The sequence below is a fragment of the Pseudomonas sp. AC252 genome, assembly GCF_979258105.1.
Genome location: NZ_OZ409837.1, coordinates 2,915,881 through 3,146,566, shown reverse-complemented (window position 1 = coordinate 3,146,566; position 230,686 = coordinate 2,915,881). Strand labels below are relative to the sequence as shown.

The following is a 230,686-nucleotide window of genomic DNA, read 5'->3' as shown; positions in this document are numbered from 1 at the left end:
AGGCCCTGGCCGAACAGACGAGTGAAGTGGTGCCGGCCTGCGGCACGTTTCCACCGGTTGACCTGAACAGCCCGGAAGAACCAACCGTTGGCAGCGAGCTGCACGCGCACATCGTCAGCCAGCGCGAATGCGATGTGGTCGAAACCCAGGTTCGCCCGCCAGAGCCACTGTTCCTGCCGATCGCCGAGTTCGAAATGGAGCTGCTGGACAAGCCGTTCCCACCGTTCCCGCCAGAAGAACTCCAGGCTCAGCAAGAGCAGCAGGATTTCGACAGCAGCTGGGTACGCCCGATCGTGATCAACAATGGCCAGCCACTGCCGGAGCCAGGTCCTGCTCCGCAGAAACGTCCGCTGTACCTGCCGATTGCCGAGTTCGACCTGGACTTGCTGCAGAAGCCTTACCCGCCGTTCCCGCCGGAAGAAATCGTCGAGCAACAGAAAGCGCTGGACTTCGATAATGGCTGGGCGCGCCCGATCGTTCTGCAGAACCTGCGCCTCGCCGCCTGATTCTCAGCGACACACGCTCCAGCGCCCGACATCGACATGAAAGTGATTGCGATGAGCGGCGTTGTAATCCGGGCTCAACACCACACTGAATGACTCGCAGGCGCCGTCACGCAGCTGGCGCAGAAACTCTGCGTCCTGATTCTGCCTGGGCCAATCCTTGAGCACGCTGATCGTGCGTCCGTCAGCCAGGCGGAAACCGGCGATGTCCAGCGCGTCGGCGCTGGCATGTCTGCTAAGGGCACCGCTCTCACGGTTGTAGACATTGCGACAGGCAAAGCTGCCCAAGTGATCGACCCGCGCGATCTTCTGGCGGTAAAGCGATTGCGCCGCCGGTTGCAGGGTGTGGTGTTCAAACATTGCGTAGGCCACCGCCAGCGGGCAACTGGCGATGAAACTGCTGCTCAGCGCCACTTCACCGCCCTGCACCCGCAGAGCACCGATCAGCGGACACTTGGCTCCGGGACTGTCGGCCTGGGGACTGACGCGCAGATCCGAGCTGCTCAATGCCTGTGCGCACAATTCAGGATCACTGCGCAGGCGCATGAGTTTGTAACCGGTCAGCCAGTTGGGCGCGGCTTTTATGTCCAATGGCGCCCACGGATTCCACTGTGGCGGCACCTCCAACCAGCCGCGCCAGACACTTACCGCTGCACCACCCATCGCGAGCAACAACCCCCAGAACAGCCAACGTCCCATCCTCAGTCCTTGAAGAATTGATTGGCCCTGGCATACGGCATCGACTGTGACGTGAAGCCAAAGGTGCCGGATTGCTGGATTTCTTCAGCCGCGCGGAAGAACTCGCCGAACGCCGCCAGCGCCAGTGCCGAGCCGGTGCTGATGCGGCGTACGCCCATTTCCTCAAGTTGCTGCACGGTCAGTTTCAAACCGCCAGACATCAACACATTGACCGGTTTTGGCGCCACCGCTTGCACCACTGCGAGCACTTCCTCGGCGCTGCGCAAACCCGGTGCATAGAGGACGTCGGCACCCGCTTCGGCAAATGCCTGCAAACGGCGAACGGTGTCGTCGAGGTCAGGGTTGCCGTGCAGGTAGTTTTCCGCTCGAGCGGTGAGGATGAAGGGAAACGGCAGCGTGCGCACCGCCGCGACAGCGGCTTCAATCCGCGCCACGGCGTGTTCGAAACAATAGATCGGCGCGTCCGGACGGCCCGTGGCATCTTCGATTGACCCACCCACTGCGCCCGCTTCGGCGGCGCGCAAGAGACTCTGCGCAGACTCGACCGGATCATCGGCAAAACCGTTTTCCAGATCCACCGCCACAGGCAGATCCGTCGCTGCCACAATCGCCCGGACATTGGCCAGGGTCTCGTCGAGACTTAGCGCACCATCAGCCTTGCCCTGGGAAAACGCGTAACCGGCACTGGTGGTGGCCAAGGCCTGATAGCCGAGACTGGCGAGCATCTTCGCCGAGCCGGCATCCCACGGATTGGGGATGACGAAGATTCCCTGGCGATCATGCAGGGCCTTGAAGGCTTGGGCTTTGAGGAGTTGCTGTTGACTGACTTCGACGTTCATCGACGAGCTCCCGGGCAGAAAAAACCGCCTCAGAGCAAGCCAAGCTGCTCGACGGCGGGTTCTCTGTATAGCTCAGGCAGCGTGGGCAAGCCAGGCAAACGTTGCACCAGCTGGGCGTGAAAACGTTGCGCGAGTTTCGCTGCCAACAGGTTGTCGGCGGTGTGCAGGAAGATGTAAGGCGTGCGCCCCTCTTCGATCCATTCAGCAATCTTCGCCACCCACGGCATGAGAAACGCATCGTTGGCCTCAAGCTCGGGATGGCCGATGAAGCGCACCTGCGGAAACTGGGTAAACGCCGCGGGACGCGTCGGTACACGCGGCTTTTTCGATTGTGCGTGGATCACCGAGGACTCGGTCGACAAGCAGCTGAACAGCGCGCGCGGGTCGAGACAGATGCGCTCGACACCGCGATCCAGCAACAGACGATTGAGCAGACGCTCGCTCTCGCCCTTGGCGAAGAACTGTTCATTGCGCACCTCGACCGCGAGCGGGCAATCCAGCGCATCGATAAACGCCGCGAGCTCCGGCAGACGCTGCGGCGTGAAGCTTTTCGACAGTTGCAGCCACAGCGGCGAAACACGTCCGCCTAACGGCTTGAGTAATTGCAGGAAGGTTTCGGCAGCGGTCAGTTGCTCGCGCAAGTCGCCACTGTGGCTGATGTCGCCGGGGAATTTGGCAGTGAAGCGAAAGTGCGCCGGCATGATCTCGGCCCAGCGCTGCACAGTGGCTGGCGATGGGCTGGCGTAGAAGGTGGTGTTGCCTTCGACGGCGTTGAACACCTGGCAGTAGAGAGCGAGAAAGTCAGAAGTTTTTGCGTCTACCGGATACAGATATTCGCGCCAGGCATTTTCACTCCAGGACGGGCATCCGAGGTAGTAAGGCAAATTCATCAGATATACAGATCGAGGCCCAGCACGTCCGCATCCCAATCAACAAAACCGGCGGTGCTCAGGTAGCTGGCCAGGGCCATGGCTACGCTTTTCTTCATCGCGCGGTGGTAGATCATGTCTTGTTGGCGGGCAGGCAGGTTGCTCAGGCGTTGCGCGGTGGCTTGGGCTGCACGGGCGGCCATCTGCTCTTCGCTCGGGAATTCCAGCTCGCCGTCGATGATGTCGACGGATTCATCCAGCGCCGCATTGCCTTTACGCGGCTTGCGCTTGATGGGGTAGGACTGAGTGGAAACGCCGTCTATACGCATAATGTCATGCTCGGTATCGATGATGGCAATTTAGCGGCACTTGACCGACTTAGCAAACCGCCGAGTGATAACTAGAACACAGAAAGCGCAAAAGGTTTTAAGGGAGGGGGAAGAAACTGACGATTGGCGATATTTGTATGTGACCAATGAACCTGTGGGAGCGGGCCCGCTCCCGACGAGTCCAGCACATTCAATATATGCATTGATTGACCAGAAGCCTTCGCGAGCAGGCTCGCTCCCACAGGAGAAAGTGTCTGTCAGCGGGCTTTGGGGGTGGCGACTTTATCGCGCAGATAGACGGGCTGTGCGTCGTCCGCCGGGATCGCCTCGCCGCGTTCCCAGGCGAAACGCGCGAGCGTCAGCAAGTCTTCGGCGTGGGGCAGCATGCCCGCATCGGAGCCGCTCAGATTGACGGCAATGCGTTCGGCGTAGCCCCAACCGGTACCGGCACCGAACCAGTCACCTGTGGCATCGGCCGGTAGCGCAGCCACCTCCGGCGGCAGCACCGCTTCGGCGCCGACCAGGCGCATCTCCCCCGCCGTCTCGCGGTAGCAGCCCCAATACACTTCATCCATCCGGGCATCGATGGCGGCCGCGACCTGGCTTACGCCATGCTCACGAAAGGCACGCTGCGCCAGCACGGCAAGGTTGGACACTGGCAACACCGGTCGATCCAGCGCAAAGGCCAAACCCTGCACGACACCAATGGCAATGCGCACACCGGTAAACGCGCCCGGACCACGGCCAAAGGCAATGGCATCGACCGCTTGCAGCGTGGTGCCGGCATCGGCGAGCAATTGCTGGATCATCGGCAGCAGCTTCTGCGCGTGCAAACGCGGGATCACCTCGTAATGGCTCGTGACCTTGCCGTCATGCAGCAAGGCAACGGAGCAAGCTTCAGTCGCGGTGTCCAGGGCCAGCAAGGTGCTCATCGATGTTTCCAAAACAGGGGTGGGGAAAAAGTGCGTCAGTATAAACAACTACGGCCCGCAAGCGGGCCGTGGATGATGCAGCCGATCAGACTTTTCAGCTCAGCGCGGCCAGCACCTTGGCGGTGATTGCATCGACCGAACCCACGCCCGGAATGTGGCTGTACTTCGGCTTGCCGCCGTTCTTGGCGGAAAGGTTCTGATAGAACTCCACCAGCGGCTTGGTCTGCGAATGGTAGACCGACAGGCGATGACGCACGGTTTCTTCAGTGTCGTCCTTGCGCTGCACCAGTTCTTCGCCGGTGATGTCGTCCTTGCCAGCCAGTTTCGGCGGGTTGTAGACGATGTGGTACACGCGGCCGCTGGCTTCGTGAACACGACGACCGGCGATGCGCTGGACGATTTCTTCGTCTTCAACAGCGATTTCCACCACTGCGTCCAGCTCGACACCGGCAGTGACCAGTGCTTCAGCCTGCGGAATCGTGCGCGGGAAGCCGTCGAACAGGAAACCGTTGGCGCAATCAGGTTGAGCGATGCGGTCCTTGACCAGCGCGATGATCAGGTCATCCGACACCAGGCCGCCGGCATCCATGATGCTCTTGGCTTGCACGCCCAGTGGAGTGCCAGCCTTGACCGCCGCACGCAGCATGTCGCCGGTGGAGATTTGCGGAATGCCGAATTTCTCGGTGATGAACTTTGCCTGAGTACCTTTACCGGCCCCGGGAGCTCCCAGCAGAATGACGCGCATCGATGTGCTCCTCAATTTTTTATATAAAAGCTTTACAAAACAAAGGATTCGCTCGTAACCGGCGGATCCTGAAAATACGGGTCGTGGCCGCACAAACGGCCAAAGGCTGATCAAGATACACAGCAGGCTGCGCCCACACAAGACGCCAAAAGTCGGAGAAACCGACGCCCGCCGTGACCTTGCGACGCGGTAACCCAAGTCGCAACCCCAACATTAACTGTCGCCTCGCGGCACTTTCCTACGCCAAGGGCGGCGACATCCGACTCTCATCGCGAATGCCGCCTGAACTGCTCAGCAACCTTAGCCGGTATTGCGCAATCCGGCGGCAATCCCCGCCACAGACACCAGCAGCGCCTGTTCTACCGGGCTGTCCTGCTCGACTTCCTGCTGCCGCGAACGCGCCAACAGTTCGGCCTGCAATAGATGCAGCGGGTCGAGGTAGGTGTTGCGCAGGCGGATGAATTCGAGGGTGTCCGGGCTGTGCGCCAGCAGCTGCGACTGCCCGGTCAGACCAAGCACCACGGAGCAGGCCTGCGACAATAGGTCGCGTAACTGCGCGCCCAACGGCAGCAGGTTCGCCTCGACCAAACGTTCATCGTAGGACTGCGCGATATCCGCGTCGGCCTTGGCCAGCACCATTTCCAGCATGTCGATGCGGGTGCGGAAGAACGGCCACTGTTCGCGCATCTGCCCAAGCAATTCGCCCTCGCCGCGCTCGAGCGCCTTGCTCAGTGCGGTCTCCCAGCCCAGCCATGCCGGCAGCATCAGCCGCGTCTGGGTCCAGCCGAAAATCCACGGAATCGCCCGCAGGCTTTCGATACCGCCGGCGCGGCGCTTGGCCGGGCGACTGCCCAGAGGCAGACGTCCCAATTCCTGCTCCGGGGTCGACTGACGGAAGTACTCAACGAATTGCGGATTTTCCCGCACGACCTGGCGGTAAGCGCTGACACCGTCCGCCGCCAATTCGTCCATCAGATGCCGCCATTCAGGCGTCGGCGGCGGTGGCGGCAACAAGGTCGCCTCGAGCACGGCGGCCAGATACAGATTGAGGTTTTGTTCGGCGATGTCCGGCAGGCCGAATTTGAAACGAATCATTTCGCCCTGCTCGGTGGTACGGAAACGCCCCGCCACCGAACCCGGCGGTTGCGACAGAATTGCCGCGTGCGCCGGACCGCCGCCACGGCCAACGGTACCGCCGCGACCGTGGAACAGCAGCAGTTCGACTTGCTGTTCGCGGCAGATTTCCACCAGGCGTTCCTGCGCGCGATATTGCGCCCACGCCGCAGCAGTGGTGCCGGCATCCTTGGCCGAATCGGAATAGCCGATCATCACTTCCTGCGGGCCGTGCAGGCGCGCGCGATAGCCCGGCAACAACAGCAGACGCTCCATCACCGGTCCGGCGTTGTCGAGGTCGGCGAGGGTTTCGAACAGCGGCACCACGCGCATTGGCCGCAGGACACCAGACTCTTTGAGCAGCAGTTGCACCGCGAGCACATCAGAGGCGGCGCCAGCCATGGAGATCACGTAAGAACCCAGCGATGCAGCGGGTGCGGCGGCGATTTCCTTGCAGGTATTGAGCACTTCAGCGGTGTCGGCCGACGGTTTGAAATGCGCGGGCAGCAGCGGACGGCGGTTGCTCAATTCTTCGGTGAGGAAATTGATGCGCCGTTCTTCGTCCCATTCCTCATAGCGGCCGAGGCCGAGGTAATCGGTGATTTCGGTCATTGCCGAGCTGTGCCGGGTCGAATCCTGACGCACATCGAGGCGCACCAGAAACAGGCCGAACGTCACCGCGCGGCGCAGGCAATCGAGCAACGGCCCGTCAGCGATAACGCCCATCCCGCACTCGTGCAGCGAGTTGAAACACAGCTGCAAAGGCTCAAGCAGATCGCGATTGTCGTGCAGCACATCGGCGGGTGCAGGGGTCGGGGCGGTCAATGCAGCGTGCGCCCAATTACGCGTCGCACGCAGACGTTCGCGCAATTGCTTGAGCACCGCGCGATAGGGTTCGGCACTGTCGCCGGCCTTGGCCTTCAGCGCGTCGCTGGCCTGCTGCATCGACAATTCGGCAGCAAGGTGATCGACATCGCGCAGATACAAATCAGCGGCCATCCAGCGCGCCAGCAGCAAGACTTCGCGAGTGACGGCGGCGGTGACATTGGGATTGCCGTCACGGTCGCCGCCCATCCATGAGGCGAAGCGGATCGGCGCGGCTTCCAGCGGCAAGCGCAGGCCCGTGGCGGCGAACAGCGCCTGATCGGCCTTGCGCATATGGTTGGGGATCGCCTGCCACAAAGAATGCTCGATCACCGCGAAGCCCCATTTGGCTTCATCGACCGGCGTCGGGCGGGTGCGGCGGATTTCTTCGGTGTGCCAGGCTTCGGCGATCAAGCGCTGCAACCTGGTCTGGATCTGCTCGCGCTCGGCGCTCGTCAGGTCGCGATGATCCTGCGCGGCGAGTTGCGCGGCGATCGCGTCGTACTTCTGGATCAACGTGCGTCGCGCCACTTCGGTCGGGTGCGCGGTCAGCACCAGTTCGATTTCCAGCCGCGCCAGTTGCCGGGCCAGAGATTCGGCGCAGTGCCCTTCACTGCGCAGGCGCGCGAGCAGTTCCGGCAATACCCGCGATTCGAACGGCGCCGGTTGCGACTCCTCGCGGCGATGGATCAACTGATACTGCTCGGCGATGTTGGCCAGGTTGAGAAACTGGTTGAAGGCCCGCGCGACCGGAAGCAATTCATCTTCGCTCAATTGATTGAGGCTGGCGCTCAGTTCAGCGTCCATCGAGCCGCGCCGGTCGGCCTTGGCGCCCTTGCGGATCTGCTCGATCTTGTCGAGGAACGCCTCGCCGTACTGGTCTCGAATGGTGTTGCCCAACAGCTCTCCGAGCAGGTGAACGTCTTCGCGCAAGCGTGCATCAATATCGGTCATCAGCAGTTCTCCAGCGGTAATCGGGGACAGCGCAGAAATGAATGCTTTGCCAGAGAGTGCCGCTCTGCGCCGCTTCTTACAAGCAGGCGACGAATCGACTTAAACCTTGCGCGCGAAAGCCAGTCTCAACAGTAAGCCGTACGACGGCCCGCTGCCGGCGCTGCCGGCCATTCACCCAGGCCTGCCATCCGCAGGCGCTAAATGAGGTCATCATGAAAATTCGTGAACTCGCCCAGCATTGGGAAGAAAACGCCAAAGGTCGCCTGACCGATACTGGCTACACGATTCATCTGGATGTGGAATCCGCCGCCAGGCTGGCGGCGATTGCCGAGATGTATCCCAAGCGCCATCCCGAAGAACTGCTCGGCGAACTGATCGGCGCTGCGCTTGAGGAGTTCGAAGCGAGCCTGCCGTATGTGAAGGGTTCGACGGTGGTGGCGACGGATGAAGAAGGTGATCCGCTGTACGAGGATGTCGGCCCGACGCCGCGTTTTCTGGCGTTGTCGCGACGGCATTTGCATGATTTGTCCTCGACTGAGAACAAACAGAAGCACTGATTCCTGACACCGAGAAAAAGTGGGAGCGGGCTTGCCCGCGATGGCGGCAGTTCAGTCAAAGATGTGCTGAGCATGATGGCCTCACCGCTGGCAAGCCAGCTCCCACAGGGTACTGATCATCCCTGATATCACCTTAAAACTCATCCGCGCGTACCGCTTCAAACCGCCAAAGTTCCCGTCCCAGAGCCTTGTCCAAACGGTCAATTTAATTTTTGGCGATAGGCCATCTTTTCTGAACTTTTCAAAAATGCCGCCGGTCGGAACAGGTAACCACGCCTGGAACGAGCGTTTCAATTCGCGTCAACAAGCGATGCTTTCGGCTCCTCTGCCAGGATGGATTCAGTTGTATTTTCAGGAGATGCCTAATGGAGTTGAAGACCATGAAAACCCAAACCTCGTTTTCCCACCTGCGCGGTCTGAAACTGGCCGCTCTGGCCATCGGCACCAGCTTCGTACTGGCCGGTTGCGCCGGTAACCCACCGACCGAGCAATACGCCGTGACCCAATCGGCCGTCAACAGCGCTGTCAGCGCTGGCGGTACCGAATTCGCTGCGGTGGAAATGAAGCAGGCTCAGGACAAACTGAAACAAGCTGAAATCGCCATGCACGACAAGAAGTACGACGAGGCCCGTCGCCTGTCCGAACAGGCTGAATGGGACGCTCGCGTCGCTGAACGCAAGGCTCAGGCCGCCAAGGCCGAACAGGCTGTGAAGGATTCCCAGAAAGGTGTTCAGGAACTGCGTCAGGAAAGCCAGCGCACCGTGCAGTAAGCGCGCATCCCGACCGCAAAGCTGAAACTCTTATCGATAGAAAGGACGACAAATTATGCGTAAGCAACTGATGATTCCCGCTCTTCTGGCCGCAAGCGTTGCACTGGCTGCCTGCTCTACCCCGCCTAACCCGAACCTGGAACAGGCGCGCACCAACTACGCCGGTCTGCAGGCCAACCCACAGGCGAGCAAAGTCGCGGCACTGGAAACCAAAGACGCCAGCGATTACCTGGACAAGGCCGATAAGGCTTATCTGGACAAAGAAGACGCAGCCAAAGTTGATCAACTGGCTTACCTGACCAACCAGCGCGTGGAAGTGGCCAAGCAGACCATCGCTCTGCGCACCGCTGAAAACAACCTGAAAAACGCCGCTGCCCAACGAGCTCAGGCTCGCTTGGACGCGCGTGACCAGCAGATCAAACAGCTGCAGGACAGCCTCAATGCCAAGCAGACCGATCGCGGCACGCTGGTGACTTTCGGTGACGTGCTGTTCGCCACCAACAAGGCTGATCTGAAATCCAGCGGTCTGGTGAACATCAACAAACTGGCGCAATTCCTTCAGGAAAACCCGGATCGCAAAGTGATCGTCGAGGGTTACACCGACAGCACTGGCACCGCCAGCTACAACCAGTCGCTGTCCGAGCGCCGCGCGACTTCCGTGCAGATGGCTCTGATCAAGATGGGCGTCGATCCTTCGCGCATCGTCGCTCAGGGTTATGGCAAGGAATATCCGGTAGCGGATAATGGCAGCGTGTCGGGCCGTGCGATGAACCGTCGTGTGGAAGTGACCATTTCCAACGACAACCAGCCGGTAGCACCGCGTTCTTCGGTGAGCTCGAACTAAGCTTCACCGGGTAACGCAAAAGCCCCGCCTGGGTGATCAGGCGGGGCTTTTTCATGGGCGACCAGAAATTCCTTGTGGGAGCGAGCCTGCTCGCGAAAGCGGAGTGTCATACACATCAATGTTGAAGGTGAAACCGTATTCGCGAGCAGGCTCGCTCCCACATTTGATGGAGTTACTGCTCAAGCTTCTGCGGGGTCTCTTCGCCCATACACCGCACCGCTTTCTTCTGCGCATTGACCAGCACCCCGGTCAGGCCTTTCTGTTCGGTATCGAACAGCACCAGCACGCCATCAATGCACTGCGCCACTTGCGGCGCGGGGGTCAGCGAGACTTTGTAGTCCTCGCCGGGCACGGTCTTGAGCATGGTGAATTCGTTGAGCAGCAGCGCATCCTCGGGTTTGGCGAAGTGCAGGTAGCCGTAGTACCACAGCGCCCCGACGGTGCCGAGGATGCTGCAGATACCGGTGATGATCAGCGGGATGGCATTACGTTCTTCAGTCATTGCGGGGTCTCATCAGCAGAATTCGGAGGCGGCGGATAGTTGGGGATTTCGCCGAGGCGGCGCAGGCCGTCGAAGTGTTCCGGATCGTCGAGATAGCGCAGCATGACCTGCCGCCACACCGGGTCGCCGAAGGTCTGCACATGACCACCACGGGTCAGCTGCAACACGCGCGGCGGCGGCGCTGCCTGATACAGGCGAATGCCGTTGGCCATCGGCACCAGCGGATCGTCGATGCTGTGGAAGATCAGCTTGGGCACGCCCGTCAGCTGCGCCATTGAATTGATCGCGCTGTCGCCGTCCGGCACCAGCCACGACAGCGGCACTTGCAATGGCCAGGTCAGCCACGAAGTGCTGAGGGCGAATTGGCCGACGCTGCGATAACTGGCCGGCACACCATCGAGCACCAGGGCCTTGAGTTGTTTTTGCCGCTCCGGGTGCTGCGCCAGCCAATGCACCGACATCGCGCCGCCCAGACTCTGCCCGAGCAGCACCAGCGGTTTGCCTTTGACCTCAGGCGCGTTGTCGAGCCAGGCGAACGCCGCGTCGATGTCCTGATAGATCGCCGGCAGGCTCGGCTTGCCTTCGGACAAACCGTAGCCGCGATAGTCCACCAGCAGCACCTGATAGCCGTTCTTCGGCAACCACCAACTGCCGCCCAGATGCATCGGCAGATTACCGCCGTTGCCGTGCAGATGCAGGACCGTGCCTTTGACCTCGACCCCAGGTTTGGCCGGCAGCCACCAGGCGTTGAGCTTCAAGCCATCCGCGGTGACCAGCGTGACGGTGCGGTATTCGAGCTTGGCTTTGTCCGGGGTGAAGATCTGGCCCGGTTCAGGGTAGAACAGCAGCGAACTGCAACCGCCGAGGGTCAAGAGCAGGCAAAGGATGCCGAGGATTCTCATCCGGTGAAACCTCGCAAAAACGTGAGACCAACGCAGATCAAATGTGGGAGCGGGCTTGCTCGCGAACGCGGTGTGTCAGTCGACACCTTTTTTGAATGTCAGACCGCTTTCGCGAGCAAGCCCGCTCCCACAGGGGATATACGGGTTGGGGTTAAAGGATATTGGAATAGTCCGCCTCAATCCGGTCCAGGCTCAAATGGTTGAGGAAGTTGGAGAAACACATCCACGCCGACAACGCATTCAAGTCACGGAACTGATCCGGCAGATACTTCGGCGGTACCACCAGCCCCTCATCCACCAGTTGGCGCAGGGTACGCATGTCTTCCAGGGTGGTCTTGCCGCAGAACAACAGCGGGATCTGCTCAAGCTTGCCCTTGCGCACGGCCAACTGAATGTAGTTGTAAACCATGATGAAGCCCTTGAGGTAGGACAAGTCTTTGGTGAATGGCAGACCGGTCGGCGTCGAACCGCGAAACACCCGACTGGCGTTGCCATAGCTTTCCGCCATTTCGAAGCCTTGCTCGCGGAAGAACTCGAACACCTGCAAAAAGTCCGCGCCCTCCTCGACCATGTGAATCGCGCGGGTGCGATTGGTCAGTTTGCGCAGGCGACTCGGGTAGGAGGCGAAGGTGATGATTTCCATCAGGATCGCCAGACCTTCCTGGGTCACGGTCGACGATGGCGGACCTTTCGACAGAAACGTGCAGATCGGCTGGTTCAAACCATTGAGCGTAGTGCCGACATGCACCAGCCCTTCGTGAACCTCCAGTGCGCGCACGTCACGGTTGTTGAACAGCGCATCGGTGCGGATCTTGATGTAGTCGGCGCCCGCCGCAGCGTCGGCGACGATGCCGTCGGACTCGAACACGCGAATGGTTTCTTCGGCTTCGCCAAACACCTTGTTCAAGCGGGTTTGCAGCAGGTGCACCGCGTCCTTGGCGGTAAGGATTTTCGGCTCATCCTTCAGATCGCCGCGCCCGTCGATGTTGTTCAGGTAGTCGGACATCATCAGGCCGAGGTCGGCGAGGGTCGGATCACCGGCGTGGAAGGCATCGGACGCCGCGCCGTACAGCTCCTGCGAGATCAGCCCGAAGTCCTCGGTGCCGCGCGCTTCGAGCATGCGCACCACCATGCGGTATTCCTTGCACATGCGCCGCATGATCTGCCCGACCGGGTTGAACTGGCCGAGCTGGCGGGTGATGTCGCGCTCGATGTTCTGGAATTCCAGTTTGACCTGGCTCGAATCGAACGACAGCGGGCGGTTGAGGTAGTAGTCGCGATCCACCGCCGGCATTTCCTTGCCTTTGGCCTTGAGGAAACCCTTGCGCACGTTGTCGTCCCACTTGACCGCATCAAGCACGCGGATCGGCGTCTGCGCCAGCACAATGCGATCGGACAACATGCGTATCGTCTGCTGGTAATCGTCCACCCGAAACTCCTGTAGAAAACGTGACGTGCTGAAACTCAGTCTTTTGATCGTTCCCACGCTCTGCGTGAGAACGTCGCCCGGGACGCTCCGCGTCCCTTTTGCTGCGTGACGCAGAGCGTCACAGGATGCATTCCCACGCGGAGCGAGGGAACGATCATCAACGGCTCGCTCCCACGGGGTGTAGCGTGAAACGCTAGACCGACGCCAATACAAGGTGCATATACCGCGTCAGGATCCCGAGCATGTCCTCTTCGGCCAATGGCTCGGCGTCATTGAGCAGGCCCTGATATTCCATCCGCCCGATAATCGCCGTCAACACCTTGGCATCCTGCTGCGGTTCACGCGAGCCCAGTACCTGGAACAACTGGCAGGTGCCCTGCAACAGAATCTGCTGGTGAGAGCGCACCAGAATGGCCAGACGCGGATTGAGCAGCGCTTCCTGGCGGAACGCCTGTTCGGCCATCAGATGCTCACGGCGGTTGATCAGTTGCCGATGCACGTAATCGGCCATCAATCGCGCAATGTCATCGGCCAGTTGCGAGCGCGACTCCGGGCTGCCGTCGGCACTGACCACCATTTCGCGCAACAGGCCTTCGTTATTGATCCACAACTTGGCCATGTACGCCGCGCTGCGTTCAACGTATTGGGCGAAGGTATCGGTGAGCAGGTCATCGATGTCCTTGAAGTAATACGTGGTTGCCGACAGCGGCACGCCGGCCTCCGCCGCGACCGCACGATGGCGCACGGCACGCACGCCGTCGCGCACGACAATGCGCATCGCGGCGTCGAGAATGTCCTGGCGACGCTGCTCACTGCCCTGTCGGCTGGCCTTGCGGCCCTGGTACTGAACACTTTCAGCGACCGCAGTGGCGATACCCGCTGCACCTTCTTGAGCTATTGCACCCATCACGACAGCACTTCCTCTACTAATTCCAAATTAACCAATTGATACATTTGTACCAGACAGGCAATAAAAAGCCGCCTGTTTTAGGCGGCTTTTTAACTGAAACGTTTACGCTTGCGGTCGCATGTGCGGGAACAGGATCACATCGCGGATCGACGGCGAGTTGGTCAGCAACATCACCAGACGATCAATGCCGATACCTTCACCGGCGGTTGGCGGCATGCCGTACTCCAGCGCACGAACGAAGTCGGCGTCGTAATGCATGGCTTCGTCGTCACCGGCGTCCTTGTCGGCCACCTGAGCCATGAAGCGCTCGGCCTGGTCTTCGGCGTCGTTCAACTCGGAGTAGGCGTTGGCGATTTCACGGCCACCGATGAACAGCTCGAAGCGGTCGGTGACGTTCGGGTTTTCGTCGTTGCGACGGGCCAGCGGCGACACTTCGAACGGGTACTGAGTGATGAAGTGCGGCTGCTCGAGCTTGTGCTCGACCAGCTCTTCGAAAATCATCACCTGCAATTTGCCCAGACCTTCGAAGCCCAGCACCTTGGCGCCGGCCTTCTTGGCGATGGCGCGAGCCTTGTCGATGTCGTTCAGATCATCGGCAGTCAACTCAGGGTTGTACTTGAGGATCGAGTCGAACACCGACAGACGCACAAACGGCTCGCCGAAGTGGAACACCTTGTCGCCGTACGGAACGTCGGTACTGCCCAACACCAGCTGCGCCAGCTCGCGGAACAGTTCTTCGGTCAGGTCCATGTTGTCTTCGTAATCGGCGTACGCCTGATAGAACTCCAACATGGTGAATTCTGGGTTGTGGCGAGTCGAAACGCCTTCGTTGCGGAAGTTGCGGTTGATCTCGAACACCTTTTCGAAACCGCCAACCACCAGACGCTTCAGATACAGCTCAGGGGCGATACGCAGGAACATCGGCAGGTCCAGCGCGTTGTGGTGGGTTTCGAACGGCTTGGCCGCAGCGCCGCCAGGAATGGTCTGCAACATCGGCGTTTCGACTTCGAGGAAGTCGCGCTTCATCAGGAAGCTGCGGATGTGCGCGATCACTTGCGAACGCACGCGGAAGGTCTGGCGCACGTCTTCGTTGACGATCAGGTCAACGTAGCGCTGGCGGTAGCGCTGTTCGGTGTCGGTCAGGCCGTGGTGCTTGTCCGGCAGCGGACGCAGCGACTTGGTCAGCAGGCGCACGTTGGTCATTTCAACGTACAGGTCGCCCTTGCCGGAACGCGCCAGGGTGCCTTCGGCGGCAATGATGTCGCCCATGTCCCAGGTTTTCACCGCGGCCAGGGTTTCTTCCGACAGCGTCTTGCGGTTGACGTAGACCTGAATGCGCCCGGTCATGTCCTGGATCACCATGAACGAGCCACGGTTGAGCATGATGCGACCGGCAACCTTGACCGGGATTGCAGCCTCTGCCAGCTCTTCCTTGGTCTTGTCCGCGTACTGTTTCTGCAAGGCATCGCAGTAGTTTTCGCGGCGGAAGTCGTTCGGGAAGGCATTGCCCTTGGCGCGCTCGGCAGCAAGCTTTTCCTTGCGCAGGGCGATCAGGGAGTTTTCTTCCTGTTGCAGGGCTTGCGGGTCGAGTTGTAGGTCGCTCATGTCTTTAAGTATTCCATCAGGTTCGTTGCCCCCAGCCTTCGGCTGGGGATCGCGGGCGAGCCCGCTCCCACAGAGGGTGTTACAGGCCGGATTTCAGGCTGGCTTCCAGATACTCGTCGATGTCGCCGTCGAGCACCTTGTCGCAATCGCTGCGTTCGATGTTGGTACGCAGATCCTTGATCCGCGACGCATCGAGCACGTAAGAGCGAATCTGGTGACCCCAGCCAATATCGGACTTGGTGTCTTCCAGCGCTTGCGAGGCGGCGTTGCGCTTCTGCATTTCCTGCTCGTACAACTTGGCCCGCAGCATTTTCATCGCGGTGTCCTTGTTGGCGTGCTGGGAACGCTCGTTCTGGCAGCTGACCACGGTGTTGGTCGGTACGTGGGTGATACGTACGGCCGAGTCGGTGGTGTTTACGTGCTGACCACCGGCACCGGAGGAACGATAGGTGTCGATCCGCAGGTCTGCCGGGTTGATTTCGATTTCCACCTTGTCATCGATCTCTGGCGAGACGAAAACGGCGGAGAACGAAGTGTGGCGACGGTTGCCGGAGTCGAACGGGCTCTTGCGCACCAAACGGTGCACGCCGATCTCGGTACGCAGCCAGCCAAAGGCGTATTCGCCCTTGATGTGCACGGTCGCGCCCTTGATCCCGGCGACTTCGCCGGCGGACAGTTCCATGATGGTCGCGTCGAAACCGCGTTTGTCGGCCCAGCGCAGGTACATGCGCAGCAGGATGTTGGCCCAGTCCTGCGCTTCGGTGCCGCCGGAACCGGCCTGGATGTCCAGGTAGGCGTTGTTCGGGTCCATTTCATGGCTGAACATGCGGCGGAATTCCAGCTTGGCCAGATTTTCCTCGAGACGGGCCAGCTCGGCGACGACATCGCCCACTGCGCCTTCGTCGTTTTCTTCGACGGCCATGTCCAGCAGGTCGCGGCAATCGGCCAGACCGCCGTTCAGTTCGTCGAGGGTATCGACGATCTGCGCCAGCGCGGCACGCTCGCGGCCCAGCTCCTGGGCGTATTCAGGTTTGTTCCAGACACTCGGATCTTCAAGCTCGCGATTGACTTCAGTCAGACGCTCATGCTTTTGATCGTAGTCAAAGATACCCCCGAATAGTTTCGGAGCGCTCGGACAGGTCCTTGATGGTGTTCAGGATCGGGTTGATTTCCATGACGGGCAGCACTCGTTGGCGAACTTTTGAAAGCCGGCGAGTATAACGTAAACAGCCTGTCGCGGCAGCCCGTCTGGCGGGTCTGGGGGTGATTCACTTGACACTGACCTGACGCGATCTCCTGTGGGAGCGAGCCTGCTCGCGAAGGCGACCTGCCAGCCGCCGGCAATGTCGAGTGCACAACCGCTTTCGCGAGCAGGCTCGCTCCCACAGGTGGATTGCATCGTCAGGAAAGTTATTCGATCCCGACCTGATTGCGCCCATTGTTCTTGGCCAGATACAACCCGCGATCCGCCGCCGAAATCAGCAGCCGGCAATCACTGCCCGCCTGGGGCACCATGGTCGCCAGACCAATGCTGATGGTCAGACTGGAGCCTTCGGTCGGCGTGTTATGGGGAATCTTCAACGCCGCCACAGTCTGGCGCAGCTTCTCGGCCAACAGCCGCGCGCCGCCCGGCGAGGTGTTCGGCAGCACCAGCACAAACTCCTCGCCGCCATAACGCGCCGGCAGATCCGACGGTCGCGCGCTGGCGTCACGGATGGCTGCAGCAACCTTGCGCAACGCTTCATCGCCTTCCACGTGGCCGAAACTGTCGTTGTACGACTTGAAGTAATCGACGTCGATCATCAGCAATGACAGCTGCGTCTGATCGCGCAGTGAACGGCGCCACTCCAGTTCCAGGTACTCGTCGAAGTGCCGGCGGTTGGACAGCCCGGTCAGGCCGTCGGAGTTCATCAGCCGTTGCAGCACCAGATTGGTGTCGAGCAGTTGCTGCTGGCTGACCCGCAACGCTCGGTACGCCGCATCGCGTTGCAACAACGTCATGTAGGAACGCGAGTGGTAGCGGATGCGTGCGACCAGTTCGATGGTGTCCGGCAGTTTCACCAGGTAATCGTTGGCGCCGGCGGAGAACGCTGCGCTTTTGATCAGCGGGTCTTCCTTGGTCGAGAGGACGATGATCGGGATGTCCTTGGTCGCCGGGTGATTGCGGTATTCGCGCACCAGGCTCAGACCATCGAGGCCGGGCATCACCAGATCCTGCAGGATCACCGTCGGCTTGATCCGCACCGCCTGGGCGATGGCCTGCTGCGGGTCGGAGCAGAAGTGGAAGTCGATGTTTTCCTGATTCGACAGCCCACGGCGCACCGCTTCGCCGATCATCGCCTGATCATCCACCAACAACACCATGGCGGCGTTCTCGTCGGTTTTAATGTCGTCGATCTGTAAATCATTCATGGGCGGTCACCTGAGTACTGCGGGAGCCTGGATTGCCGATCAAGCTGTTCATTTGGGGAAAATCTCCAGCAATCGTGGCGCTATCTTTTCCAGCGGGCGGATTTCCACCGCAGCATCGATCGCCGCGGCAGCCTTGGGCATGCCGTACACCGCACTGCTGTGCTGATCCTGCGCAATGGTCAAATAACCCTGCTGGCGCATGAGCTTAAGCCCTTGCGCGCCATCGCGCCCCATCCCGGTCAATAAAACCCCGACCGCGTCACCGTTCCAGTAACTGGCAACGCTCTCGAAAAACACGTCGATCGAAGGGCGGTAGATCTCGTTGACCGGTTCGGCGGTGTAGGCCAGCGTGCCGTTTTTCAACAGGCGAATATGGTGATTGGTCCCGGCCAGCAGCACCGCGCCACTTTGCGGCGGCTCGCCTTCACGGGCCAGACGCACATCGAGGCCACTGGCGCTGGCCAGCCATTCGGCCATGCCGGCGGCGAACACCTGATCGACATGCTGCACCAGCACGATCGCCGCGGAAAAATCCTTCGGCAGGCCTTTGAGCAACACTTCCAGTGCCGCCGGCCCACCAGCGGACGAACCGATCGCTACCAGCCCCTGACGCGACGGCGAGCTGCGCGGTGAACTCGGCGCCGGGCGCGAACGGGGTGCCTTGTCGCCGATCAGCCAGCCGATGTTGAGGATCTTGCGCAACAACGGCGCCGCCGCTTCCTGGGCATTGCCGGCGCCGATCGCCGGGGTGTCGACCACGTCCAGCGCGCCGTGGCCCATGGCCTCGAACACGCGGTGCACGTTTTGCTGACGATCCACGGTGACGATGACAATCGCGCACGGGGTCTCGGCCATGATCCGCCGCGTGGCTTCGACGCCGTCCATGATCGGCATGATCAGGTCCATCAGAATCAGGTCTGGCGTGCACTCGGCGCAGCGTTGCACCGCCTCGGCGCCGTTGCTGGCGACCCAGATCACCTGATGCGCCGGCTCGAAGGCCAGCGCTCGGCGCAGGGCCTCCACCGCCAGGGGCATGTCGTTGACGATTGCGATCCTCATGCCCGCGCTCCCCGATGAGCTCGACCACTGCATCGAGCAGGGCGTCGTCATGAAAACTGGCTTTGGCTAGATAATAGTCGGCGCCGGCGTCCAGTCCACGGCGGCGGTCTTCTTCACGATCCTTGTACGACACGACCATCACCGGCAGCGATTGCAGACGGTTGTCGCGGCGCAGCAGCGTGACCAGCTCGATGCCGTCCATGCGTGGCATGTCGATGTCGGTGATCAGCAGATCGAAGTTCTCCGAACGCAGCGCGTTCCAGCCATCCATGCCGTCCACCGCCACCGCGACGTCGTAGCCGCGATTGAGCAGCAGTTTGCGTTGCAGCTCGCGCACAGTCAGCGAATCGTCGACCACCAGCACCCGTTTGCGCGCCGCTTCGGCAGCTTGATTGCCGTGGCGAGCAATGCGCTCCAGGCGCCCGGTATTGAGCAGCTTGTCCACCGAACGCAGCATGTCTTCGACATCGACGATCAGCACCACCGAGCCATCATCGAGCAAGGCCCCGGCGGAAATGTCCTGAACCTTGCCCAGACGCTCGTCCAGCGGCAACACCACCAGCGTGCGTTCACCCACGAAGCGCTCGACCGCCACCCCGTAAATCGCCTCGCGCTCACGGATCACCACGACTTTCAGGGTAGCGCCATCGTTCTGGCTGGCCGGGCGATTGAGCAACTGACTGGCCGCAACCAGGCCGACATGTTGGCCTTCGTGCCAGAAATGCTGACGTCCTTCGACCTGCACGATGTCTTCCGGGGCCAGATCGCACATGCGTTCGATGTGCGCCAACGGGAACGCGTAAGCCTCTTCGCCGACTTCCACCACCAGACTGCGCACCACCGAAAGCGTCAGCGGCACTTCCAGATGGAAACGACTGCCCTCGCCCGCCGTCTGCTCCAGCACCACGGCCCCGCGCAATTGGCGAACCATGTGCTGAACCGCGTCGAGGCCGACGCCACGCCCGGACACTTCGGTGACCTTGTCGCGCAGGCTGAATCCCGGCAGAAACAGGAACGTCAGCAGCTCCTCTTCGCTCAATTGCGCTGCGGTTTCGGCTGGGGATAACTGCCGATCGACGATGCTGCGGCGGACTTTCTCCAGATCGACGCCATTGCCGTCATCGCTCAATTCCAGCACCAGCAAACCGGCTTGATGGGACGCGCGCAGGCGAATCAGACCCTCTTCCGGCTTGCCCTTGAGCAGGCGTTGTTCCGGGGTTTCGATGCCGTGATCGACGGCGTTGCGCAGCAAATGAGTCAGCGGCGCTTCGAGCTTTTCCAGCACATCGCGATCGACCTGGGTTTTCTCGCCTTCGATCTCCAGGCGCACCTGCTTGCCGAGGCTGCGACCGAGGTCGCGAACCATACGCGCCTGCCCGCTGAGCACGTCGGCGAACGGGCGCATGCGACAGGCCAGCGCGGTGTCATAGAGCACTTGCGCGCGCTGACTGGCCTGCCAGGCGAATTCGTCGAGTTCGGCGTTTTTCTCGCTGAGCAGTTGCTGCGACTCGGCGAGCAAACGTCGCGCATCTTCCAGCGACTCCAGCGCTTCCAGGCTCAGCGCATGCTCCTTGAGGTGCACATTGAGATTTTCCAGCGCGCGCAGGCCGTTGTTCTGCATGCGTTTGAGGCGCTGCATGGTCGCCAGATGCGGCTTGAGACGCTGGGTTTCCACCAGCGATTTGCTCGACAGATCGAGCAGGCTGTTCAGGCGTTCGGCGGTGACGCGCAATACGCGCTCGCCGCCCTCGGTAGTACGTTTGTTTTTGCGCGGGGTCGGCTCGGCGGGCTCGTCGACCATCGGCGCTGACACTATCGGCGCTGGCTCGATCTGCACCTCGGCCATCGGCGGCGCGGCAACCACAGCGGCTGACGCCGACGGATCGAGCAAACGCCCCATCAGCGCCACGTAGGCTTCAATGTCCGCAGATTGCGGCGCATTGGCCGGCGTGGCGATGCGCATCAGCAGGTCGGTGCCCTGCAACAACGCATCGATGTGCTCGGGACGCAGCAACAAACGCCCTTCCTGCGCGCTGACCAGGCAATCTTCCATGACGTGGGCGACGCTGACGCCGCTGTCGATACCAACGATCCGCGCTGCGCCTTTGAGCGAGTGCGCCGCGCGCATGCACGATTCCAGTTGATCGGCCTGAGTCGGATTGCGCTCCAGCGCCAGCAGCCCGGCGCTGAGCACTTGGGTCTGGGCTTCGGCTTCGAGGCTGAACAGTTCGAGCAGAGAGGCGTCGCGCATTTGCTCGGGGGTCATGTCAGGCTCCGGGTCACGGCGGACAGCAGTTGCTCTTCATCCAGCCAGCGCAAGCTACGACCGCGATATTGCAGAACGCCACGGGTGTATTTGGCACTGGCCTGCGCACCGGACTGCGACGCCGCGTCGAGGATGCGTTCGTCGATCGCATGAATGCCGTCGACCTCGTCTACCGGCACCACCACCGGCCCGCCATGGGCAGCGATGATCAGCATGCGCGGCATGATTCGCCCGCCGCTGACCGGCGCAACGCTGGCGCCGAGGTCGAGCAATTCCACCAGCGACAGGCACGCGACCAAGGCGCCACGGACATTGGCCACGCCGAGCAAGGCCCGCGAGCGCTGGTGCGGCAGCGAATGTATCGCCTGCAACGGCGCGACTTCGACAAGGCTGCGCGTCGCCAGGCCGAGCCATTCCTCGCCGAGGCGGAACATCAGCAGCGAGCGGGTTTTGACATCGGTTTCGACTTTGCTGACCACCGCTTCACGCTGGTCCTGCTGCAACGAATAGCGGTCGAGCAGGCGCGTGGCGGCGGCGGAATATACCGAGCAGTTGCGGCAATGGATGTGCTCTTCCAGCAGCGGGCAGGACTTGTCGCCATGAATGCCGATGCGGTTCCAGCAGTCGTCGATGGCGCGGGCGTCTTCGTGGGTAACGTTCAAGGTGTCGGACGCGCTCATCGTTTACGCTCACTGTCGGCGGTGCGCCCGCTGCGGGCGGCGCGCTCCTGCAATCGTCGGGCACCCGCCGTGTCGCCCTGGGCCTGCAGCAACGCGGCCAGGTGCATCAGCGCTTCGGGATGTTGCGGTTCGAGGTACAAGGCCTTGCGATAGAAACTCTGGGCCTCGAGGCTCAGGCCGGCGACATCGCTGAGCAGGCCGAGCCAATAGAACACCTGCGCCACCGGTTCATGGCTGTGCAGATAGTCTTCGCATGCGGCACGGGCCTCGGCGCTTTTGCCTTCGTTGGCCAGTGCAGCGATTTGGGCCAGCAACGTCGCGGCGTCGGGATTGGCAGTTTTTTCGTCACCGGCAAAGGCGTCACGGCAGCGAACGGCCGATTGCGCACTGGCGCTGGGAGCGGCGCGCCGCGCAGTGGTTGACTGACCGGCACGGCGACCGGTTTGGGCGTCGGCAGCGGTTCGGGGTGCGGCTCGCTATGGCGGCTGAAGGCGAACGACTGCGGGATGCCGATCGAACGCATGCCCAAACGCCCGAGCAGACTGCCCTCCGCCGGGCCGATAAACAGCACGCCGTCGACATGAGTCAGGCGCTTGAGCACTTCGAACACCTGCTTCTGGGTCGGCTGGTCGAAGTAGATCAGCAGGTTGCGGCAGAACACGAAATCGAAGGCAGGCTCGCTCGCCAACAGCGTCGGATCGAGGACATTACCGACTTGCCAGCGCACCTGTTCGCGAACGTATTCGTTGACTCGGTGGCCGTCCTGCTCGGCAAAAAATGTCGTTCGCGGTATTCCAGATCCTGACCGCGAAACGAATTCTTGCCATACAACGCACGCCGCGCCTTTTCCACCGACAACGGGCTGATGTCCATGCCGTCGACCTTGAATTGATGCGGCTGCAATCCGGCATCAAGCAAGGCCATGGCAATCGAGTAGGGTTCTTCGCCGGTAGAGCACGGCAGGCTGAGGATGCGCAGCGCGCGCATATTATTGAGTTCTTTAAGCCGACCTCGCGCCAGTTTGCCCAGCGTCGCGAAGGATTCCGGATACCGGAAAAACCATGTTTCCGGAACGATCACCGCTTCGATCAGCGCCTGCTGTTCATCCCGCGAGCCTTGCAACAGCTGCCAATATTCGTCGGCATGGGCAGCCTGGGACAACGTGGTGCGCTGGCGTACGGCACGCTCGATGATCGCCGCGCCCACCGAAGCGACATCGAGACCGATGCGTTCCTTGAGGAAATCGAAAAAGCGCTGATCACCACTCATGGCTGCGCCTCTAATTGCGCCGGATCACGCGGCGGGTCGGGGAACAGCACACTGCGCACGGCGTCATCGAGCAAGTCATTGACCCGCACCCATTGCAGCAATCCCTGCGCATCTTCGCGCACCGGACCGAGGTACGGCGCCTCGCGGTTGTCGAGGCCGTAAGGCTGGAAATCTTGCGGATGGCAGCGCAGCGTGTCGGTGGCCTGCTCGAGAATCAGCCCGAGCCATTGCGCTGCTTGCGCTGGATCCGGCTGATAATTGACCAGCACCAGGCGCGTGCTGGTCCGCGCCTCGGCGGGCTGCCCAAACGTCAGCGCGCTGAGATCAATCACCGGCACCACCGCCCCGCGATAGGCGAACACCCCGGCCACCCAATGCGGTGCCCGGGCAATCGGTTTCAGCGGCAGGCGCGGCAGCACTTCGGCCACTTCGGTGGCACGCAGGGCGTAGCGTTCGCTGCCGATGCGAAACAGCAGAAACAGCGCTTGCTTCGCCACTGGCGCAGCGCCACGTTTGGCGATGATTTCGCTCATCAGACTTTGAATCGCGAAACGCCGCTGCGCAGGCCGACGGCCACCTGGCTCAGTTCGTCGATGGCGAAACTGGCCTGACGCAGCGATTCGACGGTCTGGCTGCTGGCATCGCCCAACTGCACCAGCGCATGGTTGATCTGCTCGGCGCCGGTGGCCTGGGCCTGCATGCCCTCGTTGACCATCAACACCCGCGGCGCCAGCGCTTGCACTTGATGGATGATCTGCGACAACTGCTCGCCGACCTGCTGCACTTCCGACATGCCCCGGCGTACTTCTTCGGAAAACTTGTCCATGCCCATCACCCCGGCCGACACCGCCGACTGGATCTCGCGAACCATCTGTTCGATGTCGTAGGTGGCCACGGCGGTCTGATCGGCCAGACGCCGGACTTCGGTGGCGACCACGGCAAAACCGCGACCGTACTCGCCGGCCTTCTCGGCTTCGATCGCTGCGTTGAGCGACAGCAGGTTGGTCTGGTCGGCCACCTTGACGATGGTCACCACCACCTGATTGATGTTGCCGGCCTTCTCGTTGAGGATCGCCAGTTTGGCGTTGACCAGATCGGCCGCGCCCATGACCGAGTGCATGGTGTCTTCCATGCGCGCCAGGCCTTGCTGGCCGGAGCCGGCGAGTACCGAAGCCTGATCGGCAGCGGTGGACACTTCGGTCATGGTGCGCACCAGATCCCGCGACGTCGCAGCAATCTCGCGGGAGGTTGCGCCGATTTCGGTGGTAGTCGCTGCGGTTTCGGTGGCGGTGGCCTGTTGCTGCTTGGACGTGGCAGCGATCTCGGTCACCGAGGTGGTCACCTGCACCGAAGAGCGCTGGGCCCGGGACACCAGCGACGTCAGCTCGGTCATCATGTCGTTGAAGCCGGTTTCGACCGCGCCGAACTCGTCCTTGCGATCGAGATTCAGACGCGAACTCAGGTCACCGGTGCGCATGATGTCGAGGATGGTCACGATGCGGTTCATCGGCGCCATGATCGCGCGCATCAACAGCAGACCACAGAGCCCGGCGGCCAGCACCGCAACCAGCAGGGAAATGACCATGCTGACTTTGGCCGTTGCGACCGCATCGTCGATGTTGGCCATGGCCTCGTCGGCGACGCGCTTGTTCTCGCCAATGATGTCGTTGAGTTTCATGCGCCCGGTGTACCAGGCCGGGGTCAGTTTTTCGTGGAACATCCTGACGGCGTCGGCCTCCAGATTGCGCTTGTGCAGGTCCAGCACGGCATCCTGAATCTGGACGTAGGTGTCGTGATACTTCTCGAACAGGGCGAACTCGGAGCGGTCTTCATCGGTGGCCATGGTTTTGCGATAGTTGGCCATCTGCTCTTGCAGACGCGCCTCGAACGCCTTGTAGTCCGCCGCGTCTTCGCTGGAAATGCCCTGGCCTTCCTTGAGGCCGAGCAACTCTTGGGTCTGCAGATAACTGTCGACCCATGCGCCGCGAATCATCGAACTGTAGTAAACGCCGGGGATAGCATCGTCGCGCACGCTGTTTTCGCTGGCCTCGATCTTCAGCAATCGTGAATAGGACAGCACCACCATCAACAGCATGATGGCGATAATCACCGCAAAGCTCGCCAAAATGCGTTGGCGCAACGTCCAGTTCTTCACAGTGAATCCTCGTGCCTGATCGAAATGCGGGGAGTATAGCCGAGCGCGGTGTTTCATTTATAAGACGCTTTCGCTGGCACCATTGTCCTTGTGGGAGCGAGCCTGCTCGCGAAGGCAACACCGCGGTCCCGGCAAATCCCCTACTGCGCAAGAAGTTGCGCAGTAGGGCGTAATATCTCAGAGATTAATTGCCCTGCAGCCCAAGCGGCGCAAGCCCTGCAGCCAAGTGCGCAAGAAGTTGCGCAGTACTGCGCAACTTCTTGCGCACTTTCTCCCGGTTATCGCGGTGAAAATCGCCGCGAATGATGACCAACTACCGCGCCGCCCCCGCCATCCGGGCATCGCACAAAACCTGGCACGCTCCTTGATAACAGTCAGCCACCCACCGGGCGATTTCGCCTCCGGGCACCCTAACTTTATCCGCAAGGAGAGCACCCCATGGCAACACCAGCGTACATGTCGGTTACCGGCGAAAAACAAGGCCTGATCACTGCCGGCGCTTTCACCGCCGACTCCGTTGGCAACACCTACCAGGAAGGCCACGAAGACCAGGTCATGGTTCAGGCTTTCACCCACGACGTGATCATCCCGCGTGACCCGCAATCCGGTCAGCCAACCGGTCAGCGCGTTCACAAGCCAGTTGTGATCACCAAGGTCTACGACAAGGCTTCGCCACTGCTGCAAGCAGCACTGACTTCCGGCGAGCGCATGAGCGAAATCGTTATCCAGTGGTACCGCACTTCGGCTCAAGGCACCCAAGAGCACTACTACACCACCAAACTGGAAGACGCGATCATCGTCGCCATCAACAACAAAATGCACAACTGCCAGGATCCAGGCAACGCGCACTTCACCCACCTGGAAGAAGTGCAGTTCACCTACCGCAAAATCACCTGGACCCACGAAGTATCCGGTACTTCGGGTTCCGATGACTGGCGTGCTCCAGTCGTTTAATTACGGCTGACCGTTACACGCATCGGCCAGCTCTGCTGGTCGATGTTGTTTACGCCCCTCCAGAATTTCGCGTACGTTGAGCCGCTTTTTGCGGCCGTCGACGGGCGCCGCTGTACAGCACGAGGAACAAGGGATGTTCGCGCCGGCCAATGAAACCCACTTTGCCCTGACCATCGAAGGGCTTTCCGCCGATTTCCAGGTGTTTACCCTCACCGGTCGGGAAGCCATCAGCCAGCCTTTTGTCTTCGAGGTGGAGCTGGTCAGTGAGCAGCCGTCGCTGGACCTCGAAACCCTGCTGCACAAACCGGCCTTCCTGCAGCTGTCGCCCGACGGCAGCGGCATTCATGGCCTGATCTACCGCGCCGCGCAAGGCGATTCCGGCAAGCGCCTGACCCGTTATTCGGTGACCTTGCGCCCGCAACTGGCGTATCTGGCGCACCGCATCAACCAACGCATCTTCCAGAATCTCAGCGTGCCGAAAATCATCGGCATGGTGCTGGAAGAGCACGGCATCCAAGGCAACGCCTACGAATTCAAGACCGGCTCGATCTATCCCGAACGCATCTACTGCGTGCAATACGACGAGTCGGATCTGCACTTCATCCAGCGCCTGTGCGAAGAGGAAGGCATTCACTTTCACTTCCAGCACAGCGCCACGGCGCACAAGCTCGTTTTCGGCGATGACCAGACGGTGTTCCCGAAACTGGCCCCTGTGCCCTATCAGCAAGACTCGGGCATGGTCGCCAGCAACCCGGTGATCAAACGTTTCGACCTGCGCCTGGAAACCCGCACCAGCCGCACCACCCGCCGCGACTACGATTTCGAAAAACCGCGTCTGACCCTGGAAAGCGAAAACCGTGGCGACGCCCTGCCCGACCTCGAAGACTACGATTACCCAGGCCGTTTCATCGACCGCGAGCGCGGCAAGCACCTGGCCAAACGCGCCCTCGAACGCCACCGCAGCGACTTCCAGCTCGCCGAAGGCAAGAGCGATCAGCCGTTGCTGGTCAGCGGTCATTTCCTCGCCCTGACCGGACACCCGAAAGCCAAGTGGAACGACCTCTGGCTGCTCACCGAAGTCCTGCATGAAGGCAAGCAGCCGCAAGTGCTCGAGGAGTCGGTGACCAGCGACACCACCGCGCTGAAAGACGATTTCCACCAGGGCTACCGCAACCGCTTCCAGGCCACGCCGTGGGACGTACCCAACCGCCCGCCGCTGCGCCACCCGAAACCGCGCATCCTCGGCAGCCAGAGCGCAGTAGTCACCGGCCCGAAAGGCGAAGAAATCCACTGCGACGAATACGGCCGGGTCAAAGTCCAGTTCCACTGGGACCGCGAAGGTCAGGCCGACGACAAGACCAGTTGCTGGCTGCGCGTCTCCAGCGCCTGGGCCGGCGCCCAATACGGCGGCATCGCCATCCCGCGCATCGGCATGGAAGTGCTCGTCACCTTCCTTGAAGGCGACCCCGATCAACCGCTGATCAGCGGCTGCCTGTACCACAAGGAAAACACCGTCCCGTACGCCCTGCCGGCCAACAAGACCCGCAGCACCTTCAAGACCCTGAGCTCGATGGGCGGCGGTGGTTACAACGAACTGCGCATCGAAGACAAGAAAGGTCAGGAACAGATCTACCTGCACGCCCAGCGCGACTGGGACGAGAACATCGAGCACGACCAGAAAATCCGCGTCGGCAACGAACGCCACGACACCGTCGAGCAAAACAGCTACACCGAGTTCAAGGCCGAAGAACACCACACCGTCTACGCCGACCGCAAAGTCGAAACCCGCGCCAACGACCACCTCACCGTCGGCGTGAACCAGCACATCAAGATCGGCACCGGCCAGTTCATCGACGCAGGCCAGGAAATCCACCTGAGCAGCGGCATGAAAGTGGTGATGGAAGCCGGCGCCGAACTCACGCTGGTCGGCGGCGGCAGCTTCATCAAGATCGACGCCGGCGGCGTGACCTTGAGCGGCCCGGTAATCAACATGAACTCCGGCGGCAGCCCCGGCGTTGGTACGGGCGCCGCGCCGTTGATGCCCGGCGTGCTGAAACAGGCGGATGCCGACAAGGCCGGCCAGGTCCTGACCCCGGCCCAGATCAACACCCTCAAACGCAACGCGCCGTTCTGCGAAGAATGCGAAAAATGCAAGGCAGGTGCCTGTGCCATCTGATCGATTGACACCCAAAGACTGGCTGGCGCAACAGCCGTTGCAGAGTGGCGAGCGTTTGTATCTGGTGATCAGTGCGGCGAGCGATGCCGACGCCCTGAAAACCCTGTACCTCACCGAACCCACCGCCCAGCTCCTGCCGATCTGGGGCGGCACACCCTACTCCACTTGGCAACCGGTGATGCCCTACGTCACCGAACTCAAACCGAACTCGGCACTCCTGCCCTGGATCGCCGAAACCGACGTCCTCGACTGGGGCTGGCTGGCCGTCTCACGCGCCGAACCGAACGACGTGTTCCAGCACCTGCGCAGCCTGACACAGGTGAAGATGCCTGACGGGACGGAGGTGTTTTTCCGCTTCTGGGATGGGCGGCACATCTACCCGATTTTGAAGGGGCTTGGGGAGAAGGCTGGGGAAGTACTGCCGGTGTTTGAGCGGTATCTGATTAATGGGCAAACGCTGGAGGTTGGGACACGGGTTTTGCCGAAGGTGCGGGACTGGCCGTGGTGGGAGGTGCCCGAGAAGCTACTCAAACAGCTTGCCGAGGGCGACCTAAACACTGTCATCGACAACCTGATGCAGTGGCTGGGTGAAGACTGTCCTGAGCTGTATTTCGCATTTCCTGAAAACAACCTGCGCCGCAAAGTCGAACGCTTCGTCCGACATCAACCGAATACCGAAGACATGGCAGAGCGCCTCGCCGCGCAGCTGACAAAGGAAGTCAACGCATGATTAGCAGCCCACTGGGAACCTTGGTTCTTCAGGTACTGGACGCCAAAGCTCCCGACGTTAACCTGATCCTTAAAGACTTCAATAATTGCCTGAGCGACTACAAAAATTGGGCGGATGGTTTCTGGACAGGCTGGGCTATGGACGTCGACCAGAAATTCAAGGTTGGCAATGAGGTCAGCGTTACGCAGCGTAGAACCAGGACAGGGGCAGTCGAGACCTTTGCCGTGTGTCCAAAGGATGGCAAGTTTACGCTGATCCATGCATTCGAGACCGCACGCTACGTGCCCATCGGCGATACCCCGGTGCGCATCGAACAGGTCGAAAAAGCAATGATTGGCTACTCCGTGGTAGGAGCCCCGATCAATAAAAAGATTGGCCCCAGTGGTATCGAAACTATCGATAACTGCATCCCGGGGAAACACTATCGCATCACCTTTTTTCCAGACGTCTCCGAAAGCGATGTCAAAGCTCTTTATGGTTCTTATAAAGGTGTGATCAGCGATCTCGACGGCTGGTTGAGAAGCGAGTGGGCGAGCAAGTTCCAAGCGCAGTGGAGCACCTACTCTGCGGCGGATCGTGCGGGTCGCGCGATGATTCTGCTGAAAGAAGCGCTCGATAGCTTCGAGCAGGCGCTACTCAGTCTATGGGATGACTTGAAAAACCTTGTCGGTCTTCTGGCCGATCCGATAGGGAATGCCAAAAAGCTTCGCGACTACTTATCAGACCTTGAACTCGAAAAGCTCTACGCGACCTCCAAAGACGCAATTGCCTCTGCCTTGTTGATACTCAACGACGAACCGCTGATGTTTATCTACATCTCGGCAATTGTGGCCTGGGTGGGCATGCTGCCGCCGCAGGTGATCGTCAACGTGATCGCAAGCATCGGCGTCGAGTTCCTGATCAACGTAGTCATCGGTATCTGTCTTACGGGCGGAGCCGGCCTTGCCGTGCGGTTGGGGACCAAGGCCCTGAGCAAAATGAAGCCTGGGGAGCACTCAAATACCTTGAGGGTTTGGCTGAACAGTTGATGTCGGCTAGCAGCAAACATAGCCTTCCGGCCCATACAGAGCTTTCCAAGCCTGTAATGCTCAAGGCCAAGGATGTTCCACTGAACGCAGGTAAGAAGGCACCTCTTTCCATCGGTGTTACTGATACTGGTGGTGGCCCTGTGCCTCTTCCCAAGACCGCTGATACCCCCACGCTTAAGGAGCCGAACGCCTCGGTATTTGCTCGGAAGAAAACAGAACCGCAAAGCCTGCTGGTGAAAAACGAACCGGTTAATGACGCACCTAAGCAGTCCACGAACCCGGCTAATCAAGCGGCACAGTGCAAATCCAAAACCCGTTGCGAGGGCGACCCCATTTCGATGGTCACCGGTGAGGAACTACTAACCCTCACTGATGGAAAATTGGACGGCCTGCTACCGCTGGAATGGGTACGTCTTTACCGCACCAGCGCGGTAGAGATCGACAACCGTCTAGGCTTCGGCTGGAGCCATCCGCTATCACATAGTTTACAAATCAGCGATGACGTCGTGCTGTGGACTGACAACGAAAACCGTCGGACCGAGTTCCCTCTACCTAACGAACAGCGTCCGTCCATCACCAATAGCCTTTCCGAGGCGGCGATTTTCATAGGGGATGCGCCAGGCGAATTGATCTTGGCTCAGGCCGGAGAGGACACACGTTTTTATCATTTCCGCGCCGGACGCCTGACTACCATTAGCGATGCCTACGACAACCAATTGCACATCAGCTATGACTTGGTTGATCGCATCCAGCGCATCGATAACGGAGCGGGACGTTCTTTGCTCCTGCGCTATGAAGATCGCCATATTGTCGCCGTTGACTACCAACAATTAGGTCAGGAGTACAACGAACGAGGCGAACGCCAAGACCCGTGGCAGACGGTCAAGACACTGGTTAGCTATAAGTACAACGAGCGTAATCAACTGATAAGCGCCACCAATGCCGTTGGGGAAGTCGAGCACTATCACTATGACGAGCAGCATGTAATCCAACAGCGCCAACTGGCCGGCGGCGCAAGCTTTCACTGGGAGTGGGAACGCGAAGGCAAGTGGGCCCGTTGTACTCGTCAGTGGTCCAATATTGCGCAGATCGATGCGCGTTATGTTTGGGACGATGAAGGCACAGTTACTGTCGCTAATGCAGACGGCAGCGAGCAGATTTACGTCCACGATAAAAACGCTCGACTGGTCAGCGAGACCGGTCCGGATGGTGCAGAAACACAAAGAGCCTATGATGAAAAAGGTCAGCTAATTGCTGAAAAGGACCCTCTTGGCGCCATCACAGAATATCGATACAACGAAGCCGGACGCCTGGTCGCAATCATTCCCCCTGAAGACCAACCGACTACTTACGAGTATCACAACGGTTTCATACGAGTAGTCCGTCGGGGCAAGGCCACTTGGAAATACCAGCGGAACCTTCAGGGCGACATCACCCAGCAGACCGACCCCGACGGCAATGAGACGTGCTACCGCTATGACCGCCGAGGCCGCTTGCTGGAAATTACCCACCCCGACGGTAGCCGCCATCAGCTCGACTGGAACGGCCTTGGGCAATTGCTTGAAGAACGTCTGCCCGATGGAGGCCAGCGCAAGTACCGCTACGATTCATTCGGCCGATTGATCACCCGCCAAGACGAGAGCGGCGCCATCACCCATTATCAATGGGACGCAGCGCAGCGCTTGGCGCAGATCACTTTACCCGGTGGCACGACACGCACTTTCAGTTACAACGCCTACGGCAAAGTCACCGCCGAACGCGACGAGCTGGGCCGTATCACTCGCTACGAATACGCCGACAACCTGCACTTGGTCAGCCGCCGCATCAATCCGGATGGCAGCCAACTTCGCTACCGCTACGACAACTCGCAACTCAACCTCACCGAGATTGAGAACGAGCGCGGCGAACGCTATCAGCTCGACTACTACTCAAATGGCCTGATCCAGCAAGAAATCGGCTTCGACGGTCGCCGCACTGCCTACGAGTATGACCTCAAAGGCCAGTTGCTGAAGAAAACCGAATTCGGCGACGACGGCAGCGAACTGGTCACCGAATACCAGCGCGACGCCTCCGGTCGCCTCCTGGTCAAAACCCTGCCCGACAGCGAAGAGATTCACTACAGCTACGACGCACTGGGTCGCTTGGTAAATATTGATGATGGTCATTGGCCGCTTGCATATGAATACGATGTACAGGACCGCCTGATCACTGAACACCAAGGCTGGGGCACCACACGTTATGAATATGACAGCGTCGGCCAATTGAGCCATTGTCGCCTGCCCGATGGAAGCACGCTCGACTACCGTCATTTGTCCGGTGGGCGCCTGAGCAGCATCGACCTCAACGGTTCTCGCCTGACCAGCCACCAATTCAGCGCCGGTCGCGAACTACAACGCCAACAAGGACTGTTGCTCAGCCAATATCAGTACGACGAACAAGGTCGTTTGCAAGCACACAGCGTCAGTCAGCGTGATAAGAACCTGTTCCAGCGTCGCTATGAATACGACGCCATTGGCAACCTTTCCGGCGTCGACGATAGCCGCAAAGGCAATCGCAGCTATCACTACGACCCACTCGATCGTCTGATCAGCGTGCGCGGCGCCACACCGGAAAGCTTCGCCCATGACCCGGCGGGTAACCTGCTTGGCCAAACCAACGAAGGCACCGCCAACCTCGCCAACGTCAAAGGCAACCGCCTGTTGATGCAGGGTGACCGGCATTACGACTACGACGCCTACGGCAATCTGATTCGCGAACGCCGCGGCGCCGCCCAGAAAGTCGTCACCGAGTACCGCTATGACCGCCAGCATCGCCTGATCGGCGTCAGCCTGCCAGGCGGAAGCACAGCTAGCTACAAGTACGACGCCTTCGGCCGCCGTATCGAAAAAACGGTCGACGGCCGTACCACCGAGTTCTTATGGCAAGGCGAACGTCTGATCGCAGAAAGCGCAGAAAACCGGTATCGCAGCTATATCTACGAACCTGGCAGTTTCCGTCCTCTGGCAATGCTCGACGGCGAAGGCCCCCTGAAGGCAACGCCGTTCTATTACCAACTTGACCACCTCGGTACCCCTCAAGAACTCACCGACTACAGCGGCGAAATCATGTGGTCGGCGAAGTACCGTGCCTATGGCAACCTCGCGGCATTGGATGTCAGTGAAATCGACAACCCGCTGCGGTTCCAAGGTCAGTACTTCGATGCGGAGACGGGCCTCCATTACAACCGCCATCGTTACTACAATCCGGGAACTGGGCGGTTTCTGACGCCGGATCCGTTCAAACTCGCAGGAGGGTTGAACAACTACCAATACGTCCCTAACCCCACTATGTGGGTGGATCCGTTGGGATTGGAGTGCCTAGAGGCGGATGGAGGCAAGGCAAAAACTGCCGGAGCAGTGGATCCGGTTGCAGCAAACCGTAATGAAGCACTAAGCGGTATGGCGACGCCATTGGATCCCCACGCATATAGCGTTTTATACGAGACCAAAATTGGCCCGGATGTGCTAGCAGTTCCGAACCGCGCAGAACATTTCAAGGTTGCAAACGAAAGCCTCTTAAAGTCAGCCGATACTGATGCAGATTTTAATAAAATAATGGAAACCATGGTGCCAGGATTCAGACGTGTAAAGGGCACCAAGATACCTACCAAAGGCATTAGCCCTGGTAAGGAGGTCACATGGCATCACGTACCGGGAACGGATACACTCCAGCTGGTATGGCGCTATCAACATGAACAATCGAAAGGTCCTCAATGGAATGCTCTTTGGCAGAAGATGTTCCACCCCGGAAACAAAGGGGGCTTTGCGGATGGAAAGAAATAATTACGGAGGGCTGACATGAAGATTGACTGGAGTACTTTCGGGATTGAACAGGGATCCTCAGTGGATGCCAATACGATTTCCCAAGTAGAAAAACTACTTGGTGTAATTTTCCCAGAGTCCTACTTGGACTTAGTTAAATATTCCGACGAAGCCTCTCCTGAGGTGTCTTCATTTTCATATGACGACGAAGGAACTTGCATAAGCGAGTTCTTTTCATTTTCGCCCGACGCAACCCCGTATACCATCTCATGGTACTCAGGGGCAGGAAAACCCCCAGGGCTTCCGAATGGATTGGTCCCTATCGCACGGGATGCGGGCGGTTACCTTGTTTGCCTGAATTTCAATACGCCCTCAATTACGGTTGAAATTTTTGACCCAAACTCAAGTAAAACCCACTTAGTTTCTAATAACTTTGATGATTTTATTGGTTTATGGGCGTGAGTAGAAAAAGGGACGAAAACAACCGTGCGCATCCCCTCTCCGACTTTGCGTACATCATGCTAGGGCGTTGGGAGTGACACAGTGCATTTAACCTGATCTAGAAATAGCGAAGTTTCTTTTTTCACAGCTACTACACGATGCTGATGTTCGCTTTGAAAAGCGAAACCCAAACAATGGCTCGATAAAGGCGTTCGGCACTATGATTATACTCGGCCAGACTGTCGTCATAGCGATTCAGTGCTACCGTAATTATAACTTAGCTCAAGGAACGCCCCAGCCGAAAAATAATTATCACTTCTTCTGATCAGTGAAATCGAAAACGAACGCGGACTTGGACCAAGAATTCCATCAGGAAATGAAGCTGGCGATAACGACCTATGGATTCCGGGTCGAAAATTGCCAGATGGAAACAGTGAAGCAATAGTCGACGCTAAAGGCCCGCTTGCACAAAAATTTGAAATATCACCACTGTCTCTATAAGAGGATGATCATGAAATTCAATGACACTTCTATCAATACAGACGAGCGATTTACCATAGGAATAGAAGCAGTTAGTGGAACGTATTATGTTTCTATCCATGTTAACAACCGCTTGGTTGACTATGATGAGTATTACGAAATAAGCAAAGAGTCGTACGAACTCTTTCTTAAAGATCCGTCTGCAGCACTGATTTTTGTAGAGCGCTGTAAAGCTAGACAAGAAGACGAATCTCTCATGTTCAAGCCAGGCGCAGACCGCGGAGTTGCGACCTAAAAAATTTCTGACGAGCCGAACTTGCTATTTTCTCGGGAAGGCTCTAGCCCTTTTTCGGGATAGGTATCTCGTTTCAGCCGATTGCGGCCCTCACAGTCGCATGCTTTTGACTTGGACTGCTAACTCTAAATGACAGCCAACCGTTCTTAGAAAAATAATGACACCGGTATATTCCCAAGCTAGAGCATACTTAGGTTCCGAATCCACAAATTCGTGATTCAAAAAATGCTCATCAAAGCATTGACATTGGAACGTTTTGTGACAAACCTTGATGGCTGGAAAAGCTCAATGAAAACTACTTTTGAGACGGCTTTAGAACTTCATGAAACATCTGACTTCTTTAAAGGGACTGGAAAGTATTTTTCCCGCGGATCCGACTGGGGAGACCATCTCTTCATCAGCAACTGGCAGGAAATGTGTGGAGTTTTAAAAAATCAAAAAGCAGCACAAAGCCTGTTAACGACCATATTCGAAGATTACGCAAAACATTTAAAAGAAGACTATTCAGATGCAGAGGCATTGCTTTCAAACATAAGCGCTTACTACACACTTAAAAACAAAATCGCGTTTCTGTCAGCCACTAATTACGACCTAATTGAAAGCCTTGATGAACAAAGCAAGAAAAATACAGGGAAATTATTTCGCCTCCTTAGACAGCAGCACGATACAAAAAACAAAGAATCGCCAAAATACAAGTTTGACGACGAGATCAAGCGGTTAAAACTGAAGGGTTGCCTGCTTAATCTCGAAATTTTTTGAGCAGAGCGTATAATGCTAAATTTTTACGCCACCGTGCACTGATACATGACATGCCCTGTTGAACAAACCAAAAATTTTAGCCCTTGGTTTAAGCACGCATTAAAAATGGGTGACAGCGGAGCAAAAAAAAATCCACCCAACCCCACGCACAGCCAACTTCGACAAACCACAGATACCTCCTGAAGAATGATGAGAATTTTTTATGTGATTGCTAGAAAGGATATGGAGCCAAATCTTCTGCACAGTTCAAACTGGCCGAAAATTATAGGCTACTCATTCGAAGACAACTATTTTCACTTATCCCAAGGCAAAGGCCACGGCTTTGCCGCGAACGTCATGCCCGAATGGAAAGCTAGAAGTCCAGAGTGGACTGAAATATTTACAGTTTTAGACTCCACTTGGTTCTTAGATATGATTGCCAACAACAACTTCAGCAGCGAAAAGGCTTTTCTTGAAAAGCTAACCGCGCATATTGACAACCTAGACACAATTAGATTTTGACCAGTCCGAAATAAAAAAATTAAAATGGGTACAGATTTGCTTGCCAAGCCAACTTGACAACTGAGAACAACCTCAATGACAACAAACTTTGAAATAGCTTTGAACAAAAATCAGTTCCCTGCCTACTTCAAAGGTAGTGACCAATATTTCACAAGAGATCCTGATTGGGGAACCCAGTTGCATATCATAAATTGGCAAGGACTGTGCACCTATTTAGAGCCGCTAGAAACCTCGATCGAAATATTGAAAGATGCATTTAGCGAATACTTAAATTCGGTTGAGCTGACAAAAAAAGACGCCAGCGACTTGCTTGAAAACATTGGCTGCTATTATTACCTAAGAAACAAATACCCTTTCTTGTCAAAAGACGGATTTGATCTCGTGTGCGACACGACTGAAAGTGAGAAACAGAAAATCTCACGTATCATGGTTTTTCTGGGAGAAACAATCGAAGCCAACAATGATGCTCAGGACCTTGAACTCTATAATCGTCGCATGAGGAAACTCATTGATGACGGTGGCCCAACCAACATTGAGAACCTCTAAATTGTTCGACGAAACCCAACATATTTTTAGAAAAATGGAACAGATTTATTTTCTAATCACGAGAAATAAATCTGTCCCCATTTGTCTTTCTCATTTGTCTAACTCTGGTTTCCTCAATCCCGCAGACGGAAAAATCGCAACTCAACGCTGCGATTTCTCAAACCCATAATTCAAACCGCCGCCAACCGCACCTGCCTCTCCAACTCCACCTTCAACCCCGGCTCCAATTTCAACTGCCGCGCCAGTTCATCCAGATAGCTCTTCTCCATGAAACTCTCCTCATCCACCAGCATCACACTGGCGATGTACATCTCTGCCGCCATTTCCGGCGTGCTCGCGGCGCGGGCGACGTCGGTGGGGTCGAGGGGTTTGTTGAGCTCGGCATGGAGCCAGTGTTGCAGTTCCTGGTCGTTGTCGAGTTTGGTGAATTCGCCTTCGATCAGTTCGCGCTCGCGCTCATCGATGTGGCCGTCGGCTTTGGCGGCGGCGACCAGGGCTTTGAGGATGGCCTGGCTGTGTTGTTCGACTTGCGCCGGTGGCAGGCGGTCGAGGGTTTGCGGTTCGGTTTGGGGGGCGCTGCCTTTTTGCGCGTTGTAGTTGCCGTAAGCCTTGTAGGCCAGCACGCCGAGTGCGGCGAGGCCGCCGTAGATCGCGACTTTGCCGCCGACCTTGCGCACTTTTTTGTTGCCGAGCAGCAGGCCCATGGCGCCGGCCGCCAGTGCGCCTCCGCCTGCGCCGGAGAGCAAGCCGCCGAGGCCGCTGGCGCCTGACGAGCCGCCGAGCAGGCCGCCCAGCCCGCCGGCAGCCGATTTGTTCGATGCGCCGCCAGCCTTGTTCTGCAGCAGATCCTGGCCGGATTTGAGCAGTTGATCGAGCAATCCACGGGTGTTCATGTTCCGCCTCCAAACAGGGGTTATCCGGATCTGTAAGGCCCTCAGCCTAGTGCGAAAGTGCCCGAGGCGGCCTGGCGAGTGTGCTTCGAGATGTTGCTCGCATTCGGAATTGAAGTCCGCGGCTGACCTTGAAAAAACCGATCTACACTTCAGCCCAGCGAGCAATCTCCATCGCCGAGGTCGAGAGGCGCCCGCCCTGCCACGGCCATCTCTGACTACGCTAATAACAAGCCGCCCACGGCATGCTGCACCGCGTTCACCACTGCCCCGACCATAATATGAAGAAGAGGGATCAACCATGTTCGTGCACAAGACCGCACTGTTCAGTGCAATCACCACGGCCGTGCTGGCCAGTGCCAGCCTGCAGGCTGCCGAGCCGCTGAAGGCTGTCGGGGCTGGCGAAGGTCAGTTGGATATCGTGGCGTGGCCGGGTTACATCGAGCGTGGCGAGAGCGACAAGGCGTATGACTGGGTGAGCGGTTTCGAGCAGGAAACCGGCTGCAAGGTCAACGTCAAGACCGCCGCGACTTCCGACGAGATGGTCAGCCTGATGGCCAAGGGTGGTTACGATCTGGTCACTGCGTCCGGCGATGCGTCACTGCGGTTGATTGCTGGCAAGCGTGTGCAGCCGATCAACACGGCGTTGATCCCGAACTGGAAGTCCCTCGACCCGCGCCTGAAAGACGCGCCGTGGTACGTGGTCAACCACCAGACTTACGGCACCCCGTATCAATGGGGGCCGAACGTGTTGATGTACAACACCAATGTGTTCAAGACGGCGCCGACCAGTTGGAGTGTGGTGTTTGCCGCGCAGGATCTGCCCGACGGCAAGGCCAACAAGGGACGCGTGCAGGCGTATGACGGCCCGATCTATATCGCCGATGCGGCGCTGTACCTGAAATCGACCAAGCCTGAATTGGGCATCAAGGATCCTTACCAGCTCACCGAAGATCAGTACAAAGCCGTGCTCGATTTGTTGCGCGCGCAGCAGCCGTTGATCCACCGCTACTGGCATGACACCACGGTGCAGATGAGCGATTTCAAAAACGAAGGGGTGGTCGCTTCCGGCGCCTGGCCGTATCAGGTCAATGGTCTGATCAACGAGAAGCAGCCGATCGCCTCGACTATCCCCAAAGAAGGCGCCACGGGCTGGGCCGACACCACCATGCTGCACACCGAGGCCAAGCACCCGAACTGTGCGTACAAGTGGATGGACTGGTCGCTGAAGCCGAAAGTCCAGGGCGATGTGGCGGCGTGGTTCGGTTCGTTGCCGGCGGTGCCAGCAGCGTGCAAGGAAAGCGAGCTGCTCGGTGCTGAGGGCTGCAAGACCAATGGTTTTGATCAGTTCGACAAGATCGCTTTCTGGAAAACCCCACAGGCTGAGGGCGGCAAGTTCGTACCGTATAGCCGCTGGACGCAGGACTACATTGCGATCATGGGCGGGCGCTAATCTCGAGAACGACTCGGTGAAGCTCCCTCTCCCCTCGCCCCGTTGGGGGCGGTCCGACGTTTCGGGAGGGCTGGGGTGAGGGGTGGCTTTTGACGCCTTTGATTTCAGAGCAATGGCAGAAATGGCTGCCCTCACCCCCGCCCTCTCCCGGAGGGAGAGGGAGCTAAAAGCAGAGCGCGTTCGCCGCGATATTTCAGGGTTTCAGGACGCCGCCACGGCAGCCCTCGCCTTTCCGGAGCACCGCACCATGACGCTTGCAGTCCAGTTCACCAACGTTTCCCGGCAGTTCGGTGAAGTGAAGGCCGTTGACCGGGTGTCCATCGATATCGAGGACGGTGAGTTCTTTTCCATGCTCGGCCCTTCCGGCTCGGGCAAGACCACTTGCCTGCGCCTGATCGCCGGTTTCGAGCAACCGAGCGCCGGTTCGATCCGCATTCACGGTGCCGAAGCCGCCGGTTTGCCGCCGTATCAACGCGACGTCAACACGGTTTTCCAGGATTACGCACTGTTCCCGCACATGAACGTGCTCGACAACGTCGCCTACGGTTTGAAGGTCAAAGGCGTGGGTAAAGCCGAGCGCCATCAGCGTGCCGAAGAAGCCTTGGACATGGTCGCCCTCGGCGGCTATGGCTCACGCAAACCGGTGCAGTTGTCTGGCGGTCAGCGCCAGCGTGTCGCCCTCGCCCGCGCCTTGGTCAATCGCCCGCGCGTGCTGTTGCTCGACGAGCCGTTGGGCGCGCTAGACCTTAAATTGCGCGAGCAGATGCAAAGCGAGCTGAAGAAGCTGCAACGTCAGCTCGGCATCACTTTCATCTTCGTCACCCACGATCAGACCGAAGCGCTGTCGATGTCCGATCGCGTCGCGGTGTTCAACAAGGGCCGCATCGAGCAGGTCGACAGTCCGCGCAATCTGTACATGAAACCGAGCACCACGTTTGTCGCCGAATTCGTCGGTACCTCGAATGTGATTCGCGGCGATCTGGCGCGGGAAATCAGCGGCCATCCACAGCCGTTTTCGATTCGCCCGGAACACGTGCGTTTCGCCGAAGGCCCACTCGCCAGCCATGAAATCGAAGTCAGCGGCCTGCTGCACGATATCCAGTATCAGGGCAGCGCCACGCGCTATGAATTGCAGCTGGAAAACGGCCAGACCCTGAGCATCAGCCAGGCCAACAACCAGTGGCTCGACAGCGGCGTACAGCTACAGACTGGCCAGCGTCTGAGCGCACGCTGGGCGCGGGAAGCGATGATCGCGCTGCACGACACCGTGGCCAGCGGGGTATGAAATGAGCTCGCTCGCGATGACTTCGTCGCCACCGATGCGCAGGTTTTCCGACCTGCTCTACCGCAAGCCGAACCTGTATCTGTCGATGTTGCTGGTGCCGCCGCTGCTGTGGTTCGGGGCGATCTATCTGGGCTCGTTGCTGATGCTGTTGTGGCAAGGTTTCTACACCTTCGACGACTTCACCATGGCGGTGACACCGGACCTGACGCTGGCCAATTTTGCCGCGCTGTTTCAGCCCTCGAATTTCGACATCATCCTGCGCACCCTGAGCATGGCCATCGCCGTGTCGATCGCCAGCGCCATCGTCGCGTTCCCGATTGCCTACTACATGGCGCGCTACACCACGGGCAAAACCAAGGCATTTTTCTACATCGCGGTGATGCTGCCGATGTGGGCCAGTTATATCGTCAAGGCCTATGCGTGGACGTTGCTGCTAGCCAAAGGCGGCGTGGCGCAGTGGTTCGTCCAGCATCTGGGGCTGGAGCCGGTGTTGCAATTCATTCTGGGGATTCCCGGGATCGGCGGCAGCACCTTGTCGACCTCGCATCTGGGACGGTTCATGGTGTTTGTCTACATCTGGCTGCCGTTCATGATCCTGCCGATTCAGGCTTCGCTGGAGCGTCTGCCGCCATCGCTGTTGCAGGCCTCGGCCGACCTTGGCGCAAAGCCGCGTCAGACCTTTATGCAAGTGATCCTGCCGCTTTCGATTCCGGGAATTGCCGCAGGCTCGATCTTCACTTTTTCGCTGACGCTGGGCGACTTCATCGTGCCGCAACTGGTCGGGCCACCGGGCTACTTTGTCGGCAGCATGGTGTACGCGCAGCAAGGTGCGATTGGCAACATGCCGATGGCCGCGGCGTTCACCCTGGTGCCGATCGTGCTAATCGCGGTTTACCTGTCCATCGTCAAACGACTGGGGGCTTTCGATGCACTTTGACGCTTCAGCACAAGGGCGTGCGTCTTTGGGTTTAAAAATCGCAGCCTGGGGCGGGCTGGTGTTTTTGCACTTTCCGATCCTGATCATCTTCCTCTACGCCTTCAACACCGAGGAGGCCGCGTTCAGTTTTCCGCCGAAGGGCTTTACCCTGCACTGGTTCAGCGTGGCGTTTTCCCGGCCGGATGTACTGGAAGCCATCAAGCTGTCATTGCAGATCGCAGCCATCGCCACGTTGATCGCCATGGTGCTCGGCACACTCGCCTCGGCCGCGTTGTACCGGCGCGATTTCTTCGGCAAGCAAGGCATATCGCTGATGCTGATTTTGCCGATCGCGTTGCCGGGGATCATCACCGGGATCGCCTTGCTGGCGACGTTCAAGTCGCTGGGCATCGAGCCGGGGATGTTCACCATCATCGTCGGCCACGCGACCTTCTGCGTGGTGATCGTCTACAACAACGTTATCGCCCGCCTGCGCCGCACTTCACACAGTCTGATCGAAGCGTCGATGGATCTCGGCGCCGACGGCTGGCAGACCTTCCGCTACATCATTCTGCCGAACCTCGGCTCAGCGCTGCTGGCGGGTGGCATGCTGGCGTTTGCGCTGTCGTTCGATGAAATCATCGTTACCACGTTTACCGCCGGGCATGAGCGCACGCTGCCGTTGTGGCTGCTCAACCAGTTGAGCCGGCCACGGGATGTGCCGGTGACCAACGTCGTGGCGATGCTGGTGATGATGGTCACCATGCTGCCGATTCTCGGGGCGTATTACCTGACGCGCGGGGGCGAGAGTGTTGCCGGTAGCGGCGGAAAATGAATAGCTGACAGACCACACACAACCCCTGTGGGAGCGAGCCTGCTCGCGAAGCGGCCGTCACACCTAGCATTGATGTCGTCTGACACAACGCCTTCGCGAGCAGGCTCGCTCCCACAGTTTTCGAAGCGGTTTCGGCAGAACAATAGAGGACACAGATATGCAAACCCGACTCTTGATCAACGGCCAACTGGTCAACGGCGAAGGCCCTGCGCAACCAGTGCTCAACCCGGCGCGGGGCGATGTGCTGGTGGACATCAACGAAGCCAGCGAAGCCCAGGTCGATGCCGCCGTGCGCGCCGCCGACAACGCTTTTGCCGAGTGGTCGCAAACCGCGCCGAAGGATCGCTCGCTGTTGCTGCTCAAACTCGCCGACGCCATCGAAACCCATGGCGAGGAACTGGCGAAACTGGAATCCGACAATTGCGGCAAACCCTACAGCGCCGCGCTCAACGACGAGATCCCGGCGATTGCCGATGTGTTCCGTTTCTTCGCCGGCGCCAGCCGTTGCATGAGTGGTTCGGCCGCTGGCGAATATTTGCCCGGTCACACTTCGATGATCCGTCGCGATCCGGTCGGAGTGATCGCCTCCATCGCGCCGTGGAATTACCCGCTGATGATGGTCGCCTGGAAAATCGCCCCGGCGCTGGCCGCCGGTAATACTGTGGTGCTCAAGCCGTCGGAACAAACCCCGTTGACGGCGTTGCGTCTGGCCGAACTGGCGTCGGACATATTCCCGGCCGGTGTACTCAATCTGGTGTTCGGCCGGGGCGCTACCGTCGGCAGTCCACTGGTCAGCCATCCGAAAGTGCGCATGGTGTCGCTGACCGGTTCGATCGCCACCGGGTCGAACATCATTTCCAGCACCGCCGACAGCGTTAAGCGCATGCACATGGAACTGGGCGGCAAGGCACCGGTGATCATCTTCGACGATGCCGACATCGACGCGGCGGTGGAAGGCATTCGTACCTTCGGTTTTTACAACGCCGGGCAGGACTGCACCGCTGCCTGCCGGATCTACGCGCAGCAAGGGATTTACGACAAATTCGTCGAAAAACTCGGCGCGGCGGTCAGCACGATCAAATACGGCGTGCTGGATGATCCCTCCACCGAGATGGGCCCGCTGATCACCGCACAACACCGCGACCGCGTCGCCGCTTTCGTCGAGCGCGCCGTGGCGCAGCCGCACATCCGGTTGATCACCGGCGGCAAGGCTGTCGAAGGCAATGGGTTCTTCTTTGAACCCACGGTGCTGGCCGACGCGCAGCAGGATGACGAAATCGTCCGCCGTGAAGTGTTCGGTCCAGTGGTTTCGGTGACCAAATTTACCGATGAAGCACAAGCGCTTGAGTGGGCCAACGACTCCGACTACGGCCTCGCCTCCTCCATCTGGACCGCCGACACAGGGCGTTCGCATCGCCTGTCAGCGCGGCTGCAGTACGGCTGCACCTGGGTCAACACGCACTTCATGCTCGTCAGCGAAATGCCACATGGAGGTCAGAAAATGTCCGGGTACGGCAAGGATATGTCGATGTTCGGGCTGGAGGACTACACCACGGTTCGGCATGTGATGTTCAGGCACTGAGGTCAACAACTACCTACGATCGGCACTTCTCTGTGAGAGAGAGCCTGTTCGCGAAGAACTCGGTTTGGCTCAACGCCCTATTTGAGCCCTCACAGACAGGCTGCCGAGGGTCAGAAAGCCAAGAACAATCATTAGAAGGAAAGCTCCGCCTGATCATGTTTCAGTAAGGAAATACGATCAAACAAACGGATTTTTTCGTTGGCTTTTTGCCTGGCGTGATCGGACATGACTGCAATCAACTCCTCGAGCTGACTGACGTCCCCGACCACTTTGAACTGCTTTTCCTTGTTGACGAATACCAGCGACTTCTTTTTTCTCGACAACAGTTCAATAACGTTGCTGAGCGTACCGGTACTCTTGGCATCCCATATCATTAGCCCGTAATCAGCCGCTTCGGCCATGACCAGGTCTTTTTCGGTGAAAAAGGCTCTCGATCCCTTGGAATGTTTTGAGACCACGGTCCTGGCGGGCCACCGCCCAAGATTGTTCCTCGGTACCGAACCGCTGCAAAAGACCGTTGTTCTGGATCCTTCGAGGCTCAGTAGGTACTCCTGAATCGAGGTGTCTGCGCCACCCGCATCACCCACTACCACCTCAAACTCGGACGCCACGATATTACTGATGCGCTCCTTTACCTTGGGATCAAGGTTCTTGATATTGATAGAGCCGGCAATAAATACAGTCGTCATTGAGTTCACTTCCAGGTTAGCGCTGCGACGTAAATTTTCCCCACCTTCGGATATTTACGCAAAACAGCGCAGGCCGCGTCCATCGACGCGCCGCTATCAAACAAATCATCTACAACCAAAACATTCCAGCGCCCATCGGTGGTGATTTCATCATTGACGCTGAAACTGTCTCCAATCGCGGCAACCTTGTCGGCTTTGGAATGCAAATCCTTGAGCGACTTCCCTGTGTTCGCTTTCCGAAGCAAATCCGAGAAAACCGGCCGCCCGATAATTCGTCCTAACGCCAGAGCGACCTCAGTAACAGGTTGTCGCTGACGAATCTTTGAAGCAGGCATAGGCACCACGAAACCTACCTGATCCAGTTTTGGAAAAACATTTGTCGCAACGGCTTGGGCAAGTGGGCTGACCTGCGTCCAATCCTTCTGGTATTTGAGCTGGTAGGTCGCCTCGCCAACTTCAGTGCGCTGATTATCGAAGCATGGATGTCCGCGTTCATCGTTGCCAAGAAAGGTACTACTTACCATGTGTTTGTCCAGCACCCAACCCTGATCCCAAGGGCCGTTGATCTGTCTGAGGGAAACCTTCATTGAACTCTCCGTTAGTCATGGAAATCCTTCGAGCCTGAAACGAGGGCCCAGCACCGGCAGCGGTGCGCAAGATTTCCACAAATAACGGAAAAAACACTGCTCAGGGATAGCCTCGCTGGCGAGGGCGTAAAAACAGGCATTTCCTACAGATGCAGCCTTCCTGAAAAAGCTCAATTTCCTACGCTGTGCGGCGAAAGAGTAGACTTGTCGCCGCAAGTGCCTGACCGATAGGCTTTACCCGTCGCTGCAAACTCAGCGACCCGGGGTCGAAGCCGGAAACTGTCAAAACGGTGCTTGCATGCCCTCCATTGAACTGCTGATTGTTCACAACTTCAGTTCTGCTTTATGGCGGGCCGTGTGGCGCGGGCCTTCCGGCTTTACCGTTTCGACAGGAAGTAACCCGACTTCGAACGCCATTCGGCTCGCCACCCAATTTTTCGAAGAATTGGTGGCGGCTTTCCAACTCGAAACGGAAGTCACTACATGTCTACGCAAATCCAGAATGCTCCGTCGACGCACTTCACCCCCACCATCTTCACCCGCCACGACCGCTTCCTTCATGCTTTTATGCAGGAACACGAGATATGGTTCTGTGTTCAGGACCTTGGGCGCCTGATGGGTTACCACCTCAACGAACGTCTCACCCTGAAACTCGATCCCGACCAGCGTCGCAATGTGCTATTGCGAAAGAACGGCGAAATCGTCGATTGCGCGATGGTCAGCGAGTCTGGGCTGTTCGCCCTGCTCATCCATCACTTCGTCCCGGAAAACCGTCACCTGCGCCAATGGTTGAGCCATGAAGTCATTCCGATGCTGCGCGAAGTGCAATCGAATCCTGTGGACAATCAACCGAGCCTCAGTTCGATGCACTGGGCAGGCGTCACCGTGCCATTGCTGCACTGGCAACAGCAGGCGTGGGTCAAATGGCGTGATGTACCGGACTTGATGCACGGCCAGCAACCGTATCCGGTCCGCTAAACCAGAAGGCCTTGTAGCGAGGAAGCTTTCGCCCTCGCTACAAGGCCAGCCTGTAAACCTTCTAGCCAGTTGAATGGCCATCGATATAGGCCTCGCCGATGCCGACGCGAGTGGCTGACTGATCTGGCCGCCGTAAAAGCCAAATGGCTTTCACGGCTCCCGCCCCAGCTTTAAAACCGCGAAACACTCCGCATCGCATCCACCAGATACCTCATCGCAATCCGGTCATTCTCGGAAAGCTCCCGGTAACGCTCCACCAGCTTCAACTCTTCCGAACTGAGCCGGCGTCTTCTGCGCCCGCCGCCCAAGCAAGGAAAAATGCCCAACATTTCGGTGATGCCTTGTATTTTTGCCATGGACGATGTCCTTCTCTATTGAGTCAAGAAACTGCTGAACCTCACATCGCCCTGCCTCTTCGAGCAGCGTCGTGTGCCCCGCCGGCACGAAGGCTTGTATCCGGTCTTGCCCATAGAATAGGAATTAAATCGGCGTTGAAAAGTGGTTTTTAGAGTAATTAATCGAAAAAAGCAGATATGCCCTCTAAATCAGAGAGCCCTGTCAGAAAAATTACAGACATGTCTTGTTTCATTGCCAGATGACGCAACGCAAACAAGCCTTTTTGCCCGACAATCGAACCGATTAAGCTAGCGGGCATCTGTTTATAGTCCGTTGCGTTTGGCCGAAGGCATGACCGAACCGTAATTTCCGATCCGACAGGTGCCAGGAACGGCGCTGGATTGCACACGACAGGTTGTATTTATGCACCGCAGGAATTTGCTCAAAGCGTCCATGGCCATTGCGGCCTATACCGGTCTTTCCGCGTCGGGTCTGTTGGCCGCTCGCGCCTGGGCGGCCAATGGTGGCGCCGCCGATGGCGAGGCCCAGGCCTTCGATTTCGAAGCGTTGAAGCGTCAGGCCAAGCAGCTCGCCGGCAATGCCTACCAGGATACGAAACAGGTGTTGCCGCCAACCCTGGCAACCATGACTCCGCAGAATTTCAACGCGATCCGCTACGACGGCGAGCATTCGTTGTGGAAGGAAAATAAAGGTCAGCTGGACGTGCAGTTCTTCCATGTCGGCATGGGTTTTCGCCAGCCGGTGCGCATGTACAGCGTTGATCCGAAGACGCGCATGGCGCGCGAGGTGCATTTCCGCCCGGCGCTGTTCAATTATGAGAACACTTCGGTCGACACCCAGCAGCTCAAGGGCGACCTGGGTTTTGCCGGCTTCAAGCTGTTCAAGGCACCGGAGCTGGATCGGCATGACGTGGTGTCGTTTCTCGGCGCCAGCTATTTCCGTGCGGTCGATGCTACTGGCCAATATGGCCTCTCCGCGCGCGGCCTGGCCATTGATACCTACGCGAAGAAGCGCGAAGAGTTTCCCGACTTCACCAAGTTCTGGTTCGAGACGCCTGACAAGAACGCCACACGTTTTGTGGTCTACGCCCTGCTCGACTCGCCGAGCGCGACCGGCGCCTATCGCTTCGACATCGATTGCCAGGCCGAGCGCGTGGTGATGGAAATCGACGCGCACATCAATGCTCGTACCACCATCGAACAACTCGGCGTGGCGCCAATGACCAGCATGTTCAGCTGCGGCACCCACGAACGGCGCATGTGCGACACCATTCACCCGCAGATTCACGACTCCGACCGACTGGCAATGTGGCGTGGCAATGGCGAGTGGATCTGCCGTCCGTTGAACAACCCGGCGACGCTGCAATTCAACGCATTTGCCGACAAGGACCCGAAGGGTTTCGGACTGGTGCAGACCGACCACGAATTCGCCAACTATCAGGACACTGTCGATTGGTACAGCAAGCGCCCGAGCCTGTGGGTAGAACCGACAACCGCCTGGGGCGAAGGCTCGATCGATCTGCTGGAAATTCCTACGACCGGCGAGACGCTGGATAACATCGTCGCGTTCTGGACGCCGAAGAAACCCGTGGCTGCCGGTGATTCGCTGAACTACGGGTACAAGCTGTACTGGAGCGCGCTGCCACCGGTCGGCACGCCACTGGCGCGAGTGCACGCGACGCGTTCGGGCATGGGCGGCTTCACCGAGGGTTGGGCGCCGGGTGAACACTACCCGCCAGTCTGGGCGCGCCGTTTTGCCGTGGACTTCACCGGCGGCGGCCTCGAGCGCCTGCCGCAGGGCACCGGGATCGAGCCGGTGATTACCTGTTCCAACGGCAAGGTGCAGGACTTCAGCGTGCTGGTGCTGGATGACATCAAGGGTTATCGGATCCTGTTCGACTGGTACCCGACCAATGACAGCGTAGAGCCAGTGGAATTGCGCCTGTTCATTCGTACCAACGACCGCACCTTAAGTGAGACCTGGTTGTACCAGTACTTCCCGCCAGCGCCGGACAAGCGCAAATACCCTTGAAGATTTGAGGCGCCTGCGCGGACCTCATCGCTGGCAAGCCAGCTCCCACAATGAATGGTGTCGAGCATAAATTTCGCGTACGCCACCAAACCTGTGGGAGCTGGCTTGCCAACGATGGCGCCAGCACGGCAACAAAGACAACCAGACGAAAAAAGCCCCGGCCATCACTGACCGGGGCTTTTTGCTTTATCTCGACTGACTCAATCACGCAAATCCGATTCATGAATCGGCTGATCCCGATGGGTCGCCCGCTGATACTGCGCCGGCCACACCGCTTTGCGTCCACCCAGATCGTCATCGGCATGCAACGGCCAGTACGGATCACGCAGCAGTTCGCGGGCAAGGAAAATGATATCGGCCTGACAGGTACGCAGAATGTGCTCGGCCTGGGCAGGCTCGGTAATCATGCCGACAGTGCCGGTGGCGATGCCTGACTCTTTGCGTACACGCTCGGCGAAACGCGTCTGATAACCGGGTCCGACCGGAATTTCTGCGTTTGCAGCTGTCCCTCCTGAAGACACATCAATGAGATCGGCGCCCAGCGTGTGAAGGCGACGCGCCAGCTCCACGGTCTCATCCGGATTCCAGCCGTCTTCAACCCAATCGGTTGCCGAGACGCGGACAAACACCGGCAATTCCTCTGGCCACACCGCCCTCACCGCTTCGGTGACTTGCAGCACCAGGCGGATGCGGTTTTCGAACGAACCACCGTATTGATCGCGGCGTTGATTGCTCAGCGGCGAAAGAAACTGATGCAGCAGATAGCCGTGCGCGGCATGCACCTCGACCACGCTGAACCCCGCCGTCAGCGCGCGTTTGGCCGCGTCGACAAAGGCCTGAATCACCTCGGCGATCTGCCCTTCATCGAGCTGTTTCGGCTGGGTATGTTGCGGATCGAAAGCAATCGGTGATGGCCCGACCGGGGTCCAGCCGCCATCCTCGGGTTTGACGCTGCCATGCTTTCCGATCCACGGCCGGTGGGTGCTGGCCTTGCGCCCGGCGTGGGCCAGTTGAATACCAGCGACCGCACCCCGGGCGGTGATGAAGCGAGTGATGCGTTGCAGCGGTTCGATCTGTTCGTCGTTCCACAGACCGAGGTCTTCGGCGGTGATGCGCCCGTCGGCGGTAACTGCCGTGGCTTCGGTGAAAACCAGACCGGCACCGCCCACCGCGCGGCTGCCCAAGTGCACCAGATGCCAGTCGTTGGCCAGGCCGTCGACGCTGGAGTACTGGCACATCGGCGACACGGCGATGCGGTTGGGCAGGGTCAGTTGGCGAAGAGTAAAGGGTTCAAGCAGCAGACTCATGGGGCACCTCTCGAATCAGTGGGCAGGCTCCAGGGTTCTGTTTGAAAAGTCGACGAGTGACAGAAAAAGGGTGCAGCACCCGCCCCCGCGGGCAAAAATTCGACAAGACGTCACAAGGCCAATCAAGCAGTGCTTAGAGCCTAGTCGACAACCGGGAATGACGGAGGGTTCAGAGTAATTCAGTGTGTGAAAGGACACTTTCGCGAGCAGGCTCGCTCCCACAAGACTGCACCGTATTGTGGGAGCGAGCCTGCTCGCGAATGGCTTAACGCGGTTCGATATGAGCAATCATCAGCTGCACAGTCTCGTTGCCGCGAAACTCGTTAACGTCGAGCTTGTAAGCCAGTTCCACCCATTGAATCGTCGGGTTCGGCCATACATCGCGATCAATGCCAAACGCGATGCCATCGAGCTTCACCGAGCCGCATTCGCTTTTCAGCACCACTTTCAAATGCCGTTCGCCAACCACGCGCTGCTCGACCAACTGGAACACGCCATGAAACAGCGGCTCGGGGAAATGCTGCCCCCATGGCCCGGCGTGACGCAAGGCGCGGGCCAGTTCGAGGTGAAACTCTTCGACGGCCAGCGTGCCGTCCGACAACATGCGCCCGGTGAGGTCTTCTTCGCGAAGTTGCCTACGTACTTCAGCGTCAAATGCCTCGGCGAACAAGGGAAAATTTTCCTGCGCCAAGGTCAGACCAGCGGCCATCGCGTGGCCACCGTACTTGGCGATCAGGTTCGGATGCTGCGCCGCGACCACGCTCAGCGCATCGCGAATATGGAAGCCCTGCACCGAGCGTCCGGAGCCCTTGAGCAAGCCGTCACCGGCATCGGCGAAAGCAATGGTCGGGCGGAAATAGCGCTCTTTCATCCGCGAGGCGAGGATACCGATCACGCCCTGATGCCACTCCGGATCGAACAGGCACAGACCGAACGGCATCGACTCGACCGGCAGATCCTTGAGCTGTGCCAGCGCTTCACGTTGCATGCCCTGCTCGATGGATTTGCGATCCTGGTTCATGCCGTCCAGTTGCGCAGCCATTTCCCGCGCCAGATTGGCGTCGGCGGTGAGCAGGCATTCGATGCCCAGGCTCATGTCGTCCAGACGTCCGGCGGCGTTCAAGCGCGGGCCGACGATGAAACCCAGGTCGGTGGAAGTGATCCGCGCAGCCTCTCGCTTGGCGACTTCGAGGATCGCCTTGATGCCCGGACGCGCCCGGCCGGCACGAATCCGCTCCAGCCCTTGATGCACGAGAATGCGGTTGTTGGCATCCAGCGGCACCACGTCGGCGACGCTGCCCAGCGCCACCAGGTCGAGCAGTTCGCCGATGTTCGGTTGCGGTTTGCTCTCGTACCAGCCAAGGCTGCGCAGTCGCGCGCGCAAGGCCATCAACACATAAAAAATCACCCCGACGCCGGCCAGCGCCTTGCTCGGAAACTCGCAGCCCGGCTGGTTCGGATTGACCAGCGCATCGGCCTGCGGCAGTTCATCGCCGGGCAAGTGGTGGTCGGTGATCAACACCTTCAGTCCGGCACGCTTGGCCGCCGCAACGCCTTCGACGCTGGAGATGCCGTTGTCGACGGTGATCAATAGTTGCGGTTCACGGGTCAGCGCGACTTCGACGATTTCCGGCGTCAGGCCATAGCCGTATTCGAAACGGTTCGGCACCAAGTAATCGACATGCGCCGCGCCCAGCAGGCGCAAACCGAGCACACCGACGGTGCTGGCGGTGGCGCCGTCCGCGTCGAAGTCGCCGACGATCAAAATGCGCTGGCGTTGCTCCAGTGCCGTCACCAGCAGGTCGACCGCCGCATCGATGCCTTTGAGCTGCTGGAACGGGATCAAGCGCGCCAGACTTTTGTCCAACTCCGCTTCCGATTGCACGCCCCGCGCCGCGTACAAGCGGGTCAGCAGTGGCGGCAGATCACCGAGGAAAGGCAGCGTGGCAGGCAGTTGACGAGGTTCGATACGCATGGGGCGAAGGAGGCTTCTCTTTGATTCGTGGGAAAATATCAGCGGTGTCGCGACCTCAGCCGCGCTCACCTTGCAGCCATTGCAACTGGACTTCGTGCTGACCGCGGTCGTCGGTGACGAAGATCGTGCCTTCGCTGATCATCACGTCCCACTTGATGACGCGGGGCATGTCCTTGGCCAAGGTCTCCAGCACTTCCGGCGGAACGGCGGCGATGTTGACGTTTTTCAGGTTCTTGATCGCCGGGATCACCTTGGTTTCCCAGACACGCAGGCTGCCGTAGGCCAGCAGACTGGTGCGTTCGGTGCGGCGCGAGCACCAGGTCAGGCGATCGGCATCCGGCTGGCCGACTTCGATCCAGTGCAGGACACGGTCGTCCAGGCTCTTTTCCCACAAGGCCGGTTCATCCACGTCTGACAGACCACGGCCGAACGACAGCTGCTCGTTGTACCAGAGCGCGTAGGCCAGCAGCCGCACAGTCATGCGTTCTTCGGTTTCCGAAGGATGACGGGCGATGGTCTGCTTGACGCTCTCGTAGACGCTGCGGTCGAGGTCGGTGAGGTTCAGTTCGAATTTGTAGGTAGTGGACGGCTGGGCCATGAACGGGCTTCTTGATACGAGGAAAGTCGGCAAGTCTAACCGATGCCACAGGCAATCATCGAATTGATGGCGATCGAGCTGCGGCGTCTGACAGCCGGCTATGTTAAAACCCTGTCTCCGTTCAGCCTTGTCCTACAGGATTTCGCATGCCGTTCACCAGCAAACCGCTCTCGGGTCTGAAAGTCATTGAATTGGGTACGCTGATCGCCGGGCCGTTTGCCTCGCGCATTTGCGGCGAATTCGGCGCCGAAGTGATCAAGATCGAATCGCCGGACGGCGGCGATCCCCTGCGCAAGTGGCGCAAGTTGTACGAAGGCACCTCGTTGTGGTGGTTTGTCCAGGCGCGCAACAAGAAGTCGCTGACCCTCAATCTCAAACACCCTGACGGTTTGGCGATCCTGAAAAAGCTGCTCAGTGAAGCCGACATCCTTATCGAAAACTTCCGACCCGGCGTACTGGAAAAACTCGGCCTGAGCTGGGAGACCCTGCACGCACTGAATCCGAAACTGGTGATGGTGCGTCTGTCCGGTTTCGGTCAGACCGGGCCGATGAAAGACCAGCCAGGTTTTGGCGCGGTCGGCGAATCCATGGGCGGTCTGCGTTACATCACCGGCTTCGAAGACCGGCCACCGGTGCGCACCGGGATCTCCATCGGCGATTCGATTGCCGCGCTGTGGGGCGTGATCGGTGCATTGATGGCGCTGCGTCATCGCGAGGTCAACGGCGGACTGGGCCAAGTAGTCGACGTTGCGCTCTACGAAGCCATTTTCGCGATGATGGAAAGCATGGTGCCGGAGTTCGACGTCTTCGGTTTCATCCGCGAGCGCAGCGGCAACATCATGCCGGGCATCACGCCCTCTTCGATCCACACCAGCGCCGACGGCAAGCATGTGCAGATCGGTGCCAATGGCGATGCGATCTTCAAACGCTTCATGCTCGTGATTGGCCGTGAAGATCTGGCCAACGACCCGGTGCTGGCCAGTAATGACGGCCGCGACGGTCGCCGCGACGAGTTGTATGGCGTGATCGATCGCTGGGTCAATTCCCTACCGCTGCAGACTGTTCTCGACTTGCTCAACCAGGCCGACGTACCGGTCAGCCGGATCTTTAGCGCCGAGGACATGTTCAACGATCCGCAATACCTGGCGCGGGAAATGTTCCTGCATGCCAAGCTGCCGGACGGCAAGGACTTCAAGATGCCCGGCATCGTGCCGAAGCTGTCGGAAACGCCGGGGGCCTCCGAGTGGGTCGGACCGCAGCTTGGCGAACACAATGCGCAGGTGCTTGGCGATCTGGGCTACGACGCGGCGCAAATCACTCGGCTGCGTGAAGACGGGGCCATCTGAGCACCGCCGGGCGCTTCGGTTTTTCGAGCAACAAGCCGCGCACTGCGCAAACGCCGGGCAAAAGAAACCCCGAGAAGTGGGGAGACGACTCGGGGTTAAACGGGGTCTGCTTCGAGACCCGTAGCAGCAAGCGACAAGCACCGGAGCACAATGCTTGATCCTGCTGCTATGGGGTCTGACTGACAGGGATGCAGGAAGGTTCCCACAAAAAATATTTCATCTTTACAGAGCCGGACGCTTGTCCAGAGCCGCATTGCGCAACGCCGCAATGACGCAGGGTTCCAGCCGCCCTTCGGCGATCATCACGTCGCGGTGCAGGCCGTCCACCACGTCGGTCAGCAAGCGCTTGTCGCTCAACTGGGCCTGATTGAATTCGCGTTCCACCACAATGGCGCCGCTGCTGTTCTTCAGCGTCACCAGACATTCACCATGGCTGCCGCGAGGGGTCAGCGTCACCTGATACGGGCTCAGAGCCTCACCGAGCAATAGACTGATACTTTCCATCTCGATCTCCACTCAATAGTCCGAAAACACAGTGCCTGGGGCGTGTTCACATTAAATGACCACCGGCCCGAGAAGAAAGTTCTGCCTGTCGCGCCCCAATCTCATGGGCCTGCGTCTGACAGAGCATGCACGGCGAAGATGACAGAAAAATAACCGCCGGTTTCAGACCTCGACGAGTTCCTGTGGTGTGATCAGATAGCTGTCCAGCAGCCCCCTCATCAACACTGCCGAGACCGGCGTCTGCAGACGCCCCAGCAGACGCAGACGTTGCTGGCGGAGCACCGGTTCCAGATCACTCAACAGGCTCTGCGCGACAGACCCCAGCAGAATCAGCGCGCGCGCCTCATGGTGGGCGGCCAAATGGTGAATCAGGGCCAGGCCATCGCCACCCTTGAGTTGCGGATCGCAAATGGCGATATCTACCGCACCGCGGTGCCCCAGGGAACACAGCGCTGACGCAAGCGAAGGCGCGGTCAAGACGTCGTAGATGCCGATGGCATTGAGCATTTGATGCAATGCCATCAGTTGGAACGGGTTGGGTTCAAGAATCAGGACTTTAAGCGAGCGCATGGGCGACCTCTGGAGCGATCATCGCGGACTCTCACCGCAGTTGTCGTCCACTCTAGGGCAGGCGTCTTAAGCCTCCCATCAGAAAAGTAGTCGCGTCTTGCAGGACATTTCCCTTCTTTATTGCAGACATCGGCAGCCGCTCTCGGTCCGGCGCTGGGTGATGTCGGTCCAGCCGCCCAACAAGCCGCGCAACTTGCCGTCGCCGCTGTAAAAAGGCACGGTCCACTGATAGACCTCTCGAGGCCCGCCATTGAATAGCAACTGGCGCTTGCTGAAGCGCGACTTGCGGGTCTGCAGCTGCGCGATGAATTCGTCGTGCAGCATCCGCGCGGTGGCTTCGGGAAATGCGTCAACCTCGATCAGCAAACGCCCCTGCATCTGATCCAGGCGCACCGACAGCGCTTCTTCGTAACTGCGGTTGCAGATGATCAGACGCCCCTGCAAATCGCGTACGAATACAGGGTCTGGCATGGAATCGATCAGAGCATGCTGAAAGGCCAGTTGATCACCCAGCTCCTTTTCCGCTTCACAGCGCAACTTGATCACCGCCGCCAGGCGTCTGTTCCATACCAACGACAGTATTCCGAACACACCGATCACCCCCATCGCCCAGCATGCCCACTCGACCAGCCGCTCCAAGAGGGACGGCACCGGTGGCGGCGAGATGCCTTCAAGCCATTTGAGACGGATCGCCCGCAACTCGGCAGCCGGGAAAGCTTCCAGCGCCTTGTTGAGAATACTCAGCAGCTGCGGCATGCCTTTTCGCACAGCCAGATGATCGGCTTCCCACTTGCCTTCTACCAGTCCGCCGACCTTGAGCATGCCCAACGGATAAAGCTGCGCGCCGATTTCGTTTTCGATGGTCGCATAGGCTTCACCGCTTTCCACCAACGCTCGCGCTTCGGCGTAGGTCTTCACCGAACGAATTTGAATCGACGGGTAATCGCGCCGAATCACGTCCTCCAGAGCATGGCGGGCGGGTAACACCACAACGCGCTTGGCCAGCTGTTCGAAAGACTCCACCCTTGGGGTGTTGGCATGTCCGACAAAAACCCAGCCGGCACCTCCGAAAGCATGACTGAAATCCAGAAAGGTCTTGCGATCATCACTCATGGCCAATGTCGTACTGATGTCCGCGACCCCGCTTTGCAGACGTTCAAGCATATGATCGGTGGAGAACGACTCCTGATGCTCGAATTGCAGGCCCGTCATTGCACTGACGCGTTTGAGCACATCGTTGTTCAGGCCGCTCCATTGGCCGTGTTCGTCCTGAAACAGGTACAGCGGATATTGCACCGATGCAACCGTCACTCTGGGGTTGTCGCGGATCCACTGCCGCTCTTGCGCATCCAGCTCGACAGCCGCCACGTTGACCGCCGCATTGGCCTGATCGCGTGCCATCTGCGCCGCCACGCCGCTGTGCATCCATCCCAGCACCGCCAACAAAAACAACCAGCCCAGTGCCGGTTTCAAACCTCTGTAAAACAGCATTGCCATTTCCTTCGTGATCGACTCACCCGTCCTTCGTGGGTGAAAACCCGAGCAGTGTGGCAGCAGAAACAAAAAAGCCCGTCAGGAGACGGGCTTCAAAATGTGACAGCTTTTACTGGCTTAGAGTGGCTTGCCGCGGTTGCCGTGCTGACTGACAAAGGCTTGCACGGCTTTCAGGTCGTTTGGCAGCACGGTGCAGCGCTCGTTTCGCTCAAACAAATCAGAAAGATGTGCAGGTAGTTCGAGCGCTTTTCCTACACCCGCTTTCTCCACTGCCTCGGGAAACTTGACCGGATGGGCAGTACCCAGAATCACCATCGGAATGTCCAGACTGCGACGGCACTCGCGCGCAGCCTTCACGCCGATGGCAGTGTGCGGATCAAGGACTTCACCGCTCTGCTCGTAGACGTCGGCGATGGTTTCGCAGGTCTGCGCATCGTCCACCGCCAGCGAGTCGAACAGCTTGCGCGCTTCGGTCCAGCGCTCTTGTTCCACGCTGAAGCTGCCATCCTTTTTGAACGAGTCCATCAAACCGGCAATCGCCGCACCGTTGCGACCGTGCAGGTCGAACAGCAGACGCTCGAAGTTCGACGAGACCATGATGTCCATCGACGGCGACAGCGTTGCGTGCAGGGTTTCCTTGACGTACTGATTGCCGCTCATGAAGCGGTGCAGGATGTCGTTGCGATTGGTCGCCACGATCAACTGGTTGATCGGCAGGCCCATGTTGCGCGCCAGGTAACCGGCGAAGATGTCGCCGAAGTTGCCGGTCGGCACCGAGAACGACACCGAGCGCGCCGGACCGCCCAACTGCAGCGCGGCATGGAAGTAGTAAACGATCTGGGCCATGATCCGCGCCCAATTGATCGAGTTCACCGCCACCAGACGCGTGCCTTTGAGGAAGCTCTGGTCGGCAAAGCTGTTCTTGACCATTTCCTGGCAGTCGTCGAAGTTGCCTTCGATGGCGATGTTGTGGATGTTCTCGCCGAAGATCGTCGTCATTTGCCGACGCTGTACTTCCGACACACGCTGGTACGGGTGAAGGATGAAGATGTCGACGTTTTCGCAATGCTTGCAGCCTTCGATGGCCGCCGAACCGGTATCACCGGAGGTGGCACCGACAATCACCACGCGCTCGCCGCGCTTTTCCAGCACGTAATCGAGCAGACGGCCGAGCAGTTGCAGGGCGAAGTCCTTGAACGCCAGCGTCGGGCCGTGGAACAGTTCCAGCACCCATTCATTACCGTTCAACTGACGCAATGGCGCCACGGCGCTGTGCGCGAACACGCCGTAGGTTTCTTCGAGGATCTTCTTGAAATCGGCATCCGGAATGCTGCCGGTAACGAACGGGCGCATCACCCGGAACGCCAGTTCGTAATACGGCAGGCCGGCCCAGGAAGCGATCTCTTCCTGAGTGAAACGTGGCAGATTTTCCGGGACGTACAGACCGCCGTCGGTCGCCAGACCAGCCAGCAGGACCTCTTCGAAATTAAGGGCCGGGGCCTGGCCGCGAGTACTGATATAACGCATAGGGGCAAACCTTTGGTTTGAGCTGCAAGCCTCAAGCTGCAAGCTGCAAGTCGAAGCCGAACCGCTTCGTCTTGCCGCTTGTAACTTGCCGCTTGCCGCTGCTTTTAGTTCAAATGTTCGACACGGATCCGTACAACCGGGCCGTCGACGCCAGCCAGTGCTTCCAGCGCGGTGATCGCATCGTTGATACGCTGCTCGACCACGCGGTGGGTCAGCAGGATCATCGGCACGAGGCCGTCATGCTCTTCGACTTCCTTCTGCATGATCGATTCGATATTGATGCCGCGCTCCGACAGGATGCTCGCCACCTGAGCCAGTACGCCCGGATGATCCTTGGCGTGAATGCGCAGGTAGTAAGCGCTTTCGCAGGCTTCGATCGGCAGGATCGGATGCGCCGACAGCGAGTCCGGCTGGAAGGCCAGGTGCGGCACACGGTTTTCCGGGTCGGAAGTCATCGCGCGGACGACGTCGACCAGGTCGGCGATCACCGACGAAGCGGTCGGCTCCATGCCAGCGCCGGCACCGTAGAACAGCGTCGAACCGGCGGCGTCACCGTTGACCATCACTGCGTTCATCACGCCGTTGACGTTGGCGATCAGGCGATCGGCCGGAATCAGCGTCGGGTGCACGCGCAACTCGATGCCGGCGTCAGTGCTGCGCGCCACACCGAGGTGCTTGATGCGATAGCCCAGCGCTTCGGCGTAGTTGACGTCGGCAGTGGTCAGCTTGGTGATGCCTTCGGTGTATGCCTTGTCGAATTGCAGCGGAATGCCGAAGGCAATCGACGCCAGAATGGTCAGCTTGTGCGCGGCATCGATGCCTTCGACGTCGAAGGTCGGGTCGGCTTCGGCATAACCCAGTGCCTGCGCTTCGGCGAGCACGTCTTCAAACGTACGGCCCTTCTCGCGCATTTCGGTGAGGATGAAGTTGCCGGTGCCGTTGATGATCCCGGCAACCCAGTTGATGCGGTTGGCGGACAGGCCTTCGCGGATCGCCTTGATCACCGGAATGCCACCGGCCACCGCTGCTTCGAACGCCACGATCACGCCTTTCTCGCGTGCCCTGGCGAAAATCTCATTACCGTGAACGGCTATCAGCGCCTTGTTCGCGGTGACCACATGCTTGCCATTCTCGATGGCCTTGAGTACCAGCTCGCGGGCAACGGTGTAGCCGCCCATCAGCTCTATGACGATGTCGATCTCAGGGTTCGTGGCCACTTCGAAGACATCGTTGGTAATCGCAATACCGGTCGTCTGGAACTGAGGCTTTGGCGTGCGCGTGGCAATTTGTGCCACTTCGATTCCACGCCCGGCACGACGAGCAATTTCCTCGGCGTTGCGCTGAAGTACGTTGAAGGTACCGCCACCGACGGTCCCTAACCCACAGATGCCTACTTTGACCGGATTCACTGTGAACTCCCCATGAAACGGCCGACACAGGGTCGGCCGGAAAACAACCGCGTGCTCGCGGCTCTCTGTTGATGGCCCGGCGCTGTTACTGCCGGACCACGATCGTCAACGGTTGCCCGTGACGATGCGAATTACTTCGCGCCAAGCGCCAGTTTGGCGACTTGTGGCGCCGGCTGGTAGCCCGGAATGACCTGGCCGTCAGCCAAAACGATGGCCGGTGTACCGTTCACGCCGATCGACTGACCGAGGGCGAATTGCCTGGAAACCGGGTTATCGCACTTGGCGGCCTTGATTTCCTTGCCATCGACCATTTTGTCCATGGCGGCTTTCTTGTCCTTGGAGCACCACACCGCTTGCAGCTGCTCGTCACCCGGCGAATTCAGGCCCTGGCGCGGGAACGCCACGTAGCGCACTTCGATGCCGCGCTTGTTCAGCTCGGGCACTTCGGCATGCAGTTTGTGGCAGTACGGGCAGGTGGTGTCGGTGAACACGGTGATATGCGATTTGGTCTCGCCCACGGCCGGGTAGACCACGGTTTCGGCCACCGGGATGGCATTGATCAGTTTGGAAATGCCCAGGCGTTCGGTCTTTTCGGTCAGGTTGACCGGTTTGCCATTCGCGAGCTGATACAGGTTGCCCTGCACGATGTACTGGCCATCGGCGCTGGCGTACAGCACGCGGCTGCCTTTGAGTTTGACTTCGTACATGCCAGGCAGCGGGCTGGCACTGATGCTTTCGACCGGAACCTCGAGTTCGAGTTTTTCCAGGCTTTGACGAATGGCTTTGTCAGCCGCGTCGTCGGCGACGGCAAAGGTGCTTACCAACGCAATGGCGGCGGCAGCGAAAATCTGGGTCAGACGCATGAGTACTCCTGAGGGCGGGCGTATGGAACGATCAGAACGCCCGTGCGAAACACCGGGTCATAACCGTCCATCGTGCAAACCGGCAAAGCCTAACACATAAGGCCGCGAGGGCCGAATGCGCCTGTCGCCACACACTCATGTGCAACTGACACATCTTCATGCTTGTACAACTGACCCACAACCACATGTGGCTGACACACATTATTGTGGCGAGGGGATTTATCCCCGCTGGGTTGCGAAGCAGCCCTAAACCATCCACCGCGATCTTCCAGTCAAAATCGAGCCAGCCGGGTTTGCGACTGCTGCGCAGCCGAACGGGGATAAATCCCCTCGGCACAGGTCAGTGTTTCAACATTATGGGATGTGTCAGCCGCGTGGGTGGTGTTTGGCGTGCAGATCCTGCAACCGCGCGCGGGCGACGTGGGTATAGATTTGGGTGGTGGACAGGTCGCTGTGGCCGAGCAACATCTGCACCACGCGCAGGTCCGCGCCGTGGTTGAGCAGGTGCGTAGCGAACGCGTGGCGCAAGGTGTGCGGCGACAGCGACTTGCTGATCCCGGCGACCCTGGCCTGGTGCTTGATGCGGTGCCAGAACGTTTGGCGGGTCATTTGTTCGCCGCGCTGGCTGGGGAACAGCACATCGCTGGGACGGCCACCGAGCAACTCATTGCGACCATCACGCATATAACGCTCAACCCAGACAATCGCCTCCTCGCCCATCGGCACCAGGCGCTCCTTGCTGCCCTTGCCCATCACCCGCAATACACCCTGGCGCAAGTTGACCTGCTCCAGCGTCAGGCTGATCAGTTCGGTCACGCGCAGACCGCAGGCATACAGCACTTCCAGCATCGCCCGGTCGCGCTGGCCGATGGCCTCGCTCAGGTCCGGCGCCTTGAGCAGCGCTTCGACATCGGCTTCCGACAGCGATTTGGGCAATGGCCGGCCGAGTTGCGGCATGTCGACGCGCAACGTCGGGTCGACGCTGATCAGTTTTTCTCGCAACAGATAGCGATAAAAACCACGTACCCCGGAGAGAAATCTCGCGGTGGAGCGCGGCTTGTAGTTTTGCTCCAGGCGCCACGCCAGGTGATCAAGGATCAACTCGCGGCCGGCATTGATCAGTTCGAGATTTTTCTCCTGCAACCAGCCGTTGAACAGCGCGAGGTCGCTGCGATAGGCGTCGCGAGTATTATCGGAGAGACCTTTTTCCAGCCATAAAGCGTCGAGAAATTGATCAATCAGCGGATGGTCGATGGCAGACATGGATGCTCAGGGCAGGGCTTTTCGCGCTGCGTGCAATTGGACAGTAAAGGGGCGTCAGTCTTTCATAGCCGGCCAGATCAAGAAACAGGCAGCTCCAATGAACGAGGCATTTAAGATGGATCCGGTAAATCGCAGGCAACAAAAAAGCAGCCCGTAGGCTGCTTTTTTCTGCATCGGAAGCTGGGCTTAAGCCAGTTTTTCCTTGATGCGTGCTGCTTTACCCGACAGGTCGCGCAGGTAGTACAGCTTGGCTTTACGTACGTCACCGCGACGTTTAACAGCCATGCTGTCGATCTGCGGGGAGTAGGTCTGGAAAGTACGTTCTACGCCAACACCGTTGGAGATTTTACGAACGGTGAACGCACTGTTCACGCCGCGGTTACGCTTGGCGATTACAACGCCTTCGAACGCTTGCAGACGGGAACGATCGCCTTCCTTCACTTTCACCTGAACGACAATAGTGTCGCCTGGGGCGAAGGTAGGGATTTCTTTGGTCATCTGCTCTGCTTCGAGTGCAAGGATGATTTTGTTGGTCATGCTGTGCTCCTAAGGTAAATCGTTCGATCTACCATCGATACGTTGTTAACTATCGTCCCGCTCGCGGATGTATTCCTCGAGCAGCTTCTTCTCTTCTCCAGAAAGCGAGCGGCTTTCCAGAAGATCGGCGCGTCGTTCATAGGTCCGACCAAGGGACTGCTGTAAACGCCAACGCCGGATATGCGCGTGATTGCCACTCAGCAACACGTCGGGAACACGCTGATCCGCATACACCTCCGGTCGGGTGTAGTGCGGGCAATCCAGCAGACCATCCGTAAAGGAATCTTCCTCAGCGGAATCCGCATGCCCTAAAGCTCCAGGCAGCAGTCGTGTAACCGCATCGATCAGGACCATGGCCGGCAGCTCGCCGCCAGACAGTACATAGTCGCCAATCGACCACTCTTCATCGACATGAGCCTCAATAAAGCGCTCGTCAATGCCTTCGTAGCGGCCGGCAATCAGGATCAATGCATCCGATTGTGCCAGCTCGCGTACCGCCGACTGAGTCAGTTGACGGCCTTGGGGGGACAGGTAAATCACCTTCGCCGCCTCCCCGGCTGCTGCCTTGGCCTGAGCCAGTGCATCTTCCAGGGGCTTGATCTTCATCACCATGCCCGGACCACCGCCAAACGGGCGATCGTCCACAGTGTGATGCCGATCCGTCGTGTAATCTCGCGGATTCCAACAGGTCAGCTGCAAGAGCCCCTGTTTGACCGCACGACTGGTGATGCCGTAATCGCCAATGGCGGAAAACATCTCGGGAAACAAACTGATCACTTCTACGCGCAAATTAGCCACGTCTAGAAGTCCGCGTCCCAATCCACCTTCATCTCGCCCGCTTCCAGGTCGACGGCCAACACGCATTGCTCCGTATAGGGCAACAGGCGTTCGCGATCATCCAGGCTGCCAGCGCAAGGCTTGACGACCATTACATCATTGGCGCCGGTTTCCAGAAGATGATCGATTTTCCCGAGCAGTTGCCCAAGGGTGTCGATGACCTTCAGACCTTCCAGCTGGTACCAGTAGTACTCGCCTTCGGTCAATTCAGCGAACAGGTTGCGCGGCACGCAGATCTCATAACCGGCCAGAAGACGAGCTTCTTCACGATCATCGAGACCCTTGAGCTTGGCGACCAGGAACTTGTCGCTCCCGCGTCCACTGACCAGCTCGACCTGTTTGACATTGCCTTCGCGCTTGAGCGTCCAGGTTTTGTACTGCAACAGGTTTTCAGTCGGATCAGTAAAGGAATAAACCTTCACTTCGCCGCGAACGCCATGAACAGAATAGATTTTGCCAATAACGATCAAATCATCGGCAGGGGCTGGCGTCGCGTTCATATTGCTCAGGCCGCAGCCTTGGCAGATTCCTTCAACAACTGAGCAACACGCTCAGAAGGTTGTGCACCAACGCTCAGCCAGTAGGCAACGCGCTCTTGGTTCACGGACAGACGAATTTCCTGACCACGGGCAACAGGGTTGAAGAAACCAACCTGTTCTTTGTGGGAGCCGTCACGCGGGTTACGCGAGTCGGTTACGGTCAGGTGGTAAAACGGGCGCTTTTTGGAGCCGCCAAGGGCAAGACGGATTGTTAGCATGTGAACATCGTTCCTGTAGTCGGTGCTGCAAATCTAAATGCACAGCGGGCATGGGTGCCCGAAAGGCCGCATATTCTAAGGAATATCCGGACTTTTGCAAATGACTTTTTCCGGCGCCCATGGCATGCCGTGCAGATTTGCATAGAGAGCCGTCGATAAAAACGGCCAGTCAGCTCCCGCCGAGTGCGGGTTTGCTGTTGATCCTGCGTCCTTGCAGGGTCTGCGCCGGTGCGACGACCGGCGAAGTCTTGGTGTCCTGTCTCACATTTTCGGCATGCCGCCGCCGGGCAACATACCGCCCATGCCGCGCATCATTTTTGCCATACCGCCCTTAGCGGTGAATTTCTTCATCATCTTCTGCATCTGCTTGTGCTGCTTGATCAAGCGGCCGATGTCCTGCACCTGCGTGCCGGAACCCATGGCGATCCGGCGCTTGCGCGAACCGCTGATCAGCTCAGGGTCGCGGCGCTCGGCCGGGGTCATGGAATTGATGATGGCTTCCATCTGCTTGAACTGCTTCTCTGCGGCGTTCTGGGCATTGCCCATCTGCGACAGGTTGACGCCGCCGATGCTCGGCAGTTTGTCCATGAGCCCGCCGAGGCCGCCCATGTTCTTCATTTGTTGCAACTGATCGCGGAAGTCTTCGAGATCGAAGCCCTTGCCCTTTTTCAGCTTCTTGGCCAGTTTGTCGGCCTTGTCCTTGTCCAGCGTCGCTTCGGCCTGTTCGATCAGGCTGAGCACGTCGCCCATGCCGAGGATCCGCGAGGCGATACGCTCAGGGTGGAACGGATCGAGCGCTTCGCTCTTCTCGCCCATACCGATGAACTTGATCGGCTTGCCGGTGATGGCGCGCACCGACAGTGCGGCACCGCCACGGGCGTCGCCGTCGACCTTGGTCAGGATCACACCGGTGAGCGGCAGTGCATCGCCGAAGGCCTTGGCCGTATTGGCAGCGTCCTGACCGGTCATGGCGTCAACCACGAACAGAGTTTCGACCGGGTTGATCGCGGCGTGCAGCGCCTTTATCTCGCCCATCATCTCTTCGTCGATGTGCAGACGACCGGCGGTGTCGACGATGACCACGTCGATGAATTTCAGTTTGGCTTCTTTAATAGCCGCATTGGCGATGTCGACCGGCTTCTGGCTCAGGTCGGACGGGAAGAACGTCACGCCGATGTCGTTGGCCAGGGTTTCCAGTTGCTTGATCGCCGCCGGACGGTAGATGTCCGCCGAAACAACCATGACCGACTTCTTCTTGCGCTCTTTAAGAAAGCGCGCCAGTTTGCCGGCGGTGGTGGTTTTACCCGCGCCCTGCAGACCGGCCATCAGGATCACGGCTGGCGGAACGGCACTCAGGTTGAGGTCTTCGTTGGCCGCGCCCATCAGGCTTTCGAGTTCGGCCTGGACGATCTTCACGAACGCCTGGCCCGGCGTCAGGCTGCGCGACACCTCGGTGCCGACAGCGCGCTCCTTGACCGAATTGACGAAGTCCTTGACCACCGGCAGTGCGACGTCAGCTTCGAGCAACGCCATGCGCACTTCACGCAGGGTGTCTTTGATATTGTCCTCGGTCAGCTTCGCCTTGCCGGTGACATGGCGCAGCGTCTGCGAGAGACGGTCGGTTAAGTTTTCAAACATTGCGCGATCCTTTCAGGCCCTGTACGAACCGGGATAATGGCGGCCCAGACCGGAATCAACATGTGCTCGGCGAGCCTGCGGCGTGGGCAGGTCGCGGATTATAGCGAAGACTGCGGCCGGCGGACACCTCGCCGTCAGCTTGCGGAGTCTTTCGTGCCGTGGCGGTTCTATGCCAAACTCAGCGCCTTTCGGGCTCGCCTAACAGGATTTATGCTCCCCTTGTCACCCAGTTTGCTGACCACCCTCGCCGCCGCCCTGCTCTATGCCGCTGCGACCGTCTATCAAAGTACCCGCCTGGCCACCGGCGCCAAGGCGAACAAGCGCCTGCTGGTCAGCCTCGGCGTGTTCGCCGTGCTCGCCCACGGCGCCAGCCTGCTCACGCATCTGTTGACCCCGATCGGCCTCGGCCTGGACTTCTTCAGCGCCTCGAGCCTGATCGCCGCCGCAGTAATCGCCCTGACCCTGCTCGCCTGTTCACGGATCCCCGTGGAGAACCTGCTGGTGCTGCTGTTCCCGCTGGGCGCGATCACGGTATTGCTGGCGCAGTTCGCGCCGACCGGCACGGTGCAGATCATCGACGAAGAGCCGGGCATCCTCGCCCACATTCTATTGTCGATCCTCGCCTACGGCATGTTCACCATCGCCGTGTTTCAGGCATTGCTGCTGCTGGTTCAGGACCATCAGCTCAAGCACAAGCACCCGTCCGGGCTGATCAAGAACTTCCCGCCCCTGCAAACCATGGAAAGCCTGCTGTTCGGCTTTCTCTGGGCCGGCTGGACGCTGCTGTCGCTGTCGCTGATTTCCGGCTGGCTGTTCGTCGAGAACTTGTTTGCTCAGCATCTGGTGCACAAGACCTTGCTGGCCTGTCTGGCATGGATCGTCTTCAGCGTGCTGTTGTGGGGTCGCAATCGTCTGGGCTGGCGTGGCCACAAGGCGATTCGCTGGACCCTCGCCGGTTTCTGCCTGCTGATGCTGGCGTACTTCGGCAGCAAACTGGTTCGTGAATACATTCTGCACATCTGACGGGCGGCATAAATGGACGGTTTGCCCATAGGGCCGATGCTCGCGGTATTTGTCCTGCTGATTTTATGGTCAGGGCTGTTTACCGCCGTCGAAATCGCGCAGCAGCACCTGCTTGCGCAACGTATCGCCTCGCGCGCCAGCGATAAACCGCTGGCGAAGCTGAACTTCCCGCTCGACAGCCTGATCCTCTGCAATACGTTGTGCCGCGCCCTCGCAATGATCATCGCGACGCTGCTGGCGATTTTCCTCTGCGAAGAAAACGGCCCTTGGGTGGTCTGCCTGGGCGCCGGTGGCATCCTGCTGGTGTTCGCCGATTATTTCCCGCGCACCGTGGCTCGGCGCTATCCCGACGCCGTACTGGCGTTCGGTAACGCCCTGCTGGCCGTGCCGATGAAAATCGTCTATCCGTTCGCATGGCTGTTCAGCCGGGTCAGCGCTCTGTTGATGACCCCGTTTACGCGCAAGGCGCAGGTGGTGCAACAGAGCGAGGACGAGTTGCCGGCCGATCACGATGATGATCACGAACATCCGGTGCGCAGCCATCCGGTATCGGGCATTCATGCGCTGGACAACATCACGGTCAACGACATTCTGGTGCCGCGCAGTGACGTCGATGGCATCAACCTCGACGATTCGATCGAAGAGATCATCGAGCAACTGCGCGAGAACAAGCGCACGCGTCTGCCGGTGTTTCACAGCGACATCAATCAGGTCGAAGCGGTGCTCAACACCCGTCAGATCGGTCATTTGCTCAGCAACGGTGGATTAACCCGCGAGGCACTGCTGGCCGCCAGCTACGAGCCCTACTTCGTCCCGGAAAGCACGCCGCTGCAACTGCAGCTGCTGAACTTCCACAAGCAGCAACGCCGCCTCGGCATGGTAGTGGACGAGTACGGTGAAGTGCTGGGCATCGTCACCCTTGAAGACATTCTCGAAGAGATCGTCGGCGAATTCGAAAGCGAGCACAGCCTCGACAACCCGCACATCCATCCCCAGGCCGACGGGCGTATGGTCATTGATGGCGCCGCGTCGATCCGCGACCTGAACAAGTGCCTGGGCTGGCATCTGCCAAGCGACGGTCCGAAGACGCTCAACGGCCTGGTCACCGAAGCGCTGGAAACCATTCCGGAAAGCGCGGTGTGCCTGAAGATCGGGCGTTATCGACTGGAAATTCTCGAAACCGAGGAAAACCGGGTGAGCAAGGTGTTGATCTGGCTGACCTCATCGGTACCTGCTTTAGTGTCTGCCCGATAGAAGATCAAAAGATCGTCCGATCGCGGCCCGAGCCTTCGGCAGCTCCTGCCCTGCGATCTTTTGCGCTTGTTTGATCGTTAGCCCCCTTCCTATAATCGAGGCGCTTACCCAAGCGCCGTCGATCCCTGTGTCTACCCGGCACTGCCCGGATCCTGACTGTTTCCGCTGCAAACCGACGACTGTTCCTACTCGAAACAGCGCTCGCGCCCTACCCCACATCCCTGGGTGTTCGACCATAATAATTCGCTCCACTGGAGCTCATGACTGTCAGGGATCACCGCATGACGACCCATACCGCTTACAGCGAAACCGCGCCTGCTCCGCCGACCAATTCCGCCACGCGCGTGGCCACGGCCAGCTTCATCGGGACCGCGATCGAGTTCTACGACTTCTACGTTTACGCCACTGCTGCGGCGCTGGTGATCGGGCCGGTGTTCTTTCCGCAGACCTCCGGCACGGCGCAGATGCTTTCGGCATTTCTCACTTTCGGCATCGCCTTCCTCGCCCGGCCACTGGGCTCTGCACTGTTTGGCCACTTCGGCGACCGCATCGGTCGCAAATCGACGCTGGTTGCCTCGCTGCTGTTGATGGGCGTGTGCACCACCTTGATTGGCGTGTTGCCGGGCTACGACAGCATTGGTGCCTGGGCGCCGATTCTGCTGTGTGTACTGCGTTTCGGTCAGGGCCTGGGCCTCGGCGGCGAATGGGGCGGCGCGGCGCTGCTGGCCACGGAAAACGCGCCGAAGGGCAAACGCGCCTGGTTCGGCATGTTCCCGCAGCTCGGGCCATCGATTGGTTTTCTTGCCGCCAACGGGCTGTTCCTGACCCTCGCCATGACCCTGGATGACGAACAGTTCCGCAGCTGGGGCTGGCGCATTCCGTTTCTGCTCAGCGCGGCGCTGGTGATGGTCGGCCTGTATGTGCGCCTCAAATTGCATGAAACGCCAGTGTTCGCCAATGCGATCGCCCGTCAGGAGCGGGTCAAAGTGCCGCTGGTCGAGTTGTTCAGCCAATACTGGGCGCCGACCCTGCTCGGTGCGGCGGCGATGGTGGTCTGCTATGCGCTGTTCTATATCTCGACGGTGTTTTCCCTGAGCTATGGCGTATCCACGCTGGGTTACAGCCGCGAAACGTTCCTCGGCCTGCTGTGCTTTGCCGTGTTGTTCATGGCCGCAGCAACGCCATTATCCGCTTGGGCCAGCGACCGTTACGGGCGCAAACCGGTGCTGATCATCGGTGGCGTGCTGGCGATTCTGTCTGGGTTTCTGATGGAGCCATTGCTGACGCAGGGCTCGACCTGGGGCGTGGCGCTGTTTCTGTGCATCGAGCTGTTTTTGATGGGCGTGACATTCGCACCGATGGGCGCGCTGTTGCCTGAGCTGTTTCCGACGCATGTGCGTTACACCGGCGCTTCGGCGGCGTACAACCTCGGCGGGATCGTCGGAGCCTCGGCGGCGCCGTTCTTTGCGCAGAAACTGGTGGCGATGGGTGGGCTGAGCTATGTCGGCGGGTATGTGTCGGCGGCGGCGGTGTTGAGTCTGATTGCGGTGCTCTGTTTGAAGGAGACGCGCAACAACGATCTGAATCAGGTTGCCTGACCGATCGCTATCGCGGGCAAGCCCGCTCCCACAGGTCTTTTGTCGTACACAAAATTTGTGATCAACAGAGATCTCTGTGGGAGTGAGCTTGCTCGCGAATGCCGCGACGCGGTTAGAGCTCGACTACGACAGCCTGCGACGCACGGGTCGCCTTGGCACGCGCGGCCTCGATCGATTCATCCCGCGCCAGCGCCACGCCCATGCGGCGCTGGCCATTCACTTCTGGCTTGCCGAACAAGCGCAGCGCCGTGTCCGGCTCGCTCAACGCAGCGCCCAGATTGGCGAATGCAGTCTGGGTCGACTGCCCTTCCACCAGAATCACCGCCGACGCCGATGGGCCGAACTGACGGATCAGCGGCACCGGCAGGCCGAGAATGGCGCGGGCATGCAGGGCAAACTGCGACAGGTCCTGGGAAATCAGCGTCACCAGGCCGGTGTCATGCGGCCGTGGCGAGACTTCGCTGAACCACACCTGATCGCCCTTGATGAACAGCTCGACGCCGAACAGACCACGGCCACCCAGCGCTTCCGTGACTGCTTTGGCAACGCGCTCGGATTCAGCCAGGGCAATCGGGCTCATGGCCTGCGGCTGCCAGGATTCCTGATAGTCGCCTTTCTCCTGACGGTGGCCGACCGGTGCGCAGAACGTGGTGCCGCCAATGTGGCGCACGGTCAGCAGGGTGATTTCGTAGTCAAAGTCGATGAAGCCTTCGATGATCACCCGACCTTTACCGGCGCGACCGCCCTCTTGCGCGTAATCCCAGGCTTTCTGCACGTCGTCGGCGCTGCGCAGCAGGCTCTGGCCCTTGCCCGACGAACTCATCACCGGCTTGACCACGCAAGGGAAACCCAGGTCCTGAACGGCTTTGCTGTAGTCCTCGAAGGTGTCGGCGAAGTGGTACGGCGAGGTCGGCAAGTCCAGCTCTTCGGCAGCCAGACGACGGATGCCTTCGCGGTTCATGGTCAGCTGCGCCGCACGCGCGGTCGGAATCACGGTGAAGCCTTCGGCTTCCAGCTCGACCAGCGTGGCGGTGGCGATGGCTTCGATTTCCGGCACGATGAAGTGCGGCTTCTCGGCTTCGATCACTGCACGCAACGCAGCGCCGTCGAGCATGTTGATCACGTGGCTGCGATGGGCGACTTGCATGGCCGGCGCGTTGGCGTAGCGGTCGACGGCAATCACTTCAACGCCCAGGCGCTGCAATTCGATTACCACTTCCTTGCCCAACTCACCACAGCCACACAGCAATACGCGGGTCGCGGTTGGCGACAATGGAGTTCCGATACGGGTCATCTCAGGTCCTCAAAGGAAGCGGATCATCGAGGAAAGCCACGCAAGTGCGCTTTCCATGGGGAGAAAGCGCGGCATTTTACATGAACCCGAGGGTTTGGCTTCAGCTGGCGACAGCCTGTTTGCGATCACGCCAGGCCATGATCAGCCAGACGGCGGTGACACCAGCGAACTTGGAGGCCAGCGCGGTGATGATCACCGGCGGCGTCAAGGCGTCAATCATGCCGAAAAAGATGAAGGTATCCAGCGGAATGCTCAGCGCCGAACTGATCCACAGACGGTCGCGCAACGGCCGCTTGGTGATGCTGAATACCAGCCAGTCGATACATTCGGAGACTGCGAACGCCGTGGCACTGGCCAGTGCGATGGAAGGGTCGGACGTGATGTAGGAAAGCACCAGCGCCGCCAGCATCGCCACGATCGCACCATGACCGAAGCGCGTTTGCACCATGTCGCGCAGCACGAACACCAGGCCGCCCCATGCGGACCAGATGATGTCCAGGTGCGGTGCGGTGGAAAAGGCGAAGTTGATCAGCACGACGCTGCTGATGTAGGCGATGAGGAAGATCATGGGGGCGGCCTGTAAATGTGGCGCACAGGTTACTGGACCCGAAGATCAAGAGCCACCCCCTCACCCCAGCCCTCTCCCCCAGGGAGGCGAGGGGGAAAGGGAGCAGACAGCGGGCTTTTCAAGTCCTGAGTTCGACGCGATATTTTCAGGTCGGCGTGACTCGTCCAAACAACACGGTCAGTCCCCTCTCCCTATGGGAGAGGGTTAGGGTGAGGGCATTTTGAGGTCGGTCACGATTTCGAAGGGATCATCCAGACCAATCCACTCGCCTTCGCCCGTTCATGACACAACCCCAGCACCACCCGGCGCTCGTCATTGTTCATGCGGCCCCAGCGGGTGATCTCGGCGACTGTGCGCTGGCACCCGGTGCAGACATCATCCTCATCCAGCGCGCAAATATTCACGCACGGCGAGGCGACGGGTCGTTCAACAGTCGTCATTCTTCCTGCTCGACCAGATCGCGGGCGTAACGCTGCGAGTTATGCACATAGTGCGCGGCGCTGGCTTCGAGCATCTTCTTTTGCGCCTCCGTCAGTTCACGTACGACTTTGCCCGGCGAGCCCATCACCAGCGAACCGTCGGGAATTTCCTTGCCTTCGCCGATCAGCGAATTGGCGCCGATGATGCAGTTCTTGCCGATCTTCGCGCCGTTGAGAATCACCGCGTTGATGCCGATCAGGCTGTAATCGCCGACCGTGCAGCCGTGGAGCATCGCGTTGTGGCCGATGGTCACGCCGGTACCGATGGTCAGTGGATAACCCATGTCGGTGTGCATCACCGTACCGTCCTGCACGTTGCTGTTCTTGCCGATGAGGATCAGTTCGTTGTCGCCGCGCAATACGGCGTTGAACCAGACGTTGGCGCCCTCTTCCAGGCGAACCTTGCCCACCAGCACGGCATTGGGCGCGACCCAACTCTGTGGATGGGTTTCGACACGGGCGTCGCCCAGGCGGTATTTCATCTTGTTTTCCTCGGGGCTCACGGCCGTTCGAACGACGGCTCAGGTATCGATAAAGCTTTTCGGCGGTCGGTGCAGGCTGATTCTGGCGTCATAGAGCAGGTTGATCAACTCGACGATCATGATCGCCGTCAGGCCCCAGATCTTGTACTCGCCGAAGCGATAGCTCGGCACGTACCAACTGCGGCCCTGATAGTCGATGCGGTGGGTATGCTCGCGGGGATCTTTGCGGAAGAATTCCAGCGGCACGCTGAAGACGGCGGCGATTTCGGCATCATTGGGCTGGTATTCGACAAAATCGGGAATCACTCCGACATACGGCGTTACCTTGATGCCGTGCAGGGAGATCAGCGGACTCAGCGGGCCGATGACTTCGACCAGACCCGGTGGCAGGCCGATCTCTTCCTCGGCTTCGCGCAGCGCCGTGAATATGAGGTCCGGATCTTCCGGGTCGCGGCGTCCTCCGGGGAAGGCAACTTCGCCGCCATGGGTCGAAAGCCCGCTGGCGCGCAGGGTCAGGACCAGTTCCGGTTCGTCACTGCGGGTGATCGGCACCAGCACGGCGGCTTCGGGGAAACGTGCGTCGGTCTCCAGCGTGCGCGGTGTGTGGTTGCTTACCCTATGCAGTAGCTCGTCCAGCATGAGTGTTCTCGATCGGTGCCTTGCTCCGCATCATGCACCAATCAAAGCGAGCGCCCAAGCCCCCGAAACCCGTCGTGTCGCGAAACGACAACTTGCCGACCGGCCCCGCTGCACGCCAAGATAGGCGCAGCATTCAGGAACCCGAGCATGAATTTTTGCAGCCACTGCGGTAACCCGGTCACCCAGCGCATTCCCGAAGGCGACTCGCGGCTGCGATTTGTCTGCGACCGCTGTCAGACCATTCACTATCAAAATCCCAATATCGTCGCCGGTTGCGTGCCGACCTGGGGGACGAAAGTGCTGCTCTGCCGCCGCGCCATCGAGCCGCGCCTCGGTTACTGGACGCTGCCCGCCGGTTTCATGGAAAACGGCGAGACCATCGAACAGGCCGCCATTCGCGAAACTGCCGAAGAAGCCTGCGCGCGGGTGCGCAACCTGAGCATCTACACGCTCATCGACGTGCCGCACATCAGCCAGGTGCATGTGTTCTTCCGCGCCGAACTGGCCGATCTGCAGTACGCGGCCGGGCCGGAAAGCCTTGAGGTGCAGCTGTTCGAAGAAGCCGACATTCCCTGGGACGAGCTGGCTTTCCGCACGGTCGGGCGCACGCTGGAATGCTTCTTCGCCGACCGGCGCAGCGAGGTTTACCCGGTGCGTTCGGAGTCGATTCCGCCATTGGTGCAGCCGGCGATCACTTGAGCTTCACGGCACCCTGCCGATAACCACACCTGCATCTATCACTCTGTGTCTGCGTCATTCTTGGGGAATTGTTTCAATGCGCTGGTTGCTTGCCCTGTTGTGCCTGTCGTTCGTCAGCGTTTCGCAAGCGTCATTCGTGACCACCGTGACGCCGTCCAATACTCCACTGATCGAAAAAGTCCTGGTACTCAAATCGGCTCACCAACTGCAGTTGATTGCCGACGGCAAGCCGCTGAAGACCTATCGCATTTCTTTGGGCAAGGGCGCGAAGAAAGGCCCGAAACTGATCGAGGGCGACAAACGCACACCCGAAGGTTTCTATTGGATCGACTGGCGCAAGACCAGCGACAAATTCAACCTGTCGATGCACATCTCCTACCCGAACATCAGTGATGCCGCCCGCGCTCGCCGTGAAGGTGTCGAGCCTGGCGGTATGATCATGATCCACGGTACCCCGGACTCGGCAGACAACCCGGAGCAGTTGTTCCACACCCTCGACTGGACCGATGGCTGCATCGCCATGCGCAACGTCGACATGCGTGAAGTGTGGAACCTGGTGCCGGACGGCACAATGATCGAGATTCGTCCTTAATCCCTGACCACTGGTCACCCGCAAAAAAATAAATCAAAAGATCGCAGCCTGCGGCAGCTCCTACGGGGTGATACCACTTCCCACTGTAGGAGCTGCCGCAGGCTGCGATTTTTTGCTTTTCAACGACCATCGCTAATACCACTTAAGACCACCGCCCCCTAGACCCCCGATACTCGCGGGTTACAGGCCGTTTGCATGCGTTGACATGGTATTCAAGTGGTATTAGCTTCCGTCGCACAAGCGAGCCACAACAATCCTATACTCGCGACGGAAACGACCTACATGAACGACCTTCAAACCCTACGTCCCGATGACTCCCAGCCGACGCCGCTGTACTTGCAACTGGCGCGCAATCTGGAAGCGGCGATTCATGCCGGGCAGTGGAAGGCCGAACAGGCGATGCCGTCCGAGCGCAACCTCAGCGACCAGCTCGGCATCTCCCGGGTCACTGCACGCAAGGCGCTGGAAGTCCTGCTGGAGCAAGGCCTGATCCGCCGCCTGCAAGGCTCGGGCACGTTCATCACCCCCCGCCTGGAACAACCGCTGTCGCGTCTTTCCGGTTTCAGCGAAATGCTGCGCCTGAAAGGTTTTGTGCCGAGCTCGAAATGGCTGGAGCGTGAAATCACCCTGCCGACTCACGAAGAACTGATCCGCCTCGGCCTGTCGCCGAACGACAAGGTGGCGCGCATGAAGCGCCTGCGCAAAGCCGATGACACGGTTATGGCGATCGAGATGAGCACCCTGCCCGCGTCGATCATGCCCAGGCCGCAAGCGGTGGGCGATTCGCTTTACGAATACCTCGAGGGCATCGGTAAACCGATTGTCCGCGCCCTTCAGCACATACAGGCGATCAACGCCTCTGACGAGTTCGCCGCACTGGTTGGCATCGCCCTCGGCACCGCCATGCTGCTGATGACCCGGGTCGGTTATCTGGAAGACAACACGCCGATCGAAGTCACCGACACCTATTGCCGCAACGACTACTACGACTTTGTGGCAGAGCTGCGCCGCTGAGAGCGGCCCCAAGCGAGAACGAAAATGTCCGAAGACAACATCCTCACCGCCAGCGGCTGGGTTCGCGGCCGGCTGATTCACGAACACGGCAAGGTCGTGTCGATCGAGGGCGTGCCCTGCGATCCGGCGGCTAACGATCTACCCTATCTGCTGCCGGGTTTCATTGACCTGCATGTGCACGGCGGCGGCGGCAAAGACATTATGGAAGGCGCCGAGGCCTTCGAAACCATCAGCAAAACCCATGTGCGTTTCGGCACCACCTCGCTGTTGGCCACGACCATGACTGCGCCGAGCGCGGAGATCGCAAATGTCCTGAAAGAGGTAGGAGAATTCTGCGAACAGCGTCCGAAAGGCGCCGCGCGTGTTCTCGGCGTGCACCTTGAGGGCCCTTACATCAACCCGGGAAAACTCGGCGCTCAACCGAACTTCGCCCACACCGCATTGATGGCCGAAGTCGAAGAATATCTTGCACTGGCGCCGATCCGCGTCATCACCATTGCCCCGGAAATCGCCGGTCACGATGGGTTGATTCGCGAGCTGAGCAGCCGTGGCATCCGCATGCAGATCGGCCACACCCTCGGCAGTTACGAGGAAGGCGTCGCGGCGCTGGCTGCCGGCGCCAGCAGTTTCACTCATCTCTATAACGCCATGAGCCCACTGCATCACCGCGAGCCAGGCATCGTCGGCGCGGCGCTGGCCCACGCCAAATACGCCGAGCTGATTCCCGATCTGCTGCACGTGCATCCCGGCGCGATTCGCGTGGCCCTGCGTTCGATCCCGTGCCTGTACTGCGTCACCGATTCGACCGCCGCCGCCGGCATGCCCGACGGTGAATACAAGCTCGGCAGCCACACCGTGACCAAATGTCTGGGGGGCGTGCGCCTGCCCGACGGCACGCTGGCCGGCAGCACCCTGACCATGGATCAGGCCCTGCGCAATCTGGTGAAGATCGGTTTGCCGATCGCCGAAGCCTCGCAGCGTCTGTCGCAATTTCCCGCCGACTACCTCGGCATTACCGAACGCGGGCGCCTTGCCCCCGGCGCCTGGGCCGACTGCGTGCGGCTCGATCGCTCACTCACACTGACCGCCGTCATGGTCGAAGGAGAAGACATTGACTTCAAAATGCTTGAGGAGGCGCTGTCCTCGTTCGAGGCCGTGCAAGCCCAACTGCAACAGCTCGACGCGCCGATGATCGAGATCGCCGGGCGCCTGCGCCGGCAGCCACCGCAAGTGGCGATGACCGTCGCCCGTGGCAGCTCCGACCACGCGGCGAGTTACTTCGCCTACCTGACCATGCAGCAACTGGGCGTGCCGGTGGCCTCATTGCCGATGTCGGTGGTGACCATGCAGCAGGCGCCACTGAAAGTCAGCGGTCAGGTTGCCTTTGCGTTTTCACAGTCGGGGCAGAGCCCGGATCTGGTCAACAGCCTGCGCCTGTTGCGCAAGCGTGGCGCGCTGAGCGTGTCGATGGTTAACGCTGCCGATTCGCCACTGGAAGCGGCTTGTGAATTCAGCCTGCCGCTGCTCGCCGGCACGGAAAGCAGCGTCGCCGCGACCAAGAGTTTTATCGCCACCCTCAGCGCCAGCGCGCGTTTGATCGCGCACTGGAAAGAGGACAGCGAACTGCTGCAAGCCCACAACGCCCTGTCAGAAGGCCTGCGTGAAGCAGCGAAACAGGACTGGAGCGTGGCCATCGAAGCCCTGCGCGTTTGCGAGCGCCTGATGGTGATCGGCCGTGGCGCCGGTTTCGCCATTGCCCAGGAAGCGGCGCTGAAGTTCAAGGAAACCTCGGCGATTCAGGCCGAAGCGTTCAGCAGTGCCGAAGTCCGTCATGGGCCGATGGCACTGATCGACGAACACTATCCACTGCTGGTGTTCGCCCCACGCGGCGCCGAGCAGGCCGGCCTGCTGAGTCTGGCAGCGGAAATGCGCCAGCGCGGCGCTCGGGTCTTGCTCGCCGCGCCGGATGACATCAGCGAACGCGACCTGACCCTGACCCGCGCCGAACACTCGGCCCTCGATCCGATTCTGGCGATCCAGAGTTTCTACGTGATGGCCGCGGGCCTGGCCGTGGCCCGAGGCATGGACCCGGATCAGCCGCGCCACCTCAGCAAAGTGACCCGCACGCATTAAGTCCGACTGACTGCACACCTGATGAGACCCAGCCATGCCCGACAACAATAAAGAGCTGACCCTCAGCGCCCCGCTCAGCGGTCCCGTGCTGACGCTCGCCAACATCCCGGACGCGGTGTTCGCCAGTGGCGCGATGGGCGACGGCATTGCCATCGACCCGCTCAATGACACGCTGTATTCGCCCTGCGCCGGCGTGGTCATCCACGTCGCGCGCAGCAGCCACGCGGTGACCGTGCGCGCCGACAACGGCGCGGAAATCCTCTTGCACCTGGGCCTCGACACCGTTGAGTTGAATGGCGAAGGTTTCGCCATGCTGGTCAAGGAAAGCGATCGCGTCAGCCTCGGTCAGCCGCTGTTGCGTTATGACCTGGACAAGGTCGGCCAGCAGTGCAAAAGCCTGGTCAGCCTGCTGATACTGACCAACAGCGCGGATTTTCAGGTACGGCCGATCACGCTCAAGACAGTGAAAGTCGGCGAGCCGTTGCTGCACGTCATCGCGCGTAATGTTGTAGCGGCGAATGCCGATACAAGCGCCGGGCCTGAGGTTCATGGCCAGGTGCGGGTCGCTCATCGCGGCGGTCTGCACGCCCGTCCGGCTGCGCTGATCCGGCAAACCGCGCAGGGTTTCAGCAGCCATTCACAGCTGCACTTCAACGGCAAATCGGCGCCGTGCAACAGCCTGATCGGTTTGATGGGGCTGGCCATTGGTGAGCAGGATGAAGTGCAGGTCAGTTGTCAGGGGCCGGACGCCGATGCCGCATTGCAAGCGCTGCTCAGCGCATTGGCCACGGCGCTGCCGGACGATCATCACGCGCAAGCGCCGGTCAGCACTGCGGCGCTGAAACGCCCGGCCGAGGCTGGCGTGTTGCACGGTGTTTGCGCGACGCCGGGGCTGGTCGCCGGGCCGTTGTTTCGCTTGAACGCGATCACTCTGCCGGCGGATGCGGGCCATCACGATCCGTCGCAACAGCAGCAGACGCTTGAAACGGCATTGAACGCGGTGCGCAGCGAAATCGCCGCCACCCTAGCCCAGGCGAAAAAGCACCAGAACGCCGACGAAGAGGCGATCTTCGCCGCACACATGGCGCTGCTCGAAGACCCGGCCCTGCTCGAAGCCGCGCAGCAATTCATCGCGCAAGGCACCGCGGCGACGCACGCCTGGAGTCAGTCGATCGACACCCAGTGCGACATGCTGCAAGGCACCGGCAGTCCGCTGCTGGCCGAACGCGCCAACGATTTGCGCGACCTCAAGCAACGCGTCCTGCGCGCTCTGCTTGGCGAGGCCTGGGGATACCAGGTGCCGGCCGGCGCCATCGTTGCCGCCCATGAACTGACGCCATCGGATCTGCTGCAACTCAGCGCGCAAGGCGTCGCCGGGTTGTGCATGGCCGAGGGCGGCGCGACCTCCCACGTAGCGATTCTGGCGCGCGGCAAAGGTCTGCCGTGCATCGTCGCTTTGGGCGCGCAATTGCTTGAGCAGCCGCAAGATCAGGCCGTGGTGCTCGACGCTGACGACGGCCGTCTCGAATTGACGCCAAACGCCGAGCGCCTGGCTGAAGTGCAACAGGCGCAGATCAAGCGTCAGCAGCGTCGCGACAGCCAACAGGCCAAAGCCCATTTGCCCGCTGAAACGCGCAATGGCGTGCACATCGAAGTGGTCGCCAATGTCGCCTCAAGCAACGAAGCGGCAGACGCATTTGCCAACGGTGCCGATGGTGTCGGCCTGTTGCGTACCGAGTTTCTCTTCGTCGATCGCCAGACTGCACCGGACGTCGAAGAACAGCGCAGCGCCTATCAAGCGGTGATCGATGCCATGGGCGACAAGCCGGTGATCATCCGCACCATCGACGTCGGCGGCGACAAGCAACTCGACTACCTGCCACTGCCGCCCGAAGCCAACCCGGTGCTCGGTCTGCGCGGCATTCGGCTGGCCCAGGCGCGGCCGGAAATTCTCGATCAGCAACTGCGCGCGCTGTTGCAGGTCAAGCCGTTGTCGCGTTGCCGGATTCTGTTGCCGATGGTCACCGAGGTCGACGAACTGCTGCACATCCGCCAGCGCGTCGATGCACTGCGGCTTGAACTGCGCATTGCCGAGCGCCCGGAGATCGGCGTGATGATCGAAGTCCCCGCCGCCGCGCTGCAAGCCGAACAACTGGCCGAACACGCCGACTTCCTCTCGATCGGTACCAACGATCTGTCGCAATACACCTTGGCCATGGACCGCGATCACGCCGGGCTGGCCGCGCGGGTCGATGCCCTGCACCCGGCGTTGCTGCGTCTGATCGCCATGACCTGCGAAGGCGCGGCGGTGCACAAGCGCTGGGTCGGTGTCTGCGGCGCCCTCGCCTCCGACCCGCTGGCGACGCCAGTGTTGATCGGCCTCGGCGTCACCGAACTGTCGGTGAGCCCGGTGCAGATCGGTGAAATCAAGGACCGCGTGCGCCAGTTGCACGAAGCCGAATGTCAGCGTCTGAGCCGCGACCTGCTCAAGCTCTCCAGCGCCGCCGCCGTGCGTCACGCCTGTCATCAACATTGGCCTCTGCGCTAACAAAAACAACAAGGACAAACGCCATGTACCAACTCTTCATCGAAGGCCTGCAACGCCTCGGCCGTGCGCTGATGCTGCCGATCGCGATTCTGCCGATCGCCGGCCTGCTGCTGCGTCTGGGTGATACGGATCTGTTGAACATCGCCATCATTCACGATGCCGGACAGGTGATCTTCGCCAACCTGGCGATGATCTTCGCCATCGGCATCGCCGTCGGTTTTGCCAAGGACAACAACGGCACCGCCGGCCTCGCCGGGGTGATCGGCTATCTGGTGATGATCTCCACGCTCAAGGTGCTCGACTCGACCATCAACATGGGCATGCTCGCCGGGATCGTCAGCGGTCTGTTGGCCGGCGCGCTGTACAACCGCTTCAAGGACATCAAGCTGCCGGAGTATCTGGCGTTCTTCGGTGGCCGGCGTTTTGTGCCGATTGTCACCGGGTTTGCGGCGGTGGGGCTGGGCGTGCTGTTCGGCTACATCTGGCCGCCGATCCAGCAGGGCATCAACGCGTTCGGCGCGCTGATGATGGAAAGCGGCAGCCTCGGCGCCTTTGTCTTCGGCGTGTTCAACCGCCTGCTGATCGTCACCGGCCTGCATCACATCCTCAACAACATGGCGTGGTTCGTTTTCGGCAACTTCACCGACCCGACCACCGGTGCCCTGGTGACCGGCGATCTGTCGCGCTATTTTGCTGGCGATCCGAAGGGCGGCCAGTTCATGACCGGCATGTTCCCGATGATGGTCTTCGGCCTGCCCGCCGCCTGTCTGGCGATGTACCGCAACGCCCTGCCGGAGCGGCGCAAGGTGATGGGCGGGATCTTCCTGTCGATGGCCCTGACCTCGTTTCTGACAGGTGTGACCGAGCCGATCGAATTCGCTTTCATGTTCCTCGCGCCGCTGCTGTTCCTTCTGCATGCGTTGCTGACCGGGTTGTCGATGGCAATCACCAACGGCCTGAACATTCATCTGGGCTTTACCTTTTCCGGTGGCTTCATCGACATGATTCTCGGCTGGGGCAAGTCGACCAATGGCTGGTTGGTGGTGCCGGTCGGGCTGGCTTATGCGGCGATTTATTACCTGGTCTTCGACTTCTGCATCCGCCGCTTCAACCTGAAAACGCCGGGACGCGAAGATGTGGCCACGACTGAAAAAGCCGTGCTCTCGGAAACCGAACGCGCCAGCGCTTACATCAAGGCCTTGGGCGGCGCAGAGAACCTGCTCACGGTCGGCGCCTGCACAACGCGACTGCGCCTGGAAATGGTCGACCGCAACAAGGCCTCGGATGCCGGGCTGAAAGCGCTGGGCGCAATGGCCGTGGTGCGCCCGGGCAAGGGTGGCAGTTTGCAGGTGGTGGTCGGGCCGCTGGCCGATAGCATCGCTGATGAAATCCGCCTGGCGATGCCGGCGTTGGGCCGTGTGGCTGCGATTGAAGCGGCTGACATTGTCGATCGGCCAAAGACCGTTGCGCTCACCAGCAACGAGGCTCAGCAATGGCTGAATGCCGTGGGCGGCAGCGACAATGTGCTGCAACTCGATTGCATCGCCATGACCCGGATTCGCCTGCAACTGGCCGATGGCAAGGCGTTGTCAGAGGCGCAGCTGAAAGCGCTGGGATGTATGGGCGTCAGCCACTTGGACGGTGGCGTCTGGCATCTGCTGGTTGGCGAGAAAGCGGCGAGTCTGAGTGCAGCGATCGAAGGGTTGGTCAGTCGCCGGGAAATCAACGCGCAGGTTTGAACCAGCGGTGATTGGCGGGCCGCGTCGCGAGCAGGCTCGCTTCCATGGTTCAAAACATCGGCCTGTGGCCCGCCGTGCGACAAAGCGCAACACGCACGGCGGGCTATTTTTCCGCCGGCAAAGCAATAAATATCTACCACCCTCCTCTCGCGCACCCTCGGCATGCTCGGTGTTCATCCCACACGCATGGAGAGCGTGCCCATGAGCACATCCACCGCCCCGACGTTCGATGAGATCAGAAGCGATCTCAATCAGATCGGGCATCACTTTTTCAATCTCGAAACCGCGCTGCTGCCAGAGCAGAAAACCACGACCGAACAAGCCTGTCTGAACCGCATCAACGGCTTGCTCAAGAGCCATCGCGAGCAGTTTGTGCGGCGCAGCCGTGCGCTGTATCAGGCCTTGGCCGACAGCGATCTAGAGAGCAGCAGCGGCAAATCCTTGCTGGCGGACCTGAAAAAAACCTCGATACGACACTGCTCGACATGGATCTGCGTGACCAGATCGACGGAAAATCCGCAAAGTCTTTTCTGACCTACGATGCAGGATTCACCGCGCTCGAGCACGAGGCGCGGCAGGCTGTAAAAGATCGTCTGCTGCACCCCGACGCCGGCGCGTTGCTGGAAAAACTCACCCTGGGCCCGGCCCTGCGACCGGCAGCCTACGCTGTGCAGTTCAGCTACCAAGGGCAAACCATCGAACTCGCCGGTGCCTTTGTGGTGACTGAAAAAAGCAGCCCGACGCTCGATGGTCTGGTCACCACACAAAACGTCGGCGACGTGCTGTTGTTCACCCCTTCGCGAGGTATCGAAGCCTTCAACTCGCTGGAAGATCTGGATGCCCGGCTGCTGCACTACCTGCAACACCCCGCCAGCCGCGAGGAATTCCGACAAATGCTGCCCGTGCGATATCACGACTTGAGCGCAGCCGGCATCTGGCCGTTGCAACTGTCGTTGATCGACAGTCAGCCGCTGTTCGAGCGCGCCTGTGACACCCTCGCCGATAAACGCACGCAAGACATCGAACGGGCGTTGAGCTTCGTCGACAATCCACAACAGGACCCGGCGCAATTGCGCGCCGCCCTCGACCGTGCCATCGCCGCTGCGCTACCGGAGCTCACCCCGCGCCTCGAATTGCGTGCCCAGACCCTGTTCGAACGGCATTTGCGTAACAGCGCACCGGACTGGTTTCGCAGCGCCAGTGCTACGCGGCAAACCGAGTTGGCAGAGCATGTCGGCAACTATCAACAGGCGCGACAGAAACTGCTCGACCTGATGGGGCCGCTGGTCAGCCTGACGGCGCTCGCTCGCGAACAATGGCTGCAGCGTCTGAGCGATGACCTGGAAATCGACGATCTGGACATCGATAAACTGCAGATCAGCACTGATCGGCGCGTGCCTGGATTCGGCGTCTATGTTCATCAGCGCAGCCTGCTCGACCTGTCGCTGCGAGGCCCGCACACCGGCGATGAATTGCCGGGGTCGGAATTCCTCAGGCACACCACGCTCACCTATGACCATGCGCCCCTGCCGCTGGAATTCGCCGACCTGACGCCCGCCTGGCTGGTCGAGCAGGCAATCGACTTGCAGCCTCGCGTTGACTTCGCTCAGCTGCAGCGCGACATGCATGCCCGACGTACCGTCCGACCAGCCATCGAGCATATGCTCGACCAAAGGATCGTCGCCCTGGCCTACAGCGCCATGTTGCAGGGGCATCTGCTCGACAGCGACGTACAAATGATCCAGCGACTGCGCAACGCCAGTGACCTTCACTTGCAGGCCGCAACACTGTCCTTGCACGGCGCACAATTGCAGGATCTGTGGGTACTGCGCGAATCCAGCGCCACTGGCGCCGTGAAACGCGTATTGCTGTGCACTCCACAAGCGCCACGCGACCGGCAGTTCCAGGCTTTCGACAGCGAAATCGAATGCCAGACCCACGTGCTCGACTGGGCGAAGAGCCTCGATGACTCCGAGAGCATGGCTGGCTACCTGCTCAATCGCGCGCCAATGCGCTTTCGTCCGAGTATGCGCAAGGTACTGTCCGCGCTGAGCTTCAAGCCTGAAGCCATGGAATACAAAAAGGTCACCTTCGAGCACTGTGGCAGCCATCTCGATTGCCTGCGCGCAATGGCTGAGCACGTGCTGTCGACGCGAATCGATGACTACGACTTCAGCACGCCGCTATGGTATCGCCAGACCACCGCCGCCCACCGCAGACAGCTGACGACCCTGACCGAAGGCGCCGAGAACACGTTGCGCGCATTTGCCACGCATCCGTTATCCGGCAGCCGCTTTCCGGCCTTCGATGCTTTCGTGCACGAGCAGGCAAAGATCAGCCTGAACCGCTTGCTCAAACGCCCGGACAATGATGTAGACCCGGACACCGTCTGGGCCTACTCACCGATGTCGATCATTCCGGCGCTGACCCCCAAGCCGCTGACCTACACCGAGCTGTATCGTGACGGCTATGCCGACGGGATCGGTTTCCTCGATGCAAAATTTTCCCGATCGGCACGCTTCAAAGGTCCGAAGGGTATCGATGTCAGCAATCTCACCGCGGAGAATGTCGCGCGCTCGGTCACCGGGGTCTGGATTGGCAAGCGCTATACCGACAAAGTCAAAGCCGAACTGCAAAGTCCAGCCAGCGAAGGCTATGTGCTCCGGCGCAGCACCCTTCTGGCCATTACTCAGCGGCAGATGAAAAGCGCTGCCCTGGAATGCCAACTGCAGGGGCATATCAGCTCCAGCGATCGGCAATGGCTGGAGCGGAGCATCGCCAGCATGGACGACACTTCACCGCCAACGCGCACTCGCTATCCAATCCACCGGCTGATGATTGACGGTGAATGGGTCATCGATACCTGGTTGTTCAGCCACGACAAACAGCCGGCGCTGCTCTACACCCCGGATGCCCCCGACGGTGTCGCTTTTCGCGAAGCGCGGCTGTTCAATTACCTGCTCAAGCAGACCGATGGGCTGATCGAATATCTGACAGTCAGGGTCGGGGTTCAGGCTCAGAAGCGGGTCCGTACGTTTCTGGAAACGGCCAAAAAGGACCTGCCACAGGAGATCAACCGAACCACCCCAGGTCCAGCCCGGTATGACTCGACGACGTCGGTGGATCCGGTCAAGGATCTGCGTGATGCCTATGACATGAAGCTGCAACGCAAGATCGATGATGTCCACGCCACCACCACCAGCCGGGCACAGATGATCAGCAGCCTGGTCTGGACCTGTGTCGAATGGGTTACCGCCATCGCGACAGCGCCTTTTCCTTTGTTGAGCCTGAGCACTGGCCTGTTGCTGGCGTTCAAGGACGCCATGCTGGCGCTGCACGCGTATCGCCAGGGTGAACAGGGCGAAGCGTTCATGCATCTGCTTGGTTACCTGTTCAACAGCGCCGGCGCAGTGCTGACCGATCTGCGTCCCGCCCTGCGTTCACTCAAACCGCTCAACCGACCGCTGCGCCAGACCGCCAAGGCCGCCAGCATAGAGCAGCAACAGACAGTCACGCTGATTGACCGGGTTGCAGCCACACCGCAGCGGGATGACATGGGTACGGTGATGTTCAGGGGCAAGCTCTATTGGGCCAGTCACCAACCCGACGCGCTCGGCCGTTATTTGTTGTACACCACTGTGCCCGGTAGCCCGGAGCTGGTGTCGACGGGCATCCTCACCGTGCGCAACGCGGACGGCATGATGGTGCGCAGCGGTGTGGCCGGCGGCGCGCCAAAATATGACGCTGTTCCAGAAACGCCGGGGCCGCATAAAGACTATGGTGTTGCGCCCGAACATTGGGACAACGTCAAAAAAGTAATGGATCCGCAGTCCAGAAGTGAGGCCCTCAAAAACAGCGCGGCTTTCATGGCGTTGCCACATTCAATACTTACCGAGACTGTCAAGCGATTTTCCAAGACACGCAGTGTCTACCTGGAGCAAGTGCAAACACTCACCACAGACGCCACCCGACATTTCGCTGAACTCGCTCCGTTGCCCGCTCGCGCTCAGGTCGCTGACGTTGCCGCCGACAACACATTTGCACAGTTGATCATCAGCGATGCGTGCAAGGGGAAAAATCTGGTCATCGGCGCCCAACCCGGTTCGATCGCCAGTAAACAACTGCTGATCGAGAATCTGGACGCGCTCGCTGCCAGTGGCTTCAAGCGTCTCTATGTGGAATATCTGGCGGGCGATGTTTTCCATCCCAAGCTGGAAAAAATGAACAAAGGTGGAAGCTGGAGAAATATCAAAAACCATCTGAAAACCATGGATGCGGCACTTGGGCACGAGGAGGACGCCGCCTTCTCCTATCTGGGGCTGGTACGCACGGCTCGGGAAAAGGGCTTTAAAATCAGTGCGCTGGACGCCTCAACCAGTTACCAACTGGAGCACGCCATGGTGTTGTCAGGAATATCGCCACTGACGCCCCGCAGTAATAGCATCCGCAATTTCTACTCGCACAAGGCCCTGGCTGCCGATATCGCCGATGCGCCGCAGGAACGCTGGATCGTCCTCACCGAACAGTCACGCATGTGCACCTTCGACAAGACCCCGGGTCTGGCCGACCTGCATGATGCCGTTGCCGTGCGTGTCGAAGATGTCGACTTGTATCAACCCGCACGCGTAAGCAGGGATGCGCTCGGTGCCACCGTCGGAGAAGCGAAAGCGCAAGGTGACTTCCTCGTACAAATGCCAAGTACGTACAAGGCGCCCCGGCCAGTTTCCCGGCCCGCAGCCGCTAGCACCCCTGTTGATCACTTCAGCGAATTCGATATTGCCGCGCCGTTGCGCGACGCCATCGCCGACATGTTGCCTCAACCCAAATCCCTGGATTCGCACTACGCCCCGACCGTAGCCCGTGAAAGAAAGGCCTACGACGCGTTCCTCGCCCAGCGCAATCGTCTGGAGAAAACAGCCAGAAACGCTTTTACCGAATTCGTCCCTCCCGACGCACCCATCCTGCCGGTGCTCACCTCCGACTGTACTTTCGAAGCTTTTTTGCAGCAGTTGCGCGACGGAAATCTAAATCTGCTGATCGGCGAAGCCCACGCCGATGTAGCAAGCAAAGCACTGCTGAAAAAGCACATGAAAGCGCTCAAGGAAGCGGGGTATGACACGTTATATGTGGAGCACCTGTTCACCGACCTGCACCAGGCCGATCTCGATATTTTCCTGCGGACTCAGCGCATGCCGGACAGGCTGAAGGCCTATCTGCATCGTCAGGATCGCGGACACATGCCCACTTACAAGGGGAACGATACGTACACAGAGGTCTTCCAGGCCGCGGCCAAATACAAAATTCGCATTAGGGCCCTCGATTGCACAGCCTCTTACCACCTCAAGGGCATTTATGACGAGGATGTTTCGCGAAACGAGATGTTCAGCTATTTCGCGACCCAAGTGATCGAAGCCGATCAACTGGCTCACGGGCCGCATAAATGGCTGGCGCTCATCGGCAGTGCGCACACTAATTACAATCTCGGTGTGCCAGGTCTGGCCGACACCCTGTCCGCCGTCAGCCTGCACGTACGCGATACGGCCCCTGAACTGGCCAGGGATATCCACCGTGGCTCGTGGGAGTTTGTCAGCGGCAAGCGCGAGGCCAACGTTCGGGCCTTGACCAGCGACTTTCTCATGGAGGTGGCCGTCCCCGGAACGAAAAAGCCCGTCGCGACGCCTTCTGTCAGTCGCAGCAAACTGACCCAACCCGGGCACTTCCTGATCGAGAACGCAGACACCCGCAGCGCCAGCGTGGTGCATAAATCCAGGACTGAGGGGATCGTTGTCACGCCGATCCAGGTCAATGACAAAGGCCTGTTCTTCGTTGATCGCTGGGAGAAAAAAGATCAGGGTTTCAAATACCTGCGAACGTTGATCGAGATGCTTGTAGCAGATGTGAAGCTGACCCAGGTGAAGTGACGCCAGTGCGATTGCACGTTATGGAAAACCACCGGGCTTGATGGCCCGGTGGTTTTTTGGCTTGGAATCCGGCGTTGAATGCCGAGCTCAAAGCCGCGCGCCATTCAACACGGCCCCGCGCTGGGCGGCATCGTCTGGGTGAGACCTGCTTTTCAGGCGCGAGGATCAACCCGATCCAGCGCACGGTTCACCGCCAGCTCGGCAAGCATGATGATCTGCTGAATCGCCAGCGCGGTATGGCGTTGCGGTCGCCCCAACTGATCGGCGAAATCACTGGCCAGGGTGTTGGCTGAAGTGAGTGACTCACAGGCATGAGCGAGCAGGCTTTCGGTGTCGATGTCGGGCTGGATGAGGAACATGGTGCCGGGCGGGTGCGCTTTGCTCGGCTGAGGGCACAGGTAAAAATCCAGCGCGCGCTTGATCGCTTCGCGGTTTTTCGCGAGATCGTCGGCGCGGATGGTTTGTTCGAGGGGGTGGTGGGTTCGAGGGGTGGGTCGGGGACGATCTTATCCAAAATGCTTCTCCTGCTGATGCTGATGGGCAGCCATCGATCGCCGGATCTCACGCGGCGAATAGGTGGCAGCTATGTGCGAGGTGAGATCCACCGGAGCAGGCAACCGGCCAGACCGAAGTCTGCCCGCACACAGCCGCCATAAAGCAGGCAGCAGATTGAGCTGGCGCCAATTATCGTGGTGCTGGCGCCAGTTGCAAGCTATCCGGGGATCTCACTCCCGATCGCTGATTCGCAGCGACGGGAAAAGACTAGAGCTCGCACGTCCGACGGACAACCTGAAAACGTTGTGGGAAGGTTCGGGTTATTGGTTACCGGATTTAAACAATCGCCAATTCTCGGGCGCCTGGATGGGCCTCACCGCGAGCAGGCTCACTCCTACTATTGTGATCGGGTGCATTCAGCGAGAAACGGGTCGGCTGTCAGGCCGCCTTCGCGAGCAAGCCCGCTCCCACAGTTTGATCGCAAGCATTCAGCGAGAAACAGGTCGGCTGTCAGGCCGCCTTCGCGAGCAGGCTCGCTCCCACAGTTTGATCGCAAGCATTCAGCGAGAAACAGGTCGGCTGTCAGGCCGCATTCGCGAGCAAGCCCGCTCCCACAGTTTGATCGCAAGCATTCAGCGAGAAACAGGTCGGCTGTCAGGCCGCCTTCGCGAGCAGGCTCGCTCCCACAGAAAAGCAAAGCAGCGAAGCTGCCCGCGGCAAAGCCGCCCCACTCAACAATGAGCGCAAGCTCGAGTGCTCTTGATCTTGATCCACTGGCGACGTCGGAAGGCTGAGTGGAGGGATTGATCCGGGCGTGGGAGCGCAGCGACCGTACGACGCAGTCGTACACAGCGGAAGGAGGTGCAGCGAAGCAAGCCGTAGCCGCTGCGCCCGGATCAGTCCCGCAGCGAAGGAACCCGAGCCTGCGAGGGCCGAACGTAGGAGCTAGCGTTTTTTGCTTACTTTTTTTGGCGCTTCCCCCGTGTCAGCCTACCTGTCACCTCTGTTGATTGACTCAACCATTCATGGGGGCGAAGGTGTCTAGCAATGCCGAAGCGTTATGACGATGACTTCAGAGACTGGGCTGTTCTTCAAATGATGCCGCCCTTAAACCGTTCCGTAGCAGAGCTCGCCGTTGCAATCGGCGTCACCCCACAGTCACTGCGAAACTGGAGGCAAATGGCTAGAGATAAAGGATTGATTGTTCCTGGGAATAATAAAACCAGCAATCAGTGGTCCAGCGCCGACAAATTCAACGCCGTTCTGGAAACCGCGCCGTTGAGCGAGGTAGAGCTTTCACAATATTGCCGAATCAAGGGCATTTATCCTGAGCAGATTCAGCAATGGCGCCAAGCTTGCCAGAATGCCAACACTGCGATGGAGCCTCAGCCCAACAAAAAACCGACCACCGAGCAAATACGGATAAAGGAGCTGGAGCGACAACTGCTTCGATCCGATGCTGATTGCAAGGAGGCGGTCGCTTTACTGGAACTCAGAAAAAAAGCCAATGCGATCTGGGGCAAGGACAAGGAAGGCTGATCAGCGCCCCTGATCGTGTGCAGGCTTTGGGCCTGATCGCTGAGGCAGTAGCAAGTGGTGCACGTCGGTTTCGTGCATGCAAAGAGATCGGGCTGTGTTTGCGGACGGTTCAGCGTTGGCGACACTGCGAAGCCGACAAGCGCCAGATCATCAAGCGCGAAGCACCGTCCAACAAACTCAGCGTCGCAGAGCGTCAGGCTGTTTTGGATGCTGCTAATCAACCTGGCTACGCGAGTCTGACACCGCACCAGATTGTCCCGAAGTTAGCTGACGAAGGTATCTATCTGGCATCGGAATCAACATTCTATCGGGTGCTGAAAGAGGCAAATCAGAATAGCCGTCGAGGCCGAGCCAAAGCTCCGAAGCGCCGAGCTTTGACCACACATTGTGCTGATGCCCCAAATCGAGTTTGGTGTTGGGATATCACGTGGTTACCCACCACCGTTAAAGGTCGCTTTTACTACTGGTACATGGTCAAAGACATCTATAGCCGCAAATTAGTGACCAACGAAGTACACGAATCCGAACGCGCAGAACATGCATGCGTACTGCTTGAAAAAGGATGCTTACGAGAGCGTACGGCGGGTCGTCCGCTGGTACTGCACTCGGACAACGGTCACGTAATGAGAGGCTCGCTTCTTCGAGAAAGCATGATTGCATTGGGCGTCGAACCGTCGTTCAGCCGACCCCGAGTAAGCAATGACAACGCCTATGCCGAAGCGCTTTTTCGTACGGCTAAGTATTGCCCGCTGTGGCCCGAGCGGCCCTTCGACAACCTCACGGAAGCACGACTCTGGGTGCAGAAATTCGTTGAGTGGTACAACGACGAGCATCGTCATAGCGCCTTGAAATACGTGACGCCCAATGAGCGTCACGAAGGCAAGGCACCTGCGTTACTGCAGGCACGGGAGAATCTTTACAAGGCAGCCAAAGCAACTAACCCTAGCCGTTGGAGCGGCGAAGTACGTAATTGGAAACTCGCAAACGCTGTTTACCTGAATCCAGAGCGCCCTGAAACAAGGGCGTAATAGACTCCTAAAACAGCCGTGAAGCGACAGATACGTTGACACGCACCGGCTTGTAAAAAAGTAAGTCGCCGTCAGGCGAAACCGCCAGCCGCAGCACCGCAAAAACGGATATTCACCCAAATCAAAATAAAACCAAGGCCAACAAAAAACCCACAGACAATCCCTCATCTGCGGGTTTCACGTTCAAGCAGCCAAGAAGATCAGAAATCCTCCAGCCGCCACACCTCATAAGCCGGCGTTTCATACGGATGACTGAGCTTCAACGCCGCCACAACAGCCACAATCAACTCATCCGCAACGACAAGCTCAACCTTCCATTCCTCAACCCGCTCAACCTGCCCCGCCTGACCGATAAACGGCTGACTGCCGTCCAACGGTCGAAACTGGCCCAGGCCAAGCACCTGCCATGCACAGTGGTCATAGTCACCGATCCGCCCACCACCGGCAGCGAACACAGCCCCTTTGACCACCTCGACATGACTGTCAGGAACAAAAAACCCCAGCTTGTACACAGGCCTTAGTTAACCCAGACGCGCGCGTTACGGAACATGCGCATCCAAGGTGCATCTTCGTTCCAGTCTTCCGACCGCCACGAATTCTGCACCGCACGGAACACACGCTCCGGGTGCGGCATCATGATCGTCACGCGACCGTCACGGCTGGTGAGGCCGGTAATCCCGCGCGGCGAGCCGTTCGGGTTGGCCGGGTAAGCTTCGGTGACCTTGCCGTGGTTGTCGACAAAACGCATCGCCACGCAACCGGACAGATCAGCTTCCAGCAGTGCCTCTTCGCTGGCGAACTCGGCATGACCCTCACCGTGGGCGATGGCGATCGGCATGCGCGAACCGGCCATGCCCTGCAGGAATATCGAGTTCGACTCCTGGATCTGCACCATCGCCACGCGCGCTTCGAACTGCTCGGAGCGGTTGCGCACGAAGTGCGGCCAGAACTCGCTGCCCGGGATCAGCTCGTGCAGGTTGGACATCATCTGGCAACCGTTGCATACGCCCAGCGTGAAGCTGTCGTTACGTTCGAAGAAGCCCTGGAACGCATCGCGGGCGCGGCTGTTGAACAGCGCCGACTTGGCCCAGCCCTCACCGGCGCCGAGCACGTCGCCGTAGGAGAAACCACCGCAGGCCACCAGGCCCTTGAACTCGTTGAGGTCGACACGACCGGCGAGGATATCGCTCATGTGCACGTCGATCGCGCTGAAACCGGCGCGGTCGAACGCGGCGGCCATTTCCACTTGACCGTTGACGCCCTGCTCACGCAGCACGGCAACCTGTGGGCGGATGCCTTTCTTGATGTAAGGCGCGGCGATGTCCTGATTGACGTCGTAGCTGAGCTTGACGCTCAGGCCCGGGTTGTCTTCTTCAAGCAGCGCGTCGAATTCCTGCTCGGCGCAGTCAGCGTTGTCGCGCAGACGCTGGATCTGGTAGCTGGTCTCGGCCCACTGACGCTGGAGCAGACGACGCTGGCCTTCGAACACGGTGTCACCGTTGAAGGTGATGTTGATCTGGCCATTGTTGATCGGCTGACCGATCACCGACACGCAGTCGCCCAGACCGGCGGCGCTGAATTGCGCGAGGATGTCCGGGGTGGCGTCCTGGCGAACCTGGATCACCGCACCGAGTTCTTCGTTGAACAGGATCGCGGCGATTTCCGAAGCGGATTCGGCAACGCTGTCCAGGTTCAGGCTCAGACCGCAGTGGCCGGCGAAGGCCATTTCCACCACGGAGGTCAGCAGACCACCGTCGGAACGGTCGTGGTAAGCCAGCAGGTGACCGTCGGCGTTGAGGCCCTGGATCACTGCGAAGAAGGCTTTCAGGTCTTCGGCGTCATCGACGTCCGGCGCATGCTGGCCGAGTTTGCCGTGGACTTGCGCGAGGATCGAAGCACCCATGCGGTTCTGCCCGCGACCGAGGTCGATCAGGATCAGGTCAGTGGTGCCCTTGTCCATGCGCAGCTCCGGAGTCAGGGTCTGACGGATGTCAGCCACTGGCGCGAAACCGGTCACGATCAGCGACATCGGCGAGGTGACGGTCTTGTCTTCGCCGTTATCGTTCCAGCGCGTGGCCATGGACATCGAGTCCTTGCCCACCGGAATGGTGATGCCCAGCTCAGGGCACAGTTCCATGCCGACCGCTTTTACGGTGTCGTATAGACGCGCGTCTTCGCCCGGGTGGCCGGCAGCGGACATCCAGTTCGCCGACAGTTTGATGTCGGAGAGCTTGTTGATGCGCGAGGCGGCAATGTTGGTGATGGTTTCGCCGATGGCCATGCGGCCCGATGCCGGCGCGTCCAGCAGAGCCAGCGGTGTACGCTCGCCCATCGCCATGGCTTCACCGGTGTAGACGTCGAAACTGGTGGCGGTGACGGCAACGTCAGCCACCGGCACCTGCCATGGGCCGACCATCTGGTCACGGGCGACGAGGCCGGTGATGGTGCGGTCGCCGATGGTGATCAGGAAGCTTTTGCTGGCTACGGCCGGGTGATGCAGAACGCGTTCGATGGACTCGCTGATGTCGAGGTTCGACGGATCGAAGTCATCGCCCAGCTCGGCTTCGCGAACCACCGAACGGTGCATGCGCGGCGCCTTGCCCAGCAACACTTCCAGCGGCATGTCCACCGGGTTGTTGCCGAAGTGGCTGTCGGTCACGGTCAGTTGCGGTTCGGCAGTGGCTTCACCGACGACGGCAAACGGGCAGCGCTCGCGTTCGCAGATCGCCTGGAAGCGCTCGAAGTCTTCCGGGCCGACGGCGAGAACGTAACGTTCCTGGGATTCGTTCGACCAGATTTCGTGCGGGGCCATGCCCGGCTCGTCGTTGGGGATGTTGCGCAGTTCGAAACGGCCACCGCGATCGCCGTCGTTGACCAGTTCCGGGAAGGCGTTGGACAGACCGCCCGCGCCGACATCGTGGATGAAGCTGATCGGGTTCTTGTCACCCAGTTGCCAGCAACGGTCGATGACTTCCTGGCAACGACGCTCCATTTCCGGGTTTTCACGCTGTACGGAAGCAAAATCCAGATCCGCCGAGCTGGTGCCGGTGGCCATCGACGAAGCCGCGCCGCCGCCCAGACCGATCAACATCGCCGGGCCGCCGAGCACGATCAGCTTCGAACCAACAACGATCTCGCCTTTCTTGACGTGTTCTTCACGGATGTTGCCCATACCGCCAGCGAGCATGATCGGCTTGTGGTAACCACGCACTTCGTCACCGTGCGGAGTGGTAATCGATTGTTCGAAGGTACGGAAGTAGCCGGTCAGCGCCGGACGACCGAATTCGTTGTTGAACGCAGCGCCGCCGAGCGGGCCTTCGATCATGATGTCCAGCGCGGTGACGATGCGCTCAGGCTTGCCGTACGGCACTTCCCACGGCTGTTCGAAGCCCGGGATCTGCAGGTTCGATACAGTGAAACCGGTGAGGCCGGCCTTGGGCTTGGCGCCGCGCCCGGTTGCACCTTCGTCACGAATCTCACCGCCGGAACCGGTCGATGCACCCGGGAACGGAGCAATCGCGGTCGGGTGGTTGTGGGTTTCAACCTTCATCAGGATGTGCACCGGCTCCTGCACCGCGCCGTACTGACGGGTTTCAGGGTTCGGGAAGAAGCGGCCGGCAACGTTGCCGACGATCACCGAAGCGTTGTCCTTATAAGCGGACAACACGCCTTCGCTGTGCATCTGATAGGTGTTCTTGATCATGCCGAACAGGCTTTTTCCTGGCTCTGGCCGTCAATGTCCCAACTGGCGTTGAAGATCTTGTGGCGGCAGTGCTCGGAGTTGGCCTGGGCGAACATCATCAGTTCGATGTCGTGCGGGTTGCGCTTGAGACCATTGAAGGCGTTGACCAGATAGTCGATCTCGTCTTCAGCCAGGGCCAGGCCCAGCTCGGTGTTGGCCTTCTCCAGCGCGGCGCGACCGCCACCGAGGATGTCGATTGCAGTCAGCGGCTTCGGCTCGGCGTGGCTGAACAGACCGGCGGCCTGCTCGAGGTTGGCCAGCACGATCTGGGTCATGCGGTCATGCAGGGCGTCCGAAATCAGTTGGGCTTCGGCTTCGCTGAACTGCCCTGCAACATAGAAGGCGATACCGCGTTCCAGGCGCTGGATCTTGCTCAGGCCGCAGTTGCGGGCGATGTCGCTGGCCTTGCTCGACCACGGCGAGATGGTGCCGAAACGCGGCAACACCAGAAACAGACGGCCGGTCGGCTCTTGAACTGGAACACTTGGGCCGTACTTCAGAAGGCGCGCTAGCACCTGCTGTTCGTCGCCGGTCAGGACGCCGGTGACTTCGGCGAAGTGAGCGAATTCAGCATACAGGCCACTGACAGCCGGAACCTTCTGGCTCAGTTGCTCAAGGAGTTTGCTGTGGCGAAAGGCAGAAAGGGCAGGAGCGCCGCGCAGGATCAACATCTTCGGGACAGCCTCGGGAAGGGGTGTGCTTTGAGGCCGTGCATTCTAGCCTAAACCGACCTCAACATCACCCGAAACGCTACGCACGGTTGCACTCGGGTAGCAATCTGTGTTTCTGCCTCCGGGGTCAGGTAAATCGAGCGTTTCAGTGCGGCTTATTTTTACTGTAACAAAATGCCCTGAAGGCCCGTATTCAAGGGATTTCGTTCGGATTTGTGATCGCTAGCAGACTCGTCCTACGCTGTCGAGATATGGCGCCCGTGGCCGTTTGCGTATACTGCGCAGATGTTTTTCCCAACGGCTTTGCGTCCGCGATACGCCAAATGGCTGATCGCAACCGGACTCTTCCTGATGCTCGGTGGCTGTGTTGATAAACCCAACACACTCGAGCGCGTAAAGGAGGACGGTGTGCTGCGGGTGGTTACCCGTAACAGCCCCGCCACCTACTTTCAGGATCGCAGCGGTGAAACCGGCTTCGAATACGAGCTGGTGAAGCGTTTCGCCGACGATTTGGGTGTCGAGCTGAAGATCGAGACCGCGGACAATCTCGATGACCTGTTCAACCAGGTCGGCAAGCCGAACGGCCCGGTACTCGCGGCCGCCGGTCTGGTCAGCAGCGATGAACGCAAGAAGCAGGTGCGGTTCTCCCATTCCTACCTTGAAGTCACCCCGCAGATCATCTACCGCAACGGCCAGTCGCGGCCGACCGATCCGGCGGATCTGGTCGGCAAGAAGATCATGGTGCTCAAGGGCAGCACCCACGCTGAGCAACTGGCCGGGCTGAAACAGAAATTTCCCGGCATCGAATACGAAGAATCCGACGCGGTTGAAGTGGTCGACCTGCTGCGCATGGTCGATGAAGGCCAGATCGACCTGACCCTGGTCGATTCCAACGAAGTGGCGATGAATCAGGTGTACTTCACCAATATTCGTGTGGCCTTCGACCTCGGTGATGCGCGCAGTCAGAGTTGGGCGGTTGGCCCGGGCGAGGACAACAGCCTGCTCAATGAAATCAACGCCTATCTGGACAAGGTGCAGAAAAACGGCACCCTGCAACGCCTGAAAGACCGCTACTACGGCCACGTTGATGTCCTCGGCTATATGGGCGCCACCACCTTCGCCCAGCATTTGCAGCAGCGCCTGCCGAAATACGAACAGCACTTCAAGAATTACGCGAAGAAAGAGAAAGTCGATTGGCGCCTGCTGGCTGCCATCGGTTATCAGGAATCGCTGTGGCAGCCCGCAGTGACGTCAAAAACCGGCGTGCGCGGCTTGATGATGCTGACTCAGAACACCGCGCAGGCGATGGGTGTATCAAACCGCCTCGATCCCAAGCAGAGCATCATGGGCGGCGCCAAGTACCTGGCCTATATGAAGGATCAGCTGGACGATTCGATCCAGGAACCGGACCGCACCTGGTTTGCCTTGGCGGCGTACAACGTCGGCAGCGGCCATCTGGACGACGCGCGCAAACTGGCGGTGAAGGAAGGCTTGAATCCGGACAAGTGGCTGGACGTGAAAAAAATCCTGCCGCGCCTGTCGCAGAAACAGTGGTACAGCAAGACCCGTTACGGCTACGCCCGGGGTGGCGAACCGGTGCATTTCGTAGCGAACATCCGGCGCTACTACGACATCCTGACCTGGGTAACCCAGCCGCAACTTGAAGGCGATCAGGTGGCCGAGGGCAACCTGCATGTGCCGGCGATCGACAAGTCGAAACCGGCGCAAGAGCCCGCCCCGCTCTAACAACACCTCAAATCCAACTGTGGGAGCGGGCTTGCTCGCGAATGCTCAGTGTCAGTCGACATCATCTTTGACTGACCCACCGCTTTCGCGAGCAAGCCCGCTCCCACAGTTGTCATGCGCTGGCCTTTAAACCTTGGCCGCCGCGAGAATCAGCGCTTTCATTTCCGATACGGCAGACTTGAAGCCCACGAACAACGCATGCGCCACCAGCGCGTGACCAATGTTCAGTTCGTTGATGCCCTTGATCGCCGCCACTGCTTCAACGTTGTGGTAATGCAGGCCATGCCCGGCATTGACGATCAGACCCTGCGCCAGCCCAAATGCCACGCCATCAGCGACGCGCTTGAGCTCTTCAGCCACTTCAGTCGGGGTTTCGGCATCGGCGTAACGCCCGGTGTGCAGCTCGATGGCCGGCGCGCCGACGCGCTTGGAGGCGGCGATCTGGCGCTCGTCGGCGTCGATGAACAGTGACACTTCGCTGCCGATTTTCGACAAGCGCTCGACCGCAGCCCTGATGCGCTCTTCCTGCCCCGCCACATCCAGTCCACCTTCGGTGGTCAATTCCTGGCGGGTTTCCGGGACCAGACAGATGTGCGCCGGGCGAATGCGCTCGGCGAACGCCATCATTTCTTCGGTGACGCCCATTTCGAAGTTCATGCGCGTTTGCAGCACATCCTTGAGCAGCAGCACGTCGCGCTCCTGGATGTGCCGGCGATCTTCACGCAGGTGCACGGTGATGCCATCGGCGCCCGCCTCTTCTGCGTCCAGCGCCGCCTTGACCGGATCCGGGTAGCGCGTGCCACGGGCCTGACGCAGGGTGGCAACGTGGTCGATGTTCACGCCGAGAAGAATGCGATTGCTGCTGGTCACGGATGCGCTCCTGGATTGAGAGATTCGGCGCACAGCATATCAGGGCTTGCGAAACAGCTCGCGACTGACAAGCGGACGCCCGCCCAAATGCACTGCCAGTGCCTGGCGCATCAGACGCTTGGCCGCCGACAGCGCACCGGGCGCCGACCAGTCGGCTTCGGCCATGGCCAGGAGTTCGGTACCGTTGAACAGGCCCGGCTGCAGCAGATACACCCTTTCGAGACCGGCATCGACTTGCAGGCGATAGAGACCGTCAGGTGCCACAGGCTCACCGTGCATATCGGTGTTCATGGAGAAGCCGTAGCCGAGATCATCCAGCAATCGCCATTCGAAGGAGCGCAACAAAGGCTCCAGCGGGCGACCTTCGGCCAGCGCCAGCAAGGTCGCGGCGTAATGATCAAATACTGCAGGATGCGGATCCTCGGCAGGCAGCAGGCGAATCAACAGTTCGTTGAGATACAGACCACTGAACAGCGCCTCGCCGTTGAGCCAGGCCGAGGTGCCGGAGCTTTCCATGCGCCCGACATTCTTCAACTCACCCTTGCCACGGAACTCGACCTCCAGCGCCACAAACGGCCGCGCCAATGTTCCAGCCTTGCCCCGCGCACTGCGCAACACCGCCCGCAGCCGACCTTGCGGCGTGAGGAAGTCGACCAGCGCGCTGGTTTCGCGATAGGCGCGACTGTGCAGAACGTAGGCCGGTTGCGCGGGAGGTGGTGTTGAGGACATGGAGCTCTCATTGATGAAAACGCGGTTCTATATTCACCCCAAAACCAATGTGGGAGCGAGCTTGCTCGCGAATGCTGGGTGACAGTCAACAAATATGTCGGCTGGCACTACGCCTTCGCGAGCAAGCTCGCTCCCACAGGTTTCTTCGGTGTTGCGCCAACCGCGTTTTTACAGGTCGCCGTAACCCAGCGAACGCAGCGCGCGCTCGTCATCGGACCAGCCGCCCTTCACCTTGACCCACAGGTTGAGCATGATCTTGGAGTCGAACAGCAGCTCCATGTCCTTGCGCGCTTCGGTGCCGATGCGCTTGATGCGCTCGCCCTTGTCGCCAATGATGATTTTCTTCTGGCCGTCACGCTCGACGAGGATCAGCGCGTGGATGTGCAAGGTCTTGCCCTGCTGCTTGAATTCTTCGATCTCGACGGTGATCTGGTACGGCAGCTCGGCACCCATCTGGCGCATGATTTTCTCGCGCACCAGTTCGGCGGCAAGGAAACGGCTGCTGCGGTCGGTGATCTGGTCTTCCGGGAAGAAGTGATCATTCTCCGGCAAGTGATCGGCGATAACTTTTTCCAGCGCTTCGAGGTTATGCCCGTGCTGCGCGGAAATGGGGATGATCTGCGCGTTCGGCAGCTGTTCCTGCAACCAGCTCAGGTGCGGCATCAACTCGGCTTTGTCTTCGATGCGATCGGTCTTGTTCAGCGCGACGATCAGCGGACCGGTCACGTATTGCACACGTTCGAGCACCATCTGGTCTTCGTCGGTCCACTTGGTACGGTCGACGACGAAGATCACCACGTCGACGTCTTTCAACGCCGCCGAAGCGGTCTTGTTCATGTAGCGGTTCAGGGCCTTTTCGCCACCCTTGTGCATGCCCGGGGTGTCGACGTAGATCGCCTGCACGTCGCCCTCGGTCTTGATGCCGAGCATGTTGTGGCGGGTGGTCTGCGGCTTGCGCGAGGTGATCGCGAGCTTCTGGCCGAGGATGTGGTTGAGCAGCGTCGACTTGCCGACGTTGGGACGGCCGACGATGGCAACGTAGCCACAGCGAGTTGCGTTTGTATCAGTCATTGCCATTCTCCACGCCCAGGGCAATCAGTGCTGCGGCGGCCGCTACCTGTTCGGCAATACGACGGCTCACACCCTGACCTCGGCTTTTTCATTCAGTAAGACCACTTCGCATTCGACGAAGAAGGTACGGCAGTGCGGTTCGCCCTGGATATCCACCACTTCGTAGCGTGGCAGTTCGCAACCGCGCGATTGCAGGTGTTCCTGCAAGCGGGTTTTCGGATCCTTGTTGGTGTCGACCAGGGTCAGGCCTTCGAATTCGCCGGCCAGCCACGCCAGCACGCGCTCGCGGGCGACGTCCATGCCGGCATCGAGGTAGATCGCACCGATCAGGGCTTCGAGGGCATCGGCGAGAATCGATTCACGGCGGAAACCACCGCTCTTCAGTTCACCCGAACCCAGACGCAGATAATCACCGAGGTCGAAACCGCGAGCCAGTACGGCCAGCGTCTCACCTTTTACCAGGCGTGCGCGCAAACGCGACAACTGGCCTTCGCGGGCCAACGGGAAGCGATCGAACAGCGCCTCGCCAGCAACGAAGTTGAGGATGGCATCACCGAGGAATTCCAGACGCTCGTTGTTGCGCCCGGCAAAACTGCGGTGCGTGAGGGCCAGCAGCATCAGCTCCTGGTCCTTGAAGGTGTAACCGAGCTGGCGCTCGAGACGGCTTAGAGAAACGCTCACGGTTTACCCACGCTGAGTTCGTGGCTGGTTTCCACTGCCATCGCCGGGGTACGGCGCAGGCCTGGGACAATTAACGCTGTGTTCAAAAAATAAATCCTGGCGATTGCGAAGCCGATTGTGCCGGCTCCAGAAATGCATTCGGCGCTGTGGTCAACAGCGCCGTGTTTGATTACTTGATCAGGCCGACCCGCGAGAAATTCGGCAGGTGGCTGAGTTTCGGCTCCGGCCAGCTCATCCAGACCGCGAAGGCCTTGCCGACAATATTCTTGTCGGGAACCATGCCCAGCAGGTCCTTGGGAATGTTCGGATCATCCCAGTAGCGGCTGTCGTTCGAGTTGTCGCGGTTGTCGCCCATCATGAAGTAGTGCCCGGCAGGCACTGTCCACGAACGATCCGGGGTCGCGCGGTAGCGGCTCATTTCCTTGCGGATCAGGTGCTCGGCTGCGCCGAGTTTTTCCTGATAGAGCTCCGCGCTGCCCAGCGAACCCGCTTCGGCACCGACCATCTTCTCGGCAATCGATTCGCCGTTGACGAACAGACGCTTGTCGGCGGTGTAACGCACCGTGTCACCCGGCAGGCCGACCACACGCTTGATGTAGTTGACGTTCGGGTCGCTCGGGTAGCGGAACACCATGACATCGCCGCGCTGCGGGTCACCGACTTCGATGATCTTCTTGTCGATCACCGGCAGACGGATGCCGTAGGAAAACTTGTTCACCAGAATGAAGTCGCCGACGTCCAGGGTCGGTTTCATCGAGCCGGACGGAATCTGGAACGGCTCCACCAGGAACGAACGCAGCACCAGCACGATGAACAGCACCGGAAAGAACGACTTGCCGTATTCGACCAGCAGCGGCTCTTTGTTCAGTTTCTCGACCACCACAGGCTCGGGCTGGCTGACACTGCCTTGGTAAGAGGCAATGGCAGCCCGCCGACGCGGCGCCAGGAACAGCAGATCGAGCAACGCCAACAGGCCGCAGACGAACACGGCGATGACCAGCAACAGCGGGAAATTTAGCGACATAGGACCTGATTATTCCAACCTGAGCACGGCGAGGAAGGCTTCCTGTGGAATTTCCACGTTGCCGACCTGTTTCATGCGTTTCTTACCGGCCTTCTGCTTCTCGAGCAGTTTCTTCTTACGACTGACGTCACCGCCGTAGCATTTGGCCAATACGTTCTTTCTGAGCGCCTTGACGGTTGTCCGGGCCACGATCTGACCACCAATGGCGGCCTGAATCGCCACGTCGAACATCTGACGAGGAATCAGTTCTTTCATCTTCTCGGTCAACTGACGACCTTTGAAGTGCGAATTGTCACGGTGCACGATCAATGCCAGGGCATCGACCTTGTCGCCGTTGATCAGCACGTCCAGTTTCACCAGATTAGCCGATTGGTAACGATCGAAATGGTAGTCCAGCGAAGCATAGCCGCGGCTGGTGGATTTGAGACGGTCGAAGAAGTCCAGGACCACTTCGTTCATCGGCAGGTCGTAGGTGACTTGCACCTGATTGCCGAGGAACAGCATGTCGACCTGTACGCCGCGCTTCTCGATGCACAGGGTGATGACGTTGCCCAGGTGTTCCTGCGGTACGAGGATATTGGCGCGCACGATTGGCTCGCGCATGTCCTCGATCGCCGACACGTCCGGAAGCTTCGACGGGTTGTCGACATAAATCGTTTCACCGGTTTTCAGCACCAGCTCGAAAATTACCGTCGGCGCGGTGGTGATCAGGTCCAGGTCGTACTCGCGCTCGAGGCGCTCCTGGATGATTTCCATGTGCAGCATGCCGAGGAAGCCGCAACGGAAGCCGAAGCCCAGGGCGTCCGAGCTTTCCGGGGTGTACTGCAGCGACGAGTCGTTCAGGGTCAGCTTCTGCAGCGCTTCGCGGAAATCCTCGAAGTCGTCGGAGCTGACCGGGAACAGACCGGCGTAAACCTGTGGCTGAATGCGTTTGAAGCCCGGCAGCACCGGAACGTCTGGCGTGGAGCTCAGGGTCAGGGTGTCACCGACCGGTGCGCCGTGAATGTCCTTGATGCTGGCGATGATGAAGCCCACTTCGCCGGCCTTCAGATCAACAGTGGCGGTGTGTTTCGGGTTGAACACGCCGACGCTGTCGACCAGGTGCACCTTGCCGGTGGACTTGACCAGAATCTTGTCGCCCTTCTTCACACGGCCGTGGCGCACGCGTACCAGGGAAACAACGCCCAGGTAGTTGTCGAACCAGGAGTCGATGATCAACGCTTGCAGCGGATCTTCGATGTTGCCGGTCGGCGCAGGGATGGTGTGTACCAGACGCTCGAGCACTTCGTCGACACCCAGGCCGGTCTTGGCGCTGCAGGTGACGGCGTCGGTAGCGTCGATGCCGATGATCTTCTCGATCTCGTCCTTGACGCGATCCGGCTCGGCCTGAGGCAGGTCGATCTTGTTCAGCACCGGCATGACCTCCAGGCCCTGCTCGATGGCGGTGTAGCAGTTGGCCACGGACTGGGCTTCTACGCCCTGCCCCGCATCGACCACCAGCAACGCACCTTCGCACGCGGCCAGGGAACGGCTGACTTCGTAGGTGAAGTCAACGTGGCCCGGGGTGTCAATGAAGTTCAGCTGGTAGGTGATGCCATCTTTGGCTTTGTAATAGAGGGTAACGCTATGGGCCTTGATGGTGATCCCGCGTTCACGCTCAAGATCCATGGAATCCAGTACCTGGGCTTCCATTTCACGCTCGGCCAGGCCGCCGCACATCTGGATGAAACGGTCAGCCAGCGTCGACTTGCCATGGTCAATGTGGGCGATGATGGAGAAATTGCGGATATGACTCAAATCACTCACGGATCAACACTCAAAAAGGCTGCAGGCTTGGCCCGCCGAAAAATAGCCGGGAATTGTACCTGATACACGGCGCAAGCGTCACGTTCGCCTGTCACCCGGATCGCATGCAAAAACGCCCCGGTCTGGCGACCGAGGCGTTTTCAGGGTTCAAGCGCTGAATGAAAGCTTGTTCATCAGCCCGCTCGCCTGAGCAGCCAGACACCCGCCAGCGCGCACACGCCGGCCGGCACCAGCACCGCAAACAGCGGCGAGAAACCGAACACCAGACTCGATGGCCCCAGCAGATCCTGGACGATGCGGAAGGTGAAGCCCACCAGCACGCCGGTGAAAACACGCTGACCGAGGGTCACCGAACGCAGTGGACCGAAGATGAACGAGATCGCCATCAGCACCAGCGCGGCAGTCACCAGCGGCTGCAACACCTTGACCCAAAATGCCAGCCAGTAACGGCCGTTGCTCAGGCCCTGCTCGGCCAGATAGTGGATGTAGCCCCACAGGCCGCTAATCGACAGCGATTCCGGCGCCATGACTACGGTGCTGAGCAGTTGCGGGCTCAACGCCACATCCCACTCCTCGCTCGGGGTATTGAGGACTTCAGTACTGCGCTCCTTGAACAGCGTGGTGGCAACGTCGGTAAGCTGCCACTTGGTGCCGTCAAACTCAGCCTTTTTGGCGAAGCTGGAGCTGAGCAGATGGCGCTCCTTGTCGAAGTGATAACGCGTCACGCCGTACAACAGACCGTTCGGTTGAACCGCGTTGATGTGGATGAATTCTTCACCCTGACGGTGCCACATACCGTGCTTGGCGCTTTGTGCGTCGCCACTGCCTTGGGCCAGCGAGCGATTGGCCTGGGCCATGCTTTCAGTGGCCGGGGCAACGTATTCGCCGATAAGCACGCCAGCGAGCATCAGCACCAGCATTGGCTTCATTACAGCCCAGACGATACGGCCGATCGACACGCCAGCAGCACGCATGACTGTCAGCTCACTGCTGCTGGCCAGACTGCCGAGACCGATCAGGCAGCCGATCAATGCCGCCATCGGCAGCATTTCATACAGACGGCGCGGTGCGGTCAGCAGTACGAAACCGAGGACATCGACCAGGGTGTAGGTGTCGCTGACGTCGCCCATTTCATCGATGAAGGCGAAAAGCGTTGCCAGGCCGAGGATGATCGCCAGCACGGCGATGATTGCCATGAATACGCTGCTGCCGATGTAGCGGTCGAGTTTAACCACGAGCCACCTCCAGCGCGGCGCTGCGACGGCTGGCCAGTTTCAAGCGCATCGGCTCCCAATACAGCAGGCCGAGGCCGATGACCAGGAAGATCGCGTGCACCCACCACAGGCCGAGGGCTGGCGGGATCTTGCCTTTTTCGAGGGCGCCGCGAGCGGCAATCAGGATGGTCAGGTAAGCCATATAAAGAAGAATCGCCGGCAGCAGCTTGAGGAAACGCCCCTGACGCGGATTCACCCGCGACAGCGGCACCGCCATCAGGGTCACGATGAACACCAGCAATGGCAGGGACATACGCCATTGCAGCTCGGTTTTCGAACGGATGTCATCACTGCCCCACAGGGACGAGGTCGGCATCGCGTCACGATCGGTGACTTCTTCGCTGACGTCCGGCTTGGGCAACAGCACGCCATATGTTTCGTAATGGATGGCACGGTAGTCGGCCTGCCCCGGGCTGCCGTCATAGCGATAGCCGTTGTCGAGGATCAGGTAGCGATTGCCATCGGGGCGGATTTCCTGACGACCCGACTCGGCCACCAGCACGGAAATCCCGCGGTCCTTCTTATCGGCACCAAGGTTCTTCTGCGAGATGAACACGCTGCCGAGATTGACGCGGTCGTCGCTCAGGGTTTCGGTGTAGGTCACCCGAGTACCGTCACGCAATGCCTGGAAGCGGCCCGGTTCGAGGGTATCGAACTCGGTCAGCGCGTCCTGCTTGTTCAACAGCAACTGAAACTGGTTGGCGCCCTGCGGAGCCAGGCCAAGGCTCAGCCACGCCACCACCAGTGCCACCAGCGTCGCCGGAAACAGGGTCATGCGAAACAGCTTCTGCTGGCTCATGCCGGTGGCCGAAAGCACGGTCATTTCGCTTTCTAGGTACAGGCGACCGTAGGCCAGCAGGATCCCGAGGAACAGACCCAGCGGCAGAATCAGTTGCAGGAAACCCGGCAGACGAAAGCCCATGATCAGGAACAGCGAGCCCGGATCGAGCTGACCGGCCGCAGCCTGCGCCAGGTATTTGATGAAGCGACCGCTCATGATGATGACCAGCAGCACGGCACTTACGGCGCTGAGGGTCAACAGGACTTCGCGGGACAGATAACGGAAGACGATCAAACCAGACACTCCAGGGTTGTCAGGCTAAGGCGGCCAAACAAGCAAACACATCGACCGGCCCGCCATGCAGAGCGGTCGAAAAAAGATGCGGCATTATCCTGTGATTGGGGGCGCCTGTCACTGCGCACACTCATCCATCTCTGTAATCCTTTGCTCGAGGGTTGTCAGGCGCGGGGAGCGAGGTTCAAACTGCGGCCCTTGTCGCAGGCTTCGGCCTGCGCCTCTTCTCTTTATAAGCAGGCGATTGCGGACAACGTCGAACGCCTGCGTGTTGACCATTCATTCAGGGATCCGGACATGGAACTGGTTGTAAAAAGCGTTAGCCCAGAAACGTTGAAAACCGCCACCCTGGTGGTTGCCGTCGGCGAAGGCCGCAAACTCGGTGTCGCCGCCAGACTGGTCGACGAGTCGAGCGGCGGCGCGATCAGCGCCGTGCTCAAGCGTGGCGACCTGGCCGGCAAGGTCGGTCAAAGCCTGCTGCTGCACAGCCTGCCGAACCTGAAAGCCGAGCGCGTTTTGCTGGTCGGCGTGGGCAAGGACGAGGAACTGGGCGACCGTCCGTTCCGCAAAATCGTTGCCGGCATCCTCAACACCCTCAAAGGTCTGGGCGGCGGTGATGCCGTGCTGGCGCTGGACGAAGTCATCGTCAAAGGTCGCGACAGCTACGGCAAGACTCGCCTGCTGGCAGAAACCCTGGTCGACGGCGGCTACACCTTTGACCAGTTCAAGAGCCAGAAAGCCGAACCGCGCGCTCTGAAGAAAATCACCCTGCTGACCATCAAGGCTGCGCAAGCCGAAGTTCAGCGTGCCGTGAATCACGCCACTGCTATCGCTAACGGCATGGCCTTCACCCGCGATCTGGGCAACCTGCCGCCGAACATCTGCCACCCGACCTTCATGGGCGAACAGGCGAAGAACCTGGGCAAAGAGTTCAAGGATCTGAAAGTCGAAGTACTCGACGAGAAGAAGATCAAATCCCTCGGCATGGGCTCGTTCTACGCCGTGGGCCAGGGCAGCGCCCAGCCACCGCGCCTGATCGTCATGCAATACAACGGCGGCAAGAAATCCGAGAAGCCATACGCGCTGGTCGGCAAGGGCATTACTTTCGACACCGGCGGCATCAGCCTGAAGCCGGGGGCCGGCATGGACGAAATGAAGTACGACATGGGCGGCGCTGCCTCCGTATTCGGAACCTTGCGCGCCGTGCTCGAGCTGAAACTGCCGATCAATCTGGTGTGCATCCTCGCCTGCGCCGAGAACATGCCGAGCGGCAACGCTTCGCGTCCCGGCGACATCGTCACCACCATGAGCGGCCAGACCGTGGAAATCCTCAACACCGACGCCGAAGGCCGTCTGGTGCTGTGCGATGCACTGACCTACGCCGAGCGCTTCAAGCCACAAGCGGTGATCGACATCGCCACCCTGACCGGCGCTTGCGTAGTGGCCCTGGGCGCACACACGTCCGGCCTGCTGGGCAACAACGACGAACTGATCGACCAGTTGCTCAGCGCCGGCAAGGCTGCCGACGACCGCGCCTGGCAACTGCCGCTGTTCGATGAGTATCAAGAGCAGCTGGACAGCCCGTTCGCCGACATCGCCAACATTGGCGGGCCGAAGGCCGGCACCATCACTGCCGCCTGCTTCCTGTCGCGCTTCACCAAGAACCTCAACTGGGCGCACCTGGACATCGCCGGCACGGCATGGACCAGCGGCGGCAAGGACAAAGGCGCCACTGGCCGTCCGGTTCCACTGCTGACCCAGTACCTGCTGGATCGCGCCAAGGCCTGAAACCGCTGAAAGGTGGCGTCACTCTCGGGTGACGCCACTTGCCGCTCTGGAACCGCAATGACCAAAGTCGACTTCTATATCCTGCCCAGCGCCGATCCTTCAGCGCGTCTGGATTTTGCTTGCAAACTCACCGAGAAAGCCTGGCGCATGGGCCACCGCATCTACCTGCATTGCAGCGATGCGGCCCAGCGCGACGATCTCGATGCGCGTCTGTGGGCATTCAAGGGTGAAAGCTTCGTGCCCCACGGCCCGGCCGACAGCGAACCGGACGGTTTGATCGTGCTGGGGCTGGGCGAAGACTGCGGTGAACATCAGGACCTGCTGGTCAATCTCGACCTGAAAGTCCCGGCCTTCGCCAGCAAATTCGCCCGCGTGGCGGAAGTGGTGGTGGAAGATCCGACCATCCGCGCGGCGGCGCGGGAGAGTTTCCGTTTCTACCGCGAACAGGGCTATTCTCTGCAAGACCACCGTTTACAGCGACTCTGAGCATTCCAATGGACACTCCGAAACCGCAACAGAAGTCCGCTCACCTGCTAGACGATCTCGAATCGATCCGTCAGTTGCTCGGCGATGACAACCTGCAACCACCGCTGTTGACCGATACGGTCGATGACAGCGAACAGGAACAGATTCCGATGCTGTTCGATTCCGTCAGCAATGAGCCGGCGGCGGTCGAACAAGAACCAACGCCGGCCCCGGCTGCCCAGGTTGCCGCCCCGGTCGATAAAGGCCCGGACGCCCTCCTCCACCTGGACCGCGAACTGCGCGCCGCTGCGCAACTGATCATGCAAGACGTGATCGACGACTTCGCCCCGCACATCGAAACCGAAATCAAACGCCGCCTCGATGCGCGGATGGAGCGGCTGCTCGCCGCAGCTGCAAGCGGCAAGCTTTAAGCTGCAAGCCAAAGCCAAAGCAAATCCGCCGCGCTCCTCTTGAAGCTTGCAGCTTGTGGCTTGTGGCTGTCCCCACGGCTATACTTCCCGGCTTTTCCTGAATAAATGCCAATAGGGTCCCGCCGCGCATGGATAAGACCTACCAGCCGCACGCCATTGAAACTTCCTGGTACAAGACCTGGGAGTCCGAGAACTACTTCGCCCCGCAAGGCGCGGGCGAGTCCTACACCATCATGATCCCGCCGCCGAACGTCACCGGCAGCCTGCACATGGGTCACGGCTTCAACAACGCAATCATGGACGCACTGATCCGTTTCCGCCGCATGCAGGGTCGCGACACCCTGTGGCAGCCGGGCACCGACCACGCCGGTATCGCCACGCAGATGCTGGTGGAGCGCCAACTCGAAGCCCAGGGCCAGAATCGTCACGATCTGGGCCGGGAAAAATTCCTTGAGAAAGTCTGGGAATGGAAAGATCAGTCCGGTGGCAACATCAGCCGGCAGATCCGCCGCCTCGGCTCGTCCGTCGACTGGAGCCGCGAGCGCTTCACCATGGACGACGGTCTCTCGGAAGCGGTCAAGGAAGCCTTCGTGCGTCTGCATGAAGACGGCCTGATCTATCGCGGCAAGCGTCTGGTCAACTGGGACACCAAACTGCACACGGCGATTTCCGACCTCGAAGTGGAAAACCACGACGAAAAGGGCTTCCTGTGGAATCTGAAGTACCCGCTGGCCGACGGCGCGAAAACTGCCGAAGGCAATGACTTCCTCGTCGTCGCCACCACCCGTCCGGAAACCATGCTCGGCGACTCCGCCGTCGCGGTTAACCCGAATGACGAGCGTTACAAAGCGCTGATCGGCAAATTTGTCGAGCTGCCACTGGTTGGCCGCCGTATCCCGATCATCGGCGACGATTACTGCGACCCTGAATTCGGCACCGGCTGCGTGAAAATCACCCCGGCTCACGATTTCAACGACTACGAAGTCGGCAAGCGCCACAACCTGCCGCTGCTGAATATCTTCGACAAGAACGCCTACGTGCTGCCGGCCGCCCAGGCGTTCAACCTCGACGGCACGCTGAACGAGAGTATCGACGGCAAGATCCCTGCCGAGTTCGCTGGCCTGGAGCGTTTCGAAGCGCGCAAGCAGATCGTCGCCGCGTTCGACGCCGCCGGGCTGCTGGTGAGCGTCAACGATCACAACCAGAAAACGCCGAAAGGCGACCGCTCCGGCACGGTCATCGAGCCATGGCTGACCGACCAGTGGTATGTGTCGACCAAGCCTCTGGCTGAGCCGGCGATTGCTGCCGTCGAAGACGGTCGCATTCAGTTCGTGCCCAAGCAGTACGAAAACATGTACTTCTCGTGGATGCGCGACATCCAGGACTGGTGCATCAGCCGTCAGCTGTGGTGGGGCCACCGCATTCCGGCCTGGTACGACGAGTCGGGCAAGGTCTACGTCGGTCGCGACGAAGCCGAAGTGCGGGCCAAGCACAACCTCGGCGCGGACGTTGCACTGCAACAGGACAACGACGTACTCGACACCTGGTTCAGTTCCGGCCTGTGGACATTCTCCACGCTGGGCTGGCCTGAGCAGACCGAGTTCCTGAAGAAATTCCACTCCACCGACGTGCTGGTCACCGGTTTCGACATCATTTTCTTCTGGGTTGCCCGGATGATCATGATGACCATGCACCTGATGAAGAACGAAGACGGCACGCCGCAGGTTCCGTTCAAGACTGTGTACGTACACGGTCTGGTACGCGACGGCCAGGGCCAGAAGATGTCCAAGTCCAAGGGCAACGTCCTTGACCCGCTGGACATCATCGACGGCATCGACCTGGAAACCCTGGTGCAGAAGCGCACCTCGGGCCTGATGCAACCGAAACTGGCGAAGAAGATCGAGAAAGCCACCCGCGAAGAATTCGCCAATGGCATCGAAAGCTACGGCACCGACGCCCTGCGCTTTACCTTCTGCTCGCTGGCCTCGACCGGTCGCGACATCAAGTTCGACATGGGTCGCGTCGAAGGCTATCGCAACTTCTGCAACAAGATCTGGAACGCCGCGCGTTACGTTCTGGACAAGGGCGAAGATTGCGGCCAGAACGGCGAAGCTTACGAGCTGTCGCTGGCCGATCGCTGGATCATCTCGCAGCTGCAACGCACCGAAGCCGAAGTGACCCGTCAACTGGATCAATTCCGTTTCGACCTCGCCGCGCAAGCGTTGTACGAGTTCATCTGGAACCAGTACTGCGACTGGTATCTGGAATTGTCCAAGCCAGTGCTGTGGGACGAGAACGCGCCCGTAGAACGTCAGCGTGGCACTCGCCGTACACTGGTGCGCGTACTGGAAGTGGCGCTGCGACTGGCGCATCCGTTCATGCCGTTCATCACTGAAGAAATCTGGCAGCGCATTGCGCCGCTGGCCGGCATTCAGGGCAAGACGATCATGCTGCAGCCTTGGCCGGTGGCCAATGAAGAGCGCATCGATCCGGCGGCGGAAAACGACATCGAATGGCTCAAGGAACTGATGCTCGGCACGCGCAACATTCGTGGCGAGATGAACATCGGCCCGGGCAAGCCACTGCCGATCTTCCTGAAGAACGTCAGCGCTGACGACCAGCGCCGGCTGACCGAGAACGAAGCGCTGCTGAAGAAGCTGGCGCGTCTGGAATCGATCACCGTACTCGGCCCCGGCGAAGAAGCACCGCTGTCCGCCACCGCACTGGTTGGCGAGATGGAAGTGCTGGTGCCGATGGCCGGTCTGATCGACAAAGGCGCCGAACTGGCACGTCTGGACAAGGAAATCCTGCGTCTGCAGGGCGAAGTCCAGCGGGTTGGCGGCAAGCTGGCCAACGCCGGGTTCGTCGACAAGGCCCCGGCCGAAGTCATCGACAAGGAACGCGCCAAACTGGCCGAGGCCGAACAGGCCCTGGGCAAGCTGGCCGAGCAGCATGCGAGGATTGCCAGCCTTTAACGGCAGATCGCATTGAAAGAGGGAGGCCGCAATGGCCTCCCTTTGTTTCATCCTGCTTTCAACCCTTCACTTCCCTAGGGCTTCTTCGCAATATTCCCCCGCAGCATTGATTAAGTCCACGTGAATGCTCTCGTGCTGTGGATTGCCGCGATTGAGCGTGAAAGACACTTTTCCCCATCCTGTTCGAATGGGTCTGATGTGAAGAAAATAATCTCCAATCGTTCTTTCTAAGCCTTCGGTCGTGTCTGTTGCCGTGACAAAGCCTTTGAGCGGTGGTGTCTGCGTTCCCTCTACCGGCTGCGTAAGTTCTGCATCTCTAAATCCCTCCCATACAAGCTCCCACGGCGAGCCGACCTGAGCTCCTGGCAAGGCGACTTTGACCTCGATTCCCTGTTGCGGCTTCGAATCGCAATTGATCATCCCGGAATCTGCACCGGGAAACGTAATTGATTGTGTCATGAGTGTTTTCCTTAACTTTAAATTGATTAGTTTTGGACGGCTGCGTTGTTTAGGATTGCCCTGACAGTGAACTTGAATAGAACGACAATACACACTGTCAAATATGACAGTATTTTAGACCGTTTACGCATAAGCAAACGCTATCGCTGAACAATGTGGGACAATACCCGCCACTTTCAGCCATACCCGAATCGACCACGCCCATGACTGCCCCCCGCACACCCAAACCTGCGCGCAAGAAGCCTGACGCCGCATCCCCGAGCAAAGCCGTCGAGCCGCGCGAGAAGGCCAGCCTGCATCCGCGCAATCGCCATCAGGGTCGTTACGACTTCCCGGCGCTGATCAAGACCATGCCGGAACTGGCCAAATACGTGATCACCAACCCGTACGGCAAGGAAAGCATCGACTTCGCCAGCCCCGATGCGGTGCGCGTGTTCAACCGGGCGCTGCTCAAGGCGTTCTATGGCATCCAGCATTGGGATATTCCGGCGGACTACCTCTGCCCTCCGGTTCCGGGGCGTGCCGATTACGTACACTTTCTCGCTGACCTGCTGGCGAGCATGAACGATGGCAAGGTGCCGCGCGGTGCGATCGTCAATGTGCTGGACATCGGCATGGGCGCCAACTGCGTTTATCCGCTGATCGGCAACAGCGAATACCGCTGGCATTTCCTCGGCTCGGAGATCGATCCGACAGCCGTGGCGGCGGCCCGAGCCATCGTGCAGTCCAACGATCTGAGCAAGGTCATCCAGCTGCGTCAGCAGGAAAACCGCAAGCACATCCTCATAGGCTTGCTCGAGCCGGGCGAGCGTTTCGACCTGACCATGTGCAACCCGCCGTTCCACGCCTCCATGGAAGAGGCGACCAAGGGCAGCGAGCGCAAGTGGCGTGCTCTGGGCAAGGCTGATCCGAAACGCAAGCTGCCGGTGTTGAACTTCGGCGGACAATCGGCCGAGCTGTGGTGTGAAGGCGGTGAAGCGCGGTTTGTGACGCAGCTGATCGCCGAAAGCGCGAACTTCCAGCACAAGGTGTTGTGGTTCAGCACGCTGGTGTCGAAAGCTTCGAACCTGCCGGCCATTGAAACCGCGCTGAAGAAGGCCGGTGTGCTGGAGAGCCAGGTGGTGGAGATGTCGCAGGGGCAGAAGCAGAGCCGCTTTGTCGCCTGGACCTTCCAGACCAAGTCCGAGCAGCAGATCTGGCGGCGTGAGCGCTGGGTGCGCTAAGGCGCTGTAGATTCCCTGTGGGAGCGAGCCTGCTCGCGAAGGCGGCGTGTCAGTCAGATTCATTATCGACTGACCCACCGCTTTCGCGAGCAGGCTCGCTCCCACACTGGCCCTGCAATTCAGCCAGCAAATCACAGACACAAAAAAACCGTGCCCCGGATCACTCCGAAGCACGGTTTTTTTTATCGCTGCGTCTTACTTGTTCACAGCGTCGGTCAGGCCTTTGGCCACAACCAGCTTGATCACTTTCTTTGCAGGGATTTCGATGGCAGCGCCAGTCGATGGGTTACGGCCGGTGCGGGCAGGACGCTCGGTCACTTTCAGCTTGCCGATACCTGGCAAGGTGATTTCGCCGCCGTTTTCCAGCTGATCGGCAACGATTTGGCCCAGTTGGTCCAGAGCGTTACGCGCGGTGGTTTTCGGCGCGTCGATAGCTTCAGCGATGTCGGCGATCAGTTGGTCTTTAGTAAGAGCCATGTAGTGTTCCTTCCCTATCAAATTCATATGGATTGCAGAGTGCAGTGTCAGCCATCGAGCCCGATCTTCTGGATCTGGCACCCTCGGCGATAACCACGACGAGTCGGGTTATAGATGCCGAAATCAGGGTTTGGTTCGACCTGACAAATGCTGAGTGCACGCTTAACGCAGTGACTTCGCGTAAGACCGGGCAAAACTAGCACAGCGACAAGGAAATATCCGCCTCTAGCTACCCATTTGGTCAGCTTTATTGCGCTAAATCGGTAAAAAACCGCTTAAGGCCGGCCTCTTGCCCCGGTTTTGCCCTTCGCCCCCCGCCAAAACCAGTGGTTGCGGTACACTGAGCGCTTTTTCGGGGGAGCCTGCCCTCCTCCCTTCCAACAGCCGAGAAGCCCATGCCGATCCGTCATTGCATCGTCCACCTGATCGACAAAAAACCCGACGGCACGCCTGCAGTTCTGCACGCTCGTGACTCTGAACTGGCCGAGTCCGCAGCCATCGAAAACATGCTCGCCGACCTCAATGAAAGCTACAACGCCAAACAGGGCAAAGCCTGGGGCCTGTTCCATCCGGAGTCCGGCGCATTCCCGTTCAGCGGCTGGCTGAAGGAGTACATGGAAGGCGGCCGTGACTTCACCGCGTTCAGCAAAGTGGCGGTCGAGCACCTGCAGAAGCTGATGGAAGAATCCAACCTGTCAGTGGGTGGCCACGTTCTGTTTGCCCACTATCAGCAGGGCATGACCGACTACCTGGCGATTGCCCTGCTGCACCACAGCGAAGGCGTGGCGGTCACCGACGAGCTCGATGTGACGCCCTCGCGCCATCTCGACCTTGGCCAGTTGCATCTGGCAGCGCGGATCAATGTCTCCGAGTGGCAGAACAACAAACAGTCCAAGCAATACATCTCGTTCATCAAAGGCAAGAATGGCAAGAAGGTCTCGGAATACTTCCGCGACTTCATCGGCTGCCAGGAAGGGGTCGACGGCCCCGGCGAGACGCGCACCCTGCTCAAGGCCTTCAGCGACTTTGTCGAGAGCGAAGATCTGCCGGAAGACTCGGCCCGCGAAAAAACCAAGACCCTGGTCGACTATGCCAGCAGCCAGGCCAAACTCGGCGAACCGATGGGCCTGGAAGAATTGTCGGAGCTGATCGACGAAGAGCGTCCGAAAGCCTTCTACGATCACATCCGCAACAAGGACTACGGCCTGTCGCCAGAGATCCCGGCAGACAAGCGCACCCTCAATCAATTCCGCCGCTTCACCGGCCGCGCCGAAGGCCTGTCGATCAGCTTCGAAGCGCACCTGCTGGGCTCGAAGATCGAGTACGACGAAGAGAACGGCACCTTGATCATCAAAGGCCTGCCGACTTCGCTGACCGATCAGTTGAAGCGGCGCAACTGATGCTCGGCAATGTGCTGAAAAAAGTTGCCCTGGTGCTGCTGGTGGTCGTGGTCTACCAGAACTGGGGCAAGATCGAGCGGCTGTTCAATCCCGCGCAAATGGTCTCGGAGCAGACGCGCGCGCAGGCCAATGTCGTGCTCTACGCCACCGACTGGTGCGGCTACTGCAAACAGACCAAGCGCTTTCTCGACAGCAAGGGCATTCCGTTCAAGGAGTTCGACATCGAGAAGGACGCCGACGCGCGCAAGGCGTATGAGGCATTGGGTGGGCGTGGGATACCGTTGATCGACGTCAATGGCACGTTGATTCGCGGGTTTGATCCGGAAGAAATCCTCGCTGCCCTGAAATAATCCACTGTGGGAGCGAGCCTGCTCGCGAAAGCGCTGCATCAGCCAACGACAATGTTGAATGATCCATCGTCTTCGCGAGCAGGCTCGCTCCCACAGGTTTTGCAGCTGACTTGATAAATCAGCGCGCTTCGATACGGAAGCCGAAGCGCGGGAAGTGCACATGCACCACACCGCCACGCTCGTCTTCGCGGCGAATGATCAGCTCTTCACTGCCAGCAAACAGCAACTCACCGACCACCGGATCAACGCCGTAGTCGATAGCGGAAATCGCCACTTGCTGGCCCGGCTTGAAGCCATTCGGATCAACGAACTGCTCATCCGGCAATGCCGCTGGCGTCGCGTTACGCGCGACTTCCAGTGCCTCGACGGAAGACATCTCGCTCGCTGCGCCATGGCCGAATCCCAACACTCGACCCAGCCACGCCGCAACTCCCGGATAGTCATCCACCAGCGGCGCCGTCACGTGGGTCGCCTTGAGAAACCACAGCGGATGCGCCAGGGCGAAGTCGGCAATCGATGGCTCGCCGAAGAGGAAGTCGCCCTGCTCGCGCTGCAACTGCTGCTCCAGACGCGCCATGATCGTCGGCCACTGATGTTTGGCCTGCTCGGCGGACAGACGCGTGGCGCTGCCACCGCTGAACAAACCGGCGCGGTCGGCCAGGAATGCCTTGATCGCTTCCGGCGGCAATTTGCCGAAACGCACCGCCACCGATTCCGGTTGGAACACCAGGCTCACCGCGTGCTGAAACACCACCGAATCAGCCCACGCCGCAAAACTGGCGCTGGTCATTTCCTGGCCCTCAGGGAAGAACGCCGGCAGGGCTTTTTGCTGTTCCAGGCGTCGAGCGATCAGTGCGGTGTCGCAATAGATGTCAGCACCGATCTGCAACACAGGGGTCTTGCGGTAGCCACCGGTCAACGCGGTCAGATCCGGTTTCGGCATCACCGGGGAAATATGCACCGAACGCCAGGACAGGCCTTTGAAGCCCAGCAGCAGGCGGGCCTTCTCGGCAAAGGGAGAGGTCGGGTAATGGTGCAGAATCAACTCGGACATGCTCGGCTCCGCCGCTGGAAAAGTGAATCCGCAGCTTAGCGCGCATTGCCTGACAGGCCTACCGATCTGCCTGATGGGAACCAATCAGTCAGATTGATAAGACGCGACAAGACATTCCTTGGCGCTCTTCTTGAGCTTTTTGATCAGCCGTTCCTGGCGCAAAGCATCACTTTTGTCGCGGCACAGTTCGGTGTAGACCAGCGCCATCGCCGGGCTGGAAAGAAAGAACCGCGCGCCTTTGCCGCTTTGGTGCTTGGCGAAACGCCGCACCGGGTCGTCACTGATTCCGCAATACAACGAGCCATTGGCGGCACGCACGAGGTAGACGAACCAGGATTTGCTCACTGGCTCGGCAGCATCGACGGATTGTTCGCTAAGACTGGTCACTTGGGTGATCTGAACGTGTAGGAAAACAGGCGGCGATCTTATCAGCGCCCGGCCTGAAATGCCTTCAGTCCCTTGCGCGCCTGGGCACGTACGGCGTTGCGCACCAGCGGCGTCCACCCCAGCAGCAGGCCTTTGAAACCGAGCGCTTGGCGCGACCAGCGCCACAGATCGAAGTGGTCGTGATGCTCACAGATCTTGCCGTCACGGAACACGAAGCGGGCCTGGATATCGTTGATGACGATGTTGCCGGTCTGGCTGAACAGGTAAGTCGCTACCCAATGCGCGCCGCCCGTGCGCTCGTCGGCACGGACATTATCAAAAGTCAGGGAAAAATCCTTGGCACGGGTGGTGAGCATGCGCCACATGTCGCCGGCATCGCGCCCGCGCAGTTCACCGAAGGCCGGATCACTGAAGACCACGTCATCGGTGTAGCAGGCGGCCATGGCTTCGGCGTCGAGGCGCTGAAAGGCTTGGTAGAAGCGGGTGATCAGGGCGGCGTGGGCTTCGCTCATGGGAATCTCCATATATAGAGGTACAGATTGCCAGCACCATAATCTGCCGCGCGCAGAAACACTATCGGCAATACGCAAAACCCTTGTGGGAGCGAGCCTGCTCGTGAAGGCAATTCAACATTCAACATCTATGTTGACCGAAACACCGCTTTCGCGAGCAGGCTCACTCCTACATTTGCACCCAGTGCATTCAGATCTTTTCGCTTTGCACCTGCACATACAACGCGCGCCCGGCACCGAGGCCGGCAATGATCGCGCCGGTGCCAATGATGCCGAAAATCCAGCCGACGGCATTCCAGCCGCCGGTCCAGTCATGCACTACGCCCACGGCGAACGGCCCCATGGACGCCAGGGTGTAGCCAAAGCCCTGCGACATGCTCGACAGGTTCGCCGCGACATGGGAATCGCGCGAGCGCAGCACGATCAGCGTCAATGCCAGACTGAACGTGCCGCCCTGCCCCAACCCGAGCAGAATCGCCCAGCCCCACAGACCTTCGATCGGTGCATACAGGCAGCCGAACAGCCCGGCCAGGGTCAACGCCATGACCACGACGATCGCCAGACGCTGATCCTTGCCACGGGTCGCCAGCCACGGCGCGGCCAGCGAACTGGCCAGTTGAATGATCACCGAACCGGACAGCACCAATCCGGCTTGGGTCGGGGTCAGCCCGCGCCCGATGAGGATCGATGGCAACCAGCCAAACACAATGTAGGCCAGCGACGATTGCAGGCCCATGTACAAGGTCACCTGCCAGGCCAGCGGATCACGAAGCAACCCGCGCACGCGATAGGCGACGTTGTGTGCGCCATGTCTGGAGCCGACTTGTGGCAGCCAGAAAACCGCCGCCACCAATGCCGGAATCACCCAGAACCCCAAGCCCATCGCCCAGCTGTTACCGAAGTGTTCACTCAGCGGCACGGTCGAACCCGCCGCCATCGCCGCGCCCAGGCACAGGGCCATGGTGTAGACCCCGGTCATGGTCCCGGCGTGTTTGGCGAAGTCCCGTTTGACGATGCCCGGCAGCAAAACGCCAACAATGCCAATGCTGGCGCCGCCAAGAACGCTGCCGGCGAACAGGCCGATCTCGCCGAAATTGCTGCGCAAGATGATTCCGCCGGCCAGTGTCAGCAGAATCCCCAGCACTACCCGCTCAGCACCGAAACGCCGCGCAAGGATCGGCGCCAATGGTGCGAACAAGCCCAGGCACAGCACCGGCAACGTGGTCAGCAATCCCGCCTGCGCCGCAGACAGCCCGAGACTTCTGGAGACCTCGCTGAGCAATGGCGCCATGCTCGACAACGCCGGGCGCAGGTTGAGCGCCACCAGAATCAGCCCGAGCAGCAACAGCCAGGGGCGTTTTACCCACGGATGGCTTTGCTGGACCTGCTCGTCATCAGCCTCGGCATCGATCAGCAACTCCTCCAGCTCGGGCGAACGTTTCGACGCTGTGGATAACTCACTGCGGGACATGGTTTTCTCGGTTTCAAGGTTCATTGATCAACTGCCTCGACAAGGCTTTGGCCCGCTCCGGGTCGCGTTGTTCGACCGCATCGAGCAAGTCGATGTGCAGGTCGAACACGTCCTGACGGCGCGGGGAAATATTCAAGGTCTGGCGCAATTGCGCGCCGACGATGCTGGAGAAATAGCGATACAGCTCGCTGAGGGTCGGGTTGTGCGCGGCATCGACCAGTCGCCGATGAAACACTAGATCGCAGGCGATGTAAGTGTCGAGATCACCGTGATAGTGGCTGCCGCTGGTGCCGAGCGCTTCGCGTAGCGCCGCCAGATCCTCATCGGTACGGCGCAATGCCGCCAGGCCGATGGCCTCGACCTCAAGGATGTGTCGGGTCTCCCGGGCCTGCTCCAACGAACAGCGGGACAACGCTTTAAGTGTGTCCAGCGGGTCGACCACCGCACGAAGATAACTGCCGTCGCCTTGGCGAATTTCAATCAGCCCGGAGAACGCCAGAACACGCATCGCCTCACGCACGGTATTGCGGCTGATGCCCAGTTCGGCACACAGCTCCGGCTCGGTAGGCAAGCGCTCGCCGACCTGCCACGCACCGCTGTTGATGCGCTGGCGTAGCTGTTCCAGCGCCTGATCGACCAGGGATCGCTTGATCAAAGGGGAAATTTCAGACATGAGCCTCGCCTTTTCATCCAATCATAGGATGAATTTTCCGACATGTTAGTCAGACCCATGTAGGACGGCAACCACCTAGGGTCAATCGGAGACACATGGAGCGGCATTTTCGATTGGTCAAAATTACCCTTTAAGGGTAATTTCAGGGACAGGGTTTTGGCTTCTTATGGAAAAGAACACACCCCATTACGATTTGGGAGCGGTGAAACAAGAGGTCATCAGGCTGGGCGCGAAAGCTTTTACAGGAACTGCGATGAGCTCGGGCAAACGCATGGGGTTAAACCTGAAACGAATGCAGCAGGCTATCTGCTTGCTGGAGCGCCGGATGTTCTACAAGTCCATGACTTGCTACACCAATCACCGAGACTGGCAGGACGTTTACCACATTGGACTTTACGACGTGGAGCTGTACATAAAAATCACCTACTGCCCCAACGGCGGTCCTCCCGTGATCTCTTTCAAGGAGAAGAACCTATGAATACACGGCAATGCATGAGCTGTGGCACCCAAGATGCGATGCAGCATTTCGAACGTCGCAGTATGACTGTCGACTACAAAAACGTCTCACGTCGGGTGCACGACATTGCAGGATGGGAATGCAAAGCCTGCGGTGAGATCATTTTTGATAACAACACTGACAGCGCCGAACGCTATTGCGACGCCGGCGATAAATTGCTCGAAGAGTGCTTACAAGTGATGGGCGCCGAGATGAAACGCATCCGCCGTAAATTACATCTCACCCAAAAAGAGGCAGTCAAATTGCTATCGGGTGGAGGGCACAACGCTTTTTCCCGCTACGAACGCGGCGAGCTTCCACCGCCTCAACCCTTGTTCAATCTTATGCGCCTGCTGGATCGTCACCCTCATCTGCTCGCCGAAATACAGGCGATGAACGAAGGCACTGACTTGCGGCGGCTGCTGACCGCGCGCTTCCCGGAGCAGGAGACGGCACCGGTGTCCTGAGAAAATCAGAAAAAAATAAACCCGGGAACTCAGCCCGGGTTTATCTCACTGCGAGGCTTCGATCAATGCAAAATCTGACTCAAGAACAACTTGGTCCGGTCATTCTGCGGATTGTCGAAGAAGTCATTCGGCGCCGCCTGCTCAACGATTTCGCCCTTGTCCATGAAGATCACGCGATTGGCCACGGTGCGGGCGAAGCCCATTTCGTGGGTCACGCAGAGCATGGTCATGCCGTCTTCGGCCAGACCGATCATGGTGTCGAGCACTTCCTTCACCATCTCCGGATCGAGTGCTGAAGTCGGTTCGTCGAACAGCATGATTTTCGGCTTCATGCACAGGGCGCGGGCAATCGCCACACGCTGTTGCTGACCGCCGGACAGTTGCCCCGGGTATTTGTGCGCCTGCTCCGGAATGCGTACGCGTTCCAGGTAGTGCATGGCAATTTCTTCGGCCTTGCGCTTGGGCATCTTGCGCACCCACATCGGCGCCAGGGTGCAGTTCTGCAGAATGGTCAGGTGCGGGAACAGATTGAAGTGCTGAAACACCATGCCGACTTCGCGGCGGATCGCTTCGATCTGCTTGAGGTCGTTGGTCAGTTCCACGCCATCGACGACGATGCGGCCCTGCTGGTGCTCTTCCAGACGATTCAGGCAACGAATCGTGGTGGATTTACCGGAGCCCGACGGGCCACACAGGACGATGCGCTCGCCCTGTTTGACGTTGAGGTTGATGTCTTTGAGTACGTGAAACTGGCCGTACCACTTGTTCACGCCCTGCATCTGGATGATGCCTTCCGGACCCACAGGCTTTTTGATTGCTTCGCTCATTTACAGAGAACTCCTAACGCTTGTGGCCAGTGTCGAGCTTGCGTTCCAGATGCATGGAATAGCGCGACATACCAAAACAGAAAATCCAGAACACCAGGGCGGCAAACACGTAGCCTTCGGTGGCCATGCCCAGCCATTTCGGGTCGGCGGCGGCTTGCTTGACGCTGTTGAGCAGGTCGAACAGACCGATGATGATCACCAGGCTGGTGTCCTTGAACAGCGCAATGAACGTGTTGACGATGCCCGGGATCACCAGCTTCAGCGCTTGGGGCAGAATCACCAGGCCCATCGACCGCCAGTAACCGAGGCCCATCGCGGCAGCCGCTTCGTACTGCCCTTTGGGAATCGCCTGCAGGCCACCGCGCACCACTTCGGCGACGTAGGCCGACTGGAACAGGATCACCCCGATCAGCGCCCGCAGCAGCTTGTCGAAGTTCATGCCTTCGGGCAGGAACAGCGGCAGCATCACCGAGGACATGAACAACACCGTGATCAACGGCACGCCGCGCCAGAACTCGATGAAGGTCACGCAGACCACACGAATCGCCGGCATGTTCGAACGCCGCCCCAGCGCCAGCACGATGCCCAGCGGCAATGCTCCGGCGATGCCGACGGTGGCGATCACCAGGGTCAGCATCAGGCCGCCCCACTGGCTGGTCGGCACGGTGGTCAGACCGAAACCGCCATGCAGCAAGGTGAAGGCGATGATCGGGTACACCACCAGGAAGCTCAGGCCGTACACCGCTTTACGCGGCATGCGCGAGATGAACAGCGGTGCTGCGCCAATGACCGCCAGCCACACGGTCAGGTCCACGCGCCAGCGCAGCTCGGTCGGGTAGTAGCCGTACATGAACTGGCCGAAACGCTGCTGAATGAACACCCAGCAGGCGCCTTCCTTGGTGCAGTCGGCGCGGGTGGTGCCGACCCAGTTGGCATCGACAATCGCCCAACTCAGGATCGGTGGCACGACCAGGTAGATCAGGTAAAACGCGAACAGCGTCAGCAGGGTGTTGAGCCAGCTGGAGAACATGTTCGCGCGCATCCACGCCACCACACCGATGCTGCTGTTGGGTGGAGGCATGTCGGGTTTGAAAGTATGAGTACTCATGCGCTTTTCCTTACCGCTCGATCAGCGCAATGCGCTTGTTGTACCAGTTCATCAGCAGGGAAATGCTGATACTGATCGCCAGGTACACGCTCATGGTGATGGCAATCACTTCGATGGCCTGCCCGGTCTGGTTGAGCACGGTGCCGGCGAACAGCGAAACCATTTCCGGATAACCGATACCGGCGGCCAGCGAGGAGTTTTTCGCCAGGTTGAGGTATTGGCTGGTCAGCGGCGGAATGATCACGCGCAGGGCTTGCGGGATGATCACCTTGCGCAGGGTCGGGCCGTTGCGCAGGCCAAGCGAACGCGCCGCTTCGGTCTGGCCGTGGCTGACCGACTTGATCCCGGAACGCACGATCTCAGCGATGAATGCTGCGGTGTACACAGTGAGTGCCAGGGTCAACGCCAGCAGTTCCGGGATCAGCACCCAGCCGCCGACAAAGTTGAAGCCCTTGAGCTCGGGCATTTCCCAGTGCAGCGGAGCACCGAAAATCAGCGCGCACAGGGTGGGGATCACCAACAGAATCGCAAGGCCGGTCCAGAACTTGTGGAACGGTACGCCGGTTTCTTCGAAGCGCTTGTTGGCCCAGCGGCACATCAGCACGATGCCGACGATCGCCAGCACGATGCTGACCACGAAGGCCCAGAAACCGTCGGCAGCCAGTGCGGCCGGCATGTTCAGGCCACGGCTGCTGACGAAGAAGGTGTCGCCGAAGTTGTGGCTGTTGCGCGGCCCCGGCATGGTCAGGAACACCGCGAAGTACCAGAACAGGATCTGCAGCAGCGGCGGAATGTTGCGGAATACTTCCACATACACCGTCGCCAGTTTGGCGATGATCCAGTTCTGCGACAGCCGCGCCACGCCGACGATGAAACCGAGGATCGTCGCCAGGATCACGCCGATAAAGGTCACCAACAGGGTGTTGAGCAGGCCGATGACAAACACCCGCGCGTAGCTGTCCGCTTCGGTGTAGTCGATCAGGTGTTGAGCGATGCCGAACCCGGCACTGCGCTCCAGAAAGCTGAAACCGGAAGTGATGCCCCGGTGCTGAAGGTTGGTTTGGGTATTGTCGAACAGGTACCAGCCAAGCGAGACCACCGCCACAACGGTGATGATCTGGAATAGCCACGCACGCACTCGTGGATCGCTGAGGCTGAGCCTCTGCTTTGGTGCGCCGATAGAATTTTGCATGAAGTGCCCCGGAAGAAATGGAACCAGAACATCACCCGGCGGTTGGCCCGCCGGGCGATAGAACCATTAGCGCACTGGTGGTGCGTACTGAATGCCGCCGTTGTTCCACAGGGCGTTCAGGCCACGGTCGATTTCCAGCGGAGTGCTCTTTCCGAGGTTTTTCTCGAAGATTTCACCGTAGTTGCCGACTTGCTTGACGATCTGCACAACCCAGTCTTTCGGCAGTTTCAGGTCTTTGCCGTACTCGCCGTCAGCGCCGAGCATACGGGCCACGTCCGGGTTCTTGGTCGACTTGGCTTCCGCTTCGACGTTCTTCGAAGTGATGCCGGCTTCTTCGGCGTTGAGCAGCGCGTAGCCGACCCAACGTACGATGGCCAGCCACTCGTCGTCGCCGTTACGCACGACCGGACCCAGTGGTTCTTTGGAGATGGTTTCCGGCAGCACCACGTAGTCCTTCGGCGAAGCCAGCTTGCTGCGCTGGGCGAACAGCTGGGACTTATCGGAAGTCAGCACGTCGCAACGACCGGATTCCAGCGACTTGGCGCTTTCATCGGAGGTGTCGAAAGTGATCGGGGTGTATTTCAGACCGTTGCCACGGAAGTAGTCGGAAACGTTCAACTCGGTGGTGGTACCGGCCTGGATGCAGATGGTCGCGCCGTCGAGCTCTTTGGCACTTTTCACGCCCAGCTTGTTGTTCACCAGGAAGCCGATGCCGTCGTAGTAGGTGATGAAGCCCGGGAATTTCAGGCCCATGCCCGCGTCACGGGAGCTGGTCATGGTGGTGTTGCGCGACAGGATGTCGATCTCGCCGGATTGCAGCGCGGTGAAGCGCTCCTTGGCGTTCAACTGGCTGAACTTGACCTTGTTGGCGTCGCCGAAAACAGCAGCGGCCACAGCGCGGCAGACGTCGGCATCGATGCCGAGGATCTTGCCGGTCGCATCCGGTACCGAGAAGCCCGGCAGACCGTCGCTCACGCCACACTGCACGAAACCTTTTTTCTGTACCGCATCCAGGGTTGCACCCGCCTGAGCGAACCCGCTGACGCCGAGTACTGCTGCTGCAGTCACGACTGCCAGAGTGGATTTCAACATCTTCATTCAAACCTCCAGTTTTGCTCTTGTTGTGTCGGAGCTTGAGTCCTGTCGCACCCTTTTGAGGCGTTGCTGACCCGTGTTGGCTTTTTTTGGGGTCAACCGACGTAGGACCTTCGCTATGAGTCTAGTAGGAGAGAATCCACATCATGGATCACTCACTTCTCACCAATCGGCCGAACGGGCTGTGGCCCTTTCACGTTCGCTAAGCCCGTAGCGGCCATTGGCGAACATCCATCACCGGATTCGTTGCTGTCCCATCGCGCGACGTAGACTGATAGTGTTACCGCCACGCGTAGGACGCTTCGTACGCAATCCTCCATAGCAAAGGCCGTACCACACTGCTTGCCAAAGTGATTGCGCGACACGTCAATAGCTAAACTTGTAACCTTGCGACATCTTGTTAACGGATCAACCGGGCGCGCACTTCAATCACGCACTCAATGAGAGCGCCCGCACATTTTTGGAGCAGACATGACCGAGCCCTTGATTCTTCAGCCTGTTAAGCCCGCAGACGCCTGCGTGATCTGGCTGCACGGCCTCGGCGCCGACCGCTATGACTTCCTGCCGGTAGCCGAGGCGTTGCAGGAAAGTCTGCTGAGCACACGCTTTGTGCTGCCGCAGGCACCGACCCGTCCTGTGACGATAAATGGCGGATATGCCATGCCCAGCTGGTACGACATCAAGGCCATGAGTCCGGCCCGAGCGATCGATCGCGACGAACTGGAAGCCTCGGCGGATCGCATCGTCGAACTGATCGAAAACGAGCGCGCCAGCGGAATAGACGCCTCGCGGATTTTTCTTGCCGGGTTTTCGCAAGGCGGCGCGGTGGTACTGCACACCGCTTTTCTGAAATGGCAGGGGCCGTTGGGTGGGGTGCTGGCGCTGTCGACTTACGCACCGACTTTCAGCGATGAACTGGAATTGTCCGCCAGTCAGCAGCGCATTCCGGTGCTGTCGCTGCATGGCCAGTTCGATAACGTGGTGCAAAACTCGATGGGCCGCAGCGCTTATGAGCATTTGAAGAAGCATGGTGTCACCGTGACATGGCAGGAATACCCAATGGAGCACGAAGTGTTACCTGAAGAGATTCGCGACATCGGCGTCTGGCTGAGCGAACGCCTGCGCTGATTGGCGAGTGATGTCCGCCCATTGATCCCTCCTACTACGCCGCGCCCGATTCTTGCATTACACTGGCCGGCGTACATTCCTTAACCAACTGATGAGATGACCGTGCTCAAAGCACTCAAGAAAATGTTCGGTAAAAGCGAGGCTGAGCAGCTCGCGCCAGTTCCCAGTGCGCCGTCGCACGCCCCCGGTCATCGCAGCGATGCCCCGCAGGACGACCGCCCCGCTCCCGTAGCGACACCGAAGCCAGAAGAAAAACCTGCTGCGGCCGCACCAATCGCTGCAGAGCCTGTGCGCAGCGAAGCGCCGAAACCGGCCAGACCGCGTCGCGAACCGAAGCCCAAGGCACCGGTCATTCCGTGGAAACTCGAAGACTTCGTCGTCGAGCCACAGGAGGGCAAAACCCGCTTTCACGATTTCAAGCTTGCTCCGGAACTGATGCACGCCATCCAGGACTTGGGCTTTCCCTATTGCACGCCGATCCAGGCGCAGGTACTGGGCTTCACCCTCGCCGGCAAAGACGCCATTGGCCGCGCGCAGACCGGCACCGGCAAGACTGCCGCATTCCTGATCTCGATCATTACCCAGTTGCTGCAGACGCCGCCGCCGAAAGAGCGCTACATGGGCGAACCGCGTGCGCTGATCATCGCGCCGACCCGCGAGCTGGTGGTGCAGATCGCCAAGGACGCCGCTGACCTGACCAAGTACACCGGTCTCAACGTGATGACGTTCGTCGGTGGCATGGATTTCGACAAACAGCTCAAGCACCTCGAAGCGCGCCACTGCGACATTCTTGTTGCGACGCCGGGGCGTTTGCTCGACTTCAACCAGCGCGGCGACGTGCATCTGGACATGGTTGAAGTGATGGTGCTGGACGAAGCCGACCGTATGCTCGACATGGGTTTCATCCCGCAGGTACGGCAGATCATTCGCCAGACCCCACCGAAGTCCGAACGCCAGACCCTGCTGTTCTCCGCGACCTTCACCGAAGACGTGATGAATCTGGCCAAGCAATGGACCACCGATCCGGCCATCGTCGAAATCGAAATCACCAACGTCGCCAACGAGAACGTCGAGCAGCACATCTACGCCGTGGCCGCTGCCGACAAATACAAACTGCTCTACAACCTGGTCAACGATAACGGTTGGGAGCGGGTGATCGTGTTTGCCAACCGCAAAGACGAAGTGCGCCGTATCGAAGAGCGCCTGGTGCGCGACGGCATCAATGCCGCGCAACTGTCTGGCGACGTGCCGCAGCACAAGCGCATCAAGACCCTGGAAGGTTTCCGCGAAGGCAAGATCCGCGTGCTGGTGGCCACTGATGTCGCCGGTCGCGGCATCCACATCGACGGCATCAGCCACGTGATCAACTTCACCCTGCCGGAAGTCCCGGACGACTACGTGCACCGCATCGGCCGTACCGGTCGCGCCGGCGCTGACGGTGTGTCGATCAGCTTTGCCGGCGAAGACGACTCCTATCAGTTGCCGTCCATCGAAGAAAAACTCGGTCGCAAGATCAGTTGTGAAACGCCGCCGACGCATCTGTTGCGCGCGGTTGAGCGCAAGCGCCCGCAGTAAGCGCCACGAAATGAAAAAGCGCAGCCGGCAACGGACTGCGCTTTTTTTACGCCTGATAGTTGCCCATCTAAACTAAAAGTCCATAATGGAAAAATAAGTTTAGATTTGGAGCGCAAAATGTCTGGTACGCCTTACGTCATCGATCAAGTCCGGGCCCGAGATCTGCTGGCGCGTATCGATGTGCCGCAGATCCTGCGCAAGCTGTTCCGCGATCTAGCGGCCGGTAACGCCGTACAGCCGGCACAGCAAGTGGTCGAGTTCCAGCAGGGTGCCGGCGACTTCATCAATTATTTGGGCGTGCTGGCCGACGATGGTGTCTACGGAGTGAAGACCTCGCCGTACATCGTGCGCGAGCAGGGTGCGCTGGTGACGGCATGGACATTGTTGATGTCGATGAAAACCGGCCAGCCGCTGCTGCTCTGTGACGCCAGCGAACTGACCACCGCGCGTACCGCCGCGACCACGGCAGTGGCGGTCGACGCCCTCGCCCCGTTGAATGCCCAACGACTGGCGATCATCGGCAGCGGGAAAGTTGCTCAGGCGCATCTGCATTACGTCAAAACCTTGCGCGACTGGCAAAGCATCAGCGTGTACTCGCCGTCGCTGCTGGAAGATCCAGAGACACAGGCCGTATTGAGGACCATCGCGCCGCAACTGAAGATTTCCGACAGCCGCGAGTCCGCCATTGCCGACGCGGAGGTGATCATGCTCTGCACCTCGTCGGCCGGGCCGGTGATTGATCCTGCAACGTTAAGCAAACCGGCGCTGATCACCTCGATCAGCACCAACGCCCCGCGCGCCCATGAAGTACCGCCGCAAAGCCTCAACGACATGCAGGTGTTCTGCGACTATCGTCTGACCACGCCGGGTTCGGCTGGTGAGATGCTGATTGCCGCCGAACAGCATGGCTGGAGCAAGGGTTCGATTGTCGGCGACCTCGCCGACTTGCTCAGCGAAAAAGTGCAGCGCCCGGGTTACGACCGTCACGTGTTCTTCCGTTCAATCGGCTTGGGCCTGGAAGACATTGCCCTCGCCAATGCGGTTTATCACTTAACCCACTAACGCCAAAAATCCCCTGTAGGAGCGAGCCTGCTCGCGAATGCGGTCTGACATTCACCGAAGATGTCGACTGATACACCGCTTCGCGAGCAGGCTCGCTCCCACAAGGGACTAGCGTACGCCTTGATATTGCGTACTGGAGACCTACATGAGCCACGCAGATTTCATCATCATCGGCGGCGGGATTGCCGGCGCTTCTACCGGGTTCTGGCTGGCGCCGCACGGCAAAGTGATCGTGCTCGAGCGTGAAACCCATCCCGGCTATCACTCCACCGGTCGCTCCGCCGCGCTGTACACCGCCGCCTACGGCACCGCACAGGTACGCGCACTGACGCAGGCCAGCCGCGCGTTTTTCGACAGTCCTCCGAGCGGTTTCTGCGAGCACCCACTGCTGACCCCGCGCGGCGAAATGACCGTCGACTTCATCGGTGATCCCGCCGAACTGAACAACCAATACCTCAGCGCCAAAGCCACCGTGCCGCAGATGCAACTGCTCAGCGCCGACGAAGCCTGCGCGCGCCTACCGATCCTGCGCCGGGAAAAAGTCCACGGCGCGATCTACGATCCTTCGGCCTGCGACATCGACACCGATGCGCTGCATCAGGGCTACCTGCGCGGTATCCGCCACAATCACGGCGAAATCCACACCGATTGCGAAGTGCTTGGCTTGCGCCGCGACGCCGATGGCCTGTGGCACGTGCAGACCAATGGCCAGTCTTTCAGCGCACCGGTGATCATCAACGCCGCTGGTGCCTGGGCCGACAGAGTCGGCGTTTTGGCCGGCGCGCAGCCGCTGGGTCTGCAACCGAAACGTCGTGCGGCGTTTATCTTTGCCGGCCCGGAAGGCGTGGACACTCACCATTGGCCGATGCTGGTCAGCCTCGACGAATCCTTCTACATGAAGCCCGACGCCGGCATGTTCCTCGGCTCGCCGGCCAACGCCGATCCGGTCGAACCGCACGATGTGCAGGCGGAAGAACTCGACATCGCCATGGGTATTTATCAGATCGAAGAAGCCACCACGCTGACCATCCGCCGGCCGACGCGCACCTGGGCGGGCTTGCGCAGTTTCGTTGCCGACGGTGATCTGCTCAGCGGTTTCGATCCGCAAGTGCCGGGGCTTTTCTGGGTTGCCGCGCAGGGCGGTTACGGCATTCAGACGTCGCCGGCGATGGGCCAGGCCAGTGCGGCGCTGGTGCGCGGCGAGCCGCTTCCCGAGCACCTGCATGAATTCGGTCTGGACAGCGCCATGCTCTCCCCGGCCCGACTGGCTTGATCGCATCGACTCGCCCAAAAGATTGCGGCACACTCGCAGCGCCCCGGCACAAGGGGCGCTGACGCTGCCTGGAGCTCCACTGTCATGACTGCCCCCGAATTCGATCCGGCGCTGGATAACTTCCGCGCCATCGCCGACGCCATCGCCACGCTGTTCTTTCCCCACGCGGAGGTGGTGCTGCACGACCTGCGCACGCAGAAGGTCGACTACATTGCCAACAACCTGTCCAAGCGCGAGATCGGCGACGACTCGTCATTGGAAGACATGCTCAGCGAGGATGTCAGCGACAGAAACATCGGCCCGTACGAAAAGCTCAACTGGGACGGTCAGAAAATTCGCAGCCTGAGCACCGTGCTGCGCGACAGCGAGAGTCGTCCGCTGGCAGTGCTGTGCATCAATCTGAATATCTCCCTGTTCGAGAACGCCAAAGCGGCGCTGGACCTGTTCCTGTTACCGAGCAAACTGATTCCTCAGCCGGACTCGCTGTTCCGTGATGACTGGCAGGAACGCATCAACACCTTCCTCCACGCCTGGTTGCGCGAGCGACAGCTGAGCCTGAACCTGCTGACCCGCGATCACAAACGCGAATTGGTGCTGGCGCTGCACGCCGAGGGCGCGTTCAAGGGCAAGAGCGCCTCGAACTATGTGGCCAATGTGCTGAACATGGGACGGGCGACGGTGTACAAGCATTTGAAGGAATTGAAGGGCTGAAGATTTGCATCGCTAGCGCTGGCCTCTTCGCGAGCAGACTCGCTCCCACATTTGGAATGCGTTACCCCTGTGGGAGCGAGCCTGCTCGCGAAAGCGCTTGATCAATCGCCGTAGATATCAGCTTTGAAATACTTATCGGAAATCTTCTGATACTCGCCATTCGCGCGAATCCCGTCGATGGCGCTGTTCAACTGGCTGACCAGTTCGGCATTGCCCTTGCGCACGGCAATACCCGCGCCTTCACCGACGTACTTCGGATCCTTCAACTCCGGCCCGACAAACGCATAGCCCTTGCCACGCGGCATCGACAGAAAGTCATTGAGCGGAATGGTGTCGGCGAAAATCGCATCGAGGCGCCCCGCTGCCAGGTCCATGTAGATCTCTTCGTTGTTGCTGTAGCGCTTGACGTTGATGCCCTTGGGTTCGAACACCTCGGTGGCGTAACGATCGGTGGTGGTCGCGCGCTGCACGCCGACGTTCTTGCCCTTGAGGCTGGCGTACTGGTCATCCACCGTGGCGCCCTCCTTCATGACCAGACGCGAGGAGGTGAAGTAGTACTTGTGGCTGAAATCCACCGACTTCTTGCGATCTTCGTTGATGGTCATCGACGACAGCGCCATGTCGATCTTCTTCACTTTCAGCGAAGGAATCAGCCCGTCGAACTCACCTTCAACCCACACGCATTTGACCTTCATCTGCGCGCACAGGGCGTTGCCGATGTCGTAGTCGAAACCGACGATTTCACCCTTGTCGGTTTTCGACGCGAATGGCGGATAGGCCGCCTCGATGCCGATGCGCAGGGTTTTCTCGGCGGCGAATACGCTGGCGGAGGCCAACAGGCTGAGGGCCAGACCGGTGATGAGGGGGAATTTCTTCATGTTCGTTCTCTCGCGGGTTGTTGTAGGTTTGGCGAAGAAGAGCAGCTACAAGCGGCAAGCTGATAGCTGCAAGACAGAAGCATTTTTGTACTTGGAAATCCATACTGGACTCTCAGGTACAAATCGTCAATCGGGTAGAGAGGGGAGGATTTTCGGTATTGCAGATGACGCCTTCGCGAGCAGGCTCGCTCCCACAGGGGAACGCATTTCAACTGTGGGAGCGAGCCTGCTCGCGAAGACTGACTAATGAGCAATACAGGGATTATTTTTTCCAGCGATCCGCAGCCGCATGATCACTGTCACGTCCTTCGACCCAACGTGGCCCGTCGCTGGTGTTTTCTTTTTCCAGAACGGAGCGCGGGTTTTCAGGTAGTCCATGACGAAGGCGCAGGCGTCGAATGCGGCCTGGCGATGGGCGCTGGCGGCGCCGACGAAGACGATCGGTTCGCCCGGCTCCAGCGCGCCAATGCGGTGCAGCACTTCCAGCTTGAGCAGCGGCCAGCGCTGCTCGGCTTCGACAGCGATCTTGCCGAGGGCTTTTTCGGTCATGCCCGGGTAGTGCTCGAGAAACATCCCGGCCACGTCGAGCCCGTCGTTGAAGTCGCGTACGTAACCGACAAAACTCACCACCGCACCGACGCCGACGTTCGCCGCGTGCATGGCGTTGACTTCAGCGCCCGGATCGAACGGCGTGGCCTGCACGCGAATCGCCATGTTCAGCCTCCTGTCACGGTGGGGAAAAACGCCACTTCGTCGCCATCGGCCACTGGCTCGTCGAGCTGGCAGAGGTCTTCGTTGCGCGCGCACATCAGGTTCTGCTCGCTCAACACCTCGGCGCCATCACGTTGCGCCAACAGCTTGCGAACGTCATCGACGGTCGCGAAATCGCCTTCAACCTTCACCGAATCCACGCCCAGCGCTTCACGGTAACGAGCAAAAAACTTCACGGTCAGTTTCATGGCTGCTCCGCCTGGAAGTGGCCGCTTTTGCCGCCGACCTTTTCCAGCAGCCGCACGCTTTCGATGGTCATGCCACGATCCACGGCTTTGCACATGTCGTAAATGGTCAGGGCGGCGACGCTGGCGGCGGTCAGCGCTTCCATTTCGACGCCGGTCTGCCCGGACAGCTTGCAGCGGGCGACGATGCGCACGCTGTCTTCGCCTTCGGCGCTGAGTTCGACTTTGACGCCAGTGAGCATCAGCGGGTGGCACAGGGGAATCAGATCGCTGGTTTTCTTCGCCGCCTGAATCCCGGCAATGCGCGCGACAGCGAACACATCACCCTTGGGATGACCGCCGCTGACGATCATCTGCAGGGTTTCAGGGAGCATGCGCACCAGCGCTTGCGCGGTCGCTTCACGGAACGTCACGGCTTTTTCAGTGACGTCGACCATGTTGGCGCGACCTTGGGAATCGAGATGAGTCAGCACGAGGGCCTCCTTGAGGCAGCTGCGAGCGGCAAGCTACAAGCGGAAAGTTAAAGCGCGGTAGGCAGGCGTCAGGAAAGCTCGCATTTAAACAGCCGAAAGCCGCAAGCTTCAAGCGGCAAGTGAAGTTCACTCGGACCACTCGTAGCTTGCGGCTTGAAGCTTATAGCTGCTCCTCTTTAGAGATGCGATTCGGCGTATTCGGCCAGGATCGAGCGAGGCACGCCTTGCAGGGTGATGTGTACACCGTTGGGGAAGTCCTTGAAGCGTTCGGTCAGGTAGGTCAGCCCGGAGCTGGTCGCGGACAGGTACGGGGTGTCGATCTGCGCCAGGTTGCCCAAGCACACCACTTTGGAACCGGCGCCGGCACGGGTGATGATGGTTTTCATCTGGTGCGGCGTGAGGTTCTGGCATTCGTCGATCAGGATCAGGCTCTGCTGGAAGCTGCGACCACGAATGTAGTTGAGCGATTTGAACTGCAACGGCACTTTGCTGAGGATGTAGTCGACGCTGCCATGGGTGTTTTCGTCATCCATGTGCAAGGCTTCGAGGTTGTCGGTGATGGCGCCCAGCCAAGGCTCCATTTTTTCCGCTTCGGTGCCAGGCAGGAAGCCGATTTCCTGGTCCAGACCCTGCACGCTGCGGGTGGCGATGATGCGGCGATAACGCTTGCTGACCATGGTCTGCTCGATCGCAGCGGCCAGCGCCAGAATGGTTTTACCGGAGCCGGCGGCGCCGGAGAGGTTGACCAGATGAATGTCCGGATCAAGCAACGCATACAGGGCCAGACTCTGATAGATGTCGCGCGGTTTCAGGCCCCACGCCTCCTGGTGCAGCAGCGGTTCCTGATGCAGGTCGAGGATCAGCAGGCGGTCTTCCTGGATTTCCTTGATCCAGCCGACAAAGCCCTGCTCGTCGATGATGAACTCGTTGATGTGCACGGCCGGCAGGTTGTCGATCAGTTGCACCTGATGCCAGGTGCGGCCGTGGTCCTGACGGGTTTCGACCTTGCTCACGCGGTCCCAGAAGGAGCCGGTCATGTTGTGGTAGCCGTTGGGCAGCAGCGACACGTCATCGACCAACTGGTCGGTGCTGTAGTCCTCGGCGTCGATGCCACAGGCGCGCGCCTTCAGGCGCATGTTGATGTCTTTGGTGACCAGTACCACCGGTTTCTGCGGATCGCGGGTGTGCAGATCAATCAGTTGGTTGATGATTTTGTTGTCGTTCAGGTGCTCGGGCAGAATCAGGTTCGACTCGGCCTGCTTGCTCATCAGAATTGACAGCAAGCCCTTCGGCCCGCCCTTGCCACGCTGGATCGGCACGCCCAGTTCGACGTCTTCGGGGGACGCATCGCCCAGGGTCTTGTCGATCAGACGGATCGCCTGGCGACATTCGGCGGCCACGCTGTGATGGCCGCTCTTGAGCTTGTCCAGCTCTTCCAGCACGGTCATCGGGATGGCGACGTGGTGTTCTTCGAAATTCAGCAGGGCATTTGGATCGTGAATCAATACGTTGGTATCGAGTACATACAGGATTGGCTGGTTGGAGGAAGGGCTGCGTCCGTGATCATCCATACTCGGTCACCTTTGTGGGAGCCATTCGACGCAATACCGTGACAGTGCTGCGCCTCGAGGTGACTGCCGAATTCATCCACGAGGGCCTGGATGAACTGCACACAATAGGAGTCTGGGAAGACGCCACCTGTGTTGCAGGTTTCGGCGGTCTGTCTTCGTAATACTCCAAAACCGATGACATAAAAAAGCACTTTGACGGTTTTTTTAAGTTTATTTTGCAGAGTGACGAAAAGCCCTTGGCGGACTCCCCGTACCCCGCTAAAGTCGGAAGTCCGCCTGCATCGAATTCCTCCTGAAAATCACCCCAAGCCCAATGTTTCCGGGCTTTTTGTCGTTTCTCAACGAAACGCGTCCTGACAGTCTTCCCAGCCGATGCCGCTCTGCGCAGTCTGCGTGATCAGCCACGGCACGGACGTCTTCACCGCATCCTGTTTCATGTTGAAATTGATCACTCCGTGACGCCACAACAGCATCAGGGTCAGCACTCGCTGCGCGCTCGCCGGGCCCTTGAGCTTGCCGGCACCGTCCTGAGCATCAATGTCCCACAGCGCCACTTGCAGGCCCTGGCTATTGAAGAAACCTTGTGCGTCACTGCGGCGCTGACCATCCGGCGGACGGAATAGCGGCACATAGTTTTCCGGCAGTTTGTTTTTCACCAGGTCGGCGCTGCGCCGTACCGAATCCTGCCAGTCCTGCCAATGGCTATGGGAGCGGAACTCCCAGCCCTGCACGCCAACGCACTGCCGGGAGAAACTCGCCTGCAGGCTGCTGACCGAACGGCCGGCGAGTCGCGCCTGAATATCCTTGCCCAGCACAAAGAATGTCCCGCTCAGATTCGATTTGCGCAGGTACTCGGTCAGCCAGTCGGTGTTGTCCGGTTGCACGTTTGCGGCGCTGTCGAAGGTCAGCAAAAACAGCCGGTCATGCATCTCGTCGCCGTTGCGCTCGTAGTCGCCAAAATGATCGAATTCATTACTCGTTTGCGGTGACAGCGCGGCCTTGCGCATCAACTCGTCGAGGTACTGCACATGGAAGATCCGGCTCGGCTCGGCCCATTTGGTGTAATAACTGTCGTCGCTGACCACGAACTTGGCCGCCTGTTCGCGCAGGGTAGGCAGGTCTTCGACGAGGAAACAGAATGAGGCGTCCTGATCGCAGCTTTGCTGGGCGTAGTTGTAGTTGGCGAGCAAGCGCTGCCAGAGACGCTGACGCAGCTGATTGACCGCATCGATATTGACCGTGCGCAGACCCAGGCGCTGGGCCAGCGCCGCCTCGTCGATGGATTCGGTGCCAAGCAGGCCTCGAGCGAACATAAGGATTTCCGCCCGCGACGCGACATCGAACAGGGTCGGGCTGCTGAGCTGCTCCGGCCAGGTCGTGCGATCCAGCGTCGCCGCATCACCGGGTGCCGCGACGGCCGCGAAGCTCAGCAGCCACGCGGTGAATAAAAGAACAATGCGCAAAGGGATGTCTCCATAACAAAACCCGCGCGGCACTATAGCTGATCCTGTCCTGTTCCCCTCAGCCACGGATGATCGTTCCCACGCTCTGCGTGGTAACGCCTCCCCGGACGCTCCGCGTCCGACGACTGTGACGCAGAGCGTCACGGGCTGCATTCCCACGCGGAGCGTAGGAACGATCATGTGAATCCGCATTCGCGAGCAGGCTCGCTCCCACAAGGGGTCTGAGTTAAGCCGTCGATCACCTATGGGCTTGATAGCTGGAGTCAACAAGGACAACCCCCTAGAATCGCCCCCACGATTAAAGGAGACGACTTCATGCTGATGGTGATTTCCCCCGCCAAGACCCTCGACTACGAAACACCGCCGGCGACCCAGCGCTTTACCCAGCCGCAGTACCTCGACCATTCCCAGGAACTGATCCAGCAGTTGCGCGAGTTGAGTCCGGCGCAGATCAGCGAGTTGATGCACGTGTCCGACAAGATCGGTGGCCTCAATGCCGCGCGATTCGGCAGCTGGACGCCAGCCTTCACACCAGAGAACGCCAAGCAGGCGCTGCTCGCATTCAAAGGCGATGTGTACACCGGTCTCGACGCGCAGTCCTTCAGCGAAGCGCAATTCGATTACGCGCAAAAGCACCTGCGCATGCTCTCCGGCCTTTATGGCCTGCTGCGGCCGCTGGACCTGATGCAACCCTATCGCCTGGAGATGGGCACCAAACTGGCCAACGGCCGCGGCAAGGATCTGTATGCGTTCTGGGGCACGCGCATCAGCGAGTGGCTGAATGAAGCGCTGGCCGAGCAAGGCGATGACGTACTGCTCAACCTTGCATCCAACGAATACTTTTCTGCGGTCAAGCGCAGCGCGTTGAAGGCGCGGATCATCAATACCGAGTTCAAGGATCAGAAGAACGGCCAGTATAAGATCATCAGTTTCTACGCGAAGAAAGCGCGCGGTCTGATGAGCCGATTTGTGATCCAGGAACGCATCAACGACCCGGCTCAGCTCAAGCAATTCGATGTGCAGGGTTATCGCTACAGCGCCGAGCAATCGAAACCCGACAATCTGGTGTTTTTGCGCGATCACGCCCCGGAATAAAGCATGCCCTTTGCACGACTCTTTTAGTCGGGAGTCGTGCAGTCCGCCCGAAGTCAAAATCCCCCCGCGACATATCGCCAAATTCATGGCGCCAATAAAACAACACTCCATTCTCTAATTTTAGTTTCACTCGACGCTGAAGTTTTTTTCAGTAGTGGCACCTAAATTTTTCACCCGTAGTGGCACAAAACTATCGGCCCCGGTTTCGCCCCGATAACTAAAGGACGAAATCGTTAGTGCTATCAAATTGCACCCAGTGCCATCTCCACCAATATTTCAAAAAATTTCGGCTGGCACGATGAGTGGGCTGGAACTATGTCCAAATGCGTTGCTCATACCACCGGTAACGATTCTCGGCGAGTTTGTACGAGATAACTTACGCAGAGCAGATAGCCATGTAACCAAGTTGTCACAGCAACTTGCCTGAGTGACTAACGAGTCTCAAAACAATCGAAGGACAGGAGATACGCACCATTAATATCCCCTACAAAGGCCAAGGCCGCGCCCCTATAAACGTGCTCGCCTGAGCACCTAACTGCTTGATTTACCGGCTCCCTACCGGACGTCGAGCAGGCTACACGACTGCACTAGAGTCTTCCTGCACGGAAGATCGGCTGCATAACAGGGCAAGTCATAACAACAAGGCCTAGTTGCGCACATCTTGAGTGCACTTATTAGACACTCGGAACTTTGTATGCCTGCACACGGCATTGTGGCGCCTGTAAGCCGCACTTCCGAGTGCACTAGTGACCGCTGAACACCATTAACTCCGGCCTTCTAAGGCCTGATATATACAGAGGTAATTGCGATGCGCATCAGCATATTTGGTTTGGGTTACGTTGGCGCAGTATGTGCCGGTTGCCTGTCTGCACGTGGCCATGACGTAGTTGGCGTCGATGTTGCCAAAGACAAGATCGACATGATTAACGACGGCCGATCGCCAATCGTTGAACCGGGCCTGGGTGAACTTCTGCAACAGGGTATTCAGACCGGTCGTCTGCGCGGCACGACCAACTTCGCCGAGGCGATTCGTGATACCGACCTGTCGATGATCTGCGTCGGCACGCCAAGCAAAAAGAACGGCGATCTGGAACTGAACTACATCGAGGCGGTGTGCCGCGAGATTGGTTATGTCCTGCGCGAAAAAACCACCCGTCACACCATCGTCGTGCGCAGCACCGTGCTGCCAGGCACTGTGGCCAACGTGGTGATCCCGATTCTGGAAGACTGCTCGGGCAAAAAGGCCGGCGTCGATTTCGGCGTTGCGGTCAACCCTGAATTCCTGCGTGAATCCACCGCCATCGCTGACTATGATCACCCGCCAATGACTGTCATCGGCGAGTTCGACACCGCGTCGGGCGACGTTCTGCAATCGCTGTACGAAGAACTCGACGCACCGATCATCCGCAAGGACATCGCCGTTGCCGAGATGATCAAGTACACCTGCAACGTCTGGCACGCGACCAAAGTGACCTTCGCCAACGAGATCGGCAACATCGCCAAAGCCGTGGGCGTCGATGGCCGTGAAGTGATGGACGTGGTTTGCCAGGACAAGACCCTGAACCTGTCCCAGTACTACATGCGCCCGGGCTTCGCCTTCGGCGGCTCATGCCTGCCGAAAGACGTGCGCGCGCTGACCTACCGCGCTGGTTCCCTGGACGTCGAAGCGCCGCTGCTCAACTCGCTGATGCGCAGTAACGAATCGCAAGTGCAGAACGCCTTCGATATCGTCGAAAGCCATGAAAAACGCAAAGTCGCCCTGCTCGGTCTGAGCTTCAAGGCCGGCACCGACGACCTGCGCGAAAGCCCGCTGGTCGAACTGGCGGAAATGCTGATCGGCAAGGGTTACGACCTGAGCATCTACGACAGCAACGTCGAATACGCCCGCGTCCACGGTGCGAACAAGGACTACATCGAATCGAAGATTCCGCACGTGTCGTCCCTGCTCAACTCCGACTTCGACTCGGTGATCGACAACTCCGACGTGATCATCCTCGGCAACCGCGACGAGAAGTTCCGTTCGCTGGCCCAGGAAGCGCCGCAGGGCAAGCAAGTCATCGACCTGGTGGGCTTCATGTCCAAGTCCACCAGCGCCGGTAGCCGCACCGAAGGTATTTGCTGGTAAGGCAAGCCTCAAGCTTCAAGCCGCAAGCCGCAAGCCGCAAGCAAAAGCAACACGCTTGCGGCTTGAAGCCTCCATCACCTTCGGATGACGGTTATGACCAAGCTCAAACATTTTTTTCTGCAATCAGCCGGCTGGCTTTTTTATCTCAGTCTGCTGATGGGCCTGGCCTTGATGCTGCCCACGTCCACATTCGACTCCGAGTCGAAGGACTTCATTTTCCTGATTGGCGCCGTGGGTATCTGGCGCTACTCGATGGGTGCAACGCACTTTGTGCGCGGCATGATTTTTCTCTACATCGTTTACCCGCACCTGCGTCGCAAAGTACGCAAGTTGGGTAAAGCGGCCGACCCGTCGCATGTGTTTCTGATGGTCACGAGCTTTCGTATTGACGCGCTGACCACCGCGCAGGTCTACAGCTCGGTGATCCGTGAAGCCATCGATTGCGAACTGCCGACCACCATTGTCTGCTCGATCGTGGAAATGTCCGACGAGTTGCTGGTCAAGGCGCTGTGGGCGCGGATGAATCCGCCGGAGCGGGTCAAGCTCGACTTCGTGCGCATTCCCGGTACCGGCAAGCGCGATGGCCTGGCCTTCGGTTTCCGCGCGATCTCCCGTCACCTGCCGGACGACCGTGCCGTGGTGGCCGTGATCGACGGCGACACCGTGCTCGGCGAAGGCGTCGTGCGCAAGACCGTGCCGTGGTTCCAGCTGTTCGGCAATGTCGGCGGCCTGACCACCAACGAGTTCTGCGAAGTGCGCGGCGGCTACATCATGAGCGAATGGCACAAGCTGCGTTTCGCCCAGCGCCACATCAACATGTGCTCGATGGCCCTGTCCAAGCGCGTGCTGACCATGACCGGGCGGATGTCGGTGTTCAAAGCTTCCGTAGTCACCAATCCGGAATTCATCGCCGACGTTGAAAGCGACTCGCTGCAACACTGGCGTCTGGGCCGCTTCAAATTCCTGACCGGCGACGACAAGTCGAGCTGGTTCAGCCTGATGCGCCTGGGTTACGACACTTTCTACGTGCCGGACGCCGCGATCAATACCGTTGAGCACCCGCCGGAAAAGAGCTTCATCAAGGCCAGCCGCAAGCTGATGTTCCGCTGGTACGGCAACAACCTGCGCCAGAACTCCCGCGCACTGGGTCTGGGTATCCGCCGCCTCGGCGTGTTCACTTCGGTGGTGCTGTTCGACCAGCGCGTGTCGATGTGGACTTCGCTGCTCGGCCTGACCGTCGCACTGATCGCCAGCTTCAAGTACGGCACCGCGTTCATCCTCGTGTACCTGCTATGGATCGGTATCACCCGCCTGATCCTGACGCTGTTGCTGTCGTGTTCCGGTCACCGCATCGGCCCTGCTTACCCGGCGATTCTGTATTACAACCAGATCGTTGGCGCCCTGGTGAAGATCTACGTGTTCTTCCGCCTCGACCAACAATCCTGGACTCGCCAGCCCACATCCCTGACCCGTGATCTCGCCAGCTTTCAACGTTGGTTCAACACCTGGTCGTCTCGGACCATGACCTTCTCCGCCGGCAGCATTTTTGTCGCCGTGCTGCTGATGATGGTCTGACCCGCTCCTATTGAATTAACAAGGAAATCGCCCCTATGAATACCGCCGTCAACGTCAACGTAGTGCATGAATCCGAAGCCCAGCGCCAGCACGCTCGCGTGAAAATCCCGGCCAAGCTGCGTTTCTTCGGCCCTGACCGGACGCCGCTCGAAGCGCGCGTCCTCGATCTGTCGGCTGGCGGTCTGGCGTTCAACGCCGGGCAGATGCCGCTGACCATCGGCGAGGTGTACAAGGCGCGTCTGCAATTTGTCATCGACAACCTCGGCCTGGCCATGGACGTTGAACTGCAGGTGCGTTCCTTCGATCGCGCCACCGGCCGCGCCGGCTGCCAGTTCCAGAACCTTGAGCCGCAGGACATTTCCACCCTGCGCCACCTGATCACTTCGCACCTGGCCGGCGACATCGTCAGCATCGGCGAAGTACTGGCGACCCTGCAGCGCGACAACTTCACCAAGGCGCGCAAGAACAAGACCAACGACACCGGCATGACCCCGTTCGGCCGTCTGAAAGCCGTGACCTTCAGCGCCGGTATTTTCGCCGTTGGCCTGGTCGCTGCCGGTTTCATCTTCAAGTCGGTGTACGGCATGTACTTCGTCAGCCACGCCCAGGCCGGTCTGGTCAGCGTGCCGGGGATGAACATCACCATGCCGCGTGACGGGACCGTGCAGAGCTTGGTCAAGTCCGACGGCGTTGCCGCCAAAGGCGCCCCACTGGCGACCTTCAGCACCAGTATGCTCGACGTACTCAAGGGCCATCTGGCCGAAGACCAACTGGCCCCGGCCAAGGTTGAAGAACTGTTCGGCAAGCAAATGACCGGCACCCTGACCTCGCCGTGCGATTGCACCGTGGCCCAGCAACTGGTGGCTGACGGTCAGTACGCGAGCAAGGGCGACGTGATCTTCCAACTGGTGCCGCGCAACACCCAGGCCAACGTTGAAGCACGCTTCTCCTATCGCCAGTTCGGCGACGTGCGTCCGGGCACTCCGGTGAGCTTCCAGATCGCCGGCGAAGACAAGACCCGCACCGGCAAGATCGTCAGCAGCACCAGCCTGAAGAGCGCCGACCTGTCCTCCGACATTCGCGTACAGATCCAGCCAGACGAGCCGCTCGACAGCAGCCTGGCCGGCCGCCCGGTGGAAGTGAACAGCGACCGTGGCCCGAACCTGAACTGGCTGATCGACAAAGCCATGGCTGCCGGTCTTTAAGTCGAGGACATGCCTGTGACTATTACCAGTCTCTTCAGAACGCCGCGATCCCTGTGGGAGCTGGCTTGCCAGCGATTGGATCAGTGCGGTCTTGCTGAAACACCGAGTCGCCTGAATCGCTGGCAAGCCAGCTCCCACAAGGGCCCCATGTGTGCCTTGGCGCTGGCAGTCTCTCTGGCCGGTTGCGCCGGGCTGCCCGACCAGCGTCTGGCCAACGAAGCGCTCAAGCGTGGCGACACCGCCACCGCTGCGCAGAATTACCAGCAACTGGCCGATCTGGGTTACAGCGAGGCGCAAGTCGGCCTGGCCGATATCCAGGTCGACAGCCGCGACCCGGCGCAGATGAAACAGGCCGAAGCGACTTACCGCGCAGCGGCCAGTGTGTCGCCGCGTGCCCAGGCACGTCTCGGTCGCCTGCTGGTGGCCAAGCCCGGGTCCACCGAAGCCGAGCATCACGAAGCCGAAACCCTGCTGAAAAAAGCCGCTGCCAATGGCGAAGGCAATACGTTGATCCCGCTGGCGATGCTGTATCTGCAATACCCGCACAGCTTCCCCAATATCAACGCCCAGCAGCAGATCGATCAGTGGCGCAAATCCGGTTACCCGGAAGCGGGTCTGGCGCAGGTGCTGCTGTATCGCACCCAGGGCACCTACGACCAGCACCTGGATGACGTGGAAAAGATCTGCAAGGCCGCGCTCAACACCACCGACATCTGCTACGTCGAACTGGCCACCGTCTACCAGAAACGTGGCCAGCCGGAGCAACAGGCCGAGCTGATCAAGCAGATGCAGGCCGGTTACAGCCGTGGCACCGTCACTGCGCAGCGTGTCGACTCCGTGGCCCGCGTGCTGGCCGACTCGACCCTGGGCAAGACCGACGAAAAAACCGCGCAGTCGTTGCTCGAGCCGATCGCTCCGGGCTACCCGGCGTCGTGGGTCACCCTCGCGCAATTGCTTTACGACTTCCCCGAACTGGGCGACGTCGACCAGATGATGAAGTACCTGGACAACGGCCGCGCCGCCGACCAGCCGCGCGCCGAACTGTTGCTGGGCAAGGTCTACTACGAAGGCAAACTGGTTCCGGCTGACGCGAAAGTCGCCGAGGAACACTTCCAGAAAGCCGTTGGCCGCGAAGTCGCCGCCGATTACTACCTCGGCCAGATCTACCGCCGTGGCTACCTGGGCAAGGTCTATCCACAGAAGGCTCTCGACCACCTGCTGACCGCTGCGCGCAATGGCCAGAACAGTGCCGACTTCGCCATCGCCCAGCTGTTCTCGCAAGGCAAGGGCACCAAGCCCGACCCGCTGAACGCCTACGTGTTCAGCCAATTGGCCAAGGCCCAGAACACCCCGCAAGCCGATGAACTGGCAGCGACCCTCGAGGCGCAACTGCCGCCCGAGCGCCTGCCCGAAGCCCGCCGCCTGTTGCAACAGGAACAGGCCAGCCGTGGCGCCCTGAACTCGAACACGCTGCAACTGCACGCCCTGCAAGAAGAAGACGGCGAGGAAAACTATGAAGCTGAACCCATTCGTGAAGGCCGGTATTGGCCTCACCTTCGCGCTGCTCTGGTCTTGCCCGACACTGGCTGCGATGACTGAAAGCAAGAACTTCGGTCTGGAAGTGAAACTTACCGGCCAGTCCGAAGACGACCGCGACCTCGGCACTGCCGGCGGCGGCGACGTCAACGGCGTGGGCCTCGACCTGCGTCCGTGGATCTACGGCGAAAGCGGCGCGTGGAGCGCTTATGCGATGGGTCAGGCGGTGACCTCGACCGACATCATCGAGACCGACACCCTGCAGCAATCGGACGGCGAACAGACCACCGACAGCGGCGATCGTGAAACCAAGAAAAACTATCTGGCGATGCGCGAATTCTGGGTCGGCTACAGCGGCTTCACGCCCTACCCCGGCGAGATCCTCAAGTTCGGTCGCCAGCGTCTGCGCAATGACGACGGCCAATGGCGCGACACCAACATCGAAGCGCTGAACTGGACCTTCGACACCACCCTGCTGCGCGCCAACGCCGGTGTCGCCGAGCGTTTCAGCGAATACCGCACCGACTTGAAAGAGCTGGCACCGAAAGACAAGGATCGCCTGCACGCCTACGCCGACGCCGCTTACCAGTGGACGCCGGGCCAGTGGGTCGGCATTCGCGGTCACCACACCCACGATGACGGCAAACTCGATTACGCCGAGCCAGGCGTCCCGCGCGATTCGCTGGACAAGACCGAGAACGGCGACATCAGTTGGATCGGCCTGACCGCCGACAGCGACGCCTACAACTGGCGCAACACCAACACCGTCAACTACTGGGGCAGCATCACCGGCATGAGCGGCGACCGTGACACGGTCAACGCGCTGAACGCCGACGGCACGCGCCCGACACAAGCCAAGCGCAGCGATGACATCAGCGGCTGGGCAGCCGATGTCGGCGTGCGTCTGCGCCTCGATCCGCAGTGGCAAGTCGGCGGTGCCTACGCCCGCGCCAGTGCCGATTACGAACAGAACGGTCTGGAGAGCAACCGCTCCAACTACACCGGTACCCGCTCGCGCGTGCACCGTTTCGGCGAAGCGTTCCGTGGCGAAATGAACAACATGCAGACCGCCACCCTGTTCGGTTCCTGGATGGTCAACGACGAGTACGACGCCAGCCTGATCTACCACAAGTTCTGGCGTGTCGACGGCAACAAGCCGGTCGGCAGCAACGGCATCAATGCGGTGGAAAACAACACCGACGACGTCACTGGCGCGATCCTCTCCAGCACCTCGCTGCCGCTTGAAGATGGCAACAAGGACCTGGGTCAGGAAATGGACCTGGTCGTCACCAAGTACTTCAAGCAAGGCCTGTTGCCGGCGGCGTTGAGCCAGTCGATCGACGAGCCTTCGGCACTGGTGCGTTTCCGTGGCGGTGTGTTCAAGCCGGGCGATGCCTATGGCAGCCAGGTTGATTCCTACATGCACCGCGCATTCATTGACGTGATCTGGCGCTTCTGATGCAAACCGCCAAGGGAGTGCCCGACATGATCAGCACCAGAACAGGCTCACTCAGCCTGCTGGCCGGCGCGATGCTGCTGGCCAGCGCCGGCGCCTTCGCCAATGTTGAACCGGCGAAACCTGCGACCGTGGCCAAAGAACTGCAACAGGCCAAGACCTACACCGTCAGCAGCGCGCCGACCGACGCACTGAAACTGGCCAAGCCGACACTGCCCGACCTGTCCGGCTTCACCGCCGAAGCCGCTGCGGCGAAGATCGTGCGCAGCAAACCGGGCAAGATCAGCGTGCGCCGGATGATGCAGGAAAATGCCCTGAAGGACTTCATCGGCGGCGATAACAAGATGGCCGAATGGGTGGTGCGTCAGCACGGCATCCCGCAGGCGATCTTCATCGACGACGGCTACATGAACCTCAAGGATCTGGCGAAAAAACTGCCCAAGCAGTATTTCAGCGAGACCGCTCCGGGCGTGTACCTGGCCAAATTGCCGATCGTGGTCGGCCAGAAAGGCATCCTTGAGATCGACGGCCAGACCCAGGAACTGCGCCTGTCCCAAGAGGCCGGTTCGTTCCTGGTCAACGACGGTCAGTTGTTCGTGCGTGACACCAAAGTCACCGGTTGGCGCGAGAAGGACAACGGCCCGGCGACCTTCCGCTCGCCGAAGGAATTCCGTCCGTTCCTGCTCGCCTGGGGCGGCACCGAGACCTACATCGTCAACAGCAAGATGGCCAGTTTCGGCTACGCCAACAGTAAGTCGTACGGGGTGAGTATTTCCCAGTACACGCCGAACATGGCCAAAGTCCTCAAGCGCCCGGAACCGACCGGCTGGATCGTCGGCTCCGAGTTCTCGGACATGTGGTACGGCTTCTACTGCTACGAAACCCGCGACTTTGTGGTCAAGGGCAACACCTACAAAGACAACATCGTCTACGGCATCGACCCGCATGACCGCTCGCACCGTCTGATCATTGCCGAGAACACCGTTCACGGCACGAAGAAGAAGCACGGGATCATCATTTCCCGTGAGGTCAACGACAGCTTCATCTTCAACAACAAGAGTTTCGACAACAAGTTGTCGGGCCTGGTGATCGACCGTAACAGCGTCAACAACATCATTGCCTACAACGAGATCTACAAGAACCACACCGACGGCATCACGCTCTACGAGTCCGCCGACAACCTGCTGTGGGGCAACAAGGTCATCAGCAATACCCGTCACGGGATCCGGATTCGTAACAGCGTGAACATCCGCCTCTACGAAAACGTTGCCATGACCAACGGCCTGACCGGTATCTACGGGCACATCAAGGACCTGACCGACACCGACCGTGACATCAAGCTCGACCCGTTCGACGCGCAGGTCTCGCTGATCGTCGTCGGCGGCGAGCTGGCAGCCAACGGCAGCGGCCCGCTGTCGATCGACTCGCCGCTGAGTGTCGAGCTGTATCGCGTGTCGATGCTGGCGCCGACCAAGTCCAGCGGGATCAGCTTCAACGGCATCCTCGGCGAGCGCCAGGATGAAATTCTCGATCTGTTGGTGCGCCAGCAGAAAGCCGTGCTGATCGACCCTGTCGAACGCCAGACCGAATTGCAGGACTGAGGATAATTTTTATGCACCCACACATGATCAAACTGCTCAGCCTCTCGGCCCTGACCCTCGGCATTCTCGCTGCCGGCAACGCCCGCGCCGACGCTGACGGCGCAAGCGTCACGCCACCGAAGTTCACCGCCGAGCCGTGCTGCAACCTGTGCCCGGCGGCCCATGACGCGAAGAACTACACCACGCGTTATCAGCAGAACTTCACCACGCTGGTGCAGGCCCAGGGCGACTGGTTGTTCCGTACCCAGGAAGACCTGCGCACCGAGTTCAACACCACACCAGCCGGCTACAAGCGCTTGCAACAGTTGCACGATGCGTTCAAGAGCAAAGGCGTTGAGCTGGTGATCGTCTACCAGCCGACCCGTGGCCTGGTGAACCGCAACAAGCTCAACCCGCAGGAAAAAGCCGCGTTCGATTACGAGAAAGCCCTGGGCAACTACAAGACCATGCTCGGCCGTTTCGCCAAGATGGGTTACGTGGTGCCGGACCTGTCACCACTGACCAACGAATCGCTGCCGGACACCCTGCCCGCCCACGACTTCTACTTCCGTGGCGACCAGCACTGGACGCCTTACGGTGCCCAGCGCACGGCGAAAATCGTCGCCGAAAAGGTCAAGCAGATCCCGGCCTTCGCCGACATTCCCAAGCGTGAATTCGAGACCAAGAAGTCCGGGCGCATGGGCAAGACCGGCACCCTGCACAACATGGCCGGGCAGCTGTGCGGCACCAGCTACGCGATCCAGTACATGGACCAGTTCACCACCGAGCCGAAAGGCGAGGCCGGCGACGGCGACCTGTTCGGCGATTCCGGCAATCCGCAGATCACCCTGGTCGGTACGTCGCACAGCGGCAAGAACTACAACTTCGCCGGTTTCCTCGAAGAAGCCATCGGCGCCGACATTCTCAACGTGGCCTTCCCCGGCGGCGGTTTCGAAGGTTCGATGCTGCAGTACCTGGGCAGCGAAGAATTCCAGAAGACCCCGCCGAAGATTCTCATCTGGGAATTCTCGCCGCTGTATCGCCTCGACCAGGAAACCATCTATCGCCAGATGATGGCCCTGCTCGACAACGGTTGCGAAGGCAAAGACGCGCAGATGTCCGCCAGTGCCACGCTGAAGCCAGGCAGCAAGCAAGAACTGCTGGTCAACAGCAAGAACCTGAACCTGCAAAACGCCAACCATCAGGTCGACATCCGCTTCGCCGACACCTCGGTGAAAACCCTGCAAGCCACCCTCTGGTACATGAACGGTCGCCACGAGGACATCAAGATCGAGAAACCGGAAACCTCCGACACCGACGGTCGTTTCGCCTTTGAGCTGCGCACGGACGAAGACTGGGCCTCGCAAAACCTGCTGGCCGTTGAAGTCCAGGGTCCTGAAGCCGGACCTGGCGCCGCGCCACAAAAAGTCGAAGCGAAAATCTGCAAACGCAACGTATTCCCGGGCGTCGGTCAACAGACCGCGCAGCTCGGGCAATGAGGTCTGCTATGCGAAATCCGAAACTGAAAAACCTGTTGGCACCGACCCTCCTGAGCCTGGCGATGTTCGCCGGGGCAACTCAGGCCGCCGCGCCATTGCGTCCGCCGCAGGGCTACTTCGCCCCGGTGGATAAATTCAAGACCGGCGACAAGAGCGACGGCTGCGACGCGATGCCAGCGCCGTACACCGGTCCGCTGCAATTTCGCAGCAAATACGAAGGTTCGGACAAGGCCCGCGCGACGCTGAACGTGCAGTCGGAAAAAGCCTTTCGCGACACCACCAAAGACATCACTACGCTGGAGCGCGGCACCGCCAAGCGCGTCATGCAGTTCATGCGCGACGGTCGCCCGGAGCAGCTCGAATGCACGCTCAACTGGCTGACCGCGTGGGCCAAGGCTGACGCGTTGATGTCCAAAGACTTCAACCACACCGGCAAGTCGATGCGCAAATGGGCACTGGGCAGCATGGCGTCTTCGTACATTCGCCTGAAGTTCTCCGACTCGCATCCACTGGCCCAGCACCAGCAGGAAGCGCAGTTGATCGAAGCCTGGTTCAGCAAAATGGCCGATCAGGTGGTCAGCGACTGGGACAACCTGCCGCTGGAAAAAACCAACAACCACTCGTACTGGGCCGCCTGGTCGGTGATGGCCACCGCCGTCGCCACCAACCGCCGCGACCTGTTTGATTGGGCGGTGAAGGAATACAAGGTTGGCGTCAACCAGGTCGACGCCGACGGCTTCCTGCCTAACGAACTCAAGCGCCAGCAACGCGCCCTCGCCTATCACAACTACGCCCTGCCGCCGCTGGCGATGATCGCCAGTTTCGCCCAGGTCAACGGTGTCGATCTGCGTCAGGAAAACAACGGCGCGCTCAAGCGTCTCGGTGATCGCGTGTTGGCCGGTGTGAAGGACCCTGATGAGTTCGAAGAAAAGAACGGCAAAAAGCAGGACATGACCGACCTGAAAGAGGACATGAAATTCGCCTGGCTCGAACCGTTCTGCACGCTCTACACCTGCGCGCCGGATGTGATCGAGAAGAAGCGCGACATGCAACCGTTCAAGACTTTCCGTCTTGGCGGCGACCTGACCAAGGTCTACGACCCGTCGCATGAAAAGGGCAACAAGGGTTCCTGAAAACACTGATGGCTGATCGTTCCCACGCTCCGCGTGGGAATGCAGCCCGGACGCTCCGCGTCCCATGCCGAAGCGGACGCAGAGCGTCCATTGAGGCATTCCCACGCAGAGCGTGGGAACGATCGCAGGACTGTTTCACCCCTCCACTACCACGGGGGGTTTGGGGGGCTTTGGCCCTTGACTGTTGGTTCAAACATGGAGAGATCGGGATGGTATTTTCATCCAACGTGTTCCTGTTTCTGTTCTTGCCGATCTTTCTCGGCTTGTACTACCTGAGCGGGCAACGCTATCGCAACCTGCTGCTGCTGATCGCCAGCTACGTGTTCTACGCCTGGTGGCGAGTGGACTTCCTCGCACTGTTCGCCGGCGTCACGCTGTGGAACTACTGGATCGGCCTGAAAGTCGGTGCCGCCGGTGTACGAACCAAACCGGCGCAGCGCTGGCTGTTGCTCGGCGTGGCGGTGGACCTGTGCATCCTCGGCTACTTCAAATACGCCAACTTCGGCGTCGACAGCATCAACGCGATCATGACTTCGTTCGGTCTTGAACCGTTCATCCTGACCCACGTGCTGCTGCCGATCGGTATTTCGTTCTACATCTTCGAATCGATCAGCTACATCATCGACGTGTACCGTGGCGACACTCCGGCGACGCGCAACCTGATCGACTTCGCAGCATTCGTGGCGATCTTCCCGCACCTGATTGCCGGCCCGGTTCTGCGTTTCCGTGACCTCGCTGATCAGTTCAACAACCGGACGCACACCCTCGACAAGTTCTCCGAGGGCTGCACGCGGTTCATGCAGGGTTTCATCAAGAAGGTCTTCATCGCCGACACCCTCGCCGTGGTCGCCGACCATTGCTTCGCCCTGCAGAACCCGACCACGGGCGATGCCTGGCTCGGTGCGCTGGCGTACACCGCGCAGCTGTACTTCGACTTCTCCGGTTACAGCGACATGGCCATCGGTCTGGGCTTGATGATGGGTTTCCGCTTCATGGAAAACTTCAAGCAGCCGTACATCAGCCAGTCGATCACCGAGTTCTGGCGCCGCTGGCACATCAGCCTGTCGACCTGGCTGCGTGACTATCTCTACATCACCCTCGGCGGTAATCGTAAAGGCACGCTGATGACCTATCGCAACCTGTTCCTGACCATGCTGCTCGGCGGTCTGTGGCACGGCGCGAACATCACTTACATCATCTGGGGCGCCTGGCACGGCATGTGGCTGGCGATCGAAAAAATGCTCGGCCTGAACACCTCGCCGCGCAGCCTCAACCCGATCCGCTGGGCACTGACCTTCCTGCTGGTGGTGATGGGCTGGGTGATCTTCCGTGCCGAGAACCTGCACGTTGCCGGTCGCATGTACGGTGCAATGTTCAGCTTCGGCGACTGGTCGCTGTCGGAACTCAATCAGGCCAGCCTGACCGGTCTGCAAGTGGCGACCCTGGTGGTGGCTTACGTGACCCTGGCGTTCTTCGGCCTGCGTGATCTGTACACCAATCAGCCGCCCGCCAAGACCAAACCGGAAGTCAACGTCAAGGCCGATGGCCCTGCCACTGCGACCCCGGGAATGATCAAGGCAGCGCCTGGTGAAAATCCAGCGAGCATCCATGAACCTGGCTACACCGTCGGCGTCGAAGCCCAGGTGCAACCGGCCTACTGGACCGCTGACTGGTCGCGCTACGTGATGCGCGGGCTGATCCTGCTGCTGTTCATCGCCTCGATTCTCAAACTCTCGGCGCAAAGCTTCTCGCCGTTCCTTTACTTCCAGTTCTGAGGGATCTGACATGACCCGCTCATTACGCATCTTCTACATCGCCCTGTTCCTGGTGACGCTGTTGGTCCTGGGCCTGTGGTCGATTCGCAGCTTCTTCGGCTTCAGCACCAACGCCGACGCGACGGTGCTCAATGGCCGCTGGACCAAAGCGGTGGAAACCCACTACGACGATGAATTCCCGATCAAGCGTCTGGGCACCAACCTCTGGGCCGCGCTGGATTTCAAACTGTTCAACGAAGGTCGTCCGGGCGTCGTGCTCGGCCGCGACCAGTGGTTGTACAGCGATGAGGAATTCAACCCGATCGTCAACGAACAACAGAACCTGCAAGGCAACTACGCGCTGGTCGAAGGCGTGCGCCAGACCCTGAAAGAGAAAGGCGTGAAACTGGTGATGGCGATCGTGCCGGCCAAGGTGCGTCTGTATCCGGAGCATCTGGATGAAGTGAAGCCTTCGAGCATTCACCAGAACCTGTATCAGGATTTCCACGCCCGTGTTGCGGCCGAAAAGATCCTCGCCCCTGACCTGCTCGGCCCGCTGCAACAGGCCAAGCAGAACGGTCAGCAAGTGTTCCTGCGCACCGACACCCACTGGACGCCGGAAGGCGCCGAGATCGCCGCCAACACGCTGGCGAAAACCATTGCCGAGAAATTCCCGCTGAGCGGCGAGCCACAGCGCTTCGTTACCACGCCAGCAGAGAAGGTTACGCACAAGGGCGATCTGCGTCTGTTCCTGCCGCTCGATCCGCTGTTCGAAAACATGATGCCGGCGCCTGAGCCACTGCTCAAACGCAACACCGTTGCCGCCGAGCAACCTGCCGGTGACGACGCGCTGTTCGCCAACAGCGAAGTACCGGTCGCGCTGATCGGCACCAGCTACAGCGCCAACCCCAACTGGAACTTCGTCGGTGCGCTCAAACAAGCGCTGCACAGCGACGTCGTCAACTACGCCGAAGACGGCCACGGCCCGATTCTGCCAATGCTCAGCTACCTGAAAAGCGATGACTTCAAGAACAGCCCGCCACAAGTGCTGATCTGGGAGTTTCCTGAACGATATCTGCCTGTGAACAACGAAATCGGCGACGCCGACCCGCAGTGGGTCGCAGAGCTCAAACAAGCCGGCGCCCGCCAACAAAACGTAGCCATCAACACTAAATCCGAGACGCCCGATCGGGCGCAAAACTGAAAGAGAGGTACACCATGACTTTCACTACAACTCCTCGTCGTCTCGCTAAAAGCTTCGCACTGGTTGCTGGCCTCAGCGTACTTTCCGTCCCGGCCTTCGCCGGCGGCGACGCCGCGCTGTACGGCCCGACCGCACCGAAAGGCTCGACCTTCGTGCGTGTCTACAACGCCAGCAACGCTGAAGTCAGCGCGACTGTCGGCAGCACCAACCTGAGCGACATCGCGCCACTGGCCAGCAGCGATTTCAGCTTCATGCCGGGCGGCGACTACAGCGCCAAGGTCGGCAGCCAGACCCTGCCGGTAAAACTCGCCGGTGACCACTACTACACCCTGGTCAACAACGCGTCCGGCGCGCCACAACTGATCGAAGAGCCGCCGTTCAAGAACAAGCAGAAATCCCTGGTTCGCGTGCAGAACCTCAGCGACAAGCCACTGACCTTGAAGACTGCCGATGGCAAGACCGAGGTGGTGCCGAACGTGGCAGCCAAGGGCCGTGGCGAACGTGAAATCAACCCGGTGAAAGTCAGCCTGGCGCTGTACGAAGGCGACAAGAAAGTCGGTGACGTGAAACCGGTCGCCCTGGAGCGTGGTGAGGCAGCGGTGCTGTACGTCACCGGCAACGGCAGCAACCTGTCGCCAGTCTGGGTGAAACGCCCGGTGTCGACTCGCTAATCGCTCGAGCTATCAGCTACTAGCTTCAAGCTGCAAGTGAAGTGCTTCTAACTCACCACTTGCAGCTTGCAGCTCTCAACTGCATTTTATGGAGTAAACATTATGATTCCGGTGATCTTGTCAGGTGGTAGCGGTTCGCGTCTGTGGCCTCTTTCGCGTAAGCAATTCCCCAAGCAATTCCTCGCCCTGACCGGCGAACACACCCTGTTCCAGCAAACCCTCGAGCGCCTGGTGTTCGAAGGCATGGACACGCCGATCGTGGTCTGCAACAAGGAACACCGCTTCATCGTCAACGAGCAACTGGCCGCACGCAATCTGGAATGCCAGCGCATCCTGATGGAACCGTTCGGCCGCAACACGTCGCCGGCCGTCGCGCTGACCGCGATGATGCTGGTCAATGAAGGTCGCGACGAACTGATGCTGGTGCTGCCGGCCGACCACGTGCTGGAAGACCAAAAAGCCCTGCAACGCGCCTTGGCTCTGGCCACCGTCGCGGCGGAAAACGGTGAAATGGTCCTGTTCGGCGTGCCGGCAACCAAACCGGAAACCGGTTATGGCTACATCAAATCCACCGCTGATTCGCTGCTGCCCGAAGGCGTCAGCCGCGTCTCGCACTTCGTCGAAAAACCGGACGTCAAGCGCGCCACCGAGTATGTCGAATCCGGCGGTTACTACTGGAACAGCGGCATGTTCCTGTTCCGCGCCAGCCGCTTCCTCGAAGAACTGAAAAAGCACGATCCGGACATCTACGACACCTGCCTGCTGACCCTCGAGCGCAGCCAGCAGGACGCCGACAGCGTCACCTTCGACGAAGCCACCTTCGCCTGCTGCCCGGACAACTCCATCGACTACTCGGTGATGGAAAAAACCCAGCGCGCCTGCGTGGTGCCGCTGACCGCCGGCTGGAGCGATGTCGGCTGCTGGTCGTCGCTGTGGGAAGTCAACGAGAAAGACGCCAACGGCAACGTCAGCAAAGGCGACGTGGTGATTCAGGACAGCAAGAACTGCATGATCCACGGCAACGGCAAACTGGTCTCGGTGATCGGTCTGGAAAACATCGTTGTGGTCGAAACCAAAGACGCGATGATGATTGCCCACAAGGACAAGGTCCAAGGCGTCAAGCAGATGGTCAACACGCTCAACGAGCAGGGCCGCAGCGAAACCCAGAATCACTGCGAAGTCTATCGTCCGTGGGGCTCGTACGACTCGGTGGACATGGGCGGGCGTTTCCAGGTCAAGCACATCTCGGTCAAGCCGGGCGCGTGCCTGTCGCTGCAGATGCACCACCACCGCGCCGAACACTGGATCGTGGTCAGCGGCACCGCCGAAGTGACCTGCGACGAGAACGTGTTCCTGCTCACCGAAAACCAGTCGACCTACATCCCGATCGCCTCGGTGCACCGCCTGCGCAACCCGGGCAAGATCCCGCTGGAAATCATCGAAGTGCAGTCGGGTTCGTACTTGGGTGAAGACGATATCGAGCGTTTCGAAGATATCTACGGTCGCTCCACCCCGATCGAACGCGGCGTGTCGGTGAAAACCATCGCGCAGTGATCGCTCGCTAAAACGAGAAGCCCTCGTCCAGCCCGTTGCGTTCCCTATCCGCAGCGGGCTGGGCGGGGGCTTTTTTCGCCTAGCCGAAAACTGAATTACGGCGTCTCGCCAATGCTGGATCTTCCTCGAGCGACTCGCCTTCCATCCCCTGTGCCACCGCCACGGGATCTTGAGTAAACGCCGCGGCAAACAGCTGCTGCGCCAACGGTGTGCGGGTTGCGGTCGGTTCCGGAAACAATGACCGGCGCGGGGTCGATCGATTGAAGGAGCGCAAGTCGACCGCTGGGCTGTTCGGGGAAACGGCTGGAGGTACGGGGACGGGTGTGCTGAGCATTTTGTACTGGATCCGCGTCTGAGCCTCGGAAACCTGCATGGCATTGCCCATTGCCACACTTACAGAGCCAACCAACTGAACGGCGGGGTGGGCGGCGTGCATCAGCAGATTTCCGCCGATCTGGAAGCTTTTGGCCACAGCACCGCGCCTGGCTGCAAGTACTTGCGGTTCTTCAACAGGGCTGTTGAACGCAACGGACATGGGTCCCATGATCCGGCTGGTGGTCTCCTCCCCCAACACCCGATTCATTGTCGAAGAAACGAATTCACCGGAGTGGTACAGCACGGCCCCCGACGGGGGTGCGGTGTGCGTCCGGGCGGCGGCAATGACATGTGCCTGATGGGTGTTGAGCACGGAGTTGTCCCGGGCTCCCAGCTCTGCCAGCGCTACCGGTATTTCGCGGCGGTAGGCCTGAACGTCGGGATTGGGGTCATTCTCGAAGTAACGGCGCACGGGCTGCATGCCGGCGGCTTGCACGGGATTGACCAGTTTCTTGTCGGCAAGATCGTGGTACACCCGATCGGGAGCATGCTTGTCGGGCTTGCGCCCGTCGCTGTCCGTGTAAGTCATTGGGTTATTGCGCATCGCGCGATAGCGATTATGGCCGTCGATCGCCCCGCCAGGATCGGTATTCAACCAGCGTTGCAGCCACGGCACGTAATAGCGAAATCCAAAGGAGTAAAGCCCCGTGGCATCACGTTCCTTTCCCGAATAGCGCGCGGTCTTGTAACTGACGTCGGGCTCATCGGCCCACGCCGTCGCACCGAACGGATAGAAATATTCACGGCTGATCAGTCGCGCATCTGCGTCCATCTCAAGACTGAGCGACCCCAGATGATCACTGAAACTGTATCGGTAGATATCGTTGGTGCCCGTCGGTGGCGGGCTTTCCCAGTGCAGAACGCGAACGCTGTTGAGTCCGGTCTGCACGCTGACCACCTGCAAGCTCCGCGCAGTGCCGGTGTCCATGCGCAACTCCAGCGCGGGCAGATAGCGTATATCGGCGAACAGATTGCGCGCGTTGGTCTGGGCTGAGCTCGTTTTACGGACACGTTGACCGCCGCCGTCGTAGAGATAGCTTTCGCGATCATCGGCGCCTGATTCGCGTTGCACGACCACGACCGAGTCCAGCTGATTACGCAGATTCCACTGCAACGGGCGTCCTTGATCCAGCAACAACAGATTACCCCGCGGATCGAAAGCTTCAGCGATCTCTGCCTCAGAGGGCGGCTTACCGTCGCGCCACGGCAGGCAACGATTACTGTGGCGCGCGGCCTGCAGTTGATGACCTGGACTCTGTTGGCCAGTGTGAGTCAGCTCAAGCAAATTGCCCCCGGCGTCATAGCGATAGCTTTGGCTGTAGTTACCGACAGCGATCGGCCCGCCACCAGCGGCGCCAGCCTCCCAGCCAGTCGCATGGATCAGTTGGTAAAGACTGTCATAGCGGTAGCGACTGACTGGCTCGATGCGCTGGTTGGCGAACCAGCGCACGGGCAATGCCTGGTCTTCGATGCTCAGTACATTGCCCATCGCGTCATAGGCATACAGTAGGCGTTGCCAGACTTTGCCGTATTGATCCTGAGCATGGCGGGTGAGCAGACGGCCGTCCTCGGGACGGTAGCTCAGCGTGGTCGAAACGCCGTTGCCGGCCAGTTCCCGAGTGACCAGGCCGTCGGCGTTGTAGCGAATATCGCTGACGACGGGATAGTCCTGGGTCTGAAACCTCAGCCTCAGACCCACCCCGCCTAACCGCCCGTCGAGTGTCAGTGCGAACACCTGCCGGTTGCCAGCAGCATCGAACTGTTCGAGCACGGTTCCGAGCGGGCCATAGCGCCACTGCGTGGTTGCCCCGGCTGCGGATTCGAGCAGTTTCTGCCGATCACCCAAGCCCTGCGGCCAATCCGGGGCCGCTGACTCAAGCGTGAATTGGCGAATGCTTTCGCTGCACTGGCCAGTGATTGCGAATTGCTCAAACAGCACGCTGCCGGCCGGATCGTCATGTCGGATCAATTGACCGAGCTGATTGCGCCACGCGTCGCCCGCCCCGGGGACGCCATAGGCAAAACGCTCGGTGCACCGCCGGGGCAGGCCATCGCCCTGTTCGAACACGGCAACCGGGCGCAGCAAGTTATCGTACTGGTCCTCGCGACGTGCGCCACGGCTGTCCCAACTGAACAGCGTCTCACCCGCCAAACCCGGCAACCGGACCTGAATGCCTGCATCAGTGCTGTCCGAGCGCAGCACGCTGTCGTCCAGGGAGTACACCGATGACAGAGTGGCAGGCGTTTGCGGATCAATCGCTTGCAGCGCCCAGAGTCGAGCATCCCATTGTCTGACCGCACGCCCGGCAACGTCGCGCAGCGTTCGCTCGATCCGGGGCTCGCTTGCCAACGATGCATCGGTGCGCCAGTAATTGACTGTGAGGACGGCCAGACCGCGCGGATCGTTCACGGCAAGCGTCGGCGTTTTGCTGTGGATACCCATGGTCAGTCAACGTCCGTGTAAGCATCTGCCCATCTGAGCAAGCGCAAGCCCGCGTAGCCACTGTCAGAAATTACAGTCCCGACCGACGGTAGGCTGGCGCTTCTCACCAATACCCATCGTGCGAGGCGTTCGGTAGGATGGACTTCAATCCTCCATGGAGCACTCGCGCATGTTCATTGGCATCCTGCTGGTCATCACCTGGCTGATCCTGCTGTTGCGCTATCCGGCCAAGGCCTTGCCGGTGTCGGTGGCCGCAGCCATCGGCCTGGGCCTTGTGGCGATGTGGGTGGTGTGGCTGGACAACCGCGAGATCAAGCAACTGGCGCGCCTGGAACTGCGCATTGCCTATGCCCCCGAACAATGTCCGGCCGACCGACCCCTGCAATTGAAAATGAACAACGGCAACAATGTGCCGCTGACCGAACTGCGCTGGCGCATCGCCGCATACGCGCCGGGCGATACGGTCAATCTGGCCGACTACCAATACACCGCCCCACGCTATCGCGGCCCCGGCGAACTGCAGGCCGGCGCGACTTGGGAAGACTGCCTGCCGCTGCCGCCGCTGCGCCCCGGCTATCGCCCGCAAACGCTGGAGTTTCGCGCCGAGCATTTGCAGGGTAGTTTCTCCGACTGATCCCCTTCCCCGATTTTTTGCATAAGGAATGCGCCATGCCCGTTGCGTTGATCACCGGTTGTTCCAGCGGCATCGGCCGCGCCCTCGCCGATGCTTTCAAAGCGGCCGGATACGAAGTCTGGGCCAGTGCGCGCAGGGCTGAAGACGTCAGCGCGCTCAGCGCCGCCGGTTTCACCGCGATCCAGCTGGACGTCAACGATGGCGTCGCGCTGGAACAACTCGCCGAACGTCTGGGCCAGCAACATGGCGGCCTCGACGTGTTGATCAACAATGCCGGTTATGGCGCCATGGGGCCGCTGCTCGACGGCGGCGTGACGGCCATGCAACGGCAGTTCGAAACCAACGTATTTTCGATTGTCGGCGTCACCCGCGCGTTGTTTCCGCTGCTGCGTCAGGCCAAGGGGCTGGTGGTGAATATCGGCAGTGTGTCGGGTGTTTTGGTCACGCCGTTTGCCGGCGCCTACTGCGCGTCGAAAGCGGCGGTACATGCCTTGAGCGATGCCTTGCGCATGGAACTGGCACCGTTCGGCATCCGCGTGATGGAGGTTCAGCCCGGCGCGATCGAATCAAGCTTCGCGAAAAACGCCGGGCATGAAGCCGAGCAGTTGATCAACGAGCAATCGCCGTGGTTTCCATTGCGTGAAGGCATTCGGGCGCGGGCCAAGGCATCGCAGGACAAGCCGACGCCGGCCAGTGAGTTTGCCGCTGAATTGCTTAAGGCTGTGCAGCAGAGCAAGCCGCCACGGTTGATCCGCATCGGTAACGGCAGCCGGGCGTTGCCGTTGTTGGCGACGTTGCTGCCGAAGGGATTGCTGGAATCGACGTTGATGAAGCGGTTTGGGTTGCATGGGCAGCTTTAGATTCGCATCCATCTAACGTCCCGAGCCAGTCCGTAACTCTCGGTTATGCCGAGCCCTGCGAGACCCGCCACTCACTTCTGTCAACTGTCAAAGCTGACAGTTACGGCCACGCTCTAATCGGCATAAAGTCGTCTATGTAGGAGTTTAGTCGGGCTTTCCTGCGGCTATTCCCGGTTAGAGTCCGGCAATCAGCGGATAAAGGTGATAGACAATGGACAATGAAAAACGGAAGAATGCACCGGGTAACCCTGATGAAAGTTGGGGTCCGAGAAAAAATGGCCGACTGTACGCCAAAGACGTATTTACAGCTCATATTTTTCCAGACCTTTGGGTCTCAGGAACCTTGATACTTCCCGATGAAAGTATGTTGGTTTCATCCTCGGTGGTACTCACTGACACTCATCACTTCTCCATCGCAAAACTGGACTCTTCCGGAAATGTTGATAAAAGCTTTGGCGAAGAAGGTTTCCTCACAGAACTCTTTGCTCCAGACTTACCTGCTTACGGTGGCAGCTTTGCGCTGAAGGATGAGCGCATTTATATGTTCGGATCGTCAAAATCACCAAGCTCTCTAGATGCCCAAATTGCGATCTTGTGCATCGACGAGAAGGGTAAGCGAAACAAGGATTTTGGAACTAACGGGCAGATCATCGTAGAAAACATAATCAACGATCGCGTTTTCTTCGCAAAGTATCATTTCATCCGAACACTGAAAGACGGCAGTGTGCTTATCGGAACTTCAGGGGCAACCGGCCCCTCTCGAATCCGTACAGGTTACCTGATGAAGTTTGATGCCAGTGGCGAACCTGATAAATCCTTTGGCTCCAACGGAATCGTTGATATAAAATTACCTGATGATGCAGCCATAGACTTGACGGATGTGTGTATTCTCGATAATGGCAATATTCTCGTATCAGGCTACGCGCGCCCAAAAACATCAACGTTCAACATCGGGTTACTAGTCATGTTGAATCCCACCGGCTCGTTCAACCCGCTTTTTGGAAAAGACCCGGCTATCCCTGGCTTCCGGCTATTCACTGATGAACGCCGTGGAATCGAACTAAATGCCGTCACTGAGCGCAGCACCGGTAAATTCCTGGCAGCAGGTAGCACTGGTAATCTGGGCGGTTCTGAGGCTCTCGGATTACTAGTTGGTTTTGACCAACGAGGTGAGAACGATATGGCATTCCATAATGGGGAGGCGCTTGAGTGTGCAGTTAGCCCAGACCACACTTTGGGCTGGGATGCCGTCGTCACCCTAGGGGATGACATTTATGTAGCAGGAGGGGAGCAACTTTTTACACTCGCCTTATTCAAACTTGACGGCAAACTTAATACAGCTTTTGGCAACGAAGGCGTTGTACAGGAGCCCTCGTCAGGACGGGCTAGCGCACTCCTGCGCTATTCATCCGACCGATTACTGTGTAATTTTACCGCGCCTGGAGTAGGCGGCCCCCGAGGAATTTTATTTCGTCATTATCGAGCCTGACTCACTAAGTCATACAAGAAGCCACGTCACCAACAGAACGGCCTCAGGCACTCTGTTGATGTCTAAGTGAATTTGTAGACGCTCTCGAAGTTTCATTTTCAGCAGTATCGAGACAAACTGATTGTTGTCCTGAACATCAATCCAGAAAAATCCTCTGGGTTGTCTGTATCGCTACAACATTTCCCAGTAGCTGGAAGCATCACCGCGTCGCCCGGTTCAGGGGCGACCTGATCGATCAATTGTCTGCCAGGTCCTGCTTCACCACCACCGTGCAAGTAATCCCCGCCGCCAGCAACACCCCCGCCGGCACCTCATCAATGCGAATCCTTACGGGCACGCGCTGAGCCAACCGCACCCAGTTGAACGTCGGGTTCACATCGGCAATCAGCTCGCGGCTTTCCGGGTTGTCGCGGTCGTAGATGCCGCGCGAAATACTTTCGACATGGCCCTTGAGCACTTCGCCGCTCATCAACTGCATGTCGGCTTTATCGCCGACCTTCACATGGGGCAGTTTGGTCTCTTCGAAGAAGCCGTAGACCCAGAACGAGTTCATGTCGACCACGGCCATCTTCGCCTCGCCGATGCGTGCGTAATCACCGCGATGCACGTTGAGGTTGGTCACGTAGCCATCCACCGCAGCGCGCACTTCAGTGCGTTTGAGGTTGAGTTCGGCGGCTTCCAGCTGCGCCTGGGCGTGTTGGTAATCGGCCAGCGCGGCGTCGGCGATGTTACTGGCGTCGTCGCGGTTTTCCTTGGAGATCACCAGATTGTCGAGGTCGGCGCGGCGGTGGGCGTTGACCTTGCGCATCTCCCAGGTCGACTTGCGCGAAGCCACGAGTGACTGCGCCTGCTTGACCGCGATGCGGTAGTGCTCGGGGTCGATGCGCATCAGCAGATCACCCTTCTTCACCAACTGATTGTCGCGCACCGGCACTTCGACCACTTCCCCGGTGACGTCGGCGGCGACGTTGATGATGTCGGCGCGCACGCGGCCATCGCGGGTCCACGGCGTGTTCATGTAGTGCTCCCACAACGTGCGGCCGATCCACAGCGCCAGGGCCAGCACCAGCAGGGTCGCGAGCAGGCTGAAAAACTTTTTCATCAAGATGTTCTCAACGGTAGACGGTCAGCGCCATGGCACCGAACAGACAGGTAAACAGGCTCAGACGCAGCAGCGCCGGGTGCCAGAAAAAACGGTACAGATCGAACCCCGAGAGGAAGCGGTCCAGCGCCCAGGCCAATCCCGCAGCAATGAAAAACATCAGGGTCATCGTCGGCATGTACACGCCGTGGAAAGCGATTTCACGAGGCATGAGCGAGTCCTTCGGGCCGGGCGGGAGCGAATTCGGCGAGCGGTGATTGCGGATCGAGCAGTGAAGTGCGGATGAAGTGCAGATAGCTCTTCACCCGGCGCAACGCGGAGGTATCGAAGTGTGGCGCGAACGGTTCATCGGTGGCGGCGACGCGGCTGATCGCATGGTCGACAGCGACCAGTGCGCGCTGCAGATTGCTCGCGTTCGGTTGCAGGAACAGGCGCACCAGCGCACGCCCCATCACCCGAAGTGCCTGGCGCCACGGCTGCGATTCGGCATACGCCGGGTGCACCGGCAGGATCGCCTGTTCCTTGCGCAACTCGATGATCGCGTGGCCGACTTCGAGCACCACGAACATCCAGCGCAACAGACTCTTTTGTACCTTCGGCTGCCCTGCAGCGAGGCCATAGGCCTGATGCAGCAGATCGCGGGTGCGGCTCTCGAAACGCGAGGCCAGGCCCTTGAGTTTGCCGCTGATCGCATAGACCACTTGCCCGCGCAGATCCTGCTCCAGGCGCTGCCACAGCCAGCGACTGTTCGGCGGCAGAATGATCGCCCCCGCCGCCGCACACACCAGCATGCCCATGACCATGGCGATGTAGTCGTTGATGAAGGTGTAGGGGTTGTAGATGGTCAGGTTGTCCGGCACTGAACCGGTGCTGAAAAAGATCAACAAACCGAGGCCGACACCGGCGTATTGCGGCCGCGAGGCGAGGAACGAACCGAGCACGATCACCGGCGCGAGCATCACGCAGAGCAAGGGGAAACCGTCGATCCACGGGAAGATGAAAAACATCTCGACGAAGCCGATCAGCGCGCCGAGAAAAGTCCCGCAGGCCATTTGAAAGGCCATGCGTTTGGGGTTCGGTGTGGCAGCGGACAGGCCGACGGTGGCGGCGGCAATCAGGGTCATGGTCGCCCCGCTCGGCCATGCAGTGGCGACCCAATAACTGCCCAACACGATCAGGATGAACGAGGCACGAATCCCCGACGCGGCTGCCGCCCACCAGTTGGTTTGCGGAGTGAAGGGCTCGTCCCAGCGCTCGCGTTCGTGGCGGTGCTCGGCCAGGGACGCATGGGTCTGCGCATAGCTGTGCAGGTCATCGACGAAGCGGTAGAGCAATTCGTAGGCGGTGTGGAAATCCAGTTGTTCGGCTTCGCTCGGAGCAGTGTCCTGAAAGATCCCGCGCAGCGTTCGGACACGTGCCGGCAGACCTTCCTTGTAGGTGGCCAACGCGGTCGCCAAACGGGCTGCATCAGGGCTGGTCAGAGCACGCCCGCTGAAGCCGTCGAGCACTTCGGCGAGGTCCTGCAGACCCGGTTTGATCGCTGCCACGACGTGCTCTTCGCCATTGCCGCGCAGGCGCTCAAGCAACTGATGCAAGGCATTGAAGCGCGTGGTGATGCCCATGAACTCGCTGTTCAAACGACTCAGCCGACCGTTGCGCCGGCGCATGTGCGGGTCTTCGAACACGGTCACGCTGCGCAAGCCTTCCAGGCCGACGGCTTCGGCAATGAAGCGCACGTTGCTGGCTTCGAACGCCTCGGCTTTGCTGCGCCCGCGCAAGCCGTCGGTGACGAACAGGGCGAACACGCCGAAGCGCTGATACAAGGCGTTGCGCATCGCCGCACTGGCGGTCTGCGGCAGAATCGCCGCGCTGATCAGCGTCGAACAGAGAATCCCCAGCGAAATCTCCAACACCCGCCACACCGCCGCCATAAAGGCGCCGTCCGGGTGCGCCAGCGCCGGCAGACCGACCATCGCTGCGGTGTAACCGGCGAGCACAAATCCATACGCGCGAAAATTGCGGCAACGTGCGGCACCGGCCGAGCAGATGCCGACCCAGATCGCCAGCGAGCCGAGAAACAATTCGGTGTTTTGTGCGAACAAAGCGATCAGCGTGACCATCATCGCCGACCCGGCCAGCGTGCCGAGCAAGCGATAGAAACTCTTGGCGAACACCTGACCGCTTTGCGGCTGCATGACGATAAACACCGTGATCATCGCCGTACGCGGTTGCGGAAGTTCCAGACGCATCGCCAGCCACAGGGTGAGAAACGCGGCGAGCAACACCTTGAAGATATACACCCAGGTCACGCCATCGCTGCGTGCCCAGTCGAAAAAACCGCGACGCCATTCCAGGGAGTGGAGCCAGCGCAACGGTGCGGGCAAGGGAGTCATTAAATCCTGCTCAATGTTCGAGAACTGAAGAGTTTTCTGTGGTCACTGCAAAACCTGTGGTGAGGGGATTTATCCCCGTTGGGCTGCGAAGCGGCCCCAAAAACTACGACCCGATTCCCACAGTCACACCGCGTGCACTGGCTTTGCGACGGCTGCGCCGCCGAACGGGGATAAATCCCCTCGCCACAGGGTTTGGGGTCAACTCCAAAGGAGGAAATTCCCAGTAGAGATTTAGAGTTCAACGCAGCAGCGCCGGGGTTTTCGGGGCTTGGGTCTGCTCGGCTGTCGGCACGTCATTACCGGCACCGAGGCCGCCCCCCAAGGCAGTCACCAGCTCGGCATGCGCACTCAACCGCGCCGCCTGGACCTGCTGCTGCACTTGCTGCTGTTTGAACAGCAAGGTCTGCGCATTGAGCACATTGAGGTAATCGGTGAGGCCACGTTGGTAGGCGATCATCGCGATGTCGTAAGTCTTCTGCGCTGCGGCCACGGACTCGGCGGCGAAGTCCTGCTGCTTGTCCATCGACTCGCGGCGGATCAACTGATCGGAAATGTTCTTCAGCGCGTTGATCAGGGTCTGGTTGTAGTGCGCCACAGCGATGTCATAACCGGCTGCCGCTTCGCCCAATTCGCCACGCAGTCGACCGCCGTCGAAGATCGGCAACGAGATCGCCGGGCCAACGTTGTAGTTGAGTTTCTTGCCGGTCAGAAACTCCAGCGCCCCGCCGCCAGTGGCCATATAGCCGAGGCTGCCGACCAGATCAACATTAGGATAAAAGCCGCCATGGGCTGCATCGATGCCACGCGCCTGCGCCGCCACTTGCCAGCGACTGGCGACCACATCGGGCCGCTGGCCGAGCAAGTCGGCGGGCAATGCCGATGGCAGTTTCAGCGCAGCACCGAGGGACAATGTCGGGCGCTGCAACTGCGCGCCCGCCCCCGGACCTTTGCCGGCGAGCGCGGCGATCTGGTTGCGGCTCAGGGCGATTTCCTCGTCCAGCGCATCGAGTTGGCGATGGGTCTCCGGCAGTGGCGTTTCGGCCTGGCTGACTTCGAAGTGCGTGCCGATCCCGCCGTTCAAGCGCTTCTGCGCCAGATCGAGAATCTGCTGTTGCTGCTGGAGCGTCGCCGCGACGATGTCGCGCTGGGCGTAATGCAGCGACAGTTCGATGTAGGCGCGGACGATGTTGTTCTGCAGTTCCAGCTGTGCCAGTCGCGCCTCGGCCACGCTCACATGCGCCAGATCAACCGCCCGCTCACTGGCATTGCGCTCGCGGCCCCAGAGATCGAGGGCGTAGCTGAAGCCGAGCGCGGCGTTGTTGTCCCACGTGGTGGTGTTGGCCAGATCGCCGGGGCCGTAGAACTGATCGGTCGGCCAGTTGTGGCGCTTGAGGGTCGACTCGCCATTGATCTGCAACGCCTCGGCCGCTTCGGCAACACCGGCCATGGCCTTGGCCTGACGCACCCGCGCAGCGGCCATGGCCATGCTCGGGCTGCCTTGCACGGCGAGGTCGATCCAGCGATTAAGTTGCGCGTCACCAAACGCCTGCCACCATTGGGCGCTGGGCCAGTGGGCATCTTTGGCAGCCTCGGCAATGGCCGCGTCGGTGGCCAGTGAATCAGCCGCGAGCGTCTCGCCGTGAGGGGCAATGCCTTGGGTTGAGATGCAGCCGCCGAGAGCCAGGGTTAAAGCCAGAACACTGAGCGGCAAAAGCGCTCTGTTGATGCGACGCGGCACAGCTGCGAATTCCTGAGAGAGGGATAGATCGAGGACCGTGTAGGAGCTGCCGCAGGCTGCGATTTTTTGATCTTGCTTCCCTTAAAACAAAATCAAAGACCGCAGCCTTCGGCAGCGCCGGCACAGGATCGACGCAATTCTATGGAGCTGCCTCTGCGGCGATAAGCTGGGATTTCTGTGAATCTTTGTTACGGTTAACGAGATAATCCCTTGGTCGGGGGTCTCAGCCCCTGAAACTTCGTGTCACAATTTGCCATCTCCCTTGAGAGCACCCCATGGACACTTTGCAAAACATGCGCGCCTTCAGTTGTGTTGCCGAAGCGGGCAGTTTCACCGCCGCCGCCGTGCAACTCGACACCACCACTGCCAACGTCTCGCGCGCGGTCTCCAACCTCGAAGCCCATCTGCAAACGCGTCTGCTCAATCGCACCACCCGGCGCATCGCCCTGACCGAGGCCGGCAAACGCTACCTGCTGCGCTGCGAACAAATTCTGGCCTACGTCGAAGAAGCCGAAGCGGAAGCCAGCGACGCCCACGCGCGCCCGGCCGGCCAGTTGAAAGTGCACACCATGACCGGCATCGGCCAGCACTTCGTCATCGACGCCATCGCCCGCTACCGCAAGACCCACCCCGACGTGACGTTCGATTTGACCCTGGCCAACCGCGTGCCGGACCTGCTCGACGAGGGCTACGACGTATCGATCGTGCTGGCCAGCGAACTGCCCGACTCCGGTTTCGTCTCGCAGCGCCTGGGCATCACCTACAGCATCGTCTGCGCCTCGCCGGCCTACGTAAAAGCCAACGGCGCCGCGCAGAAACCCAGCGACCTGCTCAACCACGCCTGCCTGCGCCTGGTCAGCCCGGTGATCCCGCTGGAGAAATGGGCCTTCGACGGCCCGGACGGCCAGGAAACGGTCACCATCAACAGCTCACCGTTCCTGGTGAACTCTGCCGACGCCATGAAAACCGCCATCACCAGCGGCATGGGCGTCGGTGTGCTGCCGGTCTACGCCGCCATCGAAGGCCTGCGCAACGGCACTCTGGTGCGCGTGATGCCCAACTACCGTTCGCAGGAACTCAACCTCTACGCGATCTATCCGTCGCGGCAGTACCTGGATGCGAAGATCAAAACCTGGGTGGAATATTTGCGCGGATCGTTGCCGGAGATATTGGCGGCGCATCAGGCGGAACTGGTTGCGTATGAGTTGAGCGGGAGTCTGGCTGGCGTCCGCGTTGCGACCTGACTTTCAAAGACCCGGAGGGAGTTCCGCGTTCCGATGACGCGGAATTCCCAATGCAACGTCGTTGCGATAGCACTAATCGGCGATAAAGACAGAGTGTTACTTCTGTACGTGCTCAAGACCTTGAACGTCTCTGAACGCACCGTTTGCTCCCAGCTGGGGCTCTGTTGGATCGTTCTGTACCTTTAAATTGAACGTCGCATGGAATGTGCCTCGTTCCAAATCGAATGCAACTGTGACTTTTCCGCTTCCGTAAACAGCTGAGTAAGGAGTATATGTCTCCCCATCGTCATCCTTTTCAATCAGTACATAGATAATGTCGATACCGCTGTCTTTAACGTAATCATGTTCTTTGTTGTCAATTGACTCTGGAAAACTGATGCTCAACGACGCCGACCGTTTTTCGTCAAATTGTTGATTTGCACTAACTAGGACTTCCTTGCCATCAGTCAAGAATTTCAAAACACTGCCATTGAACGGTGGAAGGCTGTCAATCAGCACGTTGGCCGAACCTGATACTGATTTTTTTGATTTCGAATGGAGCCGAATTTTATTTTGCATGACAAGTTCCCTCTCTATGGATCCCGGTACACACAGGAAAATAGTGTGCAGACACAAGATTGCATGATTGAACTCTGATCGCACCTGACAGAAATGACAGTAAAACAAAATTTTTTGCTATAAGAAACTTACGATCTGGTTCTAGACAAAGTGCAGAAGGATGGAATTGGTAGCGTATCAATTGGCCGGAGCCCGCCTAGGACTCGACACATTCAAATTCGAGCTGTCAGATAAACCGCTTTCGCGAGCAGGCTCGCTCCCACAGTTTGAATCGAGTACATCAGCGAGAAACAGGTCGGCTGTCAGGCCGCCTTCGCGAGCAGGCTCACTCCTACAAAAGCAAAGGCAAAGCAGCGCAGCTGCCCGCGGCGAAGCCGCCCCACTCAACAATGAGCGCAAGCTCGAGTGCTTTTGATCTTGATCCACCGGCGACGTCGGAAGGCTGAGTGGAGGGATTGATCCGGGCGTGGGAGCGCAGCGACCGTCTGGCGCAGCCAGACACAGCGGAAGGAGGTGCAGCGAAGCAAACCGGAGCCGCTGCGCCCGGATCAGTCCCGGAGCGAAGGAACCCGAGCCTGCGAGGGCCGAACGTAGGAGCAAGCGTTTTTTTGCTTACTTTTTTTAGGCGCTTCCCCCGTGTCAGCCTACCTGTCACCTCTGTTGATTGACTCAACCATTCATGGGGGCGAAGGTGTCTAGCAATGCCGAAGCGTTATGACGATGACTTCAGAGACTGGGCTGTTCTTCAAATGATGCCGCCCTTAAACCGTTCCGTAGCAGAGCTCGCCGTTGCAATCGGCGTCACCCCACAGTCACTGCGAAACTGGAGGCAAATGGCTAGAGATAAAGGATTGATTGTTCCTGGGAATAATAAAACCAGCAATCAGTGGTCCAGCGCCGACAAATTCAACGCCGTTCTGGAAACCGCGCCGTTGAGCGAGGTAGAGCTTTCACAATATTGCCGAATCAAGGGCATTTATCCTGAGCAGATTCAGCAATGGCGCCAAGCTTGCCAGAATGCCAACACTGCGATGGAGCCTCAGCCCAACAAAAAACCGACCACCGAGCAAATACGGATAAAGGAGCTGGAGCGACAACTGCTTCGATCCGATGCTGATTGCAAGGAGGCGGTCGCTTTACTGGAACTCAGAAAAAAAGCCAATGCGATCTGGGGCAAGGACAAGGCTGATCAGCGCCCCTGATCGTGTGCAGGCTTTGGGCCTGATCGCTGAGGCAGTAGCAAGTGGTGCACGTCGGTTTCGTGCATGCAAAGAGATCGGGCTGTGTTTGCGGACGGTTCAGCGTTGGCGACACTGCGAAGCCGACAAGCGCCAGATCATCAAGCGCGAAGCACCGTCCAACAAACTCAGCGTCGCAGAGCGTCAGGCTGTTTTGGATGCTGCTAATCAACCTGGCTACGCGAGTCTGACACCGCACCAGATTGTCCCGAAGTTAGCTGACGAAGGTATCTATCTGGCATCGGAATCAACATTCTATCGGGTGCTGAAAGAGGCAAATCAGAATAGCCGTCGAGGCCGAGCCAAAGCTCCGAAGCGCCGAGCTTTGACCACACATTGTGCTGATGCCCCAAATCGAGTTTGGTGTTGGGATATCACGTGGTTACCCACCACCGTTAAAGGTCGCTTTTACTACTGGTACATGGTCAAAGACATCTATAGCCGCAAATTAGTGACCAACGAAGTACACGAATCCGAACGCGCAGAACATGCATGCGTACTGCTTGAAAAAGGATGCTTACGAGAGCGTACGGCGGGTCGTCCGCTGGTACTGCACTCGGACAACGGTCACGTAATGAGAGGCTCGCTTCTTCGAGAAAGCATGATTGCATTGGGCGTCGAACCGTCGTTCAGCCGACCCCGAGTAAGCAATGACAACGCCTATGCCGAAGCGCTTTTTCGTACGGCTAAGTATTGCCCGCTGTGGCCCGAGCGGCCCTTCGACAACCTCACGGAAGCACGACTCTGGGTGCAGAAATTCGTTGAGTGGTACAACGACGAGCATCGTCATAGCGCCTTGAAATACGTGACGCCCAATGAGCGTCACGAAGGCAAGGCACCTGCGTTACTGCAGGCACGGGAGAATCTTTACAAGGCAGCCAAAGCAACTAACCCTAGCCGTTGGAGCGGCGAAGTACGTAATTGGAAACTCGCAAACGCTGTTTACCTGAATCCAGAGCGCCCTGAAACAAGGGCGTAATAGACTCCTAAAACAGCCGTGAAGCGACAGATACGTTGACACGCACCGGCTTGTAAAAAGTAAGTCGCCGTCAGGCGAAACCGCCAGCCGCCGCAGCGAAACATTCGGATATTCACACCAGACAAACCAAGGCATGGTCGGCCCAGAGGCCGCCAAGACAACCCGAACAAGAAAATGTTAGCGTGCTTGCAATCAAGCCCCGACGAGCCCAAGCCCAATGAAAAAAACAGTCCTGGCCTTCAGCCGCATCACCCCGCCCATGATCGAACGCCTGCAACAAGAATTCGACGTCATCGTCCCCAACCCCAAGACCGGTGACATCAACGCCCAGTTCAACGAAGCCCTGCCCCACGCCCACGGCCTCATCGGCGTCGGCCGCAAACTCGGCCGCGCACAACTGGAAAGCGCAACAAAACTCGAAGTGGTCTCCAGCGTCTCGGTCGGCTACGACAACTACGACCTCGACTATTTCAACGAACGCGGGATCATGCTCACCAACACCCCCGACGTGCTCACCGAAAGCACCGCCGACCTCGCTTTCGCCCTGATCATGAGCAGCGCCCGCCGCGTCGCCGAACTCGACGCCTGGACCAAGGCCGGCCAATGGCAAGCCAGCGTCGGCACCCCGCTGTTCGGCACGGATGTGCACGGCAAGACCCTCGGTATTGTCGGCATGGGCAACATCGGCGCCGCCGTCGCCCGCCGCGGGCGCTTCGGCTTCAACATGCCGATCCTCTACAGCGGCAACAGCCGCAAGACCGAACTGGAACAGGAACTCGGCGCGCAGTACCGCAGCCTTGATGAGCTACTCGCCGAAGCCGATTTCGTCTGCCTGGTGGTACCGCTGAGCGACAAGACCCGCCACCTGATCAGCCATCGCGAGCTGACGCTGATGAAGCCGAGCGCCATCCTGGTCAACATTTCGCGCGGCCCGGTCGTTGACGAGCCGGCGCTGATCGAAGCCCTGCAAAACAACCGCATCCGTGGTGCCGGGCTCGACGTCTACGAGAAAGAACCACTGGCCGAATCGCCGCTGTTCCAATTGAAAAACGCCGTGACCCTGCCACACATCGGCTCAGCGACCACCGAGACCCGCGAAGCCATGGCCAACCGCGCTCTGGCCAACCTGCGCAGCGCCCTGCTCGGCGAACGGCCGCAGGATCTGGTCAATCCGCAGGCCTGGCTCGGCTGAAAAAAGGGCCGGCGCAACGTTGCGCCGGCCTTCACCTTACATAACTTGCAACCGAACAAAAAAGCCAGACCAAGTAACAGCCATATAAGCTCTCGCAACTTATCAACTTATTGCTTAATTGCCATGGAGAGCTTATACCGTGAACACCCTGACCACCGACAAACTCATCCGTTACAGCAAAGTCATCTTGATGGCTTATATAAGCTTCTTCGGCTTGCTGGTGATGATTCATAACTTCACCGACTACGAATCCAATTACACTTATGTGGCGCACATCCTGAGTATGGACACCACCAACGCCAGCGAAAACATCATGTACCGGGCCATTGACTCGCCCATGATCCACCACCGGATCTACTGGTTCATCATCACCATGGAAGTAACTTACACGGTGCTCTGTCTGATCGGCACCTACCAGTTATATCGCTACATTGATGCTTCGGCTGCAGCGTTTCATGAAGCCAAGAAGTTTTCGATCATGGGCATATTGGTCGCCATCTTCATTTATTACGTGTGCCTGCAAACTGTCGGTGTTGAATGGTTCGACATGGACACTTCGCAATCATGAAACGCCAAGGACTGGGCACGACACATTGTCGACTTTATCTTCCCGGTAATGATCTACATCACCTTGAAAGTCGAGCGCTGAACAGCAGCGCTCGTTTTATCAAGCCAACTTTCCCTGCCCGGCGGACAACAGTGGTTTCGGTTTACGAAACACCAGCACGTTGCCCAGCATCACCAACACCAATCCGGCGAGCGCTGGCGCGGTCCATTGATAACCTTCGGCAAACGCCGACACGTTCAACGCCACCACGGGAAACAGCACCGTGCAATAAGCCGCACGCTCCGGTCCCATGCGCCCGACCAGCGTCAGGTAGGCGGTAAAGCCGATCACCGATCCAGGAATTACCAGGTACAGCAACGCGCCGACGTAACGCGGCGACCAATCCATGTCGAAAGGAATGCCTTTGAGCAGACACCACACCGACAACATCGCCGCGCCGTAGGCCATGCCCCAGGCATTGGTGGTGAACGGCCTCAACCCTGCTTTCTGTTGCAGACTGGAGAGCATATTGCCTGCCGAAAAACACAAGGTTCCGCACAGCGCGAGACCAAGACCGAGCAAGGTTTGCGGAGTGGCCTCATGCCCCGCCAGCTCCGGCCAGAACAACATCCCCAGACCCGACAGCCCCAACGCACCGCCCAGCAACACATTGCGCGCAATGCGCTGACCGAAGAACACCCGCGCATTCAGCGCGTTCCACAGCGTTGCCGTGGAAAACACCACCGCCACAAGCCCGCTGGGAATCCACTGACTGGCGGTCAGAAAGCACATGAAGTTGATGCAGAACAGGCACAGGCCCTGCAAGACGCAGATGAGGTGCCCACGCCGATTCATCGGTTGCAGACGTCGGCTGAGCAGCAGCAACGCAAACAACACCAATGCAGCCAGGCCGAAGCGATAAACGATCGACACAGGAATTTCGACCACGCCCAATTGCCATTTCAAGGCGATCCAGGTGGTGCCCCAGATCAGCACGGTCAGCAGGTACAACGACAGGTTCATGGCAGACACTCCTTAAACAGGCCTTGAGTGTCTGCCTTGGCCATCCTTCGGCGCTTGCAGAATCTTGCGCTTTTGTCTGCCAACTGGCTGGCAGCGCCACGCCTACGGAGTAGGATGCGAAGGCGTTGAAGAGAACCGCACATGGCCGCCATCGATACCCTGCAAGTCTTTCAAGCCCTCAACCGCTCGCCGAATGCACGTCTGGTGCACAGCGCCGAGCTCGGCGACGGCTTGTCTGCGGCTTTGTGGACCAATCACCACGACGCCCAGGAATATGAAGCGCCGAGTCATCACACCTTGTCCTGCTATATCGCCGGCGGCACTGGTACATTTCGCCGTGGCCAGCCGGGCCGCAAGGGCGGGCCCGACAAGCTGTGCATCCTGCCGGCCGAGCATGAATCGGGCTGGGTGATCAATGGCGACATCCGTCTGGCGCACCTGTATTTCAGCGCCGAACAATTCGCCCTCGGTTGCGTGACGTTGCTCGATCGCGAACCGCGCGAAATGCAATTACGCGAACAGACCTTTCTCGAAGATCCGCAGCAGGCCCAGCGCTTTCGCCGATTGTTGAGCCTGAACTGGGAAGAGCCAGCCGAACGCTTGCTGACCAGCAGCCTCGCCCACGAATTGATCAGCCACACCCTGCTCAACCAGGTCGGTGCGCGTCAGGGCTTGCGCTTGAAGGGCGGACTCGCACCGCATCAGCGCCGGCAACTGGTGGAGTTCATCGACAATCAGTTGGCTGAGCCGATCAGCCTCGGGCAACTGGCCGGGCTGTGTGCGCTGTCGGAATATCACTTTGCGCGGATGTTTCGCCTGAGCTTCGGCCTGCCGCCGCATCAATATGTGCTGGCGCGGCGCTTGAGCCGGGCACGGGAATTGTTGCGCGGCACGGCGCTGCCCTTGGGGGAGATTGCACTGGCGTGCGGGTTTGCCAGTGCCAGCCATTTCACTAATCGGTTCAGGCAGGTTTTGGGTGGGACGCCGGGCGAGTATCGGCAGGCGTTTTTGCGTTAGAAACTCGTACCTTTTCGCCAGTGATGGCCCCTTCGCGAGCAGGCTCGCTCCCACCTTGAAATGCAGTCTCCTGTGGGAGCGAGCCTGCTCGCGAAGAGCGTTGATGCGGTTTTGGATCAGAACTCCAGAGTGCTGGACAAGGAAACCTGCCGCGAATCCCCCATCGACACAAAGAAGCGGCTCGCCGACGAGGTGTAATAGGTGCGGTCGAACAGATTCTTCACGTTCAACTGAAACTTGACCTTCTGCCCTTCAACCGTGGTGTCGTAAGTGGCAAACGCATCCGCCACGGTGTAGCTCGGCAGATCGAAATCGTTCACCGCGTTGCCGGCACGCTCGCCGACGTACCGCGCACCGGCACCGACACGCAGTTGGTCGCCGCCAAACACATTGCCGAAGTCATACACCGCCGACAGCGAGCCGGAATTCTTCGCTACGTTTTGCAGGCGCTTGCCTTTGTATTCCGGGTCTTCGGTGACTTCGGCGTCGGTGTAGGCATAGCTGCCGATCAGGTTCCAGTGCTCGCTGAGCTGCCCGCTCAGGTCGACTTCCAACCCACGGGAACGCACCTCGCCAGCGGCGCTGTAGATCGTCGTCGGACCTTCGGAGTTGGCCACCAGCACGTTGCGTTTCTTGATGTCGAACAACGCGATATTGCCGGTGATGCTGCCGGGCATATCCAGCCGCGCACCCAGCTCCCACGACTTGGCTTCTTCCGGCGCAATGCTGCCGTCGAGCACGGTACTGCTGCCGCTCAGCGGGGCGATGGTCGAGTTGGGTTTGAACGATTCGGTGTAGCTGCCGTAGAACGACAGCGCGTCGGTGTAGCGATACACCAGCCCTGCGCGCGGCACCCACTTCTGCCCGTTGCTGTCGGTATTGGCCTTGAACGGCACGCCTTTGCCGGCGTACTGGTCGTACTCCTGAAAACGTCCGCCAGCGACCAGAATCCACTGCTCGTTGAGGTGAATCGAGTCCTGCAGGAACAGCGAGTCGCTGCGCAGTTTGTCGGTCTGCGCGCTGTCGGGCGCACTCACCGTAGTGCCCATCACTTCGCGACCATAGACCGGATTGAGGTAGCTGAAGGTGGTCAAGCTTTTCTGCCGGATCAGATCCTCGCGGTAGATCTTGCGGTATTCATCATCAACACCGAACACCAGATCGTGCTGCATGCCCAGCACATTCACTTTGCCTTCGAGGCTGGCGGTGGTGAAACGATCGGTGCTGATCGCGTTCTGGGTACCGTCCATACTGCGGGTCAGTGTGCCTTTGTTGGTGTCGATCGCAGTCACGCGCACTTGGCTGGCGTCGTAGGTCTCGCGATTCCAGCTGTAGCCGAAGTGGGCTTTCCAGTCGTCGTTGAGTTCATGGTCGGCTTCGAAATGGTAGAGATCCGAGCGCCCTTCCATGTCGTTGAACGGCTCGTCGAGACGCTCCTTGCGCGAGATATCCAGCGGATGATTGGTGCGCGGATCGATCAAGGTGCCACGGTCGAACGGGGTGAGAAATTCGCGGTGCTCGTAGGCGAACAGCAGCTTGGTGCGCTCGCCGTACCAGGCCAGCGACGGTGCGATCAGCGTCTCGCGATGGGTGCCGAAGTTGCGCCAGTAATCTTCGTCTTCATGATCGACGACCATGCGATAGGCGAAGCCGGAATCACCCAGCGCGCCGGTGCTGTCGAAGGCGCCGCCGCTGCCGTTCTTGCCGTCACCGTAGGTCGAACCGCGAACCGTCACGGCGTTGTACTGGGTCAGTTCGGGCTTCTTGCTGACCAGGTTGACCACGCCGCCCGGGTCCTGAATCCCGTAAAGCAACGAGGCCGGGCCCTTGAGCACTTCGACGCGATCCACGGTCGCGTTCATGCCGCGGCCCTGCACCAGCGGCATGCCGTCGCGCATGATCGAGCCGTTGCGATTGTCACCGAAACCGCGAGTCATCACCGAGTCCTGGGTACTGCCCAAGGTGTTGCCCTGCGTGATACCGCTGACATTGGCCAGCGCGTCGTCGAGATTGCGCGGCGCCTGATCGCGAATGACCTGCGCCGGGATGACATTGACCGTCTGCGGAATCTCTTGCAGCGACGCCGATGAGCGCATCACCGAACTGGTTTCCGGCGGCTGATAACTCAGCGATTCGTCGCGCGTGGACGTGATGGTGGTGGCGCCGAGATTGAGCGCGCCTGCGGTCGGCATCGGCTCCAGCGCCAACGTGTGACTGTCAGTGCGGCGAAAGCTCAGGCCGGAGTTGCCGAGCAACCGCTGCAAGGCCTGCTCGGCACTCATCCGGCCGTTGACTGCCGGAGCATCGAGGCCGTACGGCGCTTCGTCGGTGTAGACCACGCTCTGCCCGGTCACGCGGCTGAAGTCGCTCAGGGCCTGCGGCAACGGTTTGGCGGTGAGGGCAAAATTGAATTGCTGTTGCGCCTGATTGCTCACCGCTTCTGCCGCCAGCGCGATATTCATCGGCAGCAATGCCAATGAGGAAAAACTCAACGCCGACACGCTTAACCACTGTTTGACCGAACCGGATTTTGCCCTGGACTTCATTGCTCAATGACCTGTGTAGAACCGCAACGGATGCGAATGGCTCGCAGTTTCAGTCACTACACGGATGGGGCTCGGGGTTACCTCACCTTTAAATTGAAAATATTTTTTGGAGGATTTGTTGCCTGGAGTGACGCCTTCGCGAGCAGGCTCGCTCCCACCTTTGGAATGCGTTCCCTGTGGGAGCGAGCCTGCTCGCGAAGAGGCCGGCAGCCTCAGCGCAGAATCATCAGTTGCCCCAACACCCGATGCTGCTCAAATCCCAATACCCCTTGCAGCGAATTGAGCACCGCCTGCGGGTCCTTGCTCGGAAAGCTGCCGCTGACCTTGCGCGCCGCCAGTTCATCGTTGAGCAGCACAATCCGCCCCGGGTAATACCGACGCAGATCCTCAACGACATCGGCCAGCGCGGTCTTGTAGTAAGTCAGCCAGCCCTGACGCCAGGCCAGTTGCGCTTCACTGTCCACGGCATGCATTTTTTCCGCCGTGCCGTCGGCGTAGGCAACTTGCTGGCCGGCCGTGAGAATCTGTTGTTGGCCATGCTCGTCCGCCGTCACCGCGACACGTCCGGACAATACCGTCACTTGCGCGCCATGAGGTTGTCGGCGTACTTCAAACTGGGTACCCAGCACCCGCGCCTCGCCCTGCTCCGCCGCCACCACAAACGGATCGCCGGTGTGAGTGACGCTGAAGAAAGCAGCGCCACGAATCAATTGCACACGGCGCTGACCGTGGCTGAAATCCAGAGCAATCGCACTATCGGCATCCAGTGTCACTTGCGACTGATCGGCCAGAGTCACCGTGCGAATTTCACCGGGCGCCGAGACATGGTCGGCGCGCAGATCGTCGAGCCAGCGCTGCGCCTGCCACCCTGTGCCGAGGCTGACCATCAACAGTAGACACGCGGCCAGCGCCAGCGCGCCTGACCAACGCCACGTCGGCGAGCGACGCGGGGCGTCCATTGCCTGCAGATAGCCATGCAGCGCGAGCGCATCTTCCTCGGCCAACATGCGCGCCGGGGCTTCGCTGAGTTCCCAGATCACCTGCGCCTGCGCATACGCTTCGGCATGGGCGGGGTCGGCGCGCAGCCATTGGCTGAAGGTCAGTTGATCGCCAGTGCTCGGGCGGTCATGCAGCAGGCTCAGCCAGGCCAGCGCGGCCTGCTCCTGGGCCGGTGTCGGCGTGATCGGGTTTGATGGCTTCACGGTGCTTTCCCTGGCAGGCGTGGCGCGGGATCGCGCAGGCTGGCCTTGCAGGCCTCGAGGGCGCGCATCATATGTTTTTCCACGGCACTTTGGGACAGGCCCATGGCCTTGGCGATTTCCGCGTACTTGCGCCCGTGAATGCGATTGAGCAGAAAAATCTGCCGCGTGCGCTCGGGCAAGGCGCGCAACGCGGCTTCGACATGGCGCAGATCGTTGCCGGCTTCGAGTGCAGCCTGGGGTTCGCTGCCATGGCTGTCGGGTTCGTCCGGCTGCCAGCCTTCGTTGACCCGTGTGCGCGTGCCTTCGCTGCGCAAATGATCGATGGCGATATTGCCGGCGCAGCGCAGTAGATAAGTGCTGAGTTCTTCGACCTGCACCAGCGGCCGCCGCCAGAAGCGCAAAAACAGATCCTGGACCAGATCCGCCGCCGTCGCCCGACAACCGACGCGCCGGTTCACCAGCGCCTCCATTTGCGCACGCTGGGACAGAAACACCTGAAGAAAATGCGCACGCGCGCCACGCGCTTCATCGTCACGCGATTCCGGTGGCAGACCGATCAGCACTTCAGCACTGCGCCCAGGCGGCGACCGGGCTCGCCAACAGGCTCAACCCGGCCAGTGCCATGGCCAGACGCGGGCGATACGGCAGCAACAGCACCAGTGCCAAAGCGCTGAGCATCAGCACCGCGAACCAGTCGACCAGACCGAAACTCCAGCCACTGGCCGCGACCGCTGCCCACAGCGAAAGCGCCAGCAACAGCCATCCCGCCAACGCCAGACCCTGACGGCGGCGCGTCGACGGTTTGGCGCCGAGCAACTCGGCGTGATGACGTGGCATCGACAGGCACAACGCGGTGAAGCCGGCATAGGTGAGCAACAGGGCCAGCAGCATCAGTTGGCACCCTGTTCGACAGTGATCGAGCGAGGCGAAGAACCTACTTGGCGAACGCTGGCGTGGTTGCCCGTACGCTGCATCTTGCGCGCAGCCCAGCCAAGAAAAAGCCCCGTTGCCAGACAAGTCAGATCAAATCCGGCCAGTGCCCAGTCGCGCTGCATCAGGCTGGCGCCAAGATTCCACGGTGTGGTCAGCGCATTGATCAGCGGCACCGCGATAAACAACGCGGCGCCGAGCGTCAGCTGTTCGATCCACGCCTTGCGTCCCGGACGCAATACCGCGTGCACCACGCTCAGGCCCCAGACTATGAAGAACGCGTTCACTTCCCAATCGGCCCGCCCCGCCAGACTCACCGGCAGCAGTCGATTGGCCAAAAAGAACACCGCCACCGCCCATACCAGCCCGGCCATACTGGCGATATTCAGCACTTCGACCAGACGCAATTCGAACGGCATCGCCGCACTTTTAGCGTGCTTGAGCTGCCGCTTGCCGAGCCAGATCACCAGCCCGGTGCCGATCATTGCCGTGCCGGCCAGTCCGCAAAGGAAATACAGCCAGCGCAACAGCGGCCCGGCGAAATGGCCCATGTGCAAACCATAAAACACGCCACCCACCGCCATCGCCATGGGTTGATCGGGGGTGCTGCTCAGAAGCTGCCCGGTGACGCCGTTGAAGGTCACCGCCCGGCCGAAATCATGCACCACCCGATCGCCCGCGCGGGACAGCACCACCGTGGCGCTGGCATCGCCCGGATTGCTCACCGACAGCCGCGCCGTGTGGCCGCCCGCCCACTGCTCGCTGGCTTTGGCAAGTAGCGGCGCCATGGCGGTCAACGGCGCGGGGATAGCGGCGCGCTCGGGTGTCTTCGAGGCAGGAAAGACTTCGTCATAGAACTTGCGCACGTCGCTGCCGTAAGAGGCGACGATGCTGGCTGGCATGACCATCGACATGAAAATCACCAGGCTGCTGTAGGTGATCATCAAGTGAAACGGCAGCACCAGCACACCCACCGCGTTATGCCCGTCGAGCCAGGAACGCTGGCCCTTGCGCGGGCGGAAGGTAAAGAAGTCCTTGAAGATTTTCTTGTGGGTGATGATGCCGCTGATCAACGCGACGAACATCACCATCGCAGCGATGGTCGCCAGCCAGCGGCCCCACGGATAAGGCATCTGCAACTGGAAGTGAAAGCGGTAGAAGAACTCGCCGCCCATGCTTTCGCGGCCCTGTACTTCGGCTCCGGTCTGAGCGTCAAGGGTTCTGGATTCGAAGCGGCCGCGCTCGCCGGGTTTGCCCGAAGCCTGCTGCCAGCGCACGGTCAGACCGGGATCGCGGGCATCGGGCAAATCGATCAGCCAGCGCGAGGCACCGGCGGCGTGTTGCTGCAGATAGTTTTGCGCGAGCGTCAGGCTCGCTTCGGCATCGAGTGGATGCGCCGCAATTTCCGGCTGCATCCAGTGGCTGATTTCGTCTTTGAAGTAGGCGAGTGTTCCCGTCAGGAAAATCGCGAACAACAACCAGCCGAACACTAGCCCGGCCCAAGTGTGCAGCCACGCCATTGCCTGGCGGAAACCTTCTTTCATGCCAGCCCCAGACCGCGCGCGGCACCGGAAATGGTGGCGAGGATCACGCTCGGCACCAACAAGCCGACCCACGCCGACCACGCGCTGCGGCAGGCAAAGCACCAGAGCACGGCAACCAGATAGACCAGAAAGGACACAGTCATGCCTGTGACCACCGCTTCGGCGCGGTTCAGCGGCAACCACAACGTCAGGGTGACACTGGCCAGTGCCGCCACCAGATAGCCGCCGAAAATCGCCGCCAGCACTCGCGAAGTGACGGCCAGACGATAGGACATGGGAAGGGTTGCGAGTTTGCCTTTCATGTTTCGACCCTGAAACGAAAAACGTTCGGCCGACAAGCCGAATCTACAGGCGAGCAATATTAATGATAAATATTCTCATACGCAAAAGCATCTGATTGCCGGACACGGTCGCCAACCCCTACAATGCGAACCTTTCTTGTTCTCTAACGTACGTTCTCTACGCAGGTTTTGCGTCCGGAGTGATTTCGTTGCCGCCCGCCCATCCCGTCGAATCGCTCTACAACGCCCATCACAGTTGGCTCACCGGCTGGCTGCGGCGCAAGCTCGGCTGTCCGGACAGCGCGGCGGATCTGGCCCAGGACACGTTCATCAAGGTGCTGACCGCCCGCGAGCCACCGGTGATCATCGAACCGCGCGCCTTTCTCACCACGCTGGCCAAGCGCGTGCTGTTCAATCATTACCGGCGCCAGGATCTGGAACGCGCCTACCTCGAAACCCTGGCGCAGATGCCGGAAATGATCGCGCCGTCGGAAGAGCACAAAGCGATCATCCTGCAGACACTGGTCGAACTCGATGAAATGCTCGACGGCTTGCCGCGCCAGATCAAACGCGCTTTCCTGCTCGCTCAGGTCGATGGTCTGACTTATCCACAGATCGCCGCCGAACTGGGTATTTCCGTGGCCACGGTCAAACGCCATTTGAACAAAGCGGCCATGCGCTGCTATTTCGCGTTATGAATCGTGTGCCGGAATTTTCCGCGCAGGTCGCCGAACAGGCGGTGCACTGGCAGCTGGAAATGCAGCAGGGCACGCTCACCCCGCGCCAGCAACAAGCCTGGCAACAGTGGCTGGACGCACACAGCGAACACCGCCGGGCGTGGGAACACATGCAGCGGGTCAATCAGCGTTTGCGTGGCGTTTACTCGCCGTTGGCCCACGCCGCGCTGAACGGGCCGAAGTCGAGCAGTCGCCGTCAGGCGCTGAAACTGTTGCTGATTCTCGGTGCCGGCTCAGCGGCGACCTGGGGCCTGCGCGAGCACACGCCGCTGCCGTCGCTGCTCGCCGATTACCGCACGCCGGTTGGACAGCGGCGCAAGATTGCCCTGAGTGGCGCCGATTCGTTGCAGCTCAATACCGCCAGCTCGGTTGATGTGGATGGTGCGCAGCGGTTGATTCGTCTGCTCGACGGCGAAATGCTGCTGAGCGCTGCGAGTCCGTTCGAAATACGCACGGCGCACGGCGTGCTGAAAACCCAAGGAGCGCGCCTCAATGTGCGGCAGTTTGCCGAGCGCACGCAGATCGCGCTGTTCGAAGGACGAGTCGAACTCACCGCCAACCAGCGCGCGCCCGTGCTACTGCCGGTCGCACGGCAGTTGAGTTTTACCGCCAGCGCCGTCAGCGAATCCAGGCCGCTGGACGCCAACAGCGGCGCCTGGACTGACGGCATGCTGGTCGCCGCGCATATGCGCCTCGGCGATTTCCTCGAGGAGCTTGGCCGCTACCGGCGCGGGCAACTGCGGTGTGACAGCCAGGTTGCCGGTCTGCTGATTTCCGGGACGTATCCGCTGGATGACAGCGAGCGGATTCTCGACCTGTTGCAGATCAGTCTGCCGGTCAGAGTGAAGCGCTTTACCCGTTATTGGGTGAGCGTCGAAGCGCGGGTTTGATCTGCAAAAAATAAATGAGCCGTTTTTCAGATCTGGCGTGACAGAGAAGGAAAGCCCCCTTGATTCCACCTTCTCAGGATCATCCACATGCAGCCCACCCGCCTTACGCCACTGGCCCGCAGCCTGCGCAATCTTCTGCTCGGCGCCAGCCTGAGTTTCACCGCCCTGCCCGCCGCGTTGGGCGCCGAGGCCAAGGTTTATCACATCGCCCCGGCGCCACTGGAAACCGCGCTCAACCAGTTTGGCCGTGAAGCCGGCGTGCTGATTTCCTTTGGCTCGCAAGTCACCAGCGGTGTGCAGAGCCGTGGTCTGGAAGGCAACTACACCGCGCAACAAGGCCTCGATGCCTTGCTCGAAGGCACCGGCCTGCAAGCCCGAGCCGAGGGTGACAACGCCTTCAGCCTGCAACCGCTGGCTGACGCGGCGCTGGAGCTGGGCACCTCGACCGTAGTCGGCGACTGGCTCGGCGACGCGGCGCAGATCAATGTCTTCGAACACCCCGGCGCGCGTGATGTGATCCGCCGCGAAGAGTTCGAACGGCAGGGCGCGACCCAGGCCCGCGACGTACTTAACCGCATCCCCGGTGTGAATGCGCCGGAGAACAACGGCACCGGTAGCCATGACATGGCACTGAATTTCGGCATTCGTGGTTTGAATCCGCGCCTGGCCGCACGCTCGACCGTATTGATGGACGGCATCCCGGTGCCTTTCGCGCCCTATGGTCAGCCGCAGTTGTCGTTCGCGCCGATCAGCATGGGCAACATGGATGCCGTGGACGTGGTGCGTGGCGGCGGCGCGGTGCGTTACGGCCCGCAGAACGTCGGCGGCGTGGTCAACTTTGTGACCCGGGCGATTCCCGACGAGCCAACAGTCAAAGGTGGTTTCCAGACTGAAACCAGCCCATCGTCGAGCCACGACGGTTTCAAGACCAGCGCCAATCTGCTGGCCGGCGGCACCAACGCCAACGGCCTCGGTGGTGCGCTGTTGTACTCCGGCACCCGTGGCGGTGACTGGCGTGAACACAGCGATACCGAGATCGACGACCTGATCCTCAAGGGCAAATACCAGCTCGACGACGCCAACAGCTTCAACGCCATGGCCCAGTATTACGAAGGCAAGGCCGACATGCCCGGCGGTCTCAACGTCGCCGATTACGATGCCGATCCGTATCAGTCGACGCGGCCGAAAGACCAGTTCTGGGGCCGCCGCACGATGTTCAACGTCGGCTATCGCTATCAGGAAGACCGCCGCGAGTTCACCGCCAACACCTTCTTCACCAAAACCCTGCGCAGCGGTTATCTGGATCAGGGCACATTCCTGTCGCTATCGCCGCGCGAGTACTGGGTGCGTGGTCTGGAAACCCGTTTCGCCCAAGGCTTCGATCTTGGTCCGAGCAGCCACGAAGTCGGCGTCGGTTACCGCTACATCAACGAGGCCGGCCACGAACTGCGCTATCGCACGCCGATCAGCGCCAACGAATACCCGACCACCAGCAGCCGCAACGACCGCGATACCCGTGGCGGCACCGAGGCCAATGCGTTCTTCATCGATGACCGTATCGATATCGGCAAATGGACCATCACCCCAGGCGTGCGCTACGAGATGATCGAGTCGCAGCAGACCAACAACCTGACCAACGTCAAATACAAGGGCGACTACAACACCGCGCTGCCGGCGCTGAACGTGCTCTATCACCTCACCGACAGCTGGAATCTGTACGCCAACACCGAAGGCTCGTTCGGCAGCGTGCAATACAGCCAGATGCCCAATCGGGTGACCAGCGGTGAAGTGAAACCGGAAAAGGCACGCACCTGGGAGCTCGGCACGCGCTATGACAACGGTGCCCTGCGCGCGGAAATCGGCGCGTTCCTGATCAACTTCGACAACCAGTACGAAAGCAACCAGACCAACGACTCGGTGATCGCTCGTGGCGAAACCCGCCATCAGGGCATCGAGACCAGCGTCAATTACGCACTGGACGACTTGAGCCCGGCGCTGGCCGGTTTCGATGTCTACGCCAGTTATGCCTATGTCGACGCAACTATTCGCGAGGATGGTCCGAACAAAGGCAACCGCGTGCCGTTTTCCTCCAAACACAAAGGCACGATTGGCGTCGGGTATACCGAAGGGCCATGGAAGCTGAATCTGGACAGCAGCTTCCAGAGCGACCAGTTTGCCGACAACGCCAATACCTCAAAGGAAAGCGCCGATGGCAGCACCGGCAAAATCCCTGGCTACATGCTGTTCAGCAGCCGCGCGGGGTATGACTTCGGGCCGCAACTGTCGGATTTGAATGTGGCGGTGGGGGTGAAGAACATTTTCAACACGCAGTACTTCACACGCTCGTTCGATGACAACAACAAGGGCAAGTATGCAGGTGAGCCGCGGACGGTTTATGTGCAGACGTCGGTGGCGTTCTGAACAGACTCTGAAGCCTTCTCCCCATGCGAAAAAAAACGGGCCTGCATCAGCAGGCCCGTTCTCCTTAGTCACTTGTGAAATCAGCGCATCAACTGTTGATCGCTGCCTGTTCGTTCTCGTCGAATTCTTCCGCCAACAGCTTGTCGTTGGCTTTGCCGCTAAATGGCACTACAGCGGCGCGTGGTTTACCTCGCAGTTTGCCGAACAGATGATCCAGTGCGTGCTCGAGTTTTTCGGCAGCACCGTCGATCGCCTGTTCCAGCGAATCGGCTTTGTGGGTCACGGAAATCGGTTGGTGGCCTTTTGGCCGCGCTTCCAGTTGGCAGCGCAAGTCATGGGGACCTGGTTTCTCGCCGTTCTCGTCGCTGAGGTGGACTTCGACACGGGTCAGGTCTTCTTCATAACGGTCGAGCGTGCTCTCAATAGTTGTACGTACCCACTCCTCCAGTCGCTTACTGCTTTGAATATGGTTATCGCTGTTGACTTGGATTTGCATAGTTCATCCCTTATTTCAGCTAGCTCGCTGGAGGCCTTGAAGTGAATTTCCTGACCTCCTGGTTACAACAATCGGCCCGAGCGGCGAACATTTCAACCCCTGAAAAAAGAAAAATATTCATTCGCAAAAAAAGCCGGACAACCGAGCGAGGCGCTGTTAATGTCGGGAGTTGGGTCGCCTCGCCCATTGGCAAAATCTGCTCACAATTGCCCGTCATTCAGCGGGTGCAGACTGCGGAAAATCCCCGCCTCCTCCACCAGCCAGTCATGCACAGCGCGCACGCCCGGATGGCTCAACGCCCCCGGCGCATACAGCAGCACGTAACGCTTGTGATTGGGCACCGACAGGCCGAACGGCACGATCAAGGTACCGCGCTCCAGCTCATCATTGAGCAACGTGCGCCGGGCAATCGCCACGCCCATGCCGGCAATCGCCGCTTCGATGGTCAGGTGATTGCGATTGAACGTGTGGCCGCGTCGTACATCGGCACCTTCGAAGCCGATCGCATTCAAATAGAACTCCCATTCCGCGTATTCGTAACTGCCACGCCAGGCGGTGATGTCGTGCAGCAACGGGAAATGCACCAGATCCGCCGGCCCGTGCAGCGGCGGGCGCCCGCGCAGCAGGCTCGGCGCGCACACCGGGAAAATCTGCTCGTCGAGCAAGGCTGTGGATAACAATCCCGGGTAGCTGCCATCGTTGAGGTCGATGGCCAGATCAAAATCGCCCTCGTGCAACGGCACGCTGCTGTCCTCCGCCACCAGGCGCAACTGGATATCCGGAAAACGTTGCTGCAAGCGCGGCAGGCGTGGGGTCAGCCATTTGCCGAGAAACGACGGGATTGAACGCAACCGCAGCGTCCCGCTGATCATCCCGGCGTCCAGTCGGCGCAACTCCGCATCGATGCTGCCATAGGCTTCGTTGACGGTCATCGCCAGCCGCTGCCCCTGCGCACTCAACTCAACGCCCCGCGCGCGCCGATGAAACAGGCGAAAGCCCAAGCGTTCTTCCAATTGGCGAATCTGCTGGCTGACCGCGCCCGGGGTGATGTGCAGCTCTTCGGCACAACGGGTGAACGACAGGTGCCGCGCGGCACAGGCAAACACCTGCAGCCAGACATAGGTCTGGGCATGCAATTGACGACTCATTGTTTAGTCCTGCTAAAGGCTGTCTTAGGAGGTTTCGTTGGTCACCTCGAAGCGAGGCAGGCAGTATCGCCGACATTGCGCTTGTCCGACAAAAAATGGCAGCGATTCCTACTCCATTGCTTGTAAGGGTTTAGCATGGCTATCAGTGTTTTCGATCTATTCAAAGTGGGCATCGGCCCGTCCAGTTCCCATACCGTCGGTCCGATGCGTGCAGCCGCGACCTTTGCCCAGGCTCTGATCGATCAGCATCTGCTCAATGATGTGCGACGTGTGCAGATCCGCCTGTACGGTTCGCTGTCGGCCACCGGCGTCGGCCACGCGACTGACCGCGCAACGGTCATGGGCCTGATGGGCGAGTGGCCGGACAGCATCGATCCTTCGACCATCGAGCCACGCATCCAGCAACTGCGCGAAACCGGGCAACTATCCCTCGCCGGTCGACGTTCAATTGCTTTTGACTGGCACAGCGATCTGCTGCTGCTCGACGAAAGCCTGCCCTACCACCCTAACGCCATGTCGCTGACTGCATTCGGCGAAAGCGCCGAGCTGTTTGCGCAAACCTATTATTCGGTGGGCGGCGGTTTCATCGTCGAAGCGGCTGAAGCCGAATCCGGTGTGGCGCCCGCCAGCGACGTGGTGTTGCCCTACGATTTTTCCAGCGCCGCCGAGCTGCTCGCTTTGTGCAAACAGCACAATCTGCGCGTTTCCGAACTGATGATGGCCAACGAGCGCGCCTGGCGCAGCGACACCGAGATCCGTCAGGGCCTGTTGCACATCTGGTCGGTGATGCGCGAGTGCGTCGAACAAGGTTTGCGCCACGAAGGCATCCTGCCCGGCGGTCTGAAAGTACCGCGTCGCGCGGCGAAACTGCACCGCAGTTTGCTCGAAATCGGCAAACCGAACGTGATCAGTTCGACCCTGTCGGCGATGGAATGGGTCAACCTGTTCGCCCTCGCCGTCAACGAAGAAAATGCTGCCGGCGGGCGCATGGTCACCGCGCCGACCAATGGCGCCGCCGGGATCATTCCGGCCGTTCTGCACTACTACATGAAATTCAATCCGGATGCGTCTGATGATGACGTCGTCGCGTTCTTTCTCGGTGCAGCTGCCGTCGGCATTCTGTGCAAGAAAAATGCATCGATCTCCGGCGCCGAGGTCGGTTGCCAAGGCGAAGTTGGCTCGGCTTGCGCAATGGCTGCCGCCGGTCTGGCCGACGTCCTCGGCGCGACACCGGAGCAACTGGAAAACGCTGCCGAAATCGGCCTGGAACACAACCTCGGCCTGACCTGCGATCCGGTCGGTGGCCTGGTGCAAGTGCCGTGCATCGAGCGCAATGCCATCGCGGCGGTGAAAGCAATCAACGCCACGCAAATGGCCCTGCGCGGCGACGGCAATCACTTCATTTCCCTCGACCGGGTGATCCGCACCATGCGCGACACCGGCGCCGACATGCACGACAAATACAAGGAAACCTCACGTGGCGGGCTGGCAGTGAACTGGGTGGAGTGCTGATCGGCCTGACTGCACTGTCAGCGATCATCGGCTCATTCCTGCCCTGAAAACGCGCCACAAAAAACGGCGAGCCCCGAGGCTCGCCGTTTTTTTCGCCGTGTTTATTGTTCGACAATTTTTCCGGCATGCCCCTTGCTACATCACCCTTGAGGCAAACGGACATTGCAAACCTCAGCGAACGAGATGCCAGTGGTCTGGTGTTGCGAACCAAATCGGATCATGGCCGGTCAACAACTGCACGTTCAATCAGGCGGTGACGCATCATGGACAACCCATTTCAAATCATTACCGATGCCTTCGCGCCGGACTATCAGATCAATCTGAGCATTCAGGGCCTGGACGGCAGCATCATGCTGACCCTGTCCAACGCCGGCCGCATCGTGGCCAAGCGCATGATCAGCGCCGAACAGCGCAACGATCCCGAGCGTTTGAAACGGCTGGTACAAAGCATCCAGTTCGGCATCGCCATCGAACAGGGCCACAGCGCCATGTCGATCCTCGAAGCCATGACCAGCGGCGCCGGGCTCACTCCGCCACCGCCACGGGTCAAAGGCCGGCCCGGCCAGGCGGCAGGCCTTTAGAGCTCGCCCTTCTCCACTTCAGGATGCTCGCTGGAACCCGTGCCGATCTTGCGCTGCGGGTTCTCGATCTTCACTGAGGGGAACTGCGACGAGGCGTAACGCACTACCAGAATCGCGAATGCCAGCAACAGAATGCCGCCGCACAGGTAAATGATGCCCATGTCCGGCGGGTTGTGGTGCGAGACGTTGGAAATCAGCAAGCGCGTCAGTGCAGTGATCGCCACGTAGATCAGGAAGCGCACCGGCATGTGGTTGGTCTTGAAATAAATCCCGACCATCGCGCCCAGTTCCAGATAGATGAACAGCAACAAAATGTCATCAATCTTGATGTGTCCCACTTCGAGCATGCCGAGAAACTCCATCACGGCCGCCCACGCCGTCACCGCACCGATGGCGAACAGCGCCAGGTAGTGAAAAGTTTCAACGAACAGGTTGCCCAGGGACTCGGCCAGTTGGTGCACGTTACGCCGCAGTTTCTCGGCCCAGTTTATTTTCACGATGAGTTTCCTTAGCCCGTTTCGGGCGGATGATGCGTATCGCACGTGACGGTTTTGCGCGCGCGCCTTGTTGCAATGGTTTTCATGCAGGTTCAGGGCCACGCATCATGGCGATCCGCCGCAAATCCCGCGCCGTGGCGTTTGGTCGCACTGCCGGAGTTTTTGTGGGAGCGAGCCTGCTCGCGAAGAGCATCGACACGGCTCCCTGACAAACACCAAATCCGGTCTACATTGAAAAGCCACTACCCATGGCGCAGGGATTCGCTTATCCTTTTCGCTGTATATGGATACAGTAGTCGTCAAGACAACTTAATGTGAAGGCATGTGAGGTGGTGAATGGCCGTCGAAGTGGTATACCGCAGCAGCCGAGATCTGGAGCGCTTGTTCATGGATAAAGCCGAAGCTGATCGTCATGACAAAATGCTCGAACTGGCCGAATATCTGGCCGATGTGCTGCAAAAAGCCGTTCCGTCCCTGACTGAACAGCAAGTGGAAGAAGCCGGGATCTACATGGCGAAGAATCGTGATGTGTTCGCCCGAGCATTCAAGAGCCAGCCCGATGCGCTGTCGGAGCTGATCAATGCGCCGGCCGAGCCTGTCGAAAAAGCTGAAGCGACAGAACCTGATGAGACGCCGACGAAGCCAGCCAAAGCAGCGAAAGCGCCGAAGTAATTAAAAAGATCGCAGCCTTCGGCAGCTCCTACATTCTGAGTGTGGAACTGCCGAAGGCTGCGATCTTTTGCTTTTTCAGCGATACAAAACCTTTTCCGCCAACTCATCCGCCACCCGCGCCGGCGAACGCTTTTCCGCCTGCGCGTGGGCAAAAACTTCGGTCAACCGCGAACTGATTTTCGACAGATGCGCCGTGATGGTCGACAATTCCTCACCGCGATGTTTCAGCGAAACGTAGATCAGCCCACCGGCATTGATCACATAATCCGGCGCGTAAAGAATGCCGCGCCGTTCCAGCTGATCCGCCACATCCAGATGGGAAAGTTGATTGTTCGCCGAACCGGCCACTGCTGAACAACGTAGCTGTGAAACGCTGTGACTATTAAGCACCCCGCCCAAACCGCAAGGCGCGAGAATGTCGCACGGTGTGCTGAGCAATGCGTCGTTGGCGATCGGATGGGCATTGAGCTGCTCCATCGCCAGTTGCACCTTGCCGTGGTCGATGTCACTGACCAGCAACTCGGCGCCGGCAGCGTGCAGTTGCTCGGCCAGCGCAAAACCGACATTGCCAAGCCCCTGGATGGCAATGCGCAAACCTTCGAGGTTGTCGCTGCCCAGACGCGCCATCGCCGTGGCGCGAATGCCGGTGAACACGCCCATGGCCGCATGCGGTGCAGGATCGCCTGCCGAGGTGGTGCTGGTGACATGCCGGGTCTGCTGGGCGATGCAGTCCATGTCGGCCACTGAAGTACCGCTGTCGATGGCGGTGATGTAGCGGCCGTCGAGTTGCTCGATACAACGACCGAAAGCCTCGAACAACGCGGCGCGATTCTCGACATGGACCGGGCGCACGATCACCGCCACCCCGCCGCCCTGCGCGAGGCCGGCGAGCGCCGCTTTGTAGCTCATGTTTTGCGCCAGGCGAATGGCGTCCTCGACCGCTGATTCGTCGTTGGGATAGGCAAGGTAACGGCAGCCGCCCAAGGCTGGCCCCAAGCGACTGTCATGAATGGCAATGACCGCCTTCAACCCGGTGACCGGATCCACGCTCAGGTGCAGCGATTCCAGGCGAGTGCTTTGCATGAGAGCGAACATCGATAGGCTCCCGAATCACTTCTTGTAGAACGCCAGTATAGGCTTGCCCCTGAAAATTGCTGGCGCGCACCGGCATGAGCCGCCGAGCGGACAATGTCATGCCGCAATAAGTCGCGCTCAGCGAGCCCAGCACTGGACGAACAACCCGGACGGGGCTAAAACGAGGCATTGGAGGGAGATTCAGATGAGTGCGCGCCAACGCTTTTTCGAATGCCTGCATCGTTCACCGCCAGCCCTGCTGGAAGCTGCGCTGTGGATAAGTGCCGAGCACGACAAAACTCTCGAGCCCGAGATATGGTTGCGTACCTTCAAGGATCTGCAATTACGCGTCAGCTACGGCCTGCCGATGCTGCCGGTCAGCGAACTGGCGCAACCGCTGTTGCGGCGCATGGTCGATCTCGGCTTCGCCCAGGATGATTTCCTGCCGCTGCGTCCACAGGCAGCGCTGCTGCATCGTGTGTTACACACCCAGCGGGGTCAGCCGTTGGCATTGGCGTTGATCGCACTGGAACTGGCGCATGGCCTCGAGATTCCTTTGGTCGGGGTCAACTTCCCCGGGCATTTCCTGTTGCGGGTACCCGGCGCCGACCACTTGCTCGACCCTTGCGGAGGTCGACGCTTGTATCCCAACGACTGTCGCGAGCTGTTGCAACGTCAATACGGACCGAACATGCAGCTCAGCGCCGAGCATCTGCTCACCGCGACGCCAGTGCAGATGCTCCAGCGCCTGTCGCGCAACCTGCGCCAATTGCATCTGACCCACGACGATCACATCGCCGCGCTGATCGACGCGGAACGAGTGCTCGAACTGGGTGGCGCGAAGGCTGCCGATTACATGGCTCGCGCCAGTTTGTATCAACGGCTGGATTGTCCGAACGCTGAACGCTTCGATCTGGAGCACGCGCTGTTGCTCAGCGAAGATCCGATCCAGCGCCTGCGCCTGACCGAACGCCTCGGTCATCTGCCGCCCAACTCCGTCGTTCATTGACCACCTTCCGCAGGCTTGTCCCCATCCTTGAGCCCACACAAACCTGTGTGGGAGCGAGCCTGCTCGCGAAGCAGGCACCTCGGTCTCCGGTCAAACCACGTTATCGTTCTTCGCGAGCAGGCTCGCTCCCACGGTGGCTCGGGAGGCATCAGTCGGCGAGCGCACCTGAATGATCAGCAGCGCGGCAATCACCGCCGGGATCGCGCAGAAGAAGAAAATCTGCTCCACCGGAATGTGCATCGCCAGCAGCAGACTGCCGAACAGCGGCCCGAGGATCGAACCGAATCGGCCTACGCCCAATGCCCAACCGGTACCGGTGGCGCGCACATGAGCCGGGTAGAAATTGCTGGCAAAGGCATTTAGCGTCAGTTGCCCGCCAATGATGCAGAACCCGGCGGCAAACACACAGGCCACCAGAAAACGCGGATCGTCGTGGTTGAGCCCGAGCAGAATCGTGCACAGCGCCGCCCCTGCCAGTACGCCGGACAACAGCCGCACCTTGCGTTGCAACCGGTCGGCGAACCAGGCCATGCAAATCGCGCCCAGGGTCCCGGCGAACAGGAACATCGACGTCACCAGGTTGGCTTCGTTGAGTTTCAAACCGCTTTCCAGCAGCAGTGTGGGCAGCCAGCTGATCATGAAATACAACAGAATCAGGCTGACAAAAAACGTCGCCCAGATCAGCAGGGTCGGCCGCGCATAGCCGTTGCGAAACAACTCGACCACGGTCAGTTTGCTGCCCAGTTCGCGCGCGTTCTGCTCGACGCTTGCCACTGGTGGCTGCCAGTCCGGCAGCATCCGCGCGGTGACCTTGCGCAGCCGAGCATACGGCGGTGCATCACGCAGCAAACGTGGCAGCGATTCCGGGAGCATCCACCACAGAAAAGGAAACAGCAGCAATGGCGTCACTCCGCCCGCGAGGAACACTGCCTGCCAACCGAACTGATCGATAAAACCGGCCGCGACAAAACCGCCCGCCGCCCCACCGAACGAGAACCCACAGGCCGCCAGCGTCACCATCAAGGTGCGCAGACGCGGTGGCGAATATTCCGACATCAAGGCCATCGCGCTGGGCATTGCGCCGCCCATGCCGATGCCGCAGATGAATCGCGCGATCATCAGCGTGTTGAGCGAATCGGCGAACACCATCAGCACCGTCAGCGTGGCGTAGATCAGCACGCAGGCGAGCAGAATTCGCCGCACACCGAAACGGTCAGCCAGTGGCGTGACCGCGAGAGACCCGAGGGTGAGGCCGAGCAGGTTGGCGCTGAACACCGGGCCGAACGCAGACTTTTCCAGACCCCAGTCCTGAGCCAGCGCGGGCACCACATAACCGAGCACCTGGGCGTCATAGCCATCGGTGACCAGCAACAACGCCAGCAGGATCAGAAGCACCCACTGATAGCGGGACACAGGCCGGGCGTCGAGCGCCGCGCGGAAGCTGGCAATCTGGTTATGCATCGCAAGGTACCTGTTTTTGTTTTTATTGATCGTTCCCACGCTCCGCGTGGGAACGCCGCCCCGGACGCTCTGCGTCCAATGTGACGCAGAGCGTCACGAGATGCATTCCCACGCAGAGCGTGGGAACGATCATTTAGGGGTGTCTGGCTGGTTGGCAGGATGCGCCTTGATAAACGCCGGATGTTCAGCCGCCAACGCAGCCACACGGCAGATCTTCGGATATGCCTCCAGGCTGACGTTGAACCGCTCTGCCGCATACAACTGCGCAATCAGATACACATCCGCCACACACGGCCATTCGCCAAAACAGAAACCGCTGTCGCCGATCAACTGCTCCACCGTCGCCAGACCTTGGCTGATCCAGTGGCTGATCCACTCCACCACCTGCGCCTCATCCTGCCCCGACTGGCGCAGGCGATTGAGCACGCTGACGTTGTGCAGCGGATGCACATCGCAGCCGATCACCGCCGCGACAGCTCGCACCTGCGCACGCGCGACAAGATCATCCGGCAGCAACGGCACCTGTGGATAACGTTCCTCCAGATACTCGATGATCGCCGGCGACTGAATCAGCAGCGCGCCATCATCGGTGCGCAAGGCCGGCACCCGACCCTGTGGATTGAGCGCCAGATACGCCGCTTGCCGATGTTCACCACCCGACGGTGCGATCAGGTTGACCGGCACCGCCTGGTAATCGAGCCCTTTCAATGCCAGCGCAATGCGCACCCGGTACGACGAGGTGGAACGGTAATAGGTAAAGAGATCCATGAGCCGCTCCCGTCAGCGTGCAGCGATCACGGTGCCGCGACATTCGCCGAAGCCGATCGAAGCAAACCCTTCGCGGGCACAGCGGGCGCGCAGGATGATTTCGTCACCGTCCTCGAGGAACTTGCGCACTTCGCCGGAAGCCAGTTCGATCGGTTTCTTACCGCCCTCAGTGATCTCCAGCAAGCTCCCAAACTGGCCGTTTTCCGGGCCGGACAAAGTGCCCGAACCGAACAGGTCACCGGCCTGCAACTGGCAGCCGTTGACGCTGTGGTGCGCGACCATTTGCGCCACGGTCCAGTACATGTAGCGGGTGTTGCTCAGGGTCAGGCGATGGGCGGGCAGATTCTGCTCGCGCATGGCTTCGGTGCGCAGCAGCACTTCCAACTCGATATCGAAGGCGCCGCCGTCCTGATCACGCTTGTCGAGCAGATACGGCAGCGGCTGCGGATCACCTTCGGGGCGCGCAGGTTGCGCCGTGCGGAATGGCTCGAGCGCTTCGCCCGTCACCACCCACGGCGAGACGCTGGTGATGAAACTTTTCGACAGAAACGGCCCGAGCGGCTGGTATTCCCAAGCCTGGATATCCCGTGCCGACCAGTCGTTGAGCAGGCAGAACCCGGCGATGTGCTCGGCAGCGTCAGCGATGGCAATCGGCTCGCCCATCTCGTTGCCCGGGCCGATCCAGATACCCAGCTCCAGTTCGTAATCCAGACGCGCGCAGGGGCCGAATACCGGTTCGGTCTGGCCGGCCGGCAGCGTCTGGCCTTTCGGCCGGCGCACGTCGGTGCCGGAGGCTCGCACCGTGGATGCGCGGCCGTGGTAACCGATCGGCACGTGCTTGTAGTTCGGCAGCAGCGGGTTATCCGGGCGGAACAATTTGCCGACGTTCTGCGCGTGCTCAATGCCGACGTAGAAGTCGGTGTAATCGCTGATACGCGCCGGCAAGTGCATTTGGCAATCGGCAGCCAGTGGCAGCACTGTCGCACCTTGCGCTTCGATGCTGCCGCGAAGGGTGCTGCCTTCACTGAACAGTTCGATCAGCCGTGCGCGCAGGGCCACCCGCGCTTCACGGCCGAGTGCGAAGAACGCGTTTAATTGCCCGCCGTGCATGGCTTCCACGGCACTGCGTGCAACGCCGTCGAACAGACCGGCCTCAAGCGCGACTTGCAAATCGAAGATGTGCTCGCCGATAGCCACGCCTGCGCGAGGCGTCGAACTGTTCAGGCTGAACACGCCCAGCGGCAGGTTCTGCAAGGGGAAATCACTGTGACCGTTGGCCGAAGCGACCCAGCTGCGGGTAATGGAATTGTGTGTCATGAGTTATCTCCGGGTCGGGTCGAACGTAGCGGGCAGTGTCGCCCAGCAGCCGTCGTAACTGGATTGCAATTGTGGGCAGTCGAGGGCGAAACGGCTTGGGCGCAGCACCTGGCTGGTCTCGAACATGAAGGCCATGGTGTTGTCGATTTTCGTGGGTTTCAGTTCGGCATTGATCGCTTTGGTGCAGGTCTCGCCGTCCGGACCGTGGGCGCTCATGCAGCTGTGCAGCGAAGCGCCACCGGGCACGAAGCCTTCGGCTTTGGCGTCGTATTCGCCCTGGATCAGGCCCATGAATTCGTTCATCAGGTTGCGGTGGAACCAAGGCGGCCGGAAGGTGTTTTCGGCGACCATCCAGCGCGGCGGGAAGATCACGAAATCGAGGTTGGCCAGACCGTGCACGCTGGTCGGCGAGGTCAGCACGGTGAAGATCGACGGATCGGGGTGATCGAAACTCACCGTGCCGATGGTGTTGAAACGGCGCAGGTCGTATTTGTACGGCACGTTGTTGCCGTGCCAGGCGACGACATTCAGCGGTGAGTGATTGAGTTCGGTGGCCCACAACTGGCCAAGGAATTTCTGCACCAGGGTGGTCGGTTGCTGGAGGTTTTCGTACGCAGCGACCGGGGTAAGGAAATCCCGGGGATTGGCCAGACCATTGCTGCCGATCGGCCCCAGATCCGGCAAGCGCAGCGGCGCGCCATGGTTCTCGGCGAGGTAACCGCGCGCCTGCGGATCGAGCAGTTCAACGCGGAATTTCAGACCGCGCGGCAGCACGACGATTTCCAGCGGTGCCACTTCAAGCACGCCCAGTTCGGTGGCGATGCGCAGTCGGCCGAGTTGCGGCACCAGCAGCATTTCACCGTCGGCGTTGAAGAACATACGCTCCATCGAACGGTTGGCTGTGTAGTTGTAGATGCTGATGCCGGACGGTTTCTCAGCCCCGGCGTTGGCGGCCATACTGACCAGGCCATCGATGAAATCCGTCGGTTCGGTCGGCAGCTCCAGTGGATTCCAGCGCAGGCGATTAGGGGTTACTTCACCCAATGGCCCGCCCGCCAGTTGACGCTCCAATTTGACGAACGCCGGGTGATTGGCCGATGGCTGAATCCGGTACATCCAGGTGCGTCGCGCTTCGCTGCGCGGCATGGTGAACGCGGTGCCGGAGAACAATTCGGTGTAGAGGCCGTACGGGGCTTTTTGCGGAGAATTCTGGCCAACGGGCAGCGCGCCGGGCAACGCTTCAGAGCTGAATTCGTTGCCGAACCCGGACTGATACGCCAAAGCCTGAGCGGTTGAATCGAGGTTCATGGAGCCTCCTGAACAGGGAGTCGGCAATGGCCCATCGCTCTGGCTCAGAGGTCTCGGCACGCCGGGGTTGTTATTATCGTAATGCGATTACGCATAACGTAATTTGCTCGCTATCCAGCGTCAAGCTATAAAGACGCCCATTCGAACCGGAACCGCCAGCCCCATGGAAAAAACCAGCGACAGCAACGGCAAACAGAAAGTCCGCTCCGCCGAGGTCGGCACTGACATCCTCAAGGCCCTGGCCGAGTTGTCACCATCGACTTCACTGTCGCGTCTGGCCGAGCACGTACAGATGCCGGCGAGCAAGGTGCATCGCTATTTGCAGGCGTTGATTGCCTCCGGATTTGCCGAACAGAACGCTGCCACCAACCATTACGGCCTCGGCCGCGAAGCGCTGCGCGTGGGCCTGGCCGCACTCAACAGCATGGACGTGCTGAAGGTCGCTGCCCTGCCGCTGTCCGAGTTGCGCGATGAGCTCAACGAAACCTGCTTCCTCGCAGTCTGGGGCAATCAGGGCGCAACCGTGGTGCATATCGAACCGGCGGTGCGCGCGGTGACGGTAGTGACGCAGTTGGGTTCGGTGCTGCCGCTGCTCAGCTCGTCCACCGGGCTGGTGTTCAGCGCTTACCTGCCGCACCGGGAAACCGATGAATTGCGCGAGCAGGAAATCGCAGTCGCCGAGCATCCGCTCAAGGATGAAACAGCCTATGCAGCGCTGTGTGGACAGATCCGCGAACGCGGTCTGCATCACGTGCATGGTTTGTTGATGCCGGGTGTGGATGCGCTTTCTGCGCCAGTGTTCAACGCGGTCGGGCAGATCGCCGCGGTACTGACCATCGTCGGCCCGACCTCGCTGTTCCACGCCGACGAAAACGGCCCGGCGGCGCAGCGGTTGTTGGCTGCGACGCGGGCCGTGAGTTGGCGAATGGGTTATGAAGGATAGGTCCGGACTAATGAGCGCTCGAAACGGCTCAACGCACTGTGGTCTTGCTCAATGCGGTGCCAGCATCTTCCATCAGTGACTTGAAGAAGCCGATCAGCTCATCCTGGGGGTCTTCATGGCCGGTGTAATACGTAACGAGTTCGGCGACCGTCCGAGCGTCTTCAAACATGTCGAGAAACGAGCGCTGCACCCGGGTAAGTTGTTTCGCGGGTGCGCCCGCCGCCGCAGCCTTGCCTAATGTCAGCAATCCGGTCAATACATCGCGTACATGTCCCAGCGCAGCGGAATAATCCCCGCGTCGGTGCGACTGTGATGCATCGTAGATGCTCTTCATCATTTGAACGGCGACGACCACCGTACCTATCGGTGGCACCACGAGGCTGACAATGTTTGCGGCCTTCAACAGGTTGTCATAAATCAGGCTGGCGATTACTTCATTGAGACTGGTGGTGCGTTCGTCTATGTCACTGAGTACTCGGCGTACACGCTCGTCATGGAAAGTAAACAGATCAGGAAGCTTTGCGCGATTTTGCGTGCGGAGGACCGGTCTGGTATCAAGGGTGGCAACCAGGTCATCGAAATAACTTTCAACCACCTGCTTGTCAACCAGCATTATCCGCCCACTGTAATACTCTCTGAACGGACCGTATCGGAAACGAATCGAAGGAATGAACTCTGCGATCGGCCGGAAGCTGACAAGATCTGGCGCGTCGGGCGTGTAGAGCAAATCATGGAAACCGGATAGCAGTTTCAGACGGAATATATAAACGCCACCCACCGTGCGGTCCCACGTTGCTGCCAAACCCAGCTTACCAACGTTTAACTTGTAAAGTCCCTCATCACCCTCAAAGTTGTCATTAACGATCGACTGATATCCACCACTTTCCTTCAGACTATCCATGACGCGCTGCACCGCTGCAAAAGTCTCAGACGACAATCTGCCGTTAAAAAAGTCGGAAAACGCGTTGCAGTTCATTTCACAACGAATTTTTCGAGCGTGCACCGCACGTTTGAATGCGTAATCCGGGTGAGCCTTGTCCAGATACTGTTCCTTCAGCATTGCGGCATATCGGTCACCGGGGCGGAATGTTTTCGACAGCGAAGAAAGGTCGCGGATATCCAGTTTTTCAATATTGGGATGCCCATTCACCAGATAGTATTTTGGGCTGAATTTTGTTTCGTAAGCCGGATGCACCGCTTCAAAGGCGAGCCCCTCGAGCAAGACGTCGGTCACACTCTTACGATAATCTTCGGTCTGCACAAAAATATGGTCGGGATTGACCGCAACGTCAGTCCCGCGAGAACGCAGGATTTCTTCTATTTGTGCTTTAACGGCGTCATAGGTGAATTGCTCGAACGTCGGGAATCCGTTGTCCCGCGCATCCACTGTGGACAGCGCCTTGAGCTCGGTGGTCAAACCGGCGTAGCGCTTGCGGCCTTCGAAACCAATCGCCCGATAAGCTGCCGGTGCAATGGCTTTATGCAGCGCCACTTCAGCGCGGTAGGCGACATTCACGTAGTCTGCCAACGGGGCTTCAGAGTCTAGATGCAGCTCGACCGGTTGACCATCCAGCGTATAGCTATATTCCAGCTGTGAGAGAGCATTGACGCGCAAAACACCCGCACCGTTCAGGTAGTCTGGGTGGATCAACAACGCCGCGTATTCACGATTTGAGGTCAGCGCCGTCTCCAACCAGCGGTTCGCCGCGTAAATATTGGAAAACTTGTGCAGTTCGAAATCACCTGCAGGGGTTTTGATGAACATCAGCGACGGTGGGTATCCTCCGACCGAGATCATCAGGACATCTTTCAACGCAGGTCCATGTAATCTGATTTTCAATCCCTGGATAGTCACCGAGGAATCACTGGCCATGACCCGCTCGATAATTTCCGCATCGGTGGAATCCAGCCGCCCAGAGTGCCGGGCAACAAAAACCGCAAACTCCATCTGGCTGAACAGATAGTTACGATAGGCCTCCTGATAGTCGACAGAAGGTGTTGAAGCGAGGTCCTGTGCATATTCCAACCGAACGTTGCGGTGCGCCAGCCACTGCTCAAGTGCTTCGGCCGTGAACCGGCTTCCATTGGGCGCGCCGGTAATAGTGAGGGTGGCTTTGTGATCATTGTCATGCAGGCCGAACACAATAAACTCTGTCAGAGTCCGGGTATCTTCCTGCTCAATAGTGCGACCGGCAATGCGCAGAGTGTAAGAGCTATGGACGCTGATCGCCTCTGGATCCAGCTGTTCGCCGAGGACCCGCCCGGCCCATCCAGCGAAGGTACGCAAAACATAGTCTTTGAACGAAAAGCATGCATCGAACGCAGTTGAATAATCAGCCTGGTATTGATCCCTGGAGTCCTCGAGTTCGGTATATCGCTCTTGGACGTCACTGCTGGCGGCCACAAGCCAGTTTGGCCATTCGGTACGTTTCAACGCGCGCCAAAGCAGGAAGAAGCGGGTATTGATGCCATAGCGCAGGACATGCATTTGCTGGTTTTCCTGCAGCGCAGAGGTCAGCGTAGTATCCAGTTGCTCACGGCCATCGACCAATGCCGACACGCTGTCAAGCTGGCCCTTGAGATGTGCCTCTGCGCAGAACCGATGAGCGCTCTGACCGGCTTTCAGATATCGGATCTGGTCGCCGGGCACAGAGAGTCGGCCTTGCAGATGTTCGTGCAATTCGCTGTTTTTCTCAAATAGCTCAAAGCCGTTTTCCGGCGTATGCAGGAGATAGCTGGTTGACTCATTGACCAGCGGCATTTCCGCTTCCGGACGCTCGGCATTGTCAAGAACGAAGCAGGGTTGCAACGACTGGAGATAATCCGGCACAGGCCGGAGGTTGACTTCAAATGTCCCGCGGCCCATGCCGTCGAGAAGATAAGCGAATCTCTCACCCAGACTGGCGTCAAAATTATTGGCCATGACCGATAGCGAAAGCTCTGCACTCGTGACCGACGCGTAGGCCTCGATGAATGCCTGCTTGTTGGACGACGGCTCAGCGTCGGGACGAGCGGATTGCACCGAAGCCGCCCAGAACGTTCCGATGTCGCTGCGCAGCGCTGTTGGCAGTCCGGCAGACACTGCCGCAATCAGATCTTCGACAATCAGCGTATCGAGGGTTTTGACTTTGAACTGCTCGCCAAACGTATCCGGGAGAAGGAAAACTCCATCGCTGCCGTCAATGTAGAGCGGGCTGACATTGTTATCCAGGCAATAAAGAGTCACTTCCCAAAGCGTGCCCGACGGTCGATTTTCATCAGCCGGAAAAGCAGGGTCTGTATTGATGTACACCTTATCGATATCAATATTCTTGCGCAGCCGTGCCAACTCACTCTCAAGCAAATTCCGCACTGTATCTGCCACGGTCGGCATTGCATCGATGATTGCAAAAAGTCTGGATTTTGCCTGACTTGCCTTTTCCCACTCTTCAGCCCATGTAACTTGCTCTCCGAGCGAATGGCGCATCAGACTTTTAAACAATTTACTCACAACTTGTCCTTGTTTTATAACTATCCAGAGCTGCGATTGCAGCCACTGCAGATAGCCGGCAAGGTAAATTCTTTTTCCACCGACCAAAAGGCCCAACAATTTACAAAACATGCACAACGAAAGGAAACAAACTAACTTTTATTAATCTGTACAGCCCACTAAACAATTAGCCCCATTACCTTGGCTTTCGCCACAGCCTGGGTTCTACGCTCCACACCCAACTTGCCATTGATACGCCTTGCGTGAGTCTTGACGGTATGTAATGAAATAAAGAGCTTCTCGGCAACTTGCTGATTCGAAGCGCCTTGAGCAATAAGCATCAGCACTTCGCGTTCACGCCGACTCAGCCCCGGCGCAGGGTCACCCGGCTCGGAATGCAAAGGCGGAACTTGCGCCCCGGACATTTTGCCGGCACTGCCTCGGCGCAATTCCCATTCCCGCAGGGCCTGCTGTAACCGGCAGCGCTCCACCAGCATCCCGGCGCGCTGGAAAGCTTGCTGTGCCGCTGCCGTGTCACCGCTCGATTCGGCCAACTCGGCGCAGGCCAGCAGTAACTCCGTTTCCGCCGTCAGCATGCCTTTGGCATGGGCGTGACGTAATAATCGCTCAATCGTTGGCAGACAATTTTCGGATCGATTCAATTGTGCATGCGCGCAGGCGAGCAGGTATTCAATGCGGATAATCAGCTCAAACGTCGCGGGAGGCGCCTGCAGCGCAGAAGGTCCACAGTAATGCCGTAACAGCCGGCCCAGCGCCTCCTGCACCAGTTGCGGCCGGCCCTGCTGCAACCAGAACTGGCTACTGACCTGCAGCACGACGCCGCGATAAACCGTATCGGGAATCTGCCGCTGTTGCATGACCCTCTCCGCTTCGCGCAGGCGTTCGAAAGCGCAGGCATAATCGCCGCGATTACCGGCCAGTTGCGCCTGCCCCAGGTAGCCATACAAAACCCGTTTGTCAGCACTGCGCGAGCAATCCTCAAGGCCGCGGCTGAACAGCTCGGCGGCCTGCGCCTCAAGGCCCATGCACAGCGCCAGCCGTCCGCGGCGCAGGGCAATCCGGCCGAGCAGCGGCGTGGGCACCATGATGCGCTGGCGCAGTAGGTGCTCGATGTCCACCAGCAGATTCTCTGCACGCAGGGGCGCCCCGCGCTGCTCGAGCCATTGCGCGTGGTCAAGCTCAAGCAACCCTTCGAACAGCAATGAGCCGTGAGCACGCGCCAGGCACAGCGCCTCGCGGTTCAGGGCATGGGCCTGATCCAGCTCACCGCACAGTAACGCCTGCTGGGTCAGCCCCGACAGACACATCAAACGGGCCTGCCAGGCATCATCCGCCAGCGCCGCCAGCGCCTCCTGAAAGCAGGCGCGCGCCGGCTCCATCTGCCCTTGCAGATGACTGAGCCAGCCCTGTTGCGCTTGCCAACGCGCCAGCAACTGCTGTTGCAGATGCGCTGTCGGCTGCGGCATGAAGCGCGCAAGATGGGCCAGGCATTCCCCGGCCTGTTCGAATCGGCCGGCGAACAACAAAGCCCCGGTGACCAGCCCAATCAACTGCGCAGTCATCAAGGTCAGCTCCTGACTCTGTTGCTCATGCAAGCGCAACAGCAAGACGACGGTCTGGTCTTCGAACAAGTCCTCAAAGCTCAGATGCTGCAACAGGCTTACGGCGGTTTCGTATTCCTCGGCCAATAACGCTTGCTCGAACGCTGCTCGCCAATCCTGCGTCGCGGTAAACCACTGACAGGCGCGCCGGTGCCAGGAACGCGCGCACGGCCAAAGCGACGCTTGCATGATTCGCGACAGCGGGCGGAAGACCTGTAGCCAGTCAGCGGAGTCCTGCCATGGCTCGATGAAACAGCCCAGCACCTGCAGATCGTGCAGCAATTGCGCGCCTTCGCCGGGGCCGAACAAGTGCTCGCATAACGGCGCGTTGAACCGTGGCAGGTGAGCCAGAACACGCCACGCCTCGTCCTGCTCCGGCGTCAGGTGGTTGAAGAGTTCGTGCTGCAGATAGTCGAGCAACGTGTCGACCCGCTGCTGCGGCTGCGGGTTTTGCGACCAGTCGCACTTTTGCAAAATCGCCATGCGCGCGCCTGCGCACCAGCCGCCGGTACGCTCAAGGATACGAGCGGCGACACGGTCCGCCTGATCTGGCGGCAAATGGCGCAACACCGATACAACCTCATCGTGAGTCAGCGCCAGACTGGCGGGTTCGGACTCGTAGAGTTCGTCATCGAGCAACAGCCGCGGCCAGTTGCACTGCGGCCGGCGGCGAGTGCTGAGCCACCATGTGAGCGCCGGGCTGCTGACCGCCAGCAAGCGATCCAGCAGAGCATCCAGAGGCGGATTTGACTGACGACAGTAGTCATCGATAAACAGCGAAGTCGGCCTTGACCAATGCGCCAGCTCCGTCATCAGTTGCGGTATGTCGAGACCTTCGACCAGTCCGAGCGCCCGCGTCAGACGCAGGCAGAATTCCTCGGGGCTGAACGCTGCTCCTGCCAGCGGCAGCCAAATGGCCTCGCAATCTGAGCGCACCTGCAGAAGGCATTCGGTCAGCAGTGCGGTTTTGCCGCTGCCTGCGGGGGCACATAACAGCCTGACCCGCGCGCTTGATGCCAGCAACGGTTCGCTCAGGCGATTGCGAGGCTGATGATGTGAAGAAAGCCTGGGCAGAAATCCGGGTCGATCCAGGCACGCGGTCATGGCGGTCATCGGGTGAGCCTTCTTATCGTTGTGCGCTCACCCTAGCCCTCTCCCGCGCCCTTGTTGACGAGTATTCAGCACGCTGATTAATGACCATAAAAAAGGCGACCGTGTGGTCGCCTTTTGTCCAGCGGTGGCGCCCAATCGTCAGCGTACGCCTTCGGCGCGCAGGGCCGATGGCGTGTAATCGGCAGCCTTTGCTTCGAAGCCGAATTCGAAGCTGTGCTTCTCTTCGTTCTTCATGCCCAGAGCAATGTAACGGCCGGCAATGATGTCGTAGAGCGCTTCCAGCGTGTAGGCCTGAGCCTGGTGATCGTAGTAATACTGAGCGTGGCCTTCGGCGACGCGCCACAGTTGCCCGCGACCGTCGTAGTGATCGGCCAGTGCCACTTGCCAGCTGTCCTCGTCGATGTACATGTGGCGCTTGGCGTAGATGTGCCGCTCGTTCGGTTTCACCGTGCCGATCACTTCCCAGACGCGGTGCAGTTCGTAACGGGTCAGGTCCTGATTGATGTGCCCGGCCTTGACGATGTCGTCGTACTTGAGCTTCGGCGAGTCGAGTTTGTAGCTGTTGTAGGGAATGTACATTTCCTTCTTGCCGACCAGTTTCCAGTCGTAGCGATCCGGCGCGCCGGAGAACATGTCGAAGTTGTCGGAAGTGCGCAGGCCGTCAGCCGCGGTACCCGGGCCGTCATAGGCCACTTGCGGCGCGCGCCGCACCCGACGCTGACCGGCGTTGTAGATCCACGCCAGACGCGGTTCCTTCACCTGATCGAGAGTTTCGTGCACCAGCAGTACGTTACCGGCCAACCGCGCCGGGGCAGTCACCGATTGCTTGAAGAAGGTCAGCACGTTGGCGGCTTTTTCCGGGTCGATGTCCTTCATCAGTTGCGGCACGGCGATCTCTTCTTCGAAGCGGATCGGCGTGTAGCTGCCGTTGGTCTGCGGCGTGACCTGGGTGATGATCCGCCGCAGGTTGCCGCCATGATAACGGGTGATGTGGTTCCACAGCACCTCGACGCCATTCTTCGGAATCGGGAACGCGTAGTAGCGATTGCCGGTGAAATTGGCCAGGCCGTTACCGTCATTGATCGCGTTGACGTTGAGCGCGCTGCGCTTGGCCGACTCGTAGATTTCCGCCGGCGCGCCCACAGTGCGGTGGGTCGGGTAGACCGGGATTTTGTAGGTTTCCGGGTAGCGTTTGAACATCGCCACCTGGCCATCGGACAGCTTGCTCTTGTACTGCTCGACGTTGGCGGCAGTGATGGTGAACAGCGGTTTTTCGTTGGCAAACGGGTCGGCGAGGAAGCCTTTGCTGTCTACCGCGCCGGCGTTTTTCGGGATACCGCCGGTCCAGGCCGGAATCGAACCGTCAGCATTGCCGGCCTTCTCGGCACCGAGCGGGGTCAGGCTGGTGCCGAGTTTGTTCGCTTCATCCGGCGACACCGCCGCCATCACGTTGGCCGCCAGCAGACTCAAGGCCAGCACGCCACATTGCAGAATCGTTTTGCGCATTGCAGTCATCCTTCTCGGGCAGATCAGAAGTTCACGCCGAAGCTCAGGGCCACGAAGTCACGGTCTTCGAGGACGTTGTAGTCGCCACCGAAAAAGTCGGTGTAACTCAGGCTTGCGGTGTAGGTGTTGCGGTAGTCGGCATCGACGCCGAAGCTGATGGCTTTCGCACCTTCGTTGAACAGACCGTTGGGGCCGTAACCAGCAACGTCGTGCGACCACGACAGGTTGGGCTTGAGGTTGATCCCGCCGATGACGTTGGCGTAATCGAGAATCGCCCGGGCGCGATAGCCCCACGAAGTCGAGGTGACGAAGCCGTCGGTGTCGCCGCCGAACCCGTACTGGCCGTAGACCGAATCTCGGCCATAACGCAGCTCACTGCGTGACTCCAGACCACCGACATGTACCACCGCCGCTTCGCCGACCACGGTCAAGCGTTCGGCGCCCAGCACCTGATCGAAGAAGTGCGTGAGGGTGCTCTGGATCTGGGTGACTTCCTTGCGCCGGTAGCCTTTGTTGTCGGCACCCGGCGAAGTCGCAAGTGGCGATGCGGTACCGCCGGCAATCGGGTTGACCAATGCCAGGGTCAGATCGTTGGTGTTGACCTGCACCGGTGCGTTCGGCCGATAGCTGATCTCGCCGGTCCACGCGGTGCCGGTGGGCAGAGTGGTGGAGAAACTCGCGCCGTACAGGCGAATGTCTTCCGGGTATTCGAGGTAATACTGACCGCGCCCGAGCATCACACTTTGCGCCAGCCCCGCGCCGCTGCCAGGCGCAAGGCCGTTGGCAATGCCGACCAGACCTGGCAACGCCGCCAGCGTCGACAGCCCCGCCGTGGTGGTGCCGACCGTCGGCGTACGGCTGTGGTAGTTCATGAAGTAGAGGCCGTATTCGGTGTCTTCGCCGAGCCAGCGCAGCGCCGTGCCCCACTGCCCGGAATCGCGCGCATCACGATCACCGCCACGGGGAATGACAACGCCTTCGCGGGTGACCTGAATGCCTTGGCCAAACGCGGTGGTCAGCGGCACCAGCGGCGCCACCGCCGGACTGCCGACCGTGTAACCGTTGTTGCAGCCGTCCGCTGCCACGTCGACGCCAAAGAAGGTGCCGCAGTTGTCGAGAACGGTCTGGTCCCACTCCAGTTGGTAGAAACCTTCAACCGAAAGTTTGTCGGTCAGGCTCTGCGAACCAAACAGCATGTTCACCGGAATCAGGCCTTCCTTGATCTCGGCACCGGGACGGCGGAATGCCGAGACGTCGACCGGGTTGATGCTGTTGATCGAGTTGCCGATGAAGGTACTTTCGCCCCAGCTCACCACCTGCTTGCCGGCCCGCACGGTGCCCGGCAGATCGGCGATGGCGTAGTTGTGATAGACGAAGGCATCGAGGATCTGCGCGCCGGAAGACTTGGCGCCCTCCTTGCGGCCGCTGTCGCTGATCTGTTTGAACTCGCGGTCTTCGTCCTTGAGTTCGAAGTCGTACCAGTATTTGCCCCGCACGAACACGCCGGTGTCGCCGTACTTCAATTCGAGGTCGTGGATGCCCTTGAAGATCTTCGAGAAGGTTTCGCCCTTCTTGAAATTCAGGCGCCCGTCATCACCGGTGGACGATTGTCCGCTGCCGCCATTGACCGTGCCGACCAGCGAATTGTCGGCATCGCGCAGGCCCCAGCTCGCGCCGACCGAAAGTGACGAGTCGAAGGTGCCTTCGATTTCGCCGATGTTGAAGGCGACCGCGTGCGCCTGGGCGCAGCAACCCAGAGCCACCGCAGCGGCCAGCGCCTGCGGTGTGAAGATGGCGCGCATTGTTGTTTTTGTCATGCGTCTTCCCCGGTGAGTGACAGAAGGCCCCACCCTACTGCCGGGTGAAGCGGTCGATAAGCGCACCAAGGAGGTATTTGCGTTGTCGCTCGAAAGGATGAATGGCCATGTACGGCGGGGCCTGGAGTCGTTCATGGACTGGCTGGATGGCACATCATCAGTGCCATGCATGCCCACGCTACTGTTGCGCGCCCCGTAACAGTGCATGTCTGGAATCGGTATTTTTCCTACAGGCGCAAGCCCTTATCCTGAGCGCGCTTTCCCGGCACACGCTGGAAAACACGAAGCCCGCTACGCTGAAAGCGCAAGCGATTGGCTACCGATTTCGGATGAATCGATCTTCGATTTATCGCCCCGCTGTTCACTGACGTTGATTTGTAGCTCCTTGATCCAACGTCTTACCTTGGCCGCTGCGTTTGCAGCGGCCTTTTTTATGGGCGATTTCTTGTGCGATGCGCATGGGAGCGGGAATCAGGGCCCAGCAGCCCTGTGACCGGAGGGAAGGCTTAAATCGAATACTTCTGCAAATTCGCCATCATTTCCTTCAACGCTTCGATATTGTCCTTCGGGTGCGCCGCGCCTTCGAAATCACAAATCTGCTGCCAGTGCGCCGCCACATCCTCTGGCGAGAACCCTTCGCGCGGATCGAAGCCGGCACCGAGGCTGCGCTCCCAGCGCACCTTGCCCATCCAGCCGCCGCCGACCTCGAACAGGCCAGACGTTTCCTGACATTGCTCGCTGCCGAGATACACCACCAGCGGGCTGACCAGTTCCGGCTTCAGTTGCTCGAATACCTGTGGCGGGATCAGGCCCTCGGTCATGCGTGTGCCGCCGGTCGGGGCGATGGCATTGACCAGAATGTTGTTCTTGCGGCCCTCGATCGCCAGCGTTCGGGTCAGCCCGTACAGCCCGAGTTTGGCCATGCCGTAGTTGGACTGGCCGAAATTGCCGTAAATGCCCGAAGTCGATGCAGTGAAAATCACCCGGCCGTAGTTTTGTTCGCGCAGATGCGGCCAGGCAGCGCGGGTAACCTTATAGGCGCCTTCGACGTGGACGCGATAGACCAGATCCCAGTCGGCGTCGTCCATCTTGTGAAACGATTTGTCGCGCAGGATCCCGGCGTTGTTGACCACGACGTCGACGCGGCCGAAAGCATCGAGAGCGTTCTGCACCAATTTATCGCCGTCGGTGACCGAGTCATGGTTGGCTTCGGCAATGCCACCAGCCTCGCGAATTTCCGCCACCACGCGGTCGGCGGCCGAGGCATTGGCGCCCTCACCCTGCGTCGAGCCGCCGAGATCGTTGACCAGCACCTTGGCACCCTGCCCGGCGAACAGCAGCGCATGCGCACGACCGAGGCCGCCACCAGCGCCGGTGACAATCACGACTTTATCTTCGAAACGCACGGGTTCATTCATCGCAGCAACTCCAGCAGGCCAAGGGTTAATGCTCCCGAGTGTCAGGCACGACGCTTTGGCTCACAACGAACACGGCTGAGGCTGAATGGTGCGCGATAAGGTAGGGGGATGGTCGAGACTGTATAGCGCCGAGAGCGAGTGCTCCCGGTGAAATCAGGAGTACGCCACTTTGCGCGGAGGCAATACCAGACGATCACGAAACGCCAGATAGTGCTTGAGCACCTGCACCGGCGCCTCGGTCTGCGGGTAGTGGCCGATGCCCGGCAACAGCACGGTGTCCGGATCAGGGATCAGTTCGCGATAACGCTCGACCATGTGCACGCCGGAGATCGGATCGACTGCGCCGTCAATGACCCGTAGAGGAACGTCGCCACGCTGCATGGCCGCCACCCAGCGCTCGCGCTGCACCCGGCGTTCGGTAATGTAGGTGATCAGTTTGTGCAGAATGCGCGGGCCGTGGTTGCTCTCGACCAGGCTCCAGTAATCATCCAGTTCGCTTTCAGTCGGCTGGGTCTGCGGGCCGAAGATCTGCCGGAAACCTTTGACCAACGCCTCACGACTGAATGCGCGACCAAGCAGCCAGCCAATCGGGCTGAGCAGCAGTTTCTGCATCAGCAGCGGACGATGGGTTTCCGGAAACAGACCACCATTGAGAAACACACAACTGGCAACGTCGAGGTGTTTTTCGTAGTGCCGCGCGAGCAATTCCTGAGCGACGCTGTCGCCATAATCGTGGGCAAGAAGGTGCACCGCTTGTTCAATCTGCAGATGGGCGAGCAGCGCCTGTTGCAGATCGGCCTGTTCCAGCAGGCTGTAGGTGTGACCGCGCGGTTTTGCCGAATCGCCGAAGCCAAGCATGTCGCAGGCGATCACCTGGTAACGCTGTGCCAACGGCTGCCACAGGTAATGCCAATCCCAACTGGCGGTGGGAAAACCGTGAATCAACAACAGCGGCTCACCCTGTCCCGCCACCCAGTAATGGATCGTCTGGCCACGAAAAACAAAGGTCCGGCTGCGCTTGCGCCAGATACACAGGGGAATCTCGGCGAGTGGCATTAGAATTTATACCCCGGATCCTGGAGATCGAGTTTGCGCAGCAGCGCCGGCCACGCCAGCGCGCCGCCCATGCCTTGAGCGCTCTTGGTGACGCCGGCAATCATTGCCTTGGCGCCGGCGAGAATCTGCGGTTCGATGGCGATCAGTTCCGTCCCGCCGGTTTGCGCCATGACTTGAATGTCGCAGGCACGCTGGAAGGTGAACATCATCAGAAAAGTATCGGCAATGGTGCCGCCACAGGTCAGCAGACCGTGGTTGTGCAGCATGAGGAAATTGTTGTCGCCGAGATCGGCTTGCAGGCGCGCCTTTTCTTCATGATTCAGCGCCACACCCTCGTAAGCGTGATAAGCCAGGCTCGACAACACGAACAGTGATTGCTGACTGATCGGCAACACCCCCTGCTTTTGCGCCGAAACGGCGACGCCTGACGCGGTGTGTGTATGCAGCACGCAAACTACATCGTGGCGGACTTCGTGAACGGCACTGTGGATGGTGTAACCAGCGGGGTTTATTTCGTAGGGACTGTCCATGAGTTTGTTGCCAGCCTGATCGACTTTCACCAGGCTTGAGGCGGTGATCTCGTGGAACATCAGCCCAAACGGATTGATCAGGAAATCTTCGGTGCCGGGCACCTTGGCGGAGATATGCGTGAAGATCAGATCGTCCCAGCCGTGCAGCGCGACCAGACGGTAACAGGCGGCAAGATCGACGCGGGTCTGCCACTCGGCAGCGCTGACCTGGTCTTTGACATTCGGCGACGATTGGACGGGGGCTACGCTCACTGTATGCACCTCTGCGTTCTTCTTGTTCTGCTCGTGTCAGCAGTCTAGTCAGGCGCAAGGCATCGCGTAGTTGCATTGGCAGCCAGCTTGATGACTGAACGAGTCAGTCGCGCAAACAGCCTGAACCACTTCCAACGCAACGACGCTTGTCCAGGTGCAGCGACATCTCTGGGCGATCAGCCCTTGAGCGCGTCGATCAGTTGCGCCAGCCACGGCTCGGCATCGGTTTCCGGAGTGACGCTTTCGCTGGCGTCGATGCGCAACATTTCCTGCACCTCGTTCACGCCCAGTTCGGCAAACAGTTCTCGCAGCTGTTCACCGCCGCCGCAGAAGGTGTCGCCGTAGCTGGCATCACCGAGCGCGATCACCGCGCCGGGCAGGCCGCGCAAGGTAGCTGGCAACTGATCGCGCAAAGCTGAATACAAAGGTTGCAAGTTGTCCGGCAGCTCGCCCATGCCCGTAGTCGAAGTCACAGCGAGAAGGGCCTCCGGGCCGAACGCCTGAATATCGGCCAATGTGGCGCGGGAGTTGTAGAAGGTTTCGAAGCCGGCGGCTTTCAGCAGGTTCTGGGCGTGGCGGGCGACTTCTTCGGCGGTGCCGTAGACGGAACCTGAGAGGATGGCGACTTTCATCAATCTGATCCTGGAACTGAAAAAAGAGCCGCGATAGTAACAGCCCACGCTGCGATGTTGCGATTCGCTCTCAATGGAGGGTGCTGGCCTATAGACAGTCCGCGGCTTTCTTCTAGAATGCCTGCCACTGACACAACGGAAGGGATTCTCGGATGATCAACGCCAGCCTGCTGCAAATGGTGATCAATGCGTCGAATGACGGAATCGTGGTCGCTGAAAAGGAAGGCGAGCAGGACAACATCCTTATTTACGTCAACCCTGCCTTTGAGCGCATGACCGGTTACAGCAGTGAGGAGATTCTCTACCAGGACTGTCGTTTTTTGCAGGCTGGAGACCGTGATCAACCAAGCCTGCAGCTGATTCGCGAGACATTGCGTGAAGGCGGTCGCTGCCGGGAAATACTGCGCAACTATCGCAAGGATGGCACGCCGTTCTGGAACGAATTGTCATTGTCAACGATAAAAAATGCCGATGACGGACAGACCTATTTCATCGGTGTGCAGAAGGATGTGACGGTTCAGGTCAAGGCGCAGCAGCGGGTTGCGCAGCTGGAAGCACAAGTGGCGGCGCTGCAAAGCGAGTTGGCAGCACTCAAAGCGACGAACGGCGCAAACAAAACCGCGAACTGATGGTCATTAACTACAATCACCAATGACTTTGTAACTATTCACTTCGAGTTAACCATGCAGCGCGACGCCCTCCTCACCCAGGACGAGCTGGATTTCATCCAGACCATGCAGCACAACCCGCAATTGAATGTGCGGGATGCGACGTCGAGTCTGCTGGTGAATGGCGGTTCGCAAATCCGTGATCTGCTGACACGTCTGGCTGCTCATGAACAAGTGACGATCCAGGCCAATTTCGAAAATCAGCAGATGACCTTCCCGCTGCATCTGGTGGAAGACGAGTTCCACGCGCTGCATCTGCGTCTAGGTGTACCGAGCATTTACGAAGACGGCCCAATGGTGCGCCCTTGGCGCCTGGTGCTTGAAGAGCCGGTGGCACTGGAAAACGCCAAAGGCCAGCCCGGCACGCTGTGGGTGCATGAGGTATCTCATAAAGGCGTGTTGCTGGAAGTGCGCAACAAGACCAAGCCACCAAAGCATTTCGCCCTGTGGTTCAGCCCTTCCGGTTATGAGCGGATATCCCTGCGCGGCCATTTCGAACGGGAAACCGAGCAAGGTTTCTTCGCTTACGAACTGAGCCAGACCGATGCCGACGAAACCGAGCGCCTGCGCCAGTTCATCCTGCAACAACATCGCCTGACTCACCCCGCCCTGCACGCCTGAGTTTCAGGTATCCAGTTTGCCTGCCATGAATTGCTTCATGCGCTGACGCATGGTCGCGCCCTCGTTACCAAGACAGGCCACCGATGAGCCGGCCAGGCTGTCCTCAGCCAAATCCGAGGCATCGCCGGCCAGCATCAATTGGCAGTCGAGGCTCATCGCCAGACGATTCAGGCGTCGCGGCAGTTCCGGCCCCGGGGCATGATTGGAAAACAGCACAAGCGCCGCAGGTTTGACCTTTTCACAAACCAGGGTCAGCTCGTCGAAGGGTTGGCCGGTGGTCAGCACCCGTACACCGGAATCGTTGCCGCTGAGAAACAGCGCTGCCACCAGTAACTCAAGTTCACGACACTGCCCGGCGAGTGCACTGACGATGATTCGACGCGGTTGCGCGCCGCGCAGCATGACGATGCGCTGCAATACGCGCGCCCTGAGAAAACCATCGAAAAACAACCATTCGCTGGTCTGCCCGAACGCGTCCTGGCGCTGAAGCAGTTGCCGCCACAACGGCAGGATGATGGCTTCGAACACAACCGGCAGCGTGTACGACGAAAAAATCTGCCCGTAGACACGATCCAGTTGCTGGTCGTCGAACGCACTCACCGCCTGCTGAATCTGCTCCTGCCATTGCTTGTAATCGGCCTGCACATGGTCATCGGGAATAAAATTCGCGAGAACCTTCGCAGGTTCAGTCTTCGCCAGAATCTTGCCGACTTTACTTACCGCCACGCCACGATCGATCCAGTCGACAATGCTGCGAACGCGCTCAATGTCGTTCATTGAATACAGACGATGCCCGCTTTCGGTGCGGGTCGGCTGGATCAATCCGTAGCGGCGTTCCCAGGCACGCAAGGTCACCGGGTTGACACCGGTCAACCGCGCCACCTCGCGGATGGGAAACAGCTCTTCGCGATCGAGCGCGCCGGGGGCTGTCGAAGCCGGGCGAGTGTCCGTGATTACAGGCATCTGCGGTCAACTTCCATGTCGGTGAATTGGATCCCATTCTAAACATGATGGGGCGCAAACGTCCAAGCAATGATCTACGACGAATGTGGCTGGTTTAATCGACAAAATCAGGAATAATCCTTGCTTGTTACAAAGCGCAGGCCTCTACCCCGGCCCGCGTCAGGCGAGACTCTTACCCGGAGCGCCGCACTCGAAATACGGAGATACAAAATGTCTACTTCCCCCGTCACGCTGATGGTAGCGCGTCGCGTCGCCGATGGCCGTTATCACGATCTGATCGCCTGGCTGCGCGAAGGCGAACAATTGGCAACCGACTTTCCCGGCTATTTGGGCTCCGGCGTGCTTGCGCCGCCGCCAGGCGACAACGAATTCCAGATCATTTTCCGCTTTGTCGATGAGCAGACGCTGCATGCGTGGGAGTACTCGGCATCGCGCACAGCCTGGCTGAACCGTGGCAGCGATCTGTTCGAGCATCCCAAAGAACATCGGGTCAGTGGCATTGAAGGCTGGTTCGGTGCGGCCGGGCAACGCCCACCGCGCTGGAAGCAAGCCGTGGCGATCTGGCTGGCGTTTTTCCCGGTGTCGCTTATTTTCAACTTTATCCTCGGCCCGCTGCTGGCTGAGTTGAGCCTGTTGCCGCGGATATTGATCGGCACGGCGTGCCTGACACCGCTGATGGTGTATTTTTTCATCCCCTTATCGACGCGGCTGCTGGCGAACTGGTTGAACAGCCCACCGACGCGGCCACTGGCGGCTACACCGTCGGCGCAGAATCGCTGATCTGCAGCGGGCGGCGAGCCTGTTATAGTTTTCGCTTCAACCGCGAAGCGAGCCGCCCATGCCAGATTCCGCAGCCCCGATCCTCATCACCGGCGCCGGCCAGCGGGTCGGCCTGCACTGTGCGCAGCGCTTGCTCGAAGATGGCCATCGAGTCATCTTCACGTACCGAACCGAACGCCCCGGCGTGCAGCAATTGCGCGATCTGGGCGCGGCAGGCCTGTACGCGGACTTTTCCAGCGAGGCCGGGATTCTGGCTTTTATCGATGCACTTAAAGCCCACACCGACAGTTTGCGCGCGATCGTGCACAACGCTTCTGAATGGCTGGCGGAAACTCCGGGCAGCGAAGCTGAAGCCTTCAACCGCATGTTTAGTATCCACCTGCTCGCGCCCTACTTGATCAACCTGCACTGCGCTGAGTTGCTGCAGCGTTCGGCGCCAGCCGACATCGTTCACATCAGCGACGACGTCACCCGCAAGGGCAGCAGCAAGCACATTGGTTATTGCGCCAGCAAGGCGGGGCTCGACAGCCTTACCCTGTCGTTCGCCGCGCGCTTTGCGCCCGCCATCAAGGTCAATGGCATTGCTCCGGCGCTGCTGTTGTTCAACCCCGACGATGACGCCGCTTACCGTGCCAAGGCGCTGGCCAAATCCGCGCTGGGCATCGAACCCGGCAGCGAGGTGATCTATCAAAGCCTGCGCTATCTGCTCGACAATCCTTATGTCACCGGCACAACCCTGACCCTCAACGGCGGCCGGCACGTCAAATAGGCCGTCCCGCTTCGGCTGCGAGTCGAGTAATATCCACCAGAACGCCTGCAATAGACTGGACGGAGCAAATCAATGCCACAACTTCAACCGGGAATGGCGCGCATCCGGGTCAAGGATCTGCGCCTGCGCACGTTTATCGGCATCAACGAGGATGAAATCCTCAACAAGCAGGACGTGCTGATTAACCTGACCATCCTGTACGCGGCGCAAGAAGCCGTGCGTGACAACGACATCGACCACGCGCTCAATTACCGCACCATCACCAAAGCGATCATCGCGCATGTCGAAGGCAACCGCTTCGCGCTGCTCGAACGCCTGACGCAAGAATTGCTCGATCTGGTGATGACCAATGCATCGGTGCTGTACGCCGAAGTCGAGGTCGACAAGCCGCACGCGCTGCGCTTCGCCGAGTCGGTATCGATTACGCTCGCGGCGAGCCGCTAGCTTCAAGCTTCAAGCTTCAAGCTTCAAGCTTCAAGCTTCAAGCTTCAAACGGTAAGCTAACAGCCGACCCCGATCCATCTTGCAGCTTGCAGCTTGCCGCTTGAAGCTGTCTCGAAGAGACCCCTCATGACCGATCAACAACGCCTGGAACTCGAAGCCGCCGCCTTCCGCCGACTGGTCGCTCACCTCGACAGCCGCAAGGACGTGCAGAACATCGACCTGATGAACCTCGCCGGGTTCTGCCGCAACTGCTTGTCCAAGTGGTACAAGGCCGAGGCCGACCAACGCCAGATCGAGGTCAGCCTCGATGATGCCCGGGAAGTGGTGTATGGCATGCCCTACGCCGAGTGGAAGGCCCAATACCAGCAAGAAGCCAGCGCCGAGCAGCAAGCAGCGTTTGCCAAAGGAAAACCCAATGACTGATCTGAACACCCTGCGCGCCAGCCTCAAGAGCGGCGAGCATGCTTTCGCCGACACCCTGGCGTTCATCGCCGCCGGTTACGACTACCAGCCGCAAGCGTTCAACAACGGCGGCGTGGAAAACGCTGCCGGGCAGAACGAAGGCTCGTGCAAGACGCTGGGTCTGGCCCTGCTCGAAGGTTTGAGCGATGAAGAAGCGCTGCTGGCGTTCGGCGAGCATTACCGCTCGGTGCTGGCGACCCCTGAAGGCAGCGATCACGGCAATATCCGCGCGTTGATCAAGCACGGCCTGGCCGGGGTTAAATTCAGCGCACAACCGCTGAACCGCCGCTGCCCCCAATAGCCACACCTACCCACTGTGGGAGCGAGCCTGCTCGCGAAGACGGACTGACATTCAACGTTGATGTCGACTGATACCCCGCTTTCGCGAGCAGGCTCGCTCCCATACTGGATGCGTGGCGGCTGCGAATCTCGGGCACAAAAAACCGGCCAATCTCTGGCCGGTTTTTTTGTGCCCTGCGGTCTTAGAACGTGGCGTTCTGCAGGCCGTCCAGGTAACGCTCGGTGTCCAGTGCCGCCATGCAACCGGCGCCGGCCGAGGTGATGGCCTGACGGTAAACGTGGTCAGCCACGTCACCGGCAGCGAAAATGCCTTCTACGCTGGTGGCCGTCGCGTTGCCTTCACGGCCGCCCTGCACCACCAGGTAACCGTCTTTCAGGGTCAACTGGCCTTCGAACAGGGAAGTGTTCGGGGTGTGGCCGATGGCGATGAACACGCCGTCGACTTTGATTTCGTCGAAGCTGCCATCGTTATTGCGCAGACGCGCACCGGTGACGCCCATGTTGTCGCCGAGGACTTCGTCCAGGTTGGCGTTCAACTTGAGGATGATCTTGCCTTCAGCCACACGGGCGTTGAGTTTGTCGATCAGGATCTTCTCGGCGCGGAAAGTTTCGCGACGGTGGATCAGAGTCACGGTGCTGGCGATGTTGGCCAGGTACAGCGCTTCTTCGACAGCAGTGTTGCCACCGCCAACCACGGCGACCGGCTTGTTGCGGTAGAAGAAACCGTCGCAGGTCGCGCAGGCCGAAACACCTTTACCCATGAACGCTTCTTCCGAAGGCAGGCCCAGGTAACGGGCGCTGGCACCGGTGGCGATGATCAGTGCATCGCAGGTATAGACGGCGCTGTCACCGGTCAGGGTGTACGGCTTGGCAGCGAAGTCCACGGCGTTGATGTGGTCGAAGACGATCTCGGTTTCAAAACGCTCGGCGTGCTCGCGCATGCGCTCCATCAGCACCGGCCCGGTCAGGCCGTGCACATCACCCGGCCAGTTGTCGACTTCGGTGGTGGTGGTCAGTTGACCGCCGGCCTGCATGCCGGTGATCAGCAGTGGCTTGAGGTTGGCGCGGGCCGCGTAGACCGCAGCGCTGTAACCGGCAGGGCCGGAACCGAGAATGATCACTCGCGAATGACGGACTTCAGACATGAATCTGCTCCTGTTGGCCGGCCATGAAAAATCTGGCGCGGACGCCGGACGGCCGGCGGAATAAAAAAGGACCGTGGACACCTTGGGGAAGGCTTGAACTCGACAGTCCTGTAAAAAGTTGGGTGCAGCGTATCGAGGGGGGCAAGATTAAGGAAATACGGTTTAACAATCCAGCTCATAGGTGGTCTCTATGCCGAGACGCTGACGACATAGACCTCTTTGTTACAGTGAATGTCGATTGCTCTGCCGCGCTTTCGCCGCTGGGGCAAAGCCGGTAACGTCGGCGCGTTTTCCCTTGCTTCGGAGCACCTTATGCCCGCCCCTGTTCTGTCAGGCCCGCAATACCTGCGCGAAGGCCTCAAACTGGTCCTGAGCCCTGGCCTGCGCCTGTTCGTGTTGTTGCCGCTGGCGATCAACCTGGTGCTGTTCGTCGGATTGATCTATCTGGCCGGCCACCAGTTCAGCCTGTGGGTCGATACGCTGATGCCGTCGTTGCCTGAATGGCTGAGTTTCCTAAGCTATATCCTCTGGCCGCTGTTCGTGGTCCTCGTGGTCTTGATGGTGTTTTTCACCTTCACCATGCTCGCCAACATCATTGCCGCACCGTTCAATGGTTTCCTTGCGGAGAAAGTCGAAGTGGTGGTGCGCGGCACAGATGATTTCCCGGCATTCAGTTGGGGCGAACTGATCGCGATGATCCCACGCACCCTCTCCCGGGAAATGCGCAAGCTCGGCTACTTCCTGCCGCGCGCCATCGGCCTGTTCATCCTGTCGTTCATCCCGGTGGTAAATATTGTCGCTGCGCCGTTATGGCTGCTGTTCGGCGTGTGGATGATGGCCATCCAGTACATCGACTACCCGGCGGACAACCACAAACTCGGCTGGAACGAGATGCTGGCCTGGTTGCGGCAGAAGCGCTGGCAGAGCATGAGTTTTGGCGGGATCGTTTATCTGGTGCTGCTGATTCCAGTAGTCAATATCCTGATGATGCCAGCGGCGGTGGCCGGGGCTACGCTGTTCTGGGTGCGTGAGCGCGGTGCCGAGAATCTGGTGATTCAACACTGACCGCGTCACAAATCCATCATCCGAACGTCACAACGTCGACATGGCCTCAGCCGACACTGAGGCCATGACGACAGCTCTGCATATCACCCTCATTAGCGAAACCTTCCCTCCGGAAATCAACGGCGTGGCCAATACCCTTGGCCGCTTGTGCGAGGGTCTGCGCGCACGTGGGCATCAGGTGGAGCTGGTGCGTCCGCGCCAGGCCGGCGATCCGCAACGCAGCACAGACGATGCACTGTTGCTGTGTCGCGGATGGCCGTTGCCGGGCTATCCGGGGCTGCAGTGGGGCCAATCGTCGATGCATAAGCTGCTGCGGCGCTGGAAACGCCAACGTCCGGATGTGCTGTACATCGCCACGGAAGGGCCGCTCGGGTTGTCGGCACTGCGTGCGGCACGGCGCCTGGGGATTGCGGTGGTGAGCGGTTTTCACACCAACTTCCAGCAATACACCAGCCAGTACGGCCTCGGCCTGCTGACGCGGATGCTGACCCATTACTTGCGCTGGTTTCACAATCGTTCGGCAATGACTCTAGTGCCGAGCGTCAGTCAGCGCCTGGAGCTGGAGCGGCGGCATTTCGAGCGGCTGGCGTTGTTGTCGCGGGGTGTGGACAGCCAGTTGTTTCATCCGAGCAAACGTCAGAGCGCGTTGCGTGAGCAATGGGGGCTCTCTGATACGGATATCGCGGTTATCCACGTAGGAAGGCTCGCCCCGGAGAAGAATCTGGGGCTGCTCAAACGCTGCTTTGACACCCTGCGGGAAACTTATCCACAGCGCCATCTGAAGCTGATTGTGGTCGGAGATGGCCCGCAACGTTCAACGCTGGAAAAAGAGATGCCGGAGGCGATTTTCTGCGGAGCACAGCGCGGGGAAGCGCTGGCAGCGCACTACGCCTCAGGGGATCTGTTCGTATTTCCCAGCCTCACCGAGACCTTCGGCAATGTGGTGCTGGAAGCCCTGGCTTCGGGACTCGGCGTTGTTGCCTATGATCAGGCAGCGGCGGCGCAGCATATTCGCCACGGCTACAACGGCGTGTCAGCCATGCCCGGCGATGAGCAGGCGTTTTGCGAAGCGGCGGCATGGTTGCTGGAGGAGGATGAGCGGTTGCGCTGCGTCAGGCTGAATGCGCGGCAGCATGGCAGTCGCCAGGGCTGGGGGGCAATTATCGAGCAGTTCGAGGGGTATTTGCGTGGGGCTTGTGTGGGGGAGCTGGTGGTGACTGGGGCTCAGGCACAACCTTAGATTTTCGGCGACATAGAAACAGCTTTCGCGAGCAGGCTCGCTCCCACATGGGTACTGCATTCTTTCAGATGGAATGCGGTCGAAGGTGGGAGTGAGCCTGCTCGCGAATGGTTCGAAATGGCGCCGCTTAAACCAGCGTCATCAACGCCTCACGACTAAACGGCAGAATATCCTGTTCACGCCCGTCACGGACTTTCTGCGCCCAATCCGGATCGACCAGCAACGCGCGGCCCACTGCTACCAGGTCGAACTCTTCTTTGTTCAGACGCTCCAGCAGATTCTCCAGGCTGGCCGGTTGCGCGACCTTGTCGGTGTTGACCATGAACTGCAGGAACTCGCCGTCCAGGCCGACGCTGCCGACGGTGATGGTCGGCTTGCCGGTCAGCTTGCGCGTCCAGCCAGCAAGGTTCAGGTCGGAACCGTCAAACTCCGGCTCCCAGAAGCGGCGGGTCGAGCAGTGGAAAATGTCCACGCCGGCGTCAGACAGCGGCTTGAGAAACTCGCCCAGCGCTTCGGGGGTTTGCACCAGACGCGCGGTGTAATCCTGCTGTTTCCATTGCGAGAAGCGGAAAATGATCGGGAAGCCTTCACCGACCGCCGCGCGCACTGCTTGAATCAATTCGATGGCAAAACGCGAACGATTGGCCAGGCTGCCACCGTATTCATCGGTGCGCTGATTGCTGCCTTCCCAGAAGAACTGGTCGATCAGATAGCCGTGAGCGCCGTGGATTTCCACGCCATCCATGCCGATGCTCTGCGCATCTTTGGCAGCTTGGGCGAACGCAGCGATCACGTCCTGGATGTCCTGTTTGGTCATGCCGTGAACCACGACCTGACCGTCCTTGAGTTTTTCCGACGGACCGTAGCCCGGCACGCTGGCGTCCGGCTCGGTGCCGAGGCGGCGTACGCTGCCGACATGCCACAGTTGCGGGACGATCTTGCCGCCCTCGGAGTGCACGGCGTCGACAACTTTTTCCAGCCCGCGAGTGGCGCTTCACCGAAAAACTGCGGCACGTTTGGATAGCCATTGGACGCGATGTGGCCGACCGTGGTGCCTTCGGTGATGATCAGACCAACCCCAGCGGCCGCACGACGACGGTAGTATTCAATGACTTTAGAATTCGGCACGCCGCCCGGCGAGAATGAGCGGGTCATTGGCGCCATGACCACCCGGGTCGGCAATTCGAGGGCACCGAGGTGGAACGGTTTGAACAGGGCTTGAACGGGCATCGAGAGGCTCCACGAAAACATTGGCGACGAACATTGATCGATATGACGGCGATAATATCCGGCAGGCCATCCCCGTGACAGCACTATTGATCAGAATGATTAACGGTCAAAAGTCAGGTAAAAAAAATCGCAGCTCAACGCTGCGATTTTCTGATTCATGCTAAGGCTTTTTCGATCGCGGCAATCACTGTCGGATCATCCGGCGCCGTGCGCGGCGAGAACCGCGCCAGTACCCGGCCGTCCTTGCCGAGCAGAAACTTTTCGAAGTTCCAGGTGATGTCGCCGGGAAACTCGGCGCCTTCGCCCGCCAGCAAGCGATACAACTGATGCCGTTCGTGGCCGTTGACTTCGAGCTTGCTCGACAACGGAAAGGTCACGCCATAGTTGAGGCTGCAAAACTCCTGGATTTCTTTCTCCGAGCCCGGTTCCTGGCCGGCAAACTGGTTGCAAGGCAAGCCCAGCACGGTGAAGCCCTTCTCTTTATATTGCTGGTAGAGGTTTTCCAGTGCCGCGTACTGGGGGTCAAGCCGCATTTGGAGGCCACGTTGACCACCAGCACGACTTGGCCCTTGAACGGCGCCAGCGGTAGCTCCTGACCATCCAGGGCTGTCAACTTAAGGTCGTGAAAAGCACTCATGCCGAACTCCAGGATTCTCGTGTTCTACTCGAAACAGCCACTTGGCGAGGCCACCAAGGACAGCCGCGGACTAAAAAGGCGCCCACAGGCGCCTCTCCAGTACTCGAAGCTTAGCGCAGAAAATCAGTGGTGATGGCCACCTTCGCCATGGACGTGACCATGAGCGATTTCTTCCTGGCTGGCGTCACGGATATCAACGATCTTCACTTCGAAGTTCAGGCGCTGACCGGCCAGAGGGTGGTTGCCATCAACGGTGACGTCGTCGCCGTCCAGATCACGGATGGTGACGATCTGCATCTGGCCGTCCGGCGCCGAAGCGTGGAACTGCATGCCGACTTCCAGCTCGTCGACGCCTTCGAACATGCTGCGGCTCAGGGTGCTGACCAGCTCGGCGGCGTATTCGCCGTAAGCATCTTCCGGCTCAACGGCTACTTTCAGCTCGTCACCGACGGCTTTGCCTTCCAGGGCTTTTTCCAGGCCCGGGATGATGTTGCCTGCGCCTTGCAGGTAAACCAGCGGAGCGCCGCCGGCGGAGCTGTCGATGACCTCACCAGCGTCGTTGGTCAGGGTATAGTCGATGGAGACAGCCTTATTGGCGGCGATCAGCATGGGGCGAGACCTTTTGCATAAGAATATAGAAAGGCCAAGTTTAGCGAAGCAATCGCGTGAAAGCGACCACAACCCGGACAAACGGGTTTCGACGATCACCGGCTTCCATCAGGACGAAGACGGCCATTGGGTGGTCGAGCTTTCCTGTGGTCACACCCAGCACCTGCGCCATCAGCCGCCGTGGCAAACCCGCGCCTGGGTCCTGGATCCGGCGCAACGTATTGAAAAAACAGGTCAACCCTTTGCCTGCGGTTGGTGTGCACAAGGCTCGGTTAGCGCTAACCTTGGCGACTGAATTTCGGTAGTCGGCCAGACATAGGCTGACACCCTTGCATAGAGAATTCCCATGCAAACTTTTTTATCGCCCCCACCGATTTTGGCGTGGGTCTGACCTCCATCAGCCTCGGGCTGGTGCGCACGCTTGAACGCGCCGGGCTGAAAGTCGGCTTCTTCAAACCGATCGCCCAGCCACATCCGGGCGACACTGGCCCTGAACGTTCCACCGAACTGGTGGCGCGCACCCACGGCCTGAAGCCGCCGCAGCCGTTGGGTCTGGCGCACGTCGAACGTATGCTCGGCGACGGTCAGCTCGACGAACTGCTCGAAGAAATCATCGCCTTGTATCAGCAAGCGGCCATCGGCAAAGACGTGCTGGTGGTCGAAGGCATGGTGCCGACCCGTAGCGCCAGTTACGCCGCGCGGGTCAATCTGCACTTGGCCAAAAGCCTCGATGCCGAGGTGATTCTGGTCTCGGCGCCGGAAAACGAAGTGCTCGCCGAGCTTTCTGGCCGTGTCGAGCTTCAAGCGCAATTATTCGGTGGCCCGAAAGACCCGAAAGTACTCGGGGTGATCCTCAACAAGGTCAAGACCGACGAGAGCATGGAGGCCTTCGCCACGCGGCTGAAGGAGCATTCGCCGTTGTTGCGTAGCGGTGATTTCCGCTTGCTTGGCTGCATCCCGTTTCAGCCGGAACTCAACGCGCCGCGCACGCGCGACGTCGCCGACCTGATGGGCGCGCAAGTGCTCAACGCGGGCGACTACGAAACCCGGCGCATGAGCAACATCATCATTTGCGCACGGACCATGCGCAACACCGTCGAGCTGCTCAAGCCCGGTGTGCTGGTGGTGACGCCGGGCGATCGCGACGACATCATCCTCGCCGTCAGCCTCGCAGCGATCAACGGCGTGCCGCTGGCGGGCCTGCTGCTGACCAGCGACACCCTGCCCGACCCGCGCATCATGGACCTGTGCCGGGGCGCGTTGCAGGCCGGTTTGCCGGTGTTGTCGGTAAGCACTGGCTCGTACGACACCGCCAACCTGCTCAATGGCTTGAACAAGGAAATCCCCATCGATGACCGCGAGCGCGCGGAGATCATCACCGATTTCGTCGCCAGCCACCTCGACGCCAACTGGCTGCACCAGCGCTGCGGCACCCCACGGGAGATGCGCCTGTCACCGGCAGTGTTCCGCTATCAATTGATCCAGCGCGCGCAAGCGGCGAACAAGCGCATCGTCCTGCCTGAAGGCAGCGAGCCGTTCACCGTGCAAGCAGCGGCGATCTGTCAGGAACGCGGGATCGCCCGCTGCGTATTGCTGGCTAAACCCGCGGACGTCGAAGCGGTCGCCCGCGCCCAAGGGATCGTGCTGCCGCCGGGTCTGGAAATTCTCGACCCGGACCATATCCGTGAGCGTTACGTCGAACCGATGGTCGCCCTGCGCAAAAGCAAAAGCCTCAATGCACCAATGGCCGAGCAGCAACTGGAAGACACCGTGGTGATCGGCACCATGATGCTTGCGCTGGACGAGGTCGACGGCTTGGTCTCGGGTGTGATCAATACCACCGCCAATACCATCCGCCCGGCCTTGCAACTGATCAAGACCGCGCCGGGCTGCACGCTGGTGTCGTCGGTATTCTTCATGCTGTTCCCGGAAGAAGTGCTGGTCTACGGCGACTGCGTGATGAACCCGCACCCAAGCGCTGCCGAACTGGCCGAAATCGCCCTGCAAAGCGCCGACTCGGCGGCCGCATTCGGCATCAACCCTCGGGTGGCGATGATCAGCTATTCCAGCGGCGAATCGGCGACTGGCGAGGAAGTCGAAAAAGTTCGCGAAGCCACCCTGCTCGCCCACGAACAACAGCACTCGCTCTTGATCGACGGCCCGCTGCAATACGACGCCGCCGCCAACGCCGACGTGGCGCGGCAACTGGCGCCGAACAGTCAGGTCGCCGGGCGAGCCACAGTGTTTGTATTCCCCGATCTGAACACCGGCAACACCACGTACAAAGCCGTACAACGCAGCGCCGATTGCGTCAGCCTCGGGCCGATGCTGCAAGGCCTGCGCAAACCGGTGAACGACCTGCCGCGCGGCGCGCAGGTCGATGACATCGTCTACACCATCGCGCTCACCGCGATTCAAGCCGCCAACCGACCTATGGATGTGTAAATGCTGGATTTTCTACCCGCACCCGTGCGCGGCGTGATCGCCTCGCTGCTGTTGGCGCTCAACACGATTCTGCTCTGCTCGTTCCTGTTCTGCGTGGCGCTCGTCAAGGCCCTGCCGTTTGCCTTTACCCAGCGCATTGCCGGTTGGCTGATGAGCCACACCCACGAGGCGTGGATCAGCAACAACAAGGGCTGGATGAATCTTGTCCGTCGTACCCGCTGGCACCTCAGCGGCCTGCAAGGCCTCGACTATCAGCACTCGTACCTGATAACCAGCAACCACCAGAGCTGGGTGGATATCCTGGTGCTGCAATACGTGCTCAACCGCAAGATCCAACCGCTGAAGTTTTTCCTCAAGCAGGAGCTGATCTGGGTGCCGGTAATTGGCCTCGCCTGGTGGGCGCTGGGCTTTCCGTTCATGAAGCGCTACTCCAAGGCGTATCTGGAAAAACACCCGGAGAAAAAAGGCAAGGACCTGGAAACCACGCGCAAGACCTGTGCGAAATTCCGCCATAACCCGGTGGGAATTTTCAACTTCGTCGAAGGCACACGCTTCACCGAAGGCAAGCATGCGCAGCAGCAATCGCCGTTCAAATATCTGCTCAAACCGAAGGCTGGCGGCATTGCGTTTGTACTGGATGCGATGGGCGAGCAACTGGAGTCGATCGTTAACGTGACGATTCACTACCCGGCCGGGCGTCCGGGGTTCTGGGATTTGCTCTGCGGCAATGTGCGCGATGTGGTGGTGCATTTTGAAGAGATCAAAATTCCGCCGGCCTTCATCGGCAAGAACTACGACCAGGACGGCGAGTACCGCTTGCAGTTTCAGGGCTGGATCAACCAGCTGTGGCTGGACAAGGATGCGTTGCTGGAGCAGATGCACCGCGAATTTCCCCCCAAACACTGACCCCTGTGGGAGTGAGCCTGCTCGCTCCCACAGTTGATCGTTCCCACGCTCCGCGTGGGAATGCAGCCCGGACGCTCCGCGTCCCTGCCGAAGCGGACGCGGAGCGTCCAATGAGGCATTCCCACGCGGAGCGTGGGAACGATCACCTAGCACAAAAAAAGCCCGCCGATGGTCACTCATCGACGGGCTTTTTCTTTCCGCTTGCAGCTAAAAGCTTGCCGCTGCTTCTGCCTTAGATCGCGCCACGCTGACGCAACAGCTCCAGCACTTGCTTGACGCTTTCTTCCAGGCTCAGCGACTGCGTGTCGATCACCAGGTCGGCATTGAGCGGCACATCGTACGGGAAGGATTCGCCCGGGATGTTGTCGCCGCCAGCGGCGTACAGACCTTGCGGATCACGCTCGGCGCACACGGTCGGCGAGGCCTGCACGTAGACCGTCAGCAAGCGATCCTTGCCGATCAGTTCCTTGGCTTGCTCGCGACCCTCGGCACTTGGCGCAACGAACGCGGCCAATGTCAGCAGCCCTGCTTCGTTGAACTGACGCGCCACGTGCGCGGCACGACGCCAGTTTTCGGTGCGCCCGGCGCGATCCTGCGGCAGACCTTTGTTCAGATCGTGACGCAGGTTCTGGCCATCGAGGACAAACACCGCGCGGCCCATGTCGAACAGCTTGCGCTCGACCGCGTATGCCAGAGTGCTTTTGCCCGCGCCCGACAGACCGCTGAACAGCACGGTAGCCGGTTGCTGGCCGAAGCGCTGGGCACGTTCTTCAGTCGCCACGTGGGCCAGTTTGCCGTGGTGGGTGGCGGTGCCATGCGTTACAGGCTGAGCGACGATCATGCCGGCGCCAACGGTGCCGTTGGTCAGGCGATCGATGACGATGAATGCGCCGGTGGTGCGGTTGCTGTCGTAACCATCGAGGGCGATCGGCGCGTCGAGGGCGATCTTCACCTTGCCGATTTCGTTGAGCTGCAATGCGCTCGCCGGGCCTTCTTCCAACGTGTTCACGTCGACCTTGTTGACGATACTGGCGATCGAGCCCGGCACGTAACTGGTGGCGCGTTTGATGTCGTATTTCTTGCCCGGCAGCATCGGCTCTTCAGCCATCCACACCAGCATCGCTTCGAAGCTGTCGGTCACCGGCGGCACGTTGTCGGCATGCACCAACAGGTCGCCACGGGAGATGTCGATTTCGTCTTCCATGGTCAGCGTCACCGCTTGACCTGGGCCGGCGTGCTCGAGCTCACCTTCGAAAGTGACGATGGATTTCACCCGGCTGCTCTTGCCCGACGGCAGCACTACGACTTCGTCGCCCTTGTGCACGATGCCGCTGGCCAGCGTACCGGCGAAACCACGGAAGTTCAGGTTCGGACGGTTGACGTATTGCACCGGGAAACGCAGATCGGTGAAGTTGCGATCGCCAGCGACTTCGACAGTCTCGAGGATTTCCATCAGCGACTGGCCGGTGTACCACGGCGAGCGCTCGGACTTGTTCACCACGTTGTCGCCCTTGAGGGCAGACATCGGCACGAAGTGCATGCTGGTCGGCTTCATCTTCAAGCCTTCGGCGAACTTCAGGTAGTCAGCCTTGATCGACTCGAACACGCCCTCGTCGAAGTCCTTCAGGTCCATCTTGTTGATAGCGACGACGATGTGCTTGATCCCCAGCAGGGACGCGATGAAGCTGTGCCGACGGGTCTGGGTCTGCACGCCGTAACGAGCGTCGACCAGAATGATCGCCAGGTCACAGGTGGACGCACCGGTGGCCATGTTGCGGGTGTACTGCTCATGGCCGGGGGTGTCGGCGATGATGAATTTGCGCTTGGCGGTGGAGAAATAGCGGTAGGCGACATCAATGGTGATGCCCTGCTCCCGCTCTGCCTGCAGACCGTCGACCAGCAATGCCAGGTCGATGTCGTCACCGGTGGTGCCGGATTTCTTCGAATCGCGGGTGATCGCTTCGAGGTGATCTTCGTAGATCATTTTCGAGTCGTGCAGCAGGCGCCCGATCAGGGTGCTCTTGCCGTCATCGACGTTACCGCAAGTCAAAAAGCGCAGCAGCTCTTTACGTTCGTGCTGGCCCAGGTAGGCGAGGATGTCCTCGCTGATCAAATCAGATGCGTGCGACATGACAGCCCCTTAGAAATAGCCTTGACGTTTTTTGTCTTCCATCGAGCCTGCGCCATCGTGGTCGATGACCCGGCCCTGGCGCTCGGAAGTTCGCGTCAGGAGCATTTCCTGAATGATGTCCGTGAGGCTTTCGGCCTCGGACTCCACCGCGCCCGTCAACGGGTAGCAGCCAAGGGTGCGGAACCGCACTTTCTTTTTCACGATGCGCGCTTTGTCTTCGTCGGACAGGTGCTCGAGGATGCGCTCGTCGTCGATCATGATCAGCGTGCCGTTCTTCTCGATCACTTCGCGTTCGGCAGCAAAATACAGCGGCACGATCGGGATGCCTTCGAGGTAGATGTACTGCCAGATGTCCAGCTCGGTCCAGTTCGACAACGGGAACACACGGATGGATTCGCCCTTGTTGACCTTGCCGTTGTAGACGTTCCACAGCTCGGGGCGCTGGTTTTTCGGGTCCCAGCGGTGCTTGCTGTCGCGGAACGAGTACACGCGCTCTTTGGCGCGGGATTTCTCTTCATCGCGACGGGCGCCGCCGAAAGCTGCGTCGAAACCATGCTTGTCGAGTGCCTGTTTCAGGCCTTCGGTTTTCATGATGTCGGTGTGCTTGGCGCTGCCGTGGGTGAACGGGTTGATGTTCTGCGCCACGCCATCGGGGTTGATATGGGTGATGAGATCCAGGCCCAGTTCTTCGACCATCTTGTCGCGGAACTTGTACATCTCCTGGAATTTCCAGCGGGTGTCGACGTGCATCACCGGAAACGGCAGTTTGCCCGGGAAGAACGCCTTGCGTGCCAGGTGCAGCATCACGGCGGAGTCTTTACCGATGGAGTACAGCATCACCGGGTTGTCGAACTCGGCGGCCACCTCGCGGATGATGTGGATGCTTTCCGCCTCCAGCTGTTTCAGATGCGTCAGTTTGTCGACCATGGCTACTCACGAAAGCTTTCTTATGAACGGCCAGCGGGCCGTGTTCGAGCGGGGAATCCTAGCACAGCGACCTCTTCTAATCAGGACGCCAACTAGATCGAAAGGGTATATCAATATGCCTGCCAGTTAGGCCGAACAGCTGCTTTTCCTGTGGGAGGGGCTTGCTCCCGAAAGCGTTGTGTCATTCGAAATCATCGTCGAATGACACACCGTTTTCGGGAGCAAGCCCCTCCCACATTGGAGAGATGTTTAACCTCAGATCGGATTCGGGCAATCGATGAAGATGTGCTCCAGGGCAAAACGCTTCGCCAGATACTCACCCAGCGCCTGCACGCCATAGCGTTCGGTGGCGTGGTGGCCGGCGGCGATGAAGCTGATGTCGTTTTCCCGAGCGCTGTGAAACGTCTGCTCGGAGGCCTCGCCGCTGATGAACAGATCGACACCCGCCGCCACGCCCTGATCGATATAACCCTGGCCACCACCGGTGCACCAGCCGACGCGGCGGATCATGCCGCTGCCTTCGATCAACAGCGGCTCGCGGCCCATGACTTCCTGCACCTTGCGCGCGAAATCCCGTGCGGTCATTGGCTCATTCAGCGAACCGACCAGCCCGACGACTTTCGGGTTGCTCGGATCCAGCGGACCTTCGACAGTGATGTCGAGCTGACGCGCCAGTTGCACGTTGTTGCCGACGTCCGGGTGCAGATCCAGCGGCAGGTGATAGGCGAGCAGACTGATTTCGTGCTTGAGCAAGGTCTTCAAGCGGCGCTGTTTCATGCCAGTGACGCAGGGGTTTTCGCCTTTCCAGAAATAACCGTGATGGACCAGGATCAGGTCGGCCTCGGCTTCGACGGCGGCATCAAGCAACGCCTGGCTGGCGGTGACGCCACTGACGATACGCATCACCTGCGGGCGGCCTTCGACCTGCAAACCGTTGGGGCAATAATCGGCGATTTTCGCACTGGCCAGGTAACGGTCGGCTTCTTCGACGAGGGTGCTGAGGGCAACGGCCATGAAAGACTCCTAAATATCCCGTTCAGAGGCACGCGCGGCCTCGTATAATGCGCGACATTATGGGCGGTCTGACCTCGCCTGCAACCTTTCCAGGAACGTGCTTAATGCTCAAGGCGCTGCGTTTTTTCGGCTGGCCGCTGTTGGCCGGTGTGCTTATCGCTCTGTTGATTATTCAGCGTTACCCCGAGTGGGTCGGGCTGCCGAGCCTCGATGTCAATCTGCAACAGGCGCCACAGACAACGATCGTGCAACAGGGCCCGGTGTCCTATGCCGACGCGGTAAGCATCGCCGCGCCGTCGGTGGTCAACCTGTACACCACCAAGGTCATCAACAAACCGGCGCATCCCTTGTTCGAGGATCCACAGTTCCGCCGCTTCTTCGGCGACAACTCGCCGAAACAGAAGCGCATGGAATCGAGCCTCGGTTCCGGGGTGATCATGAGCCCGGAAGGCTACATCCTCACCAACAACCACGTCACCAGCGGCGCCGACCAGATCGTCGTGGCGCTGAAGGATGGCCGCGAAACACTCGCCCGCGTGATCGGCAGCGACCCGGAAACCGACCTCGCGGTATTGAAGATCGATCTGAAAACCCTGCCGGCGATCACCGTCGGCCGCTCCGACAACATCCGCATCGGCGACGTCGCACTGGCCATCGGCAACCCGTTCGGCGTCGGCCAGACCGTGACCATGGGCATCATCAGCGCCACCGGCCGCAATCAGCTGGGCCTGAACAACTACGAAGACTTCATCCAGACCGATGCGGCGATCAACCCGGGCAACTCCGGCGGTGCGCTGGTCGATGCCAACGGCAACCTCACCGGCATCAACACGGCGATCTTTTCCAAATCCGGCGGCTCGCAAGGCATCGGTTTTGCCATCCCGGTGAAACTGGCGATGGAAGTGATGAAATCGATCATCGAGCACGGTCAGGTGATTCGCGGCTGGCTGGGCATTGAAGTGCAGCCGCTGACGCAGGAACTGGCCGAGTCGTTTGGCTTGTCCGGGCGTCCGGGGATTGTCGTCGCCGGGATCTTCCGTGACGGCCCGGCGCAGAAAGCCGGCCTGCAACTGGGCGATGTAATTCTGAGCATCGATGGCGAGCCGGCCGGCGACGGTCGCCGCTCGATGAATCAGGTGGCGCGGATCAAACCGACCGACAAGGTGACGATCCAGGTCATGCGCAACGGCAAAGAGCTGAAGCTGACCGCTGAAATCGGCCTTCGTCCACCACCGGCACCGGTCAAAGAAAAAGAAGAGTAAAAATGTTTTCGCGCCAGCGGCGCGAATAACAGACATTCTCAACGGGCATGTTATATTGTTTCAATTCTAGCAATTGGAACAACATAACATGTCGTCTCGCAAAAAGGCCTCACTACTCGGCCTGACCCTGGGTTTGCTCTGCGATCCCGCCTTCGCCGATGAGCCGCAGCCCGTTGAGCTGGAAGCCATCAGCGTCACTTCCGACTACGAATCACCCACCGGCCCGGTCAGCGGTTATCGCGCGACTCGCTCGGCCAGTGCGACCAAAACCGACACGGCGATTCGCGATATCCCACAAGCCATCAGCGTCGTTCCGGCCAGTGTGCTCTCGGATCTGGGCAGCAGCAGCGTCGAACGCGCGCTGGATTTTGCCGGCGGCGTGTCGAAGCAGAACAACTTCGGCGGCCTGACCCTGTACGAATACAGCGTGCGCGGCTTCACCACGTCCGAGTTCTACAAGGACGGCTTCAGTGCCAATCGCGGTTATCCGAGCACGCCAGATGCAGCGAACATCGAGCGCATCGAAGTGCTCAAAGGCCCGGCGGCGAGCCTGTACGGCCGGGGCGATCCCGGCGGCACGGTAAACATCGTCACCAAGAAGCCGCAGCCTGAAGCATTCGCTACATTGCAGACCAGCGCCGGCAGTTGGGACCGTTATCGCACCGCGCTGGACGTCAATACGCCCCTCGATGAACAGGGCAATGTGCTCTCGCGTATCAACCTCGCCGTAGAAGACAACAACAGCTTTCGCGACCAGGTCGACAGCCAGCGGGTATTCGTCGCGCCTTCGTTCAGTTGGCAGTTGAACCCGGACACCTCGCTGCTGGTGGAAAGCGAAATCGTCCGTCACAACTCGACGTTCGATCGTGGCGTGGTGGCGCCGAACAACAAGTGGAGCGGCGTATCCCGTTCGACGTTCTTGGGCGAACCCAACGACGGCAACATCGACAACCACAACAACCTGCTCCAGGCCACCCTTGAGCACCATCTGAACGACAGCTGGAAACTGCGTCTGGCCAGTCACTACAAAGAAGGCAAGCTCTGGGGCGACGCTTCCGAAGCACGACCGCTGAACGCCGACGGCCATACGGTCAACCGCCGCTTGCGCGAACGCGACACGAGTTGGCACGACAGCATCACCCAACTGGAACTGCGCGGTCTGTTCGACCTCGGTGCGTGGCAGCATGAGTTGCTGATCGGCACCGAGTACGAGAATTACCGCAAGGACGAACGCGTCACCACCATTGCTGGCGGCCCCTACGCCATCGACATCTATAAGCCGGTCTACGGCCAGCCGAAACCCAACGGCGCACGCTCGGGCACCGACTTTTTTGAACACGTCGAAAGTCATGCGCTGAATCTGCAGGACCAGATCATCTTCACCGACAAGCTGCGCGGCATGCTCGGCGCGCGCTTCGAGCATTTCGATCAGCGCATCGACGATCACAGCCGCACCGCCAGAAGCCAGCAACGCCACGACGCGCTGACCCAACGCGCCGGCCTGCTCTATCAGCTCACGTCAAACACCGGCCTGTTCGCCAACGCCTCGACCTCGTTCAAACCGAACAACGGCCTGGATGCCTCCGGCAAATCCTTCGACCCGGAAGAAGGCGTCGGTTACGAAGTGGGGATCAAGAACGAGCTGTTCGATGAGCGCGTGAGCAGCACCCTCGCCTTCTTCCACATCGACAAGGAAAACGTTCTCGCCCTCGATCCGGGCACCGACACCAGCCGCGCCATGGGCAAGGCGCGCAGTCAGGGTTTCGATTGGCAAGTGAGCGGCCAGGTGACCGACGCAGTGCGGGTCATCGGCGCCTTCGCCTACATCGACGCCGAGGTGACCAAGGGCGACGCGACCATTCCCACCGGCAGCCGCATCCTCGGCGTGGCCAAACGCAGCGGCAGTCTGCTGGGTGTTTATGAATTTCAGGATGGCCGACTGCGCGGTTCAGACGTCGGTGCAGCGTTCACCTACGTCGGTGATCGTTCGGGCGAATCCGGCAGCGACTTCGAATTGCCGGCCTACCAGACCGTCGACTTGCTCGCGCACTACAAGGCCAGCGACAACGTCACCGTCGGCCTGAACCTGAACAACATATTCGACGAGAAATACTACGAGCGCTCCTACAGCAACTACTGGGTCAACCCCGGCGAGCCACGCAATTTCACCGTCAGCCTGACACTCAACCTGTAAAAGGACGTCACCATGCACTACGGCAAATCCCTTCTGCTCATCGCTGCGCTGTTCACTGGTCAGGTATCGGCCCATGGCCTGTGG

192 protein-coding genes and 11 pseudogenes (2 of these 203 running past the window's edge) are annotated in these 230,686 nt (G+C 59.7%); 94 read left to right on the top strand and 109 right to left on the bottom strand.

All coding sequences use genetic code 11. The features are described 5' to 3' along the window. A protein-coding gene (locus ACZZZ4_RS14255) for an energy transducer TonB (protein WP_415763532.1) crosses the window boundary here: on the top strand, positions 1-506 show its 3' portion. The gene continues 115 nt to the left of window position 1, outside the view; only the last 506 of its 621 coding nucleotides appear in the window; its start codon lies off the left edge, out of view; it ends in the stop codon at positions 504-506. A 3-nt stretch (positions 507-509) separates the two neighbouring features. Here the strand turns inward: ACZZZ4_RS14255 and ACZZZ4_RS14250 are convergent, their stop codons facing one another. The 7 genes from ACZZZ4_RS14250 to ppc form a co-directional block, all read right to left on the bottom strand. Further along, entirely contained in the window at positions 510-1,202 is a 693-nt protein-coding gene (locus tag ACZZZ4_RS14250; protein WP_415763533.1) for an extensin-like domain-containing protein, read from the bottom strand. Between the two features lie 2 nt (positions 1,203-1,204). After that, on the bottom strand, positions 1,205-2,041 hold the full coding sequence (locus ACZZZ4_RS14245) for an isocitrate lyase/PEP mutase family protein (protein ID WP_463548067.1): 837 nt from the start codon (positions 2,039-2,041) through the stop codon (positions 1,205-1,207). A gap of 29 nt (positions 2,042-2,070) precedes the next feature. Then, positions 2,071-2,931 (bottom strand): DUF72 domain-containing protein, encoded by an 861-nt coding sequence (locus tag ACZZZ4_RS14240; RefSeq protein WP_463548066.1) that lies wholly within the window; start codon positions 2,929-2,931, stop codon positions 2,071-2,073. Further along, positions 2,931-3,239, bottom strand: a complete 309-nt coding sequence (locus ACZZZ4_RS14235) for a hypothetical protein (RefSeq protein ID WP_042606956.1) — start codon at positions 3,237-3,239, stop codon at positions 2,931-2,933. The genes ACZZZ4_RS14240 and ACZZZ4_RS14235 overlap by 1 nt, the downstream gene beginning before the upstream one ends. Positions 3,240-3,496: 257 nt before the next feature. Further along, positions 3,497-4,171, bottom strand: a complete 675-nt coding sequence (gene tsaB, locus ACZZZ4_RS14230; RefSeq protein WP_463548065.1) for a tRNA (adenosine(37)-N6)-threonylcarbamoyltransferase complex dimerization subunit type 1 TsaB — start codon at positions 4,169-4,171, stop codon at positions 3,497-3,499. A gap of 94 nt (positions 4,172-4,265) precedes the next feature. Next, entirely contained in the window at positions 4,266-4,916 is a 651-nt protein-coding gene (gene adk / locus ACZZZ4_RS14225) for an adenylate kinase (protein WP_039762420.1), read from the bottom strand. A 300-nt stretch (positions 4,917-5,216) separates the two neighbouring features. Next, on the bottom strand, positions 5,217-7,847 hold the full coding sequence (ppc, locus tag ACZZZ4_RS14220) for a phosphoenolpyruvate carboxylase (protein ID WP_463548064.1): 2,631 nt from the start codon (positions 7,845-7,847) through the stop codon (positions 5,217-5,219). Positions 7,848-8,059: 212 nt separating this feature from the next. On the opposite strand from ppc, the gene ACZZZ4_RS14215 reads away from it, so the two are divergent. The 3 genes from ACZZZ4_RS14215 to ACZZZ4_RS14205 all read left to right on the top strand — a co-directional run bounded on the left by ACZZZ4_RS14215 (position 8,060) and on the right by ACZZZ4_RS14205 (position 10,018). Continuing rightward, positions 8,060-8,404 carry a pilin assembly protein gene (locus tag ACZZZ4_RS14215; RefSeq protein ID WP_065615306.1) on the top strand — a complete coding sequence of 115 codons (345 nt, stop codon included), beginning with the start codon at positions 8,060-8,062 and terminating at the stop codon, positions 8,402-8,404. A 365-nt stretch (positions 8,405-8,769) separates the two neighbouring features. Further along, on the top strand, positions 8,770-9,174 hold the full coding sequence (locus ACZZZ4_RS14210) for a DUF4398 domain-containing protein (protein ID WP_024011747.1): 405 nt from the start codon (positions 8,770-8,772) through the stop codon (positions 9,172-9,174). A gap of 55 nt (positions 9,175-9,229) precedes the next feature. Next, on the top strand, positions 9,230-10,018 hold the full coding sequence (locus ACZZZ4_RS14205; protein WP_024011746.1) for a lipotoxin F family OmpA-related protein LptF: 789 nt from the start codon (positions 9,230-9,232) through the stop codon (positions 10,016-10,018). Between the two features lie 172 nt (positions 10,019-10,190). On the opposite strand, the gene ACZZZ4_RS14200 is transcribed toward ACZZZ4_RS14205, so the two are convergent. The 13 genes and pseudogenes from ACZZZ4_RS14200 to ACZZZ4_RS14140 all read right to left on the bottom strand — a co-directional run bounded on the left by ACZZZ4_RS14200 (position 10,191) and on the right by ACZZZ4_RS14140 (position 25,207). Then, positions 10,191-10,520: a hypothetical protein gene (locus tag ACZZZ4_RS14200; protein ID WP_039762415.1), complete on the bottom strand. Its 330-nt coding sequence runs from the start codon at positions 10,518-10,520 to the stop codon at positions 10,191-10,193. Then, positions 10,517-11,422, bottom strand: coding sequence for an alpha/beta hydrolase (locus ACZZZ4_RS14195; protein ID WP_415763536.1), 906 nt, complete (start codon positions 11,420-11,422; stop codon positions 10,517-10,519). The genes ACZZZ4_RS14200 and ACZZZ4_RS14195 overlap by 4 nt, the downstream gene beginning before the upstream one ends. Positions 11,423-11,573: 151 nt before the next feature. Beyond that, positions 11,574-12,824, bottom strand: coding sequence for a flavohemoglobin expression-modulating QEGLA motif protein (locus ACZZZ4_RS14190; protein ID WP_415763965.1), 1,251 nt, complete (start codon positions 12,822-12,824; stop codon positions 11,574-11,576). A 220-nt stretch (positions 12,825-13,044) separates the two neighbouring features. Continuing rightward, positions 13,045-13,758 (bottom strand): TetR/AcrR family transcriptional regulator, encoded by a 714-nt coding sequence (locus ACZZZ4_RS14185; RefSeq protein ID WP_056783159.1) that lies wholly within the window; start codon positions 13,756-13,758, stop codon positions 13,045-13,047. A gap of 105 nt (positions 13,759-13,863) precedes the next feature. Beyond that, positions 13,864-15,366 (bottom strand): lysine--tRNA ligase, encoded by a 1,503-nt coding sequence (gene lysS / locus ACZZZ4_RS14180; RefSeq protein WP_310406697.1) that lies wholly within the window; start codon positions 15,364-15,366, stop codon positions 13,864-13,866. A gap of 79 nt (positions 15,367-15,445) precedes the next feature. Continuing rightward, positions 15,446-16,541 (bottom strand): peptide chain release factor 2 gene (gene prfB / locus ACZZZ4_RS14175; RefSeq protein WP_099758102.1). Its coding sequence is split into 2 segments (ribosomal slippage): positions 15,446-16,468 and positions 16,470-16,541, totalling 1,095 coding nucleotides; the frame shifts between segments, so codons are not numbered across the junction. Between the two features lie 235 nt (positions 16,542-16,776). Next, a complete protein-coding gene (locus tag ACZZZ4_RS14170) occupies positions 16,777-17,778 on the bottom strand; it encodes a response regulator (protein ID WP_415763538.1) in 1,002 nt (333 codons plus the stop codon). Positions 17,779-17,826: 48 nt separating this feature from the next. After that, a complete protein-coding gene (gene cheB / locus ACZZZ4_RS14165; RefSeq protein ID WP_039762407.1) occupies positions 17,827-18,837 on the bottom strand; it encodes a chemotaxis response regulator protein-glutamate methylesterase in 1,011 nt (336 codons plus the stop codon). A gap of 10 nt (positions 18,838-18,847) precedes the next feature. Further along, a pseudogene (locus ACZZZ4_RS14160) lies at positions 18,848-21,103 on the bottom strand (response regulator); the annotation flags it as partial. Beyond that, positions 21,100-21,783 (bottom strand): chemotaxis protein CheW, encoded by a 684-nt coding sequence (locus ACZZZ4_RS14155; protein WP_463548063.1) that lies wholly within the window; start codon positions 21,781-21,783, stop codon positions 21,100-21,102. The gene ACZZZ4_RS14155 and the pseudogene ACZZZ4_RS14160, both read right to left, overlap by 4 nt. Further along, a pseudogene (locus ACZZZ4_RS14150) lies at positions 21,780-23,052 on the bottom strand (CheR family methyltransferase). Before ACZZZ4_RS14150 ends, ACZZZ4_RS14155 begins: the two are co-directional and overlap by 4 nt. After that, positions 23,049-23,585, bottom strand: a complete 537-nt coding sequence (locus ACZZZ4_RS14145) for a chemotaxis protein CheW (RefSeq protein WP_415763541.1) — start codon at positions 23,583-23,585, stop codon at positions 23,049-23,051. The pseudogene ACZZZ4_RS14150 and the gene ACZZZ4_RS14145 overlap by 4 nt, the downstream one beginning before the upstream one ends. Then, entirely contained in the window at positions 23,585-25,207 is a 1,623-nt protein-coding gene (locus ACZZZ4_RS14140) for a methyl-accepting chemotaxis protein (protein ID WP_463548062.1), read from the bottom strand. The genes ACZZZ4_RS14145 and ACZZZ4_RS14140 overlap by 1 nt, the downstream gene beginning before the upstream one ends. A gap of 438 nt (positions 25,208-25,645) precedes the next feature. Here ACZZZ4_RS14140 and ACZZZ4_RS14135 point away from each other — a divergent pair, with 438 nt between their 5' ends. The 10 genes from ACZZZ4_RS14135 to ACZZZ4_RS14090 all read left to right on the top strand — a co-directional run bounded on the left by ACZZZ4_RS14135 (position 25,646) and on the right by ACZZZ4_RS14090 (position 36,917). Next, positions 25,646-26,161, top strand: a complete 516-nt coding sequence (locus tag ACZZZ4_RS14135) for an Hcp family type VI secretion system effector (RefSeq protein ID WP_007949952.1) — start codon at positions 25,646-25,648, stop codon at positions 26,159-26,161. Between the two features lie 133 nt (positions 26,162-26,294). Continuing rightward, on the top strand, positions 26,295-28,337 hold the full coding sequence (locus ACZZZ4_RS14130; RefSeq protein WP_463548061.1) for a type VI secretion system Vgr family protein: 2,043 nt from the start codon (positions 26,295-26,297) through the stop codon (positions 28,335-28,337). Then, positions 28,327-29,067 (top strand): DUF4123 domain-containing protein, encoded by a 741-nt coding sequence (locus ACZZZ4_RS14125; RefSeq protein ID WP_463548060.1) that lies wholly within the window; start codon positions 28,327-28,329, stop codon positions 29,065-29,067. The genes ACZZZ4_RS14130 and ACZZZ4_RS14125 overlap by 11 nt, the downstream gene beginning before the upstream one ends. Next, positions 29,064-30,095, top strand: coding sequence for a hypothetical protein (locus ACZZZ4_RS14120; RefSeq protein WP_463548059.1), 1,032 nt, complete (start codon positions 29,064-29,066; stop codon positions 30,093-30,095). The genes ACZZZ4_RS14125 and ACZZZ4_RS14120 overlap by 4 nt, the downstream gene beginning before the upstream one ends. Positions 30,096-30,151: 56 nt before the next feature. Beyond that, entirely contained in the window at positions 30,152-33,916 is a 3,765-nt protein-coding gene (locus ACZZZ4_RS14115) for an RHS repeat-associated core domain-containing protein (protein WP_463548058.1), read from the top strand. 15 nt (positions 33,917-33,931) lie between these two features. Further along, positions 33,932-34,357 (top strand): SMI1/KNR4 family protein, encoded by a 426-nt coding sequence (locus ACZZZ4_RS14110; RefSeq protein WP_341639168.1) that lies wholly within the window; start codon positions 33,932-33,934, stop codon positions 34,355-34,357. Between the two features lie 490 nt (positions 34,358-34,847). Continuing rightward, positions 34,848-35,111 carry a hypothetical protein gene (locus ACZZZ4_RS14105; protein WP_394599341.1) on the top strand — a complete coding sequence of 88 codons (264 nt, stop codon included), beginning with the start codon at positions 34,848-34,850 and terminating at the stop codon, positions 35,109-35,111. A gap of 225 nt (positions 35,112-35,336) precedes the next feature. Continuing rightward, the gene (locus ACZZZ4_RS14100) at positions 35,337-35,870 is read left to right on the top strand and encodes a hypothetical protein (protein WP_463548057.1); all 534 of its coding nucleotides are present in this window, start codon (positions 35,337-35,339) and stop codon (positions 35,868-35,870) included. Positions 35,871-36,059: 189 nt separating this feature from the next. Further along, positions 36,060-36,371 (top strand): hypothetical protein, encoded by a 312-nt coding sequence (locus tag ACZZZ4_RS14095; protein WP_415763545.1) that lies wholly within the window; start codon positions 36,060-36,062, stop codon positions 36,369-36,371. Between the two features lie 75 nt (positions 36,372-36,446). Further along, positions 36,447-36,917, top strand: coding sequence for a hypothetical protein (locus tag ACZZZ4_RS14090; RefSeq protein ID WP_341639164.1), 471 nt, complete (start codon positions 36,447-36,449; stop codon positions 36,915-36,917). Positions 36,918-37,087: 170 nt separating this feature from the next. On the opposite strand, the gene ACZZZ4_RS14085 is transcribed toward ACZZZ4_RS14090, so the two are convergent. Further along, the gene (locus ACZZZ4_RS14085; protein WP_463548056.1) at positions 37,088-37,810 is read right to left on the bottom strand and encodes a tellurite resistance TerB family protein; all 723 of its coding nucleotides are present in this window, start codon (positions 37,808-37,810) and stop codon (positions 37,088-37,090) included. Positions 37,811-38,108: 298 nt separating this feature from the next. On the opposite strand from ACZZZ4_RS14085, the gene ydcS reads away from it, so the two are divergent. The 5 genes from ydcS to ACZZZ4_RS14060 all read left to right on the top strand — a co-directional run bounded on the left by ydcS (position 38,109) and on the right by ACZZZ4_RS14060 (position 43,878). Further along, a complete protein-coding gene (gene ydcS, locus ACZZZ4_RS14080; RefSeq protein WP_332762735.1) occupies positions 38,109-39,260 on the top strand; it encodes a putative ABC transporter substrate-binding protein YdcS in 1,152 nt (383 codons plus the stop codon). A gap of 247 nt (positions 39,261-39,507) precedes the next feature. Next, the gene (locus ACZZZ4_RS14075) at positions 39,508-40,545 is read left to right on the top strand and encodes an ABC transporter ATP-binding protein (RefSeq protein WP_463548055.1); all 1,038 of its coding nucleotides are present in this window, start codon (positions 39,508-39,510) and stop codon (positions 40,543-40,545) included. Positions 40,546-40,561: 16 nt separating this feature from the next. Then, on the top strand, positions 40,562-41,482 hold the full coding sequence (locus tag ACZZZ4_RS14070; protein WP_463549277.1) for an ABC transporter permease: 921 nt from the start codon (positions 40,562-40,564) through the stop codon (positions 41,480-41,482). Then, entirely contained in the window at positions 41,472-42,296 is an 825-nt protein-coding gene (locus tag ACZZZ4_RS14065) for an ABC transporter permease (RefSeq protein ID WP_463548054.1), read from the top strand. Before ACZZZ4_RS14070 ends, ACZZZ4_RS14065 begins: the two co-directional genes overlap by 11 nt. 157 nt (positions 42,297-42,453) lie before the next feature. Further along, a complete protein-coding gene (locus ACZZZ4_RS14060; protein WP_463548053.1) occupies positions 42,454-43,878 on the top strand; it encodes a gamma-aminobutyraldehyde dehydrogenase in 1,425 nt (474 codons plus the stop codon). A 131-nt stretch (positions 43,879-44,009) separates the two neighbouring features. Here ACZZZ4_RS14060 and ACZZZ4_RS14055 read toward each other — a convergent pair whose 3' ends face one another. Together ACZZZ4_RS14055 and ACZZZ4_RS14050 are read right to left on the bottom strand one after the other, a co-directional pair. Beyond that, positions 44,010-44,567 carry a hypothetical protein gene (locus ACZZZ4_RS14055; RefSeq protein ID WP_090281937.1) on the bottom strand — a complete coding sequence of 186 codons (558 nt, stop codon included), beginning with the start codon at positions 44,565-44,567 and terminating at the stop codon, positions 44,010-44,012. Between the two features lie 5 nt (positions 44,568-44,572). Beyond that, the gene (locus ACZZZ4_RS14050) at positions 44,573-45,154 is read right to left on the bottom strand and encodes a ComF family protein (protein WP_463548052.1); all 582 of its coding nucleotides are present in this window, start codon (positions 45,152-45,154) and stop codon (positions 44,573-44,575) included. Positions 45,155-45,637: 483 nt separating this feature from the next. On the opposite strand from ACZZZ4_RS14050, the gene ACZZZ4_RS14045 reads away from it, so the two are divergent. Then, complete coding sequence (locus tag ACZZZ4_RS14045) at positions 45,638-46,132, top strand: BRO-N domain-containing protein (RefSeq protein WP_415763553.1); 495 nt, start codon at positions 45,638-45,640, stop codon at positions 46,130-46,132. Positions 46,133-46,302: 170 nt separating this feature from the next. Here ACZZZ4_RS14045 and ACZZZ4_RS14040 read toward each other — a convergent pair whose 3' ends face one another. Then, positions 46,303-46,488 (bottom strand): hypothetical protein, encoded by a 186-nt coding sequence (locus ACZZZ4_RS14040; RefSeq protein WP_463548051.1) that lies wholly within the window; start codon positions 46,486-46,488, stop codon positions 46,303-46,305. A 403-nt stretch (positions 46,489-46,891) separates the two neighbouring features. Between ACZZZ4_RS14040 and ACZZZ4_RS14035 the strand changes: the two genes are divergently transcribed. After that, positions 46,892-48,520, top strand: coding sequence for a glucan biosynthesis protein D (locus ACZZZ4_RS14035; protein ID WP_071174494.1), 1,629 nt, complete (start codon positions 46,892-46,894; stop codon positions 48,518-48,520). Between the two features lie 200 nt (positions 48,521-48,720). Here the strand turns inward: ACZZZ4_RS14035 and ACZZZ4_RS14030 are convergent, their stop codons facing one another. The 3 genes from ACZZZ4_RS14030 to ACZZZ4_RS14020 all read right to left on the bottom strand — a co-directional run bounded on the left by ACZZZ4_RS14030 (position 48,721) and on the right by ACZZZ4_RS14020 (position 52,400). Next, complete coding sequence (locus ACZZZ4_RS14030; RefSeq protein WP_463548050.1) at positions 48,721-49,827, bottom strand: NADH:flavin oxidoreductase/NADH oxidase; 1,107 nt, start codon at positions 49,825-49,827, stop codon at positions 48,721-48,723. 265 nt (positions 49,828-50,092) lie between these two features. Next, a complete protein-coding gene (recJ, locus tag ACZZZ4_RS14025; RefSeq protein WP_415763555.1) occupies positions 50,093-51,802 on the bottom strand; it encodes a single-stranded-DNA-specific exonuclease RecJ in 1,710 nt (569 codons plus the stop codon). Positions 51,803-51,857: 55 nt separating this feature from the next. Continuing rightward, on the bottom strand, positions 51,858-52,400 hold the full coding sequence (locus ACZZZ4_RS14020; protein WP_415763556.1) for a YaeQ family protein: 543 nt from the start codon (positions 52,398-52,400) through the stop codon (positions 51,858-51,860). Between the two features lie 146 nt (positions 52,401-52,546). On the opposite strand from ACZZZ4_RS14020, the gene ACZZZ4_RS14015 reads away from it, so the two are divergent. Further along, positions 52,547-53,746: a CaiB/BaiF CoA transferase family protein gene (locus ACZZZ4_RS14015; protein WP_463548049.1), complete on the top strand. Its 1,200-nt coding sequence runs from the start codon at positions 52,547-52,549 to the stop codon at positions 53,744-53,746. Between the two features lie 222 nt (positions 53,747-53,968). Here ACZZZ4_RS14015 and ACZZZ4_RS14010 read toward each other — a convergent pair whose 3' ends face one another. The 12 genes from ACZZZ4_RS14010 to ffh all read right to left on the bottom strand — a co-directional run bounded on the left by ACZZZ4_RS14010 (position 53,969) and on the right by ffh (position 65,145). Continuing rightward, on the bottom strand, positions 53,969-54,250 hold the full coding sequence (locus ACZZZ4_RS14010) for a DUF3509 domain-containing protein (RefSeq protein ID WP_016771530.1): 282 nt from the start codon (positions 54,248-54,250) through the stop codon (positions 53,969-53,971). 162 nt (positions 54,251-54,412) lie between these two features. After that, entirely contained in the window at positions 54,413-54,820 is a 408-nt protein-coding gene (locus tag ACZZZ4_RS14005; protein WP_415763558.1) for a response regulator, read from the bottom strand. A gap of 117 nt (positions 54,821-54,937) precedes the next feature. After that, entirely contained in the window at positions 54,938-56,311 is a 1,374-nt protein-coding gene (locus ACZZZ4_RS14000; RefSeq protein ID WP_463548048.1) for a transporter substrate-binding domain-containing protein, read from the bottom strand. A gap of 120 nt (positions 56,312-56,431) precedes the next feature. Then, on the bottom strand, positions 56,432-57,841 hold the full coding sequence (thrC, locus tag ACZZZ4_RS13995; protein ID WP_463548047.1) for a threonine synthase: 1,410 nt from the start codon (positions 57,839-57,841) through the stop codon (positions 56,432-56,434). A gap of 104 nt (positions 57,842-57,945) precedes the next feature. Further along, positions 57,946-59,250, bottom strand: coding sequence for a homoserine dehydrogenase (locus tag ACZZZ4_RS13990; protein ID WP_039759108.1), 1,305 nt, complete (start codon positions 59,248-59,250; stop codon positions 57,946-57,948). Between the two features lie 131 nt (positions 59,251-59,381). Beyond that, the gene (dsbC, locus tag ACZZZ4_RS13985; RefSeq protein ID WP_039759111.1) at positions 59,382-60,113 is read right to left on the bottom strand and encodes a bifunctional protein-disulfide isomerase/oxidoreductase DsbC; all 732 of its coding nucleotides are present in this window, start codon (positions 60,111-60,113) and stop codon (positions 59,382-59,384) included. 366 nt (positions 60,114-60,479) lie between these two features. Then, on the bottom strand, positions 60,480-61,376 hold the full coding sequence (gene xerD, locus ACZZZ4_RS13980; RefSeq protein ID WP_415763561.1) for a site-specific tyrosine recombinase XerD: 897 nt from the start codon (positions 61,374-61,376) through the stop codon (positions 60,480-60,482). 186 nt (positions 61,377-61,562) lie between these two features. Beyond that, entirely contained in the window at positions 61,563-61,913 is a 351-nt protein-coding gene (gene rplS / locus ACZZZ4_RS13975) for a 50S ribosomal protein L19 (protein WP_003175895.1), read from the bottom strand. Positions 61,914-61,958: 45 nt separating this feature from the next. Beyond that, on the bottom strand, positions 61,959-62,711 hold the full coding sequence (trmD, locus tag ACZZZ4_RS13970; RefSeq protein WP_038860625.1) for a tRNA (guanosine(37)-N1)-methyltransferase TrmD: 753 nt from the start codon (positions 62,709-62,711) through the stop codon (positions 61,959-61,961). 2 nt (positions 62,712-62,713) lie between these two features. Then, positions 62,714-63,250 (bottom strand): ribosome maturation factor RimM, encoded by a 537-nt coding sequence (rimM, locus tag ACZZZ4_RS13965; protein WP_016771538.1) that lies wholly within the window; start codon positions 63,248-63,250, stop codon positions 62,714-62,716. A 5-nt stretch (positions 63,251-63,255) separates the two neighbouring features. Next, positions 63,256-63,507 (bottom strand): 30S ribosomal protein S16, encoded by a 252-nt coding sequence (gene rpsP / locus ACZZZ4_RS13960; protein ID WP_003185073.1) that lies wholly within the window; start codon positions 63,505-63,507, stop codon positions 63,256-63,258. A 261-nt stretch (positions 63,508-63,768) separates the two neighbouring features. Continuing rightward, entirely contained in the window at positions 63,769-65,145 is a 1,377-nt protein-coding gene (ffh, locus tag ACZZZ4_RS13955; protein WP_007967791.1) for a signal recognition particle protein, read from the bottom strand. A 210-nt stretch (positions 65,146-65,355) separates the two neighbouring features. Here ffh and ACZZZ4_RS13950 point away from each other — a divergent pair, with 210 nt between their 5' ends. From ACZZZ4_RS13950 to ACZZZ4_RS13940, 3 genes are all read left to right on the top strand, one after another. After that, positions 65,356-66,168 (top strand): cytochrome C assembly family protein, encoded by an 813-nt coding sequence (locus tag ACZZZ4_RS13950; RefSeq protein ID WP_016771539.1) that lies wholly within the window; start codon positions 65,356-65,358, stop codon positions 66,166-66,168. Positions 66,169-66,180: 12 nt separating this feature from the next. After that, entirely contained in the window at positions 66,181-67,422 is a 1,242-nt protein-coding gene (locus ACZZZ4_RS13945; RefSeq protein ID WP_463548046.1) for a CNNM domain-containing protein, read from the top strand. A 281-nt stretch (positions 67,423-67,703) separates the two neighbouring features. Continuing rightward, positions 67,704-69,020 carry an MFS transporter gene (locus ACZZZ4_RS13940; protein ID WP_310406655.1) on the top strand — a complete coding sequence of 439 codons (1,317 nt, stop codon included), beginning with the start codon at positions 67,704-67,706 and terminating at the stop codon, positions 69,018-69,020. A 112-nt stretch (positions 69,021-69,132) separates the two neighbouring features. Here the strand turns inward: ACZZZ4_RS13940 and purT are convergent, their stop codons facing one another. The 5 genes from purT to ACZZZ4_RS13915 all read right to left on the bottom strand — a co-directional run bounded on the left by purT (position 69,133) and on the right by ACZZZ4_RS13915 (position 72,482). Beyond that, the gene (gene purT / locus ACZZZ4_RS13935) at positions 69,133-70,314 is read right to left on the bottom strand and encodes a formate-dependent phosphoribosylglycinamide formyltransferase (RefSeq protein ID WP_024011715.1); all 1,182 of its coding nucleotides are present in this window, start codon (positions 70,312-70,314) and stop codon (positions 69,133-69,135) included. A gap of 100 nt (positions 70,315-70,414) precedes the next feature. Next, complete coding sequence (locus ACZZZ4_RS13930) at positions 70,415-70,882, bottom strand: VUT family protein (RefSeq protein ID WP_016771544.1); 468 nt, start codon at positions 70,880-70,882, stop codon at positions 70,415-70,417. 230 nt (positions 70,883-71,112) lie between these two features. After that, a complete protein-coding gene (locus ACZZZ4_RS13925) occupies positions 71,113-71,322 on the bottom strand; it encodes a DUF1289 domain-containing protein (RefSeq protein ID WP_110600215.1) in 210 nt (69 codons plus the stop codon). Next, a complete protein-coding gene (locus ACZZZ4_RS13920; protein WP_115986558.1) occupies positions 71,319-71,843 on the bottom strand; it encodes a gamma carbonic anhydrase family protein in 525 nt (174 codons plus the stop codon). The genes ACZZZ4_RS13925 and ACZZZ4_RS13920 overlap by 4 nt, the downstream gene beginning before the upstream one ends. A 39-nt stretch (positions 71,844-71,882) precedes the next feature. Then, a complete protein-coding gene (locus ACZZZ4_RS13915; RefSeq protein ID WP_039759145.1) occupies positions 71,883-72,482 on the bottom strand; it encodes a CoA pyrophosphatase in 600 nt (199 codons plus the stop codon). A 147-nt stretch (positions 72,483-72,629) separates the two neighbouring features. Between ACZZZ4_RS13915 and ACZZZ4_RS13910 the strand changes: the two genes are divergently transcribed. The 9 genes and pseudogenes from ACZZZ4_RS13910 to ACZZZ4_RS13870 all read left to right on the top strand — a co-directional run bounded on the left by ACZZZ4_RS13910 (position 72,630) and on the right by ACZZZ4_RS13870 (position 87,128). Further along, complete coding sequence (locus ACZZZ4_RS13910; protein WP_039759148.1) at positions 72,630-73,181, top strand: NUDIX hydrolase; 552 nt, start codon at positions 72,630-72,632, stop codon at positions 73,179-73,181. A 76-nt stretch (positions 73,182-73,257) separates the two neighbouring features. Next, positions 73,258-73,773, top strand: a complete 516-nt coding sequence (locus tag ACZZZ4_RS13905; protein WP_024011712.1) for a L,D-transpeptidase family protein — start codon at positions 73,258-73,260, stop codon at positions 73,771-73,773. A 282-nt stretch (positions 73,774-74,055) separates the two neighbouring features. Next, positions 74,056-74,787 (top strand): GntR family transcriptional regulator, encoded by a 732-nt coding sequence (locus ACZZZ4_RS13900; protein WP_463548045.1) that lies wholly within the window; start codon positions 74,056-74,058, stop codon positions 74,785-74,787. A 24-nt stretch (positions 74,788-74,811) separates the two neighbouring features. Beyond that, positions 74,812-75,894, top strand: a pseudogene (nagA, locus tag ACZZZ4_RS13895) (N-acetylglucosamine-6-phosphate deacetylase); the annotation flags it as partial. Between the two features lie 15 nt (positions 75,895-75,909). Beyond that, positions 75,910-76,920 (top strand): SIS domain-containing protein, encoded by a 1,011-nt coding sequence (locus ACZZZ4_RS13890; RefSeq protein ID WP_463549276.1) that lies wholly within the window; start codon positions 75,910-75,912, stop codon positions 76,918-76,920. A gap of 34 nt (positions 76,921-76,954) precedes the next feature. After that, positions 76,955-79,468 (top strand): phosphoenolpyruvate--protein phosphotransferase, encoded by a 2,514-nt coding sequence (gene ptsP, locus ACZZZ4_RS13885; RefSeq protein WP_463548044.1) that lies wholly within the window; start codon positions 76,955-76,957, stop codon positions 79,466-79,468. A gap of 23 nt (positions 79,469-79,491) precedes the next feature. After that, entirely contained in the window at positions 79,492-81,207 is a 1,716-nt protein-coding gene (gene nagE, locus ACZZZ4_RS13880; protein WP_463548043.1) for an N-acetylglucosamine-specific PTS transporter subunit IIBC, read from the top strand. Between the two features lie 201 nt (positions 81,208-81,408). Next, positions 81,409-81,741, top strand: coding sequence for a hypothetical protein (locus ACZZZ4_RS13875; RefSeq protein WP_463548042.1), 333 nt, complete (start codon positions 81,409-81,411; stop codon positions 81,739-81,741). Then, positions 81,693-87,128, top strand: a complete 5,436-nt coding sequence (locus tag ACZZZ4_RS13870) for a membrane-targeted effector domain-containing toxin (RefSeq protein WP_463548041.1) — start codon at positions 81,693-81,695, stop codon at positions 87,126-87,128. Before ACZZZ4_RS13875 ends, ACZZZ4_RS13870 begins: the two co-directional genes overlap by 49 nt. 152 nt (positions 87,129-87,280) lie before the next feature. Here the strand turns inward: ACZZZ4_RS13870 and ACZZZ4_RS13865 are convergent. After that, a pseudogene (locus tag ACZZZ4_RS13865) lies at positions 87,281-87,642 on the bottom strand (DUF6124 family protein). A gap of 1,028 nt (positions 87,643-88,670) precedes the next feature. Between ACZZZ4_RS13865 and ACZZZ4_RS13860 the strand changes: the two are divergent. Next, positions 88,671-90,190, top strand: a protein-coding gene (locus ACZZZ4_RS13860) for an IS3 family transposase (protein ID WP_374046330.1) whose coding sequence is annotated in 2 segments (ribosomal slippage) — positions 88,671-89,136 and positions 89,136-90,190 — 1,521 coding nt in all. Because the reading frame shifts where the segments join, the coding sequence is not laid out codon by codon here. Positions 90,191-90,390: 200 nt separating this feature from the next. On the opposite strand, the gene ACZZZ4_RS13855 is transcribed toward ACZZZ4_RS13860, so the two are convergent. Further along, entirely contained in the window at positions 90,391-90,702 is a 312-nt protein-coding gene (locus ACZZZ4_RS13855) for an NGG1p interacting factor NIF3 (RefSeq protein ID WP_463548040.1), read from the bottom strand. A 5-nt stretch (positions 90,703-90,707) separates the two neighbouring features. Beyond that, positions 90,708-94,603 (bottom strand): annotated as a pseudogene (purL, locus tag ACZZZ4_RS13850) (phosphoribosylformylglycinamidine synthase). Positions 94,604-94,888: 285 nt separating this feature from the next. Between purL and mltF the strand changes: the two are divergent. Beyond that, positions 94,889-96,349 (top strand): membrane-bound lytic murein transglycosylase MltF, encoded by a 1,461-nt coding sequence (gene mltF, locus ACZZZ4_RS13845; protein ID WP_463548039.1) that lies wholly within the window; start codon positions 94,889-94,891, stop codon positions 96,347-96,349. A gap of 126 nt (positions 96,350-96,475) precedes the next feature. Here mltF and pdxJ read toward each other — a convergent pair whose 3' ends face one another. From pdxJ to lptF, 8 genes and pseudogenes are all read right to left on the bottom strand, one after another. Further along, on the bottom strand, positions 96,476-97,219 hold the full coding sequence (gene pdxJ, locus ACZZZ4_RS13840; RefSeq protein ID WP_463548038.1) for a pyridoxine 5'-phosphate synthase: 744 nt from the start codon (positions 97,217-97,219) through the stop codon (positions 96,476-96,478). Between the two features lie 39 nt (positions 97,220-97,258). Then, a complete protein-coding gene (gene recO / locus ACZZZ4_RS13835; protein ID WP_463548037.1) occupies positions 97,259-97,948 on the bottom strand; it encodes a DNA repair protein RecO in 690 nt (229 codons plus the stop codon). Between the two features lie 168 nt (positions 97,949-98,116). Next, on the bottom strand, positions 98,117-99,019 hold the full coding sequence (era, locus tag ACZZZ4_RS13830; RefSeq protein ID WP_016771562.1) for a GTPase Era: 903 nt from the start codon (positions 99,017-99,019) through the stop codon (positions 98,117-98,119). After that, positions 99,012-99,700 (bottom strand): annotated as a pseudogene (gene rnc, locus ACZZZ4_RS13825) (ribonuclease III). The gene era and the pseudogene rnc overlap by 8 nt, the downstream one beginning before the upstream one ends. A gap of 169 nt (positions 99,701-99,869) precedes the next feature. Beyond that, a complete protein-coding gene (gene lepB / locus ACZZZ4_RS13820) occupies positions 99,870-100,724 on the bottom strand; it encodes a signal peptidase I (protein ID WP_016771563.1) in 855 nt (284 codons plus the stop codon). A 9-nt stretch (positions 100,725-100,733) separates the two neighbouring features. Then, a complete protein-coding gene (gene lepA, locus ACZZZ4_RS13815; protein ID WP_016771564.1) occupies positions 100,734-102,530 on the bottom strand; it encodes a translation elongation factor 4 in 1,797 nt (598 codons plus the stop codon). Between the two features lie 173 nt (positions 102,531-102,703). Then, complete coding sequence (lptG, locus tag ACZZZ4_RS13810; RefSeq protein ID WP_415763571.1) at positions 102,704-103,765, bottom strand: LPS export ABC transporter permease LptG; 1,062 nt, start codon at positions 103,763-103,765, stop codon at positions 102,704-102,706. Continuing rightward, complete coding sequence (gene lptF, locus ACZZZ4_RS13805) at positions 103,758-104,879, bottom strand: LPS export ABC transporter permease LptF (RefSeq protein WP_101159337.1); 1,122 nt, start codon at positions 104,877-104,879, stop codon at positions 103,758-103,760. The genes lptG and lptF overlap by 8 nt, the downstream gene beginning before the upstream one ends. 297 nt (positions 104,880-105,176) lie before the next feature. Between lptF and ACZZZ4_RS13800 the strand changes: the two genes are divergently transcribed. From ACZZZ4_RS13800 to ACZZZ4_RS13785, 4 genes are all read left to right on the top strand, one after another. Then, a complete protein-coding gene (locus ACZZZ4_RS13800) occupies positions 105,177-106,667 on the top strand; it encodes a leucyl aminopeptidase (RefSeq protein WP_039759172.1) in 1,491 nt (496 codons plus the stop codon). Positions 106,668-106,724: 57 nt separating this feature from the next. Continuing rightward, on the top strand, positions 106,725-107,153 hold the full coding sequence (locus ACZZZ4_RS13795; RefSeq protein ID WP_125918303.1) for a DNA polymerase III subunit chi: 429 nt from the start codon (positions 106,725-106,727) through the stop codon (positions 107,151-107,153). Between the two features lie 8 nt (positions 107,154-107,161). After that, entirely contained in the window at positions 107,162-107,563 is a 402-nt protein-coding gene (locus ACZZZ4_RS13790) for a DNA polymerase III subunit chi (RefSeq protein ID WP_463548036.1), read from the top strand. A gap of 128 nt (positions 107,564-107,691) precedes the next feature. Then, positions 107,692-110,538, top strand: a complete 2,847-nt coding sequence (locus tag ACZZZ4_RS13785; protein ID WP_463548035.1) for a valine--tRNA ligase — start codon at positions 107,692-107,694, stop codon at positions 110,536-110,538. A 66-nt stretch (positions 110,539-110,604) separates the two neighbouring features. Here the strand turns inward: ACZZZ4_RS13785 and ACZZZ4_RS13780 are convergent, their stop codons facing one another. Continuing rightward, on the bottom strand, positions 110,605-110,997 hold the full coding sequence (locus ACZZZ4_RS13780) for a hypothetical protein (RefSeq protein ID WP_463548034.1): 393 nt from the start codon (positions 110,995-110,997) through the stop codon (positions 110,605-110,607). Between the two features lie 203 nt (positions 110,998-111,200). Between ACZZZ4_RS13780 and rlmF the strand changes: the two genes are divergently transcribed. Then, the gene (gene rlmF, locus ACZZZ4_RS13775) at positions 111,201-112,220 is read left to right on the top strand and encodes a 23S rRNA (adenine(1618)-N(6))-methyltransferase RlmF (protein WP_415763576.1); all 1,020 of its coding nucleotides are present in this window, start codon (positions 111,201-111,203) and stop codon (positions 112,218-112,220) included. 195 nt (positions 112,221-112,415) lie between these two features. On the opposite strand, the gene ACZZZ4_RS13770 is transcribed toward rlmF, so the two are convergent. Next, positions 112,416-112,697, bottom strand: a complete 282-nt coding sequence (locus ACZZZ4_RS13770) for an HU family DNA-binding protein (RefSeq protein WP_003221909.1) — start codon at positions 112,695-112,697, stop codon at positions 112,416-112,418. A gap of 395 nt (positions 112,698-113,092) precedes the next feature. Here ACZZZ4_RS13770 and yejK point away from each other — a divergent pair, with 395 nt between their 5' ends. Together yejK and ACZZZ4_RS13760 are read left to right on the top strand one after the other, a co-directional pair. Next, positions 113,093-114,097 carry a nucleoid-associated protein YejK gene (gene yejK, locus ACZZZ4_RS13765; RefSeq protein ID WP_039759184.1) on the top strand — a complete coding sequence of 335 codons (1,005 nt, stop codon included), beginning with the start codon at positions 113,093-113,095 and terminating at the stop codon, positions 114,095-114,097. Beyond that, on the top strand, positions 114,097-114,447 hold the full coding sequence (locus ACZZZ4_RS13760) for a glutaredoxin family protein (RefSeq protein ID WP_463548033.1): 351 nt from the start codon (positions 114,097-114,099) through the stop codon (positions 114,445-114,447). The genes yejK and ACZZZ4_RS13760 overlap by 1 nt, the downstream gene beginning before the upstream one ends. A 118-nt stretch (positions 114,448-114,565) precedes the next feature. On the opposite strand, the gene ACZZZ4_RS13755 is transcribed toward ACZZZ4_RS13760, so the two are convergent. The 5 genes from ACZZZ4_RS13755 to ACZZZ4_RS13735 all read right to left on the bottom strand — a co-directional run bounded on the left by ACZZZ4_RS13755 (position 114,566) and on the right by ACZZZ4_RS13735 (position 118,544). Continuing rightward, complete coding sequence (locus tag ACZZZ4_RS13755) at positions 114,566-115,501, bottom strand: glutathione S-transferase family protein (protein WP_463548032.1); 936 nt, start codon at positions 115,499-115,501, stop codon at positions 114,566-114,568. A gap of 84 nt (positions 115,502-115,585) precedes the next feature. Further along, complete coding sequence (locus tag ACZZZ4_RS13750; protein ID WP_039759190.1) at positions 115,586-115,888, bottom strand: GIY-YIG nuclease family protein; 303 nt, start codon at positions 115,886-115,888, stop codon at positions 115,586-115,588. Between the two features lie 41 nt (positions 115,889-115,929). Next, positions 115,930-116,400: a nuclear transport factor 2 family protein gene (locus ACZZZ4_RS13745; RefSeq protein WP_463548031.1), complete on the bottom strand. Its 471-nt coding sequence runs from the start codon at positions 116,398-116,400 to the stop codon at positions 115,930-115,932. Between the two features lie 190 nt (positions 116,401-116,590). Beyond that, the gene (locus ACZZZ4_RS13740; protein WP_463548030.1) at positions 116,591-117,895 is read right to left on the bottom strand and encodes a CynX/NimT family MFS transporter; all 1,305 of its coding nucleotides are present in this window, start codon (positions 117,893-117,895) and stop codon (positions 116,591-116,593) included. Then, positions 117,885-118,544: a FadR/GntR family transcriptional regulator gene (locus ACZZZ4_RS13735; protein ID WP_129999869.1), complete on the bottom strand. Its 660-nt coding sequence runs from the start codon at positions 118,542-118,544 to the stop codon at positions 117,885-117,887. The genes ACZZZ4_RS13740 and ACZZZ4_RS13735 overlap by 11 nt, the downstream gene beginning before the upstream one ends. 166 nt (positions 118,545-118,710) lie before the next feature. Between ACZZZ4_RS13735 and ACZZZ4_RS13730 the strand changes: the two genes are divergently transcribed. Together ACZZZ4_RS13730 and ACZZZ4_RS13725 are read left to right on the top strand one after the other, a co-directional pair. Next, complete coding sequence (locus ACZZZ4_RS13730; protein ID WP_039759197.1) at positions 118,711-119,022, top strand: type II toxin-antitoxin system MqsR family toxin; 312 nt, start codon at positions 118,711-118,713, stop codon at positions 119,020-119,022. After that, positions 119,019-119,507, top strand: coding sequence for a type II toxin-antitoxin system MqsA family antitoxin (locus ACZZZ4_RS13725; RefSeq protein ID WP_129999870.1), 489 nt, complete (start codon positions 119,019-119,021; stop codon positions 119,505-119,507). The genes ACZZZ4_RS13730 and ACZZZ4_RS13725 overlap by 4 nt, the downstream gene beginning before the upstream one ends. Positions 119,508-119,569: 62 nt before the next feature. Here the strand turns inward: ACZZZ4_RS13725 and ACZZZ4_RS13720 are convergent, their stop codons facing one another. From ACZZZ4_RS13720 to ACZZZ4_RS13705, 4 genes are all read right to left on the bottom strand, one after another. Next, positions 119,570-120,334 carry an amino acid ABC transporter ATP-binding protein gene (locus ACZZZ4_RS13720; protein ID WP_016771581.1) on the bottom strand — a complete coding sequence of 255 codons (765 nt, stop codon included), beginning with the start codon at positions 120,332-120,334 and terminating at the stop codon, positions 119,570-119,572. Between the two features lie 13 nt (positions 120,335-120,347). After that, positions 120,348-121,442 carry an amino acid ABC transporter permease gene (locus ACZZZ4_RS13715; RefSeq protein WP_039759200.1) on the bottom strand — a complete coding sequence of 365 codons (1,095 nt, stop codon included), beginning with the start codon at positions 121,440-121,442 and terminating at the stop codon, positions 120,348-120,350. Between the two features lie 10 nt (positions 121,443-121,452). After that, positions 121,453-122,634, bottom strand: a complete 1,182-nt coding sequence (locus tag ACZZZ4_RS13710) for an amino acid ABC transporter permease (RefSeq protein ID WP_329515924.1) — start codon at positions 122,632-122,634, stop codon at positions 121,453-121,455. Positions 122,635-122,700: 66 nt separating this feature from the next. Next, positions 122,701-123,732, bottom strand: coding sequence for an amino acid ABC transporter substrate-binding protein (locus ACZZZ4_RS13705; protein WP_016771583.1), 1,032 nt, complete (start codon positions 123,730-123,732; stop codon positions 122,701-122,703). 468 nt (positions 123,733-124,200) lie between these two features. Between ACZZZ4_RS13705 and ACZZZ4_RS13700 the strand changes: the two genes are divergently transcribed. The 5 genes from ACZZZ4_RS13700 to ACZZZ4_RS13680 all read left to right on the top strand — a co-directional run bounded on the left by ACZZZ4_RS13700 (position 124,201) and on the right by ACZZZ4_RS13680 (position 129,478). Continuing rightward, the gene (locus tag ACZZZ4_RS13700) at positions 124,201-124,857 is read left to right on the top strand and encodes an alpha/beta hydrolase (RefSeq protein WP_039759204.1); all 657 of its coding nucleotides are present in this window, start codon (positions 124,201-124,203) and stop codon (positions 124,855-124,857) included. A gap of 96 nt (positions 124,858-124,953) precedes the next feature. Then, positions 124,954-126,432 (top strand): ATP-dependent RNA helicase RhlB, encoded by a 1,479-nt coding sequence (gene rhlB / locus ACZZZ4_RS13695; RefSeq protein WP_310409337.1) that lies wholly within the window; start codon positions 124,954-124,956, stop codon positions 126,430-126,432. A 117-nt stretch (positions 126,433-126,549) separates the two neighbouring features. Next, on the top strand, positions 126,550-127,494 hold the full coding sequence (locus tag ACZZZ4_RS13690) for an ornithine cyclodeaminase family protein (RefSeq protein WP_463548029.1): 945 nt from the start codon (positions 126,550-126,552) through the stop codon (positions 127,492-127,494). A 145-nt stretch (positions 127,495-127,639) separates the two neighbouring features. Further along, positions 127,640-128,767 (top strand): NAD(P)/FAD-dependent oxidoreductase, encoded by a 1,128-nt coding sequence (locus tag ACZZZ4_RS13685; RefSeq protein WP_463548028.1) that lies wholly within the window; start codon positions 127,640-127,642, stop codon positions 128,765-128,767. Between the two features lie 84 nt (positions 128,768-128,851). Then, a complete protein-coding gene (locus ACZZZ4_RS13680) occupies positions 128,852-129,478 on the top strand; it encodes a helix-turn-helix transcriptional regulator (protein WP_463548027.1) in 627 nt (208 codons plus the stop codon). 101 nt (positions 129,479-129,579) lie between these two features. Here the strand turns inward: ACZZZ4_RS13680 and ACZZZ4_RS13675 are convergent, their stop codons facing one another. The 6 genes and pseudogenes from ACZZZ4_RS13675 to ACZZZ4_RS13650 form a co-directional block, all read right to left on the bottom strand. Beyond that, a complete protein-coding gene (locus tag ACZZZ4_RS13675; protein ID WP_415763583.1) occupies positions 129,580-130,356 on the bottom strand; it encodes an ABC transporter substrate-binding protein in 777 nt (258 codons plus the stop codon). Between the two features lie 262 nt (positions 130,357-130,618). After that, positions 130,619-131,070, bottom strand: a pseudogene (moaE, locus tag ACZZZ4_RS13670) (molybdopterin synthase catalytic subunit MoaE). A gap of 2 nt (positions 131,071-131,072) precedes the next feature. Then, positions 131,073-131,315 (bottom strand): molybdopterin converting factor subunit 1, encoded by a 243-nt coding sequence (gene moaD / locus ACZZZ4_RS13665; protein WP_039759217.1) that lies wholly within the window; start codon positions 131,313-131,315, stop codon positions 131,073-131,075. After that, complete coding sequence (moaC, locus tag ACZZZ4_RS13660) at positions 131,312-131,785, bottom strand: cyclic pyranopterin monophosphate synthase MoaC (RefSeq protein WP_008080206.1); 474 nt, start codon at positions 131,783-131,785, stop codon at positions 131,312-131,314. The genes moaD and moaC overlap by 4 nt, the downstream gene beginning before the upstream one ends. A gap of 176 nt (positions 131,786-131,961) precedes the next feature. Then, complete coding sequence (locus ACZZZ4_RS13655; protein ID WP_024011685.1) at positions 131,962-133,356, bottom strand: PhoH family protein; 1,395 nt, start codon at positions 133,354-133,356, stop codon at positions 131,962-131,964. Between the two features lie 338 nt (positions 133,357-133,694). Next, positions 133,695-134,819: a polysaccharide deacetylase family protein gene (locus tag ACZZZ4_RS13650; RefSeq protein ID WP_463548026.1), complete on the bottom strand. Its 1,125-nt coding sequence runs from the start codon at positions 134,817-134,819 to the stop codon at positions 133,695-133,697. A gap of 315 nt (positions 134,820-135,134) precedes the next feature. Here ACZZZ4_RS13650 and yaaA point away from each other — a divergent pair, with 315 nt between their 5' ends. The 13 genes from yaaA to ACZZZ4_RS13585 all read left to right on the top strand — a co-directional run bounded on the left by yaaA (position 135,135) and on the right by ACZZZ4_RS13585 (position 153,206). Then, positions 135,135-135,914 (top strand): peroxide stress protein YaaA, encoded by a 780-nt coding sequence (yaaA, locus tag ACZZZ4_RS13645; RefSeq protein ID WP_076565964.1) that lies wholly within the window; start codon positions 135,135-135,137, stop codon positions 135,912-135,914. An 808-nt stretch (positions 135,915-136,722) separates the two neighbouring features. Further along, complete coding sequence (locus tag ACZZZ4_RS13640; RefSeq protein ID WP_039759224.1) at positions 136,723-138,039, top strand: nucleotide sugar dehydrogenase; 1,317 nt, start codon at positions 136,723-136,725, stop codon at positions 138,037-138,039. A 93-nt stretch (positions 138,040-138,132) separates the two neighbouring features. Next, entirely contained in the window at positions 138,133-139,614 is a 1,482-nt protein-coding gene (alg8, locus tag ACZZZ4_RS13635) for a mannuronan synthase (RefSeq protein WP_161806094.1), read from the top strand. Between the two features lie 35 nt (positions 139,615-139,649). Beyond that, entirely contained in the window at positions 139,650-140,819 is a 1,170-nt protein-coding gene (locus tag ACZZZ4_RS13630) for an alginate biosynthesis protein Alg44 (RefSeq protein ID WP_024011680.1), read from the top strand. A 9-nt stretch (positions 140,820-140,828) separates the two neighbouring features. Next, positions 140,829-142,418, top strand: coding sequence for an alginate biosynthesis TPR repeat lipoprotein AlgK (algK, locus tag ACZZZ4_RS13625; RefSeq protein WP_463548025.1), 1,590 nt, complete (start codon positions 140,829-140,831; stop codon positions 142,416-142,418). Continuing rightward, the gene (locus ACZZZ4_RS13620) at positions 142,333-143,814 is read left to right on the top strand and encodes an alginate export family protein (protein WP_016771599.1); all 1,482 of its coding nucleotides are present in this window, start codon (positions 142,333-142,335) and stop codon (positions 143,812-143,814) included. Before algK ends, ACZZZ4_RS13620 begins: the two co-directional genes overlap by 86 nt. 26 nt (positions 143,815-143,840) lie before the next feature. Beyond that, positions 143,841-145,412, top strand: coding sequence for a mannuronan 5-epimerase AlgG (algG, locus tag ACZZZ4_RS13615; protein WP_039759695.1), 1,572 nt, complete (start codon positions 143,841-143,843; stop codon positions 145,410-145,412). Between the two features lie 11 nt (positions 145,413-145,423). Then, the gene (locus ACZZZ4_RS13610) at positions 145,424-146,890 is read left to right on the top strand and encodes an alginate O-acetyltransferase (RefSeq protein ID WP_415763589.1); all 1,467 of its coding nucleotides are present in this window, start codon (positions 145,424-145,426) and stop codon (positions 146,888-146,890) included. A gap of 8 nt (positions 146,891-146,898) precedes the next feature. Beyond that, positions 146,899-148,023 (top strand): mannuronate-specific alginate lyase, encoded by a 1,125-nt coding sequence (locus ACZZZ4_RS13605; protein WP_024011675.1) that lies wholly within the window; start codon positions 146,899-146,901, stop codon positions 148,021-148,023. A 209-nt stretch (positions 148,024-148,232) separates the two neighbouring features. After that, complete coding sequence (locus ACZZZ4_RS13600; RefSeq protein ID WP_039759236.1) at positions 148,233-149,798, top strand: MBOAT family O-acyltransferase; 1,566 nt, start codon at positions 148,233-148,235, stop codon at positions 149,796-149,798. Positions 149,799-149,808: 10 nt separating this feature from the next. Then, positions 149,809-150,981, top strand: coding sequence for an alginate O-acetyltransferase (locus ACZZZ4_RS13595; RefSeq protein WP_463548024.1), 1,173 nt, complete (start codon positions 149,809-149,811; stop codon positions 150,979-150,981). Between the two features lie 14 nt (positions 150,982-150,995). After that, on the top strand, positions 150,996-151,652 hold the full coding sequence (locus tag ACZZZ4_RS13590; protein ID WP_016771605.1) for an alginate O-acetyltransferase AlgF: 657 nt from the start codon (positions 150,996-150,998) through the stop codon (positions 151,650-151,652). A 102-nt stretch (positions 151,653-151,754) separates the two neighbouring features. After that, positions 151,755-153,206 (top strand): mannose-1-phosphate guanylyltransferase/mannose-6-phosphate isomerase, encoded by a 1,452-nt coding sequence (locus ACZZZ4_RS13585; RefSeq protein WP_039759241.1) that lies wholly within the window; start codon positions 151,755-151,757, stop codon positions 153,204-153,206. Positions 153,207-153,285: 79 nt separating this feature from the next. Here the strand turns inward: ACZZZ4_RS13585 and ACZZZ4_RS13580 are convergent, their stop codons facing one another. Beyond that, entirely contained in the window at positions 153,286-156,024 is a 2,739-nt protein-coding gene (locus tag ACZZZ4_RS13580) for an RHS repeat domain-containing protein (protein ID WP_463548023.1), read from the bottom strand. 169 nt (positions 156,025-156,193) lie between these two features. On the opposite strand from ACZZZ4_RS13580, the gene ACZZZ4_RS13575 reads away from it, so the two are divergent. The 3 genes from ACZZZ4_RS13575 to ACZZZ4_RS13565 all read left to right on the top strand — a co-directional run bounded on the left by ACZZZ4_RS13575 (position 156,194) and on the right by ACZZZ4_RS13565 (position 159,007). Further along, positions 156,194-156,658 (top strand): multidrug transporter, encoded by a 465-nt coding sequence (locus ACZZZ4_RS13575; RefSeq protein ID WP_463548022.1) that lies wholly within the window; start codon positions 156,194-156,196, stop codon positions 156,656-156,658. A gap of 35 nt (positions 156,659-156,693) precedes the next feature. Continuing rightward, the gene (locus ACZZZ4_RS13570; protein ID WP_463548021.1) at positions 156,694-157,518 is read left to right on the top strand and encodes an SDR family oxidoreductase; all 825 of its coding nucleotides are present in this window, start codon (positions 156,694-156,696) and stop codon (positions 157,516-157,518) included. 211 nt (positions 157,519-157,729) lie between these two features. After that, the gene (locus ACZZZ4_RS13565; protein ID WP_463548020.1) at positions 157,730-159,007 is read left to right on the top strand and encodes a hypothetical protein; all 1,278 of its coding nucleotides are present in this window, start codon (positions 157,730-157,732) and stop codon (positions 159,005-159,007) included. 235 nt (positions 159,008-159,242) lie between these two features. Here ACZZZ4_RS13565 and ACZZZ4_RS13560 read toward each other — a convergent pair whose 3' ends face one another. The 4 genes from ACZZZ4_RS13560 to ACZZZ4_RS13545 form a co-directional block, all read right to left on the bottom strand. Continuing rightward, on the bottom strand, positions 159,243-160,109 hold the full coding sequence (locus ACZZZ4_RS13560) for an efflux RND transporter periplasmic adaptor subunit (RefSeq protein ID WP_415763594.1): 867 nt from the start codon (positions 160,107-160,109) through the stop codon (positions 159,243-159,245). A gap of 10 nt (positions 160,110-160,119) precedes the next feature. After that, the gene (locus tag ACZZZ4_RS13555) at positions 160,120-160,320 is read right to left on the bottom strand and encodes a DUF1656 domain-containing protein (protein ID WP_039759248.1); all 201 of its coding nucleotides are present in this window, start codon (positions 160,318-160,320) and stop codon (positions 160,120-160,122) included. After that, a complete protein-coding gene (locus tag ACZZZ4_RS13550) occupies positions 160,310-162,502 on the bottom strand; it encodes an FUSC family protein (RefSeq protein WP_463548019.1) in 2,193 nt (730 codons plus the stop codon). Before ACZZZ4_RS13550 ends, ACZZZ4_RS13555 begins: the two co-directional genes overlap by 11 nt. 238 nt (positions 162,503-162,740) lie before the next feature. After that, positions 162,741-164,240, bottom strand: coding sequence for an efflux transporter outer membrane subunit (locus tag ACZZZ4_RS13545; RefSeq protein WP_463548018.1), 1,500 nt, complete (start codon positions 164,238-164,240; stop codon positions 162,741-162,743). A gap of 275 nt (positions 164,241-164,515) precedes the next feature. Between ACZZZ4_RS13545 and ACZZZ4_RS13540 the strand changes: the two genes are divergently transcribed. After that, positions 164,516-165,484, top strand: a complete 969-nt coding sequence (locus tag ACZZZ4_RS13540) for a LysR family transcriptional regulator (protein ID WP_076565944.1) — start codon at positions 164,516-164,518, stop codon at positions 165,482-165,484. A gap of 96 nt (positions 165,485-165,580) precedes the next feature. Here the strand turns inward: ACZZZ4_RS13540 and ACZZZ4_RS13535 are convergent, their stop codons facing one another. Continuing rightward, a complete protein-coding gene (locus ACZZZ4_RS13535; RefSeq protein WP_415763597.1) occupies positions 165,581-166,042 on the bottom strand; it encodes a hypothetical protein in 462 nt (153 codons plus the stop codon). Between the two features lie 701 nt (positions 166,043-166,743). On the opposite strand from ACZZZ4_RS13535, the gene ACZZZ4_RS13530 reads away from it, so the two are divergent. The 3 genes and pseudogenes from ACZZZ4_RS13530 (at position 166,744) to ACZZZ4_RS13520 (ending at position 170,100) form a co-directional block, all read left to right on the top strand. Beyond that, a protein-coding gene (locus tag ACZZZ4_RS13530; protein WP_463548017.1) for an IS3 family transposase occupies positions 166,744-168,259 on the top strand; the annotation gives its coding sequence in 2 pieces (ribosomal slippage) (positions 166,744-167,213 and positions 167,212-168,259; 1,518 coding nt in all). Positions 168,260-168,476: 217 nt separating this feature from the next. Continuing rightward, entirely contained in the window at positions 168,477-169,451 is a 975-nt protein-coding gene (locus ACZZZ4_RS13525) for a 2-hydroxyacid dehydrogenase (protein ID WP_463548016.1), read from the top strand. Between the two features lie 139 nt (positions 169,452-169,590). Continuing rightward, positions 169,591-170,100, top strand: a pseudogene (locus ACZZZ4_RS13520) (DUF2165 family protein). Between the two features lie 18 nt (positions 170,101-170,118). On the opposite strand, the gene ACZZZ4_RS13515 reads toward ACZZZ4_RS13520, so the two are convergent. Beyond that, complete coding sequence (locus ACZZZ4_RS13515) at positions 170,119-171,021, bottom strand: DMT family transporter (RefSeq protein ID WP_463548015.1); 903 nt, start codon at positions 171,019-171,021, stop codon at positions 170,119-170,121. A 141-nt stretch (positions 171,022-171,162) separates the two neighbouring features. Between ACZZZ4_RS13515 and ACZZZ4_RS13510 the strand changes: the two genes are divergently transcribed. Next, the gene (locus ACZZZ4_RS13510) at positions 171,163-172,038 is read left to right on the top strand and encodes a helix-turn-helix domain-containing protein (RefSeq protein WP_039759265.1); all 876 of its coding nucleotides are present in this window, start codon (positions 171,163-171,165) and stop codon (positions 172,036-172,038) included. 116 nt (positions 172,039-172,154) lie between these two features. Here the strand turns inward: ACZZZ4_RS13510 and ACZZZ4_RS13505 are convergent, their stop codons facing one another. The 6 genes from ACZZZ4_RS13505 to ACZZZ4_RS13480 form a co-directional block, all read right to left on the bottom strand. Beyond that, positions 172,155-174,584 (bottom strand): TonB-dependent siderophore receptor, encoded by a 2,430-nt coding sequence (locus ACZZZ4_RS13505; RefSeq protein WP_463548014.1) that lies wholly within the window; start codon positions 174,582-174,584, stop codon positions 172,155-172,157. A 212-nt stretch (positions 174,585-174,796) separates the two neighbouring features. Then, the gene (locus tag ACZZZ4_RS13500; protein ID WP_463548013.1) at positions 174,797-175,786 is read right to left on the bottom strand and encodes a FecR family protein; all 990 of its coding nucleotides are present in this window, start codon (positions 175,784-175,786) and stop codon (positions 174,797-174,799) included. Then, positions 175,783-176,349, bottom strand: a complete 567-nt coding sequence (locus ACZZZ4_RS13495) for an RNA polymerase sigma factor (protein ID WP_016771621.1) — start codon at positions 176,347-176,349, stop codon at positions 175,783-175,785. Before ACZZZ4_RS13495 ends, ACZZZ4_RS13500 begins: the two co-directional genes overlap by 4 nt. A 1-nt stretch (position 176,350) precedes the next feature. After that, positions 176,351-176,677, bottom strand: a complete 327-nt coding sequence (locus tag ACZZZ4_RS13490) for a DUF3325 domain-containing protein (RefSeq protein ID WP_122610800.1) — start codon at positions 176,675-176,677, stop codon at positions 176,351-176,353. Continuing rightward, a complete protein-coding gene (locus tag ACZZZ4_RS13485) occupies positions 176,677-178,260 on the bottom strand; it encodes a PepSY-associated TM helix domain-containing protein (protein ID WP_463548012.1) in 1,584 nt (527 codons plus the stop codon). Before ACZZZ4_RS13485 ends, ACZZZ4_RS13490 begins: the two co-directional genes overlap by 1 nt. Beyond that, complete coding sequence (locus ACZZZ4_RS13480; protein ID WP_039759274.1) at positions 178,257-178,562, bottom strand: DUF3649 domain-containing protein; 306 nt, start codon at positions 178,560-178,562, stop codon at positions 178,257-178,259. The genes ACZZZ4_RS13485 and ACZZZ4_RS13480 overlap by 4 nt, the downstream gene beginning before the upstream one ends. Before the next feature lie 188 nt (positions 178,563-178,750). Here ACZZZ4_RS13480 and ACZZZ4_RS13475 point away from each other — a divergent pair, with 188 nt between their 5' ends. The 3 genes from ACZZZ4_RS13475 (at position 178,751) to fecA (ending at position 182,589) form a co-directional block, all read left to right on the top strand. Then, entirely contained in the window at positions 178,751-179,239 is a 489-nt protein-coding gene (locus ACZZZ4_RS13475; protein ID WP_039759276.1) for a sigma-70 family RNA polymerase sigma factor, read from the top strand. Further along, positions 179,236-180,168 (top strand): FecR domain-containing protein, encoded by a 933-nt coding sequence (locus ACZZZ4_RS13470; protein WP_463548011.1) that lies wholly within the window; start codon positions 179,236-179,238, stop codon positions 180,166-180,168. The genes ACZZZ4_RS13475 and ACZZZ4_RS13470 overlap by 4 nt, the downstream gene beginning before the upstream one ends. 87 nt (positions 180,169-180,255) lie before the next feature. After that, on the top strand, positions 180,256-182,589 hold the full coding sequence (gene fecA, locus ACZZZ4_RS13465; RefSeq protein WP_463548010.1) for a TonB-dependent Fe(3+) dicitrate receptor FecA: 2,334 nt from the start codon (positions 180,256-180,258) through the stop codon (positions 182,587-182,589). Positions 182,590-182,677: 88 nt separating this feature from the next. Here the strand turns inward: fecA and ACZZZ4_RS13460 are convergent, their stop codons facing one another. Both ACZZZ4_RS13460 and ACZZZ4_RS13455 read right to left on the bottom strand, forming a co-directional pair. Next, positions 182,678-183,085, bottom strand: a complete 408-nt coding sequence (locus ACZZZ4_RS13460) for an HPF/RaiA family ribosome-associated protein (RefSeq protein ID WP_024011656.1) — start codon at positions 183,083-183,085, stop codon at positions 182,678-182,680. 200 nt (positions 183,086-183,285) lie between these two features. Further along, positions 183,286-184,233 (bottom strand): LysR substrate-binding domain-containing protein, encoded by a 948-nt coding sequence (locus tag ACZZZ4_RS13455; RefSeq protein WP_039759283.1) that lies wholly within the window; start codon positions 184,231-184,233, stop codon positions 183,286-183,288. A 135-nt stretch (positions 184,234-184,368) separates the two neighbouring features. Between ACZZZ4_RS13455 and ACZZZ4_RS13450 the strand changes: the two genes are divergently transcribed. Beyond that, entirely contained in the window at positions 184,369-185,745 is a 1,377-nt protein-coding gene (locus ACZZZ4_RS13450; protein WP_463548009.1) for an L-serine ammonia-lyase, read from the top strand. A 263-nt stretch (positions 185,746-186,008) separates the two neighbouring features. Continuing rightward, on the top strand, positions 186,009-186,326 hold the full coding sequence (locus ACZZZ4_RS13445; protein WP_463548008.1) for a DUF3509 domain-containing protein: 318 nt from the start codon (positions 186,009-186,011) through the stop codon (positions 186,324-186,326). Here ACZZZ4_RS13445 and ACZZZ4_RS13440 read toward each other — a convergent pair. Further along, the gene (locus ACZZZ4_RS13440) at positions 186,323-186,823 is read right to left on the bottom strand and encodes a phosphate-starvation-inducible protein PsiE (protein ID WP_016771633.1); all 501 of its coding nucleotides are present in this window, start codon (positions 186,821-186,823) and stop codon (positions 186,323-186,325) included. The two genes, ACZZZ4_RS13445 and ACZZZ4_RS13440, sit on opposite strands and share 4 nt — an antisense overlap. 336 nt (positions 186,824-187,159) lie before the next feature. On the opposite strand from ACZZZ4_RS13440, the pseudogene ACZZZ4_RS13435 reads away from it, so the two are divergent. Beyond that, positions 187,160-187,414: pseudogene (locus ACZZZ4_RS13435) on the top strand (YebG family protein); the annotation flags it as partial. 156 nt (positions 187,415-187,570) lie between these two features. Here ACZZZ4_RS13435 and ACZZZ4_RS13430 read toward each other — a convergent pair. Then, positions 187,571-188,590: a Glu/Leu/Phe/Val dehydrogenase family protein gene (locus ACZZZ4_RS13430; protein ID WP_463548007.1), complete on the bottom strand. Its 1,020-nt coding sequence runs from the start codon at positions 188,588-188,590 to the stop codon at positions 187,571-187,573. A gap of 184 nt (positions 188,591-188,774) precedes the next feature. On the opposite strand from ACZZZ4_RS13430, the gene ACZZZ4_RS13425 reads away from it, so the two are divergent. Further along, complete coding sequence (locus tag ACZZZ4_RS13425; RefSeq protein WP_463548006.1) at positions 188,775-189,578, top strand: transglutaminase family protein; 804 nt, start codon at positions 188,775-188,777, stop codon at positions 189,576-189,578. Between the two features lie 90 nt (positions 189,579-189,668). Here ACZZZ4_RS13425 and ACZZZ4_RS13420 read toward each other — a convergent pair whose 3' ends face one another. From ACZZZ4_RS13420 to hmgA, 4 genes are all read right to left on the bottom strand, one after another. Then, the gene (locus tag ACZZZ4_RS13420; protein WP_463548005.1) at positions 189,669-191,039 is read right to left on the bottom strand and encodes an MFS transporter; all 1,371 of its coding nucleotides are present in this window, start codon (positions 191,037-191,039) and stop codon (positions 189,669-189,671) included. A 129-nt stretch (positions 191,040-191,168) separates the two neighbouring features. Continuing rightward, positions 191,169-191,807 (bottom strand): maleylacetoacetate isomerase, encoded by a 639-nt coding sequence (maiA, locus tag ACZZZ4_RS13415; protein WP_463548004.1) that lies wholly within the window; start codon positions 191,805-191,807, stop codon positions 191,169-191,171. A gap of 12 nt (positions 191,808-191,819) precedes the next feature. Beyond that, the gene (fahA, locus tag ACZZZ4_RS13410; RefSeq protein ID WP_415763612.1) at positions 191,820-193,124 is read right to left on the bottom strand and encodes a fumarylacetoacetase; all 1,305 of its coding nucleotides are present in this window, start codon (positions 193,122-193,124) and stop codon (positions 191,820-191,822) included. Between the two features lie 3 nt (positions 193,125-193,127). Next, positions 193,128-194,432 carry a homogentisate 1,2-dioxygenase gene (gene hmgA, locus ACZZZ4_RS13405; protein ID WP_463548003.1) on the bottom strand — a complete coding sequence of 435 codons (1,305 nt, stop codon included), beginning with the start codon at positions 194,430-194,432 and terminating at the stop codon, positions 193,128-193,130. Between the two features lie 163 nt (positions 194,433-194,595). Between hmgA and ACZZZ4_RS13400 the strand changes: the two genes are divergently transcribed. Then, the gene (locus ACZZZ4_RS13400) at positions 194,596-195,375 is read left to right on the top strand and encodes an IclR family transcriptional regulator (protein WP_039759302.1); all 780 of its coding nucleotides are present in this window, start codon (positions 194,596-194,598) and stop codon (positions 195,373-195,375) included. 28 nt (positions 195,376-195,403) lie between these two features. Here the strand turns inward: ACZZZ4_RS13400 and ACZZZ4_RS13395 are convergent, their stop codons facing one another. The 8 genes from ACZZZ4_RS13395 to ACZZZ4_RS13360 form a co-directional block, all read right to left on the bottom strand. Continuing rightward, complete coding sequence (locus ACZZZ4_RS13395) at positions 195,404-198,865, bottom strand: dermonecrotic toxin domain-containing protein (protein ID WP_463548002.1); 3,462 nt, start codon at positions 198,863-198,865, stop codon at positions 195,404-195,406. A 158-nt stretch (positions 198,866-199,023) separates the two neighbouring features. Next, entirely contained in the window at positions 199,024-201,579 is a 2,556-nt protein-coding gene (locus ACZZZ4_RS13390; protein WP_463548001.1) for a helix-turn-helix transcriptional regulator, read from the bottom strand. A gap of 138 nt (positions 201,580-201,717) precedes the next feature. Further along, positions 201,718-203,085: a DUF1329 domain-containing protein gene (locus ACZZZ4_RS13385; RefSeq protein WP_039759308.1), complete on the bottom strand. Its 1,368-nt coding sequence runs from the start codon at positions 203,083-203,085 to the stop codon at positions 201,718-201,720. A 23-nt stretch (positions 203,086-203,108) separates the two neighbouring features. Beyond that, complete coding sequence (locus tag ACZZZ4_RS13380; RefSeq protein ID WP_129999908.1) at positions 203,109-204,902, bottom strand: DUF1302 domain-containing protein; 1,794 nt, start codon at positions 204,900-204,902, stop codon at positions 203,109-203,111. 506 nt (positions 204,903-205,408) lie between these two features. Next, complete coding sequence (locus tag ACZZZ4_RS13375; RefSeq protein ID WP_463548000.1) at positions 205,409-206,320, bottom strand: SDR family oxidoreductase; 912 nt, start codon at positions 206,318-206,320, stop codon at positions 205,409-205,411. A 153-nt stretch (positions 206,321-206,473) separates the two neighbouring features. After that, on the bottom strand, positions 206,474-207,376 hold the full coding sequence (locus ACZZZ4_RS13370) for an alpha/beta fold hydrolase (protein ID WP_463547999.1): 903 nt from the start codon (positions 207,374-207,376) through the stop codon (positions 206,474-206,476). Then, positions 207,376-208,158, bottom strand: a complete 783-nt coding sequence (locus ACZZZ4_RS13365; protein ID WP_039759314.1) for a class II aldolase/adducin family protein — start codon at positions 208,156-208,158, stop codon at positions 207,376-207,378. Before ACZZZ4_RS13365 ends, ACZZZ4_RS13370 begins: the two co-directional genes overlap by 1 nt. 176 nt (positions 208,159-208,334) lie before the next feature. Continuing rightward, entirely contained in the window at positions 208,335-208,790 is a 456-nt protein-coding gene (locus ACZZZ4_RS13360) for a flavodoxin (RefSeq protein WP_310409017.1), read from the bottom strand. 152 nt (positions 208,791-208,942) lie between these two features. Between ACZZZ4_RS13360 and ACZZZ4_RS13355 the strand changes: the two genes are divergently transcribed. Together ACZZZ4_RS13355 and ACZZZ4_RS13350 are read left to right on the top strand one after the other, a co-directional pair. After that, positions 208,943-209,419 (top strand): PAS domain-containing protein, encoded by a 477-nt coding sequence (locus ACZZZ4_RS13355; protein ID WP_129999913.1) that lies wholly within the window; start codon positions 208,943-208,945, stop codon positions 209,417-209,419. A 54-nt stretch (positions 209,420-209,473) separates the two neighbouring features. Beyond that, positions 209,474-210,079 (top strand): hypothetical protein, encoded by a 606-nt coding sequence (locus ACZZZ4_RS13350; protein WP_024011639.1) that lies wholly within the window; start codon positions 209,474-209,476, stop codon positions 210,077-210,079. Positions 210,080-210,082: 3 nt separating this feature from the next. Here the strand turns inward: ACZZZ4_RS13350 and ACZZZ4_RS13345 are convergent, their stop codons facing one another. Then, the gene (locus ACZZZ4_RS13345) at positions 210,083-211,042 is read right to left on the bottom strand and encodes a MerR family transcriptional regulator (protein ID WP_129999914.1); all 960 of its coding nucleotides are present in this window, start codon (positions 211,040-211,042) and stop codon (positions 210,083-210,085) included. A 210-nt stretch (positions 211,043-211,252) separates the two neighbouring features. Here ACZZZ4_RS13345 and ACZZZ4_RS13340 point away from each other — a divergent pair, with 210 nt between their 5' ends. From ACZZZ4_RS13340 to ACZZZ4_RS13320, 5 genes are all read left to right on the top strand, one after another. Further along, positions 211,253-211,822, top strand: a complete 570-nt coding sequence (locus ACZZZ4_RS13340) for a putative antibiotic biosynthesis monooxygenase (protein WP_039759321.1) — start codon at positions 211,253-211,255, stop codon at positions 211,820-211,822. Between the two features lie 58 nt (positions 211,823-211,880). Next, entirely contained in the window at positions 211,881-212,591 is a 711-nt protein-coding gene (gene folM / locus ACZZZ4_RS13335) for a dihydromonapterin reductase (protein WP_463547998.1), read from the top strand. Between the two features lie 72 nt (positions 212,592-212,663). Continuing rightward, complete coding sequence (folX, locus tag ACZZZ4_RS13330) at positions 212,664-213,035, top strand: dihydroneopterin triphosphate 2'-epimerase (protein WP_016771653.1); 372 nt, start codon at positions 212,664-212,666, stop codon at positions 213,033-213,035. A gap of 126 nt (positions 213,036-213,161) precedes the next feature. Beyond that, a complete protein-coding gene (locus ACZZZ4_RS13325) occupies positions 213,162-213,458 on the top strand; it encodes a DUF1244 domain-containing protein (RefSeq protein WP_056782977.1) in 297 nt (98 codons plus the stop codon). Beyond that, positions 213,451-213,798 carry a HopJ type III effector protein gene (locus ACZZZ4_RS13320; protein WP_415763621.1) on the top strand — a complete coding sequence of 116 codons (348 nt, stop codon included), beginning with the start codon at positions 213,451-213,453 and terminating at the stop codon, positions 213,796-213,798. Before ACZZZ4_RS13325 ends, ACZZZ4_RS13320 begins: the two co-directional genes overlap by 8 nt. 181 nt (positions 213,799-213,979) lie before the next feature. Here the strand turns inward: ACZZZ4_RS13320 and trxB are convergent, their stop codons facing one another. Beyond that, entirely contained in the window at positions 213,980-214,942 is a 963-nt protein-coding gene (trxB, locus tag ACZZZ4_RS13315; RefSeq protein ID WP_016771656.1) for a thioredoxin-disulfide reductase, read from the bottom strand. 312 nt (positions 214,943-215,254) lie between these two features. Here trxB and cysZ point away from each other — a divergent pair, with 312 nt between their 5' ends. Further along, complete coding sequence (cysZ, locus tag ACZZZ4_RS13310) at positions 215,255-216,007, top strand: sulfate transporter CysZ (protein WP_434767730.1); 753 nt, start codon at positions 215,255-215,257, stop codon at positions 216,005-216,007. 40 nt (positions 216,008-216,047) lie between these two features. Beyond that, entirely contained in the window at positions 216,048-217,247 is a 1,200-nt protein-coding gene (locus ACZZZ4_RS13305) for a glycosyltransferase family 4 protein (RefSeq protein WP_039759328.1), read from the top strand. 127 nt (positions 217,248-217,374) lie between these two features. On the opposite strand, the pseudogene ACZZZ4_RS13300 reads toward ACZZZ4_RS13305, so the two are convergent. From ACZZZ4_RS13300 to ACZZZ4_RS13290, 3 genes and pseudogenes are all read right to left on the bottom strand, one after another. Beyond that, a pseudogene (locus ACZZZ4_RS13300) lies at positions 217,375-218,477 on the bottom strand (NADH:flavin oxidoreductase). A 155-nt stretch (positions 218,478-218,632) separates the two neighbouring features. Further along, positions 218,633-219,114: pseudogene (locus ACZZZ4_RS13295) on the bottom strand (glutathione peroxidase). A gap of 123 nt (positions 219,115-219,237) precedes the next feature. Continuing rightward, the gene (locus ACZZZ4_RS13290; protein WP_016771661.1) at positions 219,238-219,723 is read right to left on the bottom strand and encodes an FKBP-type peptidyl-prolyl cis-trans isomerase; all 486 of its coding nucleotides are present in this window, start codon (positions 219,721-219,723) and stop codon (positions 219,238-219,240) included. Between ACZZZ4_RS13290 and ACZZZ4_RS13285 the strand changes: the two genes are divergently transcribed. The 3 genes from ACZZZ4_RS13285 to ACZZZ4_RS13275 are packed head-to-tail and all read left to right on the top strand — an operon-like array spanning position 219,692 to position 223,074. Beyond that, positions 219,692-220,018 carry a DUF3565 domain-containing protein gene (locus tag ACZZZ4_RS13285; RefSeq protein ID WP_073473919.1) on the top strand — a complete coding sequence of 109 codons (327 nt, stop codon included), beginning with the start codon at positions 219,692-219,694 and terminating at the stop codon, positions 220,016-220,018. The genes ACZZZ4_RS13290 and ACZZZ4_RS13285 overlap by 32 nt on opposite strands. A gap of 38 nt (positions 220,019-220,056) precedes the next feature. Continuing rightward, positions 220,057-222,168: a phosphate acetyltransferase gene (gene pta, locus ACZZZ4_RS13280; RefSeq protein WP_463549275.1), complete on the top strand. Its 2,112-nt coding sequence runs from the start codon at positions 220,057-220,059 to the stop codon at positions 222,166-222,168. Then, on the top strand, positions 222,169-223,074 hold the full coding sequence (locus ACZZZ4_RS13275) for an acyltransferase (RefSeq protein WP_122740679.1): 906 nt from the start codon (positions 222,169-222,171) through the stop codon (positions 223,072-223,074). A 232-nt stretch (positions 223,075-223,306) separates the two neighbouring features. Here the strand turns inward: ACZZZ4_RS13275 and cysN are convergent, their stop codons facing one another. The 3 genes from cysN to ACZZZ4_RS13260 all read right to left on the bottom strand — a co-directional run bounded on the left by cysN (position 223,307) and on the right by ACZZZ4_RS13260 (position 227,146). Then, positions 223,307-225,205: a sulfate adenylyltransferase subunit CysN gene (gene cysN, locus ACZZZ4_RS13270; RefSeq protein ID WP_129999918.1), complete on the bottom strand. Its 1,899-nt coding sequence runs from the start codon at positions 225,203-225,205 to the stop codon at positions 223,307-223,309. A 9-nt stretch (positions 225,206-225,214) separates the two neighbouring features. Then, positions 225,215-226,132: a sulfate adenylyltransferase subunit CysD gene (gene cysD, locus ACZZZ4_RS13265; protein WP_007912374.1), complete on the bottom strand. Its 918-nt coding sequence runs from the start codon at positions 226,130-226,132 to the stop codon at positions 225,215-225,217. Positions 226,133-226,387: 255 nt separating this feature from the next. Further along, positions 226,388-227,146 carry a Nif3-like dinuclear metal center hexameric protein gene (locus ACZZZ4_RS13260; protein WP_463547997.1) on the bottom strand — a complete coding sequence of 253 codons (759 nt, stop codon included), beginning with the start codon at positions 227,144-227,146 and terminating at the stop codon, positions 226,388-226,390. 104 nt (positions 227,147-227,250) lie between these two features. Between ACZZZ4_RS13260 and algW the strand changes: the two genes are divergently transcribed. The 3 genes from algW to ACZZZ4_RS13245 all read left to right on the top strand — a co-directional run. Further along, positions 227,251-228,408, top strand: a complete 1,158-nt coding sequence (algW, locus tag ACZZZ4_RS13255) for a Do family serine endopeptidase AlgW (protein WP_463547996.1) — start codon at positions 227,251-227,253, stop codon at positions 228,406-228,408. An 88-nt stretch (positions 228,409-228,496) separates the two neighbouring features. After that, positions 228,497-230,602, top strand: a complete 2,106-nt coding sequence (locus ACZZZ4_RS13250; protein ID WP_463547995.1) for a TonB-dependent siderophore receptor — start codon at positions 228,497-228,499, stop codon at positions 230,600-230,602. A 12-nt stretch (positions 230,603-230,614) separates the two neighbouring features. After that, positions 230,615-230,686 carry the 5' end (the start) of a DUF4198 domain-containing protein gene (locus ACZZZ4_RS13245; protein ID WP_463547994.1) on the top strand. Its footprint extends 648 nt past the window's final position, so only the first 72 of its 720 coding nucleotides appear in the window; its start codon is at positions 230,615-230,617; the stop codon falls past the right edge of the window.

Coding starts and splice junctions, on each gene's coding strand:
- ACZZZ4_RS14250 (WP_415763533.1), bottom strand. CDS start 1,202: ATGGGACGTTGGCTGTTCTGGGGGTTGTTGCTCGCGATGGGTGGTGCA.
- ACZZZ4_RS14245 (WP_463548067.1), bottom strand. CDS start 2,041: ATGAACGTCGAAGTCAGTCAACAGCAACTCCTCAAAGCCCAAGCCTTC.
- ACZZZ4_RS14240 (WP_463548066.1), bottom strand. CDS start 2,931: ATGAATTTGCCTTACTACCTCGGATGCCCGTCCTGGAGTGAAAATGCC.
- ACZZZ4_RS14235 (WP_042606956.1), bottom strand. CDS start 3,239: ATGCGTATAGACGGCGTTTCCACTCAGTCCTACCCCATCAAGCGCAAG.
- tsaB (WP_463548065.1), bottom strand. CDS start 4,171: ATGAGCACCTTGCTGGCCCTGGACACCGCGACTGAAGCTTGCTCCGTT.
- adk (WP_039762420.1), bottom strand. CDS start 4,916: ATGCGCGTCATTCTGCTGGGAGCTCCCGGGGCCGGTAAAGGTACTCAG.
- ppc (WP_463548064.1), bottom strand. CDS start 7,847: ATGACCGATATTGATGCACGCTTGCGCGAAGACGTTCACCTGCTCGGA.
- ACZZZ4_RS14215 (WP_065615306.1), top strand. CDS start 8,060: ATGAAAATTCGTGAACTCGCCCAGCATTGGGAAGAAAACGCCAAAGGT.
- ACZZZ4_RS14210 (WP_024011747.1), top strand. CDS start 8,770: ATGGAGTTGAAGACCATGAAAACCCAAACCTCGTTTTCCCACCTGCGC.
- ACZZZ4_RS14205 (WP_024011746.1), top strand. CDS start 9,230: ATGCGTAAGCAACTGATGATTCCCGCTCTTCTGGCCGCAAGCGTTGCA.
- ACZZZ4_RS14200 (WP_039762415.1), bottom strand. CDS start 10,520: ATGACTGAAGAACGTAATGCCATCCCGCTGATCATCACCGGTATCTGC.
- ACZZZ4_RS14195 (WP_415763536.1), bottom strand. CDS start 11,422: ATGAGAATCCTCGGCATCCTTTGCCTGCTCTTGACCCTCGGCGGTTGC.
- ACZZZ4_RS14190 (WP_415763965.1), bottom strand. CDS start 12,824: ATGTTGTCCGATCGCATTGTGCTGGCGCAGACGCCGATCCGCGTGCTT.
- ACZZZ4_RS14185 (WP_056783159.1), bottom strand. CDS start 13,758: ATGGGTGCAATAGCTCAAGAAGGTGCAGCGGGTATCGCCACTGCGGTC.
- lysS (WP_310406697.1), bottom strand. CDS start 15,366: ATGAGCGACCTACAACTCGACCCGCAAGCCCTGCAACAGGAAGAAAAC.
- ACZZZ4_RS14170 (WP_415763538.1), bottom strand. CDS start 17,778: ATGAATGATTTACAGATCGACGACATTAAAACCGACGAGAACGCCGCC.
- cheB (WP_039762407.1), bottom strand. CDS start 18,837: ATGAGGATCGCAATCGTCAACGACATGCCCCTGGCGGTGGAGGCCCTG.
- ACZZZ4_RS14155 (WP_463548063.1), bottom strand. CDS start 21,783: ATGAGCGCGTCCGACACCTTGAACGTTACCCACGAAGACGCCCGCGCC.
- ACZZZ4_RS14145 (WP_415763541.1), bottom strand. CDS start 23,585: ATGAGCGAAATCATCGCCAAACGTGGCGCTGCGCCAGTGGCGAAGCAA.
- ACZZZ4_RS14135 (WP_007949952.1), top strand. CDS start 25,646: ATGGCAACACCAGCGTACATGTCGGTTACCGGCGAAAAACAAGGCCTG.
- ACZZZ4_RS14130 (WP_463548061.1), top strand. CDS start 26,295: ATGTTCGCGCCGGCCAATGAAACCCACTTTGCCCTGACCATCGAAGGG.
- ACZZZ4_RS14120 (WP_463548059.1), top strand. CDS start 29,064: ATGATTAGCAGCCCACTGGGAACCTTGGTTCTTCAGGTACTGGACGCC.
- ACZZZ4_RS14115 (WP_463548058.1), top strand. CDS start 30,152: ATGCTCAAGGCCAAGGATGTTCCACTGAACGCAGGTAAGAAGGCACCT.
- ACZZZ4_RS14110 (WP_341639168.1), top strand. CDS start 33,932: ATGAAGATTGACTGGAGTACTTTCGGGATTGAACAGGGATCCTCAGTG.
- ACZZZ4_RS14105 (WP_394599341.1), top strand. CDS start 34,848: ATGAAATTCAATGACACTTCTATCAATACAGACGAGCGATTTACCATA.
- ACZZZ4_RS14100 (WP_463548057.1), top strand. CDS start 35,337: ATGCTCATCAAAGCATTGACATTGGAACGTTTTGTGACAAACCTTGAT.
- ACZZZ4_RS14095 (WP_415763545.1), top strand. CDS start 36,060: ATGAGAATTTTTTATGTGATTGCTAGAAAGGATATGGAGCCAAATCTT.
- ACZZZ4_RS14090 (WP_341639164.1), top strand. CDS start 36,447: ATGACAACAAACTTTGAAATAGCTTTGAACAAAAATCAGTTCCCTGCC.
- ACZZZ4_RS14085 (WP_463548056.1), bottom strand. CDS start 37,810: ATGAACACCCGTGGATTGCTCGATCAACTGCTCAAATCCGGCCAGGAT.
- ydcS (WP_332762735.1), top strand. CDS start 38,109: ATGTTCGTGCACAAGACCGCACTGTTCAGTGCAATCACCACGGCCGTG.
- ACZZZ4_RS14075 (WP_463548055.1), top strand. CDS start 39,508: ATGACGCTTGCAGTCCAGTTCACCAACGTTTCCCGGCAGTTCGGTGAA.
- ACZZZ4_RS14070 (WP_463549277.1), top strand. CDS start 40,562: ATGACTTCGTCGCCACCGATGCGCAGGTTTTCCGACCTGCTCTACCGC.
- ACZZZ4_RS14065 (WP_463548054.1), top strand. CDS start 41,472: ATGCACTTTGACGCTTCAGCACAAGGGCGTGCGTCTTTGGGTTTAAAA.
- ACZZZ4_RS14060 (WP_463548053.1), top strand. CDS start 42,454: ATGCAAACCCGACTCTTGATCAACGGCCAACTGGTCAACGGCGAAGGC.
- ACZZZ4_RS14055 (WP_090281937.1), bottom strand. CDS start 44,567: ATGACGACTGTATTTATTGCCGGCTCTATCAATATCAAGAACCTTGAT.
- ACZZZ4_RS14050 (WP_463548052.1), bottom strand. CDS start 45,154: ATGAAGGTTTCCCTCAGACAGATCAACGGCCCTTGGGATCAGGGTTGG.
- ACZZZ4_RS14045 (WP_415763553.1), top strand. CDS start 45,638: ATGTCTACGCAAATCCAGAATGCTCCGTCGACGCACTTCACCCCCACC.
- ACZZZ4_RS14040 (WP_463548051.1), bottom strand. CDS start 46,488: ATGGCAAAAATACAAGGCATCACCGAAATGTTGGGCATTTTTCCTTGC.
- ACZZZ4_RS14035 (WP_071174494.1), top strand. CDS start 46,892: ATGCACCGCAGGAATTTGCTCAAAGCGTCCATGGCCATTGCGGCCTAT.
- ACZZZ4_RS14030 (WP_463548050.1), bottom strand. CDS start 49,827: ATGAGTCTGCTGCTTGAACCCTTTACTCTTCGCCAACTGACCCTGCCC.
- recJ (WP_415763555.1), bottom strand. CDS start 51,802: ATGCGTATCGAACCTCGTCAACTGCCTGCCACGCTGCCTTTCCTCGGT.
- ACZZZ4_RS14020 (WP_415763556.1), bottom strand. CDS start 52,400: ATGGCCCAGCCGTCCACTACCTACAAATTCGAACTGAACCTCACCGAC.
- ACZZZ4_RS14015 (WP_463548049.1), top strand. CDS start 52,547: ATGCCGTTCACCAGCAAACCGCTCTCGGGTCTGAAAGTCATTGAATTG.
- ACZZZ4_RS14010 (WP_016771530.1), bottom strand. CDS start 54,250: ATGGAAAGTATCAGTCTATTGCTCGGTGAGGCTCTGAGCCCGTATCAG.
- ACZZZ4_RS14005 (WP_415763558.1), bottom strand. CDS start 54,820: ATGCGCTCGCTTAAAGTCCTGATTCTTGAACCCAACCCGTTCCAACTG.
- ACZZZ4_RS14000 (WP_463548048.1), bottom strand. CDS start 56,311: ATGCTGTTTTACAGAGGTTTGAAACCGGCACTGGGCTGGTTGTTTTTG.
- thrC (WP_463548047.1), bottom strand. CDS start 57,841: ATGCGTTATATCAGTACTCGCGGCCAGGCCCCGGCCCTTAATTTCGAA.
- dsbC (WP_039759111.1), bottom strand. CDS start 60,113: ATGCGTCTGACCCAGATTTTCGCTGCCGCCGCCATTGCGTTGGTAAGC.
- xerD (WP_415763561.1), bottom strand. CDS start 61,376: ATGTCTGCCATCGACCATCCGCTGATTGATCAATTTCTCGACGCTTTA.
- rplS (WP_003175895.1), bottom strand. CDS start 61,913: ATGACCAACAAAATCATCCTTGCACTCGAAGCAGAGCAGATGACCAAA.
- rimM (WP_016771538.1), bottom strand. CDS start 63,250: ATGAACGCGACGCCAGCCCCTGCCGATGATTTGATCGTTATTGGCAAA.
- rpsP (WP_003185073.1), bottom strand. CDS start 63,507: ATGCTAACAATCCGTCTTGCCCTTGGCGGCTCCAAAAAGCGCCCGTTT.
- ffh (WP_007967791.1), bottom strand. CDS start 65,145: ATGTTTGAAAACTTAACCGACCGTCTCTCGCAGACGCTGCGCCATGTC.
- ACZZZ4_RS13950 (WP_016771539.1), top strand. CDS start 65,356: ATGCTCCCCTTGTCACCCAGTTTGCTGACCACCCTCGCCGCCGCCCTG.
- ACZZZ4_RS13945 (WP_463548046.1), top strand. CDS start 66,181: ATGGACGGTTTGCCCATAGGGCCGATGCTCGCGGTATTTGTCCTGCTG.
- ACZZZ4_RS13940 (WP_310406655.1), top strand. CDS start 67,704: ATGACGACCCATACCGCTTACAGCGAAACCGCGCCTGCTCCGCCGACC.
- purT (WP_024011715.1), bottom strand. CDS start 70,314: ATGACCCGTATCGGAACTCCATTGTCGCCAACCGCGACCCGCGTATTG.
- ACZZZ4_RS13930 (WP_016771544.1), bottom strand. CDS start 70,882: ATGATCTTCCTCATCGCCTACATCAGCAGCGTCGTGCTGATCAACTTC.
- ACZZZ4_RS13925 (WP_110600215.1), bottom strand. CDS start 71,322: ATGACGACTGTTGAACGACCCGTCGCCTCGCCGTGCGTGAATATTTGC.
- ACZZZ4_RS13920 (WP_115986558.1), bottom strand. CDS start 71,843: ATGAAATACCGCCTGGGCGACGCCCGTGTCGAAACCCATCCACAGAGT.
- ACZZZ4_RS13915 (WP_039759145.1), bottom strand. CDS start 72,482: ATGCTGGACGAGCTACTGCATAGGGTAAGCAACCACACACCGCGCACG.
- ACZZZ4_RS13910 (WP_039759148.1), top strand. CDS start 72,630: ATGAATTTTTGCAGCCACTGCGGTAACCCGGTCACCCAGCGCATTCCC.
- ACZZZ4_RS13905 (WP_024011712.1), top strand. CDS start 73,258: ATGCGCTGGTTGCTTGCCCTGTTGTGCCTGTCGTTCGTCAGCGTTTCG.
- ACZZZ4_RS13900 (WP_463548045.1), top strand. CDS start 74,056: ATGAACGACCTTCAAACCCTACGTCCCGATGACTCCCAGCCGACGCCG.
- ACZZZ4_RS13890 (WP_463549276.1), top strand. CDS start 75,910: ATGCTTGAGGAGGCGCTGTCCTCGTTCGAGGCCGTGCAAGCCCAACTG.
- ptsP (WP_463548044.1), top strand. CDS start 76,955: ATGCCCGACAACAATAAAGAGCTGACCCTCAGCGCCCCGCTCAGCGGT.
- nagE (WP_463548043.1), top strand. CDS start 79,492: ATGTACCAACTCTTCATCGAAGGCCTGCAACGCCTCGGCCGTGCGCTG.
- ACZZZ4_RS13875 (WP_463548042.1), top strand. CDS start 81,409: ATGAGCACATCCACCGCCCCGACGTTCGATGAGATCAGAAGCGATCTC.
- ACZZZ4_RS13870 (WP_463548041.1), top strand. CDS start 81,693: ATGGATCTGCGTGACCAGATCGACGGAAAATCCGCAAAGTCTTTTCTG.
- mltF (WP_463548039.1), top strand. CDS start 94,889: ATGTTTTTCCCAACGGCTTTGCGTCCGCGATACGCCAAATGGCTGATC.
- recO (WP_463548037.1), bottom strand. CDS start 97,948: ATGTCCTCAACACCACCTCCCGCGCAACCGGCCTACGTTCTGCACAGT.
- era (WP_016771562.1), bottom strand. CDS start 99,019: ATGACTGATACAAACGCAACTCGCTGTGGCTACGTTGCCATCGTCGGC.
- lepB (WP_016771563.1), bottom strand. CDS start 100,724: ATGTCGCTAAATTTCCCGCTGTTGCTGGTCATCGCCGTGTTCGTCTGC.
- ACZZZ4_RS13800 (WP_039759172.1), top strand. CDS start 105,177: ATGGAACTGGTTGTAAAAAGCGTTAGCCCAGAAACGTTGAAAACCGCC.
- ACZZZ4_RS13795 (WP_125918303.1), top strand. CDS start 106,725: ATGACCAAAGTCGACTTCTATATCCTGCCCAGCGCCGATCCTTCAGCG.
- ACZZZ4_RS13790 (WP_463548036.1), top strand. CDS start 107,162: ATGGACACTCCGAAACCGCAACAGAAGTCCGCTCACCTGCTAGACGAT.
- ACZZZ4_RS13785 (WP_463548035.1), top strand. CDS start 107,692: ATGGATAAGACCTACCAGCCGCACGCCATTGAAACTTCCTGGTACAAG.
- ACZZZ4_RS13780 (WP_463548034.1), bottom strand. CDS start 110,997: ATGACACAATCAATTACGTTTCCCGGTGCAGATTCCGGGATGATCAAT.
- rlmF (WP_415763576.1), top strand. CDS start 111,201: ATGACTGCCCCCCGCACACCCAAACCTGCGCGCAAGAAGCCTGACGCC.
- ACZZZ4_RS13770 (WP_003221909.1), bottom strand. CDS start 112,697: ATGGCTCTTACTAAAGACCAACTGATCGCCGACATCGCTGAAGCTATC.
- yejK (WP_039759184.1), top strand. CDS start 113,093: ATGCCGATCCGTCATTGCATCGTCCACCTGATCGACAAAAAACCCGAC.
- ACZZZ4_RS13760 (WP_463548033.1), top strand. CDS start 114,097: ATGCTCGGCAATGTGCTGAAAAAAGTTGCCCTGGTGCTGCTGGTGGTC.
- ACZZZ4_RS13755 (WP_463548032.1), bottom strand. CDS start 115,501: ATGTCCGAGTTGATTCTGCACCATTACCCGACCTCTCCCTTTGCCGAG.
- ACZZZ4_RS13745 (WP_463548031.1), bottom strand. CDS start 116,400: ATGAGCGAAGCCCACGCCGCCCTGATCACCCGCTTCTACCAAGCCTTT.
- ACZZZ4_RS13740 (WP_463548030.1), bottom strand. CDS start 117,895: ATGAACCTTGAAACCGAGAAAACCATGTCCCGCAGTGAGTTATCCACA.
- ACZZZ4_RS13735 (WP_129999869.1), bottom strand. CDS start 118,544: ATGTCTGAAATTTCCCCTTTGATCAAGCGATCCCTGGTCGATCAGGCG.
- ACZZZ4_RS13730 (WP_039759197.1), top strand. CDS start 118,711: ATGGAAAAGAACACACCCCATTACGATTTGGGAGCGGTGAAACAAGAG.
- ACZZZ4_RS13725 (WP_129999870.1), top strand. CDS start 119,019: ATGAATACACGGCAATGCATGAGCTGTGGCACCCAAGATGCGATGCAG.
- ACZZZ4_RS13720 (WP_016771581.1), bottom strand. CDS start 120,334: ATGAGCGAAGCAATCAAAAAGCCTGTGGGTCCGGAAGGCATCATCCAG.
- ACZZZ4_RS13715 (WP_039759200.1), bottom strand. CDS start 121,442: ATGAGTACTCATACTTTCAAACCCGACATGCCTCCACCCAACAGCAGC.
- ACZZZ4_RS13710 (WP_329515924.1), bottom strand. CDS start 122,634: ATGCAAAATTCTATCGGCGCACCAAAGCAGAGGCTCAGCCTCAGCGAT.
- ACZZZ4_RS13705 (WP_016771583.1), bottom strand. CDS start 123,732: ATGAAGATGTTGAAATCCACTCTGGCAGTCGTGACTGCAGCAGCAGTA.
- ACZZZ4_RS13700 (WP_039759204.1), top strand. CDS start 124,201: ATGACCGAGCCCTTGATTCTTCAGCCTGTTAAGCCCGCAGACGCCTGC.
- rhlB (WP_310409337.1), top strand. CDS start 124,954: ATGACCGTGCTCAAAGCACTCAAGAAAATGTTCGGTAAAAGCGAGGCT.
- ACZZZ4_RS13690 (WP_463548029.1), top strand. CDS start 126,550: ATGTCTGGTACGCCTTACGTCATCGATCAAGTCCGGGCCCGAGATCTG.
- ACZZZ4_RS13685 (WP_463548028.1), top strand. CDS start 127,640: ATGAGCCACGCAGATTTCATCATCATCGGCGGCGGGATTGCCGGCGCT.
- ACZZZ4_RS13680 (WP_463548027.1), top strand. CDS start 128,852: ATGACTGCCCCCGAATTCGATCCGGCGCTGGATAACTTCCGCGCCATC.
- ACZZZ4_RS13675 (WP_415763583.1), bottom strand. CDS start 130,356: ATGAAGAAATTCCCCCTCATCACCGGTCTGGCCCTCAGCCTGTTGGCC.
- moaD (WP_039759217.1), bottom strand. CDS start 131,315: ATGAAACTGACCGTGAAGTTTTTTGCTCGTTACCGTGAAGCGCTGGGC.
- ACZZZ4_RS13655 (WP_024011685.1), bottom strand. CDS start 133,356: ATGGATGATCACGGACGCAGCCCTTCCTCCAACCAGCCAATCCTGTAT.
- yaaA (WP_076565964.1), top strand. CDS start 135,135: ATGCTGATGGTGATTTCCCCCGCCAAGACCCTCGACTACGAAACACCG.
- ACZZZ4_RS13640 (WP_039759224.1), top strand. CDS start 136,723: ATGCGCATCAGCATATTTGGTTTGGGTTACGTTGGCGCAGTATGTGCC.
- alg8 (WP_161806094.1), top strand. CDS start 138,133: ATGACCAAGCTCAAACATTTTTTTCTGCAATCAGCCGGCTGGCTTTTT.
- ACZZZ4_RS13630 (WP_024011680.1), top strand. CDS start 139,650: ATGAATACCGCCGTCAACGTCAACGTAGTGCATGAATCCGAAGCCCAG.
- algK (WP_463548025.1), top strand. CDS start 140,829: ATGCCTGTGACTATTACCAGTCTCTTCAGAACGCCGCGATCCCTGTGG.
- ACZZZ4_RS13620 (WP_016771599.1), top strand. CDS start 142,333: ATGAAGCTGAACCCATTCGTGAAGGCCGGTATTGGCCTCACCTTCGCG.
- algG (WP_039759695.1), top strand. CDS start 143,841: ATGATCAGCACCAGAACAGGCTCACTCAGCCTGCTGGCCGGCGCGATG.
- ACZZZ4_RS13610 (WP_415763589.1), top strand. CDS start 145,424: ATGCACCCACACATGATCAAACTGCTCAGCCTCTCGGCCCTGACCCTC.
- ACZZZ4_RS13605 (WP_024011675.1), top strand. CDS start 146,899: ATGCGAAATCCGAAACTGAAAAACCTGTTGGCACCGACCCTCCTGAGC.
- ACZZZ4_RS13600 (WP_039759236.1), top strand. CDS start 148,233: ATGGTATTTTCATCCAACGTGTTCCTGTTTCTGTTCTTGCCGATCTTT.
- ACZZZ4_RS13595 (WP_463548024.1), top strand. CDS start 149,809: ATGACCCGCTCATTACGCATCTTCTACATCGCCCTGTTCCTGGTGACG.
- ACZZZ4_RS13590 (WP_016771605.1), top strand. CDS start 150,996: ATGACTTTCACTACAACTCCTCGTCGTCTCGCTAAAAGCTTCGCACTG.
- ACZZZ4_RS13585 (WP_039759241.1), top strand. CDS start 151,755: ATGATTCCGGTGATCTTGTCAGGTGGTAGCGGTTCGCGTCTGTGGCCT.
- ACZZZ4_RS13580 (WP_463548023.1), bottom strand. CDS start 156,024: ATGGGTATCCACAGCAAAACGCCGACGCTTGCCGTGAACGATCCGCGC.
- ACZZZ4_RS13575 (WP_463548022.1), top strand. CDS start 156,194: ATGTTCATTGGCATCCTGCTGGTCATCACCTGGCTGATCCTGCTGTTG.
- ACZZZ4_RS13570 (WP_463548021.1), top strand. CDS start 156,694: ATGCCCGTTGCGTTGATCACCGGTTGTTCCAGCGGCATCGGCCGCGCC.
- ACZZZ4_RS13565 (WP_463548020.1), top strand. CDS start 157,730: ATGGACAATGAAAAACGGAAGAATGCACCGGGTAACCCTGATGAAAGT.
- ACZZZ4_RS13560 (WP_415763594.1), bottom strand. CDS start 160,109: ATGAAAAAGTTTTTCAGCCTGCTCGCGACCCTGCTGGTGCTGGCCCTG.
- ACZZZ4_RS13555 (WP_039759248.1), bottom strand. CDS start 160,320: ATGCCTCGTGAAATCGCTTTCCACGGCGTGTACATGCCGACGATGACC.
- ACZZZ4_RS13550 (WP_463548019.1), bottom strand. CDS start 162,502: ATGACTCCCTTGCCCGCACCGTTGCGCTGGCTCCACTCCCTGGAATGG.
- ACZZZ4_RS13540 (WP_076565944.1), top strand. CDS start 164,516: ATGGACACTTTGCAAAACATGCGCGCCTTCAGTTGTGTTGCCGAAGCG.
- ACZZZ4_RS13535 (WP_415763597.1), bottom strand. CDS start 166,042: ATGCAAAATAAAATTCGGCTCCATTCGAAATCAAAAAAATCAGTATCA.
- ACZZZ4_RS13525 (WP_463548016.1), top strand. CDS start 168,477: ATGAAAAAAACAGTCCTGGCCTTCAGCCGCATCACCCCGCCCATGATC.
- ACZZZ4_RS13515 (WP_463548015.1), bottom strand. CDS start 171,021: ATGAACCTGTCGTTGTACCTGCTGACCGTGCTGATCTGGGGCACCACC.
- ACZZZ4_RS13510 (WP_039759265.1), top strand. CDS start 171,163: ATGGCCGCCATCGATACCCTGCAAGTCTTTCAAGCCCTCAACCGCTCG.
- ACZZZ4_RS13505 (WP_463548014.1), bottom strand. CDS start 174,584: ATGAAGTCCAGGGCAAAATCCGGTTCGGTCAAACAGTGGTTAAGCGTG.
- ACZZZ4_RS13490 (WP_122610800.1), bottom strand. CDS start 176,677: ATGCTGCTGGCCCTGTTGCTCACCTATGCCGGCTTCACCGCGTTGTGC.
- ACZZZ4_RS13485 (WP_463548012.1), bottom strand. CDS start 178,260: ATGAAAGAAGGTTTCCGCCAGGCAATGGCGTGGCTGCACACTTGGGCC.
- ACZZZ4_RS13480 (WP_039759274.1), bottom strand. CDS start 178,562: ATGAAAGGCAAACTCGCAACCCTTCCCATGTCCTATCGTCTGGCCGTC.
- ACZZZ4_RS13470 (WP_463548011.1), top strand. CDS start 179,236: ATGAATCGTGTGCCGGAATTTTCCGCGCAGGTCGCCGAACAGGCGGTG.
- fecA (WP_463548010.1), top strand. CDS start 180,256: ATGCAGCCCACCCGCCTTACGCCACTGGCCCGCAGCCTGCGCAATCTT.
- ACZZZ4_RS13460 (WP_024011656.1), bottom strand. CDS start 183,085: ATGCAAATCCAAGTCAACAGCGATAACCATATTCAAAGCAGTAAGCGA.
- ACZZZ4_RS13455 (WP_039759283.1), bottom strand. CDS start 184,233: ATGAGTCGTCAATTGCATGCCCAGACCTATGTCTGGCTGCAGGTGTTT.
- ACZZZ4_RS13450 (WP_463548009.1), top strand. CDS start 184,369: ATGGCTATCAGTGTTTTCGATCTATTCAAAGTGGGCATCGGCCCGTCC.
- ACZZZ4_RS13445 (WP_463548008.1), top strand. CDS start 186,009: ATGGACAACCCATTTCAAATCATTACCGATGCCTTCGCGCCGGACTAT.
- ACZZZ4_RS13430 (WP_463548007.1), bottom strand. CDS start 188,590: ATGTTCGCTCTCATGCAAAGCACTCGCCTGGAATCGCTGCACCTGAGC.
- ACZZZ4_RS13425 (WP_463548006.1), top strand. CDS start 188,775: ATGAGTGCGCGCCAACGCTTTTTCGAATGCCTGCATCGTTCACCGCCA.
- ACZZZ4_RS13420 (WP_463548005.1), bottom strand. CDS start 191,039: ATGCATAACCAGATTGCCAGCTTCCGCGCGGCGCTCGACGCCCGGCCT.
- maiA (WP_463548004.1), bottom strand. CDS start 191,807: ATGGATCTCTTTACCTATTACCGTTCCACCTCGTCGTACCGGGTGCGC.
- fahA (WP_415763612.1), bottom strand. CDS start 193,124: ATGACACACAATTCCATTACCCGCAGCTGGGTCGCTTCGGCCAACGGT.
- hmgA (WP_463548003.1), bottom strand. CDS start 194,432: ATGAACCTCGATTCAACCGCTCAGGCTTTGGCGTATCAGTCCGGGTTC.
- ACZZZ4_RS13400 (WP_039759302.1), top strand. CDS start 194,596: ATGGAAAAAACCAGCGACAGCAACGGCAAACAGAAAGTCCGCTCCGCC.
- ACZZZ4_RS13390 (WP_463548001.1), bottom strand. CDS start 201,579: ATGACCGCCATGACCGCGTGCCTGGATCGACCCGGATTTCTGCCCAGG.
- ACZZZ4_RS13385 (WP_039759308.1), bottom strand. CDS start 203,085: ATGCGCAAAACGATTCTGCAATGTGGCGTGCTGGCCTTGAGTCTGCTG.
- ACZZZ4_RS13380 (WP_129999908.1), bottom strand. CDS start 204,902: ATGACAAAAACAACAATGCGCGCCATCTTCACACCGCAGGCGCTGGCC.
- ACZZZ4_RS13375 (WP_463548000.1), bottom strand. CDS start 206,320: ATGAATGAACCCGTGCGTTTCGAAGATAAAGTCGTGATTGTCACCGGC.
- ACZZZ4_RS13370 (WP_463547999.1), bottom strand. CDS start 207,376: ATGCCACTCGCCGAGATTCCCCTGTGTATCTGGCGCAAGCGCAGCCGG.
- ACZZZ4_RS13360 (WP_310409017.1), bottom strand. CDS start 208,790: ATGAAAGTCGCCATCCTCTCAGGTTCCGTCTACGGCACCGCCGAAGAA.
- ACZZZ4_RS13355 (WP_129999913.1), top strand. CDS start 208,943: ATGATCAACGCCAGCCTGCTGCAAATGGTGATCAATGCGTCGAATGAC.
- ACZZZ4_RS13350 (WP_024011639.1), top strand. CDS start 209,474: ATGCAGCGCGACGCCCTCCTCACCCAGGACGAGCTGGATTTCATCCAG.
- ACZZZ4_RS13345 (WP_129999914.1), bottom strand. CDS start 211,042: ATGCCTGTAATCACGGACACTCGCCCGGCTTCGACAGCCCCCGGCGCG.
- ACZZZ4_RS13340 (WP_039759321.1), top strand. CDS start 211,253: ATGTCTACTTCCCCCGTCACGCTGATGGTAGCGCGTCGCGTCGCCGAT.
- folM (WP_463547998.1), top strand. CDS start 211,881: ATGCCAGATTCCGCAGCCCCGATCCTCATCACCGGCGCCGGCCAGCGG.
- folX (WP_016771653.1), top strand. CDS start 212,664: ATGCCACAACTTCAACCGGGAATGGCGCGCATCCGGGTCAAGGATCTG.
- ACZZZ4_RS13325 (WP_056782977.1), top strand. CDS start 213,162: ATGACCGATCAACAACGCCTGGAACTCGAAGCCGCCGCCTTCCGCCGA.
- ACZZZ4_RS13320 (WP_415763621.1), top strand. CDS start 213,451: ATGACTGATCTGAACACCCTGCGCGCCAGCCTCAAGAGCGGCGAGCAT.
- trxB (WP_016771656.1), bottom strand. CDS start 214,942: ATGTCTGAAGTCCGTCATTCGCGAGTGATCATTCTCGGTTCCGGCCCT.
- cysZ (WP_434767730.1), top strand. CDS start 215,255: ATGCCCGCCCCTGTTCTGTCAGGCCCGCAATACCTGCGCGAAGGCCTC.
- ACZZZ4_RS13305 (WP_039759328.1), top strand. CDS start 216,048: ATGGCCTCAGCCGACACTGAGGCCATGACGACAGCTCTGCATATCACC.
- ACZZZ4_RS13285 (WP_073473919.1), top strand. CDS start 219,692: ATGGAGACAGCCTTATTGGCGGCGATCAGCATGGGGCGAGACCTTTTG.
- ACZZZ4_RS13290 (WP_016771661.1), bottom strand. CDS start 219,723: ATGCTGATCGCCGCCAATAAGGCTGTCTCCATCGACTATACCCTGACC.
- ACZZZ4_RS13275 (WP_122740679.1), top strand. CDS start 222,169: ATGCTGGATTTTCTACCCGCACCCGTGCGCGGCGTGATCGCCTCGCTG.
- cysN (WP_129999918.1), bottom strand. CDS start 225,205: ATGTCGCACGCATCTGATTTGATCAGCGAGGACATCCTCGCCTACCTG.
- cysD (WP_007912374.1), bottom strand. CDS start 226,132: ATGGTCGACAAACTGACGCATCTGAAACAGCTGGAGGCGGAAAGCATC.
- ACZZZ4_RS13260 (WP_463547997.1), bottom strand. CDS start 227,146: ATGGCCGTTGCCCTCAGCACCCTCGTCGAAGAAGCCGACCGTTACCTG.
- algW (WP_463547996.1), top strand. CDS start 227,251: ATGCTCAAGGCGCTGCGTTTTTTCGGCTGGCCGCTGTTGGCCGGTGTG.
- ACZZZ4_RS13250 (WP_463547995.1), top strand. CDS start 228,497: ATGTCGTCTCGCAAAAAGGCCTCACTACTCGGCCTGACCCTGGGTTTG.